This is a genomic window from Burkholderia savannae (assembly GCF_001524445.2).
GTDB classification, from domain to species: Bacteria; Pseudomonadota; Gammaproteobacteria; order Burkholderiales; family Burkholderiaceae; genus Burkholderia; species Burkholderia savannae.
Genome location: NZ_CP013417.1, coordinates 2292924 through 2521191, shown reverse-complemented (window position 1 = coordinate 2521191; position 228268 = coordinate 2292924). Strand labels below are relative to the sequence as shown.

General features: G+C 65.0%; 222 protein-coding genes, 2 tRNA genes and 6 pseudogenes (1 of these 230 running past the window's edge). 184 read left to right on the top strand and 46 right to left on the bottom strand.

The features are described 5' to 3' along the window. Positions 1–935 carry the 3' portion of a phosphoenolpyruvate carboxykinase (GTP) gene (locus tag WS78_RS12365; RefSeq protein ID WP_038744818.1) on the top strand. Its footprint begins 931 nt before the window's first position, so only the last 935 of its 1866 coding nucleotides appear in the window; its start codon lies beyond the left edge, outside the window; its stop codon occupies positions 933–935. 282 nt (positions 936–1217) lie between these two features. After that, positions 1218–2135, top strand: coding sequence for a 3-hydroxyacyl-CoA dehydrogenase NAD-binding domain-containing protein (locus WS78_RS12355; protein WP_059580986.1), 918 nt, complete (start codon positions 1218–1220; stop codon positions 2133–2135). Between the two features lie 88 nt (positions 2136–2223). Here the strand turns inward: WS78_RS12355 and WS78_RS12350 are convergent, their stop codons facing one another. Together WS78_RS12350 and WS78_RS12345 are read right to left on the bottom strand one after the other, a co-directional pair. Continuing rightward, positions 2224–2481: a DUF4148 domain-containing protein gene (locus WS78_RS12350; protein ID WP_038744821.1), complete on the bottom strand. Its 258-nt coding sequence runs from the start codon at positions 2479–2481 to the stop codon at positions 2224–2226. A gap of 319 nt (positions 2482–2800) precedes the next feature. Beyond that, positions 2801–3649, bottom strand: coding sequence for a LysR family transcriptional regulator (locus WS78_RS12345; RefSeq protein WP_038744822.1), 849 nt, complete (start codon positions 3647–3649; stop codon positions 2801–2803). A 280-nt stretch (positions 3650–3929) separates the two neighbouring features. On the opposite strand from WS78_RS12345, the gene madL reads away from it, so the two are divergent. The 13 genes and pseudogenes from madL to WS78_RS12275 all read left to right on the top strand — a co-directional run bounded on the left by madL (position 3930) and on the right by WS78_RS12275 (position 15127). Beyond that, positions 3930–4325: a malonate transporter subunit MadL gene (madL, locus tag WS78_RS12340; protein WP_038744823.1), complete on the top strand. Its 396-nt coding sequence runs from the start codon at positions 3930–3932 to the stop codon at positions 4323–4325. Positions 4326–4338: 13 nt separating this feature from the next. Continuing rightward, entirely contained in the window at positions 4339–5106 is a 768-nt protein-coding gene (gene madM, locus WS78_RS12335; protein ID WP_038744824.1) for a malonate transporter subunit MadM, read from the top strand. 146 nt (positions 5107–5252) lie between these two features. Continuing rightward, the gene (gene mdcA / locus WS78_RS12330) at positions 5253–6899 is read left to right on the top strand and encodes a malonate decarboxylase subunit alpha (RefSeq protein ID WP_059580984.1); all 1647 of its coding nucleotides are present in this window, start codon (positions 5253–5255) and stop codon (positions 6897–6899) included. 13 nt (positions 6900–6912) lie between these two features. Further along, positions 6913–7230 (top strand): malonate decarboxylase acyl carrier protein, encoded by a 318-nt coding sequence (mdcC, locus tag WS78_RS12325; protein ID WP_038744826.1) that lies wholly within the window; start codon positions 6913–6915, stop codon positions 7228–7230. After that, entirely contained in the window at positions 7227–8174 is a 948-nt protein-coding gene (locus WS78_RS12320) for a biotin-independent malonate decarboxylase subunit beta (protein ID WP_059580982.1), read from the top strand. Before mdcC ends, WS78_RS12320 begins: the two co-directional genes overlap by 4 nt. Beyond that, positions 8161–8886 (top strand): biotin-independent malonate decarboxylase subunit gamma, encoded by a 726-nt coding sequence (mdcE, locus tag WS78_RS12315; RefSeq protein ID WP_038744828.1) that lies wholly within the window; start codon positions 8161–8163, stop codon positions 8884–8886. Before WS78_RS12320 ends, mdcE begins: the two co-directional genes overlap by 14 nt. Beyond that, positions 8861–9739: a malonate decarboxylase holo-[acyl-carrier-protein] synthase gene (gene mdcG / locus WS78_RS12310; protein WP_059580980.1), complete on the top strand. Its 879-nt coding sequence runs from the start codon at positions 8861–8863 to the stop codon at positions 9737–9739. Before mdcE ends, mdcG begins: the two co-directional genes overlap by 26 nt. Next, a complete protein-coding gene (mdcB, locus tag WS78_RS12305) occupies positions 9736–10887 on the top strand; it encodes a triphosphoribosyl-dephospho-CoA synthase MdcB (RefSeq protein ID WP_156437598.1) in 1152 nt (383 codons plus the stop codon). The genes mdcG and mdcB overlap by 4 nt, the downstream gene beginning before the upstream one ends. Further along, on the top strand, positions 10884–11822 hold the full coding sequence (mdcH, locus tag WS78_RS12300; RefSeq protein ID WP_059580976.1) for a malonate decarboxylase subunit epsilon: 939 nt from the start codon (positions 10884–10886) through the stop codon (positions 11820–11822). Before mdcB ends, mdcH begins: the two co-directional genes overlap by 4 nt. Positions 11823–11916: 94 nt before the next feature. Continuing rightward, positions 11917–12462, top strand: a complete 546-nt coding sequence (locus WS78_RS12295) for a phospholipase D-like domain-containing protein (protein WP_082717307.1) — start codon at positions 11917–11919, stop codon at positions 12460–12462. A gap of 103 nt (positions 12463–12565) precedes the next feature. Beyond that, positions 12566–12933: pseudogene (locus WS78_RS37560) on the top strand (hypothetical protein). A gap of 11 nt (positions 12934–12944) precedes the next feature. Next, a complete protein-coding gene (locus WS78_RS12285; RefSeq protein WP_038744856.1) occupies positions 12945–13826 on the top strand; it encodes an alpha/beta hydrolase family protein in 882 nt (293 codons plus the stop codon). A 671-nt stretch (positions 13827–14497) separates the two neighbouring features. Beyond that, entirely contained in the window at positions 14498–15127 is a 630-nt protein-coding gene (locus WS78_RS12275; protein ID WP_038749728.1) for a glutathione S-transferase family protein, read from the top strand. 186 nt (positions 15128–15313) lie between these two features. Here WS78_RS12275 and WS78_RS35810 read toward each other — a convergent pair whose 3' ends face one another. Together WS78_RS35810 and proP are read right to left on the bottom strand one after the other, a co-directional pair. After that, positions 15314–15490, bottom strand: a complete 177-nt coding sequence (locus tag WS78_RS35810) for a hypothetical protein (protein WP_156437597.1) — start codon at positions 15488–15490, stop codon at positions 15314–15316. 37 nt (positions 15491–15527) lie between these two features. Further along, positions 15528–17012, bottom strand: coding sequence for a glycine betaine/L-proline transporter ProP (gene proP / locus WS78_RS12270; protein WP_038749730.1), 1485 nt, complete (start codon positions 17010–17012; stop codon positions 15528–15530). 531 nt (positions 17013–17543) lie between these two features. Between proP and WS78_RS12260 the strand changes: the two genes are divergently transcribed. Beyond that, positions 17544–17876, top strand: coding sequence for a YnfA family protein (locus WS78_RS12260; protein WP_038749732.1), 333 nt, complete (start codon positions 17544–17546; stop codon positions 17874–17876). 612 nt (positions 17877–18488) lie between these two features. On the opposite strand, the gene dnaQ is transcribed toward WS78_RS12260, so the two are convergent. From dnaQ to WS78_RS12235, 3 genes are read right to left on the bottom strand one after another with little or no spacing between them, the layout of a single operon-like run. Continuing rightward, a complete protein-coding gene (dnaQ, locus tag WS78_RS12245) occupies positions 18489–19211 on the bottom strand; it encodes a DNA polymerase III subunit epsilon (protein WP_038749736.1) in 723 nt (240 codons plus the stop codon). A 56-nt stretch (positions 19212–19267) separates the two neighbouring features. After that, positions 19268–19714, bottom strand: coding sequence for a ribonuclease HI (gene rnhA / locus WS78_RS12240; protein ID WP_038749739.1), 447 nt, complete (start codon positions 19712–19714; stop codon positions 19268–19270). Further along, positions 19711–20523, bottom strand: a complete 813-nt coding sequence (locus WS78_RS12235; protein ID WP_038749742.1) for a class I SAM-dependent methyltransferase — start codon at positions 20521–20523, stop codon at positions 19711–19713. Before WS78_RS12235 ends, rnhA begins: the two co-directional genes overlap by 4 nt. A 20-nt stretch (positions 20524–20543) precedes the next feature. Here WS78_RS12235 and gloB point away from each other — a divergent pair, with 20 nt between their 5' ends. The 3 genes from gloB (at position 20544) to WS78_RS12220 (ending at position 24470) form a co-directional block, all read left to right on the top strand. Beyond that, positions 20544–21350, top strand: coding sequence for a hydroxyacylglutathione hydrolase (gene gloB, locus WS78_RS12230; RefSeq protein ID WP_059580964.1), 807 nt, complete (start codon positions 20544–20546; stop codon positions 21348–21350). 153 nt (positions 21351–21503) lie between these two features. Beyond that, positions 21504–23090, top strand: a complete 1587-nt coding sequence (locus WS78_RS12225; protein ID WP_038749844.1) for a transglycosylase SLT domain-containing protein — start codon at positions 21504–21506, stop codon at positions 23088–23090. Positions 23091–23240: 150 nt separating this feature from the next. Beyond that, positions 23241–24470, top strand: coding sequence for an MFS transporter (locus tag WS78_RS12220; RefSeq protein WP_059580961.1), 1230 nt, complete (start codon positions 23241–23243; stop codon positions 24468–24470). Positions 24471–24616: 146 nt separating this feature from the next. On the opposite strand, the gene WS78_RS12215 is transcribed toward WS78_RS12220, so the two are convergent. Beyond that, entirely contained in the window at positions 24617–25759 is a 1143-nt protein-coding gene (locus WS78_RS12215; RefSeq protein ID WP_038749751.1) for a DUF6670 family protein, read from the bottom strand. A 228-nt stretch (positions 25760–25987) separates the two neighbouring features. Here WS78_RS12215 and WS78_RS12210 point away from each other — a divergent pair, with 228 nt between their 5' ends. From WS78_RS12210 to WS78_RS12185, 6 genes are all read left to right on the top strand, one after another. After that, on the top strand, positions 25988–27010 hold the full coding sequence (locus WS78_RS12210) for an AraC family transcriptional regulator (RefSeq protein ID WP_059580956.1): 1023 nt from the start codon (positions 25988–25990) through the stop codon (positions 27008–27010). A gap of 407 nt (positions 27011–27417) precedes the next feature. Further along, positions 27418–28563 carry a glutamine-hydrolyzing carbamoyl-phosphate synthase small subunit gene (carA, locus tag WS78_RS12205; protein WP_059580952.1) on the top strand — a complete coding sequence of 382 codons (1146 nt, stop codon included), beginning with the start codon at positions 27418–27420 and terminating at the stop codon, positions 28561–28563. A gap of 31 nt (positions 28564–28594) precedes the next feature. Further along, positions 28595–29260: a leucine efflux protein LeuE gene (gene leuE / locus WS78_RS12200; protein ID WP_059580949.1), complete on the top strand. Its 666-nt coding sequence runs from the start codon at positions 28595–28597 to the stop codon at positions 29258–29260. A 51-nt stretch (positions 29261–29311) separates the two neighbouring features. Further along, positions 29312–32578: a carbamoyl-phosphate synthase large subunit gene (gene carB, locus WS78_RS12195; protein ID WP_059580944.1), complete on the top strand. Its 3267-nt coding sequence runs from the start codon at positions 29312–29314 to the stop codon at positions 32576–32578. A 117-nt stretch (positions 32579–32695) separates the two neighbouring features. Continuing rightward, positions 32696–33172: a transcription elongation factor GreA gene (gene greA / locus WS78_RS12190; protein ID WP_038749766.1), complete on the top strand. Its 477-nt coding sequence runs from the start codon at positions 32696–32698 to the stop codon at positions 33170–33172. Next, positions 33172–33675, top strand: coding sequence for a DUF4149 domain-containing protein (locus WS78_RS12185; protein ID WP_038749769.1), 504 nt, complete (start codon positions 33172–33174; stop codon positions 33673–33675). Before greA ends, WS78_RS12185 begins: the two co-directional genes overlap by 1 nt. A 92-nt stretch (positions 33676–33767) precedes the next feature. On the opposite strand, the gene WS78_RS12180 is transcribed toward WS78_RS12185, so the two are convergent. Then, on the bottom strand, positions 33768–34313 hold the full coding sequence (locus WS78_RS12180) for a YhbY family RNA-binding protein (protein ID WP_038749772.1): 546 nt from the start codon (positions 34311–34313) through the stop codon (positions 33768–33770). A gap of 193 nt (positions 34314–34506) precedes the next feature. Between WS78_RS12180 and WS78_RS12175 the strand changes: the two genes are divergently transcribed. The 11 genes from WS78_RS12175 (at position 34507) to phoR (ending at position 46856) form a co-directional block, all read left to right on the top strand. Continuing rightward, positions 34507–35169: an RlmE family RNA methyltransferase gene (locus WS78_RS12175; protein WP_059580940.1), complete on the top strand. Its 663-nt coding sequence runs from the start codon at positions 34507–34509 to the stop codon at positions 35167–35169. Positions 35170–35336: 167 nt separating this feature from the next. Beyond that, positions 35337–37223, top strand: coding sequence for an ATP-dependent zinc metalloprotease FtsH (gene ftsH, locus WS78_RS12170; protein WP_038749778.1), 1887 nt, complete (start codon positions 35337–35339; stop codon positions 37221–37223). A gap of 112 nt (positions 37224–37335) precedes the next feature. Beyond that, positions 37336–38226: a dihydropteroate synthase gene (gene folP / locus WS78_RS12165; protein ID WP_038749781.1), complete on the top strand. Its 891-nt coding sequence runs from the start codon at positions 37336–37338 to the stop codon at positions 38224–38226. A 25-nt stretch (positions 38227–38251) separates the two neighbouring features. Beyond that, positions 38252–39610, top strand: a complete 1359-nt coding sequence (gene glmM / locus WS78_RS12160; protein WP_059580935.1) for a phosphoglucosamine mutase — start codon at positions 38252–38254, stop codon at positions 39608–39610. 533 nt (positions 39611–40143) lie between these two features. After that, on the top strand, positions 40144–41172 hold the full coding sequence (pstS, locus tag WS78_RS12150; RefSeq protein WP_059580931.1) for a phosphate ABC transporter substrate-binding protein PstS: 1029 nt from the start codon (positions 40144–40146) through the stop codon (positions 41170–41172). Positions 41173–41278: 106 nt separating this feature from the next. Continuing rightward, positions 41279–42265 (top strand): phosphate ABC transporter permease PstC, encoded by a 987-nt coding sequence (gene pstC / locus WS78_RS12145; protein WP_038749789.1) that lies wholly within the window; start codon positions 41279–41281, stop codon positions 42263–42265. After that, positions 42262–43155 (top strand): phosphate ABC transporter permease PstA, encoded by an 894-nt coding sequence (gene pstA / locus WS78_RS12140; RefSeq protein WP_038749792.1) that lies wholly within the window; start codon positions 42262–42264, stop codon positions 43153–43155. The genes pstC and pstA overlap by 4 nt, the downstream gene beginning before the upstream one ends. Positions 43156–43170: 15 nt before the next feature. Beyond that, the gene (gene pstB / locus WS78_RS12135) at positions 43171–44019 is read left to right on the top strand and encodes a phosphate ABC transporter ATP-binding protein PstB (protein WP_038749794.1); all 849 of its coding nucleotides are present in this window, start codon (positions 43171–43173) and stop codon (positions 44017–44019) included. A gap of 20 nt (positions 44020–44039) precedes the next feature. Beyond that, positions 44040–44744: a phosphate signaling complex protein PhoU gene (phoU, locus tag WS78_RS12130; RefSeq protein ID WP_038749797.1), complete on the top strand. Its 705-nt coding sequence runs from the start codon at positions 44040–44042 to the stop codon at positions 44742–44744. A gap of 30 nt (positions 44745–44774) precedes the next feature. After that, positions 44775–45476, top strand: coding sequence for a phosphate regulon transcriptional regulator PhoB (phoB, locus tag WS78_RS12125; protein WP_038749800.1), 702 nt, complete (start codon positions 44775–44777; stop codon positions 45474–45476). Between the two features lie 69 nt (positions 45477–45545). Further along, positions 45546–46856 (top strand): phosphate regulon sensor histidine kinase PhoR, encoded by a 1311-nt coding sequence (phoR, locus tag WS78_RS12120; protein WP_038749803.1) that lies wholly within the window; start codon positions 45546–45548, stop codon positions 46854–46856. Positions 46857–47065: 209 nt separating this feature from the next. Here the strand turns inward: phoR and ppk1 are convergent, their stop codons facing one another. Beyond that, positions 47066–49126 (bottom strand): polyphosphate kinase 1, encoded by a 2061-nt coding sequence (gene ppk1 / locus WS78_RS12115; protein WP_059580927.1) that lies wholly within the window; start codon positions 49124–49126, stop codon positions 47066–47068. 274 nt (positions 49127–49400) lie between these two features. Here ppk1 and ppx point away from each other — a divergent pair, with 274 nt between their 5' ends. Then, positions 49401–50915: an exopolyphosphatase gene (gene ppx / locus WS78_RS12110; protein WP_059580923.1), complete on the top strand. Its 1515-nt coding sequence runs from the start codon at positions 49401–49403 to the stop codon at positions 50913–50915. A 322-nt stretch (positions 50916–51237) separates the two neighbouring features. On the opposite strand, the gene WS78_RS12100 is transcribed toward ppx, so the two are convergent. Then, complete coding sequence (locus WS78_RS12100; RefSeq protein ID WP_059581036.1) at positions 51238–51681, bottom strand: hypothetical protein; 444 nt, start codon at positions 51679–51681, stop codon at positions 51238–51240. Positions 51682–52252: 571 nt separating this feature from the next. Between WS78_RS12100 and WS78_RS12090 the strand changes: the two genes are divergently transcribed. Continuing rightward, the gene (locus WS78_RS12090) at positions 52253–53323 is read left to right on the top strand and encodes a phosphatase PAP2 family protein (RefSeq protein WP_059580915.1); all 1071 of its coding nucleotides are present in this window, start codon (positions 52253–52255) and stop codon (positions 53321–53323) included. A 139-nt stretch (positions 53324–53462) separates the two neighbouring features. Then, positions 53463–54032: a hypothetical protein gene (locus WS78_RS12085; RefSeq protein WP_059581031.1), complete on the top strand. Its 570-nt coding sequence runs from the start codon at positions 53463–53465 to the stop codon at positions 54030–54032. Between the two features lie 466 nt (positions 54033–54498). On the opposite strand, the gene WS78_RS12080 is transcribed toward WS78_RS12085, so the two are convergent. Further along, positions 54499–55263 carry a S24 family peptidase gene (locus WS78_RS12080; protein WP_051078833.1) on the bottom strand — a complete coding sequence of 255 codons (765 nt, stop codon included), beginning with the start codon at positions 55261–55263 and terminating at the stop codon, positions 54499–54501. A 161-nt stretch (positions 55264–55424) separates the two neighbouring features. On the opposite strand from WS78_RS12080, the gene WS78_RS12075 reads away from it, so the two are divergent. From WS78_RS12075 to WS78_RS12000, 16 genes are all read left to right on the top strand, one after another. Next, positions 55425–55742, top strand: a complete 318-nt coding sequence (locus tag WS78_RS12075; RefSeq protein ID WP_080109826.1) for a helix-turn-helix domain-containing protein — start codon at positions 55425–55427, stop codon at positions 55740–55742. 55 nt (positions 55743–55797) lie between these two features. Next, complete coding sequence (locus WS78_RS12070; protein WP_226377136.1) at positions 55798–56286, top strand: hypothetical protein; 489 nt, start codon at positions 55798–55800, stop codon at positions 56284–56286. Continuing rightward, positions 56286–58466, top strand: a complete 2181-nt coding sequence (locus WS78_RS12065; RefSeq protein WP_085701519.1) for a DNA-binding protein — start codon at positions 56286–56288, stop codon at positions 58464–58466. Before WS78_RS12070 ends, WS78_RS12065 begins: the two co-directional genes overlap by 1 nt. Positions 58467–58483: 17 nt before the next feature. Further along, positions 58484–59230, top strand: coding sequence for an AAA family ATPase (locus WS78_RS12060; RefSeq protein WP_038730309.1), 747 nt, complete (start codon positions 58484–58486; stop codon positions 59228–59230). Between the two features lie 7 nt (positions 59231–59237). Continuing rightward, on the top strand, positions 59238–59468 hold the full coding sequence (locus tag WS78_RS12055; RefSeq protein WP_017880484.1) for a hypothetical protein: 231 nt from the start codon (positions 59238–59240) through the stop codon (positions 59466–59468). Then, positions 59461–60087 (top strand): IclR family transcriptional regulator, encoded by a 627-nt coding sequence (locus WS78_RS12050; RefSeq protein WP_038719151.1) that lies wholly within the window; start codon positions 59461–59463, stop codon positions 60085–60087. The genes WS78_RS12055 and WS78_RS12050 overlap by 8 nt, the downstream gene beginning before the upstream one ends. Continuing rightward, entirely contained in the window at positions 60074–60406 is a 333-nt protein-coding gene (locus WS78_RS12045; RefSeq protein WP_059582586.1) for a helix-turn-helix domain-containing protein, read from the top strand. The genes WS78_RS12050 and WS78_RS12045 overlap by 14 nt, the downstream gene beginning before the upstream one ends. Continuing rightward, entirely contained in the window at positions 60403–60711 is a 309-nt protein-coding gene (locus WS78_RS12040; protein ID WP_226377135.1) for a hypothetical protein, read from the top strand. Before WS78_RS12045 ends, WS78_RS12040 begins: the two co-directional genes overlap by 4 nt. A gap of 54 nt (positions 60712–60765) precedes the next feature. Further along, complete coding sequence (locus tag WS78_RS12035; RefSeq protein WP_080109822.1) at positions 60766–61083, top strand: hypothetical protein; 318 nt, start codon at positions 60766–60768, stop codon at positions 61081–61083. Positions 61084–61094: 11 nt separating this feature from the next. After that, on the top strand, positions 61095–61532 hold the full coding sequence (locus WS78_RS12030; protein ID WP_038719153.1) for a hypothetical protein: 438 nt from the start codon (positions 61095–61097) through the stop codon (positions 61530–61532). After that, a complete protein-coding gene (locus WS78_RS12025; RefSeq protein WP_059582595.1) occupies positions 61529–61834 on the top strand; it encodes a hypothetical protein in 306 nt (101 codons plus the stop codon). Before WS78_RS12030 ends, WS78_RS12025 begins: the two co-directional genes overlap by 4 nt. Positions 61835–61867: 33 nt before the next feature. Continuing rightward, complete coding sequence (locus tag WS78_RS12020) at positions 61868–62485, top strand: DUF3164 family protein (protein ID WP_017880478.1); 618 nt, start codon at positions 61868–61870, stop codon at positions 62483–62485. 13 nt (positions 62486–62498) lie between these two features. Then, the gene (locus WS78_RS12015) at positions 62499–63056 is read left to right on the top strand and encodes a hypothetical protein (protein WP_059582598.1); all 558 of its coding nucleotides are present in this window, start codon (positions 62499–62501) and stop codon (positions 63054–63056) included. Positions 63057–63065: 9 nt separating this feature from the next. Further along, positions 63066–63524, top strand: coding sequence for a hypothetical protein (locus WS78_RS12010; protein WP_156432295.1), 459 nt, complete (start codon positions 63066–63068; stop codon positions 63522–63524). A gap of 78 nt (positions 63525–63602) precedes the next feature. Further along, the gene (locus WS78_RS12005; protein WP_063889469.1) at positions 63603–64001 is read left to right on the top strand and encodes a gp16 family protein; all 399 of its coding nucleotides are present in this window, start codon (positions 63603–63605) and stop codon (positions 63999–64001) included. Beyond that, on the top strand, positions 63998–64432 hold the full coding sequence (locus WS78_RS12000; protein ID WP_038748601.1) for a Mor transcription activator family protein: 435 nt from the start codon (positions 63998–64000) through the stop codon (positions 64430–64432). Before WS78_RS12005 ends, WS78_RS12000 begins: the two co-directional genes overlap by 4 nt. A 251-nt stretch (positions 64433–64683) precedes the next feature. Here the strand turns inward: WS78_RS12000 and WS78_RS11995 are convergent. After that, a protein-coding gene (locus tag WS78_RS11995; RefSeq protein ID WP_394335868.1) for an IS3 family transposase occupies positions 64684–65819 on the bottom strand; the annotation gives its coding sequence in 2 pieces (ribosomal slippage) (positions 64684–65564 and positions 65564–65819; 1137 coding nt in all). Here WS78_RS11995 and WS78_RS11990 point away from each other — a divergent pair. The 32 genes from WS78_RS11990 (at position 65793) to WS78_RS11835 (ending at position 91047) form a co-directional block, all read left to right on the top strand. Next, on the top strand, positions 65793–66335 hold the full coding sequence (locus WS78_RS11990; protein ID WP_226377134.1) for a lysozyme: 543 nt from the start codon (positions 65793–65795) through the stop codon (positions 66333–66335). The two genes, WS78_RS11995 and WS78_RS11990, sit on opposite strands and share 27 nt — an antisense overlap. 4 nt (positions 66336–66339) lie before the next feature. Further along, entirely contained in the window at positions 66340–66585 is a 246-nt protein-coding gene (locus tag WS78_RS11985; RefSeq protein WP_038748602.1) for a hypothetical protein, read from the top strand. Next, positions 66566–67186: a hypothetical protein gene (locus WS78_RS11980; RefSeq protein WP_038748603.1), complete on the top strand. Its 621-nt coding sequence runs from the start codon at positions 66566–66568 to the stop codon at positions 67184–67186. Before WS78_RS11985 ends, WS78_RS11980 begins: the two co-directional genes overlap by 20 nt. Continuing rightward, positions 67187–67420, top strand: a complete 234-nt coding sequence (locus tag WS78_RS11975; protein WP_038748604.1) for a TraR/DksA C4-type zinc finger protein — start codon at positions 67187–67189, stop codon at positions 67418–67420. Continuing rightward, positions 67411–67713, top strand: a complete 303-nt coding sequence (locus tag WS78_RS11970) for a hypothetical protein (RefSeq protein ID WP_038748605.1) — start codon at positions 67411–67413, stop codon at positions 67711–67713. Before WS78_RS11975 ends, WS78_RS11970 begins: the two co-directional genes overlap by 10 nt. After that, positions 67710–67916, top strand: coding sequence for a hypothetical protein (locus WS78_RS11965; RefSeq protein ID WP_038748606.1), 207 nt, complete (start codon positions 67710–67712; stop codon positions 67914–67916). Before WS78_RS11970 ends, WS78_RS11965 begins: the two co-directional genes overlap by 4 nt. Positions 67917–67921: 5 nt before the next feature. Next, positions 67922–68419: a DUF1804 family protein gene (locus WS78_RS11960; protein ID WP_038748607.1), complete on the top strand. Its 498-nt coding sequence runs from the start codon at positions 67922–67924 to the stop codon at positions 68417–68419. An 11-nt stretch (positions 68420–68430) separates the two neighbouring features. Beyond that, complete coding sequence (locus tag WS78_RS11955) at positions 68431–68658, top strand: Acb2/Tad1 domain-containing protein (protein ID WP_038748608.1); 228 nt, start codon at positions 68431–68433, stop codon at positions 68656–68658. Next, positions 68658–70445 (top strand): hypothetical protein, encoded by a 1788-nt coding sequence (locus tag WS78_RS11950; RefSeq protein WP_085701518.1) that lies wholly within the window; start codon positions 68658–68660, stop codon positions 70443–70445. The genes WS78_RS11955 and WS78_RS11950 overlap by 1 nt, the downstream gene beginning before the upstream one ends. Positions 70446–70456: 11 nt before the next feature. Beyond that, positions 70457–72046, top strand: coding sequence for a DUF935 domain-containing protein (locus tag WS78_RS11945; RefSeq protein WP_226377133.1), 1590 nt, complete (start codon positions 70457–70459; stop codon positions 72044–72046). Then, the gene (locus tag WS78_RS11940; RefSeq protein WP_085701516.1) at positions 72036–73349 is read left to right on the top strand and encodes a PBECR2 nuclease fold domain-containing protein; all 1314 of its coding nucleotides are present in this window, start codon (positions 72036–72038) and stop codon (positions 73347–73349) included. Before WS78_RS11945 ends, WS78_RS11940 begins: the two co-directional genes overlap by 11 nt. 103 nt (positions 73350–73452) lie before the next feature. Further along, on the top strand, positions 73453–74037 hold the full coding sequence (locus tag WS78_RS11935) for a phage virion morphogenesis protein (RefSeq protein WP_059580639.1): 585 nt from the start codon (positions 73453–73455) through the stop codon (positions 74035–74037). Positions 74038–74354: 317 nt separating this feature from the next. Then, entirely contained in the window at positions 74355–75464 is a 1110-nt protein-coding gene (locus WS78_RS11930; RefSeq protein ID WP_038748613.1) for a phage protease, read from the top strand. Positions 75465–75506: 42 nt separating this feature from the next. Continuing rightward, positions 75507–75917 carry a hypothetical protein gene (locus WS78_RS11925; protein ID WP_059641470.1) on the top strand — a complete coding sequence of 137 codons (411 nt, stop codon included), beginning with the start codon at positions 75507–75509 and terminating at the stop codon, positions 75915–75917. Between the two features lie 44 nt (positions 75918–75961). Beyond that, positions 75962–76855, top strand: a complete 894-nt coding sequence (locus WS78_RS11920; protein ID WP_059580633.1) for a Mu-like prophage major head subunit gpT family protein — start codon at positions 75962–75964, stop codon at positions 76853–76855. 128 nt (positions 76856–76983) lie between these two features. Next, positions 76984–77538, top strand: coding sequence for a hypothetical protein (locus WS78_RS11915; RefSeq protein WP_059580628.1), 555 nt, complete (start codon positions 76984–76986; stop codon positions 77536–77538). A gap of 6 nt (positions 77539–77544) precedes the next feature. Further along, complete coding sequence (locus tag WS78_RS11910) at positions 77545–77958, top strand: gp436 family protein (protein ID WP_059580625.1); 414 nt, start codon at positions 77545–77547, stop codon at positions 77956–77958. A 4-nt stretch (positions 77959–77962) separates the two neighbouring features. Then, positions 77963–78631, top strand: a complete 669-nt coding sequence (locus tag WS78_RS11905) for a DUF1834 family protein (RefSeq protein ID WP_059608732.1) — start codon at positions 77963–77965, stop codon at positions 78629–78631. Then, positions 78628–78855 (top strand): DUF2635 domain-containing protein, encoded by a 228-nt coding sequence (locus WS78_RS11900; protein ID WP_059582717.1) that lies wholly within the window; start codon positions 78628–78630, stop codon positions 78853–78855. The genes WS78_RS11905 and WS78_RS11900 overlap by 4 nt, the downstream gene beginning before the upstream one ends. Before the next feature lie 3 nt (positions 78856–78858). Continuing rightward, entirely contained in the window at positions 78859–80280 is a 1422-nt protein-coding gene (locus WS78_RS11895; RefSeq protein ID WP_059582712.1) for a phage tail sheath subtilisin-like domain-containing protein, read from the top strand. Positions 80281–80309: 29 nt separating this feature from the next. Continuing rightward, on the top strand, positions 80310–80687 hold the full coding sequence (locus WS78_RS11890) for a hypothetical protein (protein WP_059582709.1): 378 nt from the start codon (positions 80310–80312) through the stop codon (positions 80685–80687). Further along, entirely contained in the window at positions 80684–81082 is a 399-nt protein-coding gene (locus tag WS78_RS11885) for a hypothetical protein (RefSeq protein ID WP_017880452.1), read from the top strand. Before WS78_RS11890 ends, WS78_RS11885 begins: the two co-directional genes overlap by 4 nt. 130 nt (positions 81083–81212) lie before the next feature. Then, a complete protein-coding gene (locus WS78_RS11880) occupies positions 81213–83465 on the top strand; it encodes a phage tail tape measure protein (RefSeq protein WP_038748621.1) in 2253 nt (750 codons plus the stop codon). 1 nt (position 83466) lies between these two features. Then, a complete protein-coding gene (locus tag WS78_RS11875; RefSeq protein WP_085701515.1) occupies positions 83467–84777 on the top strand; it encodes a DNA circularization protein in 1311 nt (436 codons plus the stop codon). After that, positions 84761–85885 carry a phage baseplate assembly protein gene (locus WS78_RS11870; RefSeq protein WP_059641460.1) on the top strand — a complete coding sequence of 375 codons (1125 nt, stop codon included), beginning with the start codon at positions 84761–84763 and terminating at the stop codon, positions 85883–85885. Before WS78_RS11875 ends, WS78_RS11870 begins: the two co-directional genes overlap by 17 nt. Further along, on the top strand, positions 85882–86484 hold the full coding sequence (locus tag WS78_RS11865) for a phage baseplate assembly protein V (RefSeq protein ID WP_006025666.1): 603 nt from the start codon (positions 85882–85884) through the stop codon (positions 86482–86484). The genes WS78_RS11870 and WS78_RS11865 overlap by 4 nt, the downstream gene beginning before the upstream one ends. 65 nt (positions 86485–86549) lie before the next feature. Continuing rightward, entirely contained in the window at positions 86550–86900 is a 351-nt protein-coding gene (locus tag WS78_RS11860) for a phage GP46 family protein (protein ID WP_059580426.1), read from the top strand. Continuing rightward, positions 86900–87967, top strand: coding sequence for a baseplate J/gp47 family protein (locus tag WS78_RS11855; RefSeq protein WP_059580431.1), 1068 nt, complete (start codon positions 86900–86902; stop codon positions 87965–87967). The genes WS78_RS11860 and WS78_RS11855 overlap by 1 nt, the downstream gene beginning before the upstream one ends. Next, on the top strand, positions 87964–88536 hold the full coding sequence (locus tag WS78_RS11850) for a YmfQ family protein (RefSeq protein WP_059580434.1): 573 nt from the start codon (positions 87964–87966) through the stop codon (positions 88534–88536). The genes WS78_RS11855 and WS78_RS11850 overlap by 4 nt, the downstream gene beginning before the upstream one ends. Positions 88537–88538: 2 nt before the next feature. After that, positions 88539–89702, top strand: coding sequence for a hypothetical protein (locus tag WS78_RS37050; RefSeq protein WP_059580439.1), 1164 nt, complete (start codon positions 88539–88541; stop codon positions 89700–89702). A 9-nt stretch (positions 89703–89711) separates the two neighbouring features. Continuing rightward, positions 89712–90104, top strand: coding sequence for a tail fiber assembly protein (locus tag WS78_RS11840; protein WP_038719145.1), 393 nt, complete (start codon positions 89712–89714; stop codon positions 90102–90104). A gap of 148 nt (positions 90105–90252) precedes the next feature. Continuing rightward, on the top strand, positions 90253–91047 hold the full coding sequence (locus tag WS78_RS11835) for a DNA adenine methylase (protein ID WP_017880445.1): 795 nt from the start codon (positions 90253–90255) through the stop codon (positions 91045–91047). A gap of 104 nt (positions 91048–91151) precedes the next feature. Here WS78_RS11835 and WS78_RS11830 read toward each other — a convergent pair whose 3' ends face one another. Together WS78_RS11830 and WS78_RS11825 are read right to left on the bottom strand one after the other, a co-directional pair. Then, on the bottom strand, positions 91152–91937 hold the full coding sequence (locus WS78_RS11830; RefSeq protein ID WP_059580443.1) for a glycosyltransferase family 25 protein: 786 nt from the start codon (positions 91935–91937) through the stop codon (positions 91152–91154). Positions 91938–92332: 395 nt separating this feature from the next. Next, positions 92333–92409: transfer RNA gene (locus WS78_RS11825), tRNA-Pro, on the bottom strand. A gap of 165 nt (positions 92410–92574) precedes the next feature. Between WS78_RS11825 and sixA the strand changes: the two genes are divergently transcribed. Continuing rightward, a complete protein-coding gene (gene sixA / locus WS78_RS11820) occupies positions 92575–93033 on the top strand; it encodes a phosphohistidine phosphatase SixA (protein ID WP_038749814.1) in 459 nt (152 codons plus the stop codon). Positions 93034–93183: 150 nt separating this feature from the next. Then, positions 93184–94002 (top strand): GNAT family N-acetyltransferase, encoded by an 819-nt coding sequence (locus tag WS78_RS11815; protein ID WP_038749817.1) that lies wholly within the window; start codon positions 93184–93186, stop codon positions 94000–94002. 412 nt (positions 94003–94414) lie between these two features. Here the strand turns inward: WS78_RS11815 and WS78_RS11810 are convergent, their stop codons facing one another. Continuing rightward, positions 94415–94585 carry a hypothetical protein gene (locus WS78_RS11810; RefSeq protein WP_038749819.1) on the bottom strand — a complete coding sequence of 57 codons (171 nt, stop codon included), beginning with the start codon at positions 94583–94585 and terminating at the stop codon, positions 94415–94417. 168 nt (positions 94586–94753) lie between these two features. On the opposite strand from WS78_RS11810, the gene WS78_RS11805 reads away from it, so the two are divergent. After that, a complete protein-coding gene (locus WS78_RS11805; RefSeq protein ID WP_038749822.1) occupies positions 94754–94945 on the top strand; it encodes a hypothetical protein in 192 nt (63 codons plus the stop codon). 210 nt (positions 94946–95155) lie between these two features. Here the strand turns inward: WS78_RS11805 and WS78_RS11800 are convergent, their stop codons facing one another. The 3 genes from WS78_RS11800 to WS78_RS11785 form a co-directional block, all read right to left on the bottom strand. Continuing rightward, a complete protein-coding gene (locus tag WS78_RS11800) occupies positions 95156–96550 on the bottom strand; it encodes an MATE family efflux transporter (RefSeq protein WP_059580446.1) in 1395 nt (464 codons plus the stop codon). Positions 96551–96557: 7 nt separating this feature from the next. Then, complete coding sequence (locus WS78_RS11795) at positions 96558–96878, bottom strand: DUF2288 domain-containing protein (protein ID WP_038749828.1); 321 nt, start codon at positions 96876–96878, stop codon at positions 96558–96560. A gap of 306 nt (positions 96879–97184) precedes the next feature. After that, a complete protein-coding gene (locus WS78_RS11785; protein ID WP_059580455.1) occupies positions 97185–98810 on the bottom strand; it encodes an acyl-CoA synthetase in 1626 nt (541 codons plus the stop codon). On the opposite strand from WS78_RS11785, the pseudogene WS78_RS37555 reads away from it, so the two are divergent. After that, positions 98799–98900: pseudogene (locus WS78_RS37555) on the top strand (heavy metal-associated domain protein); the annotation flags it as partial. The gene WS78_RS11785 and the pseudogene WS78_RS37555 sit on opposite strands and share 12 nt — an antisense overlap. Positions 98901–99165: 265 nt before the next feature. Here WS78_RS37555 and WS78_RS11780 read toward each other — a convergent pair. Together WS78_RS11780 and WS78_RS11775 are read right to left on the bottom strand one after the other, a co-directional pair. After that, positions 99166–99867 (bottom strand): peptidoglycan DD-metalloendopeptidase family protein, encoded by a 702-nt coding sequence (locus tag WS78_RS11780; protein ID WP_038749837.1) that lies wholly within the window; start codon positions 99865–99867, stop codon positions 99166–99168. Between the two features lie 223 nt (positions 99868–100090). Next, positions 100091–100999: an aldose epimerase family protein gene (locus WS78_RS11775; protein ID WP_059580459.1), complete on the bottom strand. Its 909-nt coding sequence runs from the start codon at positions 100997–100999 to the stop codon at positions 100091–100093. Between the two features lie 542 nt (positions 101000–101541). Here WS78_RS11775 and WS78_RS11770 point away from each other — a divergent pair. The 51 genes from WS78_RS11770 to lysC all read left to right on the top strand — a co-directional run bounded on the left by WS78_RS11770 (position 101542) and on the right by lysC (position 143655). Next, complete coding sequence (locus WS78_RS11770) at positions 101542–102372, top strand: undecaprenyl-diphosphate phosphatase (protein WP_038749841.1); 831 nt, start codon at positions 101542–101544, stop codon at positions 102370–102372. A 165-nt stretch (positions 102373–102537) separates the two neighbouring features. Next, positions 102538–102614, top strand: a tRNA-Arg gene (locus tag WS78_RS11765). 1615 nt (positions 102615–104229) lie between these two features. Beyond that, on the top strand, positions 104230–104469 hold the full coding sequence (locus tag WS78_RS11760) for a VOC family protein (RefSeq protein ID WP_144411944.1): 240 nt from the start codon (positions 104230–104232) through the stop codon (positions 104467–104469). Positions 104470–104608: 139 nt separating this feature from the next. Further along, positions 104609–104833 (top strand): DUF7249 family protein, encoded by a 225-nt coding sequence (locus WS78_RS38510; RefSeq protein ID WP_442854962.1) that lies wholly within the window; start codon positions 104609–104611, stop codon positions 104831–104833. Between the two features lie 11 nt (positions 104834–104844). Then, a complete protein-coding gene (locus tag WS78_RS11755; RefSeq protein WP_059580464.1) occupies positions 104845–105063 on the top strand; it encodes a hypothetical protein in 219 nt (72 codons plus the stop codon). Positions 105064–105210: 147 nt separating this feature from the next. After that, positions 105211–105387: a hypothetical protein gene (locus WS78_RS35800; protein WP_156437467.1), complete on the top strand. Its 177-nt coding sequence runs from the start codon at positions 105211–105213 to the stop codon at positions 105385–105387. Positions 105388–105497: 110 nt separating this feature from the next. Next, entirely contained in the window at positions 105498–105998 is a 501-nt protein-coding gene (locus tag WS78_RS11750; protein WP_226377132.1) for a hypothetical protein, read from the top strand. Positions 105999–106071: 73 nt separating this feature from the next. Then, positions 106072–106419, top strand: coding sequence for a hypothetical protein (locus WS78_RS11745; protein ID WP_059580466.1), 348 nt, complete (start codon positions 106072–106074; stop codon positions 106417–106419). Then, positions 106416–106601, top strand: a complete 186-nt coding sequence (locus WS78_RS11740; RefSeq protein WP_059580469.1) for a hypothetical protein — start codon at positions 106416–106418, stop codon at positions 106599–106601. The genes WS78_RS11745 and WS78_RS11740 overlap by 4 nt, the downstream gene beginning before the upstream one ends. After that, positions 106598–106807 (top strand): hypothetical protein, encoded by a 210-nt coding sequence (locus tag WS78_RS11735; RefSeq protein ID WP_059580470.1) that lies wholly within the window; start codon positions 106598–106600, stop codon positions 106805–106807. The genes WS78_RS11740 and WS78_RS11735 overlap by 4 nt, the downstream gene beginning before the upstream one ends. Then, positions 106804–107130: a hypothetical protein gene (locus WS78_RS11730; protein WP_059580473.1), complete on the top strand. Its 327-nt coding sequence runs from the start codon at positions 106804–106806 to the stop codon at positions 107128–107130. The genes WS78_RS11735 and WS78_RS11730 overlap by 4 nt, the downstream gene beginning before the upstream one ends. Continuing rightward, positions 107115–107255, top strand: a complete 141-nt coding sequence (locus tag WS78_RS37045) for a hypothetical protein (RefSeq protein WP_197419424.1) — start codon at positions 107115–107117, stop codon at positions 107253–107255. The genes WS78_RS11730 and WS78_RS37045 overlap by 16 nt, the downstream gene beginning before the upstream one ends. Then, positions 107255–107488 carry a hypothetical protein gene (locus WS78_RS11725; protein WP_059580481.1) on the top strand — a complete coding sequence of 78 codons (234 nt, stop codon included), beginning with the start codon at positions 107255–107257 and terminating at the stop codon, positions 107486–107488. Before WS78_RS37045 ends, WS78_RS11725 begins: the two co-directional genes overlap by 1 nt. Continuing rightward, entirely contained in the window at positions 107485–107703 is a 219-nt protein-coding gene (locus WS78_RS11720) for a hypothetical protein (RefSeq protein WP_059580484.1), read from the top strand. Before WS78_RS11725 ends, WS78_RS11720 begins: the two co-directional genes overlap by 4 nt. Next, positions 107700–107909 carry a hypothetical protein gene (locus WS78_RS11715; RefSeq protein WP_059580487.1) on the top strand — a complete coding sequence of 70 codons (210 nt, stop codon included), beginning with the start codon at positions 107700–107702 and terminating at the stop codon, positions 107907–107909. Before WS78_RS11720 ends, WS78_RS11715 begins: the two co-directional genes overlap by 4 nt. 88 nt (positions 107910–107997) lie before the next feature. Further along, the gene (locus tag WS78_RS11710) at positions 107998–108270 is read left to right on the top strand and encodes a hypothetical protein (protein ID WP_226377131.1); all 273 of its coding nucleotides are present in this window, start codon (positions 107998–108000) and stop codon (positions 108268–108270) included. After that, complete coding sequence (locus WS78_RS11705) at positions 108270–108722, top strand: hypothetical protein (RefSeq protein ID WP_059608760.1); 453 nt, start codon at positions 108270–108272, stop codon at positions 108720–108722. Before WS78_RS11710 ends, WS78_RS11705 begins: the two co-directional genes overlap by 1 nt. After that, the gene (locus tag WS78_RS11700; RefSeq protein ID WP_059580498.1) at positions 108719–108964 is read left to right on the top strand and encodes a hypothetical protein; all 246 of its coding nucleotides are present in this window, start codon (positions 108719–108721) and stop codon (positions 108962–108964) included. Before WS78_RS11705 ends, WS78_RS11700 begins: the two co-directional genes overlap by 4 nt. After that, entirely contained in the window at positions 108964–109770 is an 807-nt protein-coding gene (locus tag WS78_RS11695) for a toprim domain-containing protein (protein WP_082717634.1), read from the top strand. The genes WS78_RS11700 and WS78_RS11695 overlap by 1 nt, the downstream gene beginning before the upstream one ends. A gap of 32 nt (positions 109771–109802) precedes the next feature. Next, positions 109803–111017 carry a DnaB-like helicase C-terminal domain-containing protein gene (locus tag WS78_RS11690; protein ID WP_059580599.1) on the top strand — a complete coding sequence of 405 codons (1215 nt, stop codon included), beginning with the start codon at positions 109803–109805 and terminating at the stop codon, positions 111015–111017. Between the two features lies 1 nt (position 111018). Then, positions 111019–111255 carry a hypothetical protein gene (locus tag WS78_RS11685; protein WP_059580502.1) on the top strand — a complete coding sequence of 79 codons (237 nt, stop codon included), beginning with the start codon at positions 111019–111021 and terminating at the stop codon, positions 111253–111255. Beyond that, on the top strand, positions 111252–113690 hold the full coding sequence (locus tag WS78_RS11680; RefSeq protein WP_226377130.1) for a DNA polymerase: 2439 nt from the start codon (positions 111252–111254) through the stop codon (positions 113688–113690). The genes WS78_RS11685 and WS78_RS11680 overlap by 4 nt, the downstream gene beginning before the upstream one ends. A gap of 11 nt (positions 113691–113701) precedes the next feature. Further along, positions 113702–114622 (top strand): hypothetical protein, encoded by a 921-nt coding sequence (locus WS78_RS11675; protein WP_156437468.1) that lies wholly within the window; start codon positions 113702–113704, stop codon positions 114620–114622. Continuing rightward, entirely contained in the window at positions 114622–115569 is a 948-nt protein-coding gene (locus WS78_RS11670) for a hypothetical protein (protein ID WP_059580509.1), read from the top strand. Before WS78_RS11675 ends, WS78_RS11670 begins: the two co-directional genes overlap by 1 nt. A gap of 64 nt (positions 115570–115633) precedes the next feature. After that, positions 115634–115948 carry an endonuclease domain-containing protein gene (locus tag WS78_RS11665; RefSeq protein ID WP_231752737.1) on the top strand — a complete coding sequence of 105 codons (315 nt, stop codon included), beginning with the start codon at positions 115634–115636 and terminating at the stop codon, positions 115946–115948. Continuing rightward, positions 115948–117147, top strand: coding sequence for a hypothetical protein (locus WS78_RS11660; protein ID WP_059580516.1), 1200 nt, complete (start codon positions 115948–115950; stop codon positions 117145–117147). Before WS78_RS11665 ends, WS78_RS11660 begins: the two co-directional genes overlap by 1 nt. Further along, complete coding sequence (locus WS78_RS11655) at positions 117147–117374, top strand: hypothetical protein (RefSeq protein WP_059580521.1); 228 nt, start codon at positions 117147–117149, stop codon at positions 117372–117374. The genes WS78_RS11660 and WS78_RS11655 overlap by 1 nt, the downstream gene beginning before the upstream one ends. Then, positions 117367–118077 (top strand): deoxynucleotide monophosphate kinase family protein, encoded by a 711-nt coding sequence (locus WS78_RS11650; RefSeq protein ID WP_059580524.1) that lies wholly within the window; start codon positions 117367–117369, stop codon positions 118075–118077. Before WS78_RS11655 ends, WS78_RS11650 begins: the two co-directional genes overlap by 8 nt. 13 nt (positions 118078–118090) lie before the next feature. After that, positions 118091–119014, top strand: coding sequence for a hypothetical protein (locus WS78_RS11645; RefSeq protein ID WP_059580528.1), 924 nt, complete (start codon positions 118091–118093; stop codon positions 119012–119014). Further along, complete coding sequence (locus tag WS78_RS11640; RefSeq protein WP_059580532.1) at positions 119014–121473, top strand: DNA-directed RNA polymerase; 2460 nt, start codon at positions 119014–119016, stop codon at positions 121471–121473. The genes WS78_RS11645 and WS78_RS11640 overlap by 1 nt, the downstream gene beginning before the upstream one ends. A 79-nt stretch (positions 121474–121552) precedes the next feature. After that, positions 121553–121723, top strand: a complete 171-nt coding sequence (locus WS78_RS35795) for a hypothetical protein (protein WP_009916614.1) — start codon at positions 121553–121555, stop codon at positions 121721–121723. Between the two features lie 7 nt (positions 121724–121730). Further along, positions 121731–122162 carry a hypothetical protein gene (locus WS78_RS11635; RefSeq protein ID WP_059580611.1) on the top strand — a complete coding sequence of 144 codons (432 nt, stop codon included), beginning with the start codon at positions 121731–121733 and terminating at the stop codon, positions 122160–122162. After that, positions 122163–122765: a hypothetical protein gene (locus tag WS78_RS11630; RefSeq protein ID WP_059580540.1), complete on the top strand. Its 603-nt coding sequence runs from the start codon at positions 122163–122165 to the stop codon at positions 122763–122765. Between the two features lie 9 nt (positions 122766–122774). Further along, a complete protein-coding gene (locus tag WS78_RS11625; protein WP_009916611.1) occupies positions 122775–123218 on the top strand; it encodes a hypothetical protein in 444 nt (147 codons plus the stop codon). Next, positions 123218–124777 (top strand): portal protein, encoded by a 1560-nt coding sequence (locus tag WS78_RS11620; RefSeq protein ID WP_059580543.1) that lies wholly within the window; start codon positions 123218–123220, stop codon positions 124775–124777. The genes WS78_RS11625 and WS78_RS11620 overlap by 1 nt, the downstream gene beginning before the upstream one ends. 6 nt (positions 124778–124783) lie before the next feature. Next, positions 124784–125638 carry a hypothetical protein gene (locus tag WS78_RS11615; RefSeq protein ID WP_059580547.1) on the top strand — a complete coding sequence of 285 codons (855 nt, stop codon included), beginning with the start codon at positions 124784–124786 and terminating at the stop codon, positions 125636–125638. A 136-nt stretch (positions 125639–125774) separates the two neighbouring features. Further along, positions 125775–126788, top strand: coding sequence for a hypothetical protein (locus tag WS78_RS11610; RefSeq protein WP_006026396.1), 1014 nt, complete (start codon positions 125775–125777; stop codon positions 126786–126788). Between the two features lie 57 nt (positions 126789–126845). Further along, positions 126846–127457, top strand: a complete 612-nt coding sequence (locus tag WS78_RS11605) for a phage tail protein (protein WP_080595030.1) — start codon at positions 126846–126848, stop codon at positions 127455–127457. Beyond that, positions 127457–130018, top strand: a complete 2562-nt coding sequence (locus tag WS78_RS11600) for a phage nozzle protein (protein ID WP_059580551.1) — start codon at positions 127457–127459, stop codon at positions 130016–130018. The genes WS78_RS11605 and WS78_RS11600 overlap by 1 nt, the downstream gene beginning before the upstream one ends. Continuing rightward, positions 130018–130923: a hypothetical protein gene (locus WS78_RS11595; RefSeq protein WP_059580556.1), complete on the top strand. Its 906-nt coding sequence runs from the start codon at positions 130018–130020 to the stop codon at positions 130921–130923. Before WS78_RS11600 ends, WS78_RS11595 begins: the two co-directional genes overlap by 1 nt. A gap of 9 nt (positions 130924–130932) precedes the next feature. Continuing rightward, entirely contained in the window at positions 130933–133218 is a 2286-nt protein-coding gene (locus tag WS78_RS11590; RefSeq protein WP_059580559.1) for a hypothetical protein, read from the top strand. A 67-nt stretch (positions 133219–133285) separates the two neighbouring features. After that, entirely contained in the window at positions 133286–138184 is a 4899-nt protein-coding gene (locus WS78_RS11585) for a transglycosylase SLT domain-containing protein (protein WP_059580565.1), read from the top strand. Between the two features lie 79 nt (positions 138185–138263). Continuing rightward, the gene (locus WS78_RS11580) at positions 138264–139829 is read left to right on the top strand and encodes a phage tail fiber domain-containing protein (RefSeq protein WP_059580568.1); all 1566 of its coding nucleotides are present in this window, start codon (positions 138264–138266) and stop codon (positions 139827–139829) included. Next, on the top strand, positions 139829–140233 hold the full coding sequence (locus tag WS78_RS11575) for an XkdW family protein (RefSeq protein ID WP_080595031.1): 405 nt from the start codon (positions 139829–139831) through the stop codon (positions 140231–140233). Before WS78_RS11580 ends, WS78_RS11575 begins: the two co-directional genes overlap by 1 nt. A 9-nt stretch (positions 140234–140242) precedes the next feature. After that, positions 140243–140431 (top strand): hypothetical protein, encoded by a 189-nt coding sequence (locus WS78_RS11570; RefSeq protein ID WP_043282551.1) that lies wholly within the window; start codon positions 140243–140245, stop codon positions 140429–140431. Next, positions 140428–140742 (top strand): hypothetical protein, encoded by a 315-nt coding sequence (locus WS78_RS11565; protein ID WP_059580570.1) that lies wholly within the window; start codon positions 140428–140430, stop codon positions 140740–140742. Before WS78_RS11570 ends, WS78_RS11565 begins: the two co-directional genes overlap by 4 nt. After that, positions 140732–142528, top strand: a complete 1797-nt coding sequence (gene terL / locus WS78_RS11560; RefSeq protein WP_059580574.1) for a phage terminase large subunit — start codon at positions 140732–140734, stop codon at positions 142526–142528. Before WS78_RS11565 ends, terL begins: the two co-directional genes overlap by 11 nt. Positions 142529–142531: 3 nt before the next feature. Beyond that, positions 142532–142750, top strand: coding sequence for a hypothetical protein (locus WS78_RS11555; RefSeq protein WP_006026405.1), 219 nt, complete (start codon positions 142532–142534; stop codon positions 142748–142750). Next, complete coding sequence (locus WS78_RS11550) at positions 142750–143205, top strand: lysozyme (RefSeq protein ID WP_059580577.1); 456 nt, start codon at positions 142750–142752, stop codon at positions 143203–143205. Before WS78_RS11555 ends, WS78_RS11550 begins: the two co-directional genes overlap by 1 nt. After that, the gene (locus WS78_RS11545) at positions 143193–143537 is read left to right on the top strand and encodes a hypothetical protein (protein WP_156437469.1); all 345 of its coding nucleotides are present in this window, start codon (positions 143193–143195) and stop codon (positions 143535–143537) included. Before WS78_RS11550 ends, WS78_RS11545 begins: the two co-directional genes overlap by 13 nt. Then, positions 143437–143655, top strand: coding sequence for an Rz1-like lysis system protein LysC (gene lysC / locus WS78_RS38505; protein ID WP_422647614.1), 219 nt, complete (start codon positions 143437–143439; stop codon positions 143653–143655). Before WS78_RS11545 ends, lysC begins: the two co-directional genes overlap by 101 nt. Here lysC and WS78_RS11540 read toward each other — a convergent pair whose 3' ends face one another. Both WS78_RS11540 and WS78_RS11535 read right to left on the bottom strand, forming a co-directional pair. After that, positions 143656–144675, bottom strand: a complete 1020-nt coding sequence (locus WS78_RS11540; RefSeq protein ID WP_059580584.1) for a tyrosine-type recombinase/integrase — start codon at positions 144673–144675, stop codon at positions 143656–143658. A gap of 56 nt (positions 144676–144731) precedes the next feature. Then, on the bottom strand, positions 144732–145751 hold the full coding sequence (locus WS78_RS11535) for a site-specific integrase (protein ID WP_059580616.1): 1020 nt from the start codon (positions 145749–145751) through the stop codon (positions 144732–144734). Positions 145752–146124: 373 nt separating this feature from the next. Here WS78_RS11535 and WS78_RS11525 point away from each other — a divergent pair, with 373 nt between their 5' ends. The 3 genes from WS78_RS11525 to WS78_RS11515 all read left to right on the top strand — a co-directional run bounded on the left by WS78_RS11525 (position 146125) and on the right by WS78_RS11515 (position 147795). Beyond that, positions 146125–146892: a hypothetical protein gene (locus WS78_RS11525; RefSeq protein ID WP_059580587.1), complete on the top strand. Its 768-nt coding sequence runs from the start codon at positions 146125–146127 to the stop codon at positions 146890–146892. Positions 146893–146991: 99 nt separating this feature from the next. Then, positions 146992–147258, top strand: a complete 267-nt coding sequence (locus tag WS78_RS11520; RefSeq protein WP_059580591.1) for a hypothetical protein — start codon at positions 146992–146994, stop codon at positions 147256–147258. A gap of 276 nt (positions 147259–147534) precedes the next feature. After that, complete coding sequence (locus WS78_RS11515; RefSeq protein ID WP_059574446.1) at positions 147535–147795, top strand: hypothetical protein; 261 nt, start codon at positions 147535–147537, stop codon at positions 147793–147795. 9 nt (positions 147796–147804) lie between these two features. Here the strand turns inward: WS78_RS11515 and tnpC are convergent, their stop codons facing one another. The 3 genes from tnpC to tnpA all read right to left on the bottom strand — a co-directional run bounded on the left by tnpC (position 147805) and on the right by tnpA (position 150341). After that, on the bottom strand, positions 147805–149427 hold the full coding sequence (gene tnpC / locus WS78_RS11510; RefSeq protein WP_059670996.1) for an IS66 family transposase: 1623 nt from the start codon (positions 149425–149427) through the stop codon (positions 147805–147807). A 99-nt stretch (positions 149428–149526) separates the two neighbouring features. Then, positions 149527–149880, bottom strand: a complete 354-nt coding sequence (gene tnpB / locus WS78_RS11505) for an IS66 family insertion sequence element accessory protein TnpB (protein ID WP_059580646.1) — start codon at positions 149878–149880, stop codon at positions 149527–149529. Beyond that, entirely contained in the window at positions 149880–150341 is a 462-nt protein-coding gene (gene tnpA / locus WS78_RS11500) for an IS66-like element accessory protein TnpA (RefSeq protein WP_059584105.1), read from the bottom strand. Before tnpA ends, tnpB begins: the two co-directional genes overlap by 1 nt. Positions 150342–150487: 146 nt before the next feature. Between tnpA and WS78_RS37550 the strand changes: the two genes are divergently transcribed. Continuing rightward, entirely contained in the window at positions 150488–150709 is a 222-nt protein-coding gene (locus WS78_RS37550; protein ID WP_082721457.1) for a PAAR domain-containing protein, read from the top strand. A 13-nt stretch (positions 150710–150722) separates the two neighbouring features. Here WS78_RS37550 and WS78_RS11490 read toward each other — a convergent pair whose 3' ends face one another. The 3 genes from WS78_RS11490 to WS78_RS35790 all read right to left on the bottom strand — a co-directional run bounded on the left by WS78_RS11490 (position 150723) and on the right by WS78_RS35790 (position 152940). Further along, on the bottom strand, positions 150723–151433 hold the full coding sequence (locus WS78_RS11490; protein WP_156437566.1) for a hypothetical protein: 711 nt from the start codon (positions 151431–151433) through the stop codon (positions 150723–150725). 298 nt (positions 151434–151731) lie between these two features. Next, positions 151732–152130, bottom strand: a complete 399-nt coding sequence (locus WS78_RS11480; RefSeq protein ID WP_059582890.1) for a helix-turn-helix transcriptional regulator — start codon at positions 152128–152130, stop codon at positions 151732–151734. A 165-nt stretch (positions 152131–152295) separates the two neighbouring features. Further along, positions 152296–152940, bottom strand: a complete 645-nt coding sequence (locus WS78_RS35790) for a hypothetical protein (RefSeq protein ID WP_156437565.1) — start codon at positions 152938–152940, stop codon at positions 152296–152298. 541 nt (positions 152941–153481) lie between these two features. On the opposite strand from WS78_RS35790, the gene uvrA reads away from it, so the two are divergent. Continuing rightward, positions 153482–159421: an excinuclease ABC subunit UvrA gene (gene uvrA, locus WS78_RS11470; RefSeq protein WP_059582900.1), complete on the top strand. Its 5940-nt coding sequence runs from the start codon at positions 153482–153484 to the stop codon at positions 159419–159421. 488 nt (positions 159422–159909) lie between these two features. On the opposite strand, the gene tssM is transcribed toward uvrA, so the two are convergent. From tssM to tssH, 8 genes are all read right to left on the bottom strand, one after another. Continuing rightward, positions 159910–164028, bottom strand: coding sequence for a type VI secretion system membrane subunit TssM (tssM, locus tag WS78_RS11455; protein ID WP_059582907.1), 4119 nt, complete (start codon positions 164026–164028; stop codon positions 159910–159912). Between the two features lie 24 nt (positions 164029–164052). After that, entirely contained in the window at positions 164053–165342 is a 1290-nt protein-coding gene (gene tssL, locus WS78_RS11450; protein ID WP_082717349.1) for a type VI secretion system protein TssL, long form, read from the bottom strand. A 76-nt stretch (positions 165343–165418) separates the two neighbouring features. Further along, complete coding sequence (gene tssK, locus WS78_RS11445) at positions 165419–166765, bottom strand: type VI secretion system baseplate subunit TssK (RefSeq protein WP_038751408.1); 1347 nt, start codon at positions 166763–166765, stop codon at positions 165419–165421. A gap of 21 nt (positions 166766–166786) precedes the next feature. After that, positions 166787–167290 carry a type VI secretion system lipoprotein TssJ gene (gene tssJ, locus WS78_RS11440; RefSeq protein ID WP_059582915.1) on the bottom strand — a complete coding sequence of 168 codons (504 nt, stop codon included), beginning with the start codon at positions 167288–167290 and terminating at the stop codon, positions 166787–166789. A gap of 89 nt (positions 167291–167379) precedes the next feature. After that, positions 167380–167865, bottom strand: coding sequence for an Hcp family type VI secretion system effector (locus tag WS78_RS11435; RefSeq protein ID WP_059582918.1), 486 nt, complete (start codon positions 167863–167865; stop codon positions 167380–167382). A 91-nt stretch (positions 167866–167956) separates the two neighbouring features. Continuing rightward, positions 167957–169537 carry a type VI secretion system contractile sheath large subunit gene (tssC, locus tag WS78_RS11430; protein WP_226377129.1) on the bottom strand — a complete coding sequence of 527 codons (1581 nt, stop codon included), beginning with the start codon at positions 169535–169537 and terminating at the stop codon, positions 167957–167959. Positions 169538–169569: 32 nt separating this feature from the next. Then, positions 169570–170124, bottom strand: a complete 555-nt coding sequence (gene tssB, locus WS78_RS11425; RefSeq protein WP_038751399.1) for a type VI secretion system contractile sheath small subunit — start codon at positions 170122–170124, stop codon at positions 169570–169572. A gap of 33 nt (positions 170125–170157) precedes the next feature. Further along, positions 170158–172899 (bottom strand): type VI secretion system ATPase TssH, encoded by a 2742-nt coding sequence (gene tssH / locus WS78_RS11420; RefSeq protein WP_059582926.1) that lies wholly within the window; start codon positions 172897–172899, stop codon positions 170158–170160. Positions 172900–173418: 519 nt separating this feature from the next. Here tssH and WS78_RS11415 point away from each other — a divergent pair. From WS78_RS11415 to WS78_RS11355, 13 genes and pseudogenes are all read left to right on the top strand, one after another. Then, positions 173419–174120, top strand: coding sequence for a TagK domain-containing protein (locus WS78_RS11415; protein ID WP_059582930.1), 702 nt, complete (start codon positions 173419–173421; stop codon positions 174118–174120). Beyond that, positions 174117–175196, top strand: a complete 1080-nt coding sequence (locus WS78_RS11410) for a type VI secretion system accessory protein TagJ (RefSeq protein ID WP_059582934.1) — start codon at positions 174117–174119, stop codon at positions 175194–175196. The genes WS78_RS11415 and WS78_RS11410 overlap by 4 nt, the downstream gene beginning before the upstream one ends. Further along, positions 175183–175761 carry a type VI secretion system baseplate subunit TssE gene (tssE, locus tag WS78_RS11405; protein WP_038751442.1) on the top strand — a complete coding sequence of 193 codons (579 nt, stop codon included), beginning with the start codon at positions 175183–175185 and terminating at the stop codon, positions 175759–175761. Before WS78_RS11410 ends, tssE begins: the two co-directional genes overlap by 14 nt. A 30-nt stretch (positions 175762–175791) precedes the next feature. Beyond that, positions 175792–177681, top strand: coding sequence for a type VI secretion system baseplate subunit TssF (tssF, locus tag WS78_RS11400; protein ID WP_038751390.1), 1890 nt, complete (start codon positions 175792–175794; stop codon positions 177679–177681). Then, positions 177681–178759: pseudogene (tssG, locus tag WS78_RS11395) on the top strand (type VI secretion system baseplate subunit TssG). Before tssF (WS78_RS11400) ends, tssG begins: the two are co-directional and overlap by 1 nt. Positions 178760–178818: 59 nt before the next feature. Further along, positions 178819–179871 carry a type VI secretion system protein TssA gene (locus tag WS78_RS11390; protein WP_059582938.1) on the top strand — a complete coding sequence of 351 codons (1053 nt, stop codon included), beginning with the start codon at positions 178819–178821 and terminating at the stop codon, positions 179869–179871. Between the two features lie 71 nt (positions 179872–179942). Beyond that, positions 179943–182249 carry a type VI secretion system Vgr family protein gene (locus tag WS78_RS11385; RefSeq protein ID WP_059582943.1) on the top strand — a complete coding sequence of 769 codons (2307 nt, stop codon included), beginning with the start codon at positions 179943–179945 and terminating at the stop codon, positions 182247–182249. 31 nt (positions 182250–182280) lie between these two features. Next, positions 182281–184758 carry a DUF2169 family type VI secretion system accessory protein gene (locus tag WS78_RS11380; RefSeq protein ID WP_059582946.1) on the top strand — a complete coding sequence of 826 codons (2478 nt, stop codon included), beginning with the start codon at positions 182281–182283 and terminating at the stop codon, positions 184756–184758. Beyond that, positions 184755–185837, top strand: a complete 1083-nt coding sequence (locus tag WS78_RS11375) for a pentapeptide repeat-containing protein (protein WP_059582951.1) — start codon at positions 184755–184757, stop codon at positions 185835–185837. The genes WS78_RS11380 and WS78_RS11375 overlap by 4 nt, the downstream gene beginning before the upstream one ends. Before the next feature lie 45 nt (positions 185838–185882). After that, positions 185883–186545 carry a DUF3540 domain-containing protein gene (locus WS78_RS11370; protein ID WP_038751380.1) on the top strand — a complete coding sequence of 221 codons (663 nt, stop codon included), beginning with the start codon at positions 185883–185885 and terminating at the stop codon, positions 186543–186545. 12 nt (positions 186546–186557) lie between these two features. Beyond that, positions 186558–186947 carry a PAAR-like domain-containing protein gene (locus tag WS78_RS11365; RefSeq protein ID WP_060820863.1) on the top strand — a complete coding sequence of 130 codons (390 nt, stop codon included), beginning with the start codon at positions 186558–186560 and terminating at the stop codon, positions 186945–186947. Positions 186948–187318: 371 nt separating this feature from the next. Then, positions 187319–187534, top strand: a complete 216-nt coding sequence (locus WS78_RS11360; protein ID WP_059582959.1) for a hypothetical protein — start codon at positions 187319–187321, stop codon at positions 187532–187534. A gap of 179 nt (positions 187535–187713) precedes the next feature. Then, the gene (locus WS78_RS11355) at positions 187714–188583 is read left to right on the top strand and encodes an alpha/beta hydrolase (protein ID WP_052145136.1); all 870 of its coding nucleotides are present in this window, start codon (positions 187714–187716) and stop codon (positions 188581–188583) included. Between the two features lie 168 nt (positions 188584–188751). Here the strand turns inward: WS78_RS11355 and WS78_RS38350 are convergent, their stop codons facing one another. From WS78_RS38350 to WS78_RS35785, 4 genes and pseudogenes are all read right to left on the bottom strand, one after another. After that, entirely contained in the window at positions 188752–189429 is a 678-nt protein-coding gene (locus WS78_RS38350) for a hypothetical protein (RefSeq protein ID WP_059582962.1), read from the bottom strand. Next, positions 189416–190717: pseudogene (locus WS78_RS38345) on the bottom strand (FUSC family protein); the annotation flags it as partial. The pseudogene WS78_RS38345 and the gene WS78_RS38350, both read right to left, overlap by 14 nt. A gap of 157 nt (positions 190718–190874) precedes the next feature. Further along, positions 190875–191165: a hypothetical protein gene (locus WS78_RS11335; RefSeq protein WP_059583179.1), complete on the bottom strand. Its 291-nt coding sequence runs from the start codon at positions 191163–191165 to the stop codon at positions 190875–190877. A gap of 510 nt (positions 191166–191675) precedes the next feature. Continuing rightward, complete coding sequence (locus tag WS78_RS35785) at positions 191676–192284, bottom strand: hypothetical protein (protein WP_156437564.1); 609 nt, start codon at positions 192282–192284, stop codon at positions 191676–191678. A 107-nt stretch (positions 192285–192391) separates the two neighbouring features. Between WS78_RS35785 and tssF (WS78_RS11325) the strand changes: the two genes are divergently transcribed. Beyond that, positions 192392–194242 carry a type VI secretion system baseplate subunit TssF gene (gene tssF / locus WS78_RS11325; protein ID WP_059582965.1) on the top strand — a complete coding sequence of 617 codons (1851 nt, stop codon included), beginning with the start codon at positions 192392–192394 and terminating at the stop codon, positions 194240–194242. A 45-nt stretch (positions 194243–194287) separates the two neighbouring features. Here the strand turns inward: tssF (WS78_RS11325) and WS78_RS11320 are convergent, their stop codons facing one another. Next, a complete protein-coding gene (locus tag WS78_RS11320; protein WP_059583181.1) occupies positions 194288–195706 on the bottom strand; it encodes a hypothetical protein in 1419 nt (472 codons plus the stop codon). Between the two features lie 23 nt (positions 195707–195729). Next, positions 195730–195996 (bottom strand): PAAR domain-containing protein, encoded by a 267-nt coding sequence (locus WS78_RS11315; RefSeq protein ID WP_059582968.1) that lies wholly within the window; start codon positions 195994–195996, stop codon positions 195730–195732. 521 nt (positions 195997–196517) lie between these two features. Here WS78_RS11315 and WS78_RS11305 point away from each other — a divergent pair. The 21 genes and pseudogenes from WS78_RS11305 (at position 196518) to WS78_RS11195 (ending at position 223415) form a co-directional block, all read left to right on the top strand. Next, complete coding sequence (locus WS78_RS11305; RefSeq protein WP_059582972.1) at positions 196518–199316, top strand: type VI secretion system Vgr family protein; 2799 nt, start codon at positions 196518–196520, stop codon at positions 199314–199316. Between the two features lie 2 nt (positions 199317–199318). Next, positions 199319–200155, top strand: coding sequence for a DUF4123 domain-containing protein (locus WS78_RS11300; RefSeq protein ID WP_059582974.1), 837 nt, complete (start codon positions 199319–199321; stop codon positions 200153–200155). A gap of 115 nt (positions 200156–200270) precedes the next feature. Then, positions 200271–200849 carry a DUF3304 domain-containing protein gene (locus WS78_RS11295; protein ID WP_038751367.1) on the top strand — a complete coding sequence of 193 codons (579 nt, stop codon included), beginning with the start codon at positions 200271–200273 and terminating at the stop codon, positions 200847–200849. Next, on the top strand, positions 200846–201439 hold the full coding sequence (locus tag WS78_RS11290; RefSeq protein ID WP_059582978.1) for a DUF3304 domain-containing protein: 594 nt from the start codon (positions 200846–200848) through the stop codon (positions 201437–201439). Before WS78_RS11295 ends, WS78_RS11290 begins: the two co-directional genes overlap by 4 nt. Continuing rightward, positions 201436–202035 carry a DUF3304 domain-containing protein gene (locus WS78_RS11285; RefSeq protein WP_081989889.1) on the top strand — a complete coding sequence of 200 codons (600 nt, stop codon included), beginning with the start codon at positions 201436–201438 and terminating at the stop codon, positions 202033–202035. The genes WS78_RS11290 and WS78_RS11285 overlap by 4 nt, the downstream gene beginning before the upstream one ends. After that, positions 202032–204440, top strand: coding sequence for a T6SS phospholipase effector Tle1-like catalytic domain-containing protein (locus tag WS78_RS11280; protein ID WP_059582980.1), 2409 nt, complete (start codon positions 202032–202034; stop codon positions 204438–204440). Before WS78_RS11285 ends, WS78_RS11280 begins: the two co-directional genes overlap by 4 nt. A 108-nt stretch (positions 204441–204548) precedes the next feature. After that, positions 204549–207887, top strand: a complete 3339-nt coding sequence (locus tag WS78_RS11275; protein WP_059582983.1) for a type VI secretion system Vgr family protein — start codon at positions 204549–204551, stop codon at positions 207885–207887. After that, positions 207865–208359, top strand: a complete 495-nt coding sequence (locus tag WS78_RS11270) for a hypothetical protein (RefSeq protein ID WP_059582987.1) — start codon at positions 207865–207867, stop codon at positions 208357–208359. Before WS78_RS11275 ends, WS78_RS11270 begins: the two co-directional genes overlap by 23 nt. A 208-nt stretch (positions 208360–208567) precedes the next feature. Continuing rightward, positions 208568–209063: pseudogene (locus WS78_RS37545) on the top strand (hypothetical protein). 459 nt (positions 209064–209522) lie between these two features. After that, entirely contained in the window at positions 209523–212399 is a 2877-nt protein-coding gene (locus tag WS78_RS11255) for a type VI secretion system Vgr family protein (protein WP_059582990.1), read from the top strand. Positions 212400–212402: 3 nt separating this feature from the next. Next, complete coding sequence (locus tag WS78_RS11250) at positions 212403–213410, top strand: hypothetical protein (protein ID WP_226377128.1); 1008 nt, start codon at positions 212403–212405, stop codon at positions 213408–213410. Positions 213411–213424: 14 nt separating this feature from the next. Next, the gene (locus WS78_RS11245; RefSeq protein ID WP_059582994.1) at positions 213425–216448 is read left to right on the top strand and encodes a T6SS effector BTH_I2691 family protein; all 3024 of its coding nucleotides are present in this window, start codon (positions 213425–213427) and stop codon (positions 216446–216448) included. A gap of 8 nt (positions 216449–216456) precedes the next feature. Beyond that, positions 216457–217176: a putative type VI secretion system effector gene (locus tag WS78_RS11240; protein WP_081989887.1), complete on the top strand. Its 720-nt coding sequence runs from the start codon at positions 216457–216459 to the stop codon at positions 217174–217176. Between the two features lie 254 nt (positions 217177–217430). Then, positions 217431–218666, top strand: coding sequence for an IS256 family transposase (locus tag WS78_RS11235; RefSeq protein WP_059582999.1), 1236 nt, complete (start codon positions 217431–217433; stop codon positions 218664–218666). Positions 218667–218679: 13 nt separating this feature from the next. After that, positions 218680–219093: a hypothetical protein gene (locus WS78_RS37540; RefSeq protein WP_226377127.1), complete on the top strand. Its 414-nt coding sequence runs from the start codon at positions 218680–218682 to the stop codon at positions 219091–219093. Positions 219094–219104: 11 nt separating this feature from the next. Further along, complete coding sequence (locus tag WS78_RS37535) at positions 219105–219737, top strand: putative type VI secretion system effector (protein ID WP_226377126.1); 633 nt, start codon at positions 219105–219107, stop codon at positions 219735–219737. Positions 219738–219907: 170 nt separating this feature from the next. Continuing rightward, on the top strand, positions 219908–220648 hold the full coding sequence (locus WS78_RS11215) for a putative type VI secretion system effector (RefSeq protein WP_226377125.1): 741 nt from the start codon (positions 219908–219910) through the stop codon (positions 220646–220648). A 129-nt stretch (positions 220649–220777) separates the two neighbouring features. Next, the gene (locus tag WS78_RS11210; protein ID WP_226377243.1) at positions 220778–221002 is read left to right on the top strand and encodes a hypothetical protein; all 225 of its coding nucleotides are present in this window, start codon (positions 220778–220780) and stop codon (positions 221000–221002) included. A gap of 359 nt (positions 221003–221361) precedes the next feature. After that, complete coding sequence (locus tag WS78_RS11205; RefSeq protein WP_226377124.1) at positions 221362–222087, top strand: putative type VI secretion system effector; 726 nt, start codon at positions 221362–221364, stop codon at positions 222085–222087. Positions 222088–222627: 540 nt separating this feature from the next. Next, positions 222628–222735 (top strand): annotated as a pseudogene (locus WS78_RS38340) (integrase core domain-containing protein); the annotation flags it as partial. Positions 222736–223151: 416 nt separating this feature from the next. Beyond that, a complete protein-coding gene (locus WS78_RS11195; RefSeq protein WP_038751355.1) occupies positions 223152–223415 on the top strand; it encodes a hypothetical protein in 264 nt (87 codons plus the stop codon). A gap of 467 nt (positions 223416–223882) precedes the next feature. Here WS78_RS11195 and WS78_RS11190 read toward each other — a convergent pair whose 3' ends face one another. Beyond that, positions 223883–224164 (bottom strand): H-NS histone family protein, encoded by a 282-nt coding sequence (locus WS78_RS11190; protein ID WP_038751354.1) that lies wholly within the window; start codon positions 224162–224164, stop codon positions 223883–223885. A gap of 104 nt (positions 224165–224268) precedes the next feature. On the opposite strand from WS78_RS11190, the gene WS78_RS11180 reads away from it, so the two are divergent. Next, on the top strand, positions 224269–224535 hold the full coding sequence (locus WS78_RS11180) for a hypothetical protein (RefSeq protein WP_186448532.1): 267 nt from the start codon (positions 224269–224271) through the stop codon (positions 224533–224535). Positions 224536–224664: 129 nt separating this feature from the next. Here WS78_RS11180 and WS78_RS11175 read toward each other — a convergent pair whose 3' ends face one another. Both WS78_RS11175 and WS78_RS11170 read right to left on the bottom strand, forming a co-directional pair. Then, positions 224665–225609 (bottom strand): amidohydrolase family protein, encoded by a 945-nt coding sequence (locus tag WS78_RS11175; protein WP_059583002.1) that lies wholly within the window; start codon positions 225607–225609, stop codon positions 224665–224667. 44 nt (positions 225610–225653) lie between these two features. Next, entirely contained in the window at positions 225654–226919 is a 1266-nt protein-coding gene (locus tag WS78_RS11170) for an MFS transporter (RefSeq protein WP_038751352.1), read from the bottom strand. A 420-nt stretch (positions 226920–227339) separates the two neighbouring features. Between WS78_RS11170 and WS78_RS11165 the strand changes: the two genes are divergently transcribed. Beyond that, entirely contained in the window at positions 227340–228233 is an 894-nt protein-coding gene (locus WS78_RS11165; RefSeq protein WP_038751435.1) for a LysR family transcriptional regulator, read from the top strand. Positions 228234–228268 lie beyond the last annotated feature (35 nt).

Sequence of the window (228268 nt, the reverse complement as noted above, 5' to 3'; positions counted from 1 at the left end):
CCGCCCGCGACGGGCGCCTCTACGCGATCAATCCGGAGGCGGGCTATTTCGGCGTCGCGCCAGGCACGGGCGCGAAGACGAATCCGAATGCGCTCGCGACGCTCACGGAGAACGTGATCTTCACGAACGTCGCGCTGACGGAGGACGGCGATGTCTGGTGGGAGGGGCTCACCGACACGCCGCCCGCGCGGCTCACCGACTGGCAGGGCAACGCATGGACGCCGGAGATCGGCCGCGAGACGGGGCGCAAGGCCGCGCATCCGAACTCGCGCTTCACGGCGCCCGCGTCGCAGTGTCCGTCGATCGACGACGACTGGCAGAACCCGGCCGGCGTGCCGATCGACGCGTTCATCTTCGGCGGCCGCCGTTCGACGACGGTGCCGCTCGTCACCGAGGCGCGCGACTGGGTCGAGGGCGTCTACATGGCGGCGACGATGGGCTCGGAGACGACCGCGGCGGCGGCGGGGCAACAGGGCGTCGTGCGGCGCGACCCGTTCGCGATGCTGCCGTTCTGCGGCTACAACATGAGCGACTACTTCGCGCACTGGCTGTCGCTCGGCGAGACGCTCGCGGCGTCGGGCGCGGCGTTGCCGAAGATCTACTGCGTGAACTGGTTCCGCAAGGATGCGGACGGCCGCTTCGTGTGGCCGGGCTTCGGCGAGAACATGCGCGTGCTGAAGTGGATGCTCGACCGGATCGACGGCAAGGGCGCGGGCGTCGAGCATGCGTTCGGGCTCACGCCGCGCTACGAGGATCTGCATTGGGAGGGGCTCGCGTTCTCGCCCGCGCAGTACGCGCAGGTGACGTCGATGAATCCGGCCGAATGGCGCGACGAGCTCGCGCTGCACGCGGAGCTGTTCGACAAGCTGAGCGCGCGGCTGCCGGGCGCGCTCGCCGATACGAAGGCGAGGATCGAGTCGAGGCTCGGCGACTGAGCGGCGAAGCCGGGCGCGGCGCGAGCCGCGACGCGTGATGCGTGATGCGTGATAGGTGACGCGCGGCGCATCACGCGCGACGCGCGCGCCGCCGATCGATCGCGCGAAAGCGAAGAACCGCATGACGCAGCAGCGTTCGTGCGGTTTTTTGTTTCGCCGACCGCGCGCACGCGGCGGCGCGCGCGCAGCCGGCGGCAAGCGATTCGAGCGGGCGCCGCGCGCGGCCACCTTGGTTCGATGCGACAATCGTGCGCGCATTCGAACACCCAGGAGACACCGCCCATGAAGATTCAACGGATCGCCGTCGTCGGCGCCGGCGTGATCGGCGCGAGCTGGACCGCGTTTTATCTATCGAAGGGCTTCGACGTCGCCGTGACCGATCCGGCGCCCGACGCGCGCGCGCGGCTCGATGCCGCGCTCGCGAATTTTCTCGGCGCGCGCGCCGCGTCGCTCGCATCGCATCTCGCGTTCGAGCCGACGCTCGACGCCGCGCTCGACGGCGCGGATTTCGTGCAGGAAAACGGCCCCGAGCGTCTCGATTTCAAGCGCGACCTGTATCGACGGATCGACGCGTTGCTGCCCGCGCGCGTGCTCGTCGCGTCGAGCTCGTCGGGGCTCAGGATGTCGGACATTCAGAGCGCGTGCGGCGCGCATCCCGAGCGCTGTCTCGTCGCGCATCCGTTCAACCCGCCGCATCTGATTCCGCTCGTCGAGCTGGTCGGCGGCGCCGCGACGTCGGCGGACGCGATCGCGCAGGCCAAGCGCTTCTACGACGGTCTCGGCAAGGTGACGATCGTGCTCAACAAGGAGATGGCGGGCCACGTCGCGAACCGGCTCGCGGCCGCGCTCTTTCGCGAGGTGTATCACCTGGTCGGCGAAGGCGTGGTGAGCGTCGAGGACGCGGACAAGGCCGTGTCGTGGGGGCCCGGCCTGCGCTGGGCGTTGATGGGGCAGGGCCTCGTCTATCATCTCGGCGGCGGCGAGGGCGGCATCGCGCATTTCCTCGAGCATCTGTCGGGCCCGATGGCGAGCTGGTGGGACGATCTCGGCGCGCCGTCGTTTTCGCCCGACGTCGATCGCAAGCTGATCGACGCGCTGCGCGAGATTCAGGGCGCGCGCTCGATGCGGGAACTCGGCGCGGAGCGCGACCGCCTGCTTGTCGACCTGATCGACGCGCGGCGCGGCAGCTTCTTGCCCTGATCGCCGCGAGCGGTTCGCGCGGCGCGTGCTTCGGCGGCGACGGGGCGCGCGTCGCGTCATGCGCGGGCGCGAGCGGTTCGCCGCGCGATCACTGCTGTTCCCGCGCCCATGCGGGATCGGCCGCCGCGAGGCGGGCGCGGTTCGCGTCGATCGTCGCCTGGCTCGGCGGATAGTCGCCGTCCGGCGTCGGGATCACGCCGTCGCGGTACGCCTGGATCAGCTCGGCGCGCACCTGCGCGCGGGTCTTGCCTTGGGCCGCGTCGGACGTCGATGCGAGCGCCGACGTCGCGGTCAGCACGGACGCCGCGACGGCGGCGGCCGCGACGAGAAAGCGTAGCGTATTCATCGAAAGCTCCAGAAAGGTGACGGGATGGAAAGCGAAGCGCCATGACTTCGCGTTCCGTCGAGTCGCATTCTGGACGGGCGCGCCTGAGCGGACGATGACCGCATCATGGCGATTTTGTCAGGCGGCGGGCGAGGCCGCTCAGGCTGCGGAGACCATGGAGGCCGTGTAGGCGGCGCAGGCCGCTCAGGCCGCGGAGGCGGTGCGCGAGGCTTGCGGCGCGACGCGCATGTCCGAATCGGCGAAGCCGTCGCGCGCCGGAATCGCGCCGCGCGATCCGTTCGCGGCCAGCGATGCCGCCGCCGCTGACCGCTTTGCTCCGTCAGAACTCGTGCGCCGCCGCGACGAGCGTCGCCTCGAGCGCGAGCGCCGGGCGCGATGCGTTCGCGGGCCGGTCGATCACGTATTCGAGATCGCCGAGCGCGGGCAGATCGGCTTCGAGCTTCGCGAGCCCGTGCGGAATCACGTAGCCGGCGAACGCGCTGATGCCGAGCCCCGCGCTCGCCGCCGCGCGCAGCACCGCGATGCTGCTGCTCGCGACGGCGATCCGGTACGGCTGGCCGATCGCGTCGAGCGTCTCGAGCACGCGCTTGCGCGACACGCTCGGCTCCGGATGCAGCGCGAGCGGCAGCACGGGCTCGCGCCCCGTGAGCGGCGAATCGGGGCCCGTGCACCAGTAGAGCGGCTCGGTGCGGATCACGCGCCCGCGCCGGCTGCCCGCGATCCGCTTCGCGAACACCAGATCGTGCCGGCCGGCGTCGAGCGCGTCGAACAGCTCGCCGGACAGGCCCGTCGCGATCTCGAGCTCCACGTCCGGGTTGCGCTGCAGGAAGCTCGCGAGCGCGGCCGTCAGGTGCGTCAGCGCGAAATCTTCCGACAAGCCGAGCCGCACCTTGCCCGACAGCGGCGGCCCGCACACCGACGCGACCGCCTCGTCCATCAGCTCGAGGATGCGCACCGCGTAGCGGAACAGGGCCTCGCCGTTGGGCGCGAGCCGCACGTTGCGGGTGTCGCGCTCGAAGAGCGGCCGGTCGAGCAGCTCTTCGAGGCGGCGGATGTGCTGGCTGACCGTCGATTGCGACAGGTTCACGCGCTCGGACGCGGCGGTGAAGCTGCCCGTCTGCGCGACGGCGACGAAACTGCGCAGCAGTTCAGGCGGTAACGGACGCATTGCTAAACCCACTGAATCGAATTCGACAACTTCATAAATGGCCGCGGGCGGCGGGACTACGATGTGCGAGGCCCGGCCGTCGCGCCGCCCGCTTTTCGGGCGCGCGGCGTCGGCGGCTGCGCCGCCGCCAGTCTACGGCAAGCCGGCGCGGCGGGCCGCCGGGTCTTCACCCCGTCGCCGATGCATTGCCATTGCCGCCCGAGAACGCGCTCGCACGACGAGCCGCCGGGCCGCGGCGCTCGCGCCGCGACGATCCATCATCAGGAATCAGGAGACACGCATGATCATCTACGGAACCGCGCTGCTCGCGTTCTGCCATCTGGCCGGGCTCTTCCTCGGCGATCTGCTGGGCGCCGCGATCGGCGCGAAGACCAACGTCGGCGGCGTCGGCATCGCGATGCTGCTCCTCATCGGCCTGAAGCTCCATCTGCATCGGCGCGGCTGGCTGCCGAAGGAGACCGAGTCCGGCGTCGCGTTCTGGGGGGCGATGTACATCCCGGTCGTCGTCGCGATGGCGGCCAACCAGAACGTCGTCGCCGCGCTGAAGGGCGGGCCCGTCGCGTTGCTGTCGGCGGTGGGCGCGGCCGCCGTGTGCGCGGTCTGCATCGCGGTGCTCGCGCGCGTCGGGCGCGACGCGACGACGCTCGCGGCGCTGCCGCGGCCCGAAGAGAACTGAGCGGGAGCCGGCCATGATCGACATGCTCGGAAGAGTCGTCGCGCACAACGGGCTCGTCGCGTCGTTCGCGCTCGTCGGCTGCATCATGCTCGCGTCGGCGGCGCTGTCGAAGAAGCTCACGCTCGGCCGCGTGCACGGCTCGGCGATCGCGATCCTGATCGGTCTCGCGCTCGCGTACGTCGGCGGCGCGTACACGGGCGGCGAGAAGGGGATCGCCGACGTGCCGCTCTTCGCGGGCGTCGGCCTGATGGGCGGCGCGATGCTGCGCGATTTCGCGATCGTCGCGACCGCGTTCGAGGTGCAGCCCGCCGAGGCGCGCAAGGCGGGGCTCATCGGGCTCGCGTCGCTGTTGCTCGGCACGGTGCTGCCGTTCGTCGTCGGCGCGAGCGTCGCGCGCGCGTTCGGCTATTCGGACGCCGTCAGCATGACGACGATCGGCGCGGGCGCCGTCACGTACATCGTCGGGCCGGTGACGGGCGCGGCGATCGGCGCGAGTTCCGACGTGATCGCGCTCAGCATCGCGACGGGCCTCGTGAAGGCGATCATCGTGATGGTCGGCACGCCGTTCGCGGCGAGCTTCATGGGGCTGCGCACGCCGCGCGCGGCGATGATCTTCGGCGGGCTCGCCGGCACCGTGAGCGGCGTGAGCGCCGGGCTCGCCGCGACCGATCGGCGGCTCGTGCCGTACGGCGCGCTGATCGCGACGTTCCATACGGGCGTCGGATGCCTGCTCGGGCCGTCGCTGCTGTTCTTCGCGACGAAGGCGGCGGTGGGGGCGTGACGCCCGCGCGCGGGATCGCATGCGGCCGCGCCGGCCGATCCATCGCGCGCGCCACTGAGTCGCATCACGCAACGTCATCAATCGCCGCGGCGGCGCGGCTTACAATGCCGCAGAACCTACCGGACGGATACGCAGGAGGCGACTCTATGACGGGATGGAACGACGCCCGCGCCGCGCGCGCCGCGCGTCTCGCGGCGGCCGCGCCGCTCGCGCAGCGCAAGCGGGTGGCCGCGCGCGACGCGACCGCGCTGCTCGAGGCGGTGCTGCGGCCGGGCGAGCGCGTCTGCATCGAGGGTGACAACCAGAAGCAGGCGGATCTGCTCGCCGCGGCGCTCGCCGCCGTCGACAGCGCGAAGGTGCACGATCTGCACATGGTGCAATCGGGCGTCGTGCTGCCCGAGCATCTCGACGTGTTCGAGCGCGGGATCGCGAAGCGGCTCGACTATGCGTATTCGGGCCCGCAGTCGCAGCGAATCGCGAAGCTGCTGTTCGGCGGCAAGATCGAGATCGGCGCGGTGCACACGTATCTCGAGCTGTTCGCGCGCTACTTCATCGATCTGACGCCGCACGTCGCGCTCGTCGCCGCGGTGAGCGCCGACGCCGACGGCAACCTGTACACCGGCCCGAACACCGAGGACACGCCGACCGTCGTCGAGGCGACCGCGTTCAAGGACGGCATCGTGATCGCGCAGGTCGAGAAGATCGTCGATCGCGTGCCGCGCGTCGACATTCCGGGCGACCGCGTGCACTTCGTCGTCGAGGCGGGGCGGCCGTTCTACGTCGAGCCGCTCTTCACGCGCGATCCGGCCGGCATCACCGAGACGCAGATCCTCACCGCGATGCTCGCGATCAAGGGCATCTACGCGCGCTACGGCGTGAAGCGGCTCAATCACGGGATCGGCTTCAACACGGCGGCGATCGAGCTCGTGCTGCCGACCTACGGCGAGCGGCTCGGGCTCAAGGGCAAGGTTTGCACGCACTGGGCGCTGAATCCGCATCCGACGCTCATTCCGGCGATCGAATCCGGCTGGGTCGAGCAGATCCACTGTTTCGGCTCCGAAGTCGGGATGGACGACTACATCCGCGCGCGCTCCGACATCTTCTTCACGGGCGTCGACGGCTCGCTGCGCTCGAATCGCGCGTTCTGCCAGACGGCGGGCCTCTACGCGTGCGACATGTTCATCGGCTCGACGCTGCAGATCGATCTCGCGGGCCATTCGTCGACGGTGACGGCCGAGCGGATCGCGGGCTTCGGCGGCGCGCCGAACATGGGCAGCGACGCGCGCGGGCGGCGTCACCCGAGCGAGCCGTGGATCAAGGCGGGCGAGGAGGCCGATCCGGCGACGCCCGCGGCGCTGCGGCGCGGGCGCAAGCTCGTCGTGCAGATCGGCGAGACGTTCGGCGAGAAGAACGCGCCGATGTTCGTCGAGAAGCTCGATGCGCTGCGCCTGGCCGACAAGCTCGCGCTCGATCTCGCGCCGGTGATGGTGTACGGCGACGACGTCACGCACGTCGTCACGGAGGAAGGGATCGCGAATCTCTTGCTGTGCCGCGACGCCGACGAGCGCGAGCACGCGATTCGCGGCGTGGCCGGCTACACGGAGATCGGCCGCGGCCGCGACCGCCGGCTCGTCGAGCGGCTGCGCGAGCGCGGCGTGATCCAGCGCCCGGAGGATCTCGGCGTCGATCCGCTCGACGCCGACCGGCGGCTTCTCGCCGCGCGGTCGATCAAGGATCTCGTGCATTGGTCGGACGGCCTGTACGCGCCGCCGTCCCGATTCCGCAATTGGTGAGGAGCGTTTCGCAATGGAACAGTTGAACTATCGCCACGCCGCGCGCGCGCGCGCGAAGGGCGACGCGGCGTGGGCGATCGTCGGCGTCGTCGCGTCGGGCAATCTCGAAGTGCTCGTCGAGCGCGTGCTGCCCGACACCGAATGCGAAGTCGACATCCGCACGGCGGCCGCGGGCTTCGGCGACGTGTGGCAGGCGGTCGTCGCCGATTTCGTCGAGCGCCGCTCGCCGGGCGGGCTGCGCCTGTCCGTGAACGACGGCGGCGCGCGGCCCGACATGGTGTCGCTGCGGCTCGCGCAGGCCGTGCGCGCGATCGAAGGAGACGCGCGATGAACGCGGCGGCCACGGCAACGCATCCGAAGATCGCGCCGGCGGGGGCGAGCTGGTTCGAGGCGTCGGCGCGGCAGCGGCTCGCCGGGCTCGTCGACGCGGGCTCGTTCGAGGAATTCGTCGGCCCGCGGGCGCGGCTCGTGAGCCCGCATCTGCCGCTTTTCGGCTTGCCGCAGCAGTTCGACGACGGCATGGTCGTCGGCCGCGCGGCGCTCGGCGGGGCGCCCGTGCTGGTCGCCGCGCAGGAAGGGCGCTTCATGGGCGGCGCGTTCGGCGAGGTGCACGGCGCGAAGCTGACGGGCCTGCTGCGCGCGGCGCGCGAGCTGCGCTCCGTGCCCGTGCTGATCCTGTTCGACACGGGCGGCGTGCGGCTGCAGGAGGCGAACGCGGGCGAGATCGCGGTGTCGGAGATCGTTCGCGCGGTGATCGACGCGCGCGCGGCGGGCGTGCCCGTCGTCGGGCTCGTCGGCGGGCGCGCGGGCTGCTACGGCGGCGGCGGGATCATCGCCGCGTGCTGCTCGGCGCTCGCGGTGTCCGAGCAGGGGCGCATCGGCGTGTCCGGGCCGGAAGTGATCGAGAGCCGGCGCGGCGTCGACGAGTTCGACTCGCGCGATCGCGCGCTCGTCTGGCGGACGATGGGCGGCAAGCATCGGCGGCTCGTCGGCGGCGCGGAGTGCTTCGTCGACGACACGATCGACGCGTTTCGCGACGCCGCAATCGCGCTCGTTGCGCAGGCGCGCGCGGGCGCGGCGTTCGGCACGGCGACGCTCGAGGCCGAGCACGCGCGGCTCGCCGGGCGCATCGCGCGCTTCGGCGGCTGCGAAGACGCGCTCGACGTGTGGCGCGCGCTCGGCGCGAGCGACGCGAACGCGATTCCGTCGCTCGACGGCGCGGCGTTCGCGGCGTTGGCCGGCCGCTTGACGGAGGTGCGCGATGACGCTCGATGACGTGCTCGCTTCGCTGTTTCCGTCGGGCCACGACGTCGCGATCGACGCCGACGGGCTGCTCGCCGGGCACGGCGCGCTCGCGGGGCGCACGGTCGACGTGATCGGCGTCGCGCGGGGCGCGGCGCTCGGCGTCGACGGCGCGCTCGCGCTCGCCGAGCGCGTGCTCGCGACGATCGGGCGCGGCGGCGAGACGCCGATCCTCGTGCTCGTCGACGGCGACAGCCAGCGGATGAGCAAGCGCGACGAACTGCTCGGCCTGAACGAATGCCTCGCGCATCTCGCGAAGTGCCTGCTGCATGCGGACGCGCTCGGCCATCCGACGATCGGCTTGCTGTACGGGCATGCGGCGGCGGGCGCGTTCATCGCGACGGCGCTCGCGACCCGCACGCTCGTCGCGCTGCCGGGCGCGCAGCCGGAGGTGATGGATCTGCAGGCGATGTCGCGGGTGACGAAGCTGCCCGTCGACGTGCTGCGCGAGAAGGCGCAATCGACCGCGGTGTTCGCGCCGGGGCTCGAGAACTTCGCGAAGACGGGCGCGGTCGACGCGGTGCTCGATCCGGCGCGCTCGCTCGCCGAGCAGTTGGCCGGGATCGTCGCGCGGCCGACCGATCGCGCTGATCGGCGCGACCGCGTCGGCGCCGAGCGCGGCGGCCGGCCCGTCGCCGCCGACGTCGCGCAGCGCGTGCATGAGCTCGCCCGCGCCGGCCGCTGACGCGCCGCTCGTGCGGCACACGCTCGTGCGCGTGCGCGCCGACGCGTGGCGCGCGCTGCTCGCCGCGCGCGACGGCGCCGATGCGCTGCCGTACGTGCGCGATTGGGCCGCGCGCGGCTGGCCGCTGATCGTGCGGCGGCGCTCGCCGTGCGATGCGGGCATTCCGCTCGGGTTGCCGCTGCCGCCGTCGGCGGGCAAGCGTCGCGTCGCGCTTGCGGCCGTGCGCGAGCAGATCGACGCGGTGTACGCGCTGCCGGCGCTCGGCGACGTCGAGCATCGGGCGCCGCCCGCGTGGCGGCCGACGCTTGCCGGGTTGCGCGCGCTCGCCGACGCGCATCGAGTCGACTGCCGGGTGTTCGGCAGCCTGGCGTGGCAGACGCTGACGGGGCTGCGCTATGTGGGCGACGGGTCGGATCTCGATGTCTTGTTGATGCCGTTGCGCTCGGAGCCGTCGCTGTCGCTTTCGACGTCGCTGTCTGCGTCGATGTCGTTGTCGACGTTACCGGCACCGTCGATGTCGCCATCGCCATTGCCTTTGTCTTTGCAGGTATCGTCGCTGACGGCATCGGCATCGGCATCGGCATCGGCATCGGCATCGGCATCGGCGTCAGAACGGGAGGCTACATCGTCGTTTTCGATTTCATCGCGGCGCGACGCGATCGCGCCGTTTCTCGCGGCGCTCGCCGAGCTCGACGCCCATGCGCCGATGCGCATCGACGGCGAGCTGCTGCGTGCGGACGGCGCGGGCGTGAACTGGCGCGAGCTGCACGCGGGCGAGCGCGAAGTCGCGATGAAGACGGCGACGGGCGTCGAGCTTTGCGAGCCGGCGGCATTTCTGGACGCGTGGCGATGAAGCGGCGCGCATCCTCGGTATGGACGGCGGTGTGGTGCGGCGAGGCGCGTCGCGAGCCGGTACGCGCGCTTGACGGGGCGGGCGGGGCGGATACGCTGCTGAATGCGTCGAATGCGTCGAATGCGTCGAATGCGTCGAATGCGTCGAATGCGTCGAATGCGTCGAATGCGTCGAATGCGTCGAGCATCGCCGCGATACCGGACATGCGAATCCTCCGGCATACGCCGTCCGCGCACAACGCGCGCGATCGATCCGATGCGCGAGCCGTCGCGGAGCGTTTCGATCATTCGACACCCGAGTCGCACCGGCGAACGTCGCCGGCGGCAGCGACGATCGGCGCCCACGCGACGCGCTGTCTTCGCCTCGAAATCGACACGTGGCCGAAGCCCGGTCTCGTGAGCCACGTCGACGCGGGCAGCCACGACGACATGACGGCCGGCACCTTCTACCGCAGCGCGGCGGCGCTCGCCCGCTACTTCGCCGAGCTCGCCGCGGCGGGCGCGCACGACGCCGGCATGCCGGCGCTGCGCAAGATCGGCCTGCGCGCGGAGCACGCGATGCTCGCGGCGACGGGCGGCGTGAACACGCATCGCGGCGCGATCTTCGGGCTCGGCCTGCTTTGCGCGGCCGCGGGCCTGCGCGCGTCGGCGGAGCGCGGGCGATGCGCGGGCGCGACGCTCGGCGCGCTCGTCGCCGCGCGTTGGGGCGGCGAGATCGTCGGCGGCCCGCGCCTCGCCGGCAGCCACGGCGAACGCGCGGGGCGTCGCTACGGCGTCGGCGGCGCGCGCGCGGAGGCGGCGGGCGGCTTCGCGAGCGTGTATGCGATCGGCGTGCCGGCGCTGCGCGAAGCCGCGCGGCTCGCGCCGGGCGACGCCGAGGCGGCGCGCGTGCACGCGTGCTTCGCGCTGATCGCCGCGGTCGACGACACGAACCTCTTGCATCGCGGCGGCCGCGACGGCCTCGACTTCGCGCAGCGCACGGCGCGCGAATTTCTCGCGCGGGGCGGCGTGGGCGCCGCCGGGTGGCGCGCACGCGCGGCCGCCGCGCATCGCGCATTCGTCGCGCGCCGGCTGAGCCCGGGCGGCGCGGCGGATCTGCTCGCGATGAGCCTGTTCGCCGCCGCACTCGACGCGCCGCCGCTGCCATGACGATCGCGATTCTCTGTTCGGGGCAGGGCGGCCAGCGCGCCGGCATGTTCGAGCTGACAGCCGATGTGCCGCAAGCCGCGCCGCTCTTCGCGCATGCGGCCGCGCTCCTCGGCGCCGATCCGCGCGAGTGGGCGCGCGACGCCGGCGACGATGCGTTGCGCGAGAACTTCGCCGCGCAGCTCGTCTGCACGCTGCAGGCGCTAAGCGCGATGACGCGGCTCGACGCGCTGCTGCCGCGCCGGCGCTGCGTCGCGGGCTACAGCGTCGGCGAGGTCGCCGCATGGGGCGTCGCGGGGCTCGTCGACGCGCGCGACGCGCTCGATCTCGTCGCGGCCCGCGCGCGCGCGATGGACGCGGCGAGCGACGGCGACGCGCGCATGCTGTTCGCGCGCGGCCTGCCGCGCGACGCGATCGACGCGTTGTGCACGGCGCACGGCGCGGCGGTCGCGATCGTCAATCCGGGCGACGCGTACGTGCTCGCCGGCCCGCGCGCGGCGCTCGACATGCTCGCCGCGCACGCGCGCGAGAAAGGCGCGGCGCGCGTCGCGCCGGTCTGCGTTCGCGTCGCGTCGCATACGCGCTGGCTCGATGCCGCGGTGCCGCGGTTTCGCGCGGCGCTCGCCGACGTGCGGATCGCGCGCGCACCCGTGCCCGGCACGCGGCTTTTGTCCGGCATCGACGGCGCGCCGGTGCTCGACGTCGCCGCCGGCGTCGACAAACTCGCGCGCCAGATCGCCGAGCCGATCGACTGGGCGGCGTGTCTCGCGGGCTGCGTTGAAGCGGGCGCGCGCGCGTTCGTCGAGCTCGGTCCGGGGCGCGCGCTCGCCGACATGGCCGCCGCCGCGTATCCCGCGCTGCCGGCGCGCAGTCTTGCCGATTTCCGCTCGTGGGACGGCGTGCGCGCATGGTTTTCCCGCGTCGATCCCGGCGCGTAGCGCGCATGGCGTGCGGGCGCGGCGATGCGTCGCCGCGCGCTTTGTCGACGAAACGGTTTGCAACGATGGGGGAGGTGGCTACAATTGCCGCCCCATGACATACCGCGTTCGTTTCGCTCCCGTCTTCTCGTCCGTTTGCGCACTGCTCTACGCGACGTCCGCGCCCGAATTCGCGCGCGCCGCGCAGATTCCGTCGCGCGATGCCGCGCTCGGCGCGTACTTCGACGCCGATGCGAGCTCGACCGAGATCGAGGTCGAGTTGATTCGGCTCGCGCGCACGCGCGTGCTGGTCGCGGGCGGCGCGTCCGTGCCTGCGGCCGTTGCGTCGGCGCTGTGCGCGGCGCGCGGCCGCGGCGTCGACGTGCGGGTCGTGCTCGACCGGACGGGGCGCGCGACGAAGTACAGCGGCGCGGCGTTTCTCGCGAGCGCGGGCGTCAGCGTCGCGCTGAGCGAGCGCGTGTCGAACGCGCACGGGCCGTTCGTCGTCGTCGACGACGCGGTCGTGCTCGGCACCGCGAGCTTCGCGCAGACGCGCGACGCGCGCGGGGCGGGAAACTTCAACGTTTTCTATCGCGCGCCGCAGCTCGCGCAGTCGTATGCGACGGAATTCTGGCGGCTGTACGGCCTGGCGCGCCGATAGCGGGCGACGGCGGCCGCGCGGCGGCGCGGCGCGAGAACGGCGGGGCGTCGACCGAGAACTGCGGCGCGACGCCGGGCGGCGCCGCGCCGGCGCGCGCGCTTCGATGCCCGACATCGCCGACATCGCCGACATCGCCGACATCGCCGACATCGCCGACATCGCCGACATCGCCGACATCGCCGACATCGCCGACATCGCCGACATCGCCGACATCGCCGACATCGCCGACATCGCCGACATCGCCGACATCGCCGACATCGCCGACATCGCCGACATCGCCGACATCGCCGACATCGCCGACATCGCCGACATCGCCGACATCGCCGAGCCGGTCAGACCGGCACGACCGAAAAAGCGGACAAGGCCGGCAAGACCGCCGCAACCGGTTCCGCCTCGCGCGGCCGCGCCGCCGTCGAAGCGGAGGGCGGCTGGCGGGCAATCGCGTTCGCTTGCACAATAGCCGCTCGATAGCGAGGATGTCGATGCACGAACGACCGCAGATCACGGCCGAGACGACACGGTTTGCCGCGCTGGACGGCCGACTGTTGACGGGGACTTTCCATGCGCCGGGCACGCCGGGTGCGAGCAACGGGCGCAGCGTGCTCGTGAACGGCGCGCTCGGCGTGCCGCGCGGCTTCTACGAGCGCTACGCGCGCTTCCTGGCCGGCGACGGCTTCACCGTGCTGACCTACGACTATCGCGGCGTCGGCGATTCGCGCAAGCCGCCGGCCGAAGCCGACACGGCGACGCTGCGCGACTGGGGCGAAGCCGATCTGCCCGGCGCGCTCGACCATCTCGCCGCGCGCGCGCCGTCGCATCGGCTGCTCGCGGTGGGGCACAGCGTCGGCGGGCAGATGTTCGGCCTCGCGCACAACAACGGCCGTGCGGCGGCGCTGTTGTCGATCTGCTGCCCGAGCGGCTACTGGCGGCTATGGCCGTGGCCGCGCCGGCCGCTGCTCGCGGCGCTGTGGTTCGGCGTCGTGCCGGCGCTGGGCGGCGTGCTGTCGCATCTGCCGGCGCGGCGCCTCGGCCTGGGCGGCGGCGCCGACCTGCCGTCGGGCGTGATGCGCGAATGGGCGCGCTGGAGCCGCCATCCCGACTATCTGATCGACGGCGCGGGCCGTCCGCTGCGCGAGCATTTCCGCGATTATCGCGGCCGGATTCTCGCGTACACGGTCAGCGACGACTGGATGGCGCCGCCCGCCGCGGTGCAGGCGCTGCATCGGCTCTATTCGAGCGCGCAGATCGAGCACCGCGAGATTTCGCCGGACCGCCGGCAGCATGCGATCGGTCACTTCGGCTATTTTCGCGACGATAATCGCGCGCTGTGGCCGCTCGGCGCGGCGTGGCTGCGCGAGCAGTGAGCCGCCGGGGCGGCAGCGCGCGTGATGCCGTGCCGCAAGCGGGGAGCCACGCGCCACACGCCACACGCCACACGCCACACGCCACACGCCACACGCCACACGCCACACGCCACACGCCACACGCCACACGCCACACGCCACACCACACGCCACACGCCACACGCCACACGCCACACGCCACACGCCACACGCCACACGCCACACGCCACACGCCACACGCCACACGCCACACGCCACACGCCACACGCCACACGCCACACGCCACACGCCACACGCCGACCGCGCCGCGCGAATCCGGTTCCCGCATTTCACGAGCGCCCGCTAGGGCCTGTTCCCGCTAATAACGGGCTTGCGCTGGCCGCCAGAAGGGCCGAGCGCAAGGATTGCGACGAAGCGAATACTCGACGTATTCGCGAGGAGCATGGCGCAGCGATCGGCCCTTCTGGCGGCCAGCCCCTCGACGGATTTTTTTGATCACGGGAACGTGCCTTTGCGCCCGCATGGCGGCGTTGTTCGTCGTTGCAATTGCGACCGCTATTGCGCCTCCTCGCTCCTTGCCCTGCGGGCGCAAAGGCACGTTCGCAAGCCCGTTATTAGCGGAAACAGGCCCTAGGCGAAGCGGGCGCGACGCGCTAAAGTCGACGCTCCCCACGTCAAGCGGAGCATTACCGATGAAGCTGATTGGCATGCTGGATTCCCCATTCGTGCGGCGCGTCGCGATATCGGCGAAGCTGCTCGGTTTGCCGTTCGAGCACCGCTCGATATCGGTGTTTCGCCAGTTCGACGAGTTCAAGTCGATCAATCCGCTCGTGAAGGCGCCGACGTTCTTCACCGACGACGGCACGATGCTCGTCGATTCGTCGCTGATCGTCGATTACCTCGACCGGCTCGTCGCGCCGCAGCGGCGGCTGATGCCCGACGATCTGCCGGCGCGCGTGCGAGCGCTCGAGCTCACCGGTCTTGCGCTCGCGGCGGCCGAAAAGACGGTGCAGGTTGTCTACGAGCATGGCCTGCGGCCGGGCGACAAGCAGCATCAGCCTTGGCTCGACCGCGTGCTCGGCCAGCTCGACAGCGCATACGGCGCGCTCGACGCGCGCATCGCGGGCGCGGGCGGCTGGCTCGTCGGCGAGCGGATCACTCAGGCGGACGTGACGGTCGCCGTCGCGTGGCGCTTCACGGCGTTCATGAAGCGCGATTACCCGGACCTCGCGCGCATCGATCCGGCGCGCTATCCGGCGCTCGCTGCGCTGTCCGCGCGCGCGGAGGCGCTGCCGGAGTTCGAGAGCACGCCGCTCGATTGAGCGGCGCGAGCCGCGGCGCAATCGGCTTCCCATACGTTGCGTGACGCTTGATGCGCGACGCGGCATCCTGAACGCGGACTGCGGACTGCGGACTGCGGACTGCGGACTGCGGACTGCGGACTGCGAATGGCGGACTGCGAATGGCGGATCACCAACTACCGATAACCGACTACCGATAACCAGTCACTAGTCACCGGTCACCGGTCGCGGCTCACCGATCCGAATGGCGCCCGGCCAGCCGGAATCGAGCGCCGCGCGGAACGCCGCCGATTTCGGCAAGCCGGCTGCCGCCGCGCGCAAAAAAACGGAGGCGGTCTCGCCACGCCGCCCGGGCGTCGCGAAACCGCCTCCGCGGTTCGTCATCGAAGGGCGCGCCTCCTAAGCGGTCGCGCGACGATGCTTACGCACGCAGCGCGGCGGCGGGCGCGTAGCCGCCGTCGTCGCGCTCGGCCGCCTCGCGGCGCTTGATTTCTCGCGCGAGCGCATGCGCCTCGCGGTGCGACGCGACGGCGGGCGGCGAGCCCTTGAGCGGCTGGCGCGCGCTCTCGGGCAGCGCGAGCACCGAGATCGCGCCGATCACGGCGGCGCCCATCAGGTAATACGCGGGCATCATCAGGTCGCCCGTCGCGTCGACGAGCCACGCGGCCGCGAGCGGCGTCGTGCCGCCGAACAGCGACACCGACACGTTGAAGCCGATCGCGAGCGCGCCGTAGCGGATCTCGGTCGGAAAGAGCGCGGGCAGCGCCGACGGCATCACGCCCGTAAAGCACGACAGCAGCGCGCCGAGGATCAGGAGGCCGCCGAACACGAGCGACGTCTCGCCCGTGCGGATCAGGAGCAGCGCCGGAATCGCGAGCGCGAAGAGCCCGATGCAGCCGGCGAGCATCACCGGCTTGCGGCCGATCGCGTCGGACAGCCGGCCCGTCGCGAGCGTCATCGGCATCATCAGCACCATCACGATCAGGATCAGCACGAGGCCGTGCGCCTCGTCGAAATGCAGCGTCGAGGACAGATAGCTCGGCAGATACGACAGCGCCATGTAGTCGGCCACGTTGAAGATCAGCACGAGGCCGACGCACAGCAGCAGCGCGCGCCAGTGACGCACGAGCTGCCGGCGGAAATGCGCGTTCGGCACTGCCTTGTCCTGCGCTTCGCGCGCTTCGGCCTGGCGCTTGAACGCGGGCGTCTCCTCGAGCTTCATCCGGATGTAGAGGCCGATCAGGCCGAGCGGGCCCGCGATCAGGAACGGCACGCGCCAGCCCCACGACAGCAGCGCGTCGTGCGACATCGACGCCGTCAGCAGCGCGACGACGCCCGCGCCCATCACATAGCCGATCAGCGTACCGAACTCGAGGAAGCTGCCCATGAAGCCGCGGCGCTTGTCGGTCGAGAACTCGGCGATGAAGGTCGCCGCGCCGCCGTATTCTCCGCCCGTCGAGAAGCCCTGCACGAGGCGCGCGACGAGGAGCAGCGCGGGCGCGAGGAGGCCGATCGAGTCGTAGCTCGGGATGAGGCCGATCGCGAACGTGCCGACCGCCATCATGATCATCGTCATCGCGAGCACGCGCTGGCGGCCGATGCGGTCGCCGAGCGGCCCGAACACCATTCCGCCGAGCGGGCGCACGAGGAACGCGGCGGCGAACGTGCCGAACGTCGCGAGCAGCTGCGCGGACGGGCTGCTCGACGGGAAGAACACCTGGCCGAGCGTGACCGCGATGTAGCTGTAGACGCCGAAGTCGAACCATTCCATCGCGTTGCCGAGCGCCATCGCGCCGACCGCGCGCTTCAGGAGCCCTTGGTCGACGACGGTGATCTCGTGGGGGGCGGCGGACGCGCCGTCGGCGGACGCGATTGACGAGGAAGACGGGGCGGATGTTGCAGTCAAGGTCGAAAACTCCTGTGACGGCGGCCGAATCGCGCGAGGGGACGCGCGGTTCGCCACGGTTTGCCGGAGAGTGCGGTTCGCGATCGAACGAGGGTCGCGAGCGTGAAAGGGCGCATGAAGCGCTTAATCCGAAAGGAAGCCGATCCGGCGCGGACCCGATGGTCGTCGCGCACTCGCACTCGTGAGAAAGGCCGCCGTACGGGGACGGTCGGCCAACCGGCGCATCGCGTGGCGCTCGCGGCCGGCTGAATACCCTTCAAGGGCGTTGAAACGAAAAAAGCGGCCCGAAGGCGTGCTTTCTTGTGAGCGAAATTCCGGTCGATCCACTGCGGCGCAACGCCGAACGGCCGGGCGACCGAAATAAATGGCAGACGTAGACTGTTGAAAGAAGTGACATATTAGCACGATGGCGGAGGATCGTGCAAATTGACGCGCGGGCGCCGGTTTCTCCGGTGTCGGCTCGGGTATGATCGCGCTCGTTGCCGCGGCGTTGCGCGGCGTTTTCGACCCGCGCGTTGCGCGCCTCCGGACATGCTCCCACTCGCGAAGATCGCCGCGCTTTTCGTATTGACCGCCGTCGCCGAGATCGTCGGCTGCTACCTGCCGTGGCTCGTGCTGAAGGCCGGCAAGCCGGCCTGGCTGCTCGTGCCTGCGGCGCTGTCGCTTGCGCTCTTCGCGTGGCTGCTGACGCTGCATCCGGCCGCCGCCGCGCGCACGTACGCGGCGTACGGCGGCGTCTACATCGCGGTTGCGCTCGCCTGGCTGCGGATCGTCGACGGCGTGCCGCTGTCGCGCTGGGATGCGGCGGGCGCGGCGCTCGCGCTCGCCGGAATGTCGGTGATCGCGCTTCAGCCGCGCGGGTGAGGCCGGGGCATGCGGCGGTGCGCGCCGGTTCGCGTCGCAGCGGGCGGTGCGGGCGATGCGGCGGCGAAAATCCGGGCGGTGCGGGGCGCGGTCTCCATGATCGGCGCGCGCCGACGGCCGGCGAGCCGCGCGGCGGCCGGGGTCGAGCACGGCGAGCGTCGACTAATCGCACGTGCGCATGATTCGGCCGAGCGGCGTTCGTTGGGCTGCGCGCTTGCGCCGTCGCGACGGCGCGCCGCGCACATTTCCGGCTGATGGTCGATCGAACGTCGCATGAAGTCGGGCATCCGCCGCGCCGCGTGCCGCGCGGCGGCCGTCCGTCCGGAGAGCGGCCGATCGCGATTCAAATCGATTGCGGCGAGATTCGATTGCGGCCAGGTTCATCGTCGAGCGCGCGGCCGGCGGCGTGCGGCGGCCATGCGGGCTCCGATGATTCGCATGCGGCGCCCGACCCGCGGTGGCACATGAACGTGGCGCTGGCGCCGTGCGGCTCGCCGCGCCCTCGCGGCCGCGGATCAGCGGCAGATACCGCGCCCTGCGGCGCGGCCACGCACGCGTCGGCCGGGACGCGGAAAGGCTGAAAAGCCCAAAAGCCCAAAAGCCGAGGCGCCGTCAGGCTTCGCCGGGCGTTTCCTTGCGCCACACGCACGCGCCCTTGACCGATTTGTCGAGCGCATCGAGCTGCGCTTCGTGCTCGGCGAGCTCTTCGTCGGTCGCGGCGAGCACCGGCAGGTCGAGCCCGCTGAACGCCATCCTCGGCTCGTCGCCGTTGCGGTGCTTGTCGCCGGCGTCGTCGAGCATGTCGATGACGAGGCTCTCCTGTCCGCGGGTCATCGCGAGATACACCTCGGCGAGCAGCTCCGAGTCGAGCAGCGCGCCGTGCAGCGTCCGGTGCGCGTTGCTGATGTCGAAGCGGTCGCACAGCGCGTCGAGCGAGTTGCGCTTGCCGGGGAACATCTGCTTGGCCTGCACGAGCGTGTCGATCACGCCCGCGCAGTGCTCGGTGAAAGGCGGCAGGCCGAGCAGCGAGAACTCGGCGTCGAGAAAGCCGACGTCGAACGGCGCGTTGTGGATGATGAGCTCCGCGTCGCGGACGAAGTCGCGCAGCTGGTCGACGATTTCCGCGAACTTCGGCTTGTCGCTCAGGAACTCGGTCGTGAGCCCGTGTACCGCGAGCGCGCCCGGGTCGCTGTCGCGCCCGGGGTTCACGTAGAAATGCAGGTTGTTGCCGGTGAGCCGGCGATTGAGCAGCTCGACGCAGCCGACTTCGATGATGCGGTCGCCCGCGCGTGCGTTGAGGCCGGTGGTTTCGGTATCGAGAATGATCTGGCGCATGTCGGAAAAACGGATGTCGGGTCAGTCGGGGAGCGAACAAGGGCGCGCGAGCCGGCTCATGCCTGCTCGAGCGATTCGACGCCGCGGTTCGCGAGCGCGTCCGCGCGCTCGTTTTCCGGGTGGCCGGCGTGCCCTTTCACCCAGCGCCATTCGACGTCGTGCTGCGCGACGAGCGCGTCGAGCTTCTGCCAGAGGTCCGCGTTCTTCACGGGCGTCTTCGCGGCCGTGACCCAGCCTTTCTTCTTCCAGCCGTGAATCCACTCGCTGATGCCCTTCTGCACGTACTGAGAATCGGTGTGGACGACCACCTTGCACGGGCGCTTGAGCGCCTCGAGCGCGGAGATCACCGCGGTGAGCTCCATCCGGTTGTTGGTCGTGCCGGCTTCGCCGCCGAAAAGCTCCTTCTCCTGCGTGCCGTAGCGCAGCAATGCGCCCCAGCCGCCGGGGCCCGGATTGCCCTTGCAGGCGCCGTCGGTATAGATGTCGATGGTTTGCAACGTCATGAATGTTCTTGGTGAGTGGTCGGGGTGGCGGCGGGCGTGAGGCCCGGCGCGAGCACCGGCTTTTTCATCTTGATCGGACCGACGAGTCGCATCCCGCGCACGCGCTTGATCGCCGTCACCATGTAGACGGCGCCGAAGATCGGCCACCAGCGGTCGCCCGCGGCCTCCATGAACGCATAGCGGGACAGCCACTTGTCGGTGGCGAGGGGCGGCCGGTAGCAGCCGAAGCGGCCGCGCTCGAGATCGAAGCCGAGCAGCTTGATCCAGTCCTTCAGCCGGATGAACGTGATCTGGTCGCGCGTCGCGGGGACGAACGGCCGGCTCGCCATCTTGCCGACCGATTGCCGCGCGCCCCAGAGGCTCAGCGAATTGAAGCCGGTGATCACGAGTTGGCCTTCCGGCATCAGCACGCGTTCCGCCTCGCGCAAGAGCCGGTGCGGATCGGACGTGAATTCGAGCGTGTGCGGCATCACGATGAGATCGACGCTTTGCGACTCGAACGGCAGGTCGAGCAGGTCGCACCACACGGTGCTGCGCCCGGCGGGCGCATGCTCGGCGCTGTGCGCCTCGCGCGCCCACGGGTAGTGATAGGGCGCGCTCGCGCCGCTCGCCGGATCGAGCACGAGGCCGCGGCACGGCATGCGGTTCTCGCGCAGCGCGTCGAGTTGCGGCAGCCCGAGCTGCAGCGCGTGGAAGCCGAACACGTCGGACACGGTGCGGTCGAGCTGCGCTTGCTCCCAGCCGAGCACGTAGCGCCCGGGCGGGGAGTCGGTCCAGGCGGGCCAGTCTATAATCGAACGGTCAGACATATCTCGGTGGTTGCGCGCCCATGAACGAGCTGGAATACGTGCCGGTGCCGGCATTCGACGACAACTACATCTGGCTCGTGTCGGACGGCAGCGATGCGGTCGCCGTCGATCCGGGCGAAGCCGCTCCGGTGCGCCGTCATCTCGACGCGCGAGGCTGGCGGCTGACCGCTATTTTACTCACGCACCACCACGGCGACCACGTCGGCGGAGTGGCCGAGCTGCTCGCGACCGCGCGCGAAGGCGAGCCGGTCGCGGTATTCGGCCCTGCGCACGAGGCGATCGAGCACGTCACGCGCCGCCTCGCGGGCGGCGAGCGCGTGCGCATCGGGTCGCCCCAGCTCGAATTCGACGTGATCGACGTGCCGGGCCACACGCGGGGCCACATCGCGTACTTCCAGCCGGCGGGGCGGGCGAATGCCGCGCCGCACCTCTTTTGCGGCGATACGCTGTTCTCGTGCGGCTGCGGCCGCCTCTTCGAGGGCACGCCCGCGCAGATGCTCGCGTCGCTCGACGCGCTCGCGGCGCTGCCGGGCGACACGCGCGTGCATTGCGCGCACGAATACACGCTGTCGAACATCAAGTTCGCGCTCGCGTGCGAGCCGGACAACGCGGCGCTCGCCGCGTGGCGCGACGAAGCGCTCGCGCGCCGCGCGCGCAACGAGCCGACGCTGCCGACGACGATCGCGCACGAGCGTGCGGTGAACCCGTTCCTGCGCGCGGACAGCCCGTCGATCCGCGCGGCGCTCGAAGCGCAGCTACACGAGGCGGTGCCGGACCGGCTCGCCGCGTTCGCGCTGATGCGCGAGTGGAAAAACCGTTTTCGTTGAACCCTGGGAGCGATCGGGTCAAGCTCAAGCGGAATCTAGGGAGTCGGCCCCAAATACCCGATTTAGCAGGTTTTTTCGGCCTTTTTGTTGACGCGAAGCACGCACTTTCGTACTATCGCCTGCAATTTCCAGCTGTTGGAAGCCGAGATTTTCATGCGATTCCTCCTCAGTGCGCTGTTGGTCCTCACGCTCGCCGCCTGCGCGGGCACGGGACCGACCGCCCAAAATCCCGCGGCCGCCGACCCGCAAGCCGCTTCGGATTACTTGCGCAAGTCCGCCTCCGCGAAAGAAACCGTCGACGTCGACAAGCAATCGGTCGGCGATCTCACCACCGCCGACAGCGATCTCTGGGCGCGCATCCGCCGCGGCTTCCAGATGCCCGACCTGCAGAGCGACCTCGTCGACATGCAGGCGTCGTGGTACGCGCAGCGTCCCGACTACGTGCAGCGGATGACCGAGCGTTCGCAGAAGTATCTGTACCACATCGTCGAGGAGCTCGAGTCGCGCCATATGCCGACCGAGCTCGCGCTGCTGCCGTTCATCGAATCGGCGTACAACCCGCAGGCGCTGTCCGTCGCGAAGGCGGCGGGGATGTGGCAGTTCATGCCGGCCACGGGGCGCACGTACAACCTCAAGCGCAACATGTGGCAGGACGAGCGGCGCGACGTGCTCGCGTCGACGAGCGCCGCGCTCGACTACCTGTCGCGCCTGCATGACATGTTCGGCGACTGGTATCTCGCGCTCGCCGCGTACAACTGGGGCGAGGGCAACGTGCAGCGCGCGATCGCGCGCAACCAGGCGGCCGGCTTGCCGACCGACTACCAGAGCCTGCGGATGCCGAACGAGACGCGCAATTACGTGCCGAAGCTGCAGGCGGTCAAGAACATCGTGATGAACCCGCAGCAGTTCGGCCTCGCGCTGTCGGAGATCCCGAACCACCCGTATTTCGTGACGGTCACGACGTCGCGCGACATCGACGTGACGGTGGCCGCGAAGCTCGCGAACCTGCCGCTCGACGAATTCAAGTCGCTCAACCCGTCGTTCTCGAAGCCGGTGATTCTCGGCGCGACGCAGCCGCAGATCCTGCTGCCGTTCGACAACGCATCGGCGTTCGAGAAGGGCCTGAAGTCGTACGGCGGCCAGCTGTCGTCGTGGACCGCATATACCGTCACCGAGCGTTCGCGGCCCGCCGCGATCGCGGAGAAGATCGGCGTCGACGCGGACACGCTGATGCAAGTGAACAAGATTCCGGCCGGCATGCGGCTGAAGCCCGGCTCGACGATCGTCGTGCCACGCACCGACGACGACGACGAGGACATCAGCGCCGACGTCGCCGAGAACGGCGCGCTCGCGATGGAGCCGGACGTGCCGGACACGCGCAAGATGCTGATTCGCGTGCGGCGCAAGCAGTCGATGGAAGCGCTCGCGAGCCGCTACGGCGTGTCGGTCGCGCAGCTGCGCGCGTGGAACCGCACGCGCCGCGCGGTCGTGATGCCGGGCCAGACGATGGTGCTGCACGTGCCGGTCGGCCGCGCGGTGCCGGCCGAGCCGGGTCCGGAGCGGATCGCGACGTCGGTGTCGGGCGGCCACATCGAGCGCGCGAGCCTGCATACGGGCGGCAAGGCGAGCCGCGGCCGCAAGGCGGCGCCCGTGGCGTCGAAGGCGCCGGCGAAGGCCGCGAAGAGCAGCGCGAAGGCCGCGCCCGCGAAGGCCGCGAGCCACAAGGCGAAGAAAAAGTAAGACGAAATGGCGTGCGCGCGGCGGGGGCTTTCCGGCCGCCGGCGCGTAATCGACTACCATCGCGCAACGCCGTCACCCGGGTGACGGCGTTTTCGTTTGTGCGCGCCGCGCCGTGGGTCCGCCGGCCGGCCGCTTCACCGGTGAAGTGTGATGTCCCTTGTGCAATTTCGCGTGTTCGCGCTGTTCGCGATCGGCTATTTCGTTTCATACGTGTTTCGCGGCGTGAATCTCGGCTTCGCGCCACTCATCACGCGCGACCTCGGCTTGTCCGCTGCCGACCTCGGCCTGCTGACGAGCCTCTATTTCCTCGGCTTCGCCTGCGCGCAGATTCCGGCCGGCGTGCTGCTCGACCGCTACGGTCCGCGCCGCGTGAGCGCCGTGCTGCTGCTTGTCGCGGCGGCGGGCGCGTGGGTGTTCGGCGCCGCGCACGACATCGGCACGATGATGGCCGGGCGTCTTTTGATCGGCGTCGGCGTGTCGGTGTGCCTCGGCGGCGCGTTCAAGGCGCTCGCGCAGCACTTCCCGGTCGCGCGGCTGCCGCTCCTGAACGGCTTCGTGATGGCGGTGGGCGGCCTGGGCGGCGTTGCGGTCGGCTCGCCGCTCGAATGGCTGCTCGGCTTCGCCGGTTGGCGCGCGGTGTGCGCGGGGCTCGGCGCGTTCACGGTGGCGGTGGCGGCCGCATTGTGGGCGTTCGCGCCCGACGCGCGACAGAGCCGCCACGATACGAGTGTCGCCGAGCAATTCGCCGGCACGTGGCGAATCGTCACGAACCGCACCTTCTGGAAGATCGCGTCGTTCTCGGTCGTCACGCAGGGCGTGTTCTATGCGATGCAGTCGCTGTGGGTCGGCGCGTATCTGCGCGACGTGAGCGGCTTCGCGCCGCGCGATGCGGCCGCGCTCGTGTCGGTGCTCGGTTTCGCGATGATGGCGGGCTGCGTCGGTTTCGGCGCGGCGGCGCGCGGACTCGAGCGGCGCGGCGTGTCCCTCTACGCGTTCTGCGGCTTCGGAATGGCGCTCTTCGTCGCGACCCAGGTCGCGATCATGCTGCGCGCGCCGCTGCCCGCCGCCGTGCTGTGGGCCGCGTACGGGGTGTTCGGCGGCGTCGGCATCCTGAGCTATGCGGTGCTCGCCGAGTATTTTCCCGTGCATCTGATCGGCCGCGCGAACACGACGCTCACGCTCGTCATCTTCGTGCTGATCTTCGGCTTCCAGGTCGGGGTGGGCGCGATGCTGTCGCATTGGCCGACGCATGCGGGGCATTATCCGGCGGCCGCGCATCTGAGCGCCTGGAGCGTGCTCGTCGCGCTGCAGATCGCGAGCGCGGTGTGGTACGTGCTGCCCGACCGCGCGCTCGACAAGCCGGCCCGGCACGCGGGCTGATGCGCGTGCCGCCTGCTGCGGGCCAAGCAGTGGGCATGGACCGCGCTACGCGTTGCCATTGCCGGCGTGGTTCGCCGCGTGACATACCGCATTGGCGAATGCGATGCCGCGGGCGGTCGCGCACCGTCGCCGGCGCGCGGAGCGCTTCAACTGCGCCGATCGACGTACTCGATGTACCCGCGCCCGCCCGCAGGGCGGCCGTCGCGCTCGCCTTCCCATCGATAGCCGCCGACATAGCCGGTGCCGATGCCGAACAGCATCGGCGTGTCGACCGTCGCGTCGATGGCGAACAGATTGCGGCCATGCCGGTCGCGCACGCGCCACGTGAACGTCTCGGGCAGTCTCATCTCGTTGCCGTCCGGCGCGACGGCCGGCCGCGCCTGCGCGCTCAGCACGCGGAAATGGACATCGGCGTCGAGCCGGTGTGCGCATTGGCCGACGACGCGCAGATACGCGCTCGTCAGCGCCGAATGGCCGTCGACCTGAATGTGCGCGAGCAGCAACTGCGTGTCGGCGTCGAGGTCGATCACCTGATAGCTGAACACGTTCCACGGCAGCTTCGCGGCTTTCGGGAGGAAGCGGTTGTAGAGCAGGTACGGCGACGTGCCGCGCGCGTATTCGTAGGTGCAGAGGCCGGACACGGTGATCGCTGTGCCGCCGTGCTCGATCGTGCCCCGATAGCGGGTGACGAGCGCGATGTGTTCGTAGAAGCGGCCTTTCGCGAACCATGTAACGTCGCCTGTCGCGGTGAGCGCCAGATCGACCGCGAAGCCGTCGCGGCGGCTTTTGAGCCGGAACTCCGGGTAGCGGCCGCTCAGTTCCAGGTCGCCGCCGAGGCGCAGCAGGCTGCCGTCGGCGTGCCACTCGGTGTCACGCGGTATCGAGTAGTGCGTGAAATGGCGATCGACGGCGGCCGCCGTGCCGTGCACGAGCGTCGCGGTTTGCAGCGGGCCGTCGCCCGGCGCGGCCGCGAAGTCGGTGTCGAACACGCGCATGCCGGCGCTGCCGAGGATGATCGCGGTGGCCATGAATTGATGCGGCGCGGGCAGGTCCGGAATCATGATCCCGTAATGCACGAGGCCGAATCGGCGTGCGCCGCCGTCCGGCGCGAAGGTCATCGGCACGGGCAGTCCGTGCTGCACGGATGGTTCGACCGGCCGCAGAATCTGCGTGGCGACTTTGGTGAACAGATAGCCGCGCAATCCTCGCCAGCCGCGGTGGCGATGTTTGCTGTCGATGAGCGGCAGGGCGGGGGTGGTGCCCGGGGGCGGGGCGAGGGGGGTGCTCATGTCGTCTCCTGTTTGTCGCGCGAGCACGGCGTTGGGTGCGCGTGTGTGGCGAAGCGCCAGCGGCTTCGCAGTCGTCGAATATGTCGCCGATGCGATGGCCGCGTACTCGGCCTCGCGACCGTGGCCGGCGAGCGGCGATCGCCGGTGATTGGGCGTGCGGGAAAGATCGCATTGAGCGTTACATTGTGCAATGGCATATTGGGCGCATTCCGAACATTTGAGGCCATCTTGACCGTCAAGCTCGCCCACTGGGATTTCGTCCGGCCTGTCGGGACGACGCGCGTGCTCGTCGACGTGGGAGTCGAGCAGGGGATGGCCGTCGACCGGTGCCTGGGCGGCAGCGGCATCCCCTTCGATCTGCTCGACAAGCTGGACGCCGCAGTCGCCGCCACGCAGGAACTGTGCATCATCCGCAATCTGATGCGGCTGCTGGGGCCGGACTTTCCGCTCGGCATCGAGATCGGCCGGCGCTATCACGCGACCGCCTACGGTGTCTGGGGGTTCGCGCTCATGAGCAGCGCGACGTTCGGCGACGCCGTGTCGGTCGGCTTGCGCTACCTTCAATTGACGTCGACCTTCTGCGACATCCGGCCGACCGTGCGCGGCGAGGATGCGACACTCGTGATCGGCGATCGCGACCTGCCCGGCGACGTGCGCGACGTGCTGGTCGAAATCACGGCGGCCGCGCTGATCACGCTGCAATTCGATCTCGATGCGACGAACTTGCCGGTCAAGCGGCTTGCGCTCAAGATGGAGGCGCCGCCGTACGCGGACCGCTTCCGGGCGCTGTTCGGCGTGTCGCCCGAGTTTGGCGCGGCGGAAAACGCGTTGTCGGTCGACGCGCGTTGTCTGAATCTGAAGCTGCCGCAGCGCAACGCGCTGACGCGGCGGCAATGTGAAGACGAATGCCGGCGCGTGCTCGAGCGGCGTCGTCGACGCGAGGGATGGGCGGGGCGCGTGCGCTGGCGTCTCGCGGGCGATCCGGCGCGCGGCCCGACGATGGACGTGCTCGCGGCCGAGTTCGGCGTGAGCGTGCGCACGTTGCGGCGGCGGCTCGCGGACGAGGGGACGGATTACGAGGCGGTTGTCGACGAGGTTCGCGAAACGCTCGCCGAGGAATTGCTCGTGACCACGACGCTCACCGTCGCGGAAGTGTCGGAGCGGCTCGGCTATTCGGAGCCGTCCGCGTTCGCGCGCGCGTTCCGGCGCTGGAAAGGGGTGCCGCCGAACGAATTCCGGCGGTCCGTGTGAAGGCATGCCGCGTGCGCGCCGCGGCGGTGCGCGGCCGATGGCCGACATCGGCGGCGTTGCGGCCGATGTCGGCGCGGCCGTGGTTTCGGCGCACAGCCGCCCCGGCGGGCGCGAGCCCGCACGAAATGCGCCGATCGATTGAAGATAAGGCCAATTTCACGCTATAATTTGAAAGTTTGTGCTAATCAACCTCGCACCCTAGCGCCTACCTCCTTCATCCCGTTCGTCCGCCGCACGCCGCTTGACGCAGGCGATGCCGCGAAACCCGCGCCCGCGCGCGCCGTTTCGCGCTCGACCGCAAGCCCGCGCGCGCAAGCGCCCACGCGCGCCGTGATGCGTCACGCGGCCCGCGAGCGCGCGGCAGGATAGACAGGTCGGCGGCAAGGGTGTCCCCCAAGGAGCCCCCCGTGTTGCCGTCTTTTTCTCCCGCATTGCTCGCACTCGCCGACGGCACGGTCTTTCGTGGTTATTCGATCGGCGCGGCCGGCCATACGATCGGCGAAGTCGTGTTCAACACCGCGATCACCGGCTATCAGGAAATCCTCACTGATCCGAGCTATGCACGCCAGATCGTCACGCTGACCTATCCGCACATCGGCAACGTCGGCGTGAACGCCGAGGACGTCGAGGCGACGAAAGTCCATGCCGCCGGCCTCATCGTGCGCGATCTGCCCGCGCTCGCGTCGAACTTCCGGATGGAGCGCACGCTCGGCGATTACCTGCGCGACGAGGGTGTCGTCGCGATCGCGGGCATCGACACCCGCAAGCTGACCCGCATCCTGCGCGACAAGGGCGCGCAGAACGGCTGCATCCTGACGGGCTCCGACGACGAGGCGAAGGCGATCGCGCTCGCGCGCTCGTTCCCGGGCCTGGCCGGCATGGATCTCGCGAAGGTCGTGTCGACGGCGAAGCCGTTCGAATGGAAGCAGACCGAATGGCGCCTCGGCAGCGGCTACGGGATGCAGGAGACGCCGCGCTACCGCGTCGTCGCGTACGACTTCGGCGTGAAGTACAACATCCTGCGCATGCTTGCCGAGCGCGGCTGCCACGTGACGGTGCTGCCCGCGCAGGCGAGCGCGGCCGATGCGCTCGCGCTCAACCCGGACGGCATTTTCCTGTCGAACGGCCCCGGCGATCCGCAGCCGTGCGATTACGCGATCGCCGCGACGAAGGAATTCATCGAGCGCGGCGTGCCGACCTTCGGCATCTGCCTCGGCCACCAGATCATGGGCCTCGCGGTCGGCGCGAAGACGCTCAAGATGAAGACGGGCCACCACGGCGCGAACCATCCGGTGAAGGATCTCGGGAACGGCCGCGTCGTGATCACGTCGCAGAACCACGGCTTCGCGGTCGACGCCGATTCGCTGCCCGCGAACGCGCGCGCGACGCACGTGTCGCTGTTCGACGGCACGCTGCAGGGCTTCGAGCTGACCGACAAGCCCGCGTTCTGCTTTCAGGGCCACCCGGAAGCGTCGCCCGGCCCGCATGACATCGGCTATCTGTTTGACCGCTTCACCGCGCTGATGGACGCGGCGAAGACGCGCAGCGCCTGAGCCCATCGCATCGATCACGGAGTCTCGCATCATGTTCGGCCACGCACTCGGTATCACGGATCTCTGGACCTACGTGTTCGGAGTAGTGTTCATCATTCTGCTGCCGGGGCCGAACTCGATGTACGTGCTGTCGCTCGCCGCGCAGCGCGGCGTGAAAACCGGCTACCGCGCCGCGTGCGGCGTGTTTCTCGGCGACGCCGTGCTGATGGTGCTGTCGGCCGCGGGCGTCGCGTCGCTGCTGAAGGCGAACCCGCTGCTGTTCTCGGTCGTCAAGTACGGCGGCGCCGCGTACCTGCTGTACATCGGCGCCGGCATGCTGCGCGGCGCGTGGCGCAAGCTCGCCCGGCCCGCCGACGCCGACGCCGGTGCCGACGTGCAGCGCGCGGTCGACGGCGAGCGGCCGTTTCGCAAGGCGCTCGTCGTGAGCCTTCTGAATCCGAAGGCGATCCTGTTCTTCATCTCGTTCTTCATCCAGTTCGTCGATCCGACTTACGCGCATCCGGCGCTGTCGTTCGTCGTGCTGGGCGCGATCGCGCAGCTCGCGAGCTTCCTGTATCTGAGCACGCTGATCTTCACGGGCGCGCGTCTCGCCGATCATTTCCGCCGCCGCCGCAAGCTCGCGGCGGGCGCGTCGGGCGGCGTGGGCGGCCTGTTCGTCGGCTTTTCCGTGAAGCTCGCGCTCGCGACGATGAGCTGAGCGCCGCCCGTCGTTCGCGCATCAACGATTATTTTTTGAATCTCAAGAGCCATGCCAAAACGCACAGACATCAACAGCATCCTCATCATCGGCGCCGGCCCGATCATCATCGGCCAGGCGTGCGAGTTCGACTATTCGGGCGCGCAGGCATGCAAGGCGTTGCGTGAGGAGGGCTACAAGGTCATCCTCGTCAACAGCAATCCGGCGACGATCATGACCGATCCGAACACGGCGGACGTCACGTACATCGAGCCGATCACGTGGGAAGTCGTCGAGCGCATCATCGCGAAGGAGCGCCCGGACGCGATCCTGCCGACGATGGGCGGCCAGACCGCGCTCAACTGCGCGCTCGACCTGCATCACCACGGCGTGCTCGAGAAGTACGCGGTCGAATTGATCGGCGCGTCGCCCGCGGCGATCGACAAGGCCGAGGACCGCCAGAAGTTCAAGGACGCGATGACGAAAATCGGCCTCGGCTCGGCGAAGTCCGGCATCGCGCACTCGATGGAAGAGGCGCTCAAGGTGCACGCGGACATCGCGGTGGCCACGGGCGGCAGCGGCTATCCGGCCGTGATCCGTCCGTCGTTCACGCTCGGCGGCTCGGGCGGCGGCATCGCGTACAACCGCGAGGAATTCGAGGAGATCTGCAAGCGCGGCCTCGACCTGTCGCCCACGCGCGAGCTGCTGATCGAAGAGTCGCTGCTCGGCTGGAAGGAATACGAAATGGAAGTCGTGCGCGACCGCGCCGACAACTGCATCATCGTCTGCTCGATCGAGAACCTCGACCCGATGGGCGTGCACACCGGCGACTCGATCACGGTTGCGCCCGCACAGACGCTCACCGACAAGGAATACCAGATCCTGCGCAACGCATCGCTCGCGGTGCTGCGCGAGATCGGCGTCGACACGGGCGGCTCGAACGTGCAGTTCGCGATCAATCCGAAGGACGGCCGCATGGTCGTCATCGAAATGAACCCGCGCGTGTCGCGTTCGTCGGCGCTCGCATCGAAGGCGACGGGCTTTCCGATCGCGAAGGTCGCGGCGAAGCTCGCGGTCGGCTACACGCTCGACGAGCTGAAGAACGAAATCACGGGCGGCCAGACGCCGGCGTCGTTCGAGCCGACGATCGACTACGTCGTCACGAAGATCCCGCGCTTCGCGTTCGAGAAGTTCCGCGAAGCGGATTCGCGGCTGACGACGCAGATGAAGTCGGTCGGCGAGGTGATGGCGATCGGCCGCACGTTCCAGGAGTCGTTCCAGAAGGCGCTGCGCGGCCTCGAGGTCGGCGTCGACGGCCTCGACGAGAAGACGACGAGCCGCGACGAGATCATCCGCGAGATCGGCGAGCCGGGTCCGGACCGGATCTGGTACGTGGGCGACGCGTTCCGCGTCGGCATGTCGCGCGAGCAGATCTTCGAGGAGACGGCGATCGATCCGTGGTTCCTCGCGCAGATCGAGCAGATCGTGCTGAAGGAGAAGGCGCTCGCCGGCCGCACGCTCGCGAGCCTGACGAAGAACGAGCTGCACTACCTGAAGCAGGGCGGCTTCTCCGACCGCCGCCTCGCGAAGCTGCTCGGCGCGACGCCGCAAGACGTCCGCAAGCGCCGTCTCGAACTGAACGTGCGCCCGGTCTACAAGCGCGTCGACACCTGCGCGGCCGAGTTCGCGACGAAGACGGCCTACATGTACTCGACCTACGAGGAAGAGTGCGAGGCGCAGCCGACCACGAACAAGAAGATCATGGTGCTGGGCGGCGGCCCGAACCGGATCGGCCAGGGCATCGAGTTCGATTACTGCTGCGTGCACGCGGCGCTCGCGATGCGCGAGGACGGTTATGAAACGATCATGGTCAACTGCAATCCGGAAACGGTGTCGACCGACTACGACACGTCCGATCGCCTGTACTTCGAGCCGCTCACGCTCGAGGACGTGCTCGAGATCGTCGACAAGGAAAAGCCGGTCGGCGTGATCGTCCAGTACGGCGGCCAGACGCCGCTGAAGCTCGCGCTCGATCTCGAGGCGCACGGTGTGCCGATCATCGGCACGTCGCCGGACATGATCGACGCGGCCGAAGACCGCGAGCGCTTCCAGAAGCTGCTGCAGGATCTCGGCCTGCGCCAGCCGCCGAACCGCACCGCGCGCGCCGAGGGCGAAGCGCTCGCGCTCGCCGACGAGATCGGCTATCCGCTCGTCGTGCGGCCGTCGTACGTGCTCGGCGGCCGCGCGATGGAAATCGTCCACGAGCCGCGCGACCTCGAGCGCTACATGCGCGAGGCGGTGAAGGTGTCGAACGATTCGCCGGTGCTGCTCGACCGCTTCCTGAACGACGCGATCGAATGCGACGTCGACTGCATCTGCGACGGCGACGCCGTGTTCATCGGCGGCGTGATGGAGCACATCGAGCAGGCGGGCGTCCACTCGGGCGACTCGGCATGCTCGCTGCCGCCGTACTCGCTGTCGAAGGAAACCGTGGCCGAGCTGAAGCGCCAGACGGGTGCGATGGCGAAGGCGCTGAACGTGGTCGGGCTGATGAACGTGCAGTTCGCGATCCAGCAGGTGCCCGCCGACGCGAATTCGGCGGACGGCTCGAAGCAGGACATCATCTACGTGCTCGAAGTGAACCCGCGCGCATCGCGCACGGTGCCGTACGTGTCGAAGGCGACGAGCCTGCCGCTCGCGAAGATCGCGGCGCGCGCGATGGTCGGCCAGAAGCTCGCGCAGCAGGGCGTGACGAAGGAAGTGGAGCCGCCGTACTTCAGCGTGAAGGAAGCGGTGTTCCCGTTCATCAAGTTCCCGACCGTCGATCCGGTGCTCGGGCCCGAGATGCGTTCGACGGGCGAAGTGATGGGCGTCGGCACGACGTTCGGCGAAGCGCTTTTCAAGTCGCAGCTCGCGGCGGGCTCGCGCCTGCCGGAGTCGGGCACGGTGCTGCTGACCGTGATGGATGCGGACAAGCCGAAGGCGGTCGAGGTCGCGAAGATGCTGCACGACCTCGGCTATCCGCTCGTCGCGACGCGCGGCACGGCCGCCGCGATCGAGTCGGCGGGCGTGCCGGTGAAGGTCGTGAACAAGGTGAAGGACGGCCGTCCGCACATCGTCGACATGATCAAGAACGGCGAGATCGCGCTCGTGTTCACGACGGTCGACGAGACGCGCGCGGCGATCGCCGATTCGCGTTCGATCCGGATGAGCGCGCAGGCGCACAAGGTCACGTATTACACGACGATGTCCGGCGCGCGCGCGGCAGTGGAGGGCCTGCGCTATCTGAAGAACTTGGAAGTCTATGATTTACAAGGCCTGCACGCTCGCCTAAACTAAGCCTCCAGTTACCTGTCGAAGCAATACGTGCCGCGATTAAGCGGCGTTTCCGATGTTTCGGAAATGCGCTTAATCGCGGTGATTTTTTTTATAGCCGTTTTAGCTATTGAGTCGTTTATGAGCACCATTCCGTTGACGAAGCGTGGCGCAGATCAACTGCGCGATGAACTGCAGCGCCTGAAGTCGGTCGAGCGGCCGGCCGTCATCAACGCGATCGCAGAAGCGCGCGCGCAGGGTGACCTGTCCGAGAATGCCGAGTACGACGCCGCAAAAGAAAAGCAGGGCTTCATCGAGGGACGTATCGCCGAAATCGAGTCGAAGCTGTCGGCCGCGCAGATCATCGATCCGACCGCGCTGGATGCCGACGGCCGTGTGGTGTTCGCGGCGACGGTCGAGCTCGAGGATCTCGAATCGGGCAATACCGTCAAGTACCAGATCGTCGGCGACGACGAGGCCGATCTCGATCACGGCCTGATCTCGGTCAGCTCGCCGATCGCGCGCGCGCTGATCGGCAAGTCCGAAGGCGACGTCGCGGCGGTTCAGGCGCCGAGCGGCGTGCGCGAGTACGAAATCATCTCGGTGCTGTACATCTGATGTCCGGTTCCGCGGCGCCGCACCGGCTGTTTCGCCTGCTGGCGACGATCTGGGTCGGCAGTCTGCTGACGATCGGCTATGCGGTGGCGCCGGTGCTGTTCGCGACGCTCGATCGGGCGACGGCGGGTTCCGTCGCCGCGCGCCTGTTCAACATTGAGGCGACGATCGGCGCGGTGTGCGGCGTGCTGCTGATCGGCTTGTCGAATCTGCTCGTGCGGCGCGGCCACGATTCCTACCGCCGGCTGCGCCGGCTGCTGGCCGCGATGCTCGGCTGCGTGCTGGTCGGCTATTTCGCGTTGCAGCCGTTCATGAACGCGCTGCGCGTCGCGGCGCTCGAGGCGGGCACCGACGTCGGCCATTCCGCGTATGCGGGGCGCTTCGCGCTCCTGCATGGCGTGTCGAGCCTCTTTTATCTCGTCGAGAGCCTCGTCGGCGTGTGGCTGATCTGGCGGCTGCCGGGGCACGGCGGCTCGAGCCCGCTTGGCGGCGCGCGGCGCGCATAGCCGGCGCATATCATCCGGCGCGGCGCACGCGCGCGCTGGAAGCGCGGGCTTGCCCGGCCGGCGATCCGGCCGTGTGGCAAGCCCGAAGGCGATTACTTCTCGTTCTGGTGCTGGCGCTTCGCGCTCGACTGGCGTTTTTTCGCGCGCTTGACGTTGCCGCCCGCGGTCACGCGTTCGTTGCCGAGCACGCGCACTTTCTCCGGCTTCGGCCGGCGGACGGCGGGCGCGTTCGGCGATTGCTTCACCACCTTGACGACGCGCGGCGCGCGGCCCTTCGCGTCAGCCGACGGCGCGGCGCCCGCGCGGGCGGCCTCGCGCGCGCTCGGCACGCCGCGGCGGCCGCGCGGCGGCGCCTCTTCGGCCTGCTCGGGCTTCCAGATCACGAGCAGCTTGCCGATGTGCTGGATCGGCGCGGCATTCAGGCGGTCGCAGATTTCGTCGTAGATCGCGACGCGCTCGTCGCGCTCGTCGCCGAATACGCGGATCTTGATCAGCTGGTGCGCGGCGAGGTGGACTTTGATCTCGGCGAGCACGGCATTGGTAAGCCCTTCTGCGCCGATCAGCACGACGGGCTTGAGCGCATGGGCTTCGGAACGCAGCGCGGAGCGCTCGGCGGGGGAAAGCGAAAGGGCGGGCATCGGAATGAGGAATTCGAATCAAATTGACGGCGGGCGAGCCGGGAAGAGCGGCAAAGCTTTTCCGCGGCGGCGCGCCGAAACCACGTAAAATCGCGGCTTGGGCCCGTCGGGGCCGAAAGCCGCGCCAATAAGTCCCGTATTATCCGCCAAAAGTGCGGCTTCACGAAGCAATCGGCAGCAATCTCTCCATCGCATGGCAAAGAACCGCTTTAACCAATCCTGGTTGCATGACCACATCAACGACCCGTACGTCAAAATGGCGCAGCGGGAGGGCTATCGCGCGCGCGCCGCGTACAAGCTGAAGGAAATCGACGAGCAGGACAAGCTGATCCGTCCGGGCCAGGTGATCGTCGACCTGGGCGCCGCGCCGGGGAGCTGGAGCCAGTACGCGCGCAACAAGCTTGCGCGGGGCTTGCGGCGCGACGCGGTGCGCGAGGGCGGGATCGACGGCACGATCATCGCGCTCGACATGCTGCCGATGGAGCCCATCGCCGACGTCCATTTCATCCAGGGTGACTTCCGCGAGGAGGACGTGCTGCACCAATTGGAGGAAGTCCTCGCCGGGCGCCCGGTCGACCTTGTAATTTCCGACATGGCCCCCAACCTGTCCGGCGTGGCGGTCGCGGATGCGGCGCGGATCGAGCATGTCTGCGATCTGGCGCTCGAATTTGCGCAAAACCATCTGAAACCGGATGGGGCCCTTTTGGTGAAGTGCTTCCACGGCAGCGGCTACAGCCAGATTGTCGAGAAATTCAAGCACCAATTTAAAACGGTGGCGCCGCGCAAGCCAAAAGCTTCCCGCGACAAATCGTCCGAAACGTTTATTTTGGGTCGGCATCTGAAGCAACCGCGCTGAAGGTGGCATGGCGCGGCAGGATGCGCCGGAGCCCTTGCCAGTCGTGCCGCGCGCCTATCGGCGCGGTAGCGAATCCTTATGGCGAGGGGCTGCGGACTGGATTAGAATGCCTGAGGAGCGCCGCAAGGCAAATGTAGGCGCTCGTCTATGAGTGAAGGAGTGGTGCTTTGAACAACAATATGTTTTCGAAGGCAGCAGTGTGGCTCGTGATCGCACTGGTGCTGTTTACGGTGTTCAAGCAGTTCGACAAGCCCCGCGTCCAGGAAGGCGTCTCCTATTCGCAGTTCATGGATGACGCGAAGAACGGCAAGATCAAGAACGTCGTCGTGCAGGGGCGCAACCTCACCGTCACTCCCGCGGATGGTCAGAAATATCAGATCGTGTCGCCGGGCGACATCTGGATGGTCGGCGATCTGATGAAGTACGGCGTGCAGGTCAGCGGCAAGGCCGACGACGAGCCGAACGCGCTCGTCTCCGCGCTCTACTACCTCGGTCCCACGCTGCTCATCATCGTGTTCTGGTTCTACATGATGAGACAGATGCAGGGCGGCGGTAAGGGCGGGGCCTTCTCGTTCGGCAAATCCCGCGCGCGGCTGATCGACGAGAACAACAACGCGGTCAACTTCTCCGACGTCGCCGGCTGCGACGAAGCGAAGGAGGAAGTGTCCGAGCTCGTCGATTTCCTGCGCGATCCCCAGAAATTCCAGAAGCTCGGCGGCCGCATCCCGCGCGGCGTGCTGCTCGTCGGGCCTCCCGGCACCGGTAAGACGCTGCTCGCACGCGCGATCGCGGGCGAGGCGAAGGTGCCGTTCTTCAGCATCTCGGGCTCGGACTTCGTCGAAATGTTCGTCGGCGTCGGCGCGGCCCGCGTGCGCGACATGTTCGAACAGGCGAAGAAGCATGCGCCGTGCATCGTGTTCATCGACGAAATCGACGCGGTCGGCCGTCACCGCGGCGCCGGCATGGGCGGCGGCAACGACGAGCGTGAGCAGACGCTGAACCAGATGCTCGTCGAGATGGACGGCTTCGAGGCGAACTCGGGCGTGATCGTGATCGCCGCGACCAACCGCTCCGACGTGCTCGACAAGGCGCTGCTGCGTCCGGGCCGTTTCGACCGCCAGGTCTACGTCGGCCTGCCGGACATCCGCGGCCGCGAGCAGATCATGCGCGTGCACCTGCGCAAGGTGCCGATCGCGAACGACGTCGACGCGGCGGTCATCGCGCGCGGCACGCCGGGCTTCTCGGGTGCCGATCTCGCGAACCTCGTCAACGAGGCCGCGCTGTTCGCGGCGCGCCGCGGCAAGCGGATCGTCGAGATGCAGGATTTCGAGGACGCGAAGGACAAGATCTTCATGGGGCCGGAGCGCAAGTCGGCCGTGATCCGCGAGGAAGCGAAGCGTGCGACCGCGTACCACGAGTCGGGCCACGCGGTGATCGCGAAGCTGCTGCCGAAGGCCGATCCGGTCCACAAGGTCACGATCATCCCGCGCGGCCGTGCGCTGGGCGTCACGTGGCAACTGCCGGAGCATGACAACGAGACGTATTCGAAGGACTACCTGCTCGATCGCCTCGCGATCCTGTTCGGCGGCCGGGTGGCGGAAGAGCTGTTCCTGAACCTCGTCAGCACCGGCGCGTCGGACGACTTCAACAAGGCGACGCAGACCGCGCGCGCGATGGTGGCCCGCTTCGGGATGACCGACGCGCTCGGGCCGATGGTCTACGTCGACGACGAGAATGACGGCGGCCCGTTCGGCCGAGGCTTCACGCGCACGATTTCGGAAGCGACGCAGCAGAAGGTCGACGCGGAAATCCGCCGCGTGCTCGACGAACAGTACGGCCTCGCGCGCCGTCTGCTCGATGAGAATCGCGACAAGGTCGAGGCGATGACGGCTGCGCTGATGGAGTGGGAAACGATCGACGCCGATCAGATCAACGACATCATGGAAGGGCGTCCGCCGCGCTCGCCGAAGAGCGCGCCGCCGGCCGGCGATCCTTCGTCGGGCGGTTCGTCCGGCGCCGAAGTCAAGCCGGGCAACGCCACCGCGCCGGCATAAACGATCGCGGATTTCGTTCACGGGCTGGTGCGGCTGTCACACCGGCCCGTTTTGCTTTCTTGCCTGACGCATTTCATCGCTTCCCATCGCGTTCGATCCGACGCCCGAGCTCGTGTCCCATCCCGATTCCGCTTTTCCCGTTCCCGAACCGCTTCAATGCGGCCGCTTCACGCTGACCTTCGAGCGCCCCCTCGTGATGGGGATTCTCAATGTCACGCCCGATTCGTTCTCCGACGGCGGCCGCTATGTCGTTCGTGACGCTGCGCTCGCGCAGGCGGAGCGAATGATCGCCGAGGGCGCCGACATCATCGACATCGGCGGCGAGTCGACGCGGCCCGGCGCGCCGCCCGTGCCGCTCGACGAGGAGCTCGAGCGTGTGATTCCGCTCGTCGAAGCGCTGCGCGGCATGAATGTGCCGCTGTCGGTCGACACGTACAAGCCTGCCGTGATGCACGCGTCGCTCGCGGCGGGAGCCGATCTGATTAACGACATCTGGGGCCTGCGCCAGCCGGGCGCGATCGACGCCGTGCGCGACAGCGCGTGCGGCCTTTGCGTGATGCACATGCTCGGCGAGCCGCAGACGATGCAGGTGCACGAGCCCGACTATCGCGACGTCGTCGCCGACGTGCGTGCGTTTCTTGCCGAACGGGCCGACGCGCTGGTGCGGGCGGGCATCGATTTCCGGCGTATCAGCGTCGATCCGGGGTTCGGTTTCGGCAAGTCGGTGATAGAACACAACTACGCGCTGCTCGCGCATTTGCCGTTCACTGCGCCGACGCGGCCCGACGGGCGCGCGTATCCGATTCTCGCGGGCATGTCGCGCAAGTCCATGCTGGGCGCGCTGATCGGCAAGCCGGCGCCCGAGCGCGTCGCGGCGAGCGTCGCCGCGGCGGTTTGCGCGGTCGAGCGGGGAGCGGCGATCGTGCGCGTGCACGATGTCGCGGCGACCGTCGACGCACTGAAAGTATGGAGCGCCGTGCGCGATGCCGCGCGGCTAGCATAAGTCGAAACAAGGAGGAAGGTTCTACATGGGACGTCGTTATTTCGGCACGGACGGCATTCGCGGCAAGGTCGGCGAGGCGCCGATCACGCCCGATTTCGTGTTGCGGCTCGGCTATGCGGCGGGCAAGGTGCTCGCGAGCGCGTCCGGGCGCGCGGCGTCGGGCGCGCGCCCGACGGTGCTGATCGGCAAGGACACGCGCGTGTCGGGCTACATGCTCGAAGCGGCGCTCGAGGCCGGCTTCTCGGCGGCGGGCGTCGACGTGATGCTGGCGGGGCCGATGCCGACGCCGGGCGTCGCGTACCTGACGCGCGCGCTGCGACTGTCGGCGGGCGTCGTGATCAGCGCGTCGCACAATCCGTATCACGACAACGGCATCAAGTTTTTCTCGGCTGACGGCAACAAGCTGCCGGACGAAACCGAGGCCGCGATCGAAGCGTGGCTCGACAAGCCGCTCGAATGCGCGCCGTCGGACGGGCTCGGCAAGGCGCGGCGTCTCGACGACGCGGCCGGCCGCTACATCGAGTTCTGCAAGAGCACGTTCCCGGCGGCGTTCGATCTGCGCGGGATGAAGCTCGTTGTCGACTGCGCGCACGGCGCCGCGTATCAGGTCGCGCCGCACGTGTTTCACGAGCTCGGCGCGGACGTGATCCCGATCGGCGTCGCGCCGAACGGCTTCAACATCAACGACGGCGTCGGCGCAACCGCGCCCGATGCGCTGATGCGCGCGGTGCGTGCGAACCACGCGGATCTCGGCATCGCGCTCGACGGCGACGCGGACCGGCTGCTGGTCGTCGATCACACCGGCCGGCTGTATAACGGCGACGAGCTGCTTTATGTGCTGGTCAAGGACCGCATCGCAACTAACGGCCAAGTCGAGGGGGCGGTGGGAACGTTGATGACGAATCTCGCCGTCGAAGTCGCACTGAAAGACGTGGGCGTGCAGTTCGTGCGGGCGGCGGTTGGCGATCGCTATGTGCTCGAGCAGCTTCGCGAGCGCGGCTGGCAGCTCGGTGCCGAAGGTTCCGGCCACATTCTGTCGCTCGATCGGCATTCGACGGGCGACGGGATCGTGTCGGCGCTTCTCGTGCTCGCGGCGCTCAAGCGCAGCGGCACGACGCTCGCGCAGATGCTAGACGGCGTCACGCTGTTCCCGCAGAAGCTGATCAACGTGCGGATGAAGCCGGGCGCCGACTGGAAGGGCAGCGACGCGATCCGGCGCGCGATCGATGCCGCCGAAGGGGCGCTCGCGGGCAGCGGACGGGTGCTGATTCGTGCGTCCGGCACGGAGCCCGTGCTGCGCGTGATGGTCGAGGCTCGACACGCGGCGGACGCGAACCGCCACGCGGAGGCGATCGCCGACGCGGTCAGGCAGGCGACGGCGTAAGCGCGGAGCGCTTACGCCGGGACCGAGCCGACCGAGCCGACCGAGCCGACCGAGTCAGCCGAGTCAGCCGAGTCAGCCGAGTCAGCCGAGTCAGCCGAGTCAGCCGAGTCAGCCGAGTCAGCCGAGTCAGCCGAGTCAGCCGAGTCAGCCGAGTCAGGGTCGCAACACTACTCGGCGAGCTTCCATATCAGCGGGGCCGCCGATCCCCCCGGATCGGCGGCCCCGCGGCGTTTTCACGCCTTGCTCGAGGTCGTCCAATCAAATAGACCGTAGCCCGCGCGCCAGTCATCTTCTCCACGATCCGACCCCGCTACTCCCCCTCGCCAACATCGACCTTTTCCTTCGCGTGAATTTTTTCCTACGCTCTACAGGCGGCGTGCTCGCATTGGCCGGCGGCCCCGACGGAGGCCGTTGTCGCCTTTCAATCGAGTCATGTTACTGTCACAGCAGGTTCATCGAATGTCACATTACTGTCATGAGGAGCCCCTAATCTTCGCGGTGCCGTAGTCATCCGCTCACACACTGGAGGTCTCATGAAATTGATGCAAACCGCGTTCGCCGGTTTCGCCGGCGCGCTTTTCGCGGTCGCCGCACACGCCGACATCACCGGCGCGGGCAGCACCTTCGCCATGCCGATTTACACGAAATGGGCAGCCGACTATCAGCAGTCGGGCGGCGCGAAGGTCAACTACCAAGGCATCGGCTCGTCGGGCGGCCTGAAGCAGATCGTCGCGAAGACGGTCGATTTCGCCGGCTCGGATGCGCCTCTGAAGGATGACGAACTCGCGAAGGAAGGCCTCTTCCAGTTCCCGACGGTGGTGGGCGGCGTCGTGCCCGTCATCAACGTGCCGGGCGTGAAGGCGGGCGAGCTGACGCTGTCGGGCGCCGTCCTCGGCGACATCTATCTCGGCAAGATCAAGAAGTGGAACGATCCGGCGATCGCGGCGCTGAACCCGAAGGTCAAGCTGCCGGACACGGACATCGCAGTGGTTCGCCGCGCGGACGGCTCGGGCACGAGCTTCATCTGGACGAACTACCTGTCGAAGGTCAACGAGGAGTGGAAGTCGAAGGTCGGCGAAGGCACGACCGTCAACTGGCCGACGGGCACGGGCGGCAAGGGCAACGACGGCGTCGCGGCATTCGTGCAGCGTCTGCCGGGCGCGATCGGCTATGTCGAGTGGGCGTACGCGAAGAAGAACAACATGGCCTACACCGCGCTGAAGAACTCGACGGGCACGGTGGTCGAGCCGAAGACCGAGACGTTCAAGGCGGCTGCCGCCGGCGCGAACTGGTCGAAGTCGTTCTACCAGATCCTCACGAACCAGCCGGGCAAGGACGCGTGGCCGGTCGTCGGCGCGACGTTCGTGCTGCTGCACGCGAAGCAGGACAAGCCGGCGCAAGGCGCGGAAACGCTGAAGTTCTTCGACTGGGCGTTCAAGAACGGCGCGAAGGCGGCGGACGATCTGGATTACATCTCGCTGCCGGCGTCGGTCGAGACGGAAATCCGCAAGCAGTGGAAGGTGAAGGTGACGGACGCGGCGGGCAAGACGGTCGCCGAGTAAGCTCGACGGCAACGTCGCAGCGGTTCGCCGCCCGGCTGCACGGCCGGGCGGCGTTTGCGGTACAGGCGGGCGGCGCAAGCCGTTCGTCATTGAAAAACAGGCTCCCATGTCTGACATTCCTTTCGCGTCGACACGATCCGGCGGCCAGGCGCCCATGCGCGCGCCGAGCCGGTACGGCGACATCGTGTTCGGCGGCCTCACGCGCGTCGCCGCCATCGTGACGCTACTCCTTCTCGGTGGCATCATCGTGTCGCTCGTCGTCGCGTCGATGCCGACCATCGAAAAATTCGGCCTCTCGTTCCTTTGGCACACGGAATGGGACCCCAACTCCGATTTGTACGGCGCGCTCGTGCCGATCTACGGCACCATCGTCACGTCGCTCGTCGCGCTCATCATCGCGGTGCCCGTGAGCTTCGGCATCGCGCTCTTTCTCACCGAGCTGTCGCCTGTCTGGCTGCGCCGGCCGCTCGGCGTCGCGATCGAGCTGCTCGCCGCGATCCCGTCGATCGTCTACGGGATGTGGGGCCTCCTCGTGTTCGCGCCAATCTTCGCGACGTATTTCCAGAAGCCCATCGGCGCGCTGCTGGGGCCGATTCCGATCATCGGCGCGCTGTTCCAGGGGCCGCCGATCGGCATCGGCATCCTGGCCGCCGGCGTGATTCTCGCGATCATGATCATTCCGTACATCGCGTCGGTGATGCGCGACGTGTTTGAAGTAACGCCCGTGCTGCTGAAGGAATCCGCTTACGGAATCGGCTGCACGACGTGGGAAGTGATGTGGAAGATCGTGCTGCCCTATACGAAGACCGGCGTGATCGGCGGCGTGATGCTCGGCCTCGGCCGCGCGCTCGGCGAGACGATGGCCGTCACGTTCGTGATCGGCAACACGAACCTGCTCGACAACGTATCGCTGTATTCGCCCGGCAACAGCATCACGTCGGCGCTCGCGAACGAGTTCGCGGAGGCGGCGCCCGGCCTGCACACGTCCGCGCTGATGGAGCTCGGCCTCATCCTGTTCGTGATCACGTTCATCGTGCTCGCGATCTCGAAGCTGATGCTGCTGCGCCTCGAACGCGGGGAGGGCCGCAAATGAGCTCGCCGATTCTCAACATGCCGGGCCCGGACGGCGCCGCGCTCGACGCGATGCGCGCGCGCTTGCAGCGCCGCCGCAAGGCGACCAACGTGATCGCGTTGACGGCGTCGCTCGCCGCGATGGCGTTCGGCCTGCTCTGGCTCGTCTGGATTCTCTACACGACGCTGCATCTCGGGATCGGCGGCTTGTCGCTCACGCTCTTCACCGAATCGACGCCGCCGCCGAACACGGCGGGCGGCGGCCTCGCGAACGCGATCGTCGGCAGCCTGATGCTCGTCGCGCTCGCGACGTTCGTCGGCACGCCGATCGGCATCCTCGCGGGCGTCTATCTCGCCGAATACGGCCAGAAGAGCTGGCTTGCGAGCGTGATGCGCTTCATCAACGACATCCTGCTGTCGGCGCCGTCGATCGTCGTCGGCCTGTTCGTGTATGCGCTCGTCGTCGCGAAGGCCGGCCACTTCAGCGGCTGGGCGGGCGTCGTCGCGCTCGCGCTGCTGCAGATTCCGATCGTGATCCGCACGACCGAGAACATGCTGAAGCTCGTGCCGAACGCGCTGCGCGAGGCCGCGTTCGCGCTCGGCACGCCGAAGTGGCGGATGATCCTGAGGATCACGCTGCGCGCGTCGGTGGGCGGGATCATCACGGGCGTGCTGCTCGCCGTCGCGCGGATCGCCGGCGAAACGGCGCCGCTTCTCTTCACCGCGCTGTCGAACCAGTTCTTCTCGGTCGACATGAATCAGCCGATTGCGAACCTGCCGGTCACGATCTTCAAGTTCGCGATGAGCCCGTTCGCGGAATGGCAGTCGCTCGCGTGGGCGGGCGTGTTCCTGATCACGCTCGGGGTGCTGGGACTCAACATCCTCGCGCGCTCGGTCTTCTCGAAAAAGTAACGGCGGAGCAATCCGATGAACATGGCAGAAAGCCACCTCGATCCTTCCCAACGCGCGACGGCGCCGGCCGGCTTCGGCGCGGCGGCGGGGCAGCGTCCGCTCGCGCCGCTGAACGCGAAGATCGAAGTCAAGAACCTGAATTTCTTCTACAACCAGTTCCACGCGCTGAAGAACATCAACCTGAGCATTCCCGAGGGGAAGGTGACGGCGTTCATCGGCCCGTCGGGCTGCGGCAAGTCGACGCTCCTGCGCACGTTCAACAAGATGTACGCGCTCTATCCGGAGCAGCGCGCGGAAGGCGAGATCCTGATGGACGGCGAGAACCTGCTTCAGACGAAGCTCGACATCTCGCTGTTGCGCGCGCGCGTCGGCATGGTGTTCCAGAAGCCGACGCCGTTCCCGATGTCGATCTACGACAACATCGCGTTCGGCGTGAAGATGTTCGAGCGGCTCACGCGCTCGGAGATGGACGATCGCGTCGAATGGGCGCTCACGAAGGCGGCGCTCTGGAACGAAGTGAAGGACAAGCTGAGCCAGAGCGGCTACGGGCTGTCGGGCGGCCAGCAGCAGCGTCTTTGCATCGCGCGCGGAATCGCGATCCGGCCCGAGGTGCTGCTCCTCGACGAGCCGTGCTCGGCGCTCGATCCGATCTCGACGGGCCGCATCGAGGAGCTGATCGCGGAGCTGAAGAGCGACTACACGGTCGTGATCGTCACGCACAACATGCAGCAGGCGGCGCGCTGCTCGGACTACACCGCGTACATGTATCTCGGTGAGCTGATCGAGTTCGGCGAAACGGAGAAGATCTTCATCAAGCCCGCGCGCAAGGAAACGGAAGACTACATCACGGGCCGCTTCGGCTGACCGAATGACGGAGAGCAACAATGTCGGATAAACATCTGTCGAGCCAGTTCGACGCCGATCTCAATGCGGTGTCGTCGAAGGTGCTCGAAATGGGCGGCCTCGTCGAAGCGCAGATCACCGAAGCGATGCGCGCGCTGAACGAGTTCGACCGCAACGCGGCCGAGCGCGTGATCGAAGCGGAAGACCGCCTCAATCACATGGAAGTCGAGATCGACGAGGAGTGCGGCAACATCATCGCGCGCCGGCAGCCGGCCGCGCGCGACCTGCGCCTGTTGATGTCGATCTCGAAGACGATCACGAACCTCGAGCGCGCGGGCGACGAGGCGGAGAAGATCGCCAAGCGCGTGCGCCGCCTCGTCGACGAGCCCGCCGCGCGCGGCGTGAACATCGCCGAGATCAAGGTGTCGGGCGACATGGCGGTCACGATCCTGCGCCGCGCGCTCGACGCGTTCGCGCGCCTCGACACGGTCGCGGCCGCGCAGATCGTCAAGGACGACAAGGAGATCGACCAGGAATTCCGCGCGTTCGTGCGCAAGCTCGTGTCGTACATGCAGGAAGATCCGCGGACGATCTCGGTCGGCCTCGACTATCTGTTCATCGCGAAGGCGATCGAGCGGATCGGCGATCACGCGAAGAACATCGCCGAATTCATTATCTACATCGTGAAGGGCACCGACGTGCGGCACCAGCCGCGCGACATGCTCGATCGCGAAGCCAATAGCTAACCCTGTCGACAAGGACGGACCGAGGTGCCGATGCCCAGCAACATTCTCGTCATCGAAGATGAGCCCGCGATTTCCGAATTGATTTCGGTGAACCTGCAGCACGCGGGACATTGCCCGATTCGCGCTTACAACGCGGAGCAGGCGCAGAGCCTGATCAGCGACGTGCTGCCCGACCTCGTCCTGCTCGACTGGATGCTGCCGGGCAAGTCCGGCATCGCGTTCGCGCGCGACCTGCGCAACAACGAGCGGACGAAGCATATTCCGATCATCATGCTCACCGCGCGCGGCGACGAGCAGGACAAGGTGCTCGGCCTCGAGATCGGCGCGGACGACTACGTGACGAAGCCGTTCTCGCCGAAGGAGCTGATGGCGCGGATCAAGGCGGTGCTGCGCCGCCGCGCGCCGCAGCTCACCGAGGACGTGGTGTCGATCAACGGGCTGCGGCTCGATCCGGCGACGCATCGCGTCGCGGCGCATGCGCAAGGCAGCGAGATCAAGCTCGATCTCGGCCCGACGGAGTTCCGTCTGCTGCATTTCTTCATGACGCATCCGGAGCGCGTCCACAGCCGCACGCAACTGCTCGATCAGGTCTGGGGCGACCACGTATTCGTCGAGGAGCGCACGGTCGACGTGCACATCAAGCGGCTGCGCGCCGCGCTCAAGCCCGCCGGCTGCGATGCTATGATCGAAACCGTGCGCGGCAGCGGCTACCGCCTCGCGAAACACGCGTAACGGCCGCGCGGCGCGAGGGGTGCGCGCCGTGGCGAGCCATCGTCTTCATCTTTCGTCGGGCGCCGAATCATGAACATCATCTGGGCGCGCTTTCTGGTGTCGCTCGTCTTGCTCGCGCTCGTCAGCGTGATCATCGGCGTCATCGCAGGCCCCGTGCCGGCGCTCGTCTTCGCGCTCGCGATGCTTGTCGCGCAGGGCTTCTTCAGCACGTTTCACACGCAGCGCCTCTGGCGCCTGCTCGATGCGCCCGTCTACGGCGAGGTGCCGAGCGCGCCCGGCATCTGGGGCGAGATCTACTACCGGCTGCACAAGCTCGCGAAGCAGTGGCACGGGCAGGTGCGCCAGGTCGAGCAGCAGCATTCGCGCTTCATCCAGGCCATTCAGGCGTCGCCGAACGGCGTCGCGATGCTCGACGACCGCGATCAGATCGAGTGGTGCAACGCGATCGCCGAAGTGCATTTCGGGCTCGACGCGAAGCGCGACCTGCGCCAGCACATCGCGCATCTCGTTCGCCATCCCGACTTCGTCCGCTACCTGAACGGTCAGCACTACGACGAGACGCTCGTGATGCGCGGAATGGGCGGCAACCGGCAGAACGTGCTCGCCGTGCAAGTGTTCCCGTACGGCGAGAATCGCAAGCTGCTGCTCACGCAGGACATCACCGAGCTCGAGCGCACCGACGCGATGCGGCGCGACTTCGTCGCGAACGTGTCGCACGAGCTGAAGACGCCGCTCACGGTGCTGTCGGGCTTTCTCGAGACGATGCGGGAGCTGCCGCTGTCCGACGACGAGCGCGCGCGCTATCTCGAGCTGATGGAGCAGCAGGCGTCGCGGATGCGGCACATCGTCACCGATCTGCTCGTGCTCGCGAAGCTCGAAGGCGAGAGCAAGCCGCCCGCCGATCGCGCGGTCGACATGCGCACGGTGCTCGAACACCTGAAGGACGACGCGCAGACGCTGTCGAACGGACATCACGAAATCACGTTCAAGGTGGACGAGACGCTCGCGGTGACGGGCGCGCAGACCGAGATCTTCAGCGCGCTCGGCAATCTCGTGACGAACGCGATCCGTTATACGCCGGAGGGCGGGAAGATCCGCGTCGAATGGCGGCGCGACGGCGCGCAGGCGGTGTTTTCGGTCACGGACAGCGGGCTCGGCATCCCGGCCGTCGATCTGCCTCGGCTCACCGAGCGCTTCTACCGCGTCGATCGCAGCCGCTCGCGCGACACGGGCGGCACGGGGCTCGGGCTCGCGATCGTCAAGCACGTGCTGCAACGGCACGATGCGCAACTGGCGATCCAGAGCGAGGAGGGGCGCGGCAGCACGTTCACCGCGCGCTTTCCCGCGCATCGAACGATCAGCCGGCGGCACGCCGCGTGACGCGAGGCGACGCGCGCCTCCGCGCGTTCGAAGCGTGCGCGGCGCGTGGGCCGTCGCTGCTTCCTGTTTGAGGTTTTCCGATTCGGCGCGAAACGTAGCGCATCGTCGCAGCGCATCGTCACGGCGAGACGGCGCAGCCTAGCGGCGGCGATCGCGGCCGCCGCTTATGCGTCGCCCGCACAAGGCGCGGCGCGCCCGGCGCCGCCCGTTCAGCAGAATTTCGCGAGAAGCCCGAGCTGCGCGTTGCGCGGCGCCTTGCCGGCGCGGCGGCGGCGATAGTGGCCGTCGCTTTGCATGAGCCACGCGGACTGATTGTCGACGAGGAACACCGACAGCCCCTCGGCGATCACGCGGCGCTTGAGCTTGCGCTCGCGCACCGGGAACGCGACTTCGACGCGGCGGAACAGATTGCGATCCATCCAGTCGGCGCTCGACAGATAGACGAGCTCCTCGCCGTCCGCGTGGAAGTAGTAGATCCGGTGATGCTCGAGAAAGCGCCCGACGATCGAGCGCACCGTGATGTTGTCGGACAGCCCCGGCACGCCGGGCTGCAGCGCGCACACGCCGCGCACGATCAAGTCGATCTTCACGCCTGCCTGCGACGCCTCGTAGAGCTCGGCGATCACGGTCGGCTCGAGGAGCGCGTTCATCTTCGCGACGATCCGCGCCCGCTTGCCGGCGCGCGCGTGCTCGGTTTCCGCGCGGATGTGCTCGATGAGCTGCGGGTGCAGCGTGAACGGCGACTGCCACATCTCGTGCAGCTTCAGTTCGCCGCCGATGCCCGTCAACTGCTGGAACACGTGGTGGACGTCCTCGCACAGCGACGGTTCGGCCGTCATCAGCCCGAAGTCGGTGTAGAGGCGCGCGGTGCGCGGATGATAGTTGCCGGTGCCGAGGTGCACGTAACGGCGCAGCGCCGACTTGTCGTTGTGCGTCACGCGGCGCACGATCAGCATCATCTTCGCGTGGCACTTGTGGCCGACCACGCCGTACACGACGTGCGCGCCGACCGCCTCGAGCTGCGACGCCCAGTTGATGTTCGTCTCCTCGTCGAAGCGCGCAAGCAGCTCGACGACGACCGTGACTTCCTTGCCGTTGCGCGCGGCTTCCATCAGCGCGTCCATCAGCGGTGAATCGGTGCCCGTGCGGTAGATCGTCTGCTTGATCGCGACGACGCTCGGGTCCTGCGCCGCCTGCTGAAGCAGCTCGAGCACCGGCTGGAAGCTTTCGTACGGATGGTGCAGCAGGATGTCGCCGCGATCGATCGCATCGAACATCGACGGCGCGCTCGCGACCGCGTGCGGGATCGACGGCAGGAACGGCGTGAACTTGAGCTCGGGCAGATCGACGAGATCGGGCAACTGCATCAGCCGCACGAGATTGACGGGGCCGTCGACGCGATAGCAATCCTTCTCGGAGAGGCCGCTTTCGTCGAGCAGGCGCCGCACGAGGTGCGGCGGCGTGTCGGCCGACACCTCGAGGCGCACCGCGTTGCCGAGGTGGCGCGCGGGCAGCTCGCCCTGCAGCGCGACGCGCAGGTTCGTGATTTCGTCTTCGTCGACGAAAAGCTCACTGTTGCGCGTGATCCGAAACTGATTGCAGTTCTTGACGACGAGCTTCGGGAACAGCTCGCCGACGAAGCGCTGCATCAGCGAGCTGAGCAGCACGAAGCCGTGCTGGAAGCCCGACAGCTCCTGCGGCATCCGCACGAGGCGCGGCAGCGCGCGCGGCGCCTGCACGATGCCCATCACCGCCTGGCGGCCGAACGCGTCGCGGCCTTCGAGCTCGATCACGAAGTTCAGGCTCTTGTTCAGCACGCGCGGGAACGGATGCGCGGGATCGAGGCCGATCGGCGTGAGGACGGGCAGCAGCTCGTCGAGGAAGTAGCGGCGCGCCCATTCGATCTGCGCGTCGCTCCAGGTCTCGGTGCCGTGGAAATAGATGCCTTCCTGCTCGAGCGCGGGCAGGATCGTTTCGTGCAGCATCGCGTATTGCCGGTGCACGAGACGCTGCGCGCGCTCGACGACGAGGTCGTACACGTGCTGCAACGACATGCCGTCGGGCGCGAGCGCGCCCGGATTGTCGCGCATCTGCTCCTGGAGCCCGGCCATCCGGACTTCGAAGAATTCGTCGAGGTTGCTGCTCGTGATGCAGATGAAGCGCAGGCGTTCGAGAAGGGGGACGTGAGGATCGGTGGCTTGGGCAAGCACGCGCTCGTTGAAGCCCAGGATGCCGAGTTCACGATTCAAAAGCGGATAGCGAAGAGGCATCGGCAGAGAATACGAAAGGTCAGACGCAGACTCGAAAGGTCGCTCGGAAATTCTCACGGTGCGATGACGTGCTGATGACAGTTTGATGTTTGTCGGCAAATCATACGCCGGAAACCCGGGGATTTCATAAAAGCGTCCTCTGGATACAATGAAAGCCGGTGTCCTCCGGCTCGCGGCCGACACCGGAAGCCGCGCAACGCTTAAAATGGCGCCTTTGATCCTTTCGGTACGCGCAGCATCGCCTGCGCGGCCAGGCGAGTACGGAGCCCTCTCGATGGTTACATCCCCGCATCTACTGGCTGCCGTCGATCTCGGTTCGAACAGCTTCCGGCTCATCGTCGGGCGCGTCGAGGAGACGCCCGCCGGCAGCCAGATCTATCCCGTCGACGCGCTGCGCGAGCCCGTGCGGCTCGCGGCGGGCCTGTCGCGCGACAAGATGCTCGACCGCGCGTCGCAGGAGCGCGGCTGGGAGGCGCTCAAACGCTTCGGCGAACGGCTGCGCGACTTTCACCCGGACCACGTGCGCGCGGTCGCGACCAACACGCTGCGCGTCGCGAAGAACGCCGGCGAGTTCCTCGCCGAGGCCGAGGCGGCGCTCGGTTTCCCGATCGAGGTGATCGCGGGCCGCGAGGAGGCGCGCCTCATTTACGCGGGCGCCGCGCACTCGGTGCCGGCGAGCGCCGGCAAGCGGCTCGTCGTCGACATCGGCGGCGGTTCGACCGAGTTCATCATCGGCCAGCATTACACGCCGCTCGTGATGGAGAGCCTCTACATCGGCTGCGTGAGCCACAGCCGCGCGTTTTTCCCGGCCGGCAACGTCGACGAATACACGATGCGCCAGGCCGAGCTCGCCGCGAAGCGCGAGATCCAGATCATCTCCGGCGAATACAAGAAGGCGGGGTGGGATCAGGCGATCGGCTCGTCCGGCACCGCGCGCGCGCTCGCGGAGCTCGTCGAGGCGAACGGCTTCAACGACGCGGGCGTGCCGCACGGCATCTCGCGCGGCGGCCTCGAGCGCCTGAAGCGCGCGCTCATCAAGGCCGAGAACGTGAACCGCCTGAAGCTCGTCGCGCTCAAGCCCGATCGCGTGCCGGTGCTCGCGGGCGGGCTGTCGATCATGCTCGCCGCGTTCGAGGAGCTCGGCATCGACTATGTCGACACGACGGACGGCGCGCTGCGCCTCGGCGTGCTGTACGACCTGCTCGGCCGCACGCAGCACGAGGACATGCGCGCGGTGACGGTCGACGGCTTCATGCGCCGCTACGGCGTCGATCGCGCGCAGGCGGCGCGCATCGGCGTGCTCGCCGCGCGCTTCTACGATCAGCTCGACGAGCCCGAAGGCGAGGCAAGCGACGAAAGCCGCACGTTTCTCGGCTGGGCGGCCGCGCTGCACGAGATCGGGCTGTCGATTTCGCACAGCGCGTATCACAAGCATTCGGCGTACATCGCGAGCAACGCCGACATGCCGGGCTTCTCGCGCACCGATCAGGCGCGGCTCGCCGCGCTCGTGCTGGGCCACGCGGGCAAGCTCGGCAAGCTGTCGCAGGCGCGCGACGTCGAGTGGCCGCTGCTGTTCTGCCTGCGTCTCGCCGCGCTGCTGTGCCGACGTCGGAACGACGCCGGGCTGCCCGACATCAACATCGCGCAGATGAAAAAGGGCGGCTACGAAGTGCACTTGCCGAGCGCGTGGGTCCAGCAGAATCCGCTCACCGACTACAGCCTCAGCCAAGAGGCGGCCGAGTGGGAGAAAGTCGGGATTCCGTATCGCGTCGTCTATACGGGCGCGTGATTCGCGTTGCGGCGGCGCGGCGCGCGTGTCGTCGCGTGTTTCGTCGCGCGTGTCGGCGGTAGGCTGCGGCGGGGCGCGGGGCGCGGGGCGTCGGTTGCCGTCGCGCGGCCGGCGTTCACTTCACTCATGTCGCCGCGGATGCGCGCGTCGAACCTCGGCGAGCGCATGCCGCCTTGCACGACGCGCAAACTTGACGGGGTGGGGGCGCGGGCGACGCCGCCATGTTTGCGGCGCGGCTTTGATGCTCGGCTTTGCGGCGCGGCTTTGTGGCTCGGCGTCGGGCGCGGGCCGCGCTGCAAGCCGGCCGCGCATTTCGGCATGCTTACGGCGACGTGCAGACGATCGCCGTCAGAAACGGAAACGCATCCTTGACGACCGCCTGGCTGCCCGCCTCGCGCACCTTCGCCTCCACCGCCTGCTTCGAGCCCCGCAAGACGACGCCGTACGCCCAGTCGCCGATCGGTGTGCCGTCGCCGTGCGTGAAGATCGGATCGTTCGCCTGATAGCCGAGCACGACGTAGACCGGAAAACCGTAGGCAGTCAGCGAATGGTTCGTGCGGAACGCGTTCATCGAGTTCGCTTCGACGTGCATCGGCTGCGAGCGGATCGCGCCGCTCGCGACGAGCGGCGCGACGAACGCGTGGCCCGTCGACGAGCAGCCGAGCGCGGCGTCGAGCGCCAGTGAATCGGCGGATGCGGGCGATGCGCTCGCGAGCGTTGCGATCGGGATCAGGAGTCGGGCAATCAGGCGGAGTGAATCGTTCATGCGATGGCGCGCGCCGGACGGGCGGCGGGTTGTCGACGGCCCGGGGCGGGCCGCTCGGTCGGAGGCGGGCAAAACGGTGCGCGGCGATGCGGCCGCGGCCTGTTCGCCCGGCTTTTCTTTCGAGCCTGACGGATCGGGCGCGACTTGCCGCTTCGGGCTTGCCGGCGCCATTCGCCCGATGATAGCGAAAACGTCCGGCGCGCGCAGGCGAATCGGCGCGTGACGATTGCGACGGGCGCGTTGGCGAAACGCTTGACTGAGGGCGGGCGGATGCGCGGCGAGGGGACGCGAAGCGCGCGTGGGCGGCGTGAAAGGAGGCGACATGCGTGTTTGCGACACGCGCGTTCGCGACGTGCGCATTCGCGACATGAACGTTCGTGACATGCGCTTGTGGACAGCGCATATGCATATTCACAACAATCGACTCGAGTGCGGCCAGCGATCTATGATGAGCGACGCCCGACGCCCGAGCCATCGGTCTCCGTCGTTTGGGAGGGCCGCGCGCGGCCGCATCCGCCGAACCGCGCCGGGAAGCGCCGCACGCAATCATTCGTAAGACAAGAGCGACCTCATGACGCATCGTGCCGACACCGCCCCATCCGCCGATCCGTGCCGCAGCACGCTCGCGCGGCACCCCTATCGGCTCGGCTGGGCACTGTGCGCCGCGGTGGCGCTCGTCGACGCCGTGTGGCTGCGCGCGGGCGGCTACGTGCTGCAAGGGGCCGGCGCCGTCGCGGCCGTGCGGGCTGTTGCCGTGTGCGCGGTGTTCTCGATCGTGCTGGGCGGCGTCGCGCGCATGCCGCGCTATGCGGACGTCGCGATGCGCTTTCGCTATCGCGAGGCGTCCCGCACGTTCGCGTGGCTGGCGCTGCTGGCCGCGTTCGTCGCGGCGGCGGGCATCCTGTCCTATCTCTGCGTGACGTTGAGGCCGCCGCTCGTCGACGACGCGTTGATTCGTCTCGACGCGCGTCTCGGCTTCGACTGGCTGGCCGCCTACGACCGGGTTCGCGCGCATTCGGCGCTGCAGCGCACGCTCGCGTTCGCGTACGACAGCGCGAAATGGCAGCTGATCGCGATTCCGATCTGGCTGGGCCTGACGGGGCGCGACGACGCCCTGTCGGAGTTCGTCTCGCTCTTCATGCTGACGAGCGTGCTGGTGCTGCTGATTTCGGCGCCGTATCCGGCGGCGAGCGCGTTCCTGCATTTCCGCGTGTCCGATCCGGCCGCGCTGTCGAGCGTGAGCGATTTCGTGCGATTGCGCGACGGGACGCTGCGAGTCTTCGATCCGTCGGCGCTGCAGGGGACGGTATCGCTGCCGTCGTTCCACACGGTGCTCGGCGTGCTGTTCGCCCATGCGCTGCGACACGTGCGCGTCGTCGCGCCGTTCGCGCTTCTGTTCAACGGCTGGATGATCGCGTCGACGCCGACGCAAGGCGGGCATTATCTCGTCGACGTGCTGTCCGGGCTGCTCGTCGCGTTTGTCGCGATCGCTGCGCTCCGTCATGCGAGCAGTGCGCGAGCGGCCGCCGGCGCCGCGTTCGCCGGTCGCGGGCAGCCGGCGACGTCGGGGCCGTTGGCGGGCGGCGACGCGCCTTTCGCAGGCCGCGCGGCGCGAGCATCGCGATCGAACGGCGAAGCGTGAGCCGTCCGTGGGCAGCGCAATTCGATTGCTTTTGCTCGATTCGCTTGCTATCACAGAGGACGGTGGCAGACGACAGCGGACGCACGCGTCGAGCGACGTCTGCCCGCCGTCGACGAAGAACGATAAGGAGGACGCGCAAATGGCCAGCCCGACTGCTCACAAGATCATGATCATCCGGCACGCGGAGAAACCGGACGGAAACGATGCGCCATACGGCGTGAACGCGAAGGGAGAACAGGACGTCGAGGCGCTCACGGTGTTCGGCTGGCAACGCGCGGGCGCGCTCGCGGCGCTGTTCGCGCCGAGCCGCGGCCCGCTGCAGAGCTCGGAACTCGCGACGCCCGATTGCCTGTTCGCGGCGGCGGTCGCGAAGCATGCGAAGAGCGAGCGTCCGATCGACACGGTCACGCCGCTCGCGCACAAGCTCGGATGCGCGATCAGCGACGCGTATACGAAAGGGCAGGAAAAGGAGCTGGCGCAGGCAGCCGCGGCGAGCAAGGGATGCGTGCTGATCGCGTGGCAGCACGAGGACATTCCGGCGATCGCCAATGCGCTGCCGCTCGGCAAGGCGACGGTGCCGCCGAAGTGGCCCGACGATCGCTTCGATCTCGTCTGGGTGTTCGATCTCGATGCGGCGAGCGGCGCGTATCGGTTCAGTCAGGTGCCGCAACTGCTGCTGAAGGGCGATCGGAACAGTGTGATCGAGTGACGGAGGGTTCGGTCAGGCGTGTCGATTCGCATCCGACGAGGGATGCGCGTTCGTCGAGCGTGCGCCCGCCGAAGACTTTCGAAGGGCGGAGATTTTTCGAGCGGCGCTGCGCGTCGTTGGAGGAAAGCGGAATGGCCGCCGTCTTTGGCGCGGGCGAATGCCTTTCGTAGCGGAATCGTTGAAAGTGACTTGATGGAGTTTATCGATATTGGAATGGGAGATGGCGTCCGCTAAGGCATCTTCGATTGCGGGGCCGTCAATGGATTCTTTGTGGGGAGGTGCTCGATTTGACACCGCCAGAATCTGCACTCGAAAGTCGCTCGAACGCCCGCAGCACAAGGCGTTGAGCGATTTCGGCGGACGCGACGGTGCGCGAAGGATTCTGCGAAAAATGACTGCGAAATGCGCGGATTTCGCAAAGATTTTGACACCGGAGTAGCCGGGAAATGGAAGTTATCCACACCGCCTACATCTGCCGGCCCGCCCAAACCACACGGCCGATGATCTCGAAGTCGGACGGCGGCTGCGCCATATTGACCTCGAATGGCTCGTATGCGGTATTCGCGCTGCTTACCTTAAGAATGCCTCCCGGCAGCCGTTGCAACGTTTTGACGATCACGTCTCCATCAATCCGCAGCACGTAAAGCCCAGCGGAACCAGTCGTTTGGCTTCGATCGATGAGGATCACATCCCTATCGTTCAACATCCCCTGAAGAGAATCCCCCTTTACCGATAGCACCGACAGGTCGGTCGGTTTCGCATGTAAATAGTTCTCGATCCAGTACCGGCGAAACGCCATCGTGTGCTTGAGCGATTCGTCGGTGACTGCTTGACCGTGTCCGGCTGCTGCTTTCACGTTGTACCTGGGGATAAAGACGAATTCGGATACATCCACCGCGTTTCCAAGCGTGTCCCGAACCGCGACTGCTTGAGGAGTTTCGCTCAGGGGCGCGTTCGCGTGAACGCCGCTCGTCGCTGAAGCTGCATCCCCGAACGCTACCCAGTCCAACCCTGCGCCCGCTGCTCTCGCAAGATTGGCGATGACCTCGAACGGGGGCTTGCTCTCCCCCTTAATGTACCGGCGCAACATCACCGCCGAAACGCCGGCAACCGCCGCCGCAGCTTCCCGGTCGCCGATCCTGCGGCAAAGCTCATTAATCCGGCTTTCGATTCCGGGAGCAAGAAACGAAACCGACACATCTGTTCGGTCATCGGCTTTCGATTCCGTCATAGGTCATTGATCCGAAAAAGAAATTTCGGTTCGAGCGACAATTTCTGTCTCACAGCAACCGAAAGAGAAACGAAATTTTCGGCTCACCGCAAATTTTCGATTGCGCAGCCGAAACGATATGGTTACCATGTGCTCACATGTTTAACGAAGGTGATGAGCACATGAGCACATCTGATACCTCAAAAAAAGCCGCCGAGGATTGGGACAAGGCGGACATCAAGCATGCCCTCGAAAAAAAGGGCTGGAACATTCGACGGCTGGCGAACGCATGCGGCTACAGCAACTCGAGTGCGCTTCGTAAGGCGTTCGACAGTTCATATCCGAAGGCCGAACGCATCATCGCGAACGCAATCGGCGTCGAACCCGAAACTATCTGGCCGAGCAGATACGAGAAACGCAATTTTACGCCCGTTTTGTCACCGTCATCTCCTGTTTGTGTGCCACGTAGTGTGCGATCCGCCACCGTGGCGATGGATTGAATCGTATCCGCCCCGAATCTGTCGCGCTACCGGCGCAATTCTCGACCTGGACATCATGACGATGAGAAAACGGACCTGGAAATCCCTGCACGCGACAAGCCTGAGCGAGGCTTTCGAGCTGTGCGTTGAACATGCTGCCGAGCGCCGCCGGCCCGCGAAGGTGCTTGCCGATCTGATGGGCGTCGAGGTGAAAACGATGTACCGGTGGCTCGCGGAGACGTCGATGCCGCTGAACCGCGTGCGTCAATTCGAAGAATTCTGCGACGCCCGCTTCGTTAGCGAATACCTGTGCATCGCGGACGGCCGTCGCGTCGTCATCGAGATCCCGACTGGTCGTCGCCCGGGCGTCTCCGATCTCGCATCCTTGCAAAGCGCGTTTGCCGATGCGGCGGCCGTGCTCTGCCGTTACTACGCATCAGGCAAAGAGCAGGCCGAAGCAATCGCGGCACTGACCTGCGCGATAACCCAGGCCGGCTACCACCGTGAAAACGTCACGAAGGATCGCGCGCCTGAGCTACGGTTCGATGAAGCGGAGGCCGAGTAATGCAGGCCATCGTCAAATCACACTACACCGCTCCCGAACTCGCAACGCTCGGGCTGCCCGGAGTGCCGACCACCGAACAGGGCGTGCGCTATAGCGCGACTCGGGAACAGTGGGCAGCACGCCGCCGTGCAAAGGGTAAGGGCCTGGAATACGCGCTGGACAGTCTGCCGGCCGAAGCACAAGCGGCGATTCGCCACCGCGCGTCGGCGGCGCTCGTCACGTCCGTCCCCGCTCAAACGGCCAAGGCCGTCATCCGTCGCGAGCAGCAACTGCAACTCGTCGAAACGGACGCGCAGCGCCTGCGCGCTGATGCGCGCAAGGGCATCTTGTCCATGCTCGACCGCATCATGACGCAGTGCCGAGTCTCGCGCGAGGCGGCGATGCATACGCTGCTCACGCAGGCCCGCCTCGGCACGCTCGACGATCACATGACGGCCATGCTGCGTGCAGCCAAGGACCCGCGCGGCCGCAAGGGCGACGAATTCCCGAGCATTCGCTCGCTGAAGCGCTATCTCGGCCTGTCGAAACAGGGTTCCCTTGCACCGAAGATTCCGAAGTCGAGCTTTGTGATTCCCGAGTGGGCGAAGCAGTTCCTCGAACACTATCAGCAGCCGCAGAAACCGTCGGTCGAGCAAGCTTATCGTGACTTCACGACGGCATGCGCCGTGCAGCGGGTCACCTACGACGTGCCGAGCATCCACCAGGTGCGCCGGTTTCTCGACAAGCTCGGCACCGTGACGCTGCACACGGGACGCATGGGGTCGCGCGAGCTGAAGACCATGCTGCCGTTTATCCGGCGCACGTTCGACAAGCTGCTGCCGAACGACATCTGGTCGGCCGACGGCCATACATTCGACGCGGAGGTACAGCACCCGCTGCACGGTCGGCCGTTCCGGCCGGAGATCACGTCGATTATCGACGTCGCCACGCGACGCGCGGTCGGCATCTCGCTCGACCTGGCCGAGTCGTCGTTCGCCGTGCTCGACGCGCTGAGTACCGCCGTACTCAAGTGCGGCGTGCCGAGCATGTTCTACGTCGACAACGGGTCCGGCTACAAGAACGCATTGCTGAAAGACGAAGGCGTCGGCGTCCAGGGTCGCCTGGGCTTCGTCGTCACGCACTCGATTCCGTACAACTCGCAGGCGCGAGGTGTCGTCGAGCGCCTTCACCAGACGCTGTGGGTCGCCGCCGCGAAGACGCTGCCGTCGTACATGGGCGTGGACATGGACCGCCAGGCCAAGCACGTGATGTTCAAGATCACGCGCGACGCTCTCAAGCACGGCGGCGCGATCTCGCTGATGGGATGGGACGCGTTCATCCAGTTTTGCCAGGAACAGGTCGACGCGTACAACGACCGTCCCCATAGCACGCTACCCGTCATCCGTGATCCAAACACCGGCAAGCGTCGGCACATGTCGCCCAATGAAGCGTGGGCGGCACATGTTGCGCAAGGTTGGCAGGCCGACACGCTCGACGAACACGATGCGCGCATGGTGTTCCGGCCGCGTATCAAGCGCACCGTCGCGCGCGGCGAGGTTCGGTTCCTGAATCACCGGTATTCGAATCCGCAGGACCTGCTCGAATTCCACGACGAAGAAGTTCAAGTCGCTTACGACATCAACGATGCGCGGTTCGTCTGGATTTACGCGCTCGACGGTCGCTACATCTGCCAGGCCGAGGCCGGCGCGAACGAACGGGCCTACATGCCGCAGTCCGCTGTCGAACAGGCTCGCGAGAAGCGTGCCGATGCGCGAGCGAATCGCCTGCAAGTGAAGCTCGACGAGGTCGAGGCGGAACGTCGTGGCCAACCGGCACTCACCCTCGAAACGCCCGAGGTCATCACGATCCCAGGGTTCGGCGACATCACGCGCGACGCGCTGAGTCGGCGCTTTGTGGACGTCGAGCCAGTGATCGACATCGAACCGGCCGCGCCCATGGTCCTTGAACCGCAATCGGAACCGGAAGCCGTCACTGAAACCGCCACCGTGTTTCAGCTTCCGGAAACACCCGAACTGCGATTTGCCCGGTGGCAGACCCTGAACGAACACATCGAAACAGGAGGCATTCCGGACCAGGACGAATTGCAGTGGTACGGCAGATACGCGTTGAGCAAAGAATTTGCGGCGCAAAAGCGCCGCGCGGAACAGGCTGAAGAGTTGCAGCTCGCCAGCCATCAGTAACACCAACAGGAGCAAGCATGACACAACTCGAATCCACGCTCAAACCGATTGTAGGCGGCGTCGCTCAAATCACCAACCTGAACCTGTGCGACATCGCGATCGAGCGAGCTGTCTCGCGCAGCGCGAACCTGCCCGGTCTCGTGTGCTTTTACGGCCCGTCCGGCTACGGCAAGAGCATGGCCGCGAACTACGTGGCGAACGCTCGCCGCGCGCGCTACGTGCAGGCGAAGTCGGTCTGGACGAAGAAGCATTTCCTGAAAGCGATCCTGTTCGAGATGGGTATCAAACCCGGCGGCACGATCCCCGAGATGGCCGATCAGGTCGCCGAAGAACTGGCCGCGTCCGGCCGGCCGCTGATCATCGACGAGATGGATCACCTGGTCGACCGCAACGCGGTCGAGCTGGTCCGCGATCTGTACGAGTCGAGCCAGGCACCGATCTTGATGATCGGCGAGGAAGCGCTGCCGATCAAACTCAAGAAGTGGGAGCGTATGCACGGCCGCGTGCTGGCCTGGGTGCCGGCACAGCCCGTCACGATCGACGACGCTCGCCAGCTCGCGACGCTGTATTGCCGACACATCACGGTTGCGGACGATCTGCTCACGCGGCTCGTCGAACTGGCGCACGGGTCCGTGCGTCGCGTCTGCGTGAATCTCGAACGCATCCAGGAGGAAGCGTTGATGGCCGGCAAGGATGCGATCGACCTCGCGCAGTGGGGCAAGCGCGAGCTGTACACCGGCGAAGCGCCGAAGCGCCGCGTGTGAGGTCGACATGATCGACCACCACATCACACCCGAAGCGAATGCCGCCGCCGATGCCGGTCGAGCGATTCAGTTCGTCGCTCGCGTGTCCGCAGTGGCACTCGCTGCACTCCTGGCCGGATTGCTGATCCCGTCGACCTGGATCGATCTGGCTACCTGGACGGTCGTCGTGCTGTTCGCTGCGCTGACTTGCATCGCGCTCGCTGCTCTGGCTGTTGTGAAGGGAGGCAAACATGGCTAGAAAACCCGCCCACCTCGAACTGACCGGCGGCAAGGGTCCGCGACAGCGTGTATGGGAAGCGATTCGCAGCCAGCGAGACGACTTCACCCCGCACAGCATCGTCCGTGCTGCCGACATCGACAAGGCGACCGTTCAGACGTATTTGCAAGCGCTGGAACGCGGCGAGTACGTCGAGCAGATCGGCGAGCGCAAGGCGATCAGTGATCGGAAGCACTATCGCCTCGTCCGCGACGTCGGTGTCGAAGCCCCGCGTCTCGATCGCAAGGGCCAGCCCGTCATGCAGTCGCGTGGCAACGAACATATGTGGCGCACGATGCGCATCATGGGCGACTTCACGCCGCGCGAGCTGGCTATGCGTGCGTCGACGCCCGACGTCGCGATCACCGACTCGACGGCGCAGTCCTACGTCAAATGCCTGTCGCATGCCGGCTACCTGACACTCGTTGATTCGGGTCACGCATACATCCGTGGCAAGGGCGCGAAACAGGCTCGGTATCGCCTGATCGCATCGAAGTACACCGGCCCGCGCCCGCCGATGATCCAGCGCACGAAATCGGTCTACGACCCGAACCTTGGGAAGGTCGTATGGCAAGAGGAGCCGGACCATGACGCATGCTGATCCGGACTGGCTCGCCATGCTTCGCGAGGCTGTCGCCGCGACGTCGCAAACCAACGTGGCCAAGCTGCTCGACGTCTCACGAACGACCGTTTCGCTTGTCCTGTCGGGCAAATACCCCGGCAACACCGATCGCGTCGCCGCCCGCGTCCTGAAGACGTTCGGACAGGTGCAGTGCACGCATACCGGGCAGCCGATCTCGCTGACGGTATGCGTGTCCTTCGCCAATCGCCGCGCCCCGATCAATAACCCGATGGAACTGAGCCACTGGCGCACGTGCCGCAACTGCCCGCTGCGCCCCGTTAAAGGAGAGTCCAAGTGACGACGAACTGTAACGCCCTCAATTCGCCCGTGCCACCGATCAATCAGCTCATGCAGCTCACGGCACTGCGTCTTGCAGCGACGATCGAGACGCTCACCACGCAGGGCTTCACGGTCATCGGCATCGAGTTCTCGAACGGCTCGAAGCCGACGATCCAGGTGCAGAACTGCGAGGTCTGCGCCGACATGATCGCGAAAGGTGAAGCCACGTACTACCGCACGGGTGGCTCGGGCGTCTCACGTTACCGCACCGGCCAGTTCAAGGTCGGCGAGATCCGTGTGCTATGGACGGAGCGAGGACACTAAAAACAGAAGCAGCGCCTTTCCCGAAGATCATCAAACTATATTAGGAGTCCTTTTATGAAGCTACACGTTTTCACATGCTCTGACGAAGGGCGTCGTGCCCGTCGTATTGCGGTCGATGGCGACCGCATCGATTTTCCCGAATATCCGACGGAGCTGTTTGCTGCTCATGCCAATCCGGTTGCAACAACGGCGGGCGAGCCGGCATTTGTCGTGACGCACGTTGGCACAGGCTTTCGTATTGCAAGTGGCAAGACGCAAGCCGCTGCGATTTCGATGGCGAAACGTCTCATCAAAGAGAAGTCAACGGAAGAGTTCTGGCAGGGAGTTTCTGCCGCTCGCAAGCTCATCAAGGCATATCAAACCCTCTCTTGAAAGGAATGAACATGGCATCCGTACAGCAGATTCTCCAGGCCATCATCGACCACCCGGGTTCGTCCGGCGCGCAGCTCGCCGAGCAGCTCGACGTGGATGCGAAGGACATCCAGCCGCGCATCGATCCGTACATCCGCCAGGGGCGCGTGATCCGCGACAAGAAGGTCATGGATGGCTCGTCCCCGATCAATCTGTACTACCCGAGCGACGATCTTGTGCGCGAGTTCGACGGCACGAAACAGACCGTGACAAAAGCCGCGCGAAAAGCACCGGCATTTACTCCGACCGATGCCGCGCCTGGTGATTTCGTCTGCGGCTTCTCGACGGCCGGCCGCCTCACGGTAACCAAGGGACGGAAGACGATCGAGCTGACGCGCGAGGAAACGTCTCGTCTGCTCAAGTTCGTCGACTGCATCAACATCGAAGCGATCGCGGGAGCACAAGCATGACTATCCATATCACCCAAGGCCAAACCCTGACCAACCCCGAGGCATTAAGCAGTGTGGCCGAACTGCGATGCGAGTTGCGCCGCGCGAACGCAACGGTGCAGCAACTTCTGACCAAGATCGCACAGTACGACGAGATTGGTTCGCAAATGGTTGGTGCAGTGAATCACCTCCTGACGCTGCACGTTCAGGGAGATATCACTGGCCTCGCCGAATGTCTAGATGAGTATCTGTCGGAGCGGCCGCGCGTGCGAGAGAAGATCGAAGAGGCGATCGAGAGCAAGAACCTCTGGCGCATGCACTGACCGGTCAATCCATTTTCCTACCAGGAACACGCTATGACGAAGAATCAAATCCCGGTCGGCTACGTAAAAGACGCACGTGGCCGCCTCATTCCGGAATCGCTGGTCGAGCCGATCGACCAGTTGCGTGATCAAACGATCACGTCGTTGGTGGCCGAAGCCAGGCGTCTTCAGTCGGAGATGGCTGAGTTCAAGACGCGTGCATTCGGCGACATCGCTGCGTTCGTCGCAACTAGCCATGAGCAATACGGCGTCAAGGTCGGTGGCGCGAAGGGCAACATTTCGCTCATCACGTTCGACGGTCGCTACAAGATCGTGCGCCAGATCGCCGAACACCTTCAGTTCGACGAGCGCCTGCAGGCGGCGAAGGAACTGATCGACGAGTGCCTGCGCGAATGGACCGAAGGCAGTAACGACAAGGTCAAGGTGCTGATCAACGAAGCGTTCCAGGTCGACAAGGAAGGCAACGTGAACACCGGGCGCATTCTCGCGTTGCGCCGCCTCGCGATCGACGATCCGAAGTGGACCAAGGCGATGCGTGCGATCGTCGACAGCATTCGAGTGACGGGCAGCAAGCCATATATTCGGCTGTACGAGCGCGTCGACGAGACGGAAGAATATCGCGCGATCAGTCTCGATCTCGCGGCAATCTGAGAGGTACATAGCCATGTCCTACAAAGACGATTGCACCGTTAGCATCGCCTTCACGTCGCTAGATCAATCGGTCCAACCGATCATCACGATCGCCGACGACGGCCGTGTGACTATTGCCGACCACCTGACCGTCGACGACGCGGCTCGCGAGTTCTGGAATGCAGTTCTGCGCCTCAACCCGATGCTGTCACGTCCCGCACCGGCAGCGCCGGCGAACGAGCGGTCACCACGTCACATCAAAGTTGTTGCGCACGCGCGCGAGATTTGGAGCGGAGACGCCAAGCTTGCTGTTGCGATCACTGATTCTATTGCCACGGAAATCGCTGCGGCGATGAATGCCCGCGCCGCGTCCGCCAACGAGTCGGGGGCGGAAGAGGCGCTCGAGCGCGTTCTTTCGCGGACGATCGACGAGCGCGACCAGATGGAAGAGGACGGCACGCGCCTAGCCGAATCGGTCGGAAAGCTCCTCGAGGTGGATGTTGGCGAATGGTCGAGCGCTAACAATCCGATCCTCGCCGCGATCGAAGCGCTCGAATCTCGCGCTCCCGCACAGGCGGCGAAACCGGTATAGGGAGGAGCCATGTCAAAACTCTCGCGAGAAGACATCGAGAAAATCGACACGGAACTGTCGTTTCCGTATGGGTGCGTCGTGCTTCGCTGCGATGGTGACACGGTCACGATTCAGGTGCAGCGAACGAAGCCGCGTCGCTATGACTTGATGGTCTACGTGAACGGCTGGTTCCGGGGAAGCTATCTGAAGGCAGATGCGCCCGAACATCGGTTCTATCGGCCTACGAAGATCTGCGCGTACACACCATCGCAGCGCGCGAACATCGAGAAGCAATTCGGCAAGCGGAAGGCCCGGAAGTACTTCCCGGACCTGGACAAGACCGCGACGATCTTCATGCCTACATGGAGCGCACCGGGAGCGATGCTGCGCCACTTCGCTCGTGTCAACCAGTCGGTTTCGCTCGTCTCGGTTGGGGTGGTGGTTAACACGTCGGTCGATGTGACTGAATCGGATGCGGCCCATGTCTGACATCGCCGTCATCCTGGCCGGGATCGTCTTCCTGGTCTGTCTTTGCCGCAAGGAACTGCGGCGCTGGTGGAGGTCGTGATGCTGATCGCGAAAACAACGATAGCCAAAATCCACATCGCCAAACAACAGCTCGCGATGACCGACGACGAATACCGCACGGTGCTTCGCAGCATCGCCGGCGTCGGCTCGTCGAAAGACCTGACTCCGGAGGGGGCGCACAAGCTGCTGAAGCACTTCGAGCGCTGCGGCTTCAAACCGAAGCGCGATGCCGGCCGTCGACCGCACGTTGCGCAGCCGCGTGCCGCTCAGATTCGCAAGATTGAAGCGCTGCTAGCTGACGCTGGCCGTCCGTGGGATTACGTCGGCGGCATGGTGAAGCGAATCTGCAAGGTCGACGCGATCGAGTTCTGTGACGACGTGATGCTCGGCAAGCTCATCGCCGCGCTGCAATACGATGCGAAGCGGAGGTCGGCATGAAGTTCGATGGTGTCGAACACCTGTTGCCCGACGTCGTGAAGACGATCGTCAAGCTGATCGGTCTGCCGACGACGGTACGCCTGGTCGAGCAGCTCGGCGGCACGACGTTCCCGGTCGCGCTGCGCCGCTCGCGTCTCGGCGAAATCCGTTACGAGGCGCTTGCCGAGATCGTAGGCCCGGAAGCGGCCGATCAGCTTACGGCGCATTTCGGAGGTGACGTGTTGTACATTCCGCGTTGCGTGAAAGCCATGCGTGAACTGATGTATCGGAGCATTCGGGCAGAGTTCGACATGCTGACCCGCGACCATGCTGCAAACCACGCTGTCGCGCAGCTCGCACTTCGCTATCAGATGGCCGACCGACATGTTTGGCGCATCCTCAAGCGCGCCGACGCATCTGAACGCACCGTTCCCCAGGCGGAGTTGTTCTAGCGTTAGAATCCCGCCATGATTAAACGAAGCCCCGCCGCGTGCGGGGCTTTTTGTTTGCACTGACACTGATCCACTAAGGTGTCCGCTACACGCAGCCTACAGTCGTGCCATTCAATCGGAGATGGCAATGAAGCAACAACGACTGTCCCCCGCCGGCTGCAATCTGATCGAGGATTTCGAGAGCGATCGTAGAGGTGGCCTCACTCGTTCGGACAGTTTTCTGAGATTTTTAAGTGGAACGTCCGAGGCAATCATGCTGCCGATTTGATCGCAGGCAGCGTCGCGAAGTATGCCTCATCCGGCGTCCGATCCGCCAGGCTCGAATGGGGCCGTTTTCGGTTGTACAGCTCGATGTAGTCGCCGATGGAGCGCCGGGCATGGCTGACCGACTCGTAAGCTCGCAGGTAAACCTCTTCGTACTTGACGCTGCGCCACACGCGTTCGACGAACACGTTGTCGCGCCAGGCCCCTTTACCGTCCATCGACAGCCGCACGCCTCGACCCAGTACGGCCTCGGTGAACGCGCCCGCCGTGAACTGGCTGCCCTGATCGGTGTTCACAATGTCCGGCAGCCCGTAGCGCGCGAACGCTTCCTCGAGCGCCTCGACGGCGTGCACTGCTTCCAGCGTGATCGCCACCCGGTGCGAGAGCACCTTGCGACTTGACCAATCCACTACTGCCGTCAGGTACACGAAGCCTCGCGCCATCGGAATGTATGTCGTGTCCAGTGCCCACGCCTGATTGGCCCGGGCGATTTTCATGCCGCGCAGCAGGTACGGCCAGATCTTGTGCTGCGCATTGCGTCGGCTCGTGTTCGGCTTGCAGTACAGCGCTTCCACGCCCATGCGTTTCATCAGCGTGCGCACGCGGCGGCGGCCGACCTCATAGCCTTCCCGGCGCAACAGACGCGCCAGCATCCGCGCTCCGGCAAACGGAAACTCCATGTGCAGTTCGTCGATCCGCCGCATCAGCAACTGGTCCGCCTCGCTCACTGGCTGCGCCCGGTAATACGCGCTCGATCTCGCGATGCCAACCAGTCGCGTCTGTCGCGAAACCGGCAGCGCATGCGTACGGTCAATCATCGCTTTGCGCTCAGCAGTCCGGCTTTGCCGAGCGCTCCTGACAAAAAATCGTTCTCCAGCGTCAACTGTCCGATTTTCGCGTGCAGCGTTTTCACGTCCACCGGCGGCTCGTTCGACGGTGGAGCGGCCGCGCCGAACACATCCGCCGCACGCTCCTGCAGTTGCCGCTTCCACTCCGTGATCTGGTTCGGGTGCACATCGAACTGCTGCGCCAGTTCGGCCAGCGTGCGCTCGCCCTTGACCGCCGCCAGGGCCACTTTCGCTTTGAACGCCGCTGAGTGCGTCCGTCGGGTTCTCTTCGTCATCTTTCCGGTTCCTTTGCCTGCATTATCGCTGGCTCAGGCCCCGGGCATTCCACTTACCCGACTGTCCGAATTTGCGCGGCCACCTCTCGTCTCGAAGCGTACCCCGATCCTGCGACGGGTGGCGCACCCTGGACGATCGGGCGCGGCCACACCGGACCGGACGTCTACAAGGGGTTGAAGATCACGCAGGCAGTGTCCGACATGCTCTTCGCACAAGACATCCGTACACGCGGAGAGGACATCATCAATGACTTCGATCTCGAACTGACGCAAAGTCAGTTCGATGCGCTGGTGTCGTTTGTATTCAACATCGGTCCTGGCAAGCCGGGCGTCAAGGACGGCCTGGTGTATCTGCGTTCCGGTGGCTCGTCGACGCTTCTCCGGAAGCTGCGCGCGAAGGATTATGCAGGCGCGGCCGAACAGTTCCTGCTGTGGGACAAGGCAGGTGGAAAGCCGATGGCCGGACTGACGCGCCGTCGTCGCGCCGAGCGCACGCTGTTCCTGACGGCAAGCTGACTCCATGAGTCTCACCGATCTCATCACTGGCCACGACGGCAAGCTTTCGCACGCGAAGCTCTGGCCGAACATCGCGTCGGCCGTCGCGACTGGCATGTTCATCTATCAGGGCATCCGTAATCAGCTCACGTTCGATACTTGGTTGATCTATCTCGGTTGCGTTGGCGGCTATTCCGCAGTCATCCAGGCGCTCGCCGCATGGCGCGGCCGTCCCTCCAAGGAAAGGGCAAATGACGATAGCAATCTGTAAGTACGGGAAGCTGGCCGCAGGCATCGTCATTGCCGCACTGCTCGCGTCCGCCTTCGCGAAAACCTACCAGCACGGCTACAGCGTTGCGACTGCACATGGTGACAAGGCGTTGGCCGACTACCGTGCGTCCGTCGAGCATGCATCCACGTCGGCCGCGAGCGACGCATTCGGCAAGTACGCGGCCGACGTGACACGTGCGTCAGCCGTGGAGTCCGGCTATCTCACTGTTCAAACCGCCGTCGCACAGACCGCGACGGCGCTGAAGGAGCGAATCGATCATGTCGCGCAACCTCGCCGTAGCACGCCGGCCACTGCCCTGCAAACTGCGTCGCCTGTCGTTGGCTGTGTGTTCAGCCGTGGCTTTGTCCGCGTGTGGAACGACGCCGCAGGCATCGCCGACGCTGGTGATTCCGCAGTGCCGACAAGCACCGATACCGCCTCTGCTGTTGTCGGACCCGACGCCGATGCCGCCGCTGACTCCGGGGTATCACAAGCCGACGTCCTCGACTGGGTCGTCGACTACGCGACCCGCGCCCGAAACACCGAATCGAAACTGAAGGCGGTGAAGGCCGCGCTTCCGGAGCAAGAGGACAAGCAATAGATGGATGACTTCGACCACGCGAGCGACATCGAGGAACAGTATCGCGCGCTCGCTATTGCAGCAGCGACACGGCCGGCTCGCGGCACTGCCGAATCCGAAGTGTTCTGCCAGAACGAGGCATGCGGCGAACCGATTCCCGACGAGCGTCGCCGCGCGATATCCGGTTGCCGCTTCTGCATCGAATGCCAGGAGCGTCGCGAGCACGCGCTCAAACGGAGGTATCCATGCAAGTGACGCTCGACCCGGCCGCGATTTTGATCGGCGTGTTCATGTTGCTGCTCGGCGTGGTCCAGTTGTTCGGCATGTCATGGATTCGCAGCGTGCAAGAAAAGCTGAAGGCGAACGAGGCTCGTGACAGCGAGTTCCAGAAAGCGATCGCAGCGGTGCGCGAAATGATGGCCCGAGACTACGTTCCTCGTTCCGAGAATCAGGCCATGCGCGATGAATTCCGAGACGGTCTGCGCAGCATTGACCAAAAGCTGACCGACATCACCAACAAACTGGACAGAAAACAGGACAAGCCATGAGTGACGTCAAGGTGGAAGAAAGCCCCGAAATGAAGCTGCTGAGGAAGATCGACGCGGGGGTCGGCGAGTTGAAGGAACAGGTCGCCAACGTCGAGAGGCGTGCCATCAAGTATGGCGCGGCGGCTGGCGCAGGTGCCGGCGCGGTGGCCGGGGGCATCGTCGCGATGGGTATCTCGTTCGCCCGCGCGAAGCTGGGTCTGTAACGCGCATGGCCTACCCGAAGGAAGTGCGCGACAAGGTGCGTCGAGCTTTCGTGTTCGATCGTCTGTCGCTCGAAGTCGCCGCGCTAAAGAGCGGCGTCAATTCGTCGACGGCTCGGCGCTGGAAGGACGATGCGCGCGCGGCCGGTGACGATTGGGACAAGGCCCAGGCAGCGCAGCTCATCGCGGGCGGCGGCATTGAAGGCGCGGCCCGTCAGATGCTGGCCGGCCTGGTCACGCAATACCAGGCGACGATGGACGAACTGGACGGCGCGGAGATGAAGCCGGCCGACAAGGTCGCGCTGCTCGCGAGTCTCGCCGATGCGTACAACAAGACGATCAACGCATCGAAACGCATCCTACCGGAGACGAACGAGCTGGCGATCGCGATGGGCGTCGTGCAGCGCCTGGCTACGTTCATCAAGGATCGGCATCCGGAACACGTCGGCGCGTTCGCCGATGTCCTCGGCCCGTTCGGCGACGAGCTGGCCACCACCTATGGTTAAAGGAGCGTCGCATGGAAAACCAGCATCGCATGATCACGGGATACCGCGATCTTTCAGCTACCGAGATCGAGGCAATCAACCACATCAAGACAATGGGCAGTCAGCTCGGCGAGCTATTCGACGTGTTGGAGCAGCAGCCTGACATCGATAAGCACTGGCTCGGGATTGCAAAGACCGACATGCAGCGAGGTTGCAGCGCCATGATCCGCGCAATCGCCCGTCCGACCACGTTTGCGTAATGGTCCAGAAGTTCACTGAGAAGGATTTCCACAAGGAAATCGCCGAGCTGCAGGCCGAGCTGCGGCGCGACATCGAGGCCCATGCAACGGGCCTCGATCCGTCGCCGGCTGCGCGCCTGGAACGCCGTCGACGCGTACTCGTCGACGGCGACTATCAGTTCTTCGCGTACACGTATTTCCCGCATCACATTCGCGGCACGCCGTCGCTGTTCCAGGCGCACTTCTGCGGGCGATTCCCGAAGCTGCTGCGCCAGCCTGGCGGCACGCGTGAATGGTGGGTCGCACCGCGCGGCGAGGCGAAGTCGTCGATGTGCACGAAGATCGGCCCTGTCTACATCATCGTACAGGGGCTGTTGCAGCGCGAGGAAATCCGGCGCGAAGTCGGATGGACGGACGCGCTGCCGTCGTTCCTCGACTACGTCATCCTGCTCGGCGCGGAAACATCGCTGCCGACGAAGCTGCTCGAAGTGGTTAAAACCGAGCTGACCGCTAACGCAGCGCTTCAGCTCGACTTCCCCGAGGTGTGCGGCAAGGGACCAATGTGGAAGGTCGGCGAGTTCGTCACGAAGAACGGCGTCAAGGTCGAGCCGTTCGGTGCCGAGCAAGCGATTCGCGGGACGTTCCACGGTGCCAGCCGGCCGAAGGTGCTGATGGGCGATGATCTGATCACCGACGCCGAGGCGAAGAGTCCGACCGAGCGCCAGAACCGCTGGACGTGGCTGGAAAAGGCGATCGACTACCTCGGCCCGCCGGACGGCAGCGTGAAATACATCGGCGTCGGCACGGTGCTGGACAAGGATGATCCGATCTCGCGCGCGAAGCGCACCATCGGCCATATCGTCCATCATTTCCGCGCGATCGCGCAGATGCCGACGAACATGGATCTGTGGCAGCAGTGCGAAGCGCTGATGCTGAACGACGACAAGCCGGCGATCGAAGAGGCCGCCGCGCGTGGTGAGGCGATCGCCGACACCGATCTGCCATCGTATCAGTTCTACCTGGAACACCGGGCCGAGATGGACGCTGGCGCCGTCACGTCGTGGCCATCGGTGCGCACGCTGTTCTATCTGATGCGTCAGCGTGCGAAATCGCCGCGCGCGTTCGCGACCGAGATGCAGGGCGATCCGCGCACCGAGGAAGACAAGGTGTTCGGTCACATCACGTTCTGGGTGCAGCGATTGCAGTCCTGGTTGATGTTCGGCGCGTGCGATCCATCGATGGGGCAAGGCAGGAAGTCGGACCCGTCCGCGATCTTGGTCGGCGGTCTGGACATCGTCAGTCGCAAGCTGCATGTCATCCACGCGGAGATCAAGCGCCGCGTGCCGTCGAAGCTCGAAGCTGACCTGATCAAGGTTCAACGTGAATTCCGGTGCCGCGCGTTCGGCTTCGAAAACAACAATGCGTATGAATGGGCGCGACAGGATCTGATCAAGGCCGCATTGCGGGCCGGCGTGCCGTTACCGCTCGTCGGCGTCACGGCGAGCGTCGCACCCGAGTTGCGGATCGATTCATTGGAGCCGTTCGTCACGGATCGCATTACGCCATCGATTTTGTTCCACGCGACGCAAACTGCGCTGCTCGCCGAGCTGGATGAATGGCCGGAGCCGCAGGGCCATCACCACTTCGACGGCCTGACCGCGCTGCACATTCTTTGGATGATCGCGCAGTCGCGCGGCTACGGCATCACGGACGGTTACGAGGCGGTCACGTCCCGGCCGATCGAGCGCGGTGCCGATCACGATGACGACGACTATGACTATCCGCTGTCGAGCCGGCGCGGCTATTGAGGAAACTGAACATGGCTCAAATTCTTGATATGTACGGACAGCCGATCCAGCGCGAGGTGCTGTCCGAGCCGCAGACGTCGAAGCTCGGCTGGATCACGCGCGATTTTGCGCAGCATCCGTCGCGAGGCCTCACGCCGAAGAAGCTGCATTCGATCCTGGAAGCCGCCGAGTACGGCGACCTGATGGCGCAGTCCGATCTGTTCGTCGACATGGAGGAACGCGACGCGCACCTGTTCGCCGAGATGAGCAAGCGCAAGCGCGCGCTGCTCACGCTCGACTGGAACATCGTCGCACCCGCGAATGCCAGCGCCGAAGAGAAAAAGCAAACCGCGCAGTTGGATGAGTGGTTCACCGACATCGCCAACTTCGACGACGTGCTATTCGATCTGATGGACGCGGTCGGCCACGGTTTCTCGGCGCAGGAGATCGAGTGGCACCAGGTCGAGAAGGTATGGCTCCCGAAAACGCTTACTCACCGGCCGCAGCGCTGGTTCCGCACGCCGCTGTACGACGGCAACGATCTGCGTCTGCGTGACAACTCGTCGGACGGCCAACCGCTCTGGCCGTTCGGATGGCTCGTGCACAAGCATCGCGCGAAGAGTGGGTATCTGACCCGCGCAGGTCTGCACCGCGTGTTGGCATGGCCGTACCTGTTCAAGACCTATGCCGTGTCGGACCTCGCCGAGTTCCTCGAAATCTACGGTCTGCCGCTGCGCGTCGGCAAGTATCCGCCCGGTTCGACGAAGGAAGAGAAAGCCACGCTGCTGCGCGCGGTCGCCGAGATCGGCCACAACGCGGCCGGCATCATCCCGGAGGGAATGCTGATCGAGTTCAAGGAAGCCGCTGACGGCACGAAAGACCCGTTCGAGGCGATGATCAACTGGTGCGAGAAGAGCGTGTCGAAGGCGATCCTCGGTGGCACGCTTACGTCGCAGGCCGACGGCAAGACGTCCACGAACGCGCTCGGCAAGACGCACAACGAGGTGCGGCAGGATCTGTTGACGTCGGATGCCCGCCAGGCGCAGCGCACGCTCACGAGCCTCTGTTACATGCTGTCGGCGCTGAACTTCGGCGCATCCGACCCACGCCGCTGCCCGCGTTTCGAATTCGACACCCGCGACCCTGCGGACTTGGCGCTGTATGCCGATGCGATTCCGAAGTTCGTCGGAGCCGGAATGAAAATCGGCCGCCAGTGGGCGCAGGACAAGCTCATGATCCCGGAGCCGAAGGACGGCGAGGACATCCTCACGGTGCCGAAGCCGCAGATGGCGCTGCCGCCCGAGGAACGTGTCGACGAGCTGCCGCGTACCGCGAAGATGCGGTATCGCGCCGTGCTGCGCAACGCAGCCGGCGAGATCGTCTATCCCGATCAGGACGAACTGGATCAGACGATCGCCGCGCTGCCGGCCGACGCGATCACCGAGGCGCTGCGCGCCACGCTCGGACCGGCGATCGCGGCGCTACGTCGGGGCGCGACGCCTGACGAGGCGATCGAGATGCTGCTCGAAGCGCAGCCGGACATGGACGATACGGCGATGCAGGAGCTGCTCGCGCGCTGCATCTTCGTGGCCGACGTGTGGGGGCGGCTGAATGGCGGTTGATCTGGCCTACGCGATCGGCCTCGAACCGGAGAAAGCGATCGCCTACTTCGAGTCGAAGGGCTACCAGATCGGATTCCGCTGGCAGGACGTCGCCGCCGAGGCGCACGCGAAGGCGTTCACGGTTGCCGGCGTGATGAAGGTCGACGTGCTGCAGGACATTCGCCAGGCGCTCACGACGTCGTTAAAAAAGGGCACGACGTTCGACGAGTTTAAACGGCAGCTCTCGCCGGTCCTGGAGCGTAAGGGCTGGCTCGGCCAGGGCGTAATAGTCGACCCGGACACTGGCGAGATCGAGGGCAAGCGGCTCACGCCCCGTCGCCTGCAGACGATCTTCCAGACCAACATGCAGTCGGCCTACATGGCCGGCCGCTACGCAACGCAGCTCGAGCAGGTCGACACGCATCCGTATTGGGAGTACGTCGCGGTGCTCGACAGCCGCACGCGGCCGGCGCACCGCGCGCTCGCCGGCGCGATCTACCGGTACGACGATCCGTTCTGGCTGACGTTCTATCCGCCGAACGGCTACCGGTGCCGATGCCGCGTGCGGACCCGCACGCGCGCGTATGTCGAACAGAACGGTATCCCGGTACGCGACAGCACGGGGAACATCGTCGAGGTCGAGATTGTCGATCGCTCGGGCGTGAAGCAGCCCGCGCTCGCCTATAAAGACCCGGCCACCGGTCAGAAGCTGCTGCCGGACCCGGGTTTCAGCTCGAACCCCGGCGCGCAGTGGATGAAGCCGTTCACACCGCCGCCGTCCGACAGCTTGCCGCGCACCTTCCCGTCCGGCGTCGAGCTGCCGACGTTGCCGACGCCGACCCCGGTGCCGGCGTCGACCATGCTGCCGGCCGGCCTTCCCCCGCAGCAATACGCGCAGGCGTTCCTGCGGGAGTTCGGCCTGCAGCTCGGCGAGTCGACGGTATTCAAGGACGTCACGCGCTCGGCCGTCACGATCTCGGAGGATCTGTTCCAGGCCGGCGACGGAAGCTGGAAGGCGGACAAGGATGGGCGCGGCGCGTATATGTCGCTGCTCGCGCGGGCGATCCAGGAACCGGACGAGGTATGGCTGCGGTGGGAAGAGAGTCGCGCGCAGCCCGGGACGTGGTTGCTCAAACGGCGCTACATCAAGTCCTGGTTGATCGACGGCCAGGCTGGCGCGCAATACGGTCTGAGCGTCTTCGAGCTGGGTCAGGACGGCTGGGCCGGGTCGACGGCCATGATGGCGAACGTCGAGCGCGGCGAGGAAGCGCGCCGTCGCTATATAGAGAAGCAGCGTGACGGTTTTCTGGCGTACCGCAAATAGAAAAGCCCGCGACGCCGACTCGTCGCGGGCCACCGTGCAGTTCCTTTGGTCGCGTCAGTCGGAAGCTTGTGCGACTGCAATCGGTATCAACAGAGTATAGCCGATGATTGAAACCCAGGTCGATGACACGCAGTACGAGGCGGCGATGGCGCGGGTGTACGCGCTGATGCAGGATGCCTCGCCGATCACGTCGCTGATCGCCGCGCTGATGCTCGACGCAGTCGAAGAGAATTTCGCGCAACAGGGGCGGCCGAAGTGGCTCGGGTTGAGTCCGAAGACGCTCAAGCGCCGCCGCGAGGAAGCCGGCACTGGCAAGATTCTGCAGCGCTCGGGCCGACTCGCGTCGAGCGTCACGTCGACGCACGACGCCACGTCCGCCCGCGTCGGCACTAATGTCGTATACGCGGCGATCCACCAGTTCGGCGGCACGATCCAGCGCCATCCCATGTCCGGCTACGTTAGATTGCGCAAGGGCCGCGACGGCATGATCATGCGCCAAGCGAACCACCCGCACCTGGCCGTGTTCGCGAAGAACGGCCACAAGCAGGTCAAGATCGTGAAATGGACCCGCAGCCAGGGCTGGACGATCAAGATTCCGGCGCGTCCGTTCTTCGTGCTGACCGAGGCGGACAATATCGGGATCGAGTCGGAGGTCACTGCGTACCTGCGACGGCTGTTCGACGCTTGAGCGGCGGCAAAAGGCCGAAATGGAAAATTAGGGCCTAGAAGCCGCTGGGATACTGTGGGGTTGCCGAGGTATAGGTCAGGACTGGCGAAGCCCGCCACGTTGTTTAAACCCCCCGTTAAAAACGATTTCTTATCGGGAGGGTGTTGAGAAAAACTGTTCGGGCTCGGGAAAACCGAAAATCGCCAGTGCGAGATACGCCCGGCGCATGAGATTTTTTCCATGCGCGCAGTATAGCGGCCCCCTCGTGGCGGATGACGGCAGGCCCAACTGACCTCTGCCAGCTCGTCAGGCCCGCTACTGGCCGCCACCATGGCGGCATGGCTACTTTCTTCATCGCGGCGCTTTCGGCGCAAATCCAATCCACCGGCACGACGCTCAAGCTGCTGCCGGCCGGCGAGTTCCGTGCGCGGGACGGCCGGCCGACCCAATGCGCAGCGTGGCGGCTCGATGCGGCTGGCGCGGAACGCCTCATCGCGGCGGCCAGCGCGCGCCAGACCCGCTATGTGATCGACTATGAGCACCAGACGCTGAACGCGGCGACGAACGGCCAGCCCGCGCCGGCCGCCGCGTGGTTCAAGACGCTGGAATGGCGTGAAGGCGATGGTCTGTACGCGACCGACGTCAAATGGACCGCTCGCGCTTCCTTGATGCTCGACGCCGACGAATACGCCTACATCTCTCCCGTGTTCGCCTTTGACAAGGCGGGCAACGTGACCGCGCTGCTCAATGCGGCGCTGACCAACGACCCCGCGCTCGACTGTCTCGACGAGGTGCAGCTCACGGCTGCCTGCTCGGCGGCGATGCACGCATTCGACTCCGCCGCGCACGCGGCGCTTTCCACTGTCCTACCTACCGAGGTTCCCAATATGGAAGAACTCCTGGAACAACTGCGCTGGCTGCTGAACATGCCGGTCGGCGCGACCGCCGATGACGTCACGGCCCAGCTCAAGAAGCTGATCGAATCGCTGTCCGGCGGCCAGGGCGTCGCGGCCGCGAGCGCCAACCTGCCGGCGTTGCTCGACGCGCAGCGCAGCCAGATCGCCACGCTCACGGCAAACCAGGCCGACCCGGCGCGCTTCGTGCCGATCGCGGTCATGACCGACCTGCGCACGCAGCTCGACGCGGCCAACGCGAAGCTCGCCGGCAACGAAGTCGAGGAACTGGTGACGGCCGCGCTGAAGAACGGCCGCCTGCTGCCTGCGCAGGAAGGCTGGGCGCGCGACCTGGGCAAGAGCAACGTCGCCGCGCTGAAGCAATTCATCTCGACCGCTCAACCGATCCAAGCGCTCGGCGGCACGCAGACGGGCGGCAACCCGCCGGCCGATGACAAAACGGGCGCTGCCGCGCTGTCGGCCGAAGAACTCGCCGTGTGTAAGGCGCTCGGCCTCGACCCTGCGACCTACAAGACGTCGCAGCCGGCCGCCTGACGGTCGCGTGGCCGCTCGTTTCACTTCCACCAGGAGATTCACATGACTGCATTGACTGCCGACCGCGACACCGTCCATCGCGCCGGCCTGCTGTTCAGCTACCCGGCCAAGAGCGGCGTGCTGTTCTTTGTCGGCGCGATCGCCGCGATCGACACGGCGACCGGCTTCGCGACCAAGGGCGCGGAATCGACCACGCTCAAGGGCGCGGGCATCGTCCAGGAGCAGATCGACAACACGGCCGGCGCGGACGGCGCGAAGACCGTGACGATCCGGCGCGGCCAGTGGCGTGTCGCGAATTCAGCCGGCGCTGATCAACTCACGCTGAAGGACATCGGCTCGACCGCGTACATCGTCGACGACCAGACCGTCGCGAAGACGGACGGCGGCGGCAAGCGCTCGGTCGCCGGCACCGTGGTCGACATCGACCCGGGCGGCGTCTGGATAGCGTTCTAACGCGATCCGCTACACCCCAATCGACTACTCCATAAGGAAAGCACATGGAAATCAACCGCGCCAACCTGCGCGCCCTGTTCACGGGATACAACACCGTATTCCAGCAAGCCTTCGACGGCGCGCCGTCCGACTGGAATCGCGTGGCGATGCCAGTGCCGTCGACCACTTCGCAGGAAGTCTATCCGTGGCTCGGCCAGACCACACGCTTTCGCGAGTGGATCGGCGACCGTGTTCTTCAGAACCTGACGTCCCACGATTTCTCGATCAAGAACAAATCGTTTGAGAACACAGTCACAGTCGGCCGCACCACGGTCGAGGACGATACCTACGGCATTTACAAGCCGGCTATGGCGCAGCTCGGCCTCGACGCGAAGCAGCATCCGGACGAGCTGGTGTTCGGCTTGCTCAAGCAAGGTGCGACGAAAACCTGCTACGACGGTCAATATTTTTTCGATACCGATCATCCGGTCGTGCAGGAAAACGGCACGGTCGGTTCCGTCTCGAACTTCAAGGCAGGCACTGGCCCGACCTGGTATTTGCTTGATATGACGCGCGTCGTCAAGCCGATCATCTTGCAGCAGCGCAAGCCGTACAACTTCGTGGCTATGGACCAGGAAACCGACGAAGTCGTGTTCTCGGCGAACGCGCTCCGCTACGGCGTCGACGCACGTTGCAACGTCGGCTTCGCACTTTGGCAACTCGCGTATGCATCGCAGGACGAGCTGAACGAAGACAGCTACGAGGCCGCTCGCCAGGCAATGACCAGCATGAAGGGCGACAACGGCCGCCCGCTCGGCATCCGACCGTCGCTCCTGGTCGTGCCGCCGATGTATGAGGGGCGCGGCCGGAAGATCCTCAACGCCGATGCGAACAACTACGGCGCGACCAACGTCTGGAAGGGTTCGGCCGATCTATTGGCGACGCCCTGGCTGGCATAGCAGGACACACCGGGATAACACCCCCGCGAGAGACGGCCGCGCGACGCCGATAAGCGCGGAGGAAGACCGTCCCGGAGCTGCGGCGCAATGGTGGGCTCCGGTTGGGTTCGAATTCACAGGAGAGGTTCATGAGCAAGAAACATCCGGCGATCAAGGTGGCGTCGGCCAAGGAAGGGTTTCGCCGCGCTGGCCATGTGTTCGGGATCGTGCCGAAAACGATCGCGCTGGCTGCGCTTCATCCGGACGCACACGCCGCAATCGTCGCCGACAAGTCCCTGGTCGTGGTCGACACGGCGATCCATCTCAGCGACGAAGAAGCGGCGGCGCTCCCGCACCACGACGCCGACCACGTGATCGCCGCGCTCGCAAATGCAGACACGCTGACGCTCGACGTGAGCGAAGACGACGCGAAGCGTGCGCTGGCGCTGGCCGACATCGAAGCGGAGCTGGCGCAGCGCGAAGCGTCGATCAAGCTGCGCGAGGGCGATCTGAAGGCCGCCGAAGACGAATTCGAAGCTGCCGAAGCGGACCTGAAACGCCGCATTGCCGAATTCGACGAGCGCCACGCGGGCCTCGTCACGCGCGAAAACGATCTGCTCGCGCGCATCCAGGCATTCGAGGCCGAGCAGGAAGCCGCGAAATCCGGCGGCAAGTCCACGCAGTCGGCCGGCAAGAAGAGCTAACGCGCCATGTACGCCACCGTCGAATTCATGATCGGTCGCTTCGGACAGCGCGAGGCGATCTCGCTGTCCGATCGCGAACGCACCGGCGACGTGAACGCCGTCGTGCTGGCCGATGCGCTCGACGAGGCATCCGCCGAGATCGATACGTATCTGGCGGGCCGGTACGCGCTGCCGCTCGATCCGCAACCGAAGATGCTCGCGGGCGTGTGTTGCGACATCGCGCGCTATCGCCTGTGCGGCGGCGAAACCGTCATGACCGACGAAATCGACAAGCGTTACAAGGCCGCGATCGCATTCCTGAAGCTCGTCGCGACCGGCGACGTCACGCTCGGCTCGACGACGACGGGTTCGATTCCGCAACCCGACAACTCTGTCCAGTTCGTGACAGGCACGCGCGTGTTCGCTCGCGAGAACCGATAACGCCATGCCCTACGTCCCGATCGTCACTGCAGTTGAGCTTGGCGTCGTCGACCGCCTCACGCGCGGCCTCGGCAAGATGGTCGCCGAGGTCAAGACCTACGGCGGGGAATTCGACGACGAAGAATTGGACACCGTCGTGCGGCGCTTCCCGGCTGCGTGGGTGACGTTTGGCGGCGTGAAGCGCACCGATCCCGTCGCGACGAGTCGATCGAAGTGGAAGGCCGACGCGACCTTCGTCGTGATGGTCGGCGCACGCAGCGTTCGGAACGAAGAAACCAGTCGGCACGGCGGACCGGCGCAGATCGAGGTCGGCACGAACCTGCTGATCTCGGCCGTCCGCTACCTCCTGAACGAGCAGGACATGGGCCTGCCGATCCGGCATTTCGCGCCGGGCGCGATTCGCACGCTGTTCAACACGAAGGTCCGTAACGACGCCATATCGGTCTACGCGCTCGAATTTCATACCGCGTGGGTTGAAGACACGCTATTCGTCGGCGCGTTTCCGCAAGGCAGCGTCGAAGGTCCGCTCGGCGAGGTGTTCGAGCAATACGACGGCCAGCTCGATCCACCGACGCCGGACTGGAAGTCGACGCTGCTGCGCTACTACCTGCAACCCGGCACCGATCGCCCGGCCGATGCGGTGGATCACATTGAGATGAAGGAGCAACCATGAAAGTGAAAGCCCGTTCCGGGTTGCGTGTCCCGAAGGAACACGCATCGCGCCAGTACATCACGGACGCTGAAGCCGTCGATGTGCCGGATACCGCGTATTACCAACGTCGCGTCGCCGAAGGTGACCTGATCGAAGAAAACCGGTCGGCCGCGGAATCGAGCGCCGACGTCGCACCGAACCCCGCAGTCGATTCGGGTGCCAAAAAGGCCGCGAAAGGAGCCTAACCGATGGCAAGCAAAAACATTTCGTTCGACACGATCCCGTCGGGTATCCGCAAGCCGGGCAAGTACTTCGAATACAACACGAAGCTCGCCGTTCGCACGCTGCCGGCGAACGACCAGACCGTGCTTATCATCGGCCAGCGTACCGCTGACGGCACTGTGCCGGCACTGAAGCCGGTCGACGTGTTCTCCGGCGACCAGGCCGCGCTGTATTTCGGCGCAGGCTCGCTCGCGCACATCGCGGCCGTCGCCGCGATCACGGCGTACAAGTACGTGAGCCTGACGGTCATCGCCGTCGACGACGCAGTTGCGGGACAACCGGCCAAGGGGACGGTCGAGTTCACGGGACCGGCGACGGCTGACGGTGCGTTCGCCTTGTTCATTGCGAATACGCGGGTCGACATCGCCGTATATGCGGACGACACGGAAATTACGATCGCCACGCGCCTCAAGGATCAGATCGCGCAGAAGACTGCGCTGCCGGTGACCGCTGACTCCGTGAACGGCAAGGTCACGCTGACGGCGAAGAACAAGGGGGCGTTCGGCAACGACATCGTGCTGTCGCAGCTCAACCAGGCGGCCGGCGTCAAAGCAACGATTACCGCATTCACGGGTGGGCTGAACGATCCCGACATTGCCCCGGCGCTCGCGGCCGTGTACGGCGCGCAGTACAACCTGTATGCGACGTGCTGGCCGACGAAGGAATCGCTGACGAAGCTGCGCACGCACCTGGACAGCATCTCGGGCGCGATCGAACAGCGTCCGGCTGTCGGTGTCGCCGCCACTCCCGCGACGCTGTCTACCGCAACGACGCTGGCCGGCGACCTCAACGCGGGTCGGATCACGGTCGGTTGGCATCCGGGTTCGGTGTGCCTCTCGGCCGAAATCGCAGCCGCCTACGCGGCCGTTATTTCCAGCGAGACGGACCCAGCTCGACCGCTGAACACACTCGCGCTGACCGGTCTGGACGTGACGCCGATCCCGGCTCAGCCCGGGCGCACCGAGCAGGAGAAAGCGCTGCACAACGGTGTGACGCCCTTCGAGATCGGCCCGGGCAACGTCGTGCAGATCGTACGTTCGATCACGACGTACACGAAGGATGCGCAGGGTATCGACGATCCGGCGCTGCTCGACATCACTACGATCCGATCGCTCGACTACTTTCGCAAGGCGTGTCGGCAGCGTATTGCTCTGCGCTTCCCGCGCGATAAGCTGTCGGATAAGACGCCGCCGAAGGTACGCAGCGAGCTGCTCGACGTCGCGTACAAGTGCGAGGAGCTGGAAATCGTTGAGAACGTGGAGGCCAACAAGAACAACCTCATCGTCGAGCGCGATCTGCAGGACGCCAACCAACTCGACGCAGCGATCCCTGCCGACGTGGTGAATGGTTTTCACATTCTCGCGGCGCGGATCGACCTGATCCTGTAACGCCCATCGAAACACTATAGGAGCCAGCTATGGCATTGGAAGAATACGTCGGCGCGATCGTGCTCGAAGTCGACGGCCAGGAGGCCGAGGTCGTGAGCGTGTCGCCGACGTCGAAGACGGGCAAGAAGCCGGTCAAGACGATGAACCGCACGGGCCGCGTCAAGGGCTTCGCGCGTGGCGTCGAGGAACACGAGCTGAAGGTGACGGTCGTGATCCCGCTCGGCGGCGACGAGATCGACTGGTTCAACATGGAAGGCGGCAAGCTGACCATGTTCCCGGCTTCGCTCGGCGGTCAACGCGTGAGCTATTACGACTGCGTCACGCTCGACATGGGCGATCAGTACAGCGTGGAAAACGAGGCGCGCCGCGACCTCACCATCTTCTCGACTCGGCGGGTGACGGAATGAGCATCATGACGGAAAAGGGTTCGCTGGACTACGGCATCGAATATCCGGCCGGCAGTGGCCAGTATCACTACGACTTCGAGCTGCGTCTCGCGACGGTCGACGACAACATCTCAGCCTATGAGCATCCGTCGATCCTCGGCGGCGGTGTGTCGAACATGCGCGTCAACGCGGCGATCATCTCGTCATGCCTGCTGTCGCTCGGCACTGTCCCGAAGGAAGAGATCACGCCGGAGCTGATCGGCACGGCGATCGACGTCGACTATGACCAGTTGTACGCCAAGCAGGAACTGCTCAAAAAAAAGCGAAAGGAAAGGAAACCCACCTTCGCAACTTCCGACTCGCCGTCCTCATCCTCGGACCCTGCGGGTTCAGCGAAGAGCGAGTCCGGAACCTGAGCGAACCGGAGCTGGAGGGTTACCTGTCCGCGTTCGCCACGCTGCGCGGACAGGGTTCGAACGGTCGCCCCGGGAAGACCGGGCCGACCGTTAAAAGCATGCGGCGCAAACGCCGCAAGGGTAAATAGGAATGTCTCGCGATCTCGCCGTCGGCATGACCATTCGGATGCGCGACCAGGTGTCCGCACCGGCGCAGCAATCCGAACGCAATGTCCAGCGCAGCGTGCGCCAGACGACGCAGACCTATACCGACGCGTCGCGCGTCGCCGTGTCGACGAGCCGGATGCTGTACAACGTCCGCATGACGCAGAGCGCGCAGGCCGAGCAAGCCGTGCAACGCAATGTCGCGCAGACCGAGGCTGCGTATCAGCGCGCGAACCGTAACGTGCTGACCGGGTCGCAACGGCTCGCCAATGCCCGTCAGCAGCTCGACATTCGATCGGAACAGACGATCCGGCGCGAAATCGATCAGACGGTCGCGTCGTACAACCGACTCGCGCGGGCCGGCTTCTCGTCGTCGAACGAACAAGCTCGTGCATTCGCAGCCGTTCAGCGCAAGGTCGCTGAGCTGAACAAGGAACTTGGCAAGACGGTCGAACGCGAAAGCCTGCTGGCTCGCGGCTCGCATGGCATGCTGCGCGTCGGCGAAGGGATCGCGGGGGCCTATGCCGGAGCGCGTGTACTGTCCGGCCCGGTGGGCCAGGCAATGCGGTTCGATCAGCATCTGGCGATGATCGCGAACACCAGCTATCGCAACCTTGCACCGAAGGATCGCGTGAAGGCCACCGATGAGCTGCGAGCAGTTGTTTACGCGGCTGTTCAGGAAGGTGGCGGGACGCTCGACCAAGCGATGGAATCCCTCGAAAAACTGATGGCTCACGACGCGCTTGGACACAAAGCAGCGTTCGAGCTTCTGCCGAAACTGCAGCGAGGCGCGCAAGCCGAGGGAGCCGATCCGGTCGACCTGGGCAACGTCGCGGTCAAGGCCGTGCAGAACTTGCGCTTTGAAGAGCACGACACCGGGCGTGTGCTGGACATGGGGGCGGTCGCCAGCCACATGGGTGAATTCAAGTTCCCGGACCTGAGCCATTACCTTCCGGCGCAGATGGCGGCCGCAGGCAATGCGGGTTTCTCGGGCGCGCGCGGCTACGCGAAGATTCTGGCGCTGAACGAAACGGCAATGTCCACGGCTGGCACTGCCGGTCAGGCCGGCACGAACGTGACCGACCTGCTCAACCAGATGTCGAGCCGGGAGCTGGCCCACGCGGCGAAACGCGCCGGCATCAAGGATTTCGAGGGCGTCAAAATGCGGACCCTGGCGCGCGGCGGCGACATGCTCGACGCGATAGAGGCGACGATCGAGACGATCTTCAAGAGCGACAAGAAGTACCAGGAAATCCAGCGCAAACTGAAAACCGCCAAACCGGGCGAGGACAAGGAATTGCTGACGGACATGGCGAACCTGCTGCAGGGTTCGGCGATCGGCAAGCTGTTCGGCAACCAGCAGTCAGTGATGGCGCTGACCGGCTACATCACGCAGAAGCACAAGCGGCAGGAGGTGTATGAAGCCGCCATGCACGAATGGGATCGCGGAGGCGGCACGATCGCAGGCGACTTCGACGTCGTGAAAGCGATGGACGGGTTCAAGGCGCAGCAGCTCAAGAACGAGGCCGAGATCGCGGAGATGGACGCCCTGCGCGGATTGAATCACCAGCTCGGCGACGCGGCGTCGAAGCTCGCGAACTATGCGAAGGAATACCCGGGCCTCGCGAAAGCAATTGCCGGCACCACGCTCGCATTCGAAGGGCTGACGGCCATCCTCCTGGGCGCGGGTCTGATGCGGTTTGTGACCGGCGGCCGCGCTGCCGGCGCCGTGGCGGCAGCCGATGCCGGGCTGGCGAGCGCAGGTGTCGCAGGCGCGGCCAGCGCGGCGGGATTCGGCGCACGGTTCGCAGGCATGGCGAAAGCCATCGGCACGCGCGGTGGCCCATTGCTGGCGATCGCAAGCGGCCTCGAGGCGTTTTCGATCGCGGGCGATCAGTCGAAGACGGCTGACGAGAAGAAAGCCGCTTACGTCGGTGTTGCCGGCGGTGCTGTTGGTGGTCTTGCCGGGATGGCTGCTGGTGCGGCGACCGGCGCGGCGCTTGGCTCGGTCGTTCCCGTCGCAGGCAACATCGTCGGCGCGGGCGTCGGGGCCGTCGCCGGATACTTCGGCCACGAATGGGGGGAGAAGCTCGGCAAGATGATCGGCGACGCGATCTTCGCGCAGAAGAAGGACGAGAAGCCGCCTGTTGTCGAGGGACACTTCACCATCAATCTGGACGGTCAGCATCTCTACGACTTCGTCACGATGGCCGGCCAAAAGGCGGCTCGGAGATTCTGATATGGCATGGAAAGATAGCCTGCTCGATGCTTCGTTTCGCGGCGTTCCGTTCGACGCGCAGCACACGGACGATACGATCGACCGCGATACCGCTGAATACGCGGTGCCGCACGTCGACGGCGAAGACGTTGAAGATCTCGGCCTGAAGGCGCACACCACCAGTATTACCGCGATCTTCTTCGGCGACGATTACGAGGATCGGATGCAGGCGCTGCTCGGCGCACTCGCGATCAAGGGGCCGGGCGAACTGATCCATCCGGTTTTCGGGTCGATGCCAAGCATGCAGCTCATTGGCGCGCACGTGTCGCATGATGCCGAGAACGTCGACGCGTGTGTGATCGAGATGCGGTTCAAGCGCTCGACGCCGGCCAATCCGTTCTTCATTGAGCAGCGGCCGACGCAAACCGCTGACGCCGCCGCGCAGCTCGCGACCACCGCGCAGGATGCCGGCACCAGCATGTTCGAGCGAGCAGTCGGCCTGCTCAAGACGATGAAGGCTGGCCTGCGCCGACTCAATGCTTTGCGCGATGTCCTGAGCGAGACGCTCGGTCCGATCACGGCGCTTGTCGTCGGCTTTCGACGTGCGACGGTCGATTATCTGTCCTGGCCGGGCGCGTTCGCGTCGGACCTGATCGGCCTGGTCAGCGGTATCGCGGATTTCCGTTCGTTCGATCCAGGACTCGTCATGTCTGACTGGAACGACATGCGCGACCAGATGAAGACGGTCGTGAAGCTGCCTGCAGCGTCGGCCGCTGGCCAGCCGCTCGTCATTCCTGGCACGCAGGCCACGACGGCCGCACCCAGCAGCTCGACCGACCCCGCCACGCCGTATGCGCCGGCACGTCCTAGCACCGTTGCCGCTGACGCATCGGACATCCAGCTCGTCACGGCCGTCACGGCGGTTGTCGTTGCCACGGTGACGGCCAGCGTTGCATCCGACATCCTGGCGAATGAGGCCGACACCCCGACGCTGACGCCGGATCAGGTCGAGCAGATCGCGAACGATACGCGTGGATTGATCCAGGCCGCGATCGACGCCGTACGCGCGGCCGTGCCGGTCGAACAGGCTCGGCCCGTTATCGAGCCGTTAAAAGAGACGGCACTGTCGGTGCAGGAGCTGGCGATCAAGGTGATCGACGTCCTGCCGCCGATCATTTCGCGCACGGTTGATGCGCCGTCGAACCTCACGTTGCTGGCGCATCTCTGGTACGGAGACTATTTGCGCTCGACGGAGCTTCTTCGCCTGAATTCACAGATCCGCAATCCGAACTTCATTCAGCGAGGAGACATTGTCCGTGGCTTCGCCCAATAACGATGTGACGCTGCTGATCGGTGGCAAGGCGCATAGTGCCTGGTCGTCGTATTCGATCGATTCCGATCTGCTGACGCCGGCCGACGCGTGGGACGTGCGCCTCACGCGCCCGGCCGGCAAGATGCCGGACACGGTCAAATCCGGCGCGCATGTCCAGGTGAAGGTCGGCGACGACACGGTGCTCGTCGGCTACGTCGACCAGGTGCGTCGCCGCACCAGCAAGACCGAGAAGACGCTGTCGATCAGCGGCCGGGACTATGCCGCGATCCTGCGCGACTGCTCGGCACCGATTTTCACGGCTAAACAGGTCACGTTAGCGGAGGTGGTCGCGAACATCGTTAAACCGCTCGGGATCAGGAAGATTCGTATCGACACGGCGCGCGCGCAGTCGACGTGGGACAAGATCAGCGTCGACCCGGGTGACACGGCATGGGACGCGCTCGTTCACGCGGCCGAGGGTGAAGGTTTGTGGCCGTGGTTCGATCCGGACGGCACGCTCGTGGTCGGCGGGCCGGACTACAATGCCCCGCCCGTCGCGAGCCTGATCCTGCGCGAGGATGGTAAGGGCAACAACGTCGAGTGGTTCGACGAGGATTTGTCGATCGCCGAGCGACACTCGGAAGTCACGGTGCTCGGCCAGGCGCACGGCACCGGATCGAAGGCCGGCAAGCACGCCATCAAGGCGACCGTGAAAGACAAGGATGTGCCGGTGTACCGCCCCAAGATAGTCGTCGACCACGACGCGCCCAATCTGGCAGCGGCCGAAGCGCGTGCGCGCAAGATCATTTCCGACTCGGCACTCGCCGCGCACACGCTGCGCGCGAGCGTCAAGGGACACCGAACCTCGGACGGCGTGCTGTGGAAGCCGGGCCAACGGGTGCACGTCGTATGGGAGGAATACGGGATCGACGCCATCTACTTCCTGATGGCGCGTCGATTCACGGGTGGCCGTCCAGGCGGCACGCACACGACGCTGACCCTGAAGGAAGATGGCGTGTGGATTCTCGACGCGCATCCGCATTCGGGCCGCAAGCATCGGAAGAAGAAACGCGGCGGACCATCGATCGAAGTCACGGACGCCACCATCGACGCGAGCATCATGAAATGATCAAGGACATCGACAAGCGCATCCAGCGTGCGGTTTCCGGCATTCGGCAAGCCTTCCGAGGAATGATCGGTGGCGTGCAGACAAACGGCCCGACCGCGACCGTTCGCGGCGAAGGTCTCGCTGGCGAGAACATGGTCGACCTCGAACTATTCCAACACTACGGCTACACCAGTTCGCCGCCGGCCGGCACGATGATGGTCGTGGTGCCGGTCGGCGGCAAGACGAGTCATGGAATCGTCATCGCGACCGAGCATGGTCAGTATCGGTTGAAGGCGTTGAAGGCTGGCGAGGTGGCGCTGTACACGGACGAAGGTGATTCCATCGTCCTCGCTCGCGGCCGCGTCATCGACATCAAGACGAAGACGCTGAACATCGAAGCCGAAGAATCGGTCAACTTCAAGACGCCGACCGTCAATATGGATCACGCGCTCAACGTGGCCGAGCAGATCACCGGCAAGGGCGGCATGTCGATGTCGGGTGGCGACGGCGCGCGCATCGACAGCCTGAACGTCGACAAGGATGCCGTGATCAGCGGCAAGAGCTTCAACGGCCACAAGCATCCGGAAACGGGCAGCATCACGGGCACCCCTGTCGCCTGACATCAGCGGCACTCACTGACCTCCATCATCTGAATTGTCCACGCGCGCGCGATCACAATCGCGGCATGGACGCACTTCTGAACCCGCAAACTGGCGGATATACCGGCACGCAAACGACGACGCTTGCGAATGCCGTGTATATCCGCCTTGCCACACCGCTCGGCTCCTGGTGGGCCGCGCTCGACGTCGGGTCGCTGCTGCACACGCTGGCGCGCGAGAAAGATACGCCCCGCGTGCGCCGTCTCGCCGTTCAATACGCCGAGCAAGCGCTCGCTCCGTTGGTCAAGGACGGCCGCGCGCGCAAGGTGTCGGTGTCGTCCGCATCCGCCGAAAAAGGCTGGCTCATTCTGCTCATCGAAGTGGTCGACGTCACGGGCGACGTGCGCCACTTCCTACATCCGGTCAAGGTGTCGTAATGCCGGCAACCGTTCTGACTCTCGACCAGATCCGCGAAAACATTCTTCGCGAGATTAAGAACCAGCGCCCGGAAGCTGACGTCGGGCCGGATTCGGATCACTACGTGCGCGCGAGCGGCACGGCCAGCGCGATCGAAGGTCTATACGCTCACCAGGTCTGGACCGCCAAGCAGATTTTTCCGGACACGGCCGACGAAGACAAACTCATTCTTCACGCGCGCCTGCGCGGCATCGAGCGCAAGCCGGCCGTCGTCGCGAGCGGCACCGCGCGCGCGACGGGCAAGCCCGGCATCCAGGTCGCCAGCGGTTTGAGCGCGAAGTACCAGGACGGCACGGCTTATGTGACGACGAGCGGCGGCACGTTTGACGCGGCGGGCAATCTCGTCGTCAGTGTGGTGGCCGTCGACGCCGGTGTCGACGGAAACCGTCAGGATGGCGACGCGCTCACGCTTACCGTGCCGCCGGTCAACGTCGACGCGTCCCTGACGGTCGTGAGTTTGCGCGGCGGCACCGTGATCGAAACGCTCGACAGCCTACTCGCTCGCCTGCTGCAGCGCATTCGACGGCCGCCCGCTGGCGGCAACAAATACGACTACTGGCAGTGGGCGATGGAAGTGCCAGGCGTGACGTCCGCATTCATCTATCCGTTGCGACGCGGTCTCGGTACGGTCGATGTCGTGATCACGACCAATGACGGTCTGCCTTCGGATGACGTGCTGAAGGCAGCGCAAGCGCATATCGACGATCAGCGTCCCGTGCGCGCAAAGGATACGCGCGTCGTTGTGCCAACGATCAAAACCTATGATGTAGACGCCGCTGTAAAGCTGGATGGAATTACGATCGACGCCGCCCAGGTCACCGTGACGAACGGTCTGAATGCGTACAACGCAATCATCACACCGGGTGAGGCAGTCATTCGCAATCGCATCGGCGGGGTTATCAACGACACGCTCGGCATTGTCGATTACGCACTCAACAGTCCGGCGGCCAACGTGGTCCCGATCGTCGATGCGAAGGTCATCGAGTGGTGTCGCCTCGGTGCGGTGAAATTGAGGCCGCTGGTATGAACGGTCACGCTGATTTGCTCGCCCGGCTGCTTCCCCCGGTGTCTTACGATCCGCGCGAGTCTCGTCTCGCAGCGGAGCTGGCCGCCGAAGGGAGAGCACTCGATCGCGCACTCGGTGACGCGGAAACCGTCGTCAACGGAATCACGCCGTTCTTTGCGCACCAGCTCCTGCCGGATTGGGAGCGCGTGTGTGGCATCACGCCGGCCGAGGACGCGACCCTGCAGCAACGCATTTCAACGGTAGTCGCGAAGATCAATGAAACGGGTGGTATGTCGATCCCGTATTTCACGCGCCTCGCGGCCGCGCTCGGCTATCGCATCGAGATTGTCGAGCCGGACCCGTTTCGCGTCGATGAAAACTCGGTGGGTGACGCGCTATGGATCGAGGACATCATCTACCAGTGGGGCGTTGTGGTACACGGCGCGCCGACGCTGGAAATCTATTTCCGCGTGGACGAAAGCGCGGTCGACGAGCCGCTTCTGACATTCGCAGATCCGATCCTCGAAGCTGTATTCGAGGATCTAAAACCGGCCGACACCTTCGTCTACTTCATCTACCAGGAAGCGTAACCATGCAGCGAATCAACACCCCCGATGGGAATTTCCATGCCGGCGACCCCTCTGCCGGCGTGAAGGGTACAGTTGTCACGCAGCCTTTCATGCAAGCCGTGCAGGAGGAGCTTGCGGCCGTGCCGGAAAGCGTTGGGATCAAGCTTGATCCCAACGACAACGGCCAGCTCCTGAAGGGCATTCAGAAGATCGTCGGTAATGCTGGCGCGAACTATCAGCCCGTACTCGGATACACCCCGGTTCAACAGGGGACTGGCGCGCTGCAAGGCCAAAACGCGGTGAAAATCGGTTGGGCGACGGATGGTTCGGGTCTGCGTGTAACGGTCGATACAACCGACCTCGGCGTGGTCGCGTTCGCGAGTCAACTTGCTGCATATGCGACGCAGGAATGGGTGGAGAAAAGCGCCGTTCCCAGGGGCGGAGGGGTAATGATTGGTACGTTGGCGGTGCCACAGGTTCAGTTGAGCCAGGGGCATGCGGACAACGACGGTACGAAGCCGATGATCTACAACGACCCGTCCGTCAGAAACGTTGTTTTCCGCACTGGCCCATCAAACGCGTACAAGTACACGGTGATCGATGAGAGCGGCGTACTGAAACTTCCGGCTCGCCCGAATTTCGCAGGATCTACGCCTTGGGACACTGGCAACTTCGATCCGAACTCGAAGCTGAACACGTCCGGCGGTACCGTTGGTGGCCGCTTGGCGCTCAGTAAGCAAGGCTGGCAGGCGGACTTCCAGCTCAGAAACTGGCGAGAGGGCCAAGACGTTAGCACGTACTTTCGAGCGCGCGATGGCGGCGGTCTGGAGATCATCAACAACGCCTATAACTTCGTAACGTGGTCAGTGGACGATTACGGAACCATGTTCATGCGCGGGCAGCAAATGCTCAACACGGACGGGAACCTTTGGTGTGCTTATCGCGGTTCGTGGATGTCCGGCATCCTAGACGATCTCTACAACCGGGACAATGGCAAAGCGAATGCAGGCGCAACGTGTCAGCCGTACGATTTTGCTGAGTTCGGCCCGCTTCGACAAAGCACCGGCACGACGACTGTGGATGCGCCGGACACATGGTTCGTGAAGGGCATCCGAACCGACAACTGGAACGGTGACGCTGCACCGCGCACGTTGTTCCTGCGATGCACCCGTATTCGCAACACGTAAGGAGGCTACTTGGTCGAGCACGAACTTCTCATCATGGCGATTGAGGATCGCTGGCCGCAGCTCGTACACGGGCGCGATTATTGGGTAGGCCATCCACTAGATCGGCAAACGGGACTTCAGTGCGGCGATGCGTTCATCGCACAATGGAATTGCTCCGTTGTGCCGCCGGACGTTACGGACCTGCTTAAGCGTGGCGAAGAACTCCGCCCGGTCCTTGCCGCACAGAAGGCGCGAGAACAACGGGATTCGCTCCTTCGTGCGTCTGACTGGACACAAGCGCCTGACGTGTCGGCGGCAACTCGGGAGAAGTGGGTAGTCTATCGGCAGACGCTTCGCGATCTGCCGGAACAACCGGGCTTCCCGCTGGATGTGCGGTGGCCGGATGCGCCCACAAGCGAGTAACACCTCATTTTTGTTCGGAACAAGGCGACCGGCACGAGTGTAGGAGCACTCGTGCCGGTCACTTACTCACTGCGCGGAACAGTGAGAAGCCAAGGCCCTGCTACCTTCGCGAAGGCAGGGCGAGTTTAACAGACAATTCGCACCCTAAATGGCACAACCCATCATTCCGTGGCTCGGCGGCAAGCGTCGCTTGGCCGAGCAACTCATTCCACTATTCCCACAACACGAATGCTACGTCGAGGTGTTCTGCGGTGGTGCTGCCTTGTACTTCCTACGGCCGATGCCGGCACCAGTCGAGGTGCTGAATGACATCAACGGCGAGCTGGTGAATCTATACCGCGTCGTGCAGCACCACCTTGAAGAGTTCGTGCGGCAATTCAAGTACGCGATTTCGAGTCGACAGGTATTCAAATGGCACCAGCTTGCGGTCCCGGAGACGCTCACAGATATACAACGTGCAGCGCGGTTTTACTACCTGCAGCACCATGCCTTCGGCGGCAAAGTTCAAGGGCAGACGTTCGGCACCGCTACGACCGCACCATCGGTCAACCTGCTACGGATCGAAGAGAGTCTGTCAGCCGCACATCTGCGGTTGGCCAGCGCACACGTCGAAAACCTGCCGTGGTACGAATGCATGGACCGGTATGATCGGCCGCACACGTTCTTCTATTGTGATCCGCCGTACTGGCAGACCGAGGGATATGGCGTTCCGTTCCCGTTCGAAGAATACGAACGGATGGCGGCTATGATGCGCGCCTGTAAAGGCAAGGTGATGGTGAGCATCAACGATCATCCCGACATTCGTCGAGCGTTCGATGGTTTTCCGATGCTCGGGCTGTCAATCAAGTACAGTTTGAACAACGCAACTGGCGGTGCTTCAAAGAGCCGCGAGCTTGTGATTACGAACTGGGAACCCGGAACGCTGACAGGCGGTTTGTTCTGACTCGATCGCGAGCGGCTGGACGGCAATCATTCGACGAGCTGGCGGGAAAGGTCGACGGCTTATTGGCAGGCGCTTTGCGTTCGCGCCCGCCGCCGAGCTATGCTTCACGCAAGCGTCGGCGTTGCCTCGACGTTGGCAGGCGCGATTTCGATTTGAATCGGGCGCTTTGGCCGATGCTCGTCGTTGAAGCAGCGTGATGTGCGCCGCTCGACCTTACGGTAATACTTGGCTTTCAATCGCTGCATGAGCGTTCGACTATCAGGCCTGTCAGTGATCGTCGTCGGCGCGCCGGTGTCTGCTACGAACTGCGGAGACGTGACATACATCCGTTGCCCGTGCTCCCAGTTGCGATCGAACGCGATATCAATCGCATGCGTAATTTTCGCTGTGTAGTCCAGCATGCGTTGCGCGGCGGTTCGCGTGATCATGTAGCACTGCAAGCCCACCGGGTTTTCCATCCACATCAATCTGGTCCCGCTCGGAAGACGCGCATACTCGGATTGCTGACGCTCGTTGATCCACATCAGCCGCACCATATCCCAATGCTGGCGAGCGTCGTAGAGTTCGAGCGTAGCGGCTTTGAACCCGTCGAGCAGCGTGATGTCGTCTTCCATGACGCACATTGCTTCCTTGCCGGATTGCACTAGTTGGAGCCACGCCGCACGATGGCTAAGGTAGCAACCGACCTCCCCGCGAGAGAGCTGCCAGCCATAGCGCCGCTGGCGACCGGCTGCGTCGTAACCCGGTATGGCTTCGACAGCTCCCTTCAGGTCAAATGCATCGAAGAACCGTGCATTAATGCCGTGATTGGCAAACTGCTCCACCATCTTGGTGCGCCGGTCTTGCGCACGGGTAAGCGAGATGCAGACATACGAGATACCCCGTTCCACTTCTTCCCTCGATTTTTTGGCATGCGCGACACGCGCATTACTTTGTTCTTACGGAAATGTTTCGAGAGTATAGCGGAACCTTGCGCCGACGCCTCGCCGGGCGGGCTGAGGTGAAGCTGCCAGCGTCCATTTTTCGGTGCAGTGGGCGGCAATCGGGACGTGCGTCCCTCGCACGGTGCCATGTGCATTCACCGTGACAAATCCGGCGCAAAAGCGGCAGATCAGGCAGTGACAAACATATCGCTAAACGGTGACAAATCGCGCGCGACGTTACATTCTTGCTTCGCAATTCACGGATTCCAACCAAGTCCGCGCCCGTTGACGGCAATGTCGAGTGCGCGAACCGGAAATGGAAAAAGGGGTGACGGCGATTAGCCGTCACCCCTTGATGTTGCTGGTCGGAGCGATAGGATTCGAACCTACGACCCTCTGATCCCAAATCAGATGCGCTACCAGGCTGCGCTACGCTCCGACGAATCGATGATTGTATCGCTCTTGTACAAATCGGGTCAATCTCCGCGTGCAATCGCTTACGCGCGCGCATAGACTGCGCAAGAATGACGGATGTCGCGACATCGCGCATGCCGCGCCGCGAAGCCGCGGCATGCGGCTTCCATCATCCTGGAGACGTCTCGTGATGAACCTCATTCTCTGGCGGCATGCCGAAGCCGAAGATTACGCGAGCACCGATCTCGCGCGCCAGTTGACCGCGCGCGGCCGCAAGGACGCGCAGGCCGTCGCGAAATGGCTGCGCGCGCGCATCGAGCGTCACGCGGTGGTACTCGCGAGTCCGGCCGCGCGCACCGTGCAGACGGCCGAGACGTTGACCGACCACTATCGGACCGCGGACGAACTCGCGCCCGGCTGCGACGTCGGCGACGTGCTCGCGGCGGCCGGTTGGCCGGACGGGATCGCGTCGACGGTCGTCGTCGTCGGCCATCAGCCGACGCTCGGCAGTGTCGCCGCGTACTTGCTCGCTGGTTCGGACGAAAGCTGGAGCCTCAAGAAGGGCGGTCTGCTGTGGTTTGTGAGCCGCGCCCGCGAGGGCAACGGGCAGACCGTGCTGCGTGCGGCCATTTCGGCCGATCTAGTCTGATTGGCCGCAATCAAACGCCATTTTCCGCTTTCTGCTAAAGTCAAATCGGCGACACGTCACCGAATGGACACCGTTTTGCCACGTAAGCGTCACGGCCGGTTACTACATTGGCGGGCATGTCGTCTCCTTCCTTACGACCAGGAATGCCTAATGCGAGAACTGCCGACGCCCACGCTTCCATTTGCCTCGCTATCTCTTGAGCAACCGCGCCGCCGTTTGCCACGCGCGTCCGAAACGGTCACCGCCGAATTCCGCCTGCGCGCCGCCTGGGCGCGCACCGAAGACGAACTGCGTGAAGCGCAGCGTCTGCGCCACAGTGTGTTCGCCGACGAAATGGGCGCGCACGTGAGCGGCCCGGCGGGCCTCGACGTCGATCCGTTCGATCCATACTGCGATCACCTGCTCGTGCGCGATCTCGACACGCTCAAGGTCGTCGGCACCTATCGCGTGCTGCCTCCGCATCAGGCCGCGCGTGTCGGCCGCCTGTACGCGGAGGGCGAGTTCGACCTGTCGCGTCTCACGCACCTGCGCTCGAAGATGGTCGAGGTCGGCCGCTCGTGCGTGCATCGAGACTATCGCAGCGGCGCCGTCATCATGGCGCTCTGGGGCGGCCTCGGCACCTACATGCTGCAAAACGGCTACGAGACGATGCTCGGCTGCGCGAGCGTGTCGATGGCCGACGGCGGCCACTACGCGGCGAATCTCTATCAGTCGCTCGGCGATGCGCTGACGGCGCCCGAGTACCGCGCGTTTCCGCACACGCCGCTGCCCGTCGACGATCTGCGGACGGGCGCGAAGGTCGCTCCGCCGCCGCTCATCAAGGGCTATCTGCGGCTCGGCGCGAAGATCTGCGGCGCGCCCGCGTGGGACCCGGATTTCAATTGCGCGGACTTCCTGACGCTGTTCCGCCTGTCGGACATCAACGCACGCTACGCGCGCCACTTCCTGAGCGATCCGCTGCCGCGGTGACGCCACCCGGCTCGATCCGAATCCGGGCGTGAACGACGGCACGGCGCATGCATCGCCGTGCCGTTGCTTTGTCTGCGGTCGTTCGGCGAATCGAAACGGTGGGCGGTGTCGTGTTGCGGTCGAGGTCGACGTGCGACGTGTGATGCGGGATGCGGAATGCGAGATGCGGGATGCGGGATGCGGGATGCGGGATGCGGGATGCGGGATGCGGGATGCGGGATGCGGGATGCGGGATGCGCTGCGATCGCGCGCATTCCGGTGCGCAAACAGCGCCCCTCCTGCTCGCCGCGAGCGGGCATTCGTGGTGACTCCGAACAGGCGCCGCCCGCGCTAGACGCAAGCGCGCCGCGCACGTCGGCGCGCGGCGTCGCGTTCGTCGTGCATGAGACGGTGGAAGAGAAGTGGCGGAGCGTCAGTGCTTGCGCCGCCAGTCGAGCAGGTGATGCTCGGCCATCCAGTGATGGATCATGCCTTCGCCGTTGTGCGTACGCTTGTATTCGCGCGATTCGTACACCGACAAACTGACGAGCACCAGCAACCCGATACCTAGGCCAATCAGGCCCGCAATCGATTCGGCATCCATGGCAGCCCTCCTTTCAAACCGGCATAGCGCCACGTCTACATAGTAGGACATGCGGGCGCGGACGCGAAGGAGCGCGGGGTCGTCGTCGGGCGCCGATTTCCAGTAGACTCGCCGGGCGCCATCCGGCGGAAACCGGGGCGCAATCGTCCATTCGTTCCGAGGAAATTCATGACCCGTATCGTCATTGCCGCGCTCGTGGCGGCCATGCTTGCCGGTTGCGCGAGCGATCCGCGGCAGGGCCGCCGTGGCACGCCGCCGCAAGATCCGCCCGATTATCAGGGCGTGCCGACCGACATGACGCCGCCGTCGATGCTAGGCGAACCCGGTGCGAGCGGCGCGCCCGCTGCACCCGCGAAATAGCTTCGACGAACGCCTCGGTCAGCCGCGAACGGACTGTGCTCGGCACGCTCGCTCGCGGCGAAGCGGGCGATGGTATGGCGCTCATATCCGCGCCGCCGCCGTACGGCATGCTTCGCCCGGCGATGCATGCGCGCCGCCGGCAACACGACATTCATCGACATCCGGCGCGGTACGGCGCGGCCCGTCGCCGCAGCCGGCGCGAGGCGCGCGTTAGCTTGCGGCGCGCACCGCCGCCGATGGCGCGTCTGCCGCGACTGCTCGTTCGAGCCCGGGCAGGTGGCGCGCGAGCGTCGCGCCGCGCGCCGCCATGAACACGAGCAGCGCGGCCCAGAGCCCGTGATTGCCGAACGGGCCGACGAGCGCGAACGTCGCGGCGACGAACAGCGCGAACGATGCCGCCATCGCACGCATCAGCGCCCGCGTATGCGTCGCGCCGATGAACACGCCGTCGAGCATGAAACCCCAGACCGAGATCACGGGCGAGAGCGCAGCCCATGGGAGATAGCGCTCGGCGACGCTGCGAATCGACGATTGATCGGTGAGCTGCGCGACGATCCAACCGCCCGCGCCCCAGTAGACGAGCGCGAACGCGAGCGCGCCGATTCCCGCCCAGAAGAACGTCGCGCGCAGCGCCTGCCGGAATGTATCGCGGTTGCGCGCGCCCGCCGCCGCGCCGACGAGCGCTTCGGCCGCATGCGCGAAGCCGTCGAGCGCATATGCCATGAAGGTCTGGAAATTGAGGAGGAGCGCGTTCGCGGCGAGCGTCGCGTCGCCTTGCCGCGCGCCGAGATGCGCGAACCAGCCGAACGCCGACAGCAGGCACAGCGTACGGATGAAGATGTCGCGATTGAGCGCGACGAGGCGTGCAAGCGCCGCGCGATCGAAGAGCTCGGCGCGCCCGATCTTCGGCAGGCCGCGGGGGCTCAGCCAGCGAAGCAGCAGCGCGCTGAGCGCGAAGCCCGCGATGTCCGCCGTCGCGGTGGCGGCACCGATGCCCGCGACGCCCCAGTCGAAGTGATACACGTACAGCAGCACCGCGCCGATGTTGACGACGTTGACGAACACCTGGATCGCGAGCGCGAGACGCACGCGCTGCACGCCGAGCAGATAACCCAGCACGACGTAGTTCGCGAGCGCGAACGGGGCGGCCCAGATGCGCGCATGCGTGTAATCGAGCGCGGTCGCGCGCACCGCATCGCTGCCGCCCAGCGCGGCGAACGCGAGGCCAACGAGCGGCGTCCGCAGCGCGAGCACCGCTGCGCCGAGCGCGAATGCAAGCAGCAATGCGCGCATCACGTTGATGCGGATGCCGGCAAGATCGTTCGCGCCGAACGCCTGTGCGACGAGCCCCGTCGTTCCCATCCTCAGGAAGCCGAAGCCCCAGTACACGAAGTTGAAGAAGAGACCGCCGAGCGCGACGCCGCCGAGATATTGCGGGCCGCTCAGATGGCCGGCGACGGCGGTGTCGACCGCGCCGAGAATCGGCTGCGTGAGGTTCGCGGCGATGATCGGCAGCGCGAGACCGAGCACGCGGCGGTGCCAGTTCGCGGTGGAGCGCGGCTCGGGGTCTTCGTCCGAGTGCGCGGAAGCGGAGGAGGCGGACATCGCGGCGTTACGTGCGTTCCTGCACGCACACCCACGGCGACACGACCACCGCCCACAGCTCGGGATCGCGCGTCGCGTAATCCTGCGCGGTGCCGGCCTGCATCCGCTCGACATGGCCCGCGGACAGCCAGCGCGTGACCTGCTCCTTGTCGTCGCCGGCGATCGCCTCGGCCACGCTCACGAGGTCGAGATCGCGCGCGACCGACAGCAGCTTGCCTTGCGCGAAAAAGCGCTCGAGATCGCACCAATCGATCTTGGCGGTTTCGCCGAGAAGCTTCAGATAGAGCGGGCTGTGCTGCGAGTCGGAGGAAGGGGTGTTCGAAGACATGGAATGGGGTGACTGAACTACGGTGAGCGCCACTATAAACCATTCGCGCGGCCCGCGAGACTCGGCCGTTCGGACGAGTTCCGCGACGGACGGCGGCGTGGGAGGATGGCGCCGTACGCATGCAGGTCAAGGCGCTTGAGCTGCGTGCGCCGGCGCTGTCTCGCGGTTCTTTCGGTGCGGATTTTGCGGCGGTTTCGGTGCGCGGTGCTCGTCGCTCGCGCGCGGCGCGCCGCTCGACATACGGCGCCCATGCGGCGAGCGCGACGCGCGTCGCACACGTCGCACACGTCACGCACGTCACGCACGTCACGTATCGCGCAGCGCGCGGCGGATGATCTTGCCCGTCGCGGTCATCGGCAAGCTGTCGACGAACGCCACTGCACGCGGATATTCATGGGCGGCGAGTCGCGTTTTCACGTGCTCCTGCAACTCGCGCGCGAGCGCGTCGTTCGCTTGGTGGCCCGTGTTCAGCACGACGAACGCCTTGACGATCTCGGTGCGGGTCGCGTCCGGCACGCCGACGACGGCCGCCATCCGCACGGCCGGGTGCTTGAGCAGGCAATCCTCGATGGGAGCCGGGCCGATCCGGTAGCCGGCGCTCGTGATCACGTCGTCGTTGCGGCCGACGAAGCGGACGAAGCCGTCGGCATCGGCGAGCCCGACGTCGCCCGTCAGCAGATAGTCGCCGACGAATTTTTCGCGCGTCGCGTCGGGCTTGCGCCAGTAGCCGATGAACATCACCGGATCGGGCGCGCGAACGCCGATGTTGCCTTCGACGCCGGGCGGCAGCGCGTTGCCGGCATCGTCGACGATCGCGACGCGATGCCCGGGCACGGCCTTGCCGATCGTGCCCGTGCGCGGCTCGAAGAGCGTGCTGCACGACGACAGCACGACGTTGCATTCGGTCTGTCCGTAGAACTCGTTGATCGTCACGCCGAACGCGTCGCGGCCCCAAGCGACGAGTTCCGCGCCGAGCGATTCGCCGCCGCTCGCGACCGATTCGAGGGCGAGCGCGTAGCGTTCGCTAGGCTGCGCGACGGCGGCGCGCATCAGCTTCAATGCGGTCGGCGGCAGGAATGCGTGCGTGACGCCGTGCCGCGCGAGCAGCTCGAACGCGGCCGCGCCGTCGAACTTCTCGAAGCGGCGCGCGAGCACCGGCACGCCGTGATGCAGGGACGGCAGCAGCACGTCGAGGAGCCCGCCGATCCACGCCCAGTCGGCGGGCGTCCAGAGCAGGCGCGCATGCGCGGGAAACAGGTTCTGCGACATCTCGAACCCCGGCAGATGGCCGAGCAGCGCCCGGTGCGCGTGCAGCGCGCCTTTCGGTTTGCCCGTCGTGCCGGACGTGTAGATGATGAGCGCCGGATCGTCGGCCGACGTGTCCGCGGGCGCGAACTTGTCCGACTCGGCCGCGAGCGCCGCATCGAATGCGAGCACGCCGGGCTCGGCGAGATCGGGCGCGCCGTCGATGCAGTAGATCGTCGCGAGCGACGGCAGCGACGCGTGCAGCGGTGCGATCTTCTCGTAGCCCGCGCGATCGGTGACGAGCGCGGCCGCGCCGCTGTCGCCGAGGCGGTATTCGAGCGCGTCCGCGCCGAACAGCGTGAAGAGCGGCACCGCGATCGCGCCGAGCTTGTACGCGGCCAGGTGGGCGATCGCGGTTTCCGGGCCTTGCGCGAGCAGGATGCCGATCCGGTCGCCGCGCTTCACGCCCGCGCGCGCAAAGCTGTTCGCGAGCCGATTAGAGCCGCTCCTCAGGTCGTCGAACGTGTAGCGCGCGACGCCGCCGTCCGCATGCTCGTGAATCAGCGCGACGCGGCCGCTGCCGTCGGCCCACTTGTCGCAAGCGTCGACGCCGATGTTGTAGCGCGCTGGAATGCGCCATGCGAAGCGGTCGACGAGCTCGGCGTAACTGGCGGCATGGGGCAGCATCGGGCGTCTCCGGTCGTTTTTTCGTGTGCCGTTTCGACGCACAGTACACCGAATCGCCGGGCCTACGCTCGCTCGTTAGGGTCGATCCTAGAAAGCACGGTCATGCGCAAACTACAAATGCTGCGTATGATCGTTTCACCAACGATAGATACGACCATGGACCTGTTTCTGATAGCTACGGGGCTCAGCGTGATAGGGATCGGCGCGCTGGTGGCGTTCGCGCGCCACGTCGATCCGGTGTCCGGCCGTCTGCACGGCCGGCTGCGCAAACGCTGATCGTTCTCTTGATCCGATCGCCCGGCTCACGCCGGAATGCGCACGACGCGCTGCGCCGTGCGCGAAGCGTCGCGCCGTGTCAGCGCGACGGCAGGTAGCGTGACGGATCGATCGAGCGGCCGCCGTAGCGCAGCTCGAAGTGCAGCGAGACGCGGTCGTTGTCGGTATCGCCCATCTCCGCGATTTTCTGCCCTTGCGCAACCGTTTGGCCTTCCTTCACGAGCAGCGCGCGGTTGTGCGCGTACGTCGTCAGGAAATCGGCGTTGTGCTTGACGATCAGCAGGTTGCCGTAGCCGCGCAGGCCGTTGCCTGCATAGACGACCGTGCCGGCCGCCGCCGCGACGATGGGCGTGCCCGCCGTGTTCGCGATGTCGACGCCCTTGGACTTCGAGCCGTCGAACGAGCGAATCACGTTGCCGGCGGCGGGCCACACGAGCGAGATGTTCGACGCGGGCTTCACGGACGGAGCCGACGACGTGGCGGGCGACGACGGCGCCGGGCGGCTCGGGCTGCGCGACGCGCTCGTCGCGCCCGACGACGATGCGGCGCCGGGCGGCGGCGCGACGCGCAGCACCTGGCCGACTTCGATGGCGTCGGGATTGGTGATCTGGTTCCAGCGAACGATGTTCGCGACCGGCTGGCGGTTCGCGCGCGCGATCTTGGAGAGCGTGTCGCCGCGCTCGACCCGGTAGAAGCCGGGGCCGACGGGCGCCGAGCCGCAGGCGGCGAGCAGTGCGGCAAGCGATGCGACGACGAGCCGTCTCGTTGTTTTCAGCAACATTGAACCTCGCAGGGCACCGCCGCGACGGCGCGGCGGTGGGTACAAAAACGTCTGATTTTAACGGGTTCGGCGGCGAGCCCGCCGTTTCGGGGCGGCAGGGCGGCGAAAGCGGGTGCTCGGAAGGCCCGAGCGGGGGCCCGAGCGGGCCGGCGCGGCAGCCGCTTGGAGCAGGCTGCCGCGCGATGTCGGGCGGGGTATGGCGGGGTGTGCGCGACCGAAACCGTTACGCGAGCGGCGTCACGCGAATGCGCAGCGCAGCGGTTTCGGTCGCGCCCGGTGCGACGTGGCGCAGGCCGAGGCCGTTGTGAATCGCGTCCGGCAGCCCGAGCCACGGCTCGACGCAGTAGAAATCCGATCCGGGCGCCTCGGTCCACGTCGTCACCGCATACCACGGCGCCGAGCCCGGGCGGTTCAGGTCGATCTCGACCGCATGCCCGCGGCCGGCCATCAGCACGCGCACCGGCTCGGCGGGGACGCCGCCCAGGCAGTGGAAGCGATCGAGAATGCTCGCGTCGTCGAGCGTGTAGCGGGGCAGGCCCGCCTCGGGCGCGCCGATCGAGCCGTCGTCCAGTTGGCGGCGGCGTTGCGTCGGCGGCAGCTCGAGCACGGTCGACACGCGCTCGGCGTGCGGCAGCGCGAAATAGAAATGATGGCCGGCATAGTGCGGCAGCGGTGCGTCGCCGAGATTGGTCGTGGTCAGCTCGACGTCGAGCGTGCGCTCGTCGACGAGCCGGTAGCGTGCGGCGAAGCGGAATTCGAACGGGAAGCCGGCGCGCGTGCGATCGCTGCTTTCGAGCGTCAGCGTGACGCCTTGGCCGTCGGCGTCCGTTTGCGCGTCGAACGGCAGATCGCGCGCGAAGCCGTGCATCGGCAGTTCACGGACGACGCCCGCGCCGTCGCGCCAGAAGCCGATTCGTCCGTCGACCCGGTGACGGCCGAGAAACGGGAACAACAGCGGATTGCCGCCGCGGATCTTCGCCGGATTGGACCAGTCTGCGGCTTGCGGCCAGAAGACGATGCTCGCGTCGCCGATACTCCATGACAGCAGCCGACCGCCCGCTTGGGGCGCGACGCGCGCGAGCGACGCGCCGGCGGTGAGTTCGAGGATGTCCTGGTTCTGAAAAGAAGGCATGATGGCAGCCGTCGGCGTTCTCTGGGGTAGGGCCGCCAAGGATAGCGGAATCGCCGCGGGCCGGGGCGGCGCGTCGGTGCGGCAGATGACGGCGGCTACGGGAAAGCGCGCATGCGGGAAACCGAGAATGTCAAAAATGGCAAGCTGTAAGGACAATGACGCGGACCGGTCATTTTTTTAGCGCCGGATCTGTATCTAACAAGGAGCGAACATGGATCTGGCAACTGCGATGGCCCTTACGCTGTTCGGCATGTTCACCGGCAGCACCGTGCTGTTCTTCTACAAGGTCGGCCGCTGATTCGCCGCCTGTCGTCCGGGAAGCATTGTCGCGACGCGCGGCAACTCGCTTTCGCTCAAGCTTTCAATTGAATTAAAGATGTATCTGGCTGTTAGCCAGATGCCCGATTCGCGCCAAACGCCTTGGCGCGGTCACGCTCGCTCGGCATAATCGGGGCGCGGTTTTTCGGGCGGCGCGGCGATCCGCACGACGCCGTTTCCGTCTGTTCTCCTCGCTTAACCCTCTCCGACAAAAGGACCGACGCGTGAGCCTCTGGTTTCTGGTATTTCTGAGCGTCCTGCAGGGCGTCACCGAACTCTTTCCCGTCAGCAGTCTGGGGCATACGCTCCTCGTCCCCGCGCTTTTCGGCATGCACATCGACAAGCATGCGCCGCAATTGCTGCCGTTCCTCGTCGCGCTGCACCTCGGCACCGCGTTCGCGCTGCTGTGGTACTTCCGCGAGCGCTGGATCGCGCTGATCGCCGGCTTCTTCGCGTCGCTGAACGGGCGCAAGAACGACGAGGGCCATTTGATGTGGGCGCTCATCATCGGCACCATTCCGGCGGGGCTCGTCGGGCTGCTGCTCGAAAAACGCATCGAGCGGGTGTTCCACGACTTGCGCATCGTCGCGATCGCGCTGATCGTCAACGGCATCCTGCTGTGGCTCGGCGATCGCATCCAGCGCGCGCGCGCGCATCAACCGCCCGAAAAGCTGACGTTCAAGCAGGCGTTTTTCGTCGGTCTCGCGCAGGTCGGCGCGCTGATCCCGGGCTTCTCGCGCAGCGGCCTGACGATGATCGCCGGCAACGCGGCGGGGCTCACGGCGGAGAAGGCGGCGGAATTCTCGTTCCTGCTCGGCACGCCGATCATCTTCGCGGCGGGGCTGCTCGAACTGCCGAAGCTCTTTCATGCGCCCGATCAACTCGCCGACGCGCTGCTGGGCGGCGTGCTGACCGCGATTGCCGCGTATCTGAGCGTGCGTTTCCTGATGCGCTACTTCGAAGGGCGCGGGCGGCTCGCGTCGTTCGGCTTGTACTGCGTGCTCGCGGGCCTGCTCTGCCTCGGCTGGTTCATGTTCCACACGCAGCCGGTTTGATGCGCGATTGGCGTTTTCGATCGCTTCCACGAAGCGATCGGGTATAATTGCCGGCTCGGTTTTTGCCGGGATCGTTGCGGGATTTTTTTGCAGTTGCCGGCGGCGTCCGGCAGCCTCCCGCAGCGTCAAATGCGCGGCGCTTGCCGCCATCTTCCTCCTCCGCGACCGCCCTTAGCTCAGTCGGATAGAGCAACGGCCTTCTAAGCCGTAGGTCACACGTTCGAATCGTGTAGGGCGGGCCAGAATTCTTCGCTTATTCAAGCACTTACGCTCTGCACACGTTCGCCCACATCCGACGGGTTGCAGGGGCCAATCACAATTCACTGTGACTGGAGTGTGACCGGATTCTAGCTCCGACTGCTCGCCATCTGCCACCTCCCGACCCAAATTTGCTTTGCTTATCTGCGGGCAGTCACGCCGCCCGCTCGCGCCTGCGCTCCCCCGTGCGGGCCTGCGCGTGTGCGCGTTCAGAAGGACGCGTGCGCGGGCGAGCGATAGCTCCATTGCAGCGCTGCGGACTGCCTCGGCCGGGCAGTTGACAAAGCACATGCTGAAAGGATAACGACAGCCCTTGAGACAGTTTGGAGACGGTCATGCATTCCACGGTTAGCCGGAAGGGCCGGGAAGGGCGCAGCGGGGGGCTGTGATCGCGTCCTGAGCGTATCAGGTGCGGATAGTTCAGCACAAGCTGGACGCTGGCGCTTAGGCTCGCGGCGCTGCGCGTGTGGGCGGGCATCTGTCCTCTTTTGATTTCATTCCCCTCTAAAGACATGCGCCGCATCTATTGCCAGCAGCCCAGCAGCAGCCCGCCGAGCGAGCAGCAGCCGGACTCTGCCCAGCCTGCCGAGCAGCCCGGACAGAAAGCTGTCTGCCCTGAGCCTAGGAATAGGCACGGGAAAGCCTTGTGAAGCGAGCGCATGACAAATGCCGAACAAACAGCCTGACAGAGCTTACAGGTAGGCGACGGATACCATGCAAGATACTGTACATCCATACAGTATCCACCATAGAATAGCCTCCCAGCGCACGCTACAGGCTGAGACACTCGGGCAGTGACCTAGAGAACCCGCCCAGCGCTGATATGCGATGGAGACAATAAAAGGCAGTTGACATTTGGCTAAATGATAGGTAAAGTTCGATCCATGCTGAACGCAGCGCTGAACAGACGAACGCCTAGCCCTACCGGCAGCAAGTAGACAATGAGGCGATGCAGGCAGCAGCCGGAGAAATTCGGAGACATAAAGGGCAGTTGACAAACGGTGATGCAGTCTGTAAGATGCGAACCATGCTGAAACGAAGCGAAAGCGACGAATCAGCGAGCAGTAAGGCAGGACGAGTGGGCTACGGAGCGTAGCTGGCTCGGTGGATGGCTGGTTGCAGGTTCCGGATGCGAGTGTGTGCGTCATAGCACTACGAGCGGATGGTTCTGAATGCCTTCCTGATGCGAAGCGCTCATTAACAATGTGCTTGATGGCCCGCGTCCAGCTACGGCCGACTTAACTGTCGGCAGAGAAGCGGCGGCGAACCATCAGATTCCTAGAGAATGACCTAGACACCGGCCTAGTTGTATTGGCTGCTGATTCTAGGCTTTGACAGGGATTCATTAAGCGGCCTAGCGGCAGTCTAGCTAGGGACTACAGGCTCCTGATTGCACCTCGTAGCGTGGCGAACCGACTCTCTAGCTCGGGTAGCGCATGTGAAGGGCACTCACGGCGTGCGGTACGTGACGTGATGACGGCTCGGCCGCTTAATGAATCTTTGTCTGACATTGCCTGAGCGTCGGCCACTGAGCGGGCGCTGAGGCAATTTTTGACGCCTGCATACCGTAGAATGCGGGTATTGACCACTGAGGCCATCATGAAACTACGGAAGATCACCAACAACGCCCGCGAGCTTTTGCTTCCGGGTGGCGTTCGTGTCCTGTTCAGCTACGAAGACGCCGTTGCGGCTTACCACCCCGACATGGGCTGGATCAAGTCTTCGTCCGAAATGACGAAGGCGACCGCATTCGTCGTCAAGGAGTGGCTGTACGAGCAAGATGCCGAGAACGTGCGCCCTGTCGATCAGGCCGTTCTCGATACCTTACTCGTGAAGTAAGTGTATCGGCGACTCCGAGAGGATCGCTAGGACCGCCGCGAGGCGGGTGAACAGTTGAGTGACTAGTCCGACGAGCGGCCACCTTTGAGGTGGCTTTTCTTTGGCCTCTTATGCTCAGTAGTCCTTATCTGGAGTCGCCATGTACAACGGGCACAAGAACTGGCATCACTGGAATGTGAGTCTGTGGATTAACAACGATGGGTGGCTGTACAACGAAGCACGTCGTTGTGTTCGCGGCTCCCGCAACAAGCGCGTAGCGGCAGAGTATCTGCTCATGACCTTGACGGAATGTGGAATCACGCACACGCCGGACGGGGCACCGTACGGCGTTAGCAGCATCCGCGCCGCAATGGTTGGCATGTAAGGAGGCGGGACATGTCGCGTGATAAGAACGTCGAGTTCCTGACGAAGCTCCACGCTCTGCTCGCTGAGTATGGCGCGTCCATTGCGTGGTCGTGCAGCCCATACAGTGACACGCACGGCATTTACGACGAGGCCATGACCATAGAGGTTGGCAATAAAGAAATCGCCCGTACCGAAAGCGGATGCGGATGGCTGGATGCTTGTCAACTGAAGTGCATCATCGGAGGCTGATCGATAGCTTTCTGGCTGTAAGGTAGAATCGCGGGCTCCTTTCATCACGGGAACCCGCATGAAGCAGCTCATCTGTTGGGCCATCCTTCTCGGATGGCTCTACTTCTGGCTCGTCGGCCTTCCCACTCTCGGGAACTGGCTGACGAAATGAAACACCTCTGCATCCTCTCTACGGCGGTCTTGCTATCGGCCTGCTCGCATACTCCGGTGTGCGGCTCGGTGGGTGCCGCCATGCTTACTGGCGGCGCTTCGTGCCTGTTCCATCACGGGCAGGATGAAGCTGAGGCGGATAAGCAACCCAAGCGCGACGAAGACGCGAACTGAATCATCCAGCTACAGGCTCGCACAGCGGGCTTGTGTCGGGCTGATTCGCCCGGTTGTATCTTCGACCCTTCAATTCACTGGACGGCGCATGACGCCCGATAGGAGCCAATATGACGTACCTCTCGAATGCCGCAATGGACAAGGCAATCAAGTCCATCACCACTCGCGGCGTGAAACTCCAGAATGACATCCAGCAAGTCGGCCTGTCGGCCATCAACGCAGTCGCCGAGCACGGCAACACGTTCTACGTGAACAAGCTGTTCGCCGCCGTCCGTGAATTGAAGGGTTCCCGCTCGTCCGCTCTCGCCGAGTGGTTCCTGCTGTACGGCAAGGTCAAGGCGAACACTGACCCGAAGACCAAGCTCGACACGCCGTTCGTGTTCGACCGGGAAGGCGTGGCCGATCTCGAAGAAGCGGCTCTGAATCCGTGGCACTCGCTCGGCAAGAAAGAGCGCGACCCGGACGAGCTGTTCGACGTGAATGGCGCTGTGCGCTCGCTGCTCAGCAAGATCAAGCGTGCTGGCGCGAAGACGAACAATCCTGAGCTGACCAAGGCGCTGCTCGCTGTCGGCGATCTCGTCAAGTCCGAAGACGCAAAGTCCAAGGCGTAAGCCTCTCCTCGGCCGCGCTAGTCGGCCATCCATTTCTCATCGAAGGGCGCATGACGCCTGCCGGGAGCCTGCAATGCAATTCCATCTGAACATCGGCCTTGCCCGCAATGACGGAAGGCCGGACAACACCATCCTGCATACCGTCGCGACGCTTAATCGATTCGGTTTCCTCATCGTTACGGCAGACATTCAACAGTCAGCCACCGAACAGACCCTCTGTGCCGCAGTCAAGTACACCGGCAGGGCACCGACTGCCGCCACCCATGCGCTCGCTGCCGAGCTGGCGCAAGACTGCATAGCCAAGGCCGAGATCGACTGGACCGGCAAGATCACCGGCCAGCTCGTCGGCCCCCAACGCTGCGAAGTGGGTGCATTTGATTCGAAGTTCTTCCTTTTCCCTCGTCACTCGGAGGCAGCATGAGCATGACTCGTCAGCCCAATCTCAAGGCGCGCATCGCGCACAATCTCAAGACTCACACGATCACCAAGCCGACCGGCAAGCGCATCACCGTGCCGTCGTCGGACAAGTACGTTGCCGAGCGCGTGCTCGGTAGCGCAATGGGGCTGGCCTTCGCTCAGGCACTCGTCGGGAGGATCGCATGAAGCGCTTCTACGACGTTTCGCCGACCGGCTCGCTCGTCCCACTGAGCAAGCGCGCTGCGCTGGCTATCGATCCGACTATCGTGCCGCGTGCTCACCTTTCCCATGAGCCGATCCAGCGCGATCGCTCGCGTTCCAAGGGGCACATCACGAACGTTCGCCGCAAACAGCGCGAGGCGAAGCGCGGACTGGAGGCACTGTTCGCATGACCGAAGCCAAGTACACCGGCCATCTGCCGAACAGCGGCTGGGCCGTGCTCGACGCCTCGACTGGCGGCTTGCAAGGGCACTCCATCGGCGGCTCGTATCCGTTCGCCGTCGTCGGGTGTCAAGTCCTCCACCTCGGCGACACCGAACGGACGAGTGAGAGCACGCGCTTCTACGTGATCTGTTGCGTGACCGGCCAAATCTACGCTCGCCGGGCGAGCGGCTCGACCTTCTACACGTCCCTTGCGGCGCATGAAGTCGCGGCGTGCCTCGCTCGCGGCGAAAGCCACCCGGATGGCTGGGGCGTGGTATGGAACCCGTGTTGATTGTTGCCGCAGCCATCGGCCTCGTCGTTATCGGCTGGCTGTGGGGCTATGACATCGGCTATTGGGATCGAGTTACGGACGAGAACTCGGCCCACCTTCGATCCAGAATCTACAAGGAGCAGTGATGCGCCAGAAATACCAGACGAACGCTCCCGAGCAGGGCAACCCGCACCAACCGTTCAGCGTGCAAGGCAAGGGCGACGGCTGGGCCGTGCTCGACGCCTCGACTGGCGGTTGGACCCGCACCTTCAACACGTACAAGGAGGCCGAGACGAAGGCCAAGGAGCTGTTCGAGAACAAGCAGCGCGAGGCAGCGGCCAACGTGAAAGCGTTCTTCGACTCCCGGAGCGCAGCATGATCGTAGTCCGTACCCTCTCGACCGTGGGCGGTATCCGCACGAGATACAGCCAGCGACGCGCCGACCGCAAGGCCCGTACTCGCGGCTACCGCAATGCTCAGGCATGGGCGCTGGCCGTGATCGAGCGGCAGCTCAAGCTCCAGAGTGCCGAAGCCGCGCGTGACGTGGACTATGGCGACGCTGAGCTGCGTGTCGCAGCACTGGAGGCCGCGTGAAGGATTTCCTCGGTCGCGAGGTGAAGGTGGGCGACACTGTAGCCTTCGCACAGACGGGATACAGGGACCTCCTCACGGGCAACGTCACCAAGCTGTCGCCGAAGACCGCGCTCATCAACGTCACGGGCCGCAAGGATTGGGCCGGACGCCCGGGGCAGACTCGTCGCGAGTCGTCCCACATGGTGCTCATCGAGAGCAAGGCGTAAGCATCAAACTGCCTGACCGCCGCGTGCTTATGTCAGGTGCGCGGCCATCCAATATTCCATCAATCCGATTTCAAGGAGCATGACTCTTATGAAGCTGTCCGCAATCATTACCGCAACCACCCGCAAGCTGCACGGCCTTGCTGTTCGTGCTCACGTCGCATCGCTGCGCCTGACGGTCGCTACCGCCGAAGCCGAGAAGCGCATCGCACTCAAGGTCGAGGAGATGACCCGCGACTACGTGAAGAAGGCCGAGGCCGTCGCCCGCGACGCCGAGCGCGACGCTGATCGTGCCATCCTCCATGCCAACAACGTCCGCGCCGCTGCTGCTCAGGAAGCGGCGAGCCTCGGAGGTGCCCTGTAATGACGAATCCGTTCAAGAAGGGCGACAAGGTTCGCTGCCTCAAATCGTGGGGCGAGGAAGGGTTGCACATCACGGAGGGGCGCGTGTACGAGGTCACGAAAGACGATAAGGCGTACGTCTACGTGACTCGCGACAATGGCGAACGTGACGGCGGCTATTTTGCAAGCAGCTTCGAGCTGGCGAAGGCCGAGCCTGCTGAGCAGCAGATCAGCACGGAGTTCGAGATTCGCTGGCACCGTACGGGGGCCACGGGCACGGCTCGGCCGATGAGCGGCCGCGTCATTTCGCGGCGGCCGACTCAGCAGCTCGCCGAGGATTTCATCCGCGATAACGCAGGCAACTACGCTGCTGGCGAGTTCAGCATCACGCAGGTCACGGTGCTGAAGCGCATCCAGCAGGTTCGCCGAGTGAAGCGTGTCCCGGCCATGACCTACAAGCTGGAGGACGCATGACGACAAAGGTAACGGTCGAGTCGTACATGCGTGCTCACTTCCCGGCGTCGGCTATGAAGCTTACGGGTTTCGAGCTGGGGCGGGCGGCAGCGGCGCGATGGCGCGAGCAGCACGACGGTGAGCAGCCCGAGCGTAAGCAGTCCGGCAAGAACTTCCGGGCGCAGTACGACGACACGTGGCTGAACCTCAACGCCCAGCAGATCATCCAGCTCGCGAAGGAGCGGCGTAAGCCGAAGCACTGATGGCGGAAGCGTGGCTGCGTGCCGCGCAACGCCTCAAGCTCGGGCAGAAAGGCCGAGCATTCCACGGCTGTTCCGGGTCCAGCTCCGGACCCACGCTGCTCATCAGCAACGACCGTGAGAAGTGGTCAGGCTGGTGCTTCCGCTGTCACGAGACGGTGATTGAGTGGAAGCCAGTGGAGAGCTTCGCTGAGCGGGTCAAGCGCATGCGAGAGGAGCAGGCGGCTGATGAGGAAGCGGCAACGACCGCATCCCCGCCTCAGCCTGCGAACTTCGACATCGATACCTGGCCTATCGAGGCTCGCCTCTGGCTCCTCAAAGCGTCCGTAGGGCGCTCGGAAGTCGGCAAGCTAGGTGCGTACCACCATGCCCGTACGAACCGCGTGGTGCTGCCTGTAGTTGACGCTGGGCGCATCGTGTACTGGCAGGCTCGCTCGGTTGACGGGCGGGAGCCGAAGTACATCGGTGCGGCCATCGACAAGCGGCACATCGTTGCGGCGTACGGGCAGGGCGATCCAGTGCTGGTCGAGGACATCCTCTCTGCGTTTCGTGTCGGCGAATCCGGCGACGCGCAGGGCATGGCGATCCTCGGCACGGCGCTGAACGACAAGGTACTTGCCCGACTCATCCAGCAGCAGCGTCCGGTCACGGTATGGCTGGACCCGGATAGCGCGGGCCGCGAGGCAGCGCGCGGCATCGTCAAGAGACTGTCCCTTGTCGGACTGAATCATCGTCAGATCGTAACCCTCCGTGATCCAAAGCTACTAAGCAAAGGAGAGATTCAATCGCTATTGACAGCAGCCTTTTGAGGCTACTGCGAACGCGGGAACAGTACGAACGCTTGATTAACTTCGTGCCGCTGGACTCTCTGGAGCTGGCGACACGAACGATTCTCAAAGATTACGGGAAGTTCTTCCGTGCCAATCCTGAGACGCAGGGCATCGACCCGTCAGCGTTCCTGTCCTACTTCGCATTACTCCATCCGAAACTACAACCCGAGAACATGACGGTCTTCCGTGCCGCCATTCTCGATTCAGTGAACCCGCCGCCGCCCGGAACTGAGGACGGTATCCGCGAGCGCTTGGTATCGCTCGCCACGGCAACGAAGCTACAGACCGCGCTCGAAGGATTCAACGACGGCGAGGTGGACCTTACCGCCGCGCTGCGGTCCCTCGCTGAGCAGCATGAGACGTGGATCGCAAGGGAGAAGAAGTTCCCGAAGGTTAAGGCCCGCATCGAGGACATGCTTGAGGAGACGGCGAACGACACCGGCCTTCACTGGCGGTTGAACTGTCTGAACGAAAGCATGACGCCCGCGCAAGCTGGCGACTTCATCGTCGTTGCGGCCCGCGTGGACAGCGGGAAGTCCACGTTCTTTGCGAGCGAGCTTACGTACATGGCCCCGCAGGTTGACGTGGTGTGGCCCGGACGTGACCGCCCGATCATCGTGTTGAACAACGAGGGACCGGGCAAGAGGCTGCGTCATCGCCTGTTCAACGCAGCGCTGGGCGTAGACAACGCGGAACTTGTGGAGAAGTCCCGCGCGGGAACCGTCTATCAAGGATACCTGAAGGCCATTGGCGGCACCGACCGCATCATCGTGTTCGACGTACACGACTACACCATGTCGCGCCTTGAGGAAATCATCAAGGAGCTTGATCCGGCAGTAGTCGTGTACGACATGTTGGACAACGTGCAGGCGGACATCGGCACGGCAACAAACGGCGGGACGCGTACCGACCAGCTTCTCGAATGGCTGTATCAGCGGGCGCGTGTGCTCGCCGTGAAGTACGAACACGTAGCTATCGCAACGTCGCAGCTCAACGGCGAGGCGGACGGCGAGGTGTTCCCGAAGCTCTCCATGCTGGCGAACAGCAAGACAGGTAAGGCGGGTGCGGCGGATGCCGTCATCATGCTCGGCCGCAGCAACAACGTGGACTTGCAGAACACCCGATTCATAAGCATACCGAAGAACAAGAAGCGCCGCGACGGAGCACCTCAAGACCCGCGCCGCGAAGTCTCGTTCAAGGGATCGATAGCGAGGTTCGAGGACTGATATGGCTGAATGGAAAGAGCTTAACCGACTCACGGCAAAGGGTGCAGGCGGTTGCGCCAGCTCGTACGAGACGCTTATCGAGCGGGATGAAGAAGGATGGTTCTGTATTTCGCAGCAACCTCACGACGGTACGCCGCTTGAGGTCGCCATCCGAGAAGACATTGAAGACCTCGTGATGCTGGACCCGACCGCAGCCCATGCGCTGTATCTCACGTTGAAGGGGCACCTAGAGGAATGACCAATCTGGTCAAGGTATGGGACTTGGAAACCTCCACGAAGGAGGAGTACAAGCGGGTCGCTAACGCATTCAGCCCCGACAACTACATCGTAGCGAACGCGCATCGAGCGTTCAAACTGGTCGGCTCGAAAATGGAGAAGCGAGACGCGGGCGTATTCGCGGCTTACTACCCGGATGCGGCCGGTGTCGATGCCGACCGGGAGGCGCGCATCGCGGCGTGCAAGCGAATGCAGGGCGATGACTGGTTCATCAAGCTGCTCGCAGGCACGAAGATTCTCGCTGGGCACAACATCAAGTTCGACGTGCTGTACGCGCTCGGCAATCCAAACAGCAACCGCGAGGCCAACCGCAAGGCGTGGATGAAGTGGGTCGCCGAAGGTGGCCTCGTATGGGACACGCAGCTCGGCGAGTATCTGCTGAAGGGGCAGGCGCAGGAAGCGCATATGCTCGACCTCGGCACCACAGCAATCGAGCACGGCGGTAACGCCAAGCTGGATGAGGTGAAACTGATGTGGGAGCAGGGCGTCGATACCATCGACATTCCCCGCGACAAGCTGATGGACTACCTCGTCGGGTTCGAGACAAACGGCGAGTGGGAGCACGGCGACATCGGAAACACCGAGCTGATCTTCCGCAGCCAGTACCTCATCGCGAACAAGCGAGGCCAGCTCCGTTCGATCTTCATGAACATGGGCGCGCTCATCTACACCATCGAGTGTGAGCTGAACGGCATGTTCGTGAACCAGACGCTTGCGAAGGAGCTGGCGAAGGAGGTCGAGGACGAGCTGGCCGCGAAGCTGGTCGAGGTGAACAGCTACATCCCGGCGGACCTGCCGTTCGAGTTCAACTGGAATAGTCGCTTCCACAAGTCCGCGCTGATCTTCGGCGGCAAGGTCAAGTACAAAGCCCCGGCTCCGGTGCTGGATGACGAAGGGAACCTCCAGTATTACCAGAAGAAGGAGACGCACTACGTTCTGGAGGACGGCACGACGGCGAGCTTCGAAGACGTGGAGAAGCATGGCCTCGTGGTTGCCACGTACGCGGGCGGCAAGAACAAGGGCGAGCCGAAGACGAAGCAGGTAACGGTGCCCGACAAGGAGCGCGGCCCGAAGACTCGCATCGAAGACCACTTCTACACGTTCGAGGGATACACCAAGGGCGACAAGAAGTGGGAGAGCAGCGAGCCGGGCGTGTACAGCACCGCAGGCGACGTGATCGAAGCTCTCGGAAATCGAGGCATCCCGTTCCTCGACGCGATGGCCCGTGTGCAGGCACTGACGAAAGACCTAGGCACGTACTTCATCCGCTACGACGAGAAGAAGAAGGCGCACGTCGGTATGCTGACGCTTGTGCAGCTTGACAGCATCGTGCATCACATGCTGAACCACACCAACACGGTGACGGGGCGGCTGTCGTCGAGCAATCCGAACCTCCAGAACTTGAGCAAGGGGCAGAAGTCCCGCGTGAAGGAAGTGTTCGAGTCGCGATGGGGCGAGGATGGCGTCATCATCCAGTCCGACTTCAGCTCGCTGGAAGTGTACGTCCAAGCGATTCTGACGAAGGCCGAGAAGCTGATCGAGGACTTGAAGTCGGGCAAGGACATGCACTGCGTGCGTCTCGCTGCGAAGGAAGGCAAGACGTACGAGGAAGTGTACGAGCTGTGCAAGGTCATCGCCGATCCCGAGTGGGACTACAAGCGAACCGGCGCGAAGGTGTTCTCGTTCCAGCGGGCGTATGGTGCAGGCAACAAGACCATCGCGGAGTCCACGGGTATGCCGCTGGAGGAAGTCGAGGCGTTGGCGCAGGCCGAGGACGAGCGCTATCACGAAGTCCCCGCGTACTTCGAGAAGAAGACCGAGGAGATCAAGGCGAGCCGCGAGCCCGCTGGTATCTGGCTGAAGCATCCAGCGAACGGTGCGGACGTGCAGCTCGGCGTCGGGCATAGCCGGACACCGGGTGGCAAGCTCTACACGTACAAGGAGACTCTCGCCCCGGACTTCCTCGTGAAGCGCGGCATCCTCCGCAACTTCATGCCGACCGAGATCAAGAATTACGAAGTGCAGGGTGAGGGCGGAGAGATCGCGAAGGCCGGTATGTGGCTGACGGTGCGTGCGTTCTACACGTACGAGAACTTCAAGATGCTGGCCCTGCTCGTCAATCAGGTGCATGACGCCGAGTACGCCGACGCCCACAAGGACGTTGCCGTGAAGGCAGCAGCCCTGCTCCATGCATGCATGTCCGAGGCATCCAACTTCTTCTCGTGGTTCCTGCAATGGTCGATCCCGCTGCCTGTCCCGACAGACACGGTATGGGGGCCAAACATGGGGACCGAGAACAAGATCGACGATCCCGAGTTCGAGGCGATAGTTGCCAAGGCGCGACCGTGGCTTCGCAAGCAATTCATGAACGGCTACGAGCCGACCTTTACTCACTGATAGGAGAACGCATGACGTTTGATTACCAAGCAGCAATCGCAGCAGCAGCGGCAACCTCGAAGGACATGAACGTCGCATCGAGCGGTGGCGACTACACCCCGCCCGCCGAAGGGGCGTGCCTGCTGCGCCTCGTGGGCTACCTCGAACTCGGTAAGCGAGAAGTCACGTTCCAGAACCAGCCGAAGATCGAAGATTGGGTTCGCCTCGTGTTCGAACTGCACGGCAAGAACTACCCGCTGAACGAACATGGCGACGCTCAGCGCATCAGCATCGATCTGTCGAAGTCGTTGAACGAGAAGGCGCGGTTCTTCAAACTGTTCCGCACGATGAACTACGAGGGCAAGGCGAAGATTTTTGCGGAGCTGCTCGGCGGTGCGTACCGTGGCCGCGTTGTCCACCGTACATACAAGGATCGGCAGGGCAAGGAGCGCGTTGCTGTCGATCTGTACGACCGCACGGCAGGCGCGTTCACCATCGCCCCGCCGATTGTTGAAGACGCTGAGACGGGCGAGAGCCGCCGCGTGAATGTCCCGCCCGCCGTTACCCCGGTGAAACTGTTCTTGTGGGACAGCCCGAGCAAGGGTATGTGGGACAGCATCTACATCGACGGCGAGTACCCAGAGCGCAAGAACGACAAGGGCGAGGTCACGGCACCGGCCCGTTCGAAGAATGTGTTCCAGCTCGCCATCAAGGCTGCGAAGAACTTTAAGGGCTCGCCCATCGAAGCCATCCTCGACGGCATCGACGACGAGGCGCTGAACAGCGTGGGGAAGTCGCCGGAGCAGGCGATTGCGGAGAAGAAGGAAGCTGCGAAGACGAAGGACGCACCGAAGACCGATGACGCCAAACTGCCCGATCCGAAAGCGGACTCGGCATCCACGCTCGAATCCGAGCTGGAGGAGGACGGGCTGGACGACGACCTGCCGTTTTGATGTCCTTCGCGGCTGAGATCGAAGCAGCCGCAGCCAAGGTCGAAGTGGGGGCGATGTCCGACTCGGCGCAAGAGGTTGTGCCGGGCCGGACGCTTCACCTAGACGGCGACTACGCCGCGTACTTCTGCGCTGGTGGCAGCGAGACGCAAGCGGCGACGGCACGCTTCATCACCGATCAGCGCATCGAGACAGCGGCCCGTATGGCGGGCGCTACCCGGTGCGTCATCCACCTGACGCACGCAGCGTCGGACAAGGGCAAGCGGTTCCACGCGGCAACCGTGAAGCCGTATCAAGGGCAACGCCAAGGGCACAAGCCCGTGAACTGGCGCTTCGTCCGCGAATATCTGGAGCTGGCCCCTTACAAGCCGTGGGACAGGCGGCTGTGGCGCGACCGCGAAGCGGACGACGGAATGGGCCTCGCCTCTAACTGTATGAATCCGGTGCGTGATGTGGTGATCCACACCCGCGACAAGGACATGCGGATGCTTCCCGGCACACATCTGACGTGGACTGACTACCTGCTCGTGCATGTGCCGCTCGGCGCTTACGAGGTGATCGGCGCGGATGGTTTGGTGTACGGGACGAAGTGGTTCTGGCTCCAGATGCTTCAAGGCGACTCGGCTGACCATATCCCCGGACTGGAGAAGCATGAAGGCAAGAACTGCGGCGAAGCAACGGCGGCAGAGATGCTGTCGGGTACTCACTCGGATGCAGACGCTTACGAAGTTGTGGCTGCGGCGTACGCAGGAAACTATGGAAGCGAGTGGGCCGACCGTCTTGTTGAGCAGGCCGCCCTACTCTGGATCAGGCGAACCCATGACGCGCCGATTCACGAGTTTATCTCGTGCGTACCAGCAGGCAGTGACTTACTCCCTGCTGTACGGCGGCTACATGATCGAATTCGAATGAAGGAGGTAATCGCCCATGAGGCGACTCAGCAAGACTGAGCTGACTGGCTACCGCAAGCGGTGGCAAAGAGAGAAACCGCATTGCCCGTTGTGCGAGCGTCTGATGGACGACGACACCGTGGTTGACCACGATCACCGCACTGGCGAGTGCCGAGCCGTGGTGTGCCGCTGGTGCAACGCGGTGCTCGGCAAGATCGAGAATTGGGCGTTCCGCATCGGGCAAGGAGTTGACCCGCTGATGTTCCTCCGCAACGTGTCGGTGTACCTCGGCCCGAACGCTGAGACTGGCTCTGTGCTGCACGGAGTCGGCAAGGGCGTCATCTACCCATCCCACAAGACCGAGGACGAGAAGCGCCTCGCACGTAACAAGAAGGCACGCGTCGCCCGCGCCAAAGCCAAGCTCGCCAAGGAGGATTAATGCAGGTTTCCCGTAAGGACTTCAGTGACAAAGAAATTCAGGATGCCTATGCAGAAGCAGAGGGGCGCATGGCTAAGGCCGCGTCACTGCTCACCGAGCTTGGCCGAGGTGCGGTCAGTCCGCAGCTCGCACGGTATTGGGTCAGCAAACTCGATTCGACCGAGCTGCCGCAAGCGCAGGATCGGGTCAAGGAACTGGCTTCTCTCCGCAACACCCGTACGGAGAACAATCGGTTGCGCCGTGCATTGGATGAGGCGCTGGGCCGTGTCGGTACTCGGGAGGCTTTCCTCGATGGCATCGCAGATGCGGTGCGCACGCTGAGCACGAAGCGCATCCCGCCTGTCAAGGCCAAGCGTGTACCTCGTGGGGCGACGCCCCTGACGGTCGAGATTCTGCTCAGCGACTTGCAGATCGGCAAGCTCAGCGGGACGTACAACACGACGATCGCCTTCAACCGACTGCGCGCACTCGGCGAGGCGCTGCTGTTCCAGATCAAGCAGAAGATCGACGCGGGGTACAACGTCGAGCGGATCATCCTCGCCATCATCGGCGACATCATCGAGTCGGACAAGAAGCACGACAACAGCGCACGAGCTACCGACACCGGCACGGCGCAACAGATTCACGATGCGACGGTCGGCATCTTCGAGTTCATCCTCAAGCCGCTTGCGCAGCTTGGCATCCAGCTCGATGTGCCGTGCGTTACCGGCAATCACGATTGGGACGGCCATGGCATCACGCAGTTCCGTCCGGGTCGCGAGCAATTGAGTTACCCGCTGTACAAGGCGCTGGAGCTGCTGTGCCACGCGGCGCGCATGGGCCATGTCCGCTTCGACATCCCGGACGGCGTGTTCACCACGGCGCACATCTACGGACAGACCGTGCTGTACGAGCACGGCGTCGGCGTGAGCGTCACCGAGCAGGCGATGAAGGCGCACAAGATCAAACGCAGCGAACAGCTCGGCAAGTACATCACCTTCTTCCGCATGGGCGACAAGCACAACGTCTGCTCGTTCAATTCCGGGCAGTACGTCGTGAACGGTGCGTTCTTCGGCAGCGACAACGAAGGCGTCGAGTACAGCTCCATCGCCGGGTTCTCGTCCGTGCCCGCGCAGTGGATGGGCTTCCATACGCCGCGCGACGACTCGCGCTTCACGCTGTACGACAGCTTCGTCATTCAACTGGCCCACGTCAACTGATGAACAAGGTCGGGGCACTGCAACACCTATCGAGCGAAGGCGGCGAGTTGGCGCAGGCCGCGATCAAGCTCATTCAAGGGAAGGGCAGCAGGAAGCTGCTCGAACAGGAACTCGGCGACGTGTTCGCGTTGGCCGAGCTTCTCATGGAACACAACGTCGTTCGCAGCGAGAAGGTCCATGACCGGAAGCTGGTCAAGCTCAAAAATTACGGGAGGATGTATGGCTAAGGTAGTCGGAATCATGGGGCTGGCTGGCGCTGGCAAGGACACGGTTGCGCAGATTCTCCAGCGAGGGCTGGTCAGCGCAGGGCTCAAGCACGTCGTCATCGGCGGCTTCGCGGACTACCTGCGCGACATCGCAGATCACATCGGGCTGAATCCGTTCCGTCGCGAGACGAAGGAAACGCCGCACGTCGTCGGACGAGATGAGTTCGAGAACCGACTGTTCGACGCAATCGAGAACAAGTTCTGCCGCCTGCTCCCGATGAACACGCGAGCAGATTTGTTTGCGCACACCTACGACGACTGCGAGGAGTTCCTCGCGGACAAGACCTCGACGTTCCCGTACTACTCGATCAGTCCGCGCCAGTTCATGCAGACCATCGGCAACGCAGGCCGCAAGGTCAACGAGGACTTCTGGATCAAACTGGCCCGCGCGAAGTGGGACGCGCTGCCCGGCATCGTGCTAGTCACGGATTGCCGCTTCGAGAACGAGGCCGCGGTCGCCGACAAGATCATTCTCGTCCGCCGCCCGGACGTATCGCCTGTTGCTGAGCATGTTAGCGAACAGCTCGCTGCTGCGCTCACGGAAGGCGCGGTGACGATCCCCGGCATGGAGATCATCGACAACGACGGCTCGCTAGATGACCTCGGGGCTGAGGTGTCGATCATGGCCGCGTCGTACGCCGACTTCTTTGCAACCGCTTATTAAGGAATCCTATTAGATGGCACGCTACCTCGTTCACAAGGCAGTCGAGTTCAGCTCCCTCTCCGCAGCACGCAAGAAGGCCATCGGCGCGGCCGCGATCAGCGATCTCTCCACGAAGTACGACCTCCAGTACAAGTACGACGGCTGCAACGTCATCGTGAAGCTGCTGAACTTGCAGCACTTCGAGATCATCAGCCGCACCGGCGAGAAGGTGCGCAGCATGGATCACGTCGGGCGGCGTCTGCTGAACCTGTTCCGTGCTCACCTCCAGCGCGGGCAGCAGTTCGCGGTGCTCGGTGAGGCATGGGCGCGCGGCTATCCGCAGAAGCGCATCTCGGGATGGTTCCGCCGCCACGAGAATGCACCGCATCTTCAGATGGCCGCGTTCGACGTGATGCCGCTGGAGGACTTCGAAGCAGGACACTGCCCGCATCCGTTCTCGCGCCGCTACGAGACGCTGACCGTGTGGACGCGTGGCTTCACCGAGAGCGACACGGTGTTCCTCTGCCCGTTGTTCCACGCAGGCACCTACGGTGATCCGATGATGGCGGCGGACGGGCTGTGTGCGCACGGCGACAAGCGCGCTTTCGACGGCGCGGTGCTGCGTGACCCGAATGCGGGCTGGAAGGCCGGCTCGGGGAGTGACGGCGCGATCATCAAGGTCAAGCCGCGAGTTACGTTCGACCTGCGCATCGTCGGCGTGGAAGAAGGCGAGGGCAAGTATGAAGGCACGGTCGGGAAGATTGTCCTCCAGTTCGCTGACGGCACGACGGTGAAGGCGGCGGGCGGGACGAACGCCGAGCGCGAGCAATGGTTCTTTCACCCGACAGCAATCATCGACAAGATCGGCGAGGTTGCTTGCCTCGAACGTCTGCCGAGCGGTGAGTTGCGCGAACCTGTGTTCAAGGGCGTCCGCTTCGACAAGGTGGACATCGACTGATGACCCTGCCGCGTACGCAGGTTGAACTGGAGCGCGAGACTCGGGAAGCCGGAAGGGCTCGCGCCGTGGACATGATGGACAGGCGGGAGCGGGACGGCCACGCAGATACCAACCCGTACGCGGCAGCCGTGTACCGGCGTTGGCTTCTCCCGCTGGCAGATGTAATCGAGGCTGAGGTGCAGAGCACCGGAAAGGCAGGACGCCGTGCGGCGCACGTCGCGCTGCTGAAGCCGCTGGACCCGCGCGCTGTGGCGCACATCGCGGTGCGCGCGGCGCTGGTGTCATTGCTCAAGGACGGTGACGGTGATGTGCGTCGTGTAGCTCGTGCGATGGGCCGCGACATTTATGGTGAACTGGTGCTGTCTGCATTTGCGCACGTTCAGCCTGAGATTTACTGGACGCTGCTGCACAACTTGGCGAAGCGCCGGAGCACAGCGGCGAACCACCGGGTCAACGTGATACGAAACGCGGCGAACAGCCACGAGGTTGAGTTGCCACAGTGGCTTCCCACCGACCGCGAGCAGGTTTCCCTATGGCTGATCGAGCAGCTCCGATTACTCGGCATGGTCGATGTGCGTAAACGCACGACGACGGCGATGGGCGGCAAGTACGTCACGGAGATGGACATCTCGATGACAGACGCAGCTAAGGCTGTCGTCGGAGGTATCAGGCAGGCCGTCGAGTACACCATGCCGTACGCTCTCCCCTTCATTGAGCAACCGAAGGATTGGGTGTCGATGTTCGACGGCGGCTACCACACGCAGGAAATGCGTAGGCAGCTTCCCGGTTTCGTGAACTTCGGCAAGACGAGCCTGACGCTGGACGAAATGGCCGAGCTGGACATGCCTAACGTGCGGGAGGCGATCAACCACTTACAGGCAGTGCGGTGGCGGGTGAACAAGCGGGTGCTATCCGCGATGAAGGACTGCGCCCGCCACGGCATCGACATGGACGAGATCATCTCGCAGGCCGAGAAGCCGAAGCCGACACCGCCTGAGTGGCTGACTCCCGAGATGAAGAAGGAGGACATGACAGGCGACGAACTGGTCGAGTTCTCTCAGTGGAAGCGTCGGGTTGCCGAGTGGCACACCGAGCGCAAGCTGAACGGTACGAAGTGGGGGCGCTTCTACATGACAACCCGCATGGCCGACAAGTTCAGGGACTACCCGGTCATCTACTTCCTGTACCAAGCGGACTTCCGGGGCCGTCTGTATGCACAGACAACTGGCATCAGTCCACAGGGCAGTGACATGCAGAAGGCACTGCTCGAATTCGCTGAAGGCAAACGGCTAGATACTCCTGAAGCCGTGCGCTGGTTCAAGATCGCAGGAGCCAATCGTTTCGGGGTGGACAAGGTGCCCTTCGAAGATCGCATCGCATGGGTACACAAGAATGAGCAATACATCCTCCAATTCGCAGCCGACCCCGTCAGCCACCACGGCTGGCGAGAAGCCGATTCGCCCCTTCAATTTCTGGCATGGTGCTTCGAGTACGTTGACTGGCGAGCAGCGCCAGCTACTTTCGAATCTAGGGTCGCGGTGGGGCTCGACGGCTCGTGCAATGGCCTACAGCACTTCTCGGCAATGCTGCGAGATTCTGTTGGCGGACGGGCGGTTAATCTCGTACCGAGTGATCGACCAAACGACATCTACCAGCGCGTAGCTGATGTCGTGGCGCTCAAACTGTCCGACCCAAATCTGACGTTGCGACACGAGCGCGATTCTATTTTCAAGGAGAAGTGGAAGGCTCATGGCATGAACCGCTCGATTGTGAAGCGTTCTGTCATGACGCTGCCGTACGGATCGACTCGGTTCTCCTGCGCAGAGTTCATTGTCGAGGACTATCTAAGCAAGGGCAAGGCCGTTCAGTTCGAGACGACTGAGTATCGGCTTGCTGCCGAGTTCCTGTCCCATCTGGTATGGGAGGCTATCAGCGAGGTGGTCATTGCTGCTGCCGCTGCGATGTCTTGGTTACAGCGAGCTGCTGGGCTTCTCCTCAAGCGCGGCGGGCAACAGATCGGATGGACGGCCCCGTCTGGTTTCAAGGTGCAGCAGGCGTACTTCGAGATCGAGGTTGTCCGCGTGAACAGTAAGTTGCTAGGACACACGATGATTAAGGTGGCGAACGGTGAGAGCAATGTGCCTAGCGCGCGTCGCCACAAGAATGGCATTGCGCCGAACTTCGTGCACAGCATGGACGCCGCTCATTTGACATTAACTGTTCAGGATTGCAAACGGAATGGGGTCAATTCGATGGCGATGATTCACGACGATTACGGAACGCACGCGGCGGATACCGAGAAGCTCTACCGCGCTGTCCGCAAGACCTTTGTGGAGATGTATGAAACACATGACCCGCTCGTTGATTTCCGCGATCAGTTCGAAGACCTCCCGGCTTTGCCTAGCCGGGGTGATCTGTCTCTCGCTCAGGTTCAAGAGAGCCCGTTCTTCTTCGCTTGACGATTCTCTGTCTTTAGCGGGGCACGAAATGCCAGACTCGATTTCATGCCTCTCTAAAGACGCACTACAGGAGCCTGCATTGAATCAAGTGGTAGTCCGCCTCGACGCGGAGATGTTGCGGCGGCTGGAGGAGCAGCTCCCGAAGCCGCTGGTGAACTCGACGACGACGGATCTGATGGCTGGGTATGCGCTCGGCGTGCAGGCCGTACTTCAGAAATTGAGGGAGGGCTATGCCATTAGCCGGGGCTAAGTGGAATGTGCAATTTCTCGACGACGACCGCGCCGCGATCAAAGCCGCGCTGTACCGGCAGTACGGCACCATGCACGCACCGGGTGCGAAGAAGTGGTTCGGCACAGTCGATCCAGATCACGTCTATCAGGTTGTCTGCGGGGAGAACAGCCCGTTCGAATCGATCCTCCTGAATGGATACCTGCTCTGCATGGTGTTGGATACACCGTGGTGGGCGTCGGGCAAGGAGCTCCTCCACGAACAGATGATTCTCAAGATCGACCCGAACGCATGGAACTTTCGGTCCGTGCTTCGAGCCCTCGTTCATCTCGGAAAGGCAACGGGCGCAGCGGGCATCACGAGCGGGACATCGCTCAGTGCGAACGACCGCAAGCTGGCTCGCGTCTACGAGCGGTTCGGATTCGGGACCGCAGCACACTCACTCTATCTGGAGCTTTGAATGGGGAACCTATTCAGCAAGACCTTTGCGTCGCAGGACAGTGGGAGCACGGTGAAATCGTCCGCAGGAGCGTTCGACATGATGTTCTCGAAGATTAATGGCGAGAAAGCCCAGCGTTATGCGAGCTACCTCGGAGAGTCAGCTCCGACCGGGGAGGGGCCGAACGGAGTAATTACCTTCGGTCAGCTCGCCCCGCTGCAACAACGCTACGAGGCTAAGTACGCAGCCGATCAAGAGGCCGCAGCCGCGAAGGCACGACAGGACGCGCTCGACAACGATCCCGCAGTGAAGTCAGCGCGGGAGGCGGCGGGCCAAGCGCAGGCGAACGCAGAGGCGCAGGCCGCAGCCGCCAAGCAGGCGGGCATCGACGCGGCCGACGCATCGGTGAACGCCACGAACATGGCTGCAAACGGCGTCGCGCAGCGAGCCGCTGTGGCGGAGCAGACCTCTGCGCAGGCAACGGACGCGGCGGCCTCCGTGGACACGAACGCGAACTCGCAGGGCGAGGGCTCGAACGATCCTCGTCGCCGTTACATCGGCGCCGCGATGTCCTCCTCGAACGCAGCCGTGTCTCGCGGTGGCGCTGGTATCTCAATCTCGTAAGGAGGAATCATGGGTGGAATTGTTAAGAGCGTCGTAGGCGCGATCTTCGGTGGGGCATCGAACGCCACAGCCGACATGAGTGGTGTCGAAGCGCAGTCGCGGGCGATCAAGGAAGCGTCGGAGCGGCAAGCGCAGGCGACTCTCGCAGCGGCGCAGTCGCAGAAGCAGGCCGCAGATGCAGCAGCTCAGGCACAGGCCCAGCAGGCGCAACAGTCGGCACAGGCGGCAGCGCAGTCGCAGATGCAGTCGATTAACCAGCAGCAGCTCAACGCCAAGGCAGCGGCCGATGCGCAGGACGCAGCCGCGAAGACAGCCGCCGAGAACACGGTGAAGGTGGATACGACGGTGAACTCCGAGGACGAGCCCGACAACGCCTCGCTACGACGCCGGTACTTCCAGCAAGCTCAGGCATCGCAGGCCACGAAGGGCGGCTCGGGGATCACGCTTAGCTGATGCAGTTCACGGCTGAGCAGGCGTGGGAGTCCCTCGCGGGGCTCCGACGCCCACTCTTGACGCGGTGTGAGAAATACAGCGCGTTCACCCTGCCGACGATCATCACGCCGCAGGGCTACAATGAGGAGCTTGAGGAGCTTCAGACCGACTTCCAATCAGTTGGTGCGCAGGGCGTGAACAACCTCGCGAACAAGCTGATGCTAGCGCTGTTTGCGCCGAGTCGTCCGTTCTTCCGGTATCAGGTTGCGGCGGCGCTGATGAATCAGCTCAAGCAGACGCTCGACGTGCAGGAGCAGGACTTACAGGAGATGCTGGCCGAGGGCGAGCGGAACTGCATCCGTACGCTCGACGCGATGGGCGTACGGCCGAAGCTGTACGAGGCCATGAAGCACCTCATCATCACGGGGAACTGTCTGCTCATCCTCGGCGATGATCCTAAGGACACACCGATGCGCGTGTTGTCGCTGAAGCGGTACGCCGTGAAGCGCAGCATGAGCGGCAAGCTCCTACAGCTTATTATCCACGAGACGGTGCGATTCGACGAACTGGACGACGAGGTGCAGAAGATCGCGGCGGAGTCGAGCAGTAGGTACGCAAACGTGGACCCGAACGATCCGAATTCGTGCCCCGAGGTGAAGTATTTCACATGGGTGCGGTGGGACGGTACGGCGAACTACATCGTCACGCATCACGTAGATAACGTGGAATTGCCCGCAAAGTTCAGCGGCAAGTACACGGACCAAGACCTACCGTACATCCCGCTGACGTGGGAACTGCACGACGACAACGACTACGGCACCGGGCTCGTGGAGCAGATGGCAGGCGACCTCGCCGCGCTGTCGGCGCTCTCGGAGGCCGAAGTGAAGGGCGCGATCCTTGCTTCGGAGTTCCGCTGGCTGGTGAACCCGGCAGGGCAGACCCGCCCCGAGGACATCGAAGACAGCGACAACGGCGCGGCGCTGCCCGGCACGAAGGACGATGTGGTCCCGCTGAACAGCGGCACGGGGCAGGCGATGCAGTACATCGACACGGTTGCCACGAAGTACGTGAACCGCATCGGGCGGAACTTCCTACTCAGCTCCTCCATTGTCCGCGACGCAGAGCGCGTGACGGCCGAGGAGATTCGAATGCAGGCTAACGAGCTGGAGACGAGCCTCGGCGGTGTCTACTCGCGCCTCGCCGTGGACTTCCAGAAGCCGATGGCGTACTGGCTCACGAAGCGCGCGGGTGTTCAGCTTGCGGGCAAGGACATCGAGCCAATGGTCATCACGGGGCTGGACGCCCTGAGCCGCAACGGCGACCTCGACAACCTCAAGCTCGCGCTGCAAGACCTCGCAGCCGTATCCGGCATGCCTCCGCAGGCACTCGCCGTGCTGAACCTGACAGCCATCGCCAAGGCCATCTTCATGGGCCGGGGCGTGACGATGGCCGACTACGTGAAGTCGCAGGAGCAGCAAGCAGCAGACCTCCAGAACGCGAACGCAGCGGCACTGGCGCAGCAAGTCGCGCGCCCCGTCGCGCAAGCCGTCATGAGCGGCCAACCCAACCAACAAGGATAAGGACAGATGATTCGATTCGGTAAGCGAATGGTTCTCATGGATGAGGCAGTCGGCGACGGCACGGTGGTATCGGCGGGCGGTGCGGGCGGCTTCGACATGAACGCGGACCAAGGCCCGGCAGCAGGTCAGCCGGTACAGATCAGCCTCGGTGCCACCTCGACACAACACTCGCACGACGAGCAAAAGTCGCTCGAACTCGGCACGCAACTCGTGAACGAGGGCAATGGCTGGGTGGACCCGAGCAAGGGTGTCGTCTCGTATGAGAAGACCGGCGACGCGGCACTCGACATGGCACTCGACTTCATCGGCAAGGCGGGCTACAGCCACTCGCATCCGGCCGTGCAGGCGGCGCTCTCGGGCAACTTCGACCTGCTCAGCGCGGAACTGGCGGCGAAGGGAATCACTGGCTGGGAGCAACACCTGGCCCTCGGTAAGAGCGCCTACGAGAAGCACTCTCAGGCGGAGGCGGCGAAGACGGAGGAGATCAAGAAGCTCTGCATCGGCGCTGCGGGTGACGAGAAGACGTGGGCCGACACGCTCGCGTGGGCCTCGGAGAATGCGGATGCACACGAGAAGGAGCCCATCAACGCGGCGCTTGCTCAGGGCGGCATCGTTGCGGAGGCAGTCGCGCAGTTCCTCGTGGGTGCGTACCGCAACGCCAGCGGCGTGACTATTGCCCCGCAGAAGTCCGCAGTGAATCCGAACGCAGCTTCGGCCCGAGCTGGTGGTCAGGGCGCAGGTCCACTGTCTCCGACGCAGTACGCAGCAGAGGTTGCGAAGCTCCGCGCCTCCGGCCGACAGATCGAAGGCACCCGTGAGTACGCAGCGCTCCAGCAGCGTCGCTCGATGTATCGCGGCTAACCACTAGCAGCATTCCCTGAGAGGCCCGTCCAGCAAGCGCTGGTGGGCCTTTGTCATTGTGCGCCCATGCTGGGCGTACTCCTGCGGGTCGATTTCATGACCCGCTAAAGACACAACTCTACAACTTAGGAGAACTATGGGTCTTTCCATCGTCAACGTCTCGCGTCCGATGGCGCAGCTCCAGACCGGCAACAACAACCAAGTCGGTCAGGCACCCGCAGCAACCAATCCGCTCGCAATGGTCATCGAGGAGTACGGCGGCGTCGTCGAGCACACCATTGCCCGGCGCTCCATCGTTCGCAACTTCGTCCCGATCCGAAACGTGAAGGGCACCTCGACGGTATCCAACTACCAAGTCGGCAAGTCCACGCTGGCGAAAGTCACGCCGGGTACGGAGCCGGACGCAACCGTGAACGGTACGCAGAAAGTCAAGCTGACCATCGACACGCTGGTGAATGCCCGTGCCGTCGTGCCGCTGCTGGACGACTTCCAGTCGAGCTACGACGCTCGGGCCGCAATCGGCATGGAACACGGTATCGAGATCGCGAAGTTCTTCGACCAGTCGTTCTTCATCCAAGCCGTCAAGGCCGCTGGCATCACCGACATGAGCCAGTACCCGGCAGGCTGGCAACCGGGTTCGTCGCAGACCTTTACGGCTGCTGGCGATGAGTTGGACCCGGTGAAGCTGGAGAGCAAGTTCCTCGACCTGTTCGCGCAGATGGCGGACAAGGACGTAGACCCGCACGACGACGGCCTCGTCATCGTGACACGCCCGAAGTTCTTCTACACGCTGCTGAAGAACGACCGCCTCGTGGACCGCGAAATGATTACGTCGGATGGCACGACGATCAAGACGAAGGCGCTCTCGGTCGCTGGCGTGCCGATCTACTTCTCGAACAATCTGCCGAACACGAACGTCACCGGGCACTTCCTCTCGAATGCCGGTAACGGCAACGCGTACGACGGTGACTTCTCGAAGACGGTCGCCGCAGTGTTCAGCCCGCGCGCGCTGCTCGCAGGCGAGACGATCCCGCTGACGCCGGATGTCTTCTACGATCCGCGCACGAAGATGTGGTTCATCGACGCGCACCTCTCGTTCGGCGTGACCCCGAACAACCCGGCCTTCGCTGGCCTTCTCAAGTCGGCATAACCGACACCTCAGCCCCGGCTCTCACAAGGAGTCGGGGCTTTTTCGTTAGGAGCTACGATGCGACTTTCTCAACTTGATGTCGTCAACGCATGTCTCGCAACGATGGGCGAGAGTCCCCTCGTAGCCATTGACGACGATCATCCGTACGTGCAGGCTGCTCTAACGGCGCTGCGTAATTCCTCTGCCGTCGTGCAGAGCGAAGGATGGTGGTTCAACACGGACTACCAGAACATCACCATTGATCCGGGCACGGGCTTCGCGTACTCGCCCGCCGACGCCCTCTCCGTTGAAACTGCACGGGCGGCTGTCATCGCACGGGGCACGCGGCTGTACGACCAGATGCACTCCTCGTATGACATGCGCCCTGTGTTCGGCGCAGGCCCGATTCAGGCGGCGGTCATACGCGAGGTTCCCTTCGAGGACATTCCAACTATGGCCCAGCACGCCATCTCGGCGCGTGCCCGGCTGGACTTCCAAGCGTCGTTCGATGGCGACGATAACAAGTACAGCAAGATCGGTGGCGAATACACGTTGGCCCATCGGCTGCTCAAGGCCGAGCACACGCGGCAGTCGCGGGTGAACTTCTTCGACTCGGTGTCGATGCAGGAGAAGCTCCGGCTCATGCGCCCGATGTCTCGCGGCATGCGGATCGGACGGAGGGGCTGGTAATGGCTAAGGTTGTCGGCTCATACGCGAGCGTCACGCGAGGCGTCAGCGAGCAGGTTCCGCAGGATCGACATCCGGGCCAGATGTGGGAGCAGGTGAACATGATTTCGGACCCGGTGGTGGGCTGCGCCCGCCGTCCCGGTTCGCTCCTAACGGACTACAAGGTGCTCACGGCGGCTTCGTCGCTGGATAGCCTCAAGGCCGACATCAGGATGTACCGCACATTCACGTTCTTCCACAACAGCAAGGAGTATGCGCTGCTGTACCGGAGCGACGTTGCGGCGAGCCCTGCTGCGCTCCCGGCGTTCCTCTGCTACTGCAAGACAGACTCGCGCTTCCTGAGCGTGGTACTAGCGGACCCCGACGGCATGGCCCCGTGGGTGACGGGCGGCGTTTCAGCGCTTTGTACTGTGGGCGACTACATCGCCATCGCGGCGAACAAGCTCGGCCCCGGCTACAGCCTCGACGACCGCTTTGCAGGTCATAACATGCACGGCGTCGCTTGGGTGCGCGGTGGCGCGTACAGCCGAACGTACACGCTGAAGATCACGCGCCGGTCGGACGGCGTGCAGTTCGCGGCTGCATACACGACGATGGCATCAAGCTATCCGTACTTGCTGAACACATCGGACATTCCGTCGTCCGCCCCGGACTACCAGAAGCAGATCAATGACCGCGTGAACGACTACAACTCGAAGGTGAACCAGTGGATCGGCGACGCGCAAGCCAGCATCCAACCGCAGAACATCGCGGAGAAACTCCGCGCGGCGCTGCAATCGCAAGGCTTCACGAACTGCGACCGACGCGGTGGCACCGTCATCCTCGACAACATCAGCTTCATGTCGTGCGACGACGGGGGTGATGGAACTACGTTCCGCGCAGTGTTCAACACGCTCGATGACGTTGGCAAGCTGAGCAGCATCCACTGGAACGACAAGCCTATCCAGATCAAGTCGAACACGCAGGTCGATCCATATTACATGGTGTTCAAGACGGACACCGGCGAGGGGTATGGCACTGGCAAGTGGGTCGAAGGTCCGGCGCAGGTAGTACAGCCGGGGCAGGTGTTCGCTGTCGGGGGCATCACGAAGGACGGCAATACGTTCGCCATCGGTTCTGGACCGGCGCAACTCAACGCGTATTCGACGGACTTCCAAGTGCCGAAGTTCGCGGGCTCAGTGTGCGGGGACAAAGACCAGACGGGCGCGATCCCGTACTTCTTCGGCAAGCGCATTAGTCTGCTGGCGATGTTTCAGGACCGGCTCGTGATCGTCTCGGACGGTACGGTGTTCATGTCGCGTACGGGCGACTACTTCAACTTCTTCCGTAAGACGATGCTGTCTGTGCATGACGACGACCCGATCCAAGCATACGCGCTCGGCGCGGCGGACGACGTGATTACGCGATGCGTGACGTACAACAAGAACCTGTTTCTGTTCGGCCTGCGCAACCAGTACACGATCCCCGGCAACGTAGCGGCGTCGCCTGCGAACATTACCATCTCGCCGGTAGCGGCCGAGCGAGACGCGATCCTCTGTCAGCCAGTGGTGCATGGGAACATTGTCTTCTACGGCTCACAGGTTGCGTCGAACGGGGATGTGCCGTACAGCGGCATCATCAACCAGTTCCAGCTCGGGCTGTTTCAGGATATCCCGGAGACATTCCAGATCAGCAAGCAGCTCTCGCGTTACATCAAGGGCCGTCCGACTGAGATGGCTACGGTGAGCGCACCGCCTGCGCTACTGGTGCGGGCGGACGGCTATGACAACGGGTTCTACGTGTACACGTACCTCGATGCTCCGGGTACGCAGCAGCGCGAGTTCGACTCGTGGAGCCGCTGGGAGTTCAGCGATGCGCTCGGCATAGTGGCGGGCGTCAGCTCGTACCAGCAGAAGCTCCTGTCGTTTACCATTGCGCTCGACGCGAGGGCCGGGCAGGCATCGAATGCCATCGTCATGTGCAACGAGTTCAGTCTTGACACAGCGGATCGAACGCGCCCGTATCTCGACAGCATGCGCCCGATGAATCAGGGCGGGCCGATCCTCTCTAAGCTGAACACGCCGGGTATGTGGAACGACGCGTACGCCGCCATCGGAGCGGCCCATGATGAGTTCCTGCTGAACGGAAAGCTGACGAGCTGGACGAGCTTTACGTCGCAGTATCCGGCGATTCCGGCTGCGGACTATTGGGGAGGCTTCGACTACCCGAGCTACGTTGTACCGACTCCGCCGTACGTGCGTGACTCAAACGACAAGGCAATCGTGAACGGGCGGCTCGTCATCAATAAGTACACGGCCAGCTTCACGAACAGCTCTGGTTGCATCGTGAACATGATCGACAAGACCGGGGCCGAGCGGCACCTCGTCAGCTACGCGGGGCGTCAGGTTGGTCATTCGAATAACCTCGTCGGGCGCGTGCCAATCAGCACTACGAACTTCCCGGTTCCGGTGGGGCGATCGAACATCGAGCACAAGATCAAGTTCATCGCAAAGGTGGGCCTACCCATGACTATCTCCGCGATTGAATGGGTGGGTCAATTCTTCACTTCAGGTAGGAGAGTCTAATGTGTTCCTTCCTTAACATGATCGTGGGCGCGGGTGTTGGCATGATGCAGGCCCGCCTTCAGAACGCGCAGAACGACGCGCAGTACAGGTTGGACTCCGCGAAGACTGAGGCAGCGAATATGCTGTCGAAGGACTCAGCGGACAACAACAACATGATACGCGACGCGGGGAACGCATTTCTCGCGGCGCAGGCGGCGCTGTCGAACACCCAGCGCTCGATTGGCAACCAGAACCGCGCCATCGCTATCGGCTCGCAGACGAACGCACAGGCCGTGAACATGGCACGGGCTCAGGAGGCGATGACACGCGGCAGCGTGGAGCAGCAGATCGCGGCCGCTGGGGCGCTCGGCGCAATGCGCGTCGAGGCTGCATCGCGGGGTACGGGTGGCACGTCCGCAGACATCATGCGCGCGACTATGCAGACCACAACCTCACGTCTCACGACGATGCAAGCCACGAAGGGAGCGCAGATGTCCTTCGATCAGGTGATGGCGGCGGCGGGGCTGCGCTCGAACCTCATCACCTCGCAGGACTACGGGCAGACCGTCGCGGGTATGAACTACCAGAAGGACATTCCGCAAACATTCATCGCGCCCGAGAAGATGCCCGACATCACGGCAGGGATGGGTGCAGCGATGGGTGCAGTCGGTGGTGGCGCTTTCTCGATGTTCCGCAACATGGGCGGTGGCTCTGTCGGCGGCAACGGTGGGGTGGGGCAGACTCCGGGTTTCTCGTCGCAGTCGATCCTACAAGGCGTGAGCAGCTTCGCTGACTCGTGGGGCGCGGGGAATGGTGGGTCGGCATTCGGCAGCAGCAGCTCGTACAGTGGCCGGAACGACTTCGGCTTCACGCTCGGCGGCGGCGGATCAAGCAGCAACAATTCCTTCAACTTCACACTCGACTAAGGAGAGCAGATGGCTAATGTGAACTTCGGCCTGTCCGGCGACGGCGGCGTAGTCACGCAACAGAGCACGTTCGGCGGCGGAGGTTCCACTAGCTTCTCGGGTGGCCCGTCCGGCGCGGGCCAGTCCAGCGGAAGCGTTGTAGCAGGCGGCAACGCGATGCAGTTCGCAGACACCGTCGCGCGGCGTGGCATGCAGAACATCGACACGCTCAACAAGCTGGCGGGAGGGATGCTCCAGCCGTACATCGAAAGGCAGAAGAAGCTCCAATACGCGGAGGGCATGGCCCAAGCAGCTCAGGGCAAGAGCCTCATCGAGATCGAGAACGATCAGCCGTGGTACACGAAGCTGTTCGGCCCGGACGCCACGACGCAGGGCGCACAGGCGTTCAACATGGCGGCTGCTATGCAGGACGCGCAGTCGCAGTTCATGCAGGCGATGCCCCAGCTCCGTGAGAAATCGCCGGATCAGGTGCGGCAGTACATCGTCAGCAAGATGGGCGAGGTGCAGCCCTCGGGCGATCCGTACTTCGATGCGATGGTGCAGCAGGGGCTGGCCGAGCAGCTCCCGAAGATGCTCAGCGCGCACATGGGCCAGTACATGCAATTCACGCAAGAGCAAGCGTACAACGGCTTCACGAACCTCGGCGCATCGGGCGGGCAGGCGCTTCAGGAAACCCTGAAGGCGAACAACAACCTGACGCCGGATGTCGTGGCGCAGGCGCATGCGGACTACACGAACCTTCTCGTGAAGCCCGAGAACATGACGACTGAGGCGTATCAGCGTGGCCTGCGAGATACTGTGCTGAGCAACGCGCAGAATGGGAATTGGCAGGCGGTGCGGGCGATCAAGGACATGCCTGCGTGGCAGGAGATGCCGACGCAGATGAAGGACAACCTTGAGGTACAGGTGCCGCGTCTGGAGCAGGAGTGGGCGCTGAAGAACCCAGCCGCGCGGAACCTGTTCACCTCGCGGGCTGACCTCCAATGGAGCCTGATGTCGGGCGCGACGGGTTTCGACTCGTCGCCGGAAGGGCATGCCAAGCTCGACGCAGTGATGGACACGATGGAGGACTCGAACCGACAGCTTAATGGCGACGCTACGGCGGTGTACAACAACGCCCAGCGGGCGCAGATGCACAAGCTCCTCGATCAAGGCAACTCGAAGAAGCTCGCGCAGTTGCAGAAGCTCCAACTTCAACAGCTCAACTACGATCAGGCAGTGGGGCTCGCGGCCGATGCGATGAACAACAACTCGTTCGCCAAATACGAGAACCTGCCATTCCCAGCGGGCTCTCGCGAACAGGCGGCGGACACGCTGTTCTCGAAGGCGACGAGCCCGCAGTACGCGCAGCAAGCGGACGCTCAGAAGAATATGTGGGACAAGTTGAGCGCTGCGGCCCACTACTCCAGCTATCAGTCCCCGGCACTGAAACAGGTGATGTCCCAGCAACTTCCGGCGCTCGTGTCGGGCAACGGACCCGCAACGGACGACATGCAAACAGCGTTGCTGTATGCGTCGAACCTTCTGCAAGGACCGGGCGGCGCTGAGGCTGTCCAGTCGTACGTCGGATCGGATGCCCCCAAGGTGATCCAGCTCCTCAACAGCGGGGCGAACATCATGGACCCGGAACAGCTCAAGCAGCAGCGCGAACTGATTGCGCGGGCGCAGGGTGTGACGGCCTCCCCACAGGACGTGAAGCTGGCACAGGACACGGTGAGCAAGGCCGATCCCGGCTGGTTCAAGAAGCTCATGCCGTGGGGCGGCAACGAGGCGCTGACACCGTACAACCTGACGGACGGCAACAAGCAGCAGCTCGCCGTTCATGTTGCGCCGATCATCGCGCAATACAAGGCCGCGTACCACATGACGGACGACCAAGCCTCGCAGATGGCGCTCGGGCAGGTGATGAAGAATTCGGACTTCGTGCCGGGTGCATTCATCCTGCACAACGCCGCGCTCGGGCAGACATCATTCGCGGGCTCGGTGAACGTGAAGTATCCGGGCATGGGCGAACAGACGACTGCGGTGTACCAGAACGCCGTCCAGTACGCCATCGATCAGGAGATCGAGAAGGCAGGCGGTGTGGCGAAGGACTGGAAGGTCACATCAGGCGAGAACCTCGGCAACGGCTACATGACTCTGTTCATGACCGGTCCGAACGGCGCACTCAAGCACATCAACATCACGGCGGACACCGTGGGTCGCCGCATCCTCGACACCTACGGGAACAAGCCGGAACACCACGACCCCGACCTCGGGCTCTCAAGCAAAAACGCTTGGGGCTGGGGCTACTAAGCGCGTAGCGGCAGCGGCTTCCAACGAGGCTGCTGCCTCATACGCGTTCCACCTTTTAGGAGAACATATGAACTTCACGCAGGACCAGTTGGATAAACTCGCAGCGAACGACCGCGCAATCGGAGCACCGCAAGGCGCGAGTGCAGCGCAGATTTGGCAGGAATCGCGCAACGATCCGAACGCCGTGTCTCCGACGGGGGCGCTCGGCTACGCACAGGTCATGCCGAAGACGCTGACGAAGGTTGAGGAAGCGCTGGGTCGTCGTCTGGACCCGTCGAACTTCGATGACTCGCTGCAAATCCAGCGCTTCGTCATGACGCAGAACATGCAACGTTTCGGCAACTACGGCGATGCGCTGCGGGCGTACAACTCGGGTTGGAACCCGGCGAAGTGGAACAACGACGAGACGAACGCGTACGTGTCGGCGATCACCGGCGAGGATGGTGTTACGACCTCGGGCGTTCCATTCGTTGCACCGGGCATGGGTAAGGGGCAGGGTATCGACCCTACGCAGACGCCGATGATGAAGGCGCGGAAGATGCGCCAGAACGCGCAGCCGGTGGCAGACGCACTCATGGACGATGCCGCGTTCGATAGCACGCCGCTGCGCAGCTCGTTGGACAGCATGGGCCTCGAAGACACGGCGTACGCTGAGTCGGCGGCAGGTATCCGATCGTTGAGTGAGAAGGCGGGCTTCGCGGAGTCGTTCGTCCAAGCGGCACATTGGGATACACTTGCGGGCCGCCTGCAAGATGCTTTTCAAGCAGGCGCGCCTGATCCGAATTGGAGAATGAGCGATGCTCAGAAACACTACGTGGCGACGGAAGCGCCCGAGATTTGGGCTGACAACCACCTCCGCGATTACGTGGGCGGTGCGTTCTCGCAGGCCGACTACGAGCGCCGTCTCGGCATGGCGCAGCAACAGGCAGACTTCCAGCGCCGAGCCGCGCAGAGCGGCTGGACTTCCACGGCCGGTCAGCTTCTCGCAGGTGCAGGCGATCCGGTCATGCTGGTCGCTACGCTTGGCGCAGGATCAATTGCGAACGCGGCGCGTGCGGCATTCGCGGTTCGCGCGGCAGAGGGCGTAACCGGCGTCGTTAGTTCGATGGCGGAGGGCGCGGCGGGCAACATGCTCGCTGCGCACGCCATCACACGGATGGACAACGGCAGTGATAACTGGCCCGAGCTGTTCAGGCAGGGCGTGCTGGGTGCAATGCTCGGCGGGGTCGGGCATGCTGCTGGGCTCATGGGCGAGGTCCGAGCGAAGGTCGAGCCGGAGGTCGGGGCAAAGCTGGATGGTCACGCACTCGACGCCCACATCGCAGGTCAGAACGAGCGCATCGACGACATCATAGGCCGGGCGGCTGGTGAGACTCGCTCAGAAGACTCGAACGCAGGCATTCATGCTAGCGATCCACTGGCAGGCAACAAGATCGTAACCGAGACGGAGACTCGCGCAGGCGATCACGGGTCAGGCGATTCGAAGATCGCAGACGCGGTGGAGGAGTTCAAGGCTGAGCAGGCTGAAAAGGCAGAGGCGGAAGCCCGCGCCAAGGATGCTGAAAAGCTGGAGCCGGAGGAGCGCCAGTCGCGTGAAGACGCAGCCACCAACGACGCTACGGAGCGCGATGTGGTGAGTGGTGCCGAAGACCGGATCAATGACGAATGGGCGAACGCCGAAGCCGTCCGAATGGGTAATGTGAGGGACGAGATGCTCAGCAATTCCGAGCGGGCTCGCGGCGCAAGCACAGACTCTCACACCGAACTGATGCGACTGGCGACGGACGCACAAGACCCGATGGTTCGGGCGCTGGCCCGTCGCCTCATGGAGACGCAGGAAGGCCGCAGCGCGGCAGCGATCTTTGAGCATCCCGGTAGCGCACAGAAGGGCGGCAATGCCCGGAGCCATTACAACCCGGCGACCCACGAGATTCATACGTGGGCGCACGACGCGATCGATCATCCGGTACACGCTGCGAAGCGTGCTGTAGGCCAGTCGCCGCGAGGCGGGTTGAACCGTGACGAGATGATGCTGCATGAGATCGCCCATAGCGTCACGGCGCAGAAGGTCGCATACGGCAAGCGCATGCCGCAGTCCGCACACGGCCAGCTCGTAAGCCAGCTCGACAAGCTGCGCCAGCGCGCTCTGCGCGAGTACAAGGGCACGGACGCCAACACGCGCTACTACCTGAAGAACGTGGACGAGTTCGTTGCCGGTCTGTACAGCGGCCAGTCCGCATTCATCGACCACCTGAAGTCGCTAAAGGTCAAGAACGGGAACATCCTGTCGAAGACCGTAGACGCAGTGCGCGCGCTGCTGGGCCTGAAGCCGGGTGAGGTGAACATGCTGACGAAAGCGCTCGGCTTGTCCGATCACCTCGTGAGCACGCCGCTCCGCGCGGACCTTCCATACGCCCGCCCCACCGGTCGCTCGGTTCTCACGGCTCCGGGCGTTGCCCGCGAAGATGTTCCGCTCGGCGTGCTCGCGCAGAAGATGGCAGACCAACTGGAGAACTGGAAGGAGGTGCTGCCGAAGGAGACGGAGAAGCTCCGCCGTAATGCCTCGACGTGGTACGACTCGATCCGGGGCAAGAAGATGGGCGCGGTCGGCAAGGCCGTCGCCATGCTGGACTCGGTTGGCATGACGCTGGGCCGCTCGGCGAACAAAGACGTACGCCACATCGCGTCCATGCTGGCCGAAGACCCGACCGGTGTGAACCGCCAGCACTCCACGTCCGCAGCCATTGACAAGGTGATCCTCGCGTCGAACTGGCGCAAGCCGGTTGCCGAGGTATGGCACCGTATCTTGCCCGAGCTGATGACGAACGAGGAGCGTGTGCGGTGGTCGCAGGGCATCTTCGCGGGCGACGCCGAGAAGCGCATCTCGCGACTGGTGCAGGAGGAGCGACTGGCAAACCGCAACGCGCGCCTGTCCGGCGAGGAGTACGTCTCGCAGGCTCATCCGCTCGTGAAGCAGATGGCGGCTGTCATCGACGGCATGTGGAAGGACATGACGGAAATGGGGGCGAAGTACGGAGAGGCGAAGTCCACGGCTATCGGCAAGCGCGGCTGGCAGGGCTACTTGCCATACGCGTGGGACTGGCGTGAGCTTCAGTCGATGTACAACGATCCGGCGCGAGCGGGCGAGTGGAACTCGTTCAAGGGCATGCTACGCCAGCAGTACATGGCGAAGGTGATCGAACCTGCGCTCGACAAGTTGAACAAGGCAGGCCCGGCTACGCAGGACGCGACGATGGAACTGCACCGGAAGGTCCGCGAGCAGGCAGCCAACCTCACGGATCGTTACCTGACGCAGATCATTCGTGACCCGGAAGCACGTATTGCGGGCTCGGACGACCACTTCGGTGCGGTCGCGGCGGACATGCTCAAGGCGGACTACAAGGGTAAGAAGGTCACGGGGGTGATGGCCGACGAGTTCAAGAAGGCACTCGTCGATGTCATCTCGGATCGTACTCGCACGGAGTTCGACCTGCTGGCCCGCCAGCCGGACGGCGTGCGTCTGCTCGATTACATCGACACGGACATCGGGCGGATGACTGAAGGCCAGTCCAGCGAGTTCGCAGGTCGGATTGCTCTGGCGAAGCGCGGCCTGAAGGACGACGCGCACTGGACTGCGATGAAGGACGCGCTCGTATCCCGTGGCGCAAACCATGAGGAGATGAACGCGCTGGACTTCCTGCATAAGAGCCTCACGGATCGCCTTGGTAACAAGGACAACGTGGTGGCGCAGTTCCTCGCGCAGACGGCCCACATGAGCATGATGGGTAAGCTGGGCTTCAACGCTCTGGCGGACGCTGCATCGATCATCGCGTCGTCGGGCGTGAACGGCATGTTCAAATCCATCTTCAACGGGATGGGTAAGGACACCGCGCTGATGAAGCAACTGAACCGCGTGGCGTCGTCAGCGATGGGGCTGGATCACCGCCTGCACTTCGGCGAGACGCGTGCGGGCGCTACGCTCAATCACACGGGCTCGGCGCTTCAGGACTCGGCTATGTGGCGGCGGATCGGGTATCAGGGCATGGACATCGTTGGCAAGCTCTCGGGCGCGCACTACGTTGCCAAGGCTCTGCATCGTGGCTTCGTCCCCCTGCTGGCTGAAGACCTCGCGAAAGCGATCAGCGGCTCGACCATCGAGAATGGCGTCATCACCGGCACGGGGCATACGCATCTGAACCCGGCCCGTCTCGTGGACTCGGGCCTTACGGCAGATCGTGTGGCCCGGATCAAGGAAGCCATCGCAACTCACGACGCCAACCGCAAGGATGGCGAGCTGTTCTCGTGGGACGCGTGGGACCGCACGCATCCGGGTGCGGCCGAGGACATGATTGGGGCCATCCACCGCGTTACCGGGCAGGCGCTCCAGCGTGCCTACATTGGCGAGACACCGCGCTGGCTCAGTGAGGGCATTGTCGGGAAGTACGCCGGGCAGTTCAAGAAGTACGGCATCACTGCGCAGGAGAAGCAGCTCATGCGAAATGCGTTCATCGCTGACCGCAACTCCGCGACGGGTTTCGTCATGGGTACGGCATGGGGCGCTGCCCTGTACTACGCTAAGACGATGGCCTCGACGGCAGGCATGACGGACGCCCAGCGGGAGAAGTACGTCCGTGAGCATATGCACGGTATCCATCTCGCGAGCGGTATCGCAGTCATGACGAACGTGTCCGGGATGCTGGGCGACGGCCTCGATGCGGCGAACGTCCTTATGGGCGGACAGACGAACGCGGGTGGGTCGCCCATCGTGGCGCTCGGGCAGCTTCAGGCCATGTCCAAGGCGGCAGGTGCAGTCGGCGGCGCTGCCCTCGGCGTGCTGAACGGCGGCACGAATCCGCTGACGGATAAACCCGTTAACTACGTCAAGAATGCCCGCACGGCAATGCGCGTCCTTCCGGGCGCGAACACCCTCATCGGCTCCGCGCTTGCGAACGAGCTGAATCAGTAAGTCGGAACCCGCCCAGCGGCGCTGGGTGGGCCTCCGCAATTTCGTTCCCCTCTAAAGACACTAACAACAGGAGGCCAACATGGCAGCGGACTATCTCGTCCCGTGGCTGGACGCGTCGGGTCAGGGTGGCCTGCGCAACTCGATGCTTGTCGCTTCGGGCGACGGCTCGACCAAGACATTCAGCTTCAACTTCGCTGGTGGGTACATCAGCAAGGATCACGTGAAGGCGTACACGTTCGACCCGATCACGGGCCGGACTACGCCGCTCGTCATCACGTCGGGCATGTGGACCGGCCCTAGCCAGATCACGCTGGGAGCGCCCGTAGCATTGGGCCAGTACATCGTCATCTACCGGGACACGCCACGCGGCACGCCGCTGGTGAGCTTCAAGAACGGCTCCGTCCTGAACGAGCCGAACCTCGACGAAATGGCCGAGCAGGGTGTGTTCGTCGCGGCGGAAATGGCCGACCGATTCGACTTGCTGAATGATGGCTCGTCCAAGGCGATCATCGATTCGGCAACTGCACTCAACACGGCAAACGCAGCGACCGCTACCGCAAAGCATGCAGATGGAAATGCAGCATTCGCAGTCGATCAATCGAATGCCGCCCGAGGAGATGCCACGTTCGCTGTCAATACTGCGGGTGCGGCGAAAGCAGTCGCAGACGGCATCGACGGGAAGGCTCAGCAGGCGCTTGATAATTCCAAGTCGGCCGTGAATACGGCCAACATCGCGCAGTCAGTTGCAAACGGCATCGACGCCAAGGCGCAAAGTGCTCTCGACAACTCCAAGTCGGCCGTGAACAGCGCAAGCAGCGCTGATACGGCTGCGGCAAATGCAGTTAGCACGGCGAACGGCATCGACGCGAAGGCTACGCAGGCTCAGTCTGATGCTGCGGCGGCTGTCGCCACGGCGAATGCTGCGGTACAGAAGTCCGGCGACAAGATGAGCGGGGCGCTTTATGTGCCGCAAGTTATTCTGAATTTCGGGCTGGAGGGAGACGGCTCTGCGCCGGGCATCTACAACGATCCCCGTAAGAGAAACATCGTGTTCCGCTCTGGACCGCCCGGCGCATACAAATACTCGTATTTCGGCGAAGACGGCGCGCTGGTTTTGAGCGCGCGGCCTGGCTGGGGCGCAACGCCTTGGGATACCGATAACTTCGATCCAAATGGAAAGCTGACGAAGGGTGAGGATGTTGGTTGGAGGCTTCGCCTCACTGCCTCGAACTGGCAGGCAGACTTGGGGCTGCGATCCGGGTACAACGACAACACATGGGCGTACATCCGAGCACGTCAAGGCGGCGGCGTCGAAATCATCAACAACGCCTACAGCGCAGTAACGTGGGCCGTGGATGATTGGGGCAACATGTTCTCGCGAGGCTCGCATCGCATGACGCCGGACGGAAACTGGTGGTTCGAAAACCGAGGCTGGTCGAACGATGTGCTGAATGATCTCTACAACCGATCAGCTCCGCGTGAATGTCAGTTCAACTCTGGCGCGGTTGAATTCGGGCCGCTCACGGCAGGTGCAACCCTTCAGGCACCTAATCCGTACGTGATGATCGGCTTGCGGACAGCAAGTTCCGATTACATGCGGATGGGCGAGCAGTTTATTCGATGCGTCACTATCAGGACGTACTGATGATTACCAACGAACAACTCACATTCTGCGTGCAGCAGCTCTATCCGGGCACGGCGAACGGCCAAGATTACTGGATCGGCCATGCAGTCGATGCAAATGGGAATCAGCGTGCTCCCGCAGCGATCTTCAGATGGGGACGAACTGACCTACGTCCCCCGGCCCCCTCTGAAATTGGACCGCTGTGGGCTCAGTACGAGCGAGCTTTCAATTCTATGAAGGCCGATCGAGCAGCGCGCAATAGACGCGAGGCTTTGCTCAAAGCAGCGGACGCCGCCGTGGGGCGGGCAGCGGATGCCGGAATGGACCCAACACCATTCCGGAAGTACCGCCAAGCATTGCGAGATATCACCGCGCAGTCTGGCTATCCGATGAGCATCGACTGGCCGGAGGAACCAACTATCTAAGGAGAACAAATGAACAGCCGCGAAGTAGCATCGGCAGTAGTTCAGGCTGCACCTCCGGTCTACACGAGCGGCTCCCTTATCCTAGGGCACCCGCTCTCGGACTGGATCATGTACGGCACGGGCGTCTACCTCGTGCTGCAATTCATCGTAATCGCACCGAAGGTGTACCGAACCCTGACCGGGAAGGAGAAGAAGTGAGCAAGACCGCCAGCAGCGAATCGCTGGCGGAACTGCATGCGCTCGTAGCCGAGACGTTCAAGACGCTCGTTCAAGACGCCGACCTCTGCAACGCCGCCATCCTCGGCGCGGCAACGAAGTTCCTGAAGGACAACAACATCACGGCAGTTGTGGAAGACAACACGGTCCTGTCCGAGATGCAGAAGAAGATTCAGGAGATGCAGGCGCGGCGAAAGCAGCGCAATGTGGTTCCGCTGGTTCCGCAGACCGAAGTAACCGACGACGAGGCAGCCGCCGCCGTCGAGCAAGCCATCGCGCTGAATGGCTCGTGAGTCAGTAGAACTCGCGATCCAGCGCATCGAGCAGCTCACCCTCCTACAAGAAGCCTACCCTCACTTCGTCCCGTTCTGTGAAGACGGGATGATTGAACTCGGCTTCTCGCTCTCGGAGGTGCAGGCTGACATCGCTGAGTTCCTTGAGTACGGCCCGCACTACCTCATGGTGCAGGCTCAACGCGGTCAAGCGAAGACCACCATCTGCGCACTGTTCGCAGTCTGGTGCCTCATCCACGACCCGAAGTTCCGCGTGCTGATTATCTCGGCTGGCGGCACTCAGGCGAACGAAATCTCAACCCTCATCGTCCGCGTCATCATGACGATGGACATCCTTGAATGTCTCCGCCCCGACCGCAACGCGGGCGACCGAACCTCGGTCGAGGCATTCGACGTGCATCACACCCTCAAGGGTCTGGACAAGTCGCCATCGGTGGCGTGCGTCGGCGTCACCGGCAACCTGCAAGGTAAGCGTGCCGACCTGCTTATCGCGGACGACATTGAGAGTGCGAAGAACTCCCTGACGGAGCACCAACGTCAGGCGTTGCTTCAACTGACACGGGACTTCCCATCCATCTGCTCGACGGGGCGAATCGTCTACCTCGGTACACCGCAGTCGATCAACTCCATCTACAACACGCTGCCGGGCCGGGGCTACACCGTCCGCATCTGGCCGGGGCGTTACCCGACTGCGGCTCAGATGGAGAACTACGGCGACATGCTCGCGCCGTTCATCATGCGCCGCATCCTTGCGGACCCGTCACTCCAGACCGGAGGCGGGATGCTCGGCGACCAAGGCCAGCCCGTAGACCCGGAGCTGCCAGCAGGCGTCGAGAGCTTCCTCGCGAAGAAGGAGCATGACCAAGGCCCGGCGTACTTCCAGCTCCAGCACATGCTGAACACGAAGCTGGCGGACTCGGAGCGCTTCCCGCTGCGCCTCGCCAAGATCATGACGATGCGCTTCGCGGAGCTGTTTCCTCTCGGCATCACGCCGGGACTGCTTGCGCACGAGACGATCAAGTACCAAGTCAACGGCACGACGTACACGATGGGTATCCCGTCCAGCGTCGAGCGCGACCGTGCGCCACTGCAAGGCATCGTCATGTACGTGGACCCGGCAGGCGGTGGCAAGAACGGCGACGAGACGGGCTACGCCGTCGTCGGCTTCCTGAACGGCACGTTATTCGTGGCGGAAGTCGGCGGCATCAAGGGCGGCTTCGACCCGGAGGGCTTCAAGTTCCTCGCGGGCATTGCCCGGAAGTGGAAGGTGAACCGAATCCTCGTCGAGAAGAACTTCGGCAACGGTGCGTACTTGCACTCATGGCTCCCGATCCTCCGCGCCGAATACCCGCAGACGGTGGGCGACGGCTGCGCCATTGAGGAGACGTGGGAATCCGGGCAGAAGGAGCTGCGGATCATCGACGTGCTCGAACCGATCATCGCGCGCGGCTCGCTCGTTTTCAACGATGACATCCCGCGTGACGAGGAGAAGTCCCTCCAGCGCTACCCGGTGGAGAAGCGTCCGAGCTACTCCCTGCTTCACCAGATCGCGCACATCACGCGCGACAAGAACGCTCTCCAGCACGACGACCGACTGGACGCCCTCGCGGGCGCTTGCCGGTATTGGGTCGAGCAGATGGGCGTCAATCAGGAACGCGCAATCGAGCGCCTGCGTGAGCAGGAGTTCAACGACTGGATCAAGAACCCACTGTCGCGCGTGGACTACCGAACCAATCCCACTGGACGCCGAAGCGGCGGCTCAGCTTTCAACAAATACCGGAGGTAACTCATGCTTGTAACCGATCTGCCGAACATCCGCGAGGCGTACGCCCAAGGCGACGACTTGCGCTGGGACACGTCGCAGGCTGTCACCCGCATCGAAGAAGCTGCTGCGCGCGGCGCGGGGGGCGTGGCATCCGCAGCGACGCTGCGCGACTTCTTCATCGTTGCTGCGAACGCCGCACATGCTGCTACCGGCGACAAGCTCAAGACGGTGAAGCTCGCCTAATGGCACGCGTTAGCGCTGCCGTGATCGCGGCAGCGCTTGCAATTAGCGTCCCGCTCACACTCACCTACGAGGGCACTCGCACCACCGTCTACCTCGACCCGGTTGGCATCCCCACGGCGTGTACCGGTCACACCGGAGCTGACGTGCGGGTAGGGCGGGTGTACTCGCCAGCCCAATGCACCCAACTCCTGAACGCGGATTCCGCCGAGGCGATGGGTGCTGTGCTGGACCTGACCACAGGCCCGATCAACGCGAACGAGCTGGCCGCGTACACCGACTTCGTGTTCAACGTCGGGCGCGGCAATTTCGCCAGATCGACCCTCCGCAAGAAGTTCAACGCGGGCGACCATCGCGGTGCCTGCGAGGAGCTGAAGAAGTGGGTCTACGCCAAAGGCGTGAAGCTGCGCGGACTGGTGCTGCGCCGTCAGAAGGAATACGAGGTATGCACCCAATGACCGACCGGATCATCGCCGTACTGCTGGGCCTGCTCCTCGTGGGCGGGCTCGGCTTCACGGCCTACACGGAACACCAGCGGGCGAACGCTGCCCAGCAGCAGGTTGCCTCCCTGACGGCCAGCCTCGCGGCGAACAAGGCTGCCATAGACGCGTACACACACGCCGCTCAACAGACTGTCGCGAGAGCTTCCACCAACCAGACGAAGGTATCCAATGCACTCCAAGCGAACCCTGACTGGAGCAGCACTGCTGTTCCTGACGCTGTGTGGGACAGCCTGTACGGCAACCGTCCCGCTGCGTCCACCGGCGACACTGCTTCAGCCGTGCGCTGAGCCTACGCCGCCGACCGACCATACCCTCGGTGGGCTCGTCCAGTCCGTCCATGACTACCAGACGGCGCTGGACTTCTGCAACGCGCAGCTCGATGCGCTGCGCGCCTTCTTCAAGTAGTCATCCCAGCTTCTTCGCCAAGTCCTTTGCACGCAGGTGCGTGTACTTGCGCATCATGGATTGAGTCTTGTGGCCCGTGATCGACATCACCTCGGTGTCGGTCAGACCCAGCTCCACAAAACGGGTAGTGGCGTCGTGCCGCGAGTCATGGAACGTCAAGTCTTTGATTCCAGCCCGGTCGCGAGCACGGATGAACGCACGCTTCACGGCATCACTCGTCAGGCCAACCCATACGCGGCCCGTTGTGCGGTCGCCTATCACGGACTTCAATATCTCCGCAGCGCGAGTGCTTAGCGGGACGGTGCGGGCCTCCTCGGTCTTTGTGCCGCCAGCGCGCAGGCCGACGAATCGACCATCTAGATGTACTTGTTCGATCTCCAGCTTGATGATTTCGCCCTGTCTCATACCTGTCTCCAGAGCCAGCTCAACAACATCGGCGAGGTAGCTCTGCCGACCAGAACGCGAGTGCGTCTGCCGACAGGCAGCGAGCAAGGCGACTTTCTCGTCGTCGGTGAGGCGGCGCTCACGCGCTGGGCTGTTCTTGGGACGGCGGACTTCAGATACGGGATTGACCGGAGCGCCAAGTCCCCACTCTTTACGGGCTGTCTCCAGTACGTGATGCAGAAGGTTCATCTCCCGGTTGACCGTAGACCCCGACACGGGCCTGCCGTCAGTACCGGCCAGCCTGCGGTCGCGCCAGTTCGCCACGACGGCGGGTGTGAGCTTGCCGACCGAGTACGAGCCGATCTCGTCCCGCTGGATGGCCTTGAGCCGCCACGTCTCTGAGGATTCCCCCTTCTTGCTTGGCGTAACGTCCCGAAGGTAGCGATCAATAACATCGCGGAGGAGGGCTGAGCCGTCTAGATTTTGGAAGCGTCCAGCGTTGATTGCTGCCTCAGTATCGATGATCCACTTCTCGGCCTCTTTGCGAGTCGGGAATGTGGCGGACTGTGCGGGGTATCCGGCTTTGCGAACCTTGCCCGTCCAATGCCCGTTCGGGCGTTCCTGTAGCGTACCCATGTTACTCTCGTTGATTGTCGTGCTGCCTTTTAGTGTCTCCGAAGTGGTGTCGGCTGTCAACCTAGTTTCTTCGCGAGGTCTTCTGCTTTCAGGTGCGTGTACCGTTTCAGCATTGCGAGCGTCTTGTGCCCGGTGATGCTGGCGACCTCGACCGTCTGCAATCCCAGCTCGAAGAAGCGACTCGTCGCCTCGTGGCGCAGATCGTGCAGTCGGATGCCGACGAGCCATTGAGGATCGACGGGGCGCTCCAGCACGCGGCATGTGGACTCGTACAGACCCCGCGCTCGCTGCACGGCACGGCAGAAAGCCCGCGTAAGGGCGTTCGCAGTGACGGCGAAGGGTACGGTGTACCCGGTGTCCTTGCGGGCCTGTAGAACGGCTGTAGCGACGCTGGACAGCGGCACGGTACGAGGCGTGTCAGTCTTCGTCAGCGGCAGGTGCGCGGTGCGGCGTTCCAGATCGATGTTCTCCCAGCGGAGGGTCGCCAGTTCGCCGCGACGCATGCCGGTTGCTACGGCGAGCCGGATGAAGTCCCGCAGGTCGGGTGATTCCGTCGCGTCGATGATGGCTTGAATCTCGTCAGGGTGGAGCCGCCGATCACGGCCTTGCGGCTTCCGTGGCTTGATGACCTTCGGGATGCCGGAAGGCAGGACGATGCCCCATTCTCGGGTTGCCAGCGTAAGCGCCCGGTTCAGCAGGTTTAGCTCGTGGATGACCGTTTGCGGGGATACGTCCTTGAGTCGGGCGTCACGGTAGCCGACGAGATGGGATGAGGTGAGGGCGGTCAGCTTGTACGCGCCGAGTTGCTTCTTGAGCTTCTCCGCACGCCCCTTGTCGCTGCCGCCGCTGCGCTTGGTCGGAGACACGTCTCGGGTGTAGCGGTCGAGCAGGTCGGCGACGGTGGTGCGGTCGGCTTCGTCCGTGCTGACGAACAGCCCTCGGTCCATTTCGGCTTCGACAATGCGGCCCCATTCGAGGGCTTCTGTTTTCGTGTCGAACTTCTTTGAGCGTGCGGGAAAGCCCTTCTTTCGGACTTGGCACATCCATCCATTGTCGCGCTTGCTTACGGTCGCCATACGGCCTCGGGAGAGGTCGTCGGTGTGACTGGAGTGTGACTGAAAGCTGCTCAGTTGGATACAAGCCGCGCCCAGCAAGGCGCGGCGACACACGAGCAACGGCCTTCTAAGCCGTAGGTCACACGTTCGAATCGTGTAGGGCGGGCCAGAATTCTTCGGTTATTCAACTGCTTACAATCTCGCCTTAACCACGTGGTTAAGATTGGATACATGTCTGATGCATTCTCATTGTGGCGAGATCCTACCTTCCGGCTCGCGCTTCGCTTAGACTGCCGGGCCAAAATTTGATGAAGATTCGGCGCGTCCTGTGCGTTGACTGCCCGCGCGGTATCATTCACGGCAGCATCGGTCAGTTCTCGAAGAAAAGATAGCCGTGAGCGATCAACACTTCTACAGCGACATCAGATTTTGGCAATTCGCGGTGGCGTTCATCGCCTTATTGCTTACACAACTGCCTCCAGTTCGACTTTGGTTTAAGCGCGCTAAGCTCGATGTCGAGTGCTTCGACAGAATTGTTCTGGACGAGGAAGTTGGCTCGCCGTATGCGCAGTGGCGTCTTTCGATCACTAACACTGGGGGAAGAGAGATCCGAATTCAGAAGATCACTCTTGCAGTGGCACGCGGGCAAGAGCGAAGAGAACTTGTGGCACGCGGGTATTTCGAGAAATTGTCCGACCAGAAGCCCACGCTGTTCACGCCGTTTCGCCTCCAGCCACGCGAGGAATGGGGGCATGGCGTGAATTTCGTCCGAATCGCGACGCGAGAAGCAAAGCAGGCGTTCAGTAGGGCCGCTAAGGCGATGAAAGACAACATCTTGACTAAGCGCGTCGGCCTCCCGAAAGACCATCCAGACATAGAGGCGGACCTGCCGCTGGTACAACCGCTGCTTGCACTGTTCGATGCGGACTTCTTCTGGATGGCGGGTGAGTACGAAGTCACTCTCCGCATTGGGACGAACGTCCCCAAAGCTGATTTAAGCCGGTCGTTCAGGTTTACTCTCTTTGAGTCGGACAGCGACCAACTGCGGGCACACCGCGATCAATTCAAGTTCGGTAACGGGGTGTATTACCGCCTCCCGCCGGTCGAGCCACATTTCGCTGAGGTTCACCCAGTCATGTCGGACACGGAGATCCAAGATTGATTGAGGTTTCCGCGAGACAGCCCCCCCGCTGGCTCGCCGAGTTCCCCGTATGCGGCAGTCGGCGGGGGGAGCGGCGATGTAGGAAACGTCGGAGGTGACATGAGCATTAAGCCATTCATGCCGCAAAGCGTCGAGGACCTCAAGGGCCGGCTCGATGAATTGTGGGGCCTGACCAACGATGCGGCCCCGTACTCAGACAGTCTACGCGGCGAGGTGCTCGACCTGATCTGGCACTGTCAGCAGAAGGTGCCGTTCAGCATAGCCGAGAAACAGGCGGTAGAGCAGGCCAAGCAAGTGCTCAACGCGGGGAATGCGCGACTCGCCTTGGTCAAGCTCGGACAGGCGCTTGAATCTCACCTGCCGTGATCGGGAGGCGGGCATGAGACTCTCAATGGCCGGCAGCGTATCGGCATGGTGCTCACGGTCGTACGGCTGTTGGGCTGGACTTGCTTCCTCGCTGCCGCGGTTGGCCGCACGCTACATAACCGCTCGACATGTCGCAATGAGGCGATTAGGGCGCTTACAAGTCGGAAAGAGGACGAACTTATCGTAAGCGCTAAATCCGCCACACGTCGTTAGGTGACGTGTTACCGGGTAACATGTTTCGAATCGATAGTTACCGGGTAACGAAGGAGATGCGAGATGACGCAAACGACGGCGCAGCGGCAGGCGGCTTATCGGGCAAGGCGCGAGACGGCAGGCAAGGACGGCAACGGTGATCGACGTCTGGATATGTGGATGAGCACGGAAGCGTATCTTGCTCTGACGCGGTTAGCTCGCCGTTACTCGGTAACGAAGCGCCAGATGCTGGAACGGTTGATCGCGCGGGCAGACGACGCGATTGTGCGCCGACTCGATCCCGATTCGGAACAGTGGGACCAATACTTCGGCCCAGCGCGGTAGCGATCGGAGTTACCCGGTAACGGCTTGCTGTCGAGCGAAGTTGAACGGTAGCAGGTCGCTAATATCGGCATCCGGTGCGCGCTGCGGCAATTCGGTCAGCACGTGCAGCAGATAGGCATGGGGATCGACGCCACAGGCTCGACACGTGAGCATCAGGCTGTAGACCATCGCGCTCGCTTTCGCGCCGTCGACCGTATCGCTGAAGAGCCACGACTTTCTCGCCGTGGCAAACGGCCTGATGTCGCGTTCGATGACGTTGTTGTCTATTGCAAACCGGCCATCGTCCACATAGCGACTCAGGTAAGGCCATTGCCGGAGACAGTAGCCGATCGCCTCGCCTAGCAGGCTCTTGGGCAGAACCTTCGGCGCGAGCTCGTCGAGCCAACTCTTGAAGGCGTTTAGCAACGGCACGCTGTGCTGTTGGCGCAAGCGGTACCGGTAATCGGCCAGCGTCTCGCCTTCGGGCAACGTCTGTTTGGCGAGCGTCTCGACCTGGTACAGCGCCTGGAAGAATTCGAGCGCCTTCGTGATGCGGGGGCTCGGTTTGTTCTTCTGCCCCTTGAGCGCATCCGTGAACATCCGGCGTCCATGCGCAAGGCATCCGAGGTGCGTGGCCGATTTGACCGTCCGCCACGCAGGCCAGCCGTCCGTCATCAGCGTGCCCGCGTAGTCTCCGAGGAACTCCTTCGGGTACTGCTGGCCACGCCCCGGCTGGTACTCAAACAGCACCACCGGCTGCTCGCTATCCTCCGCGCTTCGGTAGACCCACATGTATGACTTGTCCTGCGCGTTTCGGCCGTTCTCCTTCAGGACCTGGACGGTGGTCTCGTCGCCGTGAATCAGCCACTGGCTGAGCAGAATCTTCTTGAGCGCCTTGAACAGGCGCGTGTAGTGAAGCTCGGCGGGGCGGATGATCCAGTTCGCCAGCGTACCGCGGCTGACTGCGATATTCGAGCGTGCGAGCACGTCTTCCATCCGGTACAGCGGCGTGCCGTCGACATACTTGCCGGCCGTGACGGCGGCGATCATCGATGCACTGGCGTGACTACCCGGCAAGGGCTGCGCCGGCATCGGCGCGACCACGATCGGTGTGTGCGTGCCGTGACGCTCGCAGTGCCGACACGCGTACTTGAAACGCGCGTGCTGCAGCACCGAGACCTTGACCTGCATGTGCAACTGTTCGCTGATTTCCTCGCCCATCCGATGCATTGCCTTGCTGCAGCACGGGCAGATCTTCTGGTCTTCGGGCAGGTCGTACTCGATTCGCTCGCGCGGCAGGTCCGCGGGCAGCGGTTTGCGGCCACGCTTGCGCGGTTCAGGCTGGCCGGGTTCCGGCAACCCGGTATCGGGCAACGTCAGCGGCTCGCCGTCGTCCTCCTCGGCCGGCTCAGCGTGGGCTGCCTCTTCGGCCTCGTTGAACACGCGGTCGCGGCGCTTCTCGCTCTTCGGCGCGTACTGTCGGGCCAACGCGAGACGATATTGCTCTTCCAGCGCATCCAGGCGCTTGGTCAATTCGTCGATCCTGGCGTCACGCTCGGCAATGACCTGAGCATCGGCCGCCACCCGCTCCTCCAGCTTGTGGATATAGGCCTTGGCGGTGCGCGGAAGTCGGGGGAGATTGGGAGGGGACATGCGCTCAACGATAGCGAAACGCAGAGCCAAATAGGTTTACGCGAATTTGTAACAGCTAAAGCCGCCGTTGTTTACTGGCAACAGCGGCGATACCCTGCTTCAGTTCGTGTGGCAGTACTGCCGCGCTGGGTGGCGGCGCACGGCGTCGATATCGACGCCGTCGAGCAGCAGGTGAAGCTGCTCGGCCGTCAGTTCGATCACGGCTTGCTGACGGCGGGGCCAAACGAAACGGTCGGCCTCGAGGCGTTTCAATAGGAGCCAGAATCCGGCCCGGTCATACAGCAGAAGCTTCACGCGATCGCGTTTGCGGTTGTGGAACGCGAAGACGGCTCGCGCAAGCGGATCGAGCAGCATCGACTGCTCGACCAGCGCGACGAGGCTGTTGATGCCGGCGCGGAAGTCGATGGGCTCGCGGTGCAGGTAGATCTGCAGGTCCGCGTCGAAGCGGAACATCAGCGTGCCCCCAACGCTTCGATCATCGCCTTCACGAGAGCGCCATCGTGTGCGGCGCATTCGAGCTGTAGCGTTACGCCGTTGGGCAACTGCGCTGATAGTCGCGCCGGCGTCATTGCCTTCGCCGCTTCGTACCTGTGTGACGTTCGCCGTACGTTCACCGGCTCGGGGTTCGTGCGCACCGGTGCCACCTCGTTGATCGGAACGACCGGCACGAATGCCGATGGCAAGGGCTCGACGCACGCCGTCACAGCAGCATTCGCGCGTTCGCGCAATTGAATCCACTTATGCAGCTGGTTCGCGTTCACACCCGCCTTCAACGCCAGTCCGGCAATTGACGCGCCCGGCTGCAGGCAGGCTTCAATCAGCTTGCGCTTACCCTCGGCGTCAAACCTGCGCTTGCCCGTCGCGGTCACGCCGGTCACCCGCAGTGGCAGGAAATCAACTTCGTTCTGTGTCATCGGTTGCGTCCGCAAGTTGTAGTTGCGGACGCAAGCCTGCGCTCGTTCAGCTTTCGATTCTAGGTGGGGTTAAATTCGCGCTTACAACTTATCAGCAAGGGTGGACCGGCCAGCCTACCGTAGCCGGAACGGTCCAAGCCAAGGCTATGCCGTTCGCCCTCGACGGCAGACACATCGCGCATGAAGACGACGATGTGTTCTGCCCGTTGTGTAAAACGATTGGCAAGATTCAGTGCGACGGCCCACGATTGCCGATGACGGGGCCGGACGGGCGGCGTGTGGCACTGAGCGACGACCTCTGTATTTGCAAGTGCGTACCGCCGCCGAAGCTTATCCCGTCACAGCAAGTCATGTCGGTTGACGTGTGATCGCCCGACGTGTTCATGAACACGTCGTCATCATGCGGACGATCTTGCCGTTCAAACATCGATCCAGTGCTCCCAAGCCGTCGTTGGCAGGTGCGACATCCACATTCATCGCGTCTCGGGACACGTCATTCAGAACGTTTCCGATAGGTAGTTGCCAATCTTTCGGAAGGTGGTATTTCTTCGCAATGACCGCTCCCGCCTTCTGATCAGCGGCGTTGTCGTCCATGCCCTTGTCGATCAGCTTCTGATTCAGGTCCGAGAATTCGTCGTAGATGTTCACGTCCTGTTGCGTGGAAAGGTGCGCGGCGTCAGCTTGCAAGACCTTCCATTTTTCCTTGTCGTCCCAGACAGAATGGTTGGGGTTTGGACTGTAGTACGCGCGCGCGACTTCCCGGAATCTGTCGCCGTGGGATTGGGTGACTTCATTGCGACGCACTGACACTTCAACCGAATCTGCGCCGAACGTTGCGACCTTCTCGGCTATCGCAATCGACGTTGCGGACCATTGCGCCGCCGACCCGCCATTCACGCCGACCTGTACCTTGGCGACCTTGAGGTTGTTCTGAAACATATCGCTCAACGATGCGCCTTCGATGGTGAACGGGAGAGCAGATACTGTTGGCGCGTTCGTATTGGTTGCAGGTGTTCCTATGGTTGGCTGGTCGGACTCCCCGCAGGCACTCAAAAGTCCGACAGCCATGCACGTCAACGTCAATGTCTTCATGGTTCCCCGAGATGTGGTTATGTCTTGATATGTAATTGTAAGGCGTGATGAGGGCGAATCGTATATTTGTTCTGCTGTTGACCTGCCCCCTTCAGTAGCGCCAACGGGCTTTTAGCAAAGTCCTTTAAACCAGTTCCTGGAAAGCGGCAGGAGCATCAGCTGTTGACCGGTACACCGGCCTCGGCTTCCTTCAGAAAACCGATGATTTGCTCTTCCGTAAAGCGCTTCTTCATGTTCGTCTTCTTCTCCGAAAACGAACTTTACTAGGTTCCCGCTGGCTCTGTTCGCTGGGGGCAGGTCAGCCGCCGCGAAAGGCGGCAATCAGGGCCGCGACTTTCTCGGCGTCCGCAATTGGCAACTCGAGGAGGTCGCGGACCGCCTGCTGTATCGACCCAGGCGCCGCATCAAACTGCTCCTGAATCTTCATCTTCTTTCCCAAGCCGGGGGAAGGCTTCCGCGACCGACGCAGCGCATCGAGGCCCGCGCTGTCGAGATGCGTCAAATCGTCCTCGAGCAACACGTTCAAACCGACTCGAAAGTGCCTTGCCAGCTTTGGCGCGAGATCCGACCTGCTGCTATCGCGCGTTTCCAGCGCGTAGATCGGCTGTTGTGATTCGATGCCGATCGCGCGCGCAAGGTCAGGACGCGTTTCGCCCGTCAAGGCGCGTAGTCGTGCGATGTTTTTTCCGAGTGCCATGAGCCGGACTCTATATCGAAGACGGGCGCGTCGAGCATGCCGAGGCCATTCGTGTCGCGACGCGCATCTTCCAGCATGCACAGGTGCCGTTCGAGCTCGCCGCTTGTCTGCGGGGAATGCCGGATGAATGCAGGAACGTGCATTCGATGCGACTAGACATACGGCCTATTGGCCTTTCAATTTGATGTTCCACAGGACTTCGTCGATTGCCGTACCTTGGTTTTCGCAGATAAGAAGAGCATTGTTCGAGAGCTTTTCCGCCTCTCGAAGGCTCTCTTGTGCGTTTTCGAACAACATGCTTTGAGAACTCACTTCAATGGAGAGCGTGAGCGCGCGCGCGTCCGATTTAACGTCATCCAGTTCGAAGTCGTGATCCACTTGGTTGGCAATCGCGAGACTTTCTTGAAGGTCCTTATGGCCATTCCGCACCTCTTTGAGAAAGGAAATGGCTGCATTCAGCCTACCTTGTGCTGCCTCGATTTGAAGTGCGCAGTTGTCGGGAAGGGGTGACATGCTTCGTATTTCGTCGAATGAGCAGAACGGGATGCTCTCCAGGCTGCGGAGTGCCTGCCTGGCGGCACGCACTGAATCGCTCAGATCGCCCACTTCATTGCGTGAGTCCGGTTCCAAAATGATCAGTGCGCCGTCGACTGCAACGCTAGCGCGTCCAGTTTTCCTTATCGCGGTTTGAATCTTAGGGCTTGCTCCGCCGGCGGTCAGCCGGGCGGCCACGACCTCGCCGTGGGTGCGATTTCGGCGCTCGGAAAGTGCAACCCAAAGAGCGACTGCAGCTGCGGCAAATGTGCCCACGGCCACCACGCCATTTACGAAAACACCAGTGCCATTCGCGTCCCACGGCCACGATGGCTACGCGCGCCCCGCGTGAGCCAATCGGGTCGACAAGCCATCAATCGCAAGACGCAGCGTCACGAGCCAGATGAACGCAGCGATAGCACCGGCGCACCATCGCACGGATTGGCGCTTCATGATTTTCCCGTAATTTTTAGGCGGGAGATCGTAGCACGGCGCATGGAGGCGGCGTGAACTGGCTCGCAGAACGTGCAGGCCGGGATCGGCACCGCGCGTGCCAACGGGGGCGAGAAGTCAAGCGGAAACATGAAGGCCAGCGCGATATGCTGATGCCTCCGTCCGCCCCAAACCACCAAAGCGCCGCCCCGTCCGCCGCAAATCCAAGATAGTCATGGAAAGCTGTATAAACATACAGTATAGTACTCATCGCGATTGAGCCGCGACGGCGTCCGCATCGCGGCGCGGGTGCCGCGCCTGCGAGCGTCCCGCAGCCTTCCGGCGCAGCGAATCCCTGGCTAACACATTCAGACGGGCAGACAAATTGTCATCCAGCAATCTGATCCGCATTCGCGGAGCACGTCAGCACAATCTCAAGAATCTCGATCTCGATCTGCGCACCGGCGAAATGACGGTCGTCACCGGCCCGTCGGGCTCGGGCAAATCGAGTCTCGTGTTCGATACCCTTTACGCGGAAGGCCAGCGGCGCTACGTCGAGACGTTCAGCGCGTACGCGCGGCAGTTTCTCGACCGGATGGACCGGCCGCAGGTGGACCGCGTTGACGGCGTGCCGCCCGCGATCGCGATCGACCAGACCAATCCGGTGCGCAGTTCGCGCTCGACCGTCGGCACGATGACCGAGCTCAACGACCACCTGAAGCTCTTGTACGCACGCGCGGCGGAACTGTTCGACCGCATGACCGCGCAGCCGGTGCGGCACGACTCGCCGGAGACGATCTACGCGGAGCTCTTCGCGCGCACGGCGGATCACGATCCGCGGCTCGCGGTCACGTTTCCGGTCGAGCTGCCGGAAACCGCGACCGATGAGGAAGTCGAGCAGTGGCTGTCGGCGAGCGGCTATACGCGGGTGCAGGCGCGACGCGAAGTGGCGTCGCCCACCGGGCCGCGCAAGGTGCTCGACGTGGTGGCCGACCGCTTCCGTCTGCATCAGGTCGACAAGGTGCGCGCGGTCGAGGCGATCGAGGCGTCGTTGAAGCGCGGCGGCGGGCGGGTGAATGTCTACGTGCTCGCGCAGGCGCCGGAAAACCCGGGCGACGCAACAGAAGCGCCCCAGGTGTGGCGTTTCTCCACCGGGCTGCATCACCCGGACAGCGATCTGCGCTATGCGGACCCGCAGCCCGCGCTGTTCTCGTTCAACTCGGCGTACGGCGCGTGCGAAACCTGCCGCGGCTTCGGCCGCGTGATCGGCGTCGATCTCGGCCTCGTGATTCCCGACGCGCGCAAGACGCTGCGCGGCGGCGCGATCAAGCCGATGCAGACGCCCGCATGGAAGGAATGCCAGGACGACCTGATGCGCTATGCGGCGAAGGCCGGCATCCGGCGCGACGTGCCGTGGGCCGAACTGTCGGACGCCGAGCGCGACTGGGTCATCAACGGCTCGCCGGACTGGAACGGCAAGTGGCAGAGCCAGTGGTACGGCGTGAAGCGCTTCTTCGGCTATCTCGAATCGAAAGCGTACAAGATGCATATCCGCGTGCTGCTGTCGAAATACCGCAGCTACACGCCGTGCGAGGTGTGCGGCGGCGCGCGCCTGAAGACGGAGTCGCTGTTGTGGCGGCTCGGCACGAAAGCGAACGCCGATGAGGCGCTCGCGCCGGCCGGCCGCTTCATGCCGCGCGGCGTCGACTGGAGCCGCGCGCAGCTCGAAGCGCTGCCGGGCCTGACGGTGCACGACCTGATGCTGCTGCCGATCGAGCGCATCCGCCGCTTCTTCGACGACATCGGCCTGCCGAGCGCGCTGCTCGACGACGCGCTGAAGCTGCTGCTCGCCGAGGTGCGCACGCGGCTGAAATATCTGTGCGACGTCGGGCTGGGCTACCTGACGCTCGACCGGCAGAGCCGCACGCTGTCGGGCGGCGAGGTGCAGCGGATCAACCTGACGACGGCGCTCGGCACCTCGCTCACGAAGACGCTGTTCGTGCTCGACGAGCCGAGCATCGGCCTGCATCCGCGCGACCTGAACCGGATCGTCGAGGCGATGCAGCGCCTGCGCGACGCGGGCAATACGCTGGTCGTCGTCGAGCACGATCCGTCGGTGATGCTCGCGGCCGACCGGCTGATCGACATGGGGCCCGGCCCGGGCGAGCGCGGCGGCACGATCGTCTACGACGGCACGCCCGGCGACATCCGCTCGGCCCGCACGCTGACGGGCGAGTATCTCGGCGGCCGCAAGCATGTCGCGCATGCGTCGCACTGGTCGCGCCGGCCGGTGGACGCGCACACGCCGCGTATCGTGCTCGAGGGCGCGAGCGAGCACAATCTGCGCGACGTCACGGTCGAGATTCCGTTGCAGCGGCTCGTCTGCGTGACGGGCGTGTCGGGTTCCGGCAAATCGACGCTGCTGCAGGACGTGCTCTACCCTGCGATGGCGCGGCATCTGGGCCGCGCGACCGAGTCGCCGGGCGCGTACCGCCGCCTCACGGGCGCGGAGCAGGTGGGCGACGTCGTGTTCGTCGATCAATCCCCGATCGGCAAGACCACGCGGTCGAACCCGGCGAGCTACGTCGGCGCGTTCGACGAGATCCGCAAGCTGTTCGCGAAGGCGCCGCTTGCGCTGCAGCGCGGCTACGGCGCGGGCACATTCAGCTTCAACTCGGGCGACGGCCGCTGCCCGACGTGCGGCGGCTCCGGCTTCGAGCACATCGAGATGCAGTTCCTGAGCGACGTCTATCTGCGCTGCCCGGACTGCGACGGGCAGCGCTACCGCGCCGAGATCCTCGAAGTGCGGATCGAGCGCGACGGCCGCGCGCTCAGCATTGCCGACGTGCTGGACCTGACCGTCAGCGAAGCCGCGGCGTTCTTCGCCGCCGACGCCGAGGTGCTGCGCGTGCTGCAGCCGATCGTCGACGTCGGGCTCGAATACGTGAAGCTCGGCCAGCCGGTACCGACGCTGTCGGGCGGCGAGGCGCAGCGCTTGAAGCTCGCGGGCTTTCTCGCCGAATCGGCGAAGGCCGCCGGCGGGCGCCGTGTCGTCACGCGCGAGGCGCGCGTCGCGCAAGCGCGGCTGTTCATGTTCGACGAGCCGACCACGGGGCTGCACTTCGACGACATCGCGAAGCTGATGCAGGCGTTCGGCAAGCTGCTCGCAAGCGGCCATTCGCTGATCGTGATCGAGCACAATCTCGACGTGATCCGCGCGGCCGACTGGCTGATCGACCTCGGCCCGGAAGGCGGCGACGGCGGCGGCTTCGTGCTGTGCGCGGGCGCGCCGGACGACGTGAAGGCCTGCGCCGGATCGCATACCGGCGCGGCGCTCACGCACTACGAGCGCGCAATGGATGCCGAAGCGCGGCTCGCCGACGAGGGCGTGCCGCTGCAGGCTGCGTTGAATGCGGCGCGTGCGCGGCGCGCGGTCGAGGGAGAGGACGTCGTGCGGATCGTCAACGCGCGCGAGCACAACCTGAAGGCGCTCGACGTCGACATTCCGCACGGCAAGTTCAACGTGATCACCGGCGTGTCCGGTTCGGGCAAGTCGACGCTCGCGTTCGACATCCTCTTTCACGAGGGCCAGCGCCGCTACCTCGAATCGCTGAACGCGTACGCGCGCTCGATCGTGCAGCCGGCGGGGCGCCCCGAAGTCGATGCGGTGTACGGCATTCCGCCGACGGTTGCGATCGAGCAGCGGCTGTCGCGCGGCGGCCGCAAGAGCACGGTCGCGACGACGTCCGAAGTGTGGCACTTCCTGCGGCTGCTGTACGTGAAGCTCGGCCTTCAGCATTGCATTCACGACGGCACGCCGGTCAGCTCGCAAACCGTCGAATCGATCGCCGCGCAGTTGCTGCGCGATCACCGCGGCGAGCATGTCGGGCTGCTCGCGCCGCTCGTCGTCAACCGCAAGGGCGTGTACACGGATCTCGCGAAGTGGGCGAAGGCGCGCGGCAACACGCATCTGCGCGTGGACGGCGAGTTCGTGACGGTGGACCCGTGGCCGAAGCTCGATCGCTTCCGCGAGCATACGATCGAGCTGCCGGTGGCCGATCTCGTCGTGTCGCCGGACCGCGAGGCCGAGTTGCGGCAGCGCCTCGCCGAGACGCTCGAGCTCGGCAAGGGCGTGATGCATCTGCTCGCGCCGCTCGACGGCCTGCATCATGCGATGGCCAACGATCATTCGACCGCGCGGATCGGCGAGATCAAGGTGCTGTCGGTCAAGCGCGCGTGCCCGGTGTGCGGCACGAGCTACCCGGAGCTGGACCCGCGGATGTTCTCGTACAACAGCAAGCACGGCTGGTGCACGACCTGCGTGGGCACCGGCGTCGCGCTCACGCGCGAGCAGCGCGCGGCCTACGACGACACGGTGTTCGCCGAAGACGGCCGCGGCCGCGAGCAGACGCTGCCGTCCGACGAGCAGGAACCGGAAGGCGTCGGCGACGAGCCGTGCGCGGATTGCGGCGGCACGCGACTGAATCCGTCCGCGCGCGCGGTGATGTTCGACGGCCATCCGATCGTCGATGTCGCGCAATGGACGGTGTCGGATACGCGCCGCTGGATCGACGGCCTGCAACTCGGCGGGCGCGACGCGCAGATCGCGCGCGACGTCGTCAGCGAGATCGGCAGCCGTCTCGCGTTTCTCGAGGAAGTCGGGCTCGGCTACCTGAGCCTCGATCGCGCCGCGCCGAGCCTGTCGGGCGGCGAGGCGCAACGCATCCGGCTCGCGGCGCAGCTGGGCAGCAACCTGCAAGGCGTCTGCTACGTGCTCGACGAGCCGACGATCGGCCTGCATCCGCGCGACAACCAGATCCTGCTGAACGCGCTGCGCAAGCTCGGCGACAAGGGCAATACGCTCGTCGTCGTCGAGCATGACGAAGACACGATCCGCCGCGCCGATCACATCATCGATGTCGGCCCGGGCGCCGGCAAGCGCGGCGGCACGCTGGTCGCGCAGGGCGGGGTCGCGGACCTGTCCGCGCAGGCCGATTCGTTGACGGGGCGCTTCCTCGCGCATCCGATCGTGCATCCGCTGCAGCCGCGCCGCGGCGTGAGCCCGCCGGGCGCGAAGAACGGCGCGGCGGTGCCCGAGAACTGGCTGACGGTGCATCGCGGCAAGCTGCATAACCTGCGCGACGTCACGGTCGGCATTCCGCTCGCGCGGCTCGTCGCGGTGACGGGCGTGAGCGGCTCGGGCAAGTCGACGCTCGCGCGCGATGTGCTGATGACGAACCTGCTCGATGCGGTGGGCCGCTCGGTGCTGTCGTCGCCGGCCACGCGCCGCGCGCGCAAGGCCGCGCAGCAGGGCGCGGAAAAGGGTGCGGAAAAGGGCGGTTCGCTGGCGGCGCAGGCGGCGAAGCGCCGCGCGAGCGTGCTCGCGCGCAGCGCGCCGCGGCCGTCGTTCGACGTCATGCACGCGTGGCAGGGCTGCGAGGCGATCAGCGGCTGGGAACATATCGACCGCGTGCTCGAAGTCGACCAGACGCCGATCGGCAAGACGCCGCGCTCGTGCCCGGCGACCTACATCGGCGTGTGGGACACGATCCGCAAGCTGTTCGCGGATACGCTCGAGGCGCGCGCCCGCGGCTACACGGCGTCGCGTTTCTCGTTCAACACCGGCGAAGGGCGTTGCCCGGCATGCGAAGGGCAAGGCGTGCGCACGATCGGCATGAGCTTCCTGCCCGACGTGAAGGTGCCGTGCGATGTGTGCCACGGGCAGCGCTTCAATCCGGAGACGCTCGCGGTCACGTGGCGCGGCAGGAACATCGGCGATGTGCTGACGATGGAGATCGACGAGGCGGTGGAGTTCTTCGCGCCGATATCGAACATCGCGCATCCGCTGCAACTGATGAAGGACGTCGGCCTCGGCTACCTGACGCTCGGCCAGCCGTCGCCGACCTTGTCTGGTGGCGAGGCGCAGCGCATCAAGCTCGTCACCGAACTGAGCAAGGTGCGCGACGACATCACGCGGCGCGGCCAGAAGGCGCCGCATACGCTCTATGTGCTCGATGAGCCGACCGTGGGCCTGCACATGGCGGACGTCGCGAAGCTGATCCGCGTGCTGCACCGGCTCGTGGACGCGGGGCACAGCGTCGTCGTGATCGAGCACGACCTCGATGTGATCGCGGAGGCGGACTGGATCATCGACCTCGGCCCGGAGGGCGGCGTGGGCGGCGGCGCGATCGTGGCGGCGGCGCATCCGGAAGGGCTCGTGCAGGTGAGCGCGAGTCATACGGGGCGCGCGCTCGAACCCGTGCTGGCGCGCGGCGGCTCGGATCGGGGCGAGCCGGTGCGAAGCGGGGAGGCGGGCGCCGGTTGATCGGCGCGCTGCCGATGAACGCCCCCGGCGCCGCGTGGGAAGCCGAGGCTTCACGGTAGGCCCGAGGCGTTCATGCACGCGGCGCGATCGCGCATCGTCGGCTTGCCGGTGCGCGTGCGGCCGCGGTTCGAGCGACGGGGCGCCGGTATCCGCCGCGCGCCCGCGTGCGGGGCATCCAAATGCGGCGCGGCAGGGCGCGTCAGGGGCGTGACGGAGCGGCCGTTGCGCATGCGTGCACGGACGGGACGCAACTTCGCCGTATCCGGCGCGCTCGCCATCCGGCGAGCAAAGACCAGAGCATTCGACCTGCGCCGAACTAGTCCGAACTGATCAGAATCGAGCCGACCGAGCCGACCGAGCCGACCGAGCCGACCGAGCCGACCGAGCCGACCGAACCAGCCGAACCAGCCGAACGAACCGAACGAACCGAACGAACCGAGTCAACAGAACCGGGCCAACCGAATCGGTCCGATTCGAACCGATTCGAACTAACCGGCCGCTCCCCCGCGCCGCGCAACCCGCCCGGCCTTCTCTCCCGGCATCGCAGGCAGCCCCGCCGGCGGCAATCCCGGCGGCGCGCCCGTATCCGCGAGGCTGAACATCGGCATCGCGCCGGGACACCGGAACGTCTTCAGCACGTCGCTCGTCAGCGGGTTGGCGACGCTGCCCGCGCTCGCGATGTCGAGCACGGCGCGGCGGCCGTCGAAGTCGAGCGCGACGCGCGTGCGCCCGGGCGTCGCCGTTTCGCTCACGCGCCCCTTTTGCAGCAGGCGCAGCAGCGCCCATGGCCCGTCCGTCGACACCGTCGACGTGTCGGGCCGGATGCGCGGGCTCGCCGTGATTTCCGCGTGGACGCCGCCGCGCGGCCCCGGCCAGCTCACCGTGATCGGGGAAACGGGCCCGTGCTGGTAGAGCGACGTCTGTCCGTCGACGTCGATCGCGAGGCTCGTGATCGTCGGGTCCAGCTCGGGAATCCGGATGTCGGCCTTCCACGCCATCTGCTTGTGGCCCGAGCCGCCGAAGAAGATGTCGCGGATCGCCTTCGCATGCTGGAACGGCTCGAGGTCGGGGCCCTGCACCGGTTCGGTCGCGCCGGGCAGCGTCTTGTAGCGCCACGGCTTCGTCGACGTGTCGACGAACGGCGCGAGCGCGTTCGTGAAGAAGTCGTCGATCACGCCGCCCTGCGCGAAGACCCGCGTGAAATCGTCGATGCCGACGTCGCGCCGGCTGTCCGAGGCGAACGGGTAGTTGCCCGCGATCGCGAGCCGGCACGCGTCGCCGAGCTTCGCCTCCAGCTGTCGCGACAGCAACTGGCCGATGCCGCGATTCACTTCACGCGAGCCCTGCACCGACAGATCGATCAGCACCGCGCGAAACGGCGCGGGCATCGTGTCCGCGGTCATCTTTAGCTTCGCCGCCGCGTCGCTCGCGGGCGGCATGCCGTTGCTGGTGAGCGCGTCGTCCGCGACGGTGAGCGCGGTGTAGTAGTCGTTCAGCAGGCTCGTCACGGCGTCGAGCCCGGTCTTGCCCGCTTGCGCGGCGGACGGGGGCGGGGCCGTGCGCGTGTCCGCGCCGCCCGTCACCACTTCGCGCAGCGCCGCGAAATGGTTGTCGACGAGTTCGCGCTCGACGCGCTCCTCGGCGCGTATGCCGAGCGCCTGGTCCGCTTTCCGGCTCAGCTCGTCGGAGGCCTTTTGCAGGAACGAACGGTCCGCCGCGGCGACGGGGCCGGCGAGGGTCGTCTCGTTCACCGCCGCGCGCGCGAGGCGGGCGAGCGGCGAATCCGGCGCCGCGAGGCTGCGCAGCACGAGCCGGTTGAAGCCGAGGCTCGTGCCCGTCACCGTGCGGATGTCGCCGAGAAAGTCATCCCATTGCTGCGCGTACTCGATCAGGTATTGCCGGCGAATCGCCTCCGTCAGCGGATCGTCGGCTCCCGTCGCGGCGTTCACGATCGCAGCCGTTTTTTTTTGAGCGCCGCCCAGATAGGCGCGGCCCATCACCCACGCGTCGTCTTCGCGCGCGGCCTGCACGAATTCGGGCAGCCGCTTGTCGAACAGGCGCCGGTATCCGTCGAACGTGAAGAGGCCCGGCACGCCGCGCGAAAGCGGCGCGCCGCTCGCGCGCGTGAAGACGGTGCCCGCTTGCGGGCCGACGGCCCGGATCAGCGTGAATTCGTCCGGCGCGTCTTTCTCCATGGCGGCCTTCGCGCGCTCGTAGAGCCGCGCGGTCGCATTGCTGCCGTCGAGAAACTCTCGCGCCTGGCGGATCAGCGCGTCGTTGCGGATCAGCGGCGATTGCACGACGCGCTCGCCGGAAAAAAGCTGCTCGACGTGCGCGATCATCGACGCGCGGCCGCCGAAGATCGCCGCGCTGTCGGTCTTCGCCCAGTCGTCGAGCACCCACGCCTCGATCCGCGCGGCGTCGAACTTCGTCTTGTCGTACAGCATCAGGTAGACGCGCAGCGCGTCGTAGGCGGCTCTCGCGTCCCGGCGGGCGATCGCGTCGGAAAGCACCGTTTCGATCCGCTTCACGATCTGCGGCAGCAGCAGGTTGTCCGCGAGCGCGTCGTAGGTGCGACGGCTTTCGGCGACGATGCCGGGCGGCGCGTACAGGCCGAAGCGCCAGGCGCTGTCCGGCTCCGACAGGTCGAGGCCCGGGTACGTGGGCAAATCGCGCGCTTCGCTCAGCGTGTCGGGCACGGCCTCGGGCTTGGGCTCCCTGTACGACTGGCCGACCCGCGACGCGAGCGCGGCCGTCTTGCGCCCGATCGCGTCGAGGTAATCGCCGTTGTTGCCCGCGCTGACGCGCAGGCCGATTGCCGCCCACGCGAACAGCAGCAGCGCGAGCGCGTGGCCGACGATGCACAGCGTTCGCGAGCGGTATTCCCACCGCAGATTCGGCTGCACCAGATGCGCATCCGGGAACACGACCTTCGTCAGCAGATCATGGAGGAAGAAGCTCCGGTTGCCCTCGTGCCGGGGCGCGCACGCGATCGGCGCCGGCGCGCGCCCGATCGCGGCCGCGAGACGCTGCATCACGGTGCGCGCTTGCGCCGGCGCCTCGCTGCCCGTCTGGGCGGCGCTCGTGAAATACACGCCGCGCAGCGTCGAATGGTATTGCGTGTCGTCGTAGCGGGAATCGACGAACACGCGGTCGATCAGCTCGCCGAGCGAGCGCGTCATCACGAGGAATTCCTCGGCAAGGGCGGACAGCTTGCGACGCCTGAGCGCGTCGTGCTCCTCCTGCAGGCGCGCGTTCGTGCCCGCCGCGAGCCGCGCGGCCAGCGCGTCGAGCTCCTCGGCGCAGCGCGCGCGGATGCCGTCTTGCGCGACGGTCTCCTTGTCGTACGCGAGCGTGAAGCCCCATGCCTGCGCACGGCCCTCGGTGGTCAGCGAGCTGAAGTATTCGCTGAAGCCCGGCAGCCGGTCCATCTTCGTGACGAGCAGATAGACGGGAAAGCGGATGCCGAGCTCGGTGCGCAGATCGGCGAGCCGTGCGCGCAGCGCGGCGGCTTCGGCGTGGCGCGCGGTCTCGTCGGCGCTCGTCAGGGCGGCCACGTCGACGGCGAGCAGCGCGCCGTTGATCGGCGCGCGGGGGCGGTGCTTGCGCAGCATGCGCAGGAAGCCGAGCCACTCGGCCGCGTCGACGGTCTGCCGCCATGCGCTTTGCGTTCCGTCGTCCGGGGCGGCGCTCGTCGCGCTCGTCGCGCTCGCCGGGGCCGCGGCGGCCGCGCGGGCCTGGCCGGCGGCCGGGCCGTCCGCGCGGCGCGCGTCGGCCCGCGCCGCGGATTCGCCTGCGTCCGGGCGCCCGGACCGCGCGGCGACGAACGGCCGGGGCAACGCATGCAGCGACGTGCCGTGGCGCGTGTAATGGCCGGCCGTGTCGATCAGCACCGCGTCGTTGGTCAGCCACCAGTCGACGGACCCGTCGCGGCCCGAGACCATGCCCGCGGCCCGCTGCATCTGCGCGGCCACCGGGAACGTGAGGCCGGCGTTCAGGAGCGCGCTCGTCTTGCCCGACGCGCCCGAGCCGAGCGTGATGTACCACGGCAGTTCGTACAGGTAGCGCTTGCCCTGGAACAGGCGCCCGAGCCCGCGGGCGCCGGTGCGCATCGCCTTCAGGCGCGCGAGCGCGCCGGCGACGGCCGCGCCGACCCTGGCCAGTTGGCCGGCCGCGGGCGATTCGTGCCGCTTGCCGCCGACATCGAGCAGGCTTTGGAGAAAATCCGGGTCCGCTCGCATCCTCTGCAGCAGCCGGAACGCGAGATGGATCAGAAACACCGCGAGCACGGCCGCGATCGCGATCGCGCGGACCGAGGGCGGCGCGAAGGGCGTCGCGTGTCCGAACGCGAGCAGCGGCGACGCATGCCAGATCAGCAGGCAGAGCAGCGCCACGAACGCGGCGCTCGTCGAGCGGCCCGCGAGCCATAGCAGCGCGCCCGCAAGCAGCAGCGCGATCGCGGCGATCCGCATGCCCGCGCCCGCGAGCGGCTCGAGGCCGCCGAACGCGACGAACGGGCCGACGAACCAGATCAGCAGCGCGACGAGCAGCAACGCGACGAAGGCCAGGAACTGGCGCGACACCAGAAAGGAGAGGAACTTGTTCATGTCGGCATCCGAATGGCCGGGGAGTTAGTGCGCGACCGTGATTTCGACGCGGCGGTTCAGCGCGCGGCCTTGCACGGTCTGGTTGTCGCCGATCGGGTTCGCGTCGCCTCGGCCGGCCGATTCCAGGCGGCTCGCCGGCACGCCGCCCGCCTGGAGCAGCTGCATGACCTGCGTCGCGCGCGCCTCGGACAGCGCTTCGTTCGATGCGAACTGTCGGCTCTTGATCGGCGCGTCGTCGGCGTAGCCGATCACCGTCACCTTGCCCGGCACCTTCGCGATCTCGGCCGCGATCTTCGCGATCAGCGCGCCCATCGCCGCATTCACGGCCGCGCCGCCCGGCGCGAACATCGCGTCGCTTCGGAACGTCACGGAGCTGCGGCGGGCGTCTTCGTCGACGCGGACCGTTCCCGCGGCGATCTCGCTCGCGAGCAGCACCTTGAGGCGCAGCTCGGCGCGCGCGGCCGGCGGCGTCATGCGGCCAATGGCGGCGATCTGCATCTGCACGTCGGCGCCGCGGCTCGACAGCGCGTATTTGAAATAGCCGAACAGGCCGAGCAGGATCAGCGACAGCACGGCGGCCGTGATCCGCACCGGGAAATCGTAGAACGACAGGCGCTTGCCGTTCGCATCGGCTTGCCAGTGCGGCGAAAGGGCGACGGACACGGGGCCGCGTTGCGAGGCGATCTCGTTGTGGAGCCGCTGGCGCACGGTCTCGTGCTTGCGCTGGCCGTCGGCTTCGTAGCGGTAGCGGCCTTCGAAGCCGAGGCTCAGGACCCGGTACACGACTTCGAGCAGATCGAGGTGCTCCTGCGGCGAGTTCATCAGCCGGCCGATCAGCAGATATACCTTGTCGCCGCCTTGCCGGTCTTCGTGAAACGACGTGGCGAGCCCTTCGCTGATCCAGGTGCCGAAGTTGCCGTCGCCGGAGCGGGCCCACGTCGTCTGCATCGCGGCTTCGTCGAGCGCCGTGCACAGGCAATAGCGCGCGCCGAGCATGTGGTCGCGCCGGATGTTCGCCTGCTCGCAAAGCCGCTGGAACTGGCGCACTTCCTGCTCGAGCAGCAGGCGCAGCTGCTGGGCGCCTTCGCGCTCGAGCCTGTCCGGCATGTCCGACAACGCCCGCAGCAGCGGGCGCGCCGCTTCGAGCAGCGGATTCGCGGCGGCCTTGACCGCCGCGAGGCGGGCGGCGGGCGATTCCGCGGCCGGAGGCATCGCGGGGGACGGCGCGCGCGCGTGCTCGGCGAACGCCGTCACGGCGGGATCGGTCGGTGGCGGACCGGGCGGGTCCGGACGTTGGACGGCTTCTGAGCTCACGGGCGTTCTCCCGGTTCGTTCGATTGATCAACGCGACCTGCATGCGCGGCGGCCCGGTCGCTTCCTGCACGCGCCGCTATCCCCGGATTCCCCACAGTTCGAGCCGCAACGACGGGAATTCGCCCGCGATGTGCAGCGCGAGCCCGCCGTGCCGCGAGACTTCGTCCCACAGCGGCCCCGTTCGCGACAGTTCGTAGTAGACGTAGCCCGCGTTGAACGGAATCTGCCGGGGCGGCACCGGCAGCGCCTGCAGCGCGATGCCGGACAGGTGGCTGCGCACCAGATCGGGCAGCCGTTCGGAAGGCCCCACCTTCGCCTGCGCGGCGAATTGCTGTTGCAGCAGATCGGGCGGCATCTGCGCGTGCACCGCGAGCACGACCGCCGTGAAGCCCTGCACGTCGGCCGGGTCCACCACGGCGTTGAGGATGCCGTGCCCCTGATCCGACAGCGCGATGCTCTGCGCGCTGCGCACGAGCACCGCGTTGAGCAGCCGGTGCGCATCGTCGACGACGGGCTTCAGGCACAGGTGCGGCGCGACGTGCTGATACGGCGGATGCGAATCGAGCGGGCGGCGCGTGTCGGTGCGCACGTAGGTCGACAACTCGCCCGCCATGCCGACGAGAAGCGCGTACAGCTCGGCGGGCGACGTGGTCGGCACCCGCTGCAGATGCTGGAGCAGCGGCTCGTAGCGGTTGAGCGTCTGCAGCAGCAGGTAATCGGATACTTCGGCCGTCGAGCCGGTCTTGCCGTCAGCGCCCGTCAGGCGCTCGGCGAGCGCGTTCGCGCGCAGGCGCGTGAGGTCGTGGATCTTCGCGAGCCAGCTCGCGAGCGTGTCGCTCGCGCCGTAACCGGTGACGGGCGGAATCAGCGTGTCGTCGAGCTCGATGCTGGCGTCGGCGCGAATCGTCTTCACGCGCGTGAGCGCAAGGCCGATCCACGCGTCCGTCAGTTCCTTCTCGGGAATCAGCCGCAGCCGCAGGTTCGACAACTGGACTGTCTTCGGCCCTTGCCCGATCGAATTGGTGTCGCGCAGGTCGGTCTCGAACACGACGTAGCGGGCGAGCGATTCGGCCGCATGGTCGAACGCGGTTTCCTCGCCGTTCGGCACGCGGATCGGCACGGCCAGATAGATCACCTGGTCCAGGTGCTCGGGCCGGATCGTGAGCGGCGCGGGCGGCGGCGTGCTGCCGGGCGCGTCGAACGGCGTGCCGTCGGCGAATACGCCGCTCGCCGATTTGACGACGATCTTGCCGAGCGCGGGCGCCTCGGTGTCGAGGCTGTAGTGGCTGAAACCGAAGAAGAACGGGGAGAGCGGCGCCGTGCGCCGGTGCGCGTAGTGCTCGAGGTAGCGCTCCTGCTGCTGGAACAGCTGCGGGCGCATGAACAGTCCCTCGCTCCAGACGACCTTGTTATGCCAGCTCATGGTGTCATTCCGACGTTCGTGTCATTTTCCGGTTTCGGTGATCCTCACCGCGTGCGTGTCGAGATCGATCGTGAGTCTCAGCTTCGGCGACGAGAAGCGATACCAGGCCGCCTCGCGCGCGGGCGGCAGCGGATACGCGGCGCGCCAGACCGAGTTCGGCAAATCGCGGTAGGCCGCGACGACGCCGAGCGCGGTCGCGGCCGGATCGATCTTGCGGCGCAGCGTCATGCGCTCGCCCGGGCGCAGCAGCAAGCGTTCGCGCGACACGAGATCGTCGGCGAGCACGGTCTTGTCCTGGTCGTCGAGCGTGAAGAAATCGGCGGCGTTGAACGCGCCGTCGGTCTTCAGCTCATAGACGCTCACCGCGATCGGCGCCGCGCGTTTCAGGTCGTCCGGATTGACCGTGGGCGCGGCGCGCACGGTCAACTCGAGACGGGGCGGTTCCTTCGGCGTCGGCGGGCCGCCCGCGCATGCGGCGAGCGCGAGCGGGAGCGCGAAGAAGGCGGCGAGCGTGGTCGGGCGCATGCGGATTCACCGTGCTGAGGGTGAGGCGATCGAAGGCGGGCGCGTGCGGCGGACGCGGGCCGCGCCCGCCGCACGCACGCTCACGCCGCTCAGGCTTCCTTGTTGCCCTTGATGTCGAAGCTGGTCGTGACGGCGCCGCCGCTGCCGCCTTGCGCGTTCTGCACGACGTACTCCTGCTTGACCTTCGCGAACGACAGCGACACGGTCTCGCGGCTGCGCTCGGTATCGGTGCGGCTGCCCGACGGCTTCACCCGCGTGACGATCACGTCGCTCATCGTGAGCTTCAGGTACTCGAGCGGATTGCCGCCCGCCTTGCGCATCACGAGCACGGCCTGATCGACGTGCTTGCCGGTCAGCGCGTACTTCATCAGATTCGGGCTCGCGCGGTCGATCGCATGCTCGAACGTGAGATCCCGGACGGTCGCCTTGCCCGCGCCGCCGCCGCTGCCGGTGTGCATCGTCGACGCCTGCTCGATCTCCCAGCCCCAGTTCAGCACTTCGATTTCGTCCTTGTGACTGTCGTCGAGCGACTCGCCGTTGATCCCGTCGATCTTCAAAAAAATATCTTGAGCCATGAACTTGCTCTCTTGCGTTGATGACAAAAAACGGCCGGTGTCGCGGTGAAGGCGCGATGCCGGCCAGCCGAGGACGCCGGCCCGCAATGGGTCAGGCGGCTTCCTTGATCGACGGCAGCTTCGCGACGAGCCGCAGCGACACGGTCAGGCCTTCGAGCTGGAAATGCGGCCGCAGGAAGAACTTCGCCTGGTAATAGCCCGGGTTGCCTTCCACTTCCTCGACGAGCACTTCGGCGGCGGCGAGCGGCCGGCGGGCCTTGGTGTCCTGCGAGGAGTTGGCGGGGTCCGCGTCGACGTAGTTCATGATCCATTCGTTCAGCCAGCGCTGCATGTCCTCGCGCTCCTTGAACGCGCCCACCTTGTCGCGCACGATGCACTTCAGGTAGTGCGCGAAGCGCGAGCACGCGAACAGGTACGGCAGGCGCGCCGACAGGTTCGCGTTGGCGGTCGCGTCGACGTCGTCGTATTCGGCCGGCTTGTGCAGCGACTGCGCGCCGATGAAGGTCGCGTGATCGGTGTTCTTGCGGTGAACGAGCGGGATGAAGCCGTTCTTCGAGAGCTCCGCCTCGCGCCTGTCGGAGATCGCGATCTCGGTCGGGCACTTCATGTCGATGCCGCCGTCGTCGGTCGGGAACGTGTGGCACGGCAGGCTCTCGACCGTGCCGCCCGATTCGACGCCGCGGATCAGCGAGCACCAGCCGTAGAGCCGGAACGAGCGGTTGATGTTCACGCCCATCGCGTACGCCGCGTTCGCCCACGCGTAATGGCGGTGATCGGCGCCGTTCGTGTTTTCCTCGAAATCGAACTCGTCGACCGGGTTGGTATGCACGCCGTACGGCAGGCGCGCGAGGAAGCGCGGCATCGCGAGGCCGATGTAGCGCGCGTCGTCCGCGCTGCGCAGCGCGTTCCACGACGCGTATTCGAGGTTCTGCGTGAAGATCTTCGTCAGGTCGCGCGGGTTGGCCAGCTCCTGCCACGATTCCATCTGCAGCACCGACGGCGACGCGCCGGAGATGAACGGCGTGTGCGCCGCCGCGGCCACTTTCGAGATCGAGCCGAGCAGGTCGACGTCGGGCGGCGTGTGGTCGAAGTAGTAATCGGCGACGAGGCAGCCGTATGGCTCGCCGCCGAGCTGGCCGTATTCCTCTTCGTAGATCTGCTTGAAGAGCGGGCTCTGATCCCACGACTGGCCCTTGTAGCGCCGCAGCGTGCGGCGCAGCTCTTCCTTCGAGATGTCCATGAAGCGGATCTTCAGGCGCTCGTCGGTTTCGGTGTTCGACACCATGTGATGCAGCCCGCGCCACGCCGACTCGAGCTTCTGGAAATCCTCGTGATGCAGGATCAGGTTGATCTGCTCGGAAAGCTTGTGATCGATCTGCGCGATGATCGCGGCGATGCTCTTGTACGCGTCGTCGCTGATCGTCGCGGCTTGCGCGAGCGCCTGCTCGGCGAGCGTGCGGACCGCGTACTCGACGGCCTCGCGGGCCTGCTCGGTCTTCGGCCGGAACTCGTGCGCGAGCAACTGCGCGAAATCCGATTGCGGTTGGGCCTGCGATTGGGCCTGCGGTTGGGCGTCGTGCGATTGGGCCTGCGATTGGGCCTGCGATGGGGCCTGCGATTGCGTTTGCTGTTGCGTCTCGGCGCCGGCCGCCTGCGGTTGCTGTTTTTTCATGATGGTTTCCTCGGGTTGCCCTGTTCGGCCAGTCAGTCGGCGTCGCGCTCGCGCGCCGCGGCGTCGGCGCCGTTCGCCTCGCCCGCGAGCCGCGGCTTCGGCGCGGCCGCGAGCGAGCGCAGCAGCGCGTCGTCCTGCAGCAACTGGTTGACGAGCGATTCCGCGCCCGACTTGCCGTCCATGTAGGTCTGCAGGTTCGCGAGCTGCGTGCGCGCCTCGAGCAGTTGCCGCAGCGGATCGACCATCCGCGCGATCGCGGCGGGCGAGAAGTCCTCGATGCTCTCGAACGTCATGTCGACCATCAGCTGGCCGTCGCCCGTCAACGTGTTCGGCACGGCGAACGCGACGCGCGGCTTGACGGCCTTCATGCGCTCGTCGAAATTGTCGATGTCGATGTCGAGGAAGCGCCGGTCGGTGACGGACGGCAGCGGCGCGACGGGCTTGCCGGACAAGTCGGCGAGCACGCCCATGACGAACGGCAGCTCGACCTTCTTTTCCGACCCGTAGACCTCGACGTCGTACTCGATCTGCACGCGTGGCGCGCGATTGCGCGCGATGAATTTCTGGGAACTGCTGATTGCGGACATGCCTGGCTCCATGAAAGAGAGAAGAGGGCAGGGTCAGTGAGCCTGCGCGGCGGGACGCGGCGTCGCGGAGGACGTCGCAGGGTCCGCGCCGACCGGACGAAACACGAGCGCTTCCGGGGGCGGCGCGGCCGGATCTGCGACGTCGATGTCGATGCGCGCGAGGACTGCCTTCGAGGCGAACGCGTCGAGCCACAGAGCGGAGAGGCGCGGCAGCACGTGCTGCTCGATGAAGCCGATCAGCAGCCGGGCGCCGGTTTCCTGCACGAGACATCGCCCGACGATGTAGTCGACGAGCGCGTCGCGATAGGCGACGGCGATCCGATGGTGGCCGGCCATGCGCGCGGCCACGCGATCCAGGTGCAGGCGCACGATGCGCGCGAGCGCGCCGTGCTCGAGCGGCCGGTACGGCACGACGGCGACGCGGCCGAGGAACGCGGCCGGGAACGCCTTCAGGAGCTCGGGCGCGAGCGCGTCGCGCAGGCGCGCGGCGTCGGGCGCGAGCGCCGCGTCGGCGCACAGGCTCGCGCTCAGCTCGGCGCCGACGTTGCTCGTGAGCAGGATCGTCGTGTTGCGGAAATCGATGTAGCGGCCGTCGCCGTCTTCCATGTAGCCCTTGTCGAACACCTGGAAGAACACTTCGTGCACGTCGCGATGCGCTTTCTCGATCTCGTCGAGCAACACGACCGAGTAGGGGCGGCGGCGCACGGCCTCCGTCAGCACGCCGCCCTCGCCGTAGCCGACGTAGCCGGGCGGGGCGCCCTTCAGGCCCGACACGGTATGGGCTTCCTGGTACTCGCTCATGTTGATCGTGATCAGGTTCTGCTCGCCGCCGTACAGCGCCTCGGCCAGCGCGAGCGCGGTCTCGGTCTTGCCGACGCCGGACGGGCCCGCGAGCAGGAACACGCCGAGCGGCTTGTGCGGATCGCTCAGGCCCGCGCGCGCGGTCTGCACGCGTTCGCCGATCTGGCGCAGCGCATCGGCCTGGCCGATCACGCGCGCCTCCAGCGTGGCGGGCAGCGCGCGCACGGCGGCGACTTCGTCGGTCACCATCCGGCCGACCGGAATGCCGGTCCAGTCGGCGACGATCTGCGCGACGATCGCCTCGTCGACTTCGGGGAACACGAGCGGCGCGTCGCCTTGCGCCGCCGCGAAGCCGCGCTCGAGCGCGCCGAGCGCCGCGGCGGGCGCGCTCGGCATCGCGCCGCCTTCGGGTGCCGTGCCTTCGGGGGCCGCGTCTTCGGCGAGCGCCGCCTCGCGCGCGGCGAGCAGCGCCCGCGCCGCTTCGATCTGCGCCTGCCAGCGGGCGTCGAGCGCCGCCTCTTCGGCCGACAGCGCCGCGATCCGGCCGACGCAAGCCGCGACGGACTGCTCGGCCGCGAGGCCGATGCGCGCCTCTTGCCCGAGCAGGTCGAGCTCGGTGCGCGCTGCCCGCAGGCGCCGGCGCGCGTCCTGCAGTTCGCGCGGCGCCGCGTGCTGCGAAAGCGCGACGCGCGCGCACGCGGTGTCGAGCAGGCTGATCGCCTTGTCCGGCAACTGGCGCGACGGGATGTAGCGATGCGACAGCGTCACCGCGGCGCGGATCGCCTCGTCGCGCACGAGGACGCCGTGATGCCGCGAGAACGTCCGCGCGAGGCCGCGCACCATGTCGACCGCGGCCTGCTCGTCCGGCTCCTGCACTTGCAGCACCTGGAACCGGCGGGTCAACGCGGGATCTTTCTCGATGTGCCGCTTGTATTCGGACCACGTGGTCGCGCCGATCATGCGGATCGTGCCGCGCGCGAGCGCCGGCTTGAGCAGGTTCGCCGCGTCTCCCGTGCCTGCCTGGCCGCCCGCGCCGATCAGCGTGTGCGCTTCGTCGACGAACAGGATGACCGGAGCGGGCGATTTCGCGGCGGCCTCGAGCACGCTTTTCAGGCGCGATTCGAATTCGCCCTTCACGCTCGCGCCGGCGAGCAGCGCGCCGACGTCGAGGCTCATCAGACGTGCGCCGGCGAGCTTCGGCGGCACGTCGCCCGCCGCGATCGCGAGCGCCAGGCCTTCGACGACGGCCGTCTTGCCCACGCCCGCCTCGCCCGTGAGGAGGGGATTGTTTTGCCGGCGGCGCAGCAGCACGTCGATCATCGTGCGGATTTCCAGCTCCCGACCCACGACGGGATCGATTCCACCGTCTTTCGCGCGCGCGGTGAGATCCGCGCAGTACGGCTCGATCGGCGCGCCGGTCGGCGCCGACGGGATCGCATCGGATGCGGCGCCCGCCGGGACGGGCGCGAAATCGCGGCTGTCGTAGGGCGCGTCGGCGGCTTCCGGGGAGCCGTCGATCCACGCGGGCAGCGCGTCGTCGATGCCGTCCGCGCCGAGCTTGCCGAACGCCGGAGAAATGGAGAGCAGCACGCGCCGCAACTCCGGCGTGCCCACGAGCGCCGCCACGAGCCACGCGCCGCGGATGCGCCGATCGTCGAAGCGCAGCGTCGCGAGCACCCATGCGCGCTCGATGGCCGATTCGACGTGATGCGAGAAATCGCTGATCGAGCTGGCGCCCGCGGGCAGCGCGGCGAGCGCGCGCGCCATGTCGCGATCCAGCGCGTCGCGCTCGATGCCCGCGTGCCGGAGGATGCGGTGCAGATCCGAGTCGGTCTGCTGCAACAACTGGTGCAGCCAATGAACCAGCTCGACGTACGGGTTGCCGCGCAGCTTGCAGAAGACCGTCGCCGACTCGATCCCTCTGAAGAGCGTGCCCCCGAGCTTGCCGAACAGCGCCTGACGCGAAATCGTCATGGACAGGTCCTTCCTTTTGCTTGTCTTGTTTTATTGCGGAGCCGAGCTAATCGCTCCGCACATCGTTCGATCGTCAAGGCGCGCGACTTGTTTTAGGATTTTTCTTATTCGCATTAATGCGTTCTGCTTTCGTTGGCTCGAATATTCTTTTTGAATTAAGGCTTGGTCAACTACCATAAATGGTAAGTCGGTCGAAAAATGGAGGATCGAACTTTTTTGTCAATCGAATCGGCAAATTGTCAAAAATTGCAAAGCTGTTATATTCCGTTATGGACAACGGCGAATTCCATGGCGCACACTGATTTAAAGCACGTGCCGCGTGAAATGCGGCGCGCCGGAAAATAGCGTCGCATCGAATAATTGATGTCGCCGAGGCCGATTGAATTGCCGCCGGATTTCGTGTGGAATCTGTTTCCGGGTGCGAAAATCGGTGTCGAATGAAATTCTTTTTATTGAGATAACGAGAGCGGTTCGATTTAAGAGCGATTTTCATCGATTTTTAAGTCAGTCGGATTTGCCATGCGAACTTTTAAACTGTTTCGCCGCAACGGGCAGGGCGCGCAATATGCCGAATCGGCATCGCGGGACGCCAGCGCTGCGTCTCGGGCCGCCGGCCGCCGCAGCGAATCGATCGACGAGACGCTGCTGATCGGGCCGTCGGATACGGGCCAGGATGATTCGACGTATGACGGCGGCGCGGTGTTCGGCCTGATCGGGACGACGATCGCGGCGGAGGCGTTCGCTTCCCGTCCGGAGCGCGCTGCAACGGATGTTGCGACGGCGGCCGGCGCGCCCGCGCCTGCCGGGGATCTCGTGCATTTGCTGTACGAACAGTACTGCAGGGCGCTCGAGGACCCGCAGGCGCCGCTGACGAGCGATTGGGCGGCCCGGCTGGCGGTCGTGCACGCGCCGTCGCCGGAGCCGGCCGTCGCGCGGATCGAGGAAGCCGACGGCACAGGCGCGATCGACGCGCTTCTGTCCGGCGCGCGCGTCCTCGACGACGCGTTCGGCTCGCTCGGCTCGGACGGCGCGCCCGATCCGGCGGGCGCGGATTCGACGCCGGAGGTTCTGCGGCTTTTCGCTCCGGCCGAATACCGCGCGGCGGCGGCGCGGCGGCCGGGCGGCCTGCCGCCCGCCCTGGCCCGGCGAGAGCACCATGCGCTCGCCATCGACAGCCCGCTGCCCGCGCCGGGCGCGGCCTCGAATCAGGACGCGCGATGACGACGCCGAACGCATCGGATGCGCGCGCCGCGGCGAAAGCCGATCTGCACGATCTGCCGATCGCGGCGCGGCTCGCGGAGATGGAACGGCGCGTCCGGGAGCAGCCCGCGAGCGCGGAGCACCGCTGGCCGCTATTTCAGCTGCTGTGCGTGACGGAGCAGTGGGCGCGCGCGCTCGTGCAGTTGCAGGCGCATGCGCAGCTCGCGCCGCAGGATGCGCAGGCCGCGCAGGCATACCGCGATCTGATTCGCGCCGAGCGCTTGCGCGCCGAGGTGGTCGCCGGCCGCGCGCGGCCCGGATTCGTGTTCGATGCGCCGCGGTGGGCCGACGATCTGCTGGAGGCGCTGCGCGCCGCGTCGATCGGCCGGCGCGACGAGGCCGACCGCGTGCGCGAGCGGGCGCTCGATCAGGCGCCGCTCGTCGCGGGGCGCGCGCCGCATTCGGCGTTCGACTGGATCGCCGACAGCGATTCGCGGTTCGGCCCCGTGTGCGAGATCGTGACTGCCGGCCATTATCGGTGGCTGCCGTTTTCGGACATTGCCGCGTGGCACGTTCCGCGTCCGGCCCGGCTGATCGATCTCGTATGGGCGCCGTGCGCGGTGACGCTCGTCGACGGCGGCGCGGTGCGGGGCTTCATGCCGGCGCGCTATCCGGCGGCGGATGACGCGAACCAAGCGAACCAAGCGAACCAAGCGAACCAAGCGAACGAGACGAACGAGACGAACGAGACGAACGAGACGAACGAGACGAACGAGACGAACGAGACGAACGAGACGAACGAGACGAACGATGCGCACGAAACGAATGCGCACGCCGATCGAGGCGCGGCCGACGCGGCGCGCGAGATCGACGCGTTGCGCGTCGGCCACAGGACGACATGGCGCGAGGCCGGCCGTACCGGCGTGATCGCGCGAGGCCGGAAGACCTGGTCGACGAGCGCGGGCGACTACGGCCTGTTCGAGCTCGAGCGCTGCGCGTTCGGCGCGGCGGCGCGCGCGGCCGGGGCGGCGGATGGCGCGACGCACGATGCGGCGCACGGCGCGCCGCGCGAAGGAGACGGCGATGGACGAGCATGAGAAACGCGCGCCGGGGCCGGGCAAAGGCGGCGCGCGCCCGGGCGGCGCAGGCGTCGCGGCGCCGCGACGCGCGAACACGCATCTGCTGCCCACGCTGATCGACCGGCTGCGCGACGACGCGCCGCAGCGCCAGACCGAGGCACCCGGCGAATACGCGGTGACGCGCATGCAGATGCGCGGCATCGTCCAGCGCGATCTCGCGTTCCTGCTCAACACGATGAACATCGACGATCGCATCGACCGCGAGCGGTATCCCGCCGCGGCCGCGTCGACCGTCAACTTCGGCGTGCCGCCGCTCGCGGGCGCGTTCATGGCGGCGTGCAAATGGGCCGACATCGAGCGGATCATCCGCCGGGCGATCGCCGATTTCGAGCCGAGGCTGATCGCGGAAACGCTCGTCGTCGCGCCGTCGAAGGACGTCGAGGCGGGCGAGCGATCGAACGTGCTGTCGTTCGAGGTGCGGGGCATGATCCGCATGGACCCTTATCCGATCGAATTCATGGTCCAGAGCGCGCTCGATCTGGAAACGAGCCAGGTGAGCATTACCGGCATGCGCGCGGTCTGACGCGCGCGCCGACGACAAGGGGGACATCCGGTGGACCCGCGACTGCTCGACTACTACAACCAGGAACTGATCTACATGCGCGAGCTCGGGGCCGAGTTCGCGCACGCGCACCCGAAGATCGCGCGGCGCCTCGGCATGCAGGCGGGCGAGGTGGCCGATCCGTACGTCGAGCGGCTGATCGAGGCGTTCTGCTTCATGGCCGCGCGCATGCAGATCAAGCTCGACGCGGAGTTTCCGCGCTTCACGGGCCGGCTGCTGGAAGTGCTGTATCCGAACTACGTCGCGCCCACGCCGTCGATGGCGGTCGCGCGCCTGTATCCGAGCCGCACCGAAGGCAATCTCGCCGAAGGGTTTCGCATCGCGCGCGGCACCGCGTTCACCGCGCGCGTGCCGGCCGGCGAGAAGACCGCCTGCCAGTTCCGCAGCGGGCAGGACGTGACGCTCTATCCGCTGGAGATCGCGGAAGCGACGCTGACGGGCATCCCGCCCGACATCCCGGCGCTCGACCGCTACGTTGCGTCCGGCACGCAGGTGCGCGGCGCGTTGCGCCTGCGGCTGCGCACGACGGGCAACGTCCGCATCGCGGACCTGAAGGGGCTGGACCGGCTGCCGGTGTATCTGGCGGGCGACGAGCAGGTGGCCTCGCACCTGTTCGAACTGCTGCACGTGGCGGGCGTCGCGACGATCATCGCGGCGCCGGGCGAATTCGCGGCGCCGGGCCGGCCGCTTTACGCCGTGACGGCCGATGCGCTCGCCCACGAAGGGCTCGGCGCCGACGAAGGCCTGCTGCCGCTCACGTGGTCGAAGTTTCACGGGCACAACCTGCTGCACGAATACTTCGCGTGTCCGCAGCGGTTCTACTTCTTCGCGTTGACGGGCCTCGCCGACGGATTGCGCCGCGTGAGCGGCCGCGAGGTCGAGATCGTCGTGCTGCTCGACCAGTCGCCCGAGCGGCTCGAGAGCGTCGTCGACGCATCGCGCTTCGCGCTGTTCTGCACGCCCGTCGTCAACCTGTTCGCGCGCCACACGGACCGGATCGAGCTGTCGACGGGGCAGAGCGAATTTCACCTGGTGCCGGCGCGCCTCGCGCCGCTCGACTACGAGGTGTTTTCCGTCGAGGCGATGCACGGGCAGGTCGCGGCCACGTCCGCCGAGCTCGAGTTCCGGCCGCTTTACCAGACGCTCAACGACGACGAGCACAATCATGGACGCTATTTCTCGACACGGCGCGAGCGTCGGCTCGCATCGGACTCGGCGCGCCGCTACGGCACGCGCACGCCTTATGTCGGCACGGAGATGTTCGTATCCCTCGTCGATCAGAACGAGGCGCCTTATAGCGAGGAAATCCGCTACCTGTCGGTCGACGCGCTGCTGACGAACCGCGACCTGCCGACCCTCGTGCCGCGCGACGGCGTGCGCGACCTCACGATCGTCGAATCCGCGCCGCTCGAAAGCGTCGGCCTGATCCGCGCGCCGACCGCGCCGAAGGCGCCGTATGCGGAGCGCGAGACCGCGTGGCGGCTGATACGCCAGCTCAATTTCAACTATCTGCCGCTCGACGAGCTCGATCACCGCGCGGGCGGCCAGGGAATGCGCGATCTGCTGCGTCTGTTCGTGACGGGCGACGAGGCCGACAATCGCCGGCAGATCGAGAGCCTGATCGGCGTGAAGACGCGGCCCGTGACGAGAAAGCTGCCGGGCGCGGGCCCGCTCGTCTTCGGGCGCGGCATCGAATGCTCGCTCACCGTCGACGAGCCGGGTTTTTCCGGCGTGAGCCCGTACCTGTTCGGGCTGGTGCTCGAACACTATCTGGCGCGGCACGTGTCGATCAACGTTTTCACGCAGACCGAGCTGCATTCGGTCCAGCGCGGCCGCATCGCGCGCTGGCCGGTGCGCATGGGCGCGCGGGGAGGGGCTTGATGGAACACGCATCGCACGACGCCGCGCTCCCGCCGCGGATGCTCGAACGCCTGAAGGCCGAGCCTTGGCGCTACGGCTTTCTGACGCTGCTGCGGCGCGTCGGCGCGAATCCTCGCCTCGATCCGATCGGCACCGCGAAGCGTCCGCGCGCCGAGCCGTTCAGGCTCGGCCAGCAGCCGAGCCTCGCGTTCGCGCCGCGCGAGATCGCGAGCGTCGGCGGCGCGAACGGCCGGCTCCGGGTGCGGCTGTTCGGCCTCGGCATGCTGGGGCCGAACGGGCCGCTGCCGATCCACGTGACGGAGATCGCGCGCGATCGCGAAGAGAGCCGGCGCGACACGACGCTCGGCGATTTCCTCGACCTCTTTCACCACCGCTATCTGACGCTGCTGTATCGCGCGTGGGCGTCGGCGCAGGCGGCGGCGGGGCTCGACAGGCCGGGCGACGAGCGTTTTTCCTTTTATGTCGCGAGCCTCACCGGGCAGGACGCGGCCGACATCGCCGCGCGCCCGCTGCCCGCGCACGCGCGCCTGTCGGCGTCGCCGCACCTGGTGCGCGAGGCGCGCAATCCGGATGGCCTGCGCATGACGCTCCAGCGTTACTTCGGCGTGCCGGTGACGATCGAGGAGAACGTGTTCCACTGGATTCGGGTGGACCCGGCCGAGCACAGCCGTCTCGGCCGGCCGGGCAGCGCGTCGGTCATGGCCGAAGGCGCGATGCTCGGCGAGCTGGTGCCGGACCGGCAGCACAAATTCCGCATCGTCGTCGGACCGCTCGACATCGACGCCTATCTGCGCTTCACGCCGCAGGGCGAGGATTTGCCGCGGCTCGTCGAATGGGTGCGGGCGTTCGTCGGCTACGAGTTCGAATGGGAGCTCGAGCTGCGCATCAAGCCGAACGGCGCGCCCCCCGCGGTGATGAACGGCCCGCAGCAGCTCGGCTGGTCGGGGTGGCTCGGGCGCTCGCCAGCCGAGGCGCCCGTCACCGGCATGCGTTTCGAACCCGAGCGGTATGCGGACCGGTTCCGGCGCGATGGCGGCCCGACGCCCGCCGATCGCCCGATTTGAGAGGTGAGCGATGAGCAGCAGAAAACCGGCCGGTCAATCCGCGCCCGCGCGAACGCCGAAGGCTCCGGACTGGATGGCGAGCGTCGATGCGGACGCGCCTTGCGGAGCGGACCTTGAATACGATCCCGAATTCGTCGTGCTGTCGGCGAAGGTCGCGCCCCGCTCGGACGCGCAGTACGGCGACTTCGTCGGGATGCCCGAACCCGTGAACTGGAGCGACGTCGACCGCGACTGCCGTCGGCTGATGACGCGCAGCAAGGACATGCGCGTCGCGGTTCTGTTCGCCCGGTGCCGCACCCGGCTCGCCGGCGCGGCCGGGCTGGCCGAAGGCGTCGGCCTGCTCGCCGCGTGGCTCGCCGCGTTCCCCGATGCGATTCATCCGCGGGCCGACGTCGACGCGGATCGCGACGCGGCGCTCGAGATCCGGATGAATGCGCTGCAGGCGCTGACCGATTCCGACGGCCTGCTCGCGGACGTGCGCGAGATCGTGCTGATCGGCGCGACCGCGACGCGCCTGCAGGTGCGCGACGTGGAGCGCGCGTTTGCGCAACCGCGCCCGGGCGACGCGCTCGCGCCCGAATCCGTCGCGCGCCAGCTCGCGGATCTGCGCGCGCAGCAGCCGGCCGCGCTCGCGGGCTTCGACGAAGCGCTCGCGAGCGCGGCCGCGATTCGCGCATGGAGCCGCGCGCATCTCGGTGCGTATGTGCCCGATCTGTCGGCGCTCGAAGGGCTGCTTCGACATGTCGCGGGGCGAGGCGCGCGCACGGACCACGCGGCCCCGGCGCCGGCCCCCGCCGATGCGCCGCCGACGCAGGAGGCGGGCCGCGTGCGAGCGGACCGCCCCGCGCGGGCTCAGGCGCAGGCTCACGCTCAGACGTCCGTCGAACGCGAGGCGGCGCCGACGGTCGAGTCGAACGAACGCGGCGCGGTCGCGACGCCGCTCGATCGCTACGCCGCGCGCGCGTTGATCCGGGAGGCGCGCGAGTGGTTCGAGCAGCACGAGCCGAGCAGTCCGATTCCGGTGCTGCTCAGGCGCGCCGAGTATTTCGTCGGCAAGCGCTATGCGGAAGTGGCGCGGGCGATTCCGGTCGAGCTGCTCGCGCAGTGGGGCGACGGCGAATCCTGATCGCGCATGGGCGCGAAGCGCGCCGATTGGCGTCGCTCGCCGATAGACGACGTTCCTGAAGGAGGGCAGTCATGCCGAATTTACCCGCCGCTCGCACCGTCGAGATCAGCGGCCCCGCGTTGCCGACGTTGCCGTCGGGCGAGCCCGCCCTTTGGCTGAGCGCGATCCGCGGCAGCGAAAAGCTGTCGGAGATCTACGCGTACGCGCTGGAGTGCCTGACGCCGCCGGATTCGACGCTCGTCGACGAGCAGGCCGCGAACCTCGACTTGAAGGCGATGATCGGCAAGGCGCTGACGGTGACGGTCCAGCTCGAAGGCATGGGCTCGTTCGTGGCGGGCATGCCGGGCATGTCCGGCACCGCCCACATCGGGCAGGGCAAGCGCGAGATCAGCGGCATCGTGACCCGGGCGAGCTTCGCGGGCCCGTTGAACCGGCAGTGCCGATACCGGCTGACGATGCAGCCGTGGATCTATCTGGCCGACCAGCGCTCGGACTACCGGATCTTCCAGAACCGGAGCGTGGACGAGATCATCGACGAAGTGCTGAACGCGTACTCATATTCGTACGACAAGCGGTTGAGCGGCCGGTATCCGAAGCTCGCCTTTCAGGTGCAGTACGGCGAGACGGATTTCGCGTTCATTCAGCGGCTGATGCAGGAGCACGGCATCTACTGGTTCTTCGAGCACTCGAACAAGGTGCATCGGATGGTGCTCGTCGATCACCTCGGCGCGCACGAGCCGGTGGCGAGCGCCGCGTACCGCACGCTGAAGTATTACCCGCCCGGGCACAAGATCGATCGCGAATACATCGACGCGTTCGATACGGCGGAGTGCCTTCAGCCCGGCCGCTGGACCACGAGCGATTTCGATTTCGAGAAGCCGAACGCGCGTCTTCGCGTCGAGAACGCGCTGCCGCAGGAGACGGCGCACAACGGGCTCGAACGGTACGAATGGCCGGGCGATTATGCGAACCCCGAGCACGGCGAGCATGTCGCGCGGGTGCGCATGGAGGAACTGCGCGCGCAGGGCGAGCGCGCGTCGGGCGGCGGCAACGTGCGCGACGTCGTGTGCGGCACCACGTTCTCGCTCGAGGGCTATCCGTGCGCGAGCGCGAATCGCGAGTATCTGGTGCTCGGCGCGTCGTTCGAGGCCGAGGAAACGGGCGGGGCGACGGGAACGGGCGACCATCGGATCAGCGCGTCGTTCGTCGTGCAGCCGGCGACCACCGTGTTCCGGCCGCCGCGCACCGTGCGCAAGCCGCGCACGCGCGGGCCGCAGACCGCGGTCGTGACCGGGCCGCCAGGGCAGGACATCTGGACCGATCAATACGGCCGGGTCAAATTGAAATTCCACTGGGATCGCTCGGCTGCGCGTGACCAGAATTCGTCGTGCTGGGTGCGCGTGTCGTATGCGTGGACGGGGAACAACTACGGGGGCGTCCACATTCCGCGGATCGGCTCGGAAGTGATCGTCGATTTCGAGAACGGCGATCCGGACCGGCCCATCGTGACGGGGCAGGTCTACAACGCGCTGCACATGCCGCCGTGGCCGCTGCCGGACCACGCGACGCAAAGCGGGATGCTGAGCCGCACGCCGGCCGGCAGCGGCGAGAACGCGAACATGCTGCGCTTCGAGGACAAGGCGGGCGAGGAGCAGGTCAAGCTGCACGCGGAGCGCAACTACGACGTATCCGTCGAGCGGGATTCGACGATCGCCGTCGGGCGCAAGCACTTGACGCTGGTGGGGCTGGAGCTGCCGCCCGTGTCGTCCACGCGCTCGCCGCTGGATCGGCTGATCGAGGTGCTGCGGCTCGGGGGCGCGCCGCGTCCCGCCGCGCCGGCGCAGCAGCCTGCGCCGCAGCAGCAACACCAACAGCAGCAACATCAGCAACAGCGGCAACCACAGCCGTATCAGCAATTGAAACGGCAGCGGCAGTTCCAACGCGCGGGCGCGTTTCAGGCGCTCGCCGCGAATGTCGCGGGCGCGCTGCAGGGCATCGTGGCCGTGCTCTCGGACCCGTCGATGACCGCATCGGCGCGCACCGTGCAAGGCGCGTCGACGTCGGTCGTGTTCGGCGACACGCAGGGCGTGAACGTCGGCAACAAAGTGACGGTCACGAGCGGAGACACGCACGCGGAAGTCAATGGAACGGCTTCCGCGAAGAACGCGAACAGCGTCTCGCTGAACGGCACGAGCACGAGCGTCACCGGCTATTCCACGGGCGTGACCGGAGCGAGCGTCACCACGCTGGGATTCGGCGTCTCGACGAACGGAACAACGGTCACGACGAATGGCGCGACCATCGGTTCGACGAGGGTGGCGATCGCAACTAAAGCGAACGATTACACCTTGATCGAAGGAATCAAGATCTCCTTCTGACCGAAGCCGCCCACAAGCCTCAGGCCGTCAAATGAAAATCATCAAACCCTTCAGGATCAGCCCGCTGACCCGTCTCTACCGGATGCACGGACAAGAGCATCTCGGCGTCGCCGCGCTGATGGCCGCGACCTTGGGCGAGCATCCGCAACTGCTGACGGACTCGGCACTCTGGAATCTGGCCGGCGAAGCGCTGCGCGGCTACACGCTCGACATGGCGTTGCCGAAGCCGTGCCCGGAATTCCTCGTCTGCGGATATGCGTACGGGAAACATGCGGGCGAGCGCAGCGGCGGCGCATGCGAGGTCGGGATCGGCGTCGCCGGCGTGGAAAAGCGGCTGCGGATATCCGGCGACCGGCAATGGGCCGGCGGGCGCGTCACGCCCGCGCGGCCGTTCGAGCAGTTGCCGCTCGACTGGGAATTCGCGTACGGCGGCGCGGGCTTCGCTGACAATCCACGAGGCCGCGGCGCGGAGCCGTCGCAAGACGGCGTCCGCCCTCTGCCTAACATCGAATACGCGCACAGCCCGATGCGTTTTCCCGACGAGCTTCCCGCGCCCGCCGGCTTCTGTCCGATCGACGCGACGTGGCCGCAGCGCGCGAGCCTGTCCGGCGAATACGACCGGCAATGGCTCGAAACGGATTTTCCCGGCTTTCCGCGCACGCTCGATCCGCGCTGCTTCAACATCGCGCCCGCGGATCAGCAATTGACGGGGCTCGCCGAATTTCCGGACGGCGTCGCCTACGAACTGACGCATCTGCATCCCGATCACGCGGTGCTGACGGGGCGCGTGCCGGCGCTGCGCGCGCGGTCGTTCGTCGTGCGCGCCGGCCGCGAGACGCCGGAGGAAATTCCGATGCGCTTGACGACCCTATGGTTCATTCCGCACCGCGAGCGCGTCGTGATGATCTATCACGGCGCGACGGCCGTCGCGCAGTTCGACGCGAGCGACGTGCAGGCATTGCTGCTCGGCGCCGACGCGAGCGGGCAGCCGAGGCCGCCCGAATGGTATCGGCAGGTGATCGAGTGGCGCACGCGACACGACAAGGCCGTGCTGTACGCGCTGCGCGATCGGGATCTGCTGCCCGAGCGCTATCTGCCGGCGGATTCGCCGGCTGAGCCCGCGGCCGCGACGCAGGGTGCGAGGCAGCGGCTCATGCGGGACCGGCTGAGCGCGTTTGCGGACGCGCGTCCGGTCGAGGAGCCCCGCCTCGATCAACTGGTCGAGTTCGTCGAGCGTCAGGAAGCGGCGGCCGACGAAGCGCGCGCGCGGCTCGAGGCGATGCGGCGCGATCTGCCGTCCGGGCGCGAAGCGCCGGCCGCGAAGCGGCGCGGCCCGCCGGCGCCGGCCGTTTTTCATGGCGACGGAGACGAGGCCGGGCAGGCGGCCGCCACCGATTGGTCGGGCATGCAGAAAATGCAACGCGATGCGCACGAGAGCCTTCGCAAGCTCTACCTGCAATCGGCCCAGCATCAGGACGCGCCGGACCGGCTGAGCGAGGCGGCGTCGGAATCGCGGCGCGCGTTCGTCGCCGCCGCCGTCGCGGCGGGGCGCTCGCTCGAGGGCGTCGACCTGACGGGCGCGGATCTTTCCGGCATGGATCTGCGCGGCGCGCGGCTTGCCGGCGCGATGTTCGAGAGCGCCGATCTGAGCGACGCCGATCTGTCGGGCGCGATCGTCGATCACGCCGTGCTGGTGCGCGCCGGTCTGAACCGGACGCGGTTCGTCAACGCCGATTTGACGGGCGCCAATCTCTCGCTCGCGGCGTGCGACGAGACGGACTTCTCGGGCGCGAACCTGAGCGATTGCATCGTCGAGCGCGTGCGGTTGCGAAAGTGTCGATTCGAAGGCGGCATCTTGTCGGACACCCGGTTCGGCGATTGCCGCTTCCATGAAGTCGATTTCAGCCGCGCCACGCTGCGCAATCTGATCGTCGTCGATCAATCGTTCGAGAACGTGAACTTCTCGAACGCGACGATCCGCAAGATGCTGCTGATGAACTGCTCGCTCGCCGACGTTCGGTTTTCGGCGGCCGACATCGACGGATTCGGAATCGTCGACGCGCGCACGCAAGCGCCGCTTCGCTTCGACGCGGCGAATCTCGTGAAGGCGTGCTTCGTCCAGCGCTGCGACGTCGCGCGCGCCGATTTCTCGTTCGCGACGCTCAGTGAGGTCAATTTTCGCGAAGCGGATCTCGACGCGGCGGATTTTCACGGGGCGCGCATCGGCAACTGCGACTTCACCGACGCGCGCCTGCGGGCCGCCAATCTGCGCGGCGCGAAAAGCGAAGGCAGCCACTTCGTGCGAACCGACTTCACCGGGGCCGATCTGCGGGACACCGATCTGATCGCCGCGTACCTGCGCGGCGCGACGCTGGACGGCGCCGATCTGCGCGGGGCCAATCTGTTTCGCGCGAATCTCTCGGAAGTCCTGTCCGACGGCGATACGCAATGGGCGGGCGCGTATCTCGACCACGCGATGCGGTTCCCGGCAGCGCGAGCGCGCCAATGAGAGCGAGCCTCGAGCAATTGCGCGACGCCGTCGCCCAAGGCCATGTAATCAAGGGCGTCGTGATCGATTCGGCGAACCTCGACGGGCAGGATTGGTCGGCAGGCGTGTTCGAGCAGGTGCGGTTCGCCGGCGTCGCGATGCGGGGCGCGCGGCTCGGCGAAGCCGTCTTCAACGAATGCGAATTCCGAGGCGTCGACATGCAATGCGCGGATTTGTCGAAGTGCACGTTCCACGCGTGCCGGCTCGACGATGTGAACCTCTCGGAAAGCCGCCTCCACGGGTTCACGATGAGCTCGACGGTTGCCGCCGGCGTGGATTTTCGCCTCGCGCACGCGCACGGCTTCAACTGCCTGCAAAGCGATATCGGCGATTGCAGCTTTCAACGCGGGCGCATCGAATCGTCGGTGTTCAGCGAGACGCGGCTGGGGCGCGCCGATTTCACGGCGGCCGTCGTCCGCAAGGCGGTCTTCTTCCAGCTCGATCTGACGCAGGCGATCTTGCGCGACGCGACCTTCAGCGACGCCGTCTTCGTCGAAGCCGATCTTGCCGGCCAGTGCTTGCGCGGCCAGCGGATGCATCGCTGCCAGTTCGCCGGCGCGAATCTGACGAACGTCGATTTCACCGCCGCCAACCTCGCTTACTGCAATTTCCAGCGCGCCAGGCTGAGCGGCGCGCGGCTGGACGAAATCGACGCACCGTACGCGGTGTTCGTCGAGGCCGACGCGCAGGGCGCCGTGTGCCGTCATGCCGCGCTGGAGGGCAGCCTCTGGGTGCGGGCCGACATTCGGCAAGCCGACTTCACCGGCTCGACGCTGGAGCGGGCCGTGCTCCAGCACGCGCGATGCGGCGCGTCGCGCTTTTCGCGGGCGCGCCTCGCGGGCGCGGATTTTTCCGGCGCGGATCTGACCGGCGCCGAATTCGACGGCGCGGGTTTCGCGCGAACCCTGTTTCACGACGCGGTCGCGCCCGACATCGCATGGCACGCGCATCCCGGCGCGCTGGCGCGCGATTCGGCGTTGTCGGAGGCGCAAGCGTGGTCGCGGCGACGAGACGAAGCGCTGCGTCGCGAGCGCGAGTGAGAACGGCGCGGGCGCGATCGATCCGTTTCGAACCGAGGAGGAAACATGAATCCGACCGTGATGGAAGCACCGCGCAGCCGCGCCGCGCCTGCGATGCAAGAGAAAGCGGCGACGGTCGCGGATGCGCTGTCCGACGGCTCGTTCGTCGTCGAATGCGAAGGCGCGAGCGTTCGCTGCCGGCGCGCGTTCAGCTGTCTCGTCGAGCCGCGAGCGGGCGACCGCGTCGCGATTTGCACGGCCGATGCGCGATGCGTCTACGTGACGGCGATCCTGGAGCGCCCGAACGCGGACGCCGTGCACGTGTGCGTTCGGGGCGACCTCGTGCTGGAGGCGACGCAAAACGTCTATCTGAAGAGCGACGGCGCCCTGTGCCTGACGGGGCGGGAGCGCGTATCGGTCAGCGCGGAGCGGCTGGCCTTGTCGGCCCTCGACGCGTCGCTGTCCGCCGACAAGACGACGCTCGCCAGCGCGGAAGTTCACGGCCGGCTCGGGACGATTCGTCTGATCGGCCGGATGCTGGAGACGGTGATCGACCACGTCGCGCAATCGTGCCGAAGCAGTTTCCGTTCGGTTGAGACGGTCGAGCACTTGCGGGCGGCGCAGATCGATCACGCGGCGAGCGGCAACCTGCGCCTGCATGCGAAGAACGCGCTGCTCACGGCCGAGCGGCTGTCGAAGATCGATGCCGGGCAAATACATCTGGGTTAGGAGGGTGCTGAGATGGTGATGGTGAATTCGAGCGCGGGCGGCGAAAACATGGCGACGAGCGTCAACCTCACGCCGCCGGCGGGCGCGCCCGCTCCTTATCCGAACAGGGCTTCGCGCGCGAGCGCGATACCGAATGTCACGAACATCTTCGTGGGCGGCGGTCCCGCCCACAACGTCGCGACGATCATTCCGATGTCGAGCGGCGACAGCGCGGGGGCGATGGGCGGGGCCGCGTCCGGCACCGTGTCGAGCGTCTCGCGCAACGCCCGGGGCGCGAGCAAGACCCTGATCGCCGGCATGCCGGCCACGCGCATGACCGACCCGACGCAGCAGAACAGCGGCAATACCATCGGTGCGGGTAGTTCTCCCAGTCAGACCATCGTGTTGAATCTGAGCGGTTGAAGGATTCGCGCGCCGCTTGGAACACGGCTCGGAGACGCCGCGCGAGGCGGTTTCCGGTCGATGTCGCCGGGCTTCGATCGGGCTTGGAACTCGGGCTTCGAACTCGGACTTCGAACCGGCACGAAAGCCGCGCTGGCGATCGGGACGCGCCATTGCCACACTGCGAGCGCATCGCCGCGCTTGCGCCGAGCCCGAGTGCATGCGAGCGGGCCGGCATCTTCCCGTTTGAAACCGGCATGCCCGGGCGTCGCGACAACGATCGAAGCCGGGGGCGCGCATGCGGTGAAATGCGAGCGGGCATATCGAAGAGCGGATCGCGTTCGGGTTGAAACAGCGCGAGCATGCGGCAGTCGACTTGAAAGGCCGACACGATGCGTTTTGAAGCGTCGCTCACGGGCGGCGCGAGCCACGAATTTCATGAGCGCTTCGTCTATGGCCGCGAGGCGTTCGCACCGGATGCGCAGGCATTCGAAGTGATGCGGCCGCGCACGGATGCGCCTGACGGCGCAGCGGGTTTCGCCGCGACCGCTTCCGGGCGGCTCGCGGCGGCGGGCGGACTGCGCGGCGATGCGGGCGGCGTGCAGTAGCCGTGCAGTGGCTGTGCAACGGACATGCGGCGGACATGCAATGGCCGGCGATGACGGGACGTAAAAAGCGGACAGCGCCGCATCGAATCGGCGCACTTTCCGGATAGACGGCCCCGGTGGGCGCCGCCACAATCGGATGCCATGCGTTTTCCCACATTCCGAATATCGGCGGATCGATGATGGAACGACTGTATCGCGGCATGGGCCGCGCGGCGCTCGACAGGGCGTACAACAACACTCGGGCGATTGCGAATTTCCCGGCGGTATTGGCCGATTTCCGCACGCGCAGCGCCGCGCTGTACGAGCGCGTTCGCGGCCGGCGCGACTTGCGCTACGGCGATCGGCCGCGCGAGCGTTTCGACTGGCTTCCCGGCGGCCGCGCGAACGCGCCGACCTTCGTGTTCATTCACGGCGGATATTGGCAGAACTGCGCGAAAGAGGATTTCGCGTTCGTGGCGCACGGGCCGCTCGCACGCGGATTCAACGTCGTGCTGGCCGAGTACACGCTTGCGCCCGACGCGTCGATGACGCAGATCGTCGACGAAATCGGCCGCTTGATCGATCATCTGCGCGCCGATCGGGACGGCCTCGGCACCGCGGGACGGCCGCTTTGCCTGAGCGGGCATTCGGCGGGCGGACATCTGAGCGCGTTGCATCGCGGCCATGCGTTCGTGACGAGCGCGCTCGCGATCAGCCCGCTCGTCGATCTCGAACCGATCAGCCTGTCGTGGCTCAACGAGAAACTGCAGTTGAGCGAGCGCGAAATCGCGGCCTACAGCCCGTTGTGGCACGTCGGAAAGGGCGCGCCGACGGTCGTCGCGGTCGGCGCCGACGAACTGCCTGAGCTCGTGCGCCAGGCGGACGACTATACGGCTGCGTGCGCGGCGGCGGGCGAGCCGGTATGGGGCGCCCACGTGCCGGGCTGCACGCATTTTTCCGTGCTGGACGATCTGGCGCAGCCGAACGGCACGCTGATGCGTCTGCTCGACGCGGCCATTGCCGGTTCCGGGCACGGCGGCGACGAGCGGGCAGACGAAGAGCGCCGGTAGGCGCGGCGGACATAGGCGGCGGACGTAGGCGGCGGAAATAGGCGGCGCAATTAGGCGGCCGACGCGCACGGCGGGCATGCGCGGCGCAGCATCGCGCATCGCGGCCGGCTCGGGCATGGAGCCTTCCCAAGTTGCGCCGCGACGGAACGCGGTTCCGGTTCGCGATCCTTATCGTTGCACCGTTTCCTGCGCTTGCGCGACCGTCCCCGTCGCGAGCGCGAGCGACGCCGCGGCCGACAGCGCGGCGCTGTAGCTGTCCGCGTAAGCGGTCCGCGCCGCAAGCAGGCCGTTCTGCGCGAGCATTGCGTCGGTGATCGATCCGACGCCGTGCCGATACGCGTCGAGCGCGGCGTCGTAGGTCGTCTGTGCGGCGTCGACGAGCGCCGCCGCCGCCGCCTCGTGCGATGCGAGGCTCGTGCGCAGCGCGTTCTGCCCGGCGAGATAGCCGCCCATCGCGGCCGCCGACAGTTGCGGCAGATACGCGGCCTTCGCGATGCCGGCTGCGAGCGCCGCGTTGCGCGCGTCGTTCCAGGCGATGCGCGTCAGCGGATTCGTCGATTCGGCGAGGTCGATCAGCTCGGGCAGCGTGTACGCATGTGCCGGATCGAGCGCCGCGGCGGGCGGCACCTCGGCGAGCGCGCCGTTCGCGGGCAGCATGTAATCGCCGCGCGCGACGCTCGCTGCGGGCGTCGATGATCCGGGCACGATCGCGCCGGCGACGTCCGTCTGCGGCCGCCACGGGCGATCGGGTGCGTCGGGCGCCATGTCGAGCGATGACGTCGCGCAGCCCGCGAGGCCGGCCACGGCAAGCGCGATCGACAGTGACATCGGATTAAGCGCGCGCATGATTCGTCGGCTCCTTCGATACGTCTCGTTGTCGCGCGGTCTCGGCGAGGCGGGCGAGGCGCGCGTCGATCAGGTTCAGCAGCGTGCGTCGCGGCGCGTCTGCGTCTGCGGTTTCGGTTTCGGCATTGGCTCGGGCTTCGGCTTCGGATTCGGATTCGGATTCGGCTTCGGCATCGGCATGGCGGGTTGCGGCGTCGCTTGCGCCGAGCGCGTGCGGCGTCACGGCGGGTGCGGTGGATGCGGTGGCCGGCGGGGCAGCGTGCGTGTCGGCGGCGTGCGGCGCATCGGTTGCGGCATCGCGCGCTTTTGCATGCGTGTCATCGCCTGCATCGCTTGCATTCGCACTCGCGTCATTGCCCGCATCGCCCGCATTCGCGCTCGCGTCATCGCCTGCATCGCCCGCATTCGCGCTCGTGTCATTGCCCGCATCGCTTGCATTCGCACTCGTGCCGTCGCCCGCATCGCTTGCATTGCGCGCGACGCGGCGCAAGCGCGCATCGACGTCCGCGAGGCCATCCTCGCCCGCTGCGCGTTCGGCGAGCAGGAACAGCGGGCCTTCGAGCGCGTCCAGTTCCGCGAGCGTCCGCCGCCGGCTCGCGACCCGGTCCGGCGGCGGCCGCACCCACGACGGCGCATAGTGGATCAACCCGAGGTCCTGCCGCAGGCTCGCGTGCTGCGCGAGCGCCGCGGCGGTTTGCGTGCGGCGCGAGTCGGCGTCCTTCGCGCGCGCGATGCGCGCCCATTGCGCGACGAGCGCATCGAGCGCGGCGTCGATCCGGCTCGCGATGCTGACGGGCCACACGCGCGTGAACACCAGATACACGACGACATTGCCGAGCAGGATTCCGATCGCGCGGTCGCGCGCGAGCGTCAGATCGAAGCCGGGCGCGGCGCCCTGGATCGCGCACAGGAAGAACGCGAACGCGACCTGCATGCCCGCATACGAGATGCGCGGCGAGCCCATCGCGACCCACGCGGCCGCCCACGCGCCCGCGAACACGAGCGCCGTCAGCTCGCCGGCCGACGTGAGCGCGGGCATGACGAACACGATCGCGGCGGTGCCGAGCAGCGCGCCGACGATGCAGCCCGCGATGCGCAGCGTCAGCTTCTCGTCCGTCTCGGCGGTCGTGCCGAGCGACACCATGTAGCACGTGATGAAGCAGGTGTGGATGCCTTGCCAGTCGAGCTGCTGATACAGCAGATAGCAGAACATCGCGGCGGCGGTCGTCTTTAACGCGTAGCGGATGTGATCGGGATTCGTGCGCGCGTCCGGCTCGAAGAAGCCGCGCTTCGCGACGTCGGCGTCGATCGCCGCGTCGTCGGTCGACGGGTAGCGCGACGAGCGGTGATACGCGTACCCAGCGCGGCCGCGCCGAGCGCGCCGATCGCGAGCGCGATCAGGCGGCCTTTCCACGCGGGTTTCGGATTCACGCCGGCGATCTTCATCAGAATTGTCCCGTGCCGAGCAGCCAGACGAGCACCGCGACGACGAGCCCGATCGCGGTGCAGACGGAAAGCTGATGCGGCACGACGCTTGCCCAGCCGGCCGCGACGAACAGCCGGTGCGCGACGAGCGCGGCCGCCGCGCCGATCACGGCGCTCAGCAGCCAGCGCGGGAAATACGCGCCGAACAGCACGTACGAAGGCGCGCCGCGCGAGCCGCAGCCCTCGAGCGGCGCGCATAGCGCGAGCGTCGCGGCGACGCCCGGTAGCGGAAGCGATTTTCGTTGTTTCATCGAGTTCATGCCCGAGCGTTTGACGTGACGGCGATACGCGCGGCCCGCCGGCATCCTGCGGCACCTGACCGTGCGGCTCTTCCTGCGCGCCCGGCGGGGCGCGTCGCTGCGCCGAGGGCTCGGCGGCGGTTGCGGCACTTGCTGATCTTCGTCGGCACTCCTGCGCGTCGATGCATTGCGTGCCGCGCGCGGCACGCCGCAAAAATTCTAACCCAGAGCCGGGGAGGCGCCGCTCGGCGAGCGTGGCGGACGACGTGCGGTTCGGGCCGCTCGACGGCGATGGCTCGGAGGATTGCCGGAGCGGCATCGAGGCGACGTCGAGGCGGTATCGAGGCGGTATCGAGCCGACGTCAAGGCAACGTTGAGGCGACGTCGGTATCGGCGCGACGCGGGTTGTCGGCGCGATCGCGCGAATGCCGTTCGCCGCGCTGCCCGATGGGCGTCGCGGAGAGGCGAAGTGCGGAATGAAGGAGGCTGCGCGGTTCGTTCGTCATCTTTCCCGTTGCGCACTCATTGTCTTCCTATCGGGGGCGCCGCGTCGGTCTGCTGCGATTGCGCGCAATCGCGCGTCGTCCGCGTCGCTTGCTCGGCGCCGAACGCCTTGATCGCACGCTGGTCCTGCTCGGCGTTCGCCGCGAACGCCGAGACGTCTGCAATCGCGCGACGCCTGAAGCCGCGATGCGCGTCCGGGCGCTGATCGAGTCGAAGCGCGCGGTGAGCGGGCGAGCGTCTGGCCGACGGTGACAGCACCGAGCGCGCGCGTCCGCTCGCACCAACCTCACCGGCCGCACCGACCTCACCGGCCGCATCGACCGCACCGACCGCACCGACCGCACCGACCGCACCGACCGCACCGACCGCACCGACCTCACCGACCTCACCGACCTCACCGACCTCACCGACCTCACCGACCTCACCGACCGCACCGACCGCGCCAATCGCGTCGTCACCCGTCGCGTCCGTCGCGTCCGTCGTCGCGCGTCGCCGCCCTGGCGCGCGTTCGCCGCGGATAGCCCGATCGGCCGACGCGCGGGCCGCGGCGTGGACTGCACCCGAATGTTCCGGTAAAGTTGGCCGTCGCGTCGGCCCAGGCTGATTGCCCGCGCAACGTTCGTCCATTCGGGCCCGCACGGCGGTCCGGCCGTTCGCGCTTTCGCCGAACGCATGGTGAGCCGTGCCGTCGGCATCGGCCGACCGGCGTGCGACGGCACTTTCGAGAACCGCTGATGGATGAACTCCTCTCTTACTACGAACGGGAACTGGCGTTCCTGCGCCGCCATGTGCGCGATTTCGCCGAGCGCTATCCGAAGATCGCGAGCCGCATGCAGCTCGCGAGCGGCGCCGACGGCAGCAGCGAGGACCCCCAGGTCGAGCGGTTGTTCGAGTCGTTCGCGCTGACAGGCGCGCGCGCGTCGCAGCACATCGAGGACGATTACTCCGAATTCACGAAGGCGTTCGTCGAGGTGCTGTACCCGCATTATCTGCGCGCGTTTCCGTCGTGCTCGATCGCCGCCTTCGACGTCGATGCGAGCCGCGCGGCGCAGATGTCGGCGGCAGTCGTCGTGCCGCGCGGCACGCAGCTGTACAGCCGGCCCGTCAAGGGCGCGAAGATGTTCTTCCGCACTGCCTACGACGTGACGCTGTCGCCGCTGCAAGTGAGCGCGGCGCGCTTTCACGCGATGCCGCAGGCGCCGATGTCGTTCCGGCTGCCGCCGAACGCGGGCGCGCAAATCTCGCTCACGTTCGCGATCCGTTCGCCGCACGCGTGCGTCGCCGACCTGAAGCTCGACACGGTTCGCCTGTACGTGCGCGGCGAGCCGCTGCTGAGCGCCGCGCTGCGCGACGCGCTGTCGTTGCACGCGGTGCACGCGTATGTCGAATCGGCGCAGAGCGGGCGCTGGGCGGCGCTCGGCCGCGTGCCGTTCTCGGCCGCCGGCGTGTCGCGCGACGACAGCCTGATTCCCTGTCCGGACACCGTGCATCCCGCGTATCCGCTGCTCACGGAGTATTTCGCTTTTCCCGAGAAGTTCGGCTTCTTCGATTGCGATCTGCGTGAGGCCGGGCGGCTCGGCGGACGGCAATTCACGCTCCATTTGCTGCTGAAGGACATCCCGGCCGATTCCGCGAAGGCGAGCGTGCTCGAATCGCTGAGCGCCGAGCACGTGCGGCTCGGATGCACGCCGGTGATCAACCTGTTCGAGACGTCCGGCAAGCTCGGCGCGCAGCCGGGCGCGGCGTCGGGCACGCACATGTATCCGCTCGTCGTCGACAAGCAGAATGCCTACGCGTACGAGGTCTATTCCGTCGACGCGGTGACGCAGGTCGAGGACACGCCGCAGGGCGAGCGGATCACGGCGTTCCGGTCGCTCCATGCGCTGTACCACGGCGGGCACGCGGCGCGGGCGTCGTCGTACTGGCGCATGCGGCGCGACGCGCTGATCGCGAGAAGCGAGCCGGGGCACGAACTGTCGCTCGGCTTCGTCGACGGCGCGCTCGACCCGGTCGCGCCGCCGCCCGGCGTCGACTTCAAGCTCACGTGCAGCAATCGCGACTTGCCGGAGCAACTGCCGCACGGCGCGCCGGGCGGCGATCTGATGATGGAGGGCGGCACGCTCGCGAGCCGGATCAGCCTGCTGCAGCGGCCCACGCGGCCGCTTCGTTTGCGCGACGACCGCGGCGCGCTGTGGCGCCTGATCTCGCAACTGTCGCTGAATTCGCTGCTGCTCGCGGGCGGCGCCGGCGCCGTGCGCGACATGCTGAAGCTTCACGACCTGCAGGAGTCGCCGGCTACCGTCCGGCAGATCGCGGGCATCGTCGACGTGTCGCAAAAACCCGTGACGGCGTGGGTATCCGAGAAGCCGTTCGCGAGCGTCGTGCGAGGGCTCGAGATTCGCATCACGGTCGACGAAGACTGCTTCGCCGGTACGGGCGTCCACACGTTCGCGCAACTGATGGATTGCCTGCTGAGCCAGTACGTCGCGCCGAACGGCTTCACGCAGCTCGTGCTCGTGTCGAGCCGGACGGGCGACGCGCTGTGCCGGCGTGCGCGCCGCTCGGGCGGCGGATTTCTGATCTAGACGCGCGACGCAGCCGCGGCGCACGCGCGGCCGGCTTCGGCGTGCTCAGGCGGCGGCTGCGAGATCCGGCCCGATCGGCTCGGGCGTGACGAGCATGACGCCGCGCGCAGCCGGATCGCCGATCGACGCCGCGAACGTCGGCTGCCGTTCTTCGTTCGCGCGCCAGCCGGCCACAGCGAGCGCGCCGAGCGCGAGTGCCGCGCCGCTTTCTCCGTTCGCGACGCCGAGATGCCGGCAACGTTCGCGGCCGTCGTCGGGCCAGGTTCGCTCGACGACGCCCGCGATTTCGGTGCGGCTGCCGCCGCGCTGGTTGGCGTCGCTCACGAGCCCGCAGCCGGACAGATCGAGCTCGGCCGATGCGGTCTGCGTGCGCGCCGCGTCGAGCAATTGCGCGAGCGTATCGGATTGCGGCTCGGCCGCCGCGTCGCCTGCGGCGCGGGAGCGAGCCGCGACGAGCCGGTGAATGCGCGGCGCGTCCGTCGCATCCGCCGACGCGGGATGCGCGAGCAGCAGCGCGCAGGCGCCTTCGCCCGGAACGCGGCCGTTCGGCCGGTTGTGTCCGTACAGGCTGCCGTTGTCGTCGAGCGCGCGCACGGTCGCGTCGCTCAGTGACGAATCGCACGCGAGCACGACATGGCGCGCATCCGACGGCTGGTGATGGAGCGACACGATCAGTTCGTCGACGATCGTCCATGCCTGCACCGGGTCCGCGATCATGCGGGTCTGCACGCGCTCGACGCCCGGCATCCAGCGTTCGCGCGCGACGTGCGCGTCGAGCCACGCGGCGAGCGTGGCCGCCACCGGCTGCCAGCGCTCGGGCAGCAGCAGATGCAGCTTGAGCGGCTCGGCAACGCGGGATGCGCCGCCCGTCGACAGCACCGCGTGGCGCTCGAGCAACTCGTCGAGCGCGTCGGCGGCGAGCATCAGCGCGCGCCAGTGCTCGTCGTTCAGCGCGGCGCCCGTGCCGGGCGGCAGCAGGCTTTCGTCGAAGTGGTCGAGCGAAACCGACGCCACGCCGCTCGCGAACACGCCCGCGCCGTCCGGGCGGCGCAGCTCGGGGTGCAGGCCGACGGCGGTTTCGTTGCGGGCGGCGTCGTCGGCTTCAGCCGTCGTCGCGCCCGTCGGAAATCTCACGCTGCTATCGAGCAGCGCGAGCGTCCACCTGCGCTGCGCCGCTTCGTCCGCGGCCGGTGCGGCATGGGCGGAGTGCGCGCCATGGGCGGACGCCGCCATGGCGACGGCCTGCGATGCGGCGGCGGGTGCTTCACGCAGCCGGCCGACGGCCTTGCGCGCCCACGCGACGCACGCGGCGAGCAGCGACGGCAGCGCGATGCCGTACACCAGCAGCTCCGTCCCGCTCGGCGGGTGATACGTCGCTTTCCAGTAAACGATCGTCGCGATCCAAACCAGAACGAATACCGCGGCCACGAGGGCCGTCTTGCTCAACCACGCGCGCTGCTTCATGCGATTCCCCGTCGATGCATTCGTCACGCCGCGTCGCCGCCCGTGTTCGACTGGCTCGCGATGAGCGCCGCGCCGCAGGCTGTCCGGTAGCCGTCGCGCGCGACGCCTTCGTTGTCGATGATCATCGTGTCGTCGCCTTCGACGATGTGGTTCGATCCGTGGATCGGACACGAGACCTTGTCGTTGCGTCGCGCGATGCCCTTGCCGTGGATCGCGGACGTCGCGGCCGCCGTCGTGACGGTGCCGCCGTGGCTGTGCTTGTCGCCGAGCACGATGAACGGGCGTGCCATGGTGTGGTCTCCTTCGGGACGCTCGGCGGGCGTGCGTCGAGCGGGTCGGTTTCCGCCCGCGCTCGGCGCGGGCGGGGCCGATTTTACCGGCTAATCACCATTGGCGACGATATCGGAATTTGGCTGGCGGAATTAATTACCTCGGCGGCAATATTTACTGAGCGACATTGGAAATCGTCCCGTTCGCGGCAGTACGAAACATTTTCATTTTGAGATAGCGCCCGGTTGCGCGTTTTTGCTCGGGTTTCGTATCGGTGTCCTATAGCCTAGCGCCGCCGCGTAATTTAAAATAGTGCGCGATAAATGGGGGACTTACCGTCCGGCGGCCTTGGCGGCGGGGCGTGTCCCGGTGATTCGGCAAGCCGGATCGCATCGCGCGCAATCGGGGTTTGGCTACGCTGCATTATCGCGATCGTTCGAGGGTGGTGATCGCGCTGCGCAGTGGTTTTATCCGTTGTCCCGTTTTCGTCGCAACGAGCCATATTCAAAAAATAGTCGAACTCCGAGAGAGCGGGATTCTCATGAGCGTGATCACGCAATTCACGTCGCTTTTCAGCGCTGCCAATTGTCTCTATTCCCTCGACGGCCCGGGCGAGCTCGCGTCGCTGCAGATCGAGCGCTGGGCGGGCCGCGAGACGCTCTCCGAGAATTTCCAATGGGACGTCTACGCGCTCGCCACCGATCCCGGCCTCGACCTCGAGGCGATGCTCGGGCAGCGCGTGACGATCCGCACCGCGCTGCCGCACGGCGCGAGCGCCGTGCGCAGCGGGCTCGTCGCGCAAGCTGAGTGCATCGGCTATGACGCCGGCCTCGCACGCTATTACCTGCAGCTCGTGCCGTGGCTTGCCGCGCTCGCGCACGGGCGCGACGAGCGTACGTTCGTCCGGCAGGGCGTTGCGGACGTGCTCGGCGCGGTGTTCGCGCCGTACGGCGCGATCGCCCGCTGGCGCTTCACGGCGGACGCGAACCAGCGCGTCGCCGAACTCGGCGCGCGCGACTACCGCGTGCAATACCGCACCCATACGCATTTCGATTTCGTTCGGCACGTGCTGGCCGAAGCGGGGCTCGGCTTTTGCTTCGTCGAAGACGCGGATGCGCCGGCCGGCCACGCGATGCTGATTTTCGACGACAGCACGCAACTGCCCGAGGACGAGACGTCCGCGCGCGCGGGCGGCGTGCCGCAGCGCCTGAGCGGGACGGCGACGGAACCGGACGACGTGATCGTCGGCATCGGGCAGTCGCTGTCGCTGAGCGCGGATCGCGTCACGCTGATCAGCAGCGATTACCGCAGCAACCAGTCGACGAGCGCGACGGCGAGCCTCGGCAATCCGGCCGGATCGCGCGAGCTGTACGACGACGTCGGGCCCGAAGCGTTCGACAGCCTGCGCGAAGCCGAAGACACCGCGCGCCGGCACGCGGAGGCGATCGTTTCCGCGGCGCGCTTCTGGACGGGCTACAGCACGTTGCGCACCGCGCGCGTCGGCCGCGCGCTGCGCATCGCGGGCGCGACGTGGCGCATGCCGCGCGGCGGCGCGCAAGCGCCGGATGCGTTCGTGCTCACCCGCATCGACGAGGTCGGCGTCAACAATCTGCCCGCGACCGTGATGGAGCGCGTCGAGCGCGGCCTCGGCCCGCTGCCGCTCGCGGATCTCGACGCGCGCGTGCTCGGCCAGGCGAAGGCGGGCGGCTACGCGAACCGGTTCGACGCCGTGCCGCGCGAGCAGGCGTGGCGCCCGACACTCGACGACGGCACCGGCCAGCGGCTGAATCCGGCGCCGACGGCGCTCGGCGCGCAGACGGCGATCGTCGTCGGGCCGCAGGGCGAGCCGCGGCCGGGGGCGACGGGGCCGGTCCACACCGATGCGCAGGGCCGGCTGCGGCTGCGCTATCACTGGCAGGCGGACGGCGATTCGGGCACGTACCCGACGCGCGCGATGCAGCGCCTCGCGAGCCAGGGGCACGGGTTGCAGCAGACGCAGCGGATCGGCCACGAGGTGCTCGTGCAGTTCGTCAACGGGCTCGTGCATCGGCCGATCGTGCTCGGCGGGCTGTTCAACGGGCGCGGCGAAGGCGGCGAGGCGCCGACGCCGGGCGGCGAAGCGGGGCAGCCGCTCGACGAATCGGTGTATGCGCAGGCGGGCGATCACGCGACGAGCGCGCAAGGCAATCTCGCGGGCGGCCACAGCCCCGCGTGGCACGGCGCGGGCGGCGGCGCGAAGCGCCACCGTCACGCCGGCGCGCTGTCCGGCTTCAAGAGCCAGGGCTTCGACGGCCAGGGCCACAACCAGCTCGTCGCGGACGATACCGACCGCATGGGCCGCATGCAGATGGCGACGACGCACGCGGCGACGCAGCTCAACATCGGCCACCTGCGCCATCAGGCCGACAACTATCTCGGCAGCTTTCGCGGGCAGGGCGTCGAGCTGCGTTCGGACGCATACGGCGCGTTGCGCGGCGCGCGCGGCATGCTGATCTCCAGCTATGCGCCGACGGGGCCGTCGCAACCGGCGGGCGACGTGTCGGCGCTGCAGTCGCTGCTCGGCCAGCAGGCGACGCTCGCGAAGCTTCTCGACCAGGCGGCCGATACGCACAAGACCCTGCCGTTCGCCGCGCAGCGCGGCGCGCAGCAGGCCGGGCAATCGTCGATGAACGACGCCGCCGCGCCGCTCGACGCGCTCAAGAAGAGCCTCGCGACGACGGTCGGCGCGGACGGCTACGCGCAAGCGGCGGCCGACGCGTCGAGCCGCTCGGCGGGCGACGCGCTGCCCCATACGGGCGACGCGGTGCTCGGGATCGAAGCGAAGGGCGGCCACGGATTGCTCGCCGGCCAGTCGCTGCAATGGGCGGCGGGCGAGACGCTGACGGTCGGCAGCGGCAACGACACGAACCTCGCGGTCGGTCGGACGCTGCGCATCCACAGCGGGCAGGGGATCGGCTGGCTTGCCGGCGCGAGCGCGGCGAGCGGCGTCGGCATGAGCGTGATCTCCGGCAAGGACGATCTGACGCTGCAGGCGCAGCATGACGCGATCGCGCTGCGCGCGTGCGACGACCTGAACGTGGCGTCCGTCGGCGCGGACGTCGAGATCGCGGCGAGGCAGACCGTGCACCTCGCGGTCAGCGGCGGCGCGCATCTGACGATCGAAGGCGGCAACGTCACGTTCGGCTGCCCGGGCTCGCTCGTCGTGCACGCGGCGCAGCATACGTTCGTCGGCCCGGATCAACTGGATGCCGCGCTGCCGCAGTTTCCCGAGAAGGTGTGCGTCGAGTGCCTGAAGCACGCGATGCAGTCGGGCAGCGCGCTGGCCGGCAAGGCGGTTTGAGCATGACGGCCGAGATATTCGACTGGATCGATCCGTACCCGGCGGGCGCGTTGCCGCGCCTGCGGCAAGTGCTCGACGCGCCGTCGGCCGAGGGGCGCTGGTATGCGCTCGTCGACATGGGTTTCTCGCCGTCGCTGCGCGATGCGCTCGCGGCGCTGAATCCGAACGGCACGGTCGTCGCGCTTTACGAAGGCGTCTACGACGGCGAAGGTCTGGTGGAAATCTCGCCTTGCCTGATGCCGCTGCCGGACGACGCGCAGCCGCGCGAAGAAGTGTGCGCAGGCTTGCTGCGCGAGACCGACGGCCGGCCGATGTTGAGCTTGCTGCGCGCCGCGCACGGCGTCGATGCGCTCGCCGCGCATTTGCGCGGGCAGATGGAGGCGCGCGCCGAAGACGACGAAGCGTTTCTCGTGCGGCTCGCGGATACGCGCTGCGTGCCCGCGTGGGCGGGCGTGCTGACGCAGGCGCAGCGCAATCGCTTTTTTGCGGGCATCGATGCGTGGTGGCTGTTCGATCGCGCGGCGTCGCTCGTCGAGCTCGATGTCGCGCCGGTTGGCGGCGAGATCGCGTCCGACGGCGGCGACGTCGAGCCGTATCGCCTCGACGCCGATCAGATCGCGGCGCTCAGGCAGGCGTCGAAGATCGACACGCTGATTTTTCACGTGCGGCAGCGGCCGGAAAGCTTCGGGCGGCTCACGGCGACGCCTTCGCAGGCTCATGCGTGCGTGAGCGAAGCGTGGGCGAAGGAAGGCGTGCCGCCGTCGGCCGGCGCGCGGGCGGCGCTCGATGCGCTCGAGGCGGCGGGATGGCTCGTGCCGCCGGTCGAAGCGTCGGCGTAGTCGGGGTGGGTGAATCGTGAGGCGGAGCGAGAGGTCGGGAGGGCGAGGAGCGGTGCGGTCGTTCATGCGAGCCCGGATTCGACGTGTGACATCGGTGGCGCTTGGGCGTCGGTCGATGGATGCGGTTGCCCTGTTGTTGCTCTTGCTGGCGCTGTTGGGGAGTGTCGCGGCTTGCTCGCGTGCGGGGAGCGATGCGTCGCTGGAGGCGGGAGGGAAAGGCGAGGCCGTGTCGCAGGCGGATGACGACATGATGAGCCTGAAGCTGAACGCGTTGAACTACACGGAAATCCCCATTGGTCGGTTTTATGTCGATGGCACCTGGGGAGGTAATGTTCGGTCGCGTATTGGAAGCGGTGGAAGGCGAATTATCTGTTGCGTATCGTTGCCCAACAAATGGCGTCCCGGGCTGACTGTGACTGTCGAATGGCGCAACGACGAGATGTTCGCGAAAGATCCGAATTCGATAGCGGGTCGCGTGGTGCCGGTCGAGAAGTACGAGTACTTTTCCGACGGATTCTTGTGGGTGCTGTTTTTACCGGAGGACCGGATCAAGGTGTACGCGTCGCAATGGATGCCCGGCTTTCCGGGGTTCCCGGAAGGGCTGCAAGCGCCGAACGAGGCGTGTCCGGGCCACTTCACGCTGAGGAACGATGATCCGCGCTGCCCTCATCCGGATAAGAGAATCAAGTCATGAATTTGCACTTTGGCCCGATGAAGGTTTTTATTAGATTGACCATATTCCTGATTGTGTTTCTGGCCGGCGCGGGTTGCTCGCGGGCGACAGATCGAACGTCAGTCGACGAGGGGGAGGAGGCGCTCTCACAGTCAGGGGGCGATGCGATGAGTTTGAAATTGAATGCGCTTAACTATACCGATATCCCAATAGGTACGTTTTACGTAGATGGTACGTGGGGCAGCACAGTCGCATCGCGCATAGGGAGCGGTGGGGGACGAGTTATATGCTGTGTATCTTTACCAACTAAATGGCGTCCTGGGCTGACGGTAACGGTGCAATGGCAAGATGACAATCTGTACAAAAAAGCCACAAATGCGATGGCGAGCCGGGTGATACCGGTTGAGAAATACGATTACTTCTCCGACGGATTCCTGTGGGTGCTGTTTTTTCCGAACGACAAGATCAAGGTGTATGCGTCGCAATGGATGCCCGGCTTTCCGGGGTTCCCGGAAGGGCTGCAAGCGCCGAACGAGGCGTGTCCGGGCCACTTCACGCTGAGGAACGACGACCCGCGTTGCTCTCATCCGGATAAGAGAATTAAGTCATGAATTTGCACTTTGGCCCAATGAAGACTTTTATCAGATTGACCATATTCCTGATTGTGTTTCTGGCCGGCGCGGGTTGCTCGCGCGCAACAGACAGGGCAGCCGTTCCCCTCGCTACGGAACGTGAAGATGTCACTCAGTCGGAAGACGACATGATGAGTTTGAAGTTGAATGCGCTTAACTATACCGAGATTCCAATCGGCAGATTTTATGTCGATGGGACGTGGGGAGGGAATGTCCCATCTCGAATTGGTAGTGGTGGTGGCAGAATTTTTTGTTGCGTTTCCTTGCCGAATAAATGGCGCCCTGGGCTGACTGTCACAGTCGAGTGGCGCAATGACGATATGTTTAAAAAAGATCCTAAGTCGATAGCAGGTCGTGTTGTACCTGTCGAAAAATACGAGTATTTTTCGGATGGATTTTTATGGGTATTATTTTTTCCGGGCGATAGAATTAAAGTATATGCATCACAGTGGATGCCTGGATTTTCTGGTTTCCCGGAGGGGTTACAGGCGCCAAATGAGGCTTGCCCGGGAAATTTCACGATACTGAACAGTGATCCACGTTGTCCGATTCCCGATAAAAGGATCAAGCCATGAGCATTCGTTTCGCTTCTGTCGAGCGTCCTGATGCTAATGTCGTCACGAAGGAAGAGCAGGACGCGATTCTGCGCAGACTCCAATCTGACGATGGCATGAGTTGCTGCAAGACACTGCACGTTGGGATTTTTTTTGATGGCACACGCAATAATGCGGATCGTGACAGAACCGGGCAAAAGCATAGCAATGTGGCTCGTCTGAGTGATACTTTTCCTGCCGACAGATATCACTATCGCATCTACGTTGCAGGAGTCGGTACTCCTTTTACTGACCAGATCGGCGATTACGGTGTCGGATTGCAAGCGGCGGCAGGTGCGGCAGCGGGATGGGCAGGGGAAGGGCGTATCAATTGGGCACTTTTGCAAATTCACAACGCATTACATACCTACGTTTACGGTAACTCGTTAACCGTGGCGTTAGGAAAAAAGGATAAGGAAATCGTAAAATCGATGAGCCTCGACATGAATTTCAAGGGCATCGATCTTGGCGGCACACCACCTAAACCGGGAAGCGCAGGCGACATCAAATTGCGCGCGAATTCTGGTGTGGGGGCGCTCAAGCTGATTGCTGCCGAGCAGAATGGCGTCGAATTGACTTGGGATTGGGATTCGAATTGGGCGCAGCTCAAGGACGAGTTGGATTCGTCGAAGTGGAATGCAGCCGTGCAAGATTGGGACAGCAAGCGCCGCAAGGTATTGCTGGATCGTCGTACCCAGTTAAAAGAGCGCATCGGTGATCTGCTGGTCAAAGGAAAGCCGAAGCTGCAACGCATTCGGCTGTACGTATTCGGATTTTCGCGCGGCGCAGCGGAGGCGCGCACTTTTTCGAATTGGCTTGCTGACGCACTCGATCCCGATTTCAGTTTGTGCGGGGTGCCGGTTTCATACGATTTTCTCGGCATCTTTGATACGGTCGCATCGGTTGGCATCGCTCAGAGCGCCGCTGCAACCTTGTTCGACGGACATGGGGGATGGGGGCGCAAGGAATTGATGGCCGTGCCTTACTACGTGCGCCGTTGTGTGCACATGGTGGCCGCACATGAACCTCGTGGATCATTTCCACTCGATCTTATCGATTGTTCGATGGACGGCCGTGAGGAGATCGTCTACCCGGGCGTTCACTCGGACGTCGGCGGCGGCTATGGGCCAGGCGAACAGGGGCGCGGTCAGGACGATGCCGACAAACTTTCGCAAGTCCCGCTGCTTGATATGTACCGGGAAGCACGTAAGGCAGGTGTGCCTTTGGATATCCAGGGACCAGGTATCGGCGCGGACGTCACCGCTTCATTCAAGATTTCAGCAGGACTAAAACAATCTTTCGAAGCCTACGTAAAAGCGAGCGAGAACTACTACTACGAGAAGGACCACGGCACTCCTGGCCTGATGCGCTGCCATTACGGCTTGTATCTTCGTTGGCGCAAGATGCGGCTCAAGGACATGCGCGCGCAGCCGAGCTTCAAGGCTGCGCAGGCAAGCTACCCGCAAGATGCAGCGGATTTGGACAGCGCGAATGCGGAGTTGAAGGAGGAATGGGACGATCTGCTGGAGGTCGAGAAAGCCGGCGGCCCGACGGTCACCCGATACGTGAAGAAGTTTGTTACGAAATGGGCCAGCGAGAATCCGAAAACAGCCGCTGTTGTCTCCACGTCACTACTTCCGGCCGCGGCCGCTGCTGAAGTTTTCATTCCGGGGGCCACCCCTGCGACCGTGCTATTCGGCGACAAAGTGGTCAAATTGGTGCAAGCCCAACTCAATGAGAAGTGGGAGCAGTGGCAACAAGTTCGCAGCGACTGGAACATGGACCCTCCCGAAGCGCCGATCAGCGTGCTGTACGACAACTACATGCACGATTCGCGCTCTTGGTTCAAGCCGCTGGGCGACGACGACGACGTGTGGAACCATAAGCAGATTCAGGAGATTAAGGCCAAGCAAGCCGACTTCGAACGTGCGCACGCTGCCTGGAAAAAACGTGTAGAAACGGGCATGCCCGGCCCGTGGCAGATTACGCAAGCGATGGGCGTGGGTTCCACGGGATTGGGGCCCGTCGGTGGGCTTCCGCCCGAGCCCGAGCCCCGCTCCCCCCTCACCGCGCCGCAAGCGGACCTGCTGAAGCGCTACGACGCCGCGATGCAGTCGGCCAAGCAGGCGCGCGCCGCGAAGGACCCGAGCGCGCCGACGGACAGCGCCGTGCTCACCGACCCGAAGGTGACGGGCGGCCTCGCGCTGCAAACGAGCGGCCGCGAGTTCTATTTCCTGTGGGGCTTCCTGCGCTGGCGGACCGTGTTCGTGAACGGCGTGCGCTGGGATCAGCCGCGCGTGCCGACGATGCAGGAGGAAATGGAGGGCATGCGGATGCAGATGCAACGCCAGGTCGACATGAAGGGCATCGGCGTGCTGTTCCAATGAACGAACGCATGCGAATGGTCGGCGACCGCGCGCCGGGCGAAGCCAGCGCAATGACGCGCATCGAACGCAATCGCCGAGCGCGAACGCACACGAGTACCGGGAACTGACATGGATTTAGTCGCAGCATTGACGGGCTATTCGCAAACGACTCGCCACATCCGGATCGATACCGCGATGCCGGGCGCGTTCGTCGTCGAACGCTTCCACGGGCGCGAGGGCGTCGACGAATCGTTCCGCTTCGAGATCGACGTGCTGTCGAGCGAGCCGTATCTCGACCTGACGCCGCTCATCGGCCACGCGGCGCGGCTGCGGATTGCGACGGGCGCGGGCGAGCGAAGCTGGAACGGTTACGTCACGCATGCGGCATACGCGGACAGCGACGGCGAGATCACGCGCTATCGCATCACGATGGAGTCGTGGCTCGCGCTGCTGCGCCTGCGCCGCAATTGCCTGTATTTCGTCGACGTCGATACGAAGGACATCTGCGAGCGTGTGTTCGGCGACTATCCGGAAGCGCATCGGCGCTACGAGCTGAAGGAGCCGCTGCGCAAGTTCAGCCTGCGCGGCCAGTATCGCGAGACCGACGACGCGTTCGTGCTGCGCCAGCTCGCCGAAGCGGGCCTGTCGCTGCGGATCGAGCATGCGCAGGACGCGGGCAAGGACGCGTCGGGCGACCACACGGTCGTCGTGTTCGATCGTCGCGCCGAGTTCCCGCGCGGCAGCGCGATTGCGTACCGCCATCAGGACGTCGGCGATCCGGACGGCGTGATCACGCAATTCTCCGAGCGCCATCAGATGGTGCCGGACCGTGTCGTCGCGACGAGCTGGAAGGCGGACGAATTGCTCGCGCTCGCCGGGCACGCGCAGCGGCAGCCCGATGACAAGGCGCCGGTGCTGCCCGTGCGCGAAATCTACGACGGCCAGCGCGCCGGCCGCTTCGAGACGATCGACGACGCGCAGCGCTTCGCCGAGCAGCGGCTCGACGCGCTGTGCCTGCCGAAGCTGATTCATTACGGAGCGGGATCGTCGCGCACGCTCGAGATCGGCAAGGTCCACACGCTCACCGGCTATCTGGGCAAGGCGATCACGTTCGTGCCGCTGTCGATCGAGCACGAGGCGGTCAACAATCTCGGCGCAGACATCGGCGCGCTGCTCGGGCGCGGCGAGCTCGACAAGGGGCTGTACCGCAACCGCTTCGTCGCGGTGCCGGAGGGCACGGCGATCGTGCCGCCATATCGTGAACGGCCGACCGTGCACGGCGTGCAGACGGCGATCGTCGTCGGCGAATCCGGCAGCCGCGTCAGCAGCACGCGCGATCATCAGGTGCGCGTGCAATTTCCGTGGATGCGCGGCGCCGCGCCGCTGCCGGGCGGCCTGACCGACACCGCGAGCCGCTCGAACCCGGCGGGGCATGCGCCGGGCGACCATCGGTCGGGCGTGCTCGTGCGCGTCGCGGAATCATCGGCCGGGCCGAATTTCGGGCATGCGTTCACGCCGCGCGTCGGTGCGGAAGTCGTGATCGGTTTCGAATCGGGCAACATCGACATGCCCGTCGTGCTCGGGCAGGTCTACGGCGGACGCGTGCAGCCGCCGTTCGCGGCGGGCGAAGGCAGCGACGCGAATCATCCGGGCACGCTCACGGGCCTGCAGACGCAGACGCTCGACGGCCAGTCCGGCAGCCGCTGGGTGATGGACGACGCCGCAGGGCAACTGCGGCACGAGCTGAGCAACTCGACCGCGAACAGCCGCCTCGCGCAGGGCTATCTGATCGAGCAGCAGGGCTCGGTGCGCGGCGCGTATCGCGGCGAAGGGTTCGAGCTCGCGACGCAGGGGTGGGGCGTCGTGCGCGCGGGCGAAGGCGTGCTCGTGTCGAGCACCGCGCGGCGGCTCGCTACGTCGACGCAAATGGACGTCGCGCAAAGCGTCGGGCAATTGAAGCAGGCGGTGCAGACCGCGCAGGGCATGAGCGAAACCGCTGCCGCCGCGCACGCGCGCGAATTGGCCGCCAATGCCGCGCAAGCGGATTTCCTGAAGGCGATCGATTCCGCGCAAGACGGCAAGTACACGGGCGCGGTCAACGGGCAGAGCGCGACGAAGGCGAGCGGCTCGCAGCGCGACGGCGGCGATCCGGTCGAGCGCTTCGCCGTGCCGGCGGTGCTGATGGAGTCGCCGGAGAACATCGTGCTGACGACGCCGCACAGCGCGGCGTCGTATGCGGCGCAGCACGTGCATCTGACCGCGCAGGGCGATGCGCACGTGGCGGCCGCCGCGACGGTCGCGGCCGCGTCGGGCGATGCCGTGAGCCTCTACAGCGCCGCGGGCGGGTTGAAGGCGATCGCGAGCGACGGGCCGGTGAGCGTCGAGGCGCACACGTCGACGATGGAGATTCTCGCGGACCAGTCGGTGCGCATCGTATCGACCGACAACCGCGTCGACGTGCTCGCGAAGGATGCGATCGTGCTGCAGCAGGGGCCGAACCGGATCACGCTGAAGGGCGGCGACATCACGGTCGAGACGCCGGGGCAGTTCCTCGTGAAGTCGGGCGCGCATCCGTTTCCGGGGCCTGCGTCGGAGAGCGTGTCGCTGCCGCCGCTGCCGATTCCCGCGCCGCTCGCGCTGTTCGACGAACAGATTCGCTTCGTCAACGAAAACGGCGAGCCGCTCGGCAACGTCGCGTACAAGCTGAAGCTCGCCGATGGCTCGACCGTGTCGGGCGTCACTGACGACAACGGGAGAACCGAGCGCGTGTCGACGGACGGACCGACGTCGATTCAGTCGGCGACGCTCACGCCGACGCAGGTCGTCGACTGCTGCGGGAGAACGTCGGATGTGCCGCCGCCGTCGGTGAAGGTCGACATCAAGGGAATCGGGACCAACAACATGCTGGTGGGCAGTTCGGAGAAATCGGTCACGGTCAAGGGCGAGAGCCGGCCGCTGACCGAGGGCGAGATCGAGATGGCGAAAACCGTGTTCCAGGACAGCATCGATTACAGCGCGGTGCGCGTGCACAAGGGCAGCTATTTCTGGTTCAACTTGCAGAGCAAGCATACGGCCGTGACGCCGAACAACAACATGTATTTCCTCGAGGAGGATTTCGAGGAAGATTTTTCAGTCTCCAAGAAAGATGGGCCTTCCAAATTCGGTTGGTTCATGCACGAGATGACGCACGTCTGGCAACATCAGCGAGGATATGCGGTGCGCTGGCATGCGCTAACGGTCACGATTCGAGGACAGGGGGCATACGAATACAAAATCGAACCCGGCCAAGTATTTAGCGATTTCAACATGGAGCAGCAAGGCAATATTGTGGCGGATTACTATGCGCTCATCGTTATGGACAGCTACGTCGATGTATTTTCCGCTACGCCTGGCAGTAAGAATCAAATGAGACAGGTTATTGCTCCTTTTTTACAGGATCCGAAGGATGCGTCGAATCTTCCGAAATAGCGTTATATTCGTATTGTCGATCTGTTGCATTTCATATGCTGCGGCGATGTCGAAGGGGCCGATTCGTATCGCACTGAAGCGAATCAATGGAAAGCCGGTAGCTTGTATTCCTGCAGACGATAACGGAGGCGGGCAATCGGTACGTCTCTACGTCGCGGGAATCAGTAGGGCGACAGGGCCAACTACTCCGGCCGTGATCTATTGGGGCATCAAAGCGTCGGACGACGAGCAGCCCGTCTATTTGAAACGCGGCGAATGCATTGTGTACGGCCAGACGATGCCAGGGATGACATTGAAGACGCCGCCGAGGTCATTCGATGTCGACAAGTGGTACAACTTCTCGGTCATCACGTCCGACGAACACGGGACCACGATATACAGGGGCGGGTTCTGCGTGCGCCCGACGCCGGACGGCGGCGGGCGCGTCGTGTTGCCCGAGGAGGATCAGGATCCGTGCCCGAGCGGAAAATAGCCGCATGAGCGTCTCTCTGAACCCAGCGCCAGCAGTGGTGGGGCATATACGGATACGAGTCGCTCGGCGTCACGTGGATTTCTTGCGTGGTTTAGCGATCCGACGTCGCGTCAGCAGGGCTTGTACGCGCCGCGTTCGCATCCACGTCGCCATCGGAAGCAAGCCATCACGTCGCCGATCGGTCGCTCATGTCGACAAACCCTTGAGCATGCATAGAGTTCTTCTGGAATGCTTGATGGGTATTGTGTCGTGCGCCGATTTTGCGTCGGCTATGGCAATGTCAAAAGGCCCGATTAGGCTCGATGTCATGCGGATCGATGGAAAGCCGGCTGCTTGCCTTCCGAGGCGAGATGAAGATGGGAAATCCGAAATGCGGCTTGGCTTCATCGGAGTGAGCAGAGCGACAGGACCTGTCAGTCCAGATGGTCGTCTACCGGCAGGCCGGAGTGCCGGCCAACGCTCCTCCCGTGTATCTGAAGCGCGGCGATTGCATCGTTTACGGTCAATCGATTCCCGGGGCAACGGTGCCGACGCCACCGAAGCGGTTCGATATCGGTAAGTGGTGCAACTTCGCGGTCGTGCCCGGAGGGAAGGCTGAGGGGCCCATATATAGAGGAGCCTTCTGCATATCCGGGAAGCAGGGCGATGGTGGGCGCGTCGTGTTGTGTTCTGAAAATAAGGATTCGTGCTCGAACGGAAGATGACGGTGTGCGCATCGGCCGGATATGCAACTCATGATATTCGATAACGTTGCATGCCCCACGCGTTCGATGCTGACTCCGCGTTGCGGGTGCGTGGATGTGGCGAGCCGTGCGCGCCGTCCCGATGAAGGCATCGAACATTTGCATGTTGAACGGACTATCGATGAATTTCCGCACCCACGTCTCTCGCTTCCTGCAGTGGCCCGCATTGCTTCGTTCGCGTGTGTCCGCACGCGCGTTCGTTCGCGGGGCAACGGCGCACGAGCGCGCCGTGGATAGCGAGCGCCGCGAACGGCGAGCAATGCGGACATCATGCGCGTCGGCAGCCGAGGAGACGAGCGCGCATACGCGCAGCGACGAACAACCCGTGCCCCGAGTCGCAAGAGCACGTGGCGTCGCGCCCCAATACATGAACCCGGCCCCGCGGATCGTCGCGCGCCCGGCCCACTGAACGGACAAGCCATGTCGATCCCAACTGACGTTCTGCAAGCACTCTTCGGCGGCTGGTCGCAGCACGACCGTTTCCTCTGGATCACGACGCCGCTCGGCGCGAACGCGCTCGTCGCGGAGAGCCTGCACGGCTGGGAAGCGCTCGATCACGGCGGCTTCCGTTTCCAGCTCACCGCGCTCGCCGAGAACCCGTCGCTGCCGCTCGCGCAATTGATCGGCGCGCCGATCCTGATCGAGTGGCAGGCGGCGCAAGGGCGCGATGCGCGCCGGCCGTTTCACGGCCACGTGATCGCCGCCGAACTGATCGGCTACAACGGCGGCCTCGCGCGCATGCGGCTCGTCGTCGAGCCGTGGCTCGCGCTGCTGCGCCAGCGCATCGACAGTTACAACTATCTGAACGCGAGCGTCGTCGAGATCAGTGAACAGGTGTTCCGCCGTTACACGCGCGGCGCGATCGCGCCTGCATGGCGGTGGGCGCTCGCCGATGCGACGAAGTACCCGAAGCGCAGCCTGACCGCGCAGGCTGGCGAATCCGATTTCGCCTTACTCGAGCGGCTCTGGGCCGAGGAAGGCATCTTCTACTGGTTCGAGCACGAGGGCGATCCGCGCGCGTCGAGCCTCGGCAAGCACACGCTCGTGCTTGCCGATTCGAACCAGCGTTTCGCGCCCGACGAACCCGAGATCGTCGGCTTCCACCAGACGAGTGACGACGATCCGCAAGGCTGCATCCAGCACTTCATGCATGCGCGGCGCTGGCGGATCGGCAGCGTCGCGCGCGCGAGCTGGGATCATCGCAGCCTGTCGACGCGGCCGACGGGCGCGCGCGCGAGCGGCGCGGTCGTGCCGGGCGAGGATCGCGACGTCGCCGGCCCGTATGCGTTCCAGACGGGCGCGATCGGCGATCGGCGCGCGCAGCAGCAACTCGACGCGCAACGCGTGGCCGCGCTGCAAAGCGAAGGCCGCAGCACGCGGCGCGATCTGCGCCCGGGGCTGCGTTTCGCGATCGCGCATCATCCGACGCTCGGCGCGTCGGACGCGCTCGTCTGCCTGCGGGTCGAGCATTCGGCGCACGCGAACGTCGATGCGACGGTGCGCAGCGCGATCGAACAACGTCTCGGCACGATCCCTTCGATGACCGGCGCCGCGCCCGCGCCCGCGCCCGCGCCCGCGCCGCACGGCGCGGCGAACGCGCTGCACGCGGCGCTTGGCGTCGACACGCATCATGGCGGACAGCTGACGCTCGATGACGCCGTTTATCGCAATCGCTTCGTCGCGCTGCCCGTCGAGCAGGCATACCGGCCGCTTGCCGCATCCGGGCACGGCGCGCGCGCGCATCCCGTCGCCGTGATGCCGGGCGCTCAGACGACGATCGTCGTGGGCTCGGGCGATCCCGTTCACACCGATCGGGATCACCGGATACGGATTCAGCATCACGCGCAGCGCGGCCAGCAAGCGGCGAGCCGCGAGGACCATCCGCATGCGGCGAACGCGCCGGCGGACCGGAGCGCCGGCACGTGGACGCGCGTGCTGACGCCTGTCGGCGGCGACAACTGGGGCGGCGTGAGCGTGCCGCGCATCGGGCAGGAAGTGTGGACCGAGTGGCTCGAAGGCCAGCCCGATCGACCGGTCGCAGTGGCCGCGCTCTACAACGGTCAGGGCAACGCCGACGCGCAGCACAACGCGCAAGCGGGCGGCCCGAGCGGGAGCACCGGCAACGCGGCCGCGTGGTTTGCGGGCAATACGCATGCGGCCGTGCTGACGGGCTTCAAGACCCAGGACATGAGCATGAGCCAGCAAGGCACGGGCGGCTACCGGCAGTTCATGCTCGATGACACCGCGGGCCAATCGAGCGCGCGCCTGTACACGACCGATCGCAATAGCGGCCTCACGCTTGGGCACATCAAGCAGACCCAGGACAACCAGCGCCAGGCCGATCGCGGCTACGGCGCGGAACTCGCGACGGATGCGGCCGGCGCGCTGCGCGGCGGCGCGGGGCTTTTGATCAGCACGGCGCCCGGCGTGAGCCAGATGGACGCGAGCGCGCCGAGCCAGGTGCTCGCGCAACATCGGCAGACATTGCAAAGCCTCGCGGAGCTTGCGCAGAAGCATGGAGCCGAGCCGGGCAACGGTACGGCAGTGCAGGCGCCGAGCGCAGCGGATACGCCGCCTGCGTCGACGGGCAACGCGGGCAACGCGGGCGGCGCGGCGGGCAAGTCGTTGCCGGCCGTCGAGGGCGTCGAGCGGAGCCGCGAGGCGATCGGCGTGACGCGCGAGGGCAGCGGTGGCGGCGATGCGACGGGCGGCGGGAGCGGCAGCGCAATCGCATGGAGCAAGCCGCATCTCGTCGCGCACGGCGAGGCTGGGCTCGTTGCGATGTCGGCGAAGAGCCACGTGTGGGTGTCGGGCGCCGAAACTGTGCTGAGCGCCGGACAGGACGTGCAGTTGACGGCGAAGGGCAAGACGAGCGTTGTCGCGAATCATGGCGTTTCGCTGTATACGCAAGGCGCTGCGGGCGGCGGGCGGCCGGTGGCGGGGCAAGGCATCGCGTTGCATGCGGCGACGGGCTCGGTGAGCGTCCAGGCGCAGAACGCGGGCAAGCTGAGCGCGAGCGCGCAGAAGGCCGTGACGGTCGCGAGCGCGCAGGGCAGCGCTTCCGTGCAGGCGCAGCAGCGTGTGTTGCTGACCGCGGCGAAGGCTTATCTGAAGATGGAAGGCAACGACATCGTGGTCGGCGCACCGGGACGCGCGGATTTCAAGGCGGCGGCGCATCAGTTGACGGGGCCGAAGAGTGCGAGTGCTCAGAATGCGTTGGGCAAGGGTGCGTCGAAGGACTGTCCGCAGACGATGAGCGACATGGTTTCTTCCAGTGCCGCATTCGCGGATCTATAAGTCATGGTTCGAGAACAGATGCTTTCAGAGCCGCGAGCGAGCGACGCGATTGCGGGCCGCGAATCGGCTTCGCCCGAGGACGCGCTGTTGGGGCAACTGCAGCAGCGATGCGCGGCGCAAGGCGGCGCCACGCGCATCGTGTTGCTGATCGGGCCGGCGATGCTTCAGGAGGCGGACTCCGAAGTATCGAAGGCGCTGCGCGCAGATGGCGCACATTCGACGCTCGACGTGCAACTGCGTCCGGGGCAGATTGATTCGGATTATTGGCCGTCATTGGTCGAGCTGGATTTCATGCGTCAGCATTCGATCGACGCGTGTCGCATCGCACTGCGAGCGGCCTTGGAGGATTGGCGGCCGGGTGCGCTGGCCGAGGGGCGAGGCCATCGTATCGGCGCGCTGTTGTTCGGCGATGCGTCATTGGCGGAAATCGCGCATCACATCGCGAACGTGGCGATTCAGCAGCGTTCCGATCGACCGGGGCAGAGACTGCTGGCGTTGGCCGACCCGGCGGCTTTCGAGGGCGTATGGCGGGTGTGTCGCGACGATCAACGTTGCCGCCTGCTGGGCCCCATTGCCAGATGGTGCACCGTGGATCGCTGGGGACAACTGACGGATCACGCATGCGCGATTGCGGGCGAGCGCGCTCCGGCGCGAGGCCGCTTCGTCGGGTTCGACGACGCGCAGTGGATGGCGTTGTCCGATGTCAGGCCGATCAATCGCGCGTGGATGCGCATGCGCGCGGACGGCGGTGTCGTTCGACGTGAAGACTTCGCCCGCATGCCGGACAGTTTGCTTCGTGCGCGGCGATATGGCTTGAGCGATCCGGCCGATCTGGAATTGTTCGCGTTTCACGCACTCGAGTCGGGGCCGGACTTCGATTTGCATCCGTTGATGCAGACGTTGCTGCGCGCGCGTCCGGAGGACGTCTACTACAGTCGCGCCGTCGCCGAGCTGGACGACGCGCAGTGGGACGAGATTCGCGAGGCTCGCCGAGCCGCGCCCATCAATTGATCAAGGAATGAAAAATGGCGGGAAGCGACGATCGGTGCGACGTTTGCAAGCTTCAGGGGTTGGCGGTCTACCCGTCGCGCTATGCGGTGGTGCCGAAATCGTTCGGCGCGCCGGCACTCGGTTCGTTCGACGATAAGAGCGTCACGGGTGTGGCGTTGACGCAAGGCAAGTACGGCTTGCGCCAACTGCGCGAGGGTTTCGTCTATCTGTTCTACGAACTGGGCGCTCGCGGTGCGTACTATTGGGAAGTGTATTCGGTTGCACCGGATGGCTCGTTGTGGAAGCAACTGGATACCGCGAGCGCGAAAAGAATCGATGCGCCGCAAGCATGTCGACGCACAGGGCACAGCGCGTCGCGCCTCCAATATCTCGTCATCGAAAAGCCGCATCAGTGCGGCAACGTCTGGGTCGCGTTCAGCGAATGGCCGTGGAGTCGGGACACCGTCAAACGCTACGGCGCGCGGGATGCGCAGGCGGCGAGCCTGCGCAAAAAGCGCATGCAGCTCATCGAGCCCGCGAAGTGGATATCGGCGCCGAAGACGGGAACGTATTCGGCGCCGCTGACCGAGACCAATCTGCAACACGTCATCGAATATGCGCCTGCTGTCGCGACCACCGCAAAGGGGGAGCCCGTCGGCCTGCAAAGCACGGAGCTGCCCGAGGCCGTCAGCTTCGGCGAATTGGGAGCGTTTCGGGACGCCCGTCTGCAGACTTGCACGTCGCGTTATCCGTGGACCATGCGCAACAAGGCCGCGGCAGGCGCGAAGCTGAGCCCGGCGGCCGAGTTGGTGAAGCATGCCGAGAGCAACAGCCGGAAAGAAAAGGGCGCGGCATGCGTGCCGATGATGCTGGCGCTTTGGGATGGCGTGGGGATCACGCATGAATTGAACGGCTTCCGAAACGACGCGCAGGCGCGTTTTCTGCAGTATTGCGACGAGCAGGCGCTCAGGATCAATGCGCTGCAATGGATCGATCAGGCGAAGCTCGCGGTGGAAGCCGGCGCGCGCAGAAAGGCGACATTCGACCATAGTCCCGCGACGCCCGGCAGCACGAGCTGGTATTACCCGGACGCGGTTGCGAAGCAAAAGGCGGCCGCGAAGACGCCGGCGGATCAGCAGTTCTGGAGCGACTACCAGTGGATGGGGGAAAACGGCGTGCCGCCGTCGTACGCGAGGCAGATCACGCAGTTTCGCGCGGCGCCTTCTTCGCCTGCGTATCAGGACGCGATGACTCGCGCGCGCAAGTATGTGGAGGCCAAGCCGAGGATCGAGGAAAATCGGGCCCGGAGGATCGATCAGGACACCGCTACCGGGAGCGTGCAAGATTGGTCAAAGTACCGCGAGAAGCTGGCGGACGATACATCGGGCAAACCGGGAAGCGCGAAAGGGAACGTCAAGCGTATCGACGTGTTCCGCATCCTGTATCAACGCATTCAGGACCAGAAGCAAGCGTTGCTCGCGCAGCGTACGGCGGATGTCGCGAACTGGCTGGACGCGCCGCTCTTTCTCGCCGCGCTCGAAGATTATCACGATCAGAACGGCTTCGACGGGGTGGCGTTCGAGTTCGTCATTTTCCATGCGATCGTCGGGCTGAGTGCCGATTCGAGCGGCGTTGCGGCATTGAACAAGTTGATCGACCGCCTCGACCCGACCAAGCCGGAAAGTTTGATCTGGCGGATGGTGGCCAGCAATCAGAAGGAGTCGAAGGAAGCGCTCAAGCTGGCGCTGGCGCGGGCGGAGGCGCACAAGACCACGCTGCTGGGCATGGCGGGAGAAGGCTTCAATGCATTCGCGGAGGCCTGCGAGAAGCTGAAGAAGTTCGCGGAGTTCTACGGAAAGATGGACGAGATGAGCAAGCAGGCCAAGCAGCTCAATGCCGTCGATCAGGCGATGCACGATAAGGGCGTCGACAAGGCCGCGGTTAGCGTAGGGCACCTCATCTTTCAGCGGTTCTCGTTCAAGGGATTCAACCTGCAGAATCTCGGCAACGGGGTGAGCGAGGCGATCATCAACTCCGTGTTCATGCTGAGGGTGGGCATCAAGAGCGACGAGGTGAAAGAACTCGTTCTGCTGCAAGCTAAAATCGAGCCGCAACTGCGCAGCAAGTTCCTCGGTGAATATCAGGCTCAACGCCGAATGGGGAGAAGTTCGCCGGAGGCGTTTCGAATGGCCACCTCGGCCGTCGCCGAGACCGAAGGATCGAATGTTCTTTCCAGGCGGTGGCGCGCGATCAAGGTGCGCGAGAGCGTGGGTCTCGTAGGCGTGATCGGGCTGATCGAGGTGTTTGCTCTGATCAAGCTGATCAATAAGAAGGATAAGGAAAAGCGGGATTGGGCGGAGTTGGGGGGAGCGTGTTTTTCGGTAGCGGGGGCAGCAGCGGAGGTTGCGCTTAAGCCTTTGGAGGCACTCAAGTTCGAACAGGGAGCCAAGAATCTCAAAATAATCGGTGGGTATTGCGGAGCGATTGCTGGAGGCGTCGGGATGATGCTCGATTTCATGGACGCCAGGGGGAAATGGAATAATGGCGAACGGCTGATCGGCCTTCTTTATGCTGGTAAAGGCATTTTCGGATTTGGAGCGACGGTAGCATTCGGTTTAACTGCTTTGAGTTCATCGGCACCATTTTTCGAGCGAATTGCATCGAACGTTACCGGTCGAAAGATTCGTATCGTTATTCTCGACCGTATCGGGCAAGGTATTGTCGATGCGACCATGCGCAAGGCAGCCATTGCGGCGGGTCAGGAAGTCGCAGCTGTCGCTGCCGAACGAGTTGGGGCCATGGTAATGGGTAGAGTGCTCTTGTTTATGGCTAGCTGGGAAATGCAGGTGGCTGTTATCGCTATTCAAGTCGTGATTTGGACGCTAAGCAATGATGATTTGCAGAACGCGATACTCGATTCGGTGTTCGGGAGGGAGGGGAAATATAAAATGGTATCGGATATTAAGAAGCAAGATGAAGCATTCGACAAGGCATTAGTGGCTGTTGGCTTCAAAGCTGAAGAGACGGTGGAGACAGGAAAAGCGAAGCAAAACGGGTAGGAGCGCATATGGATAATGGACGAGCGGTGATTTTGCGAGGGGTCGTAAGTAATTTCAGTAAGGAGCGAGCGACGGGAGATTTTCTCCTGAGCGATGCCGATCGATCAGCTGCGGGACTTACCGCGGTCGCGGCGGCGCTGGCTGGCTCGGGAGGAGCAGTCGGATTGGCATCTCTGGCGGGGATCAAGGAAGAGGCTGATAAGGTTCAATTTGAACTTAACGGTAAGAAAATAACGGGGTGGTTGATGTGGTCGCCATTCAAAAATGGCGACGAAGTCGAAGTAGTTGCTGAATTGCTGCGGGATGGTACATATCGAAGTTTTGCCGTTCTCAAACCTGAAGATCGTACCATTGCTCTATATCCGCATTGTTCGAGAGGGAGAATTGCGCACTATAAAAATTCCCTGAAGTGGTTTTTTATGGCATTCGCTTTTATTTTCTTGGGATCGTGTGGCGTTATGGCGGGAATTTTTTTGGTTAACCATGATGACGATTGGAGGAGTTTCGTGGGATTGATGGGGGGAGGGGGGCTGATTAGTCTTGTGATTTACGCCATTATTGCCTATAGAATTTCTAGGAAATTTATGCCATTTGTTGTTATGGCTGAGGGAATATTCCAATCTTTGGGTTGGCGTGATGTGAAGAGTGTGGATTTGCCGGCTAGAAGTAAGGCGGCGAGGAAGGCCGAGAGACGGCCCGGTCTTGGGACGTTGTATTTTAGATATTGATATAAGTGTCGTATATTTTTGGTTCTGAATGGCATGTCATGTGAGAATTTTAATTTGCAGTGTCGACGAGAGAAATTGGCGACTATATGTTATCAACCTGATCGCTGTCACTCAAACCGAGAGCAACAGCCGGAAAAAAAGGGCGCGGCATGCGTGCCGATGATGCTGGCGCTTTGGGATGGCGTGGGGATCACGCACGAAGGGACTGTCAGTAATTTCGTGTTCAAGGCATATCATGCTCGCTAGGAGAACATATGCCTCGCAAACCGAAAGCCAAGCCGGCGGAGCTGCCGGCGATTCCTGCCGAGTTGCTTGAACAGTTCGGCAACGGGCCGATGACGGCTGAAGCGATCAATGCCGCGACGCTGGCCCTGAAGAAGGCCCTGATCGAGCGGGCGCTGGGTGGAGAGATGAGCCATCATCTCGGCTATACGCCCGGCGCCGTCACCAACCAGCGCAACGGCACGGGTGCCAAGACAGTCCTGACCGAGGATGGTCCGATTCGTATCGAGGTCCCGCGCGATCGCGACGGCAGCTTCGAACCGCTGCTGATTCCCAAACACGAACGACGCTTCACGGGCTTCGACGACAAGATCGTCGCCATGTATGCCCGGGGCATGACCGTGCGCGAGATTCAGGGCTTTTTGCTGGAACAATACGGCACCGGGGTCTCGCCCGATTTCATCAGCTCGGTCACCGACGAGGTCATGGCCGAAGTGACTGCCTGGCAGGCCCGGCCGCTTGAGCCGATGTATCCGGTGGTGTTCTTCGACGCGCTGCGGGTCAAGATCCGCGAAGACGCCGTGGTGCGCAACAAGGCGGTCTACCTTGCGCTGGGCATTCTGCCCGACGGTACACGCGATATCCTGGGCCTGTGGATCGAGAATACCGAAGGCGCCAAGTTCTGGACGAAGGTGTTCAACGATCTCAGGACGCGCGGCGTCAACGACATCCTGATCGCCGTGACCGACGGCCTCAAGGGAATGCCCGAGGCGCTGGCGGCAGTGTTTGCGTCGACCACGTTGCAGACCTGCATCGTTCACCTGATCCGCAGCAGCCTCGATTGCGCGTGCTGGAAAGACCCCAGGGAACTGGCTGCAGTGATTCGCCCGATCTACACCGCGCCCAGCGCGGAAGCGGCCCAGGTAGAACTCGATGCGTTTGCCGACGGGCCGTGGGGGCAGAAATTCCCGACGGACAGTGCGGCATGGCGCAACGCCTGGGATCGCGTGATTCCGTTCTTCGCCTTTCCACCGGCAGTTCGCAAGGTTATATACACGACGAACGCCATCGAGAACATCAACTCGCAGTTGCGCAAGATCATCATGACCCGGGGCCACTTTCCGACCGATGAGGCCGCGGCGAAGCGCATCTGGCTGGCACTGCGCAACATCACTGCTCATTGGGGCCGCGCGGCTCATGACTGGAAGGCAGCCATGAACCAGTTCGCCATCCTCTATGAGGATCGATTCGTTCGACCATCCGTGTGAATCTCAATCCGCCTTGAACACGGAAATTCTGACTCCCCCCGGGCGGCAGATTCGTATCGTTATTCTTGATCGGATTGGCCAAGGCATCGCTGACGCAACTGCACGCAAGGTGGCAATAGCGGCCGGGGAGAGGGTCGCAACCGTCGCGGCTGAGCGTGTTGGAGCCATGGTGTTGGGTAGAGGGCTGCTGTATATGGCCAGTTGGCAAGTCCAGGTTGCTATTGTTGCGATCCAAGTTGTTATTTGGTATTTTGGGAATGATGATTTGCAGAATTCATTAAATGATTCTGTTTTTGGGGTAGGTAAAAAATATAAAAATAACGATGACTTAAAAAAACAGGATGAGGCATTCGATAAGGCTCTGGTGGCTATTGGATTCAAAGATGATGCTACTTCTGGCGCGGAAGAAGCAAAGTCGCATGGATAAGTGATCGATATATGGATACTAGTCGTGCAGTCGTGTTGCGTGGAGTACTGGAGAATTTTCATAAGGAACGGGCCACCGGAGACTTTCTATTGAGCGACTTGGAGCGCTCAGCTGCTGGGTTGACGGCCGTAGCGTCGGCGTTGGCTGGCTCGGGAGGAGCAGTCGGACTGGCATCTCTGGCGGGCACAAAAGAAGAGGCTGACAAGGTTCAATTCGAAATCGACGGAAAGCAGGTTGCCGGCTGGTTAATGTGGTCTCCATTCCAAAACGGCGATGAGGTAGAGGTGGTGGCTGAGCCATTGAGGGATGGAATGTATCGAGCATTTGCCATACTTCGACCATCTGACCGAACGATTGCGTTATATCCACACTGTTCGCGAGGGCGGTGGGCGTTTTTCAAAAATGCTGTGAAATTATTCATGCTGTTTTTTATATTTATTGTGATAACGCTTGGAAGCCTTTTGTCGGCTGTGTTTTTTGTGAGAGGGTACGGTGATTGGCTGGGTGTCCTTGAGTTGATTGCAATGATATCGGGGGGCTGTTTGTTGTGTATGGAATTATTGCGGTTAATATTGCTAGAAAATTTATGCTATTTGTTAATATGGCAGAGGGGATTTTTGAGGTTTTGGGGTGGAAGGGGGTGAGTCAAATTGATCTCCCGGGAAGAAGTAAAGTCGCGCGGCGAGTGGAGGGGCGGCCTGGGTTGGGAAAGCTATATTTCAAGTATTAGTGAAAGTTTGTGAGTTTGATTGAATTCTATGTGCTCGTTCATGAGGTACAGCCGCGTTGGAGACGGAGGTTGTGTGGAGCTGTCGTGGTGAAGGGCGTGAGAGAACGAAATATGGATATCGATCGAGCTGTAGTGTTAAAGGGAAGGTTGAAGAATTTCAAAAAAAATAGAGTTGCGGTGGATTTTCTGTTGAGTGACATGGATCGATCGGCGGCGGGGCTTACCGCGGTGGCGTCGGCGCTGGTCGGTTCGGGTGGAGCAATCGGCTGGGCGTCATTGGCGGGCACCAAGGAGGAAGCGGACAAGGTTCAATTTGAGTTGGACGGAAAATTTTTTACGGGCTGGTTGATGTGGTCGCCCTTTCAGGACGACGAGGAAGTGGAAGTGGTGGCGGAACCTTTGAAAGATGGAACCTATCGTGCTTTTGCGATTCTTCGACCGTCGGACCACACGATTGCTCTGTATCCGCACTGTTCGCGTGGGAAGAGTGCGCACTTTAAGAACTCTTTCAAGTGGTTTATGCGGGGATTCCTCATTGTGTTCCTTATCTATTTTTTTGTGATGCTGGCAACATTTTGGGGAGAGGGGATCTGGCGAGAGTTTTTTATTGCACTGATCGGTGGCGGGTTGGGGGAATTTTTTGTTTATGGAGTTATCGCCTACAGCATGGCCAGAAGATTTTTGCCATTCGCCAACATGGCTGAGCAAATTTTTCATGTTTTAGGATGGCGAGACGCGGCGAAGATTGATTTGCCGGCTAGAAGCAAGATGGCAAGGAAAAAGGAAGGGAAGCCTGGGTTGGGGGTTCTGTATTTTAGATATTGATAATCGAGAAGCTTGGTTGGCGCGATATGAGTGGGGGCGAGAAATTGCGCTGGATGCCGCGAGGGGCTATGCACATGGGCTGGATGCAATCGCTTCTTGTGGAACTATGGGCTCGATGCGCATAGACCGATGAGCGAGCTGCCGCGCGAAGGACAACATAACAAGACGTGCCAGGAGCCGCAGTTCCCGCCAGAGATCGAGGCCGAATGCCAGGTTGGACCAAACGATCCGAACGTCTGCTGTATTCCCGCGTCGATCGGCGAATTCGCGGTGACGGTTCTGGGCTTCATGGAGCGCGCACAGGAAAAGGAGGGGCTTGCGCAAATGGCCGAAAGAGTAGCGCAGCGAGCGTAGTCGGAAAGAGAACCTCGCGATCGATGTGCGCGGTAGTGCCCATGGCGGTGGCAATCGTCGCCTGCGAGCGAAAAGTGCGTTGGCAAAATGTTATCTATTCATTCGAGGATGGCGTCGTCGACAGTCAATGGCGTTTCGCGTGTGTTTCCGTTGCGGCGAACAGCGTCAAAGACTAGATGGCACGGCTCATGCTGAGGTTGATCGAAGGTTCGAGCAAGTTTCATCGTTGACATTGGATATCCGGAAATTCTGCTTGTGCGCACGTCGATCGGACATGCCAGATCGACAAGGTTTTGTTTCCTCGAAGGTCGCGCCGACGGTTGGCCTCAAGTTCGAGGAGACGATGAAAAGAGAGGGCAATGTACATGAACTGCGATCGAGCAGTGATTCTGCATGGGACGATAGAGAAATTCAGTAAGCAGAGAACGACGGGGGATTTTCTGTTGGACGATTCCGATCGTTCGGCAGCCGGACTGACTGCAGTGGCTGCGGCGTTGGTTGGTTCTGGCGGTGCCATCGGGCTAGCAGCCCTGGCGGGGACGAAAGAAGAGGCCGACAGAATTCAGTTCGAGCTGGACGGGAAAAAGATATCGGGATGGTTGATGTGGTCCCCTTTCAATAATGGAGACGAAGTAGATGTTGTGGCGGAATTATTGCGAGATGGTACGTATCGAGCATTCGCGATGCTCAAGCCGCGTGATCGAATTATCGCTTTATATCCACATTGTTCGCGTGGCCGGATCGCACATTATATAAATACTCTGAAATGGTTTGTTTGGATTTTTGGGGGCATATTTTTGGCTTCTTGCTGCGTTATGGGTGTGATTTTCTGGGTGAATCATGACAGCGATTGGCGCGCTTTTGTTGGATTAATGGGCGATGGTGGCATAATTAGTTTCGTGATATATGCCATTATCGCATTTAGTATTTCAAGAAAATTCATGCCGTTTGTCAATATGGCTGAGGGGATTTTTCAGGCTTTAGGATGGCGCGATGCAAAAACGATTGATTTGCCCGCTAGAAGTAGGGACGCAAGGAAAGCAGAAGGTAAACCTGGCCTGGGGATTTTGTACTTCAAGTACTGAAATGCGGGAAGGACATGGATATGGGCCGACTGGTCGTGTTGCGCGGGACACTGAAAATTTTCATAAGGATCGGGTGATCGGAGATTTCTTGCTGAGCGACCTGGAATGGTAGTGGGCGGAGGTCTACTGATTATGGCTAACTGGCAAATCCAAGTTGCCATTATCGAGCTTCAAGTTGTTATTTTGTATTTTTGAATGATGATATTCGGAGTGCAATAAAAACTCTGTTTTTGATTGTAAAAAATATAAAAATAATGGCGATTTAAAAAGTATGAGACTTTCGATAAGGGTCTGGTGGCTGTTGGGTTTAAAGGTGAGGTCAATTCTGGTGAGGAAGAGGAAAAATCGCATGGATGACTGATGATATATGGATACGAATTGTGCAGTGGTATTGCGTGGAGTATTGGAAAATTTACGAAAGGAGCGAGCGGCTGGAGATTTTCTGTTGAGTGATTTGGACCGTTCAGCCGCTGGGCTGACGGCCGTGGCGTCGGCGTTGGCCGGTTCGGGCGGCGCGGTCGATTTGGCTTCTCTGGCGGGGACAAAAGACTCCGCGCCAAGGGGCTGATTGATGAATGGCGTACCGAGTACAACGCCGAGCGGCCTCATAGTTCGCTTGGCTATCTGACGCCTGCGCAGTTCGCCCAGGCGTACGATGAGAAGCAGCAGTTTTTAACCTCTGACTCTAACTACAGTCCGGACTAAAACCGAGGGCAGGCCGGTTTCGCATCTCGGGGCGACATCGTCGCACGTGCGTCGCGCGGCGGATGCCCGACGCGAATTCAACGCGCGTTCATTGCTTCGGATGGCGGACGATCGACGAGGGTCGGATGCGCAGTCCGGCATCGCCGCCTATCGCGCAGCCAGCAACCCGAAAGCGCGGGCGAAGCGCTTCGCACACGTGCCATTGTTTGCATTAGCGAAACGGACTGTTAAGCGTGACGGGAATGATCTATCGCGCGGAGCCGGGCATACTTTCGCGTGTCCCGTTGTTCTCAGTGTGCTCGAAGAGCGCGCCGTCAAAATTGAAACTCCGCGTTCTCAAATCGTCGTCCCTATCGATCGTGGTCAGCGCGCTGCTGCTGGCCGCATGTTCAAGCGCGTCCGACATCAGCGCAACCGAGAAGCCGAACGTCTACACCGTCGATTCGAGCTCGCGCGGCATTCTGCTGTCGTGGGCGGGTGCGCACGAGCGGGCCGTCAACGAAGCGACGAGCTACTGCGCGCAGCGCGGGATGCAAGCGAGCGTGAAGCGCGAATCCGTTGATCATGGAAGCGGGCCGCAAGGGCACGCGCAACTCGCGTTCGAGTGTCATCCGGCATTCTGAGCGACGGACGCGACCGACGGATGCAGCCGCGCATCGCGGGCGGCACGACGGCAAGCGCGCTCGCTGCTTGTTGCTCGGTTTCGTGCCGCAGCATGCCGCATGGCTGCGGCGCGGCAAGTGATACATGTTCCGTCGCATGTCGCCGCGCGTCTTCACCATGAAGCATGCTCGGCCAAGCACGATTTGCGGTCGGCGTTGCCCGGTCATTCGGGCATCGGCTTCGACGGCCGTGATTCTCGCGGTCGCACGACGGCGAGATCGTCTTTCTGCCTTCTTCGCACGCGGTTTCCGACCGCAACCGGCGAACGCGTCGGCGGCGTATCGTGTTTCGCGCGGCTGGCGCCCGGCCCCAATGAAAAAGCCCACACGGCTCGAACGAACGAGCGGTGTGGGCTTTTCGCGGCGGGAGAACGGCGGCGCTAGCGACGCGAGCAAACGTTGTCGAGCGCGGCCGCATTAAGCCGCGGTTACACGACGAATGCGGCGCGATCCTTCCCGGCGATCCACGAAGGCGGGCGGCCGCGGCCCGTCCACGTCGCGCCGGTCTTCGGGTCGCGATACTTCGGCTTGGGTTTGCCGCGGTGGCGCAACGCGCCGGCACGGCCGAACACTTCCTGCGTCGTGAGCTCGAATTCCTCGACGATTCGCTTCACTTCGGACAGCGCCGCGCTTCGTGCTTGCGTGCGCGCCGCATCCAGTTTGATCATCAGGGCTTCTCGTTCTACCAGAAGGTCGAGGTAAGTTTCCATCAAAAAAATGCTCCCTTGCCTGTCGGGATTCGATCGCGTCCCGTATCGGCCGGCAAATGTATGGGTGTGTTGGACGAATGACGACTAGCCGATTGCCCATCGGAATGAAGCGCGGCCCGATGCGGCGATCTGCGGTTGAAACGAAAAAAATGCGAACGGGTTTCGACGTCGATCGCGATGCCTTCCACGGTCAGGCGTTGGCGTTCCGCAAGCAGGCGATGCGTTTCCCGGCCTGCGTGCGGAGTGAAAAATCGATATCCGCAGGCGATGTCCGGTGTCCGTGCGAAAGCGCGTCGGCTCGACATTCGTTCGCGCGCGAAGCGCATCGGACAAGGGGCCGGATGATCGTCATTGGGATGGCGAAATTCTAATGGCCGGCATCAACGCGAACCAGCGGATGGAGCCGAGATATTCATAAATTTTCGACATACATCGGCGGCGCGAGCAGCGCGGCGAAACGATGTGCGGATGCGGTGTGCGGATGCGTCGAATGCAATCGTTTAGCTGTCGAAACGATACAGCGTGCGCGCCGAGTCGCAGAGAACGATGCGCCTGAGCGACGGATCGGGAACCCAGTCGTCGAGCGCCGAGCGCGTCGCACGGAAATCGGTTCGGTCGCGATGCTGCGTGTGCGGCCAGTCGCTGCCCCACACGAGGCGATTCGGCGCAAACGCGCCGAGCAGCTCGCGCGCCGCGCGCGTGCCGAACGCGGCGCCGTCGCCCGATTCGATGTTGCGATACGCGGCGGACAGCTTGACCCAGACTTGCCCCGTTCCGGCGATCGACAGCAGGAAGCGGAAGCCGGGATCGCGCGTGCCGAGATGCGGCGCCGGGCGCCCGAAATGGTCGACGACGACGCGGCACGACTGTTCGAGCAACGCGGGAATGATCGCGGGAAGATCCGCCGCGCGCCGATGTACTTCGACATGCCAATCGAGCGCGTTCGCCCGCGCGAGCAGCGCGCGCCACCGCGGCGCGGCGAAATCCGGAATCGGCAGGCCGACGAGATTCAGGCGGATGCCGACCACGTCGGTCGCCTCGAGCCGCGCGAATTCCTCCTCGGCCATGCACGGGTTCACGACCGCGACGCCGCGAAAGCGCTGCGGATAGCGTGCCAGCACGTCGACGAAGAAGTGATTGTCGGTGCCGAGAAAGCTCGGCTGAACGAGAACCGCGTGCGTGACGCCGGATGCGTTCAGATGCGCGACATACGATTCGAGCGTTGCGTCGTATTCCGGCGAGTGCCGCGCGCTCGGAATGCGCGGCAGGCTTCGCAGGAACACGTGCGCGTGCGAATCGACGGCTTCGATCGGCGCGATGCCGTCGCCGTACCACGCATCGACGAGCGGATCGCGCGCGTCGTGCGTGTCGCGCATGTGTCGTGCGCGCGTGGCGCAGGTGCGGCCCGTCGTTTCGACTGCCGGATCGTTGCTTGCCTGATCCATGAAAAACCCACGAAATGACGGGCGCCCGGCATGCCGGCCGGCTCCTACAGCGCCGCTTCGCGGATGCGCGGGTCGGGCTGCGGCGACTGGAAATCGCGCGCGCGCGTTTCGGGCAGGAACCAGGCGGCGATGAACACGAGCCCGTAAGCGATGCCCGCGTCGATGCCGAGCGCGAGGCCGAGCGGCATCGACGTCCCCATGTGCCCGACGAGCACGGGGAAGATCGCCGATGCGACGCGGCCGAAGTTGTAGCAGAAGCCGACGCCGCGACCGCGCACGTTCCTCGGATAGAGCTCGTTGAAGAGCGCGCCGAGCGTGGCCGGGATGCCGGCAGCGAAGAAGCCGAGCGGAAAGCCGAGCAGCAGCATCGCGAGGTTGTCGAGCGGCAGCAGCACGTACAGATTGACCGTCACGACGCAGCAGGCGGAGAACAGCATCAGGTTCTTGCGGCGGCCGATGCGGTCCTGCAAGTACGCGCTCGTCATGCACCCGACGATGAACGCGACGATGATCACGGCGAGATACGCTCCCGTGCCGAGCACCGACAGATGGCGCTCGGTCTTCAGATAGGTCGGCAGCCAGGTCGTGATCGCGTGATAGCCGCCGTGCGCACCGACGCCGATCAGGCCGCCGACGATCGTCATCCTGAGCACGGACGGATCGAAGATGCTCGTTGCCGGTTGCGCGGGCGCCGCGTCGGCGGCCGACGCGATCGTGTCGGCGCGCGGCGGCTCGGGAATGGCGCGCCGGATGTACAGCACGAGCAGGGCGGGCAGCACGCCGATCGCGAACAGCACGCGCCACGCCCATTCGGGCGGCAGCCACGAAAAGATCAGCGTATAGAGCAGCACCGCGCCGCCCCAGCCGAAGCCCCAGGCGCTCTGCACGATCCCCATTGCCTTGCCGCGGTGCCGCGCACGCATCGTCTCGCTCAGGAGCACGGCACCCGCCGTCCATTCGCCGCCGAAGCCGAGCCCTTGCAGCGCCTTCAGCACCAGCAGTTGCTCGAAGTTCTGCGCGAACGCGCTGAGGAACGTGAACAGCGAGAACCAGCACACGGTGATCTGCAGCGCGCGCACGCGGCCGAAGCGATCGGCGATCGCGCCGGCGAGCAATCCGCCGATCGCACCCGCGGCGAGCGTCGCGCCGCCGATGAGGCCCGCCTGCCCCTTGCCGATGCCCCAGGACGTCAGCAATGCGGGGATGACGAGGCTGAACATCTGCGTGTCGACGCCGTCGAGCGCCCAGCCGGAAAAACATCCTTTGAATGTACGTCTTTCAACGGGCGATATTTCTTTGTACCAGCTCACTCATGCTCTCCGGAATGATGTCGCCATAAGCGATTGGAAAAAGCCCGCATCATATCGTCATATTTTATCGAGAGGTAAACGATATATGCATCACGAAGTCGAGCATTATTGATAAAAGAAAATTATGATTGCGTATTTCGCCGTGACGTCGATCGCGTGAGGCGAAATGTTGCGCGAACGTTTGCGTGGCGTCGGCGTCTGTGGATTCAGGATCGTTTTGGTACGATTGATTCGGATATTTGAAATTGTTCGTCGAATAATTCTGTTTGGTTGAATGATGATGAGATTGAAAATGCGCCGGCCGAATTCGTCTATTGAAGGCGGGCGCGGAATGAAATCGTGTATTCGCAATACGTGTCCATCGTCTCGGCGATGCGGCGGCGCGGCCGTCGGAACGCAATCTCGTGGCGCTGCGTGATTATGGAATCCAAGCATCTTCGATACTTCCTTGCGATTGCGGACACGGGCAGCCTGACTCACGCGGCGATCCGCTTGGGCGTCGCGCAGCCCGCGCTCAGTCACGCGCTGACGAAAATGGAGCGCGAGCTCGGCGTGAAGCTGTTCGAGCGTTCGAGGCGCGGCGCGGCGCTGACGACGGCGGGCGAAGCGATCGTCGACGACATTCGCCTGAGCCTCGCGCGGATGGACGCCGCCGCGCGGCGCGCGAGCGAGATCGGCGCGCAGCGGGCGGGGCGGCTGAGCGTGGGCTTCGTGTCCGCCGCGCTGTTCGATACGCTGCCTTCCGCGGTGTGCGCGTTGCGCGCGGCCACGCCGCGCGTCGATCTCGTGATGCGCGAGATGAGCAATGCGGAGCAGGTCGTCGCGCTCGAGCGCGGCGAGATCGACATCGGCATTCTGCACACGCCCGTCGCGATCGGCGGTCCCGTCAACGAGAAGCTGATCCGGCGCGATCCGCTGATCGCGGTGATTCCGAAGTCGTTTCCGCGCCAGCCGGACGGCACGATCACGCTGCGGGAGCTGTCGCGCGCCGGGCTCATCTGGTTCCCGCACGAGCAACTGCCGTCGATACGCGCGGCGATCCTCAGCGCGTTCCGGCTCGCCGGCCATCCGATCGAGATCGTCCAGGACGTGAACCGCACGCTGACCGTGATCGCGTGCGTCGCGGCGGGCTGCGGCGTGTCGCTGCTGCCGTCGTCGATCCGCACGCTGACGTTCGAGGGCGTCGAGTTCAGTCCGGTCTCGGATGGGCAGGCGCTGCCCGAATTTCCGTTGACGGCCATCTGGCCGAAGCGATCGCGCCGAACGCTCGCCGACCGGTTCGCCGAACTGCTGCCTCAGTTCCAGCCGAACTGAGCGGGCGGGCGAAATGGCCGGCTGCGGCGCGCGCG

Excerpts from the sequence above, each read along its gene's own strand:
- WS78_RS11800 (WP_059580446.1), bottom strand. The coding sequence starts at position 96,550 with ATGTCCGCCTCCTCCGCTTCCGCGCACTCGGACGAAGACCCCGAGCCG.
- WS78_RS11540 (WP_059580584.1), bottom strand. The coding sequence starts at position 144,675 with ATGGGTACGCTACAGGAACGCCCGAACGGGCATTGGACGGGCAAGGTT.
- WS78_RS11965 (WP_038748606.1), top strand. The coding sequence starts at position 67,710 with ATGAGTGACGTCAAGGTGGAAGAAAGCCCCGAAATGAAGCTGCTGAGG.
- WS78_RS11925 (WP_059641470.1), top strand. The coding sequence starts at position 75,507 with ATGACTGCATTGACTGCCGACCGCGACACCGTCCATCGCGCCGGCCTG.
- WS78_RS11795 (WP_038749828.1), bottom strand. The coding sequence starts at position 96,878 with ATGTCTTCGAACACCCCTTCCTCCGACTCGCAGCACAGCCCGCTCTAT.
- WS78_RS11950 (WP_085701518.1), top strand. The coding sequence starts at position 68,658 with ATGGTCCAGAAGTTCACTGAGAAGGATTTCCACAAGGAAATCGCCGAG.
- WS78_RS12075 (WP_080109826.1), top strand. The coding sequence starts at position 55,425 with ATGAGCACATCTGATACCTCAAAAAAAGCCGCCGAGGATTGGGACAAG.
- WS78_RS11165 (WP_038751435.1), top strand. The coding sequence starts at position 227,340 with ATGGAATCCAAGCATCTTCGATACTTCCTTGCGATTGCGGACACGGGC.
- WS78_RS11255 (WP_059582990.1), top strand. The coding sequence starts at position 209,523 with ATGTCGATCCCAACTGACGTTCTGCAAGCACTCTTCGGCGGCTGGTCG.
- WS78_RS12185 (WP_038749769.1), top strand. The coding sequence starts at position 33,172 with ATGTCCGGTTCCGCGGCGCCGCACCGGCTGTTTCGCCTGCTGGCGACG.
- WS78_RS11555 (WP_006026405.1), top strand. The coding sequence starts at position 142,532 with ATGCTTGTAACCGATCTGCCGAACATCCGCGAGGCGTACGCCCAAGGC.
- tssE (WP_038751442.1), top strand. The coding sequence starts at position 175,183 with ATGGACGAGCATGAGAAACGCGCGCCGGGGCCGGGCAAAGGCGGCGCG.
- WS78_RS12260 (WP_038749732.1), top strand. The coding sequence starts at position 17,544 with ATGCTCCCACTCGCGAAGATCGCCGCGCTTTTCGTATTGACCGCCGTC.
- WS78_RS11720 (WP_059580484.1), top strand. The coding sequence starts at position 107,485 with ATGATCGTAGTCCGTACCCTCTCGACCGTGGGCGGTATCCGCACGAGA.
- terL (WP_059580574.1), top strand. The coding sequence starts at position 140,732 with ATGGCTCGTGAGTCAGTAGAACTCGCGATCCAGCGCATCGAGCAGCTC.
- tssB (WP_038751399.1), bottom strand. The coding sequence starts at position 170,124 with ATGTCCGCAATCAGCAGTTCCCAGAAATTCATCGCGCGCAATCGCGCG.
- WS78_RS11490 (WP_156437566.1), bottom strand. The coding sequence starts at position 151,433 with ATGAAGACATTGACGTTGACGTGCATGGCTGTCGGACTTTTGAGTGCC.
- WS78_RS11805 (WP_038749822.1), top strand. The coding sequence starts at position 94,754 with ATGACCCGTATCGTCATTGCCGCGCTCGTGGCGGCCATGCTTGCCGGT.
- WS78_RS12055 (WP_017880484.1), top strand. The coding sequence starts at position 59,238 with ATGATCGACCACCACATCACACCCGAAGCGAATGCCGCCGCCGATGCC.
- WS78_RS11740 (WP_059580469.1), top strand. The coding sequence starts at position 106,416 with ATGAGCATGACTCGTCAGCCCAATCTCAAGGCGCGCATCGCGCACAAT.
- WS78_RS12000 (WP_038748601.1), top strand. The coding sequence starts at position 63,998 with ATGAAGTTCGATGGTGTCGAACACCTGTTGCCCGACGTCGTGAAGACG.
- WS78_RS11270 (WP_059582987.1), top strand. The coding sequence starts at position 207,865 with ATGCGTCGAATCTTCCGAAATAGCGTTATATTCGTATTGTCGATCTGT.
- pstC (WP_038749789.1), top strand. The coding sequence starts at position 41,279 with ATGTCTGACATTCCTTTCGCGTCGACACGATCCGGCGGCCAGGCGCCC.
- WS78_RS11605 (WP_080595030.1), top strand. The coding sequence starts at position 126,846 with ATGCGACTTTCTCAACTTGATGTCGTCAACGCATGTCTCGCAACGATG.
- WS78_RS11275 (WP_059582983.1), top strand. The coding sequence starts at position 204,549 with ATGGATTTAGTCGCAGCATTGACGGGCTATTCGCAAACGACTCGCCAC.
- WS78_RS35785 (WP_156437564.1), bottom strand. The coding sequence starts at position 192,284 with ATGGACGAACGTTGCGCGGGCAATCAGCCTGGGCCGACGCGACGGCCA.
- WS78_RS11915 (WP_059580628.1), top strand. The coding sequence starts at position 76,984 with ATGAGCAAGAAACATCCGGCGATCAAGGTGGCGTCGGCCAAGGAAGGG.
- WS78_RS12285 (WP_038744856.1), top strand. The coding sequence starts at position 12,945 with ATGCACGAACGACCGCAGATCACGGCCGAGACGACACGGTTTGCCGCG.
- greA (WP_038749766.1), top strand. The coding sequence starts at position 32,696 with ATGAGCACCATTCCGTTGACGAAGCGTGGCGCAGATCAACTGCGCGAT.
- WS78_RS12045 (WP_059582586.1), top strand. The coding sequence starts at position 60,074 with ATGACGCATGCTGATCCGGACTGGCTCGCCATGCTTCGCGAGGCTGTC.
- WS78_RS11900 (WP_059582717.1), top strand. The coding sequence starts at position 78,628 with ATGAAAGTGAAAGCCCGTTCCGGGTTGCGTGTCCCGAAGGAACACGCA.
- WS78_RS12015 (WP_059582598.1), top strand. The coding sequence starts at position 62,499 with ATGTCCTACAAAGACGATTGCACCGTTAGCATCGCCTTCACGTCGCTA.
- WS78_RS12085 (WP_059581031.1), top strand. The coding sequence starts at position 53,463 with ATGGCCAGCCCGACTGCTCACAAGATCATGATCATCCGGCACGCGGAG.
- WS78_RS11320 (WP_059583181.1), bottom strand. The coding sequence starts at position 195,706 with ATGAAGCAGCGCGCGTGGTTGAGCAAGACGGCCCTCGTGGCCGCGGTA.
- WS78_RS11960 (WP_038748607.1), top strand. The coding sequence starts at position 67,922 with ATGGCCTACCCGAAGGAAGTGCGCGACAAGGTGCGTCGAGCTTTCGTG.
- WS78_RS11675 (WP_156437468.1), top strand. The coding sequence starts at position 113,702 with ATGACGTTTGATTACCAAGCAGCAATCGCAGCAGCAGCGGCAACCTCG.
- WS78_RS11975 (WP_038748604.1), top strand. The coding sequence starts at position 67,187 with ATGGATGACTTCGACCACGCGAGCGACATCGAGGAACAGTATCGCGCG.
- tssJ (WP_059582915.1), bottom strand. The coding sequence starts at position 167,290 with ATGCGCCCGACCACGCTCGCCGCCTTCTTCGCGCTCCCGCTCGCGCTC.
- WS78_RS11660 (WP_059580516.1), top strand. The coding sequence starts at position 115,948 with ATGCAGGTTTCCCGTAAGGACTTCAGTGACAAAGAAATTCAGGATGCC.
- madM (WP_038744824.1), top strand. The coding sequence starts at position 4,339 with ATGATCGACATGCTCGGAAGAGTCGTCGCGCACAACGGGCTCGTCGCG.
- WS78_RS11235 (WP_059582999.1), top strand. The coding sequence starts at position 217,431 with ATGCCTCGCAAACCGAAAGCCAAGCCGGCGGAGCTGCCGGCGATTCCT.
- WS78_RS12070 (WP_226377136.1), top strand. The coding sequence starts at position 55,798 with ATGACGATGAGAAAACGGACCTGGAAATCCCTGCACGCGACAAGCCTG.
- WS78_RS11585 (WP_059580565.1), top strand. The coding sequence starts at position 133,286 with ATGAACTTCACGCAGGACCAGTTGGATAAACTCGCAGCGAACGACCGC.
- WS78_RS12235 (WP_038749742.1), bottom strand. The coding sequence starts at position 20,523 with ATGTCTGACCGTTCGATTATAGACTGGCCCGCCTGGACCGACTCCCCG.
- WS78_RS12065 (WP_085701519.1), top strand. The coding sequence starts at position 56,286 with ATGCAGGCCATCGTCAAATCACACTACACCGCTCCCGAACTCGCAACG.
- WS78_RS11365 (WP_060820863.1), top strand. The coding sequence starts at position 186,558 with ATGGTGATGGTGAATTCGAGCGCGGGCGGCGAAAACATGGCGACGAGC.
- leuE (WP_059580949.1), top strand. The coding sequence starts at position 28,595 with ATGTTCGGCCACGCACTCGGTATCACGGATCTCTGGACCTACGTGTTC.
- WS78_RS11175 (WP_059583002.1), bottom strand. The coding sequence starts at position 225,609 with ATGGATCAGGCAAGCAACGATCCGGCAGTCGAAACGACGGGCCGCACC.
- WS78_RS38350 (WP_059582962.1), bottom strand. The coding sequence starts at position 189,429 with ATGCGCGCGCTTAATCCGATGTCACTGTCGATCGCGCTTGCCGTGGCC.
- WS78_RS11240 (WP_081989887.1), top strand. The coding sequence starts at position 216,457 with ATGGATAATGGACGAGCGGTGATTTTGCGAGGGGTCGTAAGTAATTTC.
- WS78_RS11180 (WP_186448532.1), top strand. The coding sequence starts at position 224,269 with ATGAAGCGCGGCCCGATGCGGCGATCTGCGGTTGAAACGAAAAAAATG.
- WS78_RS12345 (WP_038744822.1), bottom strand. The coding sequence starts at position 3,649 with ATGCGTCCGTTACCGCCTGAACTGCTGCGCAGTTTCGTCGCCGTCGCG.
- WS78_RS12320 (WP_059580982.1), top strand. The coding sequence starts at position 7,227 with ATGAACGCGGCGGCCACGGCAACGCATCCGAAGATCGCGCCGGCGGGG.
- WS78_RS11535 (WP_059580616.1), bottom strand. The coding sequence starts at position 145,751 with ATGGCGACCGTAAGCAAGCGCGACAATGGATGGATGTGCCAAGTCCGA.
- WS78_RS11570 (WP_043282551.1), top strand. The coding sequence starts at position 140,243 with ATGAACAGCCGCGAAGTAGCATCGGCAGTAGTTCAGGCTGCACCTCCG.
- WS78_RS11695 (WP_082717634.1), top strand. The coding sequence starts at position 108,964 with ATGGCGGAAGCGTGGCTGCGTGCCGCGCAACGCCTCAAGCTCGGGCAG.
- WS78_RS12215 (WP_038749751.1), bottom strand. The coding sequence starts at position 25,759 with ATGAGCACCCCCCTCGCCCCGCCCCCGGGCACCACCCCCGCCCTGCCG.
- WS78_RS11620 (WP_059580543.1), top strand. The coding sequence starts at position 123,218 with ATGCAGTTCACGGCTGAGCAGGCGTGGGAGTCCCTCGCGGGGCTCCGA.
- WS78_RS11435 (WP_059582918.1), bottom strand. The coding sequence starts at position 167,865 with ATGGCTCAAGATATTTTTTTGAAGATCGACGGGATCAACGGCGAGTCG.
- ppx (WP_059580923.1), top strand. The coding sequence starts at position 49,401 with ATGGTTACATCCCCGCATCTACTGGCTGCCGTCGATCTCGGTTCGAAC.
- mdcH (WP_059580976.1), top strand. The coding sequence starts at position 10,884 with ATGACGATCGCGATTCTCTGTTCGGGGCAGGGCGGCCAGCGCGCCGGC.
- WS78_RS11860 (WP_059580426.1), top strand. The coding sequence starts at position 86,550 with ATGGACGCACTTCTGAACCCGCAAACTGGCGGATATACCGGCACGCAA.
- WS78_RS11390 (WP_059582938.1), top strand. The coding sequence starts at position 178,819 with ATGGCGAGCGTCGATGCGGACGCGCCTTGCGGAGCGGACCTTGAATAC.
- WS78_RS11415 (WP_059582930.1), top strand. The coding sequence starts at position 173,419 with ATGCGAACTTTTAAACTGTTTCGCCGCAACGGGCAGGGCGCGCAATAT.
- WS78_RS12090 (WP_059580915.1), top strand. The coding sequence starts at position 52,253 with ATGACGCATCGTGCCGACACCGCCCCATCCGCCGATCCGTGCCGCAGC.
- WS78_RS11885 (WP_017880452.1), top strand. The coding sequence starts at position 80,684 with ATGAGCATCATGACGGAAAAGGGTTCGCTGGACTACGGCATCGAATAT.
- WS78_RS12175 (WP_059580940.1), top strand. The coding sequence starts at position 34,507 with ATGGCAAAGAACCGCTTTAACCAATCCTGGTTGCATGACCACATCAAC.
- WS78_RS11630 (WP_059580540.1), top strand. The coding sequence starts at position 122,163 with ATGGGGAACCTATTCAGCAAGACCTTTGCGTCGCAGGACAGTGGGAGC.
- WS78_RS11815 (WP_038749817.1), top strand. The coding sequence starts at position 93,184 with ATGCGAGAACTGCCGACGCCCACGCTTCCATTTGCCTCGCTATCTCTT.
- WS78_RS11940 (WP_085701516.1), top strand. The coding sequence starts at position 72,036 with ATGGCGGTTGATCTGGCCTACGCGATCGGCCTCGAACCGGAGAAAGCG.
- WS78_RS12275 (WP_038749728.1), top strand. The coding sequence starts at position 14,498 with ATGAAGCTGATTGGCATGCTGGATTCCCCATTCGTGCGGCGCGTCGCG.
- WS78_RS11755 (WP_059580464.1), top strand. The coding sequence starts at position 104,845 with ATGTCGCGTGATAAGAACGTCGAGTTCCTGACGAAGCTCCACGCTCTG.
- WS78_RS11370 (WP_038751380.1), top strand. The coding sequence starts at position 185,883 with ATGAATCCGACCGTGATGGAAGCACCGCGCAGCCGCGCCGCGCCTGCG.
- WS78_RS11685 (WP_059580502.1), top strand. The coding sequence starts at position 111,019 with ATGGCTGAATGGAAAGAGCTTAACCGACTCACGGCAAAGGGTGCAGGC.
- WS78_RS11780 (WP_038749837.1), bottom strand. The coding sequence starts at position 99,867 with ATGTTGCTGAAAACAACGAGACGGCTCGTCGTCGCATCGCTTGCCGCA.
- WS78_RS11920 (WP_059580633.1), top strand. The coding sequence starts at position 75,962 with ATGGAAATCAACCGCGCCAACCTGCGCGCCCTGTTCACGGGATACAAC.
- WS78_RS11835 (WP_017880445.1), top strand. The coding sequence starts at position 90,253 with ATGGCACAACCCATCATTCCGTGGCTCGGCGGCAAGCGTCGCTTGGCC.
- WS78_RS11865 (WP_006025666.1), top strand. The coding sequence starts at position 85,882 with ATGATCAAGGACATCGACAAGCGCATCCAGCGTGCGGTTTCCGGCATT.
- WS78_RS11640 (WP_059580532.1), top strand. The coding sequence starts at position 119,014 with ATGACCCTGCCGCGTACGCAGGTTGAACTGGAGCGCGAGACTCGGGAA.
- WS78_RS11875 (WP_085701515.1), top strand. The coding sequence starts at position 83,467 with ATGGCATGGAAAGATAGCCTGCTCGATGCTTCGTTTCGCGGCGTTCCG.
- WS78_RS11285 (WP_081989889.1), top strand. The coding sequence starts at position 201,436 with ATGAATTTGCACTTTGGCCCAATGAAGACTTTTATCAGATTGACCATA.
- phoR (WP_038749803.1), top strand. The coding sequence starts at position 45,546 with ATGAACATCATCTGGGCGCGCTTTCTGGTGTCGCTCGTCTTGCTCGCG.
- WS78_RS37550 (WP_082721457.1), top strand. The coding sequence starts at position 150,488 with ATGCCGTTCGCCCTCGACGGCAGACACATCGCGCATGAAGACGACGAT.
- WS78_RS11190 (WP_038751354.1), bottom strand. The coding sequence starts at position 224,164 with ATGGAAACTTACCTCGACCTTCTGGTAGAACGAGAAGCCCTGATGATC.
- WS78_RS11670 (WP_059580509.1), top strand. The coding sequence starts at position 114,622 with ATGTCCTTCGCGGCTGAGATCGAAGCAGCCGCAGCCAAGGTCGAAGTG.
- phoU (WP_038749797.1), top strand. The coding sequence starts at position 44,040 with ATGTCGGATAAACATCTGTCGAGCCAGTTCGACGCCGATCTCAATGCG.
- WS78_RS12225 (WP_038749844.1), top strand. The coding sequence starts at position 21,504 with ATGCGATTCCTCCTCAGTGCGCTGTTGGTCCTCACGCTCGCCGCCTGC.
- WS78_RS12030 (WP_038719153.1), top strand. The coding sequence starts at position 61,095 with ATGGCATCCGTACAGCAGATTCTCCAGGCCATCATCGACCACCCGGGT.
- WS78_RS12080 (WP_051078833.1), bottom strand. The coding sequence starts at position 55,263 with ATGACGGAATCGAAAGCCGATGACCGAACAGATGTGTCGGTTTCGTTT.
- tssC (WP_226377129.1), bottom strand. The coding sequence starts at position 169,537 with ATGAAAAAACAGCAACCGCAGGCGGCCGGCGCCGAGACGCAACAGCAA.
- WS78_RS11300 (WP_059582974.1), top strand. The coding sequence starts at position 199,319 with ATGACGGCCGAGATATTCGACTGGATCGATCCGTACCCGGCGGGCGCG.
- WS78_RS11590 (WP_059580559.1), top strand. The coding sequence starts at position 130,933 with ATGGCTAATGTGAACTTCGGCCTGTCCGGCGACGGCGGCGTAGTCACG.
- WS78_RS11655 (WP_059580521.1), top strand. The coding sequence starts at position 117,147 with ATGAACAAGGTCGGGGCACTGCAACACCTATCGAGCGAAGGCGGCGAG.
- WS78_RS11945 (WP_226377133.1), top strand. The coding sequence starts at position 70,457 with ATGGCTCAAATTCTTGATATGTACGGACAGCCGATCCAGCGCGAGGTG.
- WS78_RS12025 (WP_059582595.1), top strand. The coding sequence starts at position 61,529 with ATGACTATCCATATCACCCAAGGCCAAACCCTGACCAACCCCGAGGCA.
- pstA (WP_038749792.1), top strand. The coding sequence starts at position 42,262 with ATGAGCTCGCCGATTCTCAACATGCCGGGCCCGGACGGCGCCGCGCTC.
- mdcC (WP_038744826.1), top strand. The coding sequence starts at position 6,913 with ATGGAACAGTTGAACTATCGCCACGCCGCGCGCGCGCGCGCGAAGGGC.
- mdcB (WP_156437598.1), top strand. The coding sequence starts at position 9,736 with ATGAAGCGGCGCGCATCCTCGGTATGGACGGCGGTGTGGTGCGGCGAG.
- tnpC (WP_059670996.1), bottom strand. The coding sequence starts at position 149,427 with ATGTCCCCTCCCAATCTCCCCCGACTTCCGCGCACCGCCAAGGCCTAT.
- WS78_RS12295 (WP_082717307.1), top strand. The coding sequence starts at position 11,917 with ATGACATACCGCGTTCGTTTCGCTCCCGTCTTCTCGTCCGTTTGCGCA.
- WS78_RS12035 (WP_080109822.1), top strand. The coding sequence starts at position 60,766 with ATGAAGCTACACGTTTTCACATGCTCTGACGAAGGGCGTCGTGCCCGT.
- WS78_RS11615 (WP_059580547.1), top strand. The coding sequence starts at position 124,784 with ATGATTCGATTCGGTAAGCGAATGGTTCTCATGGATGAGGCAGTCGGC.
- WS78_RS11610 (WP_006026396.1), top strand. The coding sequence starts at position 125,775 with ATGGGTCTTTCCATCGTCAACGTCTCGCGTCCGATGGCGCAGCTCCAG.
- WS78_RS37050 (WP_059580439.1), top strand. The coding sequence starts at position 88,539 with ATGCAGCGAATCAACACCCCCGATGGGAATTTCCATGCCGGCGACCCC.
- WS78_RS11850 (WP_059580434.1), top strand. The coding sequence starts at position 87,964 with ATGAACGGTCACGCTGATTTGCTCGCCCGGCTGCTTCCCCCGGTGTCT.
- WS78_RS11855 (WP_059580431.1), top strand. The coding sequence starts at position 86,900 with ATGCCGGCAACCGTTCTGACTCTCGACCAGATCCGCGAAAACATTCTT.
- WS78_RS11665 (WP_231752737.1), top strand. The coding sequence starts at position 115,634 with ATGGACGACGACACCGTGGTTGACCACGATCACCGCACTGGCGAGTGC.
- WS78_RS11480 (WP_059582890.1), bottom strand. The coding sequence starts at position 152,130 with ATGGCACTCGGAAAAAACATCGCACGACTACGCGCCTTGACGGGCGAA.
- WS78_RS11520 (WP_059580591.1), top strand. The coding sequence starts at position 146,992 with ATGAGCATTAAGCCATTCATGCCGCAAAGCGTCGAGGACCTCAAGGGC.
- WS78_RS12005 (WP_063889469.1), top strand. The coding sequence starts at position 63,603 with ATGCTGATCGCGAAAACAACGATAGCCAAAATCCACATCGCCAAACAA.
- mdcE (WP_038744828.1), top strand. The coding sequence starts at position 8,161 with ATGACGCTCGATGACGTGCTCGCTTCGCTGTTTCCGTCGGGCCACGAC.
- WS78_RS11980 (WP_038748603.1), top strand. The coding sequence starts at position 66,566 with ATGACGATAGCAATCTGTAAGTACGGGAAGCTGGCCGCAGGCATCGTC.
- gloB (WP_059580964.1), top strand. The coding sequence starts at position 20,544 with ATGAACGAGCTGGAATACGTGCCGGTGCCGGCATTCGACGACAACTAC.
- WS78_RS11785 (WP_059580455.1), bottom strand. The coding sequence starts at position 98,810 with ATGCTGCCCCATGCCGCCAGTTACGCCGAGCTCGTCGACCGCTTCGCA.
- sixA (WP_038749814.1), top strand. The coding sequence starts at position 92,575 with ATGAACCTCATTCTCTGGCGGCATGCCGAAGCCGAAGATTACGCGAGC.
- phoB (WP_038749800.1), top strand. The coding sequence starts at position 44,775 with ATGCCCAGCAACATTCTCGTCATCGAAGATGAGCCCGCGATTTCCGAA.
- tssF (WP_059582965.1), top strand. The coding sequence starts at position 192,392 with ATGGATGAACTCCTCTCTTACTACGAACGGGAACTGGCGTTCCTGCGC.
- WS78_RS11700 (WP_059580498.1), top strand. The coding sequence starts at position 108,719 with ATGACGACAAAGGTAACGGTCGAGTCGTACATGCGTGCTCACTTCCCG.
- WS78_RS11985 (WP_038748602.1), top strand. The coding sequence starts at position 66,340 with ATGAGTCTCACCGATCTCATCACTGGCCACGACGGCAAGCTTTCGCAC.
- WS78_RS11205 (WP_226377124.1), top strand. The coding sequence starts at position 221,362 with ATGTACATGAACTGCGATCGAGCAGTGATTCTGCATGGGACGATAGAG.
- tnpB (WP_059580646.1), bottom strand. The coding sequence starts at position 149,880 with ATGTTCCGCTTCGACGCGGACCTGCAGATCTACCTGCACCGCGAGCCC.
- WS78_RS11355 (WP_052145136.1), top strand. The coding sequence starts at position 187,714 with ATGGAACGACTGTATCGCGGCATGGGCCGCGCGGCGCTCGACAGGGCG.
- WS78_RS11705 (WP_059608760.1), top strand. The coding sequence starts at position 108,270 with ATGACGAATCCGTTCAAGAAGGGCGACAAGGTTCGCTGCCTCAAATCG.
- pstS (WP_059580931.1), top strand. The coding sequence starts at position 40,144 with ATGAAATTGATGCAAACCGCGTTCGCCGGTTTCGCCGGCGCGCTTTTC.
- ppk1 (WP_059580927.1), bottom strand. The coding sequence starts at position 49,126 with ATGCCTCTTCGCTATCCGCTTTTGAATCGTGAACTCGGCATCCTGGGC.
- WS78_RS11775 (WP_059580459.1), bottom strand. The coding sequence starts at position 100,999 with ATGCCTTCTTTTCAGAACCAGGACATCCTCGAACTCACCGCCGGCGCG.
- WS78_RS12350 (WP_038744821.1), bottom strand. The coding sequence starts at position 2,481 with ATGAATACGCTACGCTTTCTCGTCGCGGCCGCCGCCGTCGCGGCGTCC.
- WS78_RS11315 (WP_059582968.1), bottom strand. The coding sequence starts at position 195,996 with ATGGCACGCCCGTTCATCGTGCTCGGCGACAAGCACAGCCACGGCGGC.
- WS78_RS11645 (WP_059580528.1), top strand. The coding sequence starts at position 118,091 with ATGGCACGCTACCTCGTTCACAAGGCAGTCGAGTTCAGCTCCCTCTCC.
- WS78_RS11935 (WP_059580639.1), top strand. The coding sequence starts at position 73,453 with ATGATTGAAACCCAGGTCGATGACACGCAGTACGAGGCGGCGATGGCG.
- WS78_RS11210 (WP_226377243.1), top strand. The coding sequence starts at position 220,778 with ATGAGCGAGCTGCCGCGCGAAGGACAACATAACAAGACGTGCCAGGAG.
- WS78_RS11360 (WP_059582959.1), top strand. The coding sequence starts at position 187,319 with ATGCGTTTTGAAGCGTCGCTCACGGGCGGCGCGAGCCACGAATTTCAT.
- WS78_RS11515 (WP_059574446.1), top strand. The coding sequence starts at position 147,535 with ATGACGCAAACGACGGCGCAGCGGCAGGCGGCTTATCGGGCAAGGCGC.
- mdcA (WP_059580984.1), top strand. The coding sequence starts at position 5,253 with ATGACGGGATGGAACGACGCCCGCGCCGCGCGCGCCGCGCGTCTCGCG.
- WS78_RS11250 (WP_226377128.1), top strand. The coding sequence starts at position 212,403 with ATGGTTCGAGAACAGATGCTTTCAGAGCCGCGAGCGAGCGACGCGATT.
- WS78_RS11410 (WP_059582934.1), top strand. The coding sequence starts at position 174,117 with ATGACGACGCCGAACGCATCGGATGCGCGCGCCGCGGCGAAAGCCGAT.
- WS78_RS11245 (WP_059582994.1), top strand. The coding sequence starts at position 213,425 with ATGGCGGGAAGCGACGATCGGTGCGACGTTTGCAAGCTTCAGGGGTTG.
- WS78_RS12355 (WP_059580986.1), top strand. The coding sequence starts at position 1,218 with ATGAAGATTCAACGGATCGCCGTCGTCGGCGCCGGCGTGATCGGCGCG.
- tssK (WP_038751408.1), bottom strand. The coding sequence starts at position 166,765 with ATGAGCTGGCATAACAAGGTCGTCTGGAGCGAGGGACTGTTCATGCGC.
- WS78_RS11580 (WP_059580568.1), top strand. The coding sequence starts at position 138,264 with ATGGCAGCGGACTATCTCGTCCCGTGGCTGGACGCGTCGGGTCAGGGT.
- WS78_RS11290 (WP_059582978.1), top strand. The coding sequence starts at position 200,846 with ATGAATTTGCACTTTGGCCCGATGAAGGTTTTTATTAGATTGACCATA.
- WS78_RS11910 (WP_059580625.1), top strand. The coding sequence starts at position 77,545 with ATGTACGCCACCGTCGAATTCATGATCGGTCGCTTCGGACAGCGCGAG.
- WS78_RS12180 (WP_038749772.1), bottom strand. The coding sequence starts at position 34,313 with ATGCCCGCCCTTTCGCTTTCCCCCGCCGAGCGCTCCGCGCTGCGTTCC.
- WS78_RS11600 (WP_059580551.1), top strand. The coding sequence starts at position 127,457 with ATGGCTAAGGTTGTCGGCTCATACGCGAGCGTCACGCGAGGCGTCAGC.
- WS78_RS11550 (WP_059580577.1), top strand. The coding sequence starts at position 142,750 with ATGGCACGCGTTAGCGCTGCCGTGATCGCGGCAGCGCTTGCAATTAGC.
- WS78_RS11750 (WP_226377132.1), top strand. The coding sequence starts at position 105,498 with ATGACGTACCTCTCGAATGCCGCAATGGACAAGGCAATCAAGTCCATC.
- WS78_RS35800 (WP_156437467.1), top strand. The coding sequence starts at position 105,211 with ATGAAACACCTCTGCATCCTCTCTACGGCGGTCTTGCTATCGGCCTGC.
- WS78_RS11735 (WP_059580470.1), top strand. The coding sequence starts at position 106,598 with ATGAAGCGCTTCTACGACGTTTCGCCGACCGGCTCGCTCGTCCCACTG.
- WS78_RS11895 (WP_059582712.1), top strand. The coding sequence starts at position 78,859 with ATGGCAAGCAAAAACATTTCGTTCGACACGATCCCGTCGGGTATCCGC.
- WS78_RS11880 (WP_038748621.1), top strand. The coding sequence starts at position 81,213 with ATGTCTCGCGATCTCGCCGTCGGCATGACCATTCGGATGCGCGACCAG.
- WS78_RS11725 (WP_059580481.1), top strand. The coding sequence starts at position 107,255 with ATGCGCCAGAAATACCAGACGAACGCTCCCGAGCAGGGCAACCCGCAC.
- WS78_RS37535 (WP_226377126.1), top strand. The coding sequence starts at position 219,105 with ATGGATACTAGTCGTGCAGTCGTGTTGCGTGGAGTACTGGAGAATTTT.
- WS78_RS12100 (WP_059581036.1), bottom strand. The coding sequence starts at position 51,681 with ATGAACGATTCACTCCGCCTGATTGCCCGACTCCTGATCCCGATCGCA.
- WS78_RS11710 (WP_226377131.1), top strand. The coding sequence starts at position 107,998 with ATGAAGCTGTCCGCAATCATTACCGCAACCACCCGCAAGCTGCACGGC.
- WS78_RS11905 (WP_059608732.1), top strand. The coding sequence starts at position 77,963 with ATGCCCTACGTCCCGATCGTCACTGCAGTTGAGCTTGGCGTCGTCGAC.
- WS78_RS11730 (WP_059580473.1), top strand. The coding sequence starts at position 106,804 with ATGACCGAAGCCAAGTACACCGGCCATCTGCCGAACAGCGGCTGGGCC.
- WS78_RS11335 (WP_059583179.1), bottom strand. The coding sequence starts at position 191,165 with ATGAAACAACGAAAATCGCTTCCGCTACCGGGCGTCGCCGCGACGCTC.
- WS78_RS11305 (WP_059582972.1), top strand. The coding sequence starts at position 196,518 with ATGAGCGTGATCACGCAATTCACGTCGCTTTTCAGCGCTGCCAATTGT.
- WS78_RS38510 (WP_442854962.1), top strand. The coding sequence starts at position 104,609 with ATGTACAACGGGCACAAGAACTGGCATCACTGGAATGTGAGTCTGTGG.
- WS78_RS12060 (WP_038730309.1), top strand. The coding sequence starts at position 58,484 with ATGACACAACTCGAATCCACGCTCAAACCGATTGTAGGCGGCGTCGCT.
- WS78_RS11595 (WP_059580556.1), top strand. The coding sequence starts at position 130,018 with ATGTGTTCCTTCCTTAACATGATCGTGGGCGCGGGTGTTGGCATGATG.
- WS78_RS12010 (WP_156432295.1), top strand. The coding sequence starts at position 63,066 with ATGTCAAAACTCTCGCGAGAAGACATCGAGAAAATCGACACGGAACTG.
- WS78_RS11970 (WP_038748605.1), top strand. The coding sequence starts at position 67,411 with ATGCAAGTGACGCTCGACCCGGCCGCGATTTTGATCGGCGTGTTCATG.
- WS78_RS11380 (WP_059582946.1), top strand. The coding sequence starts at position 182,281 with ATGAAAATCATCAAACCCTTCAGGATCAGCCCGCTGACCCGTCTCTAC.
- WS78_RS11810 (WP_038749819.1), bottom strand. The coding sequence starts at position 94,585 with ATGGATGCCGAATCGATTGCGGGCCTGATTGGCCTAGGTATCGGGTTG.
- WS78_RS11680 (WP_226377130.1), top strand. The coding sequence starts at position 111,252 with ATGACCAATCTGGTCAAGGTATGGGACTTGGAAACCTCCACGAAGGAG.
- WS78_RS11890 (WP_059582709.1), top strand. The coding sequence starts at position 80,310 with ATGGCATTGGAAGAATACGTCGGCGCGATCGTGCTCGAAGTCGACGGC.
- carB (WP_059580944.1), top strand. The coding sequence starts at position 29,312 with ATGCCAAAACGCACAGACATCAACAGCATCCTCATCATCGGCGCCGGC.
- WS78_RS11545 (WP_156437469.1), top strand. The coding sequence starts at position 143,193 with ATGCACCCAATGACCGACCGGATCATCGCCGTACTGCTGGGCCTGCTC.
- mdcG (WP_059580980.1), top strand. The coding sequence starts at position 8,861 with ATGAGCTCGCCCGCGCCGGCCGCTGACGCGCCGCTCGTGCGGCACACG.
- WS78_RS11575 (WP_080595031.1), top strand. The coding sequence starts at position 139,829 with ATGATTACCAACGAACAACTCACATTCTGCGTGCAGCAGCTCTATCCG.
- WS78_RS11760 (WP_144411944.1), top strand. The coding sequence starts at position 104,230 with ATGAAACTACGGAAGATCACCAACAACGCCCGCGAGCTTTTGCTTCCG.
- tnpA (WP_059584105.1), bottom strand. The coding sequence starts at position 150,341 with ATGACACAGAACGAAGTTGATTTCCTGCCACTGCGGGTGACCGGCGTG.
- glmM (WP_059580935.1), top strand. The coding sequence starts at position 38,252 with ATGGGACGTCGTTATTTCGGCACGGACGGCATTCGCGGCAAGGTCGGC.
- WS78_RS11280 (WP_059582980.1), top strand. The coding sequence starts at position 202,032 with ATGAGCATTCGTTTCGCTTCTGTCGAGCGTCCTGATGCTAATGTCGTC.
- WS78_RS35810 (WP_156437597.1), bottom strand. The coding sequence starts at position 15,490 with ATGACGAACCGCGGAGGCGGTTTCGCGACGCCCGGGCGGCGTGGCGAG.
- WS78_RS37045 (WP_197419424.1), top strand. The coding sequence starts at position 107,115 with ATGGAACCCGTGTTGATTGTTGCCGCAGCCATCGGCCTCGTCGTTATC.
- pstB (WP_038749794.1), top strand. The coding sequence starts at position 43,171 with ATGAACATGGCAGAAAGCCACCTCGATCCTTCCCAACGCGCGACGGCG.
- WS78_RS11295 (WP_038751367.1), top strand. The coding sequence starts at position 200,271 with ATGGATGCGGTTGCCCTGTTGTTGCTCTTGCTGGCGCTGTTGGGGAGT.
- WS78_RS11745 (WP_059580466.1), top strand. The coding sequence starts at position 106,072 with ATGCAATTCCATCTGAACATCGGCCTTGCCCGCAATGACGGAAGGCCG.
- WS78_RS11375 (WP_059582951.1), top strand. The coding sequence starts at position 184,755 with ATGAGAGCGAGCCTCGAGCAATTGCGCGACGCCGTCGCCCAAGGCCAT.
- madL (WP_038744823.1), top strand. The coding sequence starts at position 3,930 with ATGATCATCTACGGAACCGCGCTGCTCGCGTTCTGCCATCTGGCCGGG.
- WS78_RS11625 (WP_009916611.1), top strand. The coding sequence starts at position 122,775 with ATGGGTGGAATTGTTAAGAGCGTCGTAGGCGCGATCTTCGGTGGGGCA.
- WS78_RS11385 (WP_059582943.1), top strand. The coding sequence starts at position 179,943 with ATGCCGAATTTACCCGCCGCTCGCACCGTCGAGATCAGCGGCCCCGCG.
- tssH (WP_059582926.1), bottom strand. The coding sequence starts at position 172,899 with ATGACGATTTCGCGTCAGGCGCTGTTCGGCAAGCTCGGGGGCACGCTC.
- WS78_RS11955 (WP_038748608.1), top strand. The coding sequence starts at position 68,431 with ATGGAAAACCAGCATCGCATGATCACGGGATACCGCGATCTTTCAGCT.
- WS78_RS12020 (WP_017880478.1), top strand. The coding sequence starts at position 61,868 with ATGACGAAGAATCAAATCCCGGTCGGCTACGTAAAAGACGCACGTGGC.
- WS78_RS11930 (WP_038748613.1), top strand. The coding sequence starts at position 74,355 with ATGGCTACTTTCTTCATCGCGGCGCTTTCGGCGCAAATCCAATCCACC.
- WS78_RS11650 (WP_059580524.1), top strand. The coding sequence starts at position 117,367 with ATGGCTAAGGTAGTCGGAATCATGGGGCTGGCTGGCGCTGGCAAGGAC.
- dnaQ (WP_038749736.1), bottom strand. The coding sequence starts at position 19,211 with ATGCGCCAGATCATTCTCGATACCGAAACCACCGGCCTCAACGCACGC.
- WS78_RS12220 (WP_059580961.1), top strand. The coding sequence starts at position 23,241 with ATGTCCCTTGTGCAATTTCGCGTGTTCGCGCTGTTCGCGATCGGCTAT.
- tssM (WP_059582907.1), bottom strand. The coding sequence starts at position 164,028 with ATGAACAAGTTCCTCTCCTTTCTGGTGTCGCGCCAGTTCCTGGCCTTC.
- rnhA (WP_038749739.1), bottom strand. The coding sequence starts at position 19,714 with ATGACGTTGCAAACCATCGACATCTATACCGACGGCGCCTGCAAGGGC.
- WS78_RS12050 (WP_038719151.1), top strand. The coding sequence starts at position 59,461 with ATGGCTAGAAAACCCGCCCACCTCGAACTGACCGGCGGCAAGGGTCCG.